At 43.0% G+C, this 230,686-nt stretch carries 202 protein-coding genes, 1 tRNA gene and 1 other RNA gene (2 of these 204 running past the window's edge); 109 read left to right on the top strand and 95 right to left on the bottom strand.

Annotated elements, in window-relative coordinates; all coding sequences use genetic code 11:
- A protein-coding gene (locus ACFSJY_RS02590; RefSeq protein ID WP_386030796.1) for a winged helix-turn-helix domain-containing protein crosses the window boundary here: on the top strand, positions 1 to 1,323 show its 3' portion. The gene continues 651 nt to the left of window position 1, outside the view; the window shows 1,323 of its 1,974 coding nt (coding positions 652-1,974); its start codon lies off the left edge, out of view; its stop codon occupies positions 1,321 to 1,323.
- On the opposite strand, the gene ACFSJY_RS02585 is transcribed toward ACFSJY_RS02590, so the two are convergent.
- From ACFSJY_RS02585 to mutS, 3 genes are all read right to left on the bottom strand, one after another.
- Positions 1,320 to 2,141: a tetratricopeptide repeat protein gene (locus ACFSJY_RS02585; RefSeq protein WP_386030794.1), complete on the bottom strand. Its 822-nt coding sequence runs from the start codon at positions 2,139 to 2,141 to the stop codon at positions 1,320 to 1,322. The two genes, ACFSJY_RS02590 and ACFSJY_RS02585, sit on opposite strands and share 4 nt — an antisense overlap.
- A 58-nt stretch (positions 2,142 to 2,199) precedes the next feature.
- Entirely contained in the window at positions 2,200 to 2,997 is a 798-nt protein-coding gene (locus ACFSJY_RS02580) for a tetratricopeptide repeat protein (RefSeq protein ID WP_386030792.1), read from the bottom strand.
- A 158-nt stretch (positions 2,998 to 3,155) separates the two neighbouring features.
- A complete protein-coding gene (gene mutS / locus ACFSJY_RS02575; RefSeq protein WP_386030790.1) occupies positions 3,156 to 5,720 on the bottom strand; it encodes a DNA mismatch repair protein MutS in 2,565 nt (854 codons plus the stop codon).
- A gap of 305 nt (positions 5,721 to 6,025) precedes the next feature.
- On the opposite strand from mutS, the gene recA reads away from it, so the two are divergent.
- Together recA and ACFSJY_RS02565 are read left to right on the top strand one after the other, a co-directional pair.
- Positions 6,026 to 7,057, top strand: a complete 1,032-nt coding sequence (gene recA / locus ACFSJY_RS02570; protein ID WP_386030787.1) for a recombinase RecA — start codon at positions 6,026 to 6,028, stop codon at positions 7,055 to 7,057.
- 262 nt (positions 7,058 to 7,319) lie between these two features.
- Positions 7,320 to 8,399: a hypothetical protein gene (locus ACFSJY_RS02565; RefSeq protein WP_386030785.1), complete on the top strand. Its 1,080-nt coding sequence runs from the start codon at positions 7,320 to 7,322 to the stop codon at positions 8,397 to 8,399.
- Between the two features lie 97 nt (positions 8,400 to 8,496).
- Here ACFSJY_RS02565 and ACFSJY_RS02560 read toward each other — a convergent pair whose 3' ends face one another.
- From ACFSJY_RS02560 to ACFSJY_RS02535, 6 genes are all read right to left on the bottom strand, one after another.
- A complete protein-coding gene (locus ACFSJY_RS02560; protein ID WP_386030783.1) occupies positions 8,497 to 8,880 on the bottom strand; it encodes a hypothetical protein in 384 nt (127 codons plus the stop codon).
- 102 nt (positions 8,881 to 8,982) lie between these two features.
- Positions 8,983 to 10,860, bottom strand: a complete 1,878-nt coding sequence (locus ACFSJY_RS02555; protein WP_386030781.1) for an Ig-like domain-containing protein — start codon at positions 10,858 to 10,860, stop codon at positions 8,983 to 8,985.
- 334 nt (positions 10,861 to 11,194) lie between these two features.
- Positions 11,195 to 11,764, bottom strand: coding sequence for a division/outer membrane stress-associated lipid-binding lipoprotein (gene dolP / locus ACFSJY_RS02550; protein ID WP_386030779.1), 570 nt, complete (start codon positions 11,762 to 11,764; stop codon positions 11,195 to 11,197).
- A 2-nt stretch (positions 11,765 to 11,766) separates the two neighbouring features.
- Complete coding sequence (locus tag ACFSJY_RS02545; protein ID WP_386030777.1) at positions 11,767 to 12,357, bottom strand: phosphoheptose isomerase; 591 nt, start codon at positions 12,355 to 12,357, stop codon at positions 11,767 to 11,769.
- A gap of 15 nt (positions 12,358 to 12,372) precedes the next feature.
- Positions 12,373 to 12,750, bottom strand: coding sequence for a YraN family protein (locus ACFSJY_RS02540; RefSeq protein WP_386030775.1), 378 nt, complete (start codon positions 12,748 to 12,750; stop codon positions 12,373 to 12,375).
- Entirely contained in the window at positions 12,737 to 14,596 is a 1,860-nt protein-coding gene (locus ACFSJY_RS02535) for a penicillin-binding protein activator (protein ID WP_386030773.1), read from the bottom strand. The genes ACFSJY_RS02540 and ACFSJY_RS02535 overlap by 14 nt, the downstream gene beginning before the upstream one ends.
- 49 nt (positions 14,597 to 14,645) lie before the next feature.
- Between ACFSJY_RS02535 and rsmI the strand changes: the two genes are divergently transcribed.
- Entirely contained in the window at positions 14,646 to 15,500 is an 855-nt protein-coding gene (rsmI, locus tag ACFSJY_RS02530) for a 16S rRNA (cytidine(1402)-2'-O)-methyltransferase (protein ID WP_386030771.1), read from the top strand.
- 19 nt (positions 15,501 to 15,519) lie between these two features.
- On the opposite strand, the gene ACFSJY_RS02525 is transcribed toward rsmI, so the two are convergent.
- The 5 genes from ACFSJY_RS02525 to ACFSJY_RS02505 all read right to left on the bottom strand — a co-directional run bounded on the left by ACFSJY_RS02525 (position 15,520) and on the right by ACFSJY_RS02505 (position 19,119).
- Entirely contained in the window at positions 15,520 to 16,122 is a 603-nt protein-coding gene (locus ACFSJY_RS02525) for a response regulator transcription factor (RefSeq protein ID WP_386030769.1), read from the bottom strand.
- Positions 16,119 to 17,213, bottom strand: coding sequence for a histidine kinase (locus ACFSJY_RS02520; protein WP_386030767.1), 1,095 nt, complete (start codon positions 17,211 to 17,213; stop codon positions 16,119 to 16,121). Before ACFSJY_RS02520 ends, ACFSJY_RS02525 begins: the two co-directional genes overlap by 4 nt.
- A gap of 23 nt (positions 17,214 to 17,236) precedes the next feature.
- The gene (locus ACFSJY_RS02515; protein WP_386030765.1) at positions 17,237 to 17,824 is read right to left on the bottom strand and encodes a DUF7010 family protein; all 588 of its coding nucleotides are present in this window, start codon (positions 17,822 to 17,824) and stop codon (positions 17,237 to 17,239) included.
- A gap of 86 nt (positions 17,825 to 17,910) precedes the next feature.
- Positions 17,911 to 18,591, bottom strand: coding sequence for a hypothetical protein (locus tag ACFSJY_RS02510; protein WP_386030763.1), 681 nt, complete (start codon positions 18,589 to 18,591; stop codon positions 17,911 to 17,913).
- 198 nt (positions 18,592 to 18,789) lie between these two features.
- Positions 18,790 to 19,119: a DMT family transporter gene (locus ACFSJY_RS02505; protein WP_386030761.1), complete on the bottom strand. Its 330-nt coding sequence runs from the start codon at positions 19,117 to 19,119 to the stop codon at positions 18,790 to 18,792.
- 194 nt (positions 19,120 to 19,313) lie between these two features.
- Between ACFSJY_RS02505 and ACFSJY_RS02500 the strand changes: the two genes are divergently transcribed.
- The 3 genes from ACFSJY_RS02500 (at position 19,314) to ACFSJY_RS02490 (ending at position 21,137) form a co-directional block, all read left to right on the top strand.
- Positions 19,314 to 19,694 (top strand): hypothetical protein, encoded by a 381-nt coding sequence (locus tag ACFSJY_RS02500; RefSeq protein ID WP_386030759.1) that lies wholly within the window; start codon positions 19,314 to 19,316, stop codon positions 19,692 to 19,694.
- Positions 19,695 to 19,733: 39 nt separating this feature from the next.
- Positions 19,734 to 20,116, top strand: an RNA gene (gene rnpB / locus ACFSJY_RS02495) — RNase P RNA component class A.
- A 343-nt stretch (positions 20,117 to 20,459) separates the two neighbouring features.
- The gene (locus ACFSJY_RS02490) at positions 20,460 to 21,137 is read left to right on the top strand and encodes a hypothetical protein (protein WP_386030757.1); all 678 of its coding nucleotides are present in this window, start codon (positions 20,460 to 20,462) and stop codon (positions 21,135 to 21,137) included.
- A gap of 307 nt (positions 21,138 to 21,444) precedes the next feature.
- Here the strand turns inward: ACFSJY_RS02490 and folM are convergent, their stop codons facing one another.
- The 4 genes from folM to folK form a co-directional block, all read right to left on the bottom strand.
- Positions 21,445 to 22,188: a dihydromonapterin reductase gene (folM, locus tag ACFSJY_RS02485; protein WP_386030755.1), complete on the bottom strand. Its 744-nt coding sequence runs from the start codon at positions 22,186 to 22,188 to the stop codon at positions 21,445 to 21,447.
- Complete coding sequence (gene folE / locus ACFSJY_RS02480; RefSeq protein WP_386030753.1) at positions 22,185 to 22,823, bottom strand: GTP cyclohydrolase I FolE; 639 nt, start codon at positions 22,821 to 22,823, stop codon at positions 22,185 to 22,187. Before folE ends, folM begins: the two co-directional genes overlap by 4 nt.
- A complete protein-coding gene (gene folX / locus ACFSJY_RS02475) occupies positions 22,820 to 23,197 on the bottom strand; it encodes a dihydroneopterin triphosphate 2'-epimerase (protein WP_386030751.1) in 378 nt (125 codons plus the stop codon). The genes folE and folX overlap by 4 nt, the downstream gene beginning before the upstream one ends.
- Positions 23,198 to 23,342: 145 nt before the next feature.
- On the bottom strand, positions 23,343 to 23,834 hold the full coding sequence (gene folK, locus ACFSJY_RS02470) for a 2-amino-4-hydroxy-6-hydroxymethyldihydropteridine diphosphokinase (protein ID WP_386030749.1): 492 nt from the start codon (positions 23,832 to 23,834) through the stop codon (positions 23,343 to 23,345).
- Between the two features lie 285 nt (positions 23,835 to 24,119).
- Here folK and ACFSJY_RS02465 point away from each other — a divergent pair, with 285 nt between their 5' ends.
- Positions 24,120 to 25,976, top strand: a complete 1,857-nt coding sequence (locus tag ACFSJY_RS02465; protein WP_386030747.1) for a S9 family peptidase — start codon at positions 24,120 to 24,122, stop codon at positions 25,974 to 25,976.
- A gap of 84 nt (positions 25,977 to 26,060) precedes the next feature.
- Here ACFSJY_RS02465 and ACFSJY_RS02460 read toward each other — a convergent pair whose 3' ends face one another.
- The gene (locus tag ACFSJY_RS02460) at positions 26,061 to 27,038 is read right to left on the bottom strand and encodes a methylenetetrahydrofolate reductase (RefSeq protein WP_386030745.1); all 978 of its coding nucleotides are present in this window, start codon (positions 27,036 to 27,038) and stop codon (positions 26,061 to 26,063) included.
- Positions 27,039 to 27,283: 245 nt separating this feature from the next.
- On the bottom strand, positions 27,284 to 27,907 hold the full coding sequence (locus ACFSJY_RS02455; protein ID WP_386030743.1) for a hypothetical protein: 624 nt from the start codon (positions 27,905 to 27,907) through the stop codon (positions 27,284 to 27,286).
- A 494-nt stretch (positions 27,908 to 28,401) separates the two neighbouring features.
- Here ACFSJY_RS02455 and ACFSJY_RS02450 point away from each other — a divergent pair, with 494 nt between their 5' ends.
- Positions 28,402 to 30,552, top strand: coding sequence for a tetratricopeptide repeat protein (locus ACFSJY_RS02450; protein WP_386030741.1), 2,151 nt, complete (start codon positions 28,402 to 28,404; stop codon positions 30,550 to 30,552).
- Positions 30,553 to 30,643: 91 nt separating this feature from the next.
- Here the strand turns inward: ACFSJY_RS02450 and ACFSJY_RS02445 are convergent, their stop codons facing one another.
- On the bottom strand, positions 30,644 to 31,711 hold the full coding sequence (locus ACFSJY_RS02445; protein ID WP_386030739.1) for a Kelch repeat-containing protein: 1,068 nt from the start codon (positions 31,709 to 31,711) through the stop codon (positions 30,644 to 30,646).
- Positions 31,712 to 31,951: 240 nt separating this feature from the next.
- On the opposite strand from ACFSJY_RS02445, the gene ACFSJY_RS02440 reads away from it, so the two are divergent.
- A complete protein-coding gene (locus ACFSJY_RS02440) occupies positions 31,952 to 32,386 on the top strand; it encodes a hypothetical protein (protein ID WP_386030737.1) in 435 nt (144 codons plus the stop codon).
- Between the two features lie 98 nt (positions 32,387 to 32,484).
- Here ACFSJY_RS02440 and ACFSJY_RS02435 read toward each other — a convergent pair whose 3' ends face one another.
- Positions 32,485 to 34,485, bottom strand: a complete 2,001-nt coding sequence (locus ACFSJY_RS02435) for a urocanate hydratase (RefSeq protein ID WP_386030735.1) — start codon at positions 34,483 to 34,485, stop codon at positions 32,485 to 32,487.
- A 12-nt stretch (positions 34,486 to 34,497) separates the two neighbouring features.
- On the bottom strand, positions 34,498 to 35,997 hold the full coding sequence (gene hutH, locus ACFSJY_RS02430; protein ID WP_386030733.1) for a histidine ammonia-lyase: 1,500 nt from the start codon (positions 35,995 to 35,997) through the stop codon (positions 34,498 to 34,500).
- 202 nt (positions 35,998 to 36,199) lie between these two features.
- Here hutH and ACFSJY_RS02425 point away from each other — a divergent pair, with 202 nt between their 5' ends.
- On the top strand, positions 36,200 to 37,093 hold the full coding sequence (locus ACFSJY_RS02425) for a LysR family transcriptional regulator (protein WP_386030731.1): 894 nt from the start codon (positions 36,200 to 36,202) through the stop codon (positions 37,091 to 37,093).
- A 70-nt stretch (positions 37,094 to 37,163) separates the two neighbouring features.
- Here ACFSJY_RS02425 and ACFSJY_RS02420 read toward each other — a convergent pair whose 3' ends face one another.
- The gene (locus ACFSJY_RS02420; RefSeq protein WP_386030729.1) at positions 37,164 to 38,051 is read right to left on the bottom strand and encodes an aspartoacylase; all 888 of its coding nucleotides are present in this window, start codon (positions 38,049 to 38,051) and stop codon (positions 37,164 to 37,166) included.
- 294 nt (positions 38,052 to 38,345) lie between these two features.
- On the opposite strand from ACFSJY_RS02420, the gene ACFSJY_RS02415 reads away from it, so the two are divergent.
- A complete protein-coding gene (locus ACFSJY_RS02415; protein ID WP_386030727.1) occupies positions 38,346 to 38,813 on the top strand; it encodes a hypothetical protein in 468 nt (155 codons plus the stop codon).
- Between the two features lie 107 nt (positions 38,814 to 38,920).
- Here ACFSJY_RS02415 and ACFSJY_RS02410 read toward each other — a convergent pair whose 3' ends face one another.
- From ACFSJY_RS02410 to ACFSJY_RS02395, 4 genes are all read right to left on the bottom strand, one after another.
- A complete protein-coding gene (locus ACFSJY_RS02410; protein WP_386030725.1) occupies positions 38,921 to 42,193 on the bottom strand; it encodes a WD40/YVTN/BNR-like repeat-containing protein in 3,273 nt (1,090 codons plus the stop codon).
- A gap of 451 nt (positions 42,194 to 42,644) precedes the next feature.
- A complete protein-coding gene (locus ACFSJY_RS02405) occupies positions 42,645 to 43,376 on the bottom strand; it encodes a hypothetical protein (protein WP_386030723.1) in 732 nt (243 codons plus the stop codon).
- A gap of 2 nt (positions 43,377 to 43,378) precedes the next feature.
- Entirely contained in the window at positions 43,379 to 45,127 is a 1,749-nt protein-coding gene (locus tag ACFSJY_RS02400) for a hypothetical protein (RefSeq protein WP_386030721.1), read from the bottom strand.
- A 79-nt stretch (positions 45,128 to 45,206) separates the two neighbouring features.
- Entirely contained in the window at positions 45,207 to 47,138 is a 1,932-nt protein-coding gene (locus ACFSJY_RS02395) for an alkaline phosphatase PhoX (RefSeq protein WP_386030718.1), read from the bottom strand.
- A 305-nt stretch (positions 47,139 to 47,443) separates the two neighbouring features.
- On the opposite strand from ACFSJY_RS02395, the gene ACFSJY_RS02390 reads away from it, so the two are divergent.
- The 4 genes from ACFSJY_RS02390 (at position 47,444) to ACFSJY_RS02375 (ending at position 50,719) form a co-directional block, all read left to right on the top strand.
- On the top strand, positions 47,444 to 48,034 hold the full coding sequence (locus ACFSJY_RS02390; RefSeq protein WP_386030716.1) for a hypothetical protein: 591 nt from the start codon (positions 47,444 to 47,446) through the stop codon (positions 48,032 to 48,034).
- A gap of 21 nt (positions 48,035 to 48,055) precedes the next feature.
- Positions 48,056 to 48,883: a hypothetical protein gene (locus ACFSJY_RS02385; protein ID WP_386030714.1), complete on the top strand. Its 828-nt coding sequence runs from the start codon at positions 48,056 to 48,058 to the stop codon at positions 48,881 to 48,883.
- Positions 48,880 to 49,263, top strand: coding sequence for a hypothetical protein (locus ACFSJY_RS02380; protein ID WP_386030712.1), 384 nt, complete (start codon positions 48,880 to 48,882; stop codon positions 49,261 to 49,263). Before ACFSJY_RS02385 ends, ACFSJY_RS02380 begins: the two co-directional genes overlap by 4 nt.
- A 103-nt stretch (positions 49,264 to 49,366) precedes the next feature.
- Positions 49,367 to 50,719 (top strand): GGDEF domain-containing protein, encoded by a 1,353-nt coding sequence (locus tag ACFSJY_RS02375; protein WP_386030710.1) that lies wholly within the window; start codon positions 49,367 to 49,369, stop codon positions 50,717 to 50,719.
- A gap of 35 nt (positions 50,720 to 50,754) precedes the next feature.
- Here the strand turns inward: ACFSJY_RS02375 and ACFSJY_RS02370 are convergent, their stop codons facing one another.
- From ACFSJY_RS02370 to ACFSJY_RS02355, 4 genes are all read right to left on the bottom strand, one after another.
- Positions 50,755 to 52,374, bottom strand: coding sequence for a diacylglycerol kinase family protein (locus tag ACFSJY_RS02370; RefSeq protein ID WP_386030708.1), 1,620 nt, complete (start codon positions 52,372 to 52,374; stop codon positions 50,755 to 50,757).
- Between the two features lie 34 nt (positions 52,375 to 52,408).
- Positions 52,409 to 52,840 carry a hemerythrin domain-containing protein gene (locus tag ACFSJY_RS02365; protein ID WP_386030706.1) on the bottom strand — a complete coding sequence of 144 codons (432 nt, stop codon included), beginning with the start codon at positions 52,838 to 52,840 and terminating at the stop codon, positions 52,409 to 52,411.
- 266 nt (positions 52,841 to 53,106) lie between these two features.
- Positions 53,107 to 53,652 carry a BON domain-containing protein gene (locus ACFSJY_RS02360; RefSeq protein ID WP_386032205.1) on the bottom strand — a complete coding sequence of 182 codons (546 nt, stop codon included), beginning with the start codon at positions 53,650 to 53,652 and terminating at the stop codon, positions 53,107 to 53,109.
- A gap of 211 nt (positions 53,653 to 53,863) precedes the next feature.
- Positions 53,864 to 55,180, bottom strand: a complete 1,317-nt coding sequence (locus tag ACFSJY_RS02355; protein ID WP_386030704.1) for a sigma-54 interaction domain-containing protein — start codon at positions 55,178 to 55,180, stop codon at positions 53,864 to 53,866.
- A gap of 169 nt (positions 55,181 to 55,349) precedes the next feature.
- On the opposite strand from ACFSJY_RS02355, the gene ACFSJY_RS02350 reads away from it, so the two are divergent.
- From ACFSJY_RS02350 to ACFSJY_RS02330, 5 genes are all read left to right on the top strand, one after another.
- Positions 55,350 to 55,814, top strand: coding sequence for a hypothetical protein (locus tag ACFSJY_RS02350; protein WP_386030702.1), 465 nt, complete (start codon positions 55,350 to 55,352; stop codon positions 55,812 to 55,814).
- Positions 55,811 to 57,118: an NADP-specific glutamate dehydrogenase gene (gdhA, locus tag ACFSJY_RS02345; protein ID WP_386030700.1), complete on the top strand. Its 1,308-nt coding sequence runs from the start codon at positions 55,811 to 55,813 to the stop codon at positions 57,116 to 57,118. Before ACFSJY_RS02350 ends, gdhA begins: the two co-directional genes overlap by 4 nt.
- Positions 57,119 to 57,191: 73 nt before the next feature.
- Entirely contained in the window at positions 57,192 to 57,662 is a 471-nt protein-coding gene (locus ACFSJY_RS02340) for an FKBP-type peptidyl-prolyl cis-trans isomerase (protein ID WP_386030698.1), read from the top strand.
- Between the two features lie 18 nt (positions 57,663 to 57,680).
- Positions 57,681 to 58,298, top strand: a complete 618-nt coding sequence (locus ACFSJY_RS02335) for a 3'-5' exonuclease (protein WP_386030696.1) — start codon at positions 57,681 to 57,683, stop codon at positions 58,296 to 58,298.
- Between the two features lie 30 nt (positions 58,299 to 58,328).
- Positions 58,329 to 59,048 carry a 16S rRNA pseudouridine(516) synthase gene (locus ACFSJY_RS02330; RefSeq protein ID WP_386030694.1) on the top strand — a complete coding sequence of 240 codons (720 nt, stop codon included), beginning with the start codon at positions 58,329 to 58,331 and terminating at the stop codon, positions 59,046 to 59,048.
- Between the two features lie 87 nt (positions 59,049 to 59,135).
- On the opposite strand, the gene ACFSJY_RS02325 is transcribed toward ACFSJY_RS02330, so the two are convergent.
- Both ACFSJY_RS02325 and ACFSJY_RS02320 read right to left on the bottom strand, forming a co-directional pair.
- Positions 59,136 to 59,645, bottom strand: coding sequence for a DUF6702 family protein (locus ACFSJY_RS02325; protein WP_386030692.1), 510 nt, complete (start codon positions 59,643 to 59,645; stop codon positions 59,136 to 59,138).
- Entirely contained in the window at positions 59,645 to 62,095 is a 2,451-nt protein-coding gene (locus ACFSJY_RS02320; protein ID WP_386030690.1) for a M1 family metallopeptidase, read from the bottom strand. The genes ACFSJY_RS02325 and ACFSJY_RS02320 overlap by 1 nt, the downstream gene beginning before the upstream one ends.
- 256 nt (positions 62,096 to 62,351) lie before the next feature.
- On the opposite strand from ACFSJY_RS02320, the gene ACFSJY_RS02315 reads away from it, so the two are divergent.
- On the top strand, positions 62,352 to 63,746 hold the full coding sequence (locus ACFSJY_RS02315) for a DEAD/DEAH box helicase (RefSeq protein WP_386030688.1): 1,395 nt from the start codon (positions 62,352 to 62,354) through the stop codon (positions 63,744 to 63,746).
- Between the two features lie 50 nt (positions 63,747 to 63,796).
- On the opposite strand, the gene ACFSJY_RS02310 is transcribed toward ACFSJY_RS02315, so the two are convergent.
- The 7 genes from ACFSJY_RS02310 to ACFSJY_RS02280 all read right to left on the bottom strand — a co-directional run bounded on the left by ACFSJY_RS02310 (position 63,797) and on the right by ACFSJY_RS02280 (position 71,051).
- Complete coding sequence (locus ACFSJY_RS02310) at positions 63,797 to 64,240, bottom strand: hypothetical protein (RefSeq protein WP_386030686.1); 444 nt, start codon at positions 64,238 to 64,240, stop codon at positions 63,797 to 63,799.
- Positions 64,204 to 64,959, bottom strand: coding sequence for a hypothetical protein (locus ACFSJY_RS02305; RefSeq protein WP_386030685.1), 756 nt, complete (start codon positions 64,957 to 64,959; stop codon positions 64,204 to 64,206). Before ACFSJY_RS02305 ends, ACFSJY_RS02310 begins: the two co-directional genes overlap by 37 nt.
- 396 nt (positions 64,960 to 65,355) lie before the next feature.
- The gene (locus ACFSJY_RS02300) at positions 65,356 to 66,468 is read right to left on the bottom strand and encodes a serine hydrolase domain-containing protein (protein WP_386030684.1); all 1,113 of its coding nucleotides are present in this window, start codon (positions 66,466 to 66,468) and stop codon (positions 65,356 to 65,358) included.
- 239 nt (positions 66,469 to 66,707) lie between these two features.
- Entirely contained in the window at positions 66,708 to 67,310 is a 603-nt protein-coding gene (locus ACFSJY_RS02295) for a hypothetical protein (RefSeq protein ID WP_386030681.1), read from the bottom strand.
- 114 nt (positions 67,311 to 67,424) lie between these two features.
- Entirely contained in the window at positions 67,425 to 68,792 is a 1,368-nt protein-coding gene (locus tag ACFSJY_RS02290; RefSeq protein ID WP_386030679.1) for a metal-dependent hydrolase family protein, read from the bottom strand.
- Positions 68,793 to 68,916: 124 nt separating this feature from the next.
- Positions 68,917 to 70,152 carry an MFS transporter gene (locus ACFSJY_RS02285; protein ID WP_386030677.1) on the bottom strand — a complete coding sequence of 412 codons (1,236 nt, stop codon included), beginning with the start codon at positions 70,150 to 70,152 and terminating at the stop codon, positions 68,917 to 68,919.
- A gap of 5 nt (positions 70,153 to 70,157) precedes the next feature.
- Positions 70,158 to 71,051: a dihydrodipicolinate synthase family protein gene (locus ACFSJY_RS02280; protein WP_386030675.1), complete on the bottom strand. Its 894-nt coding sequence runs from the start codon at positions 71,049 to 71,051 to the stop codon at positions 70,158 to 70,160.
- A gap of 107 nt (positions 71,052 to 71,158) precedes the next feature.
- Between ACFSJY_RS02280 and ACFSJY_RS02275 the strand changes: the two genes are divergently transcribed.
- Positions 71,159 to 72,457, top strand: a complete 1,299-nt coding sequence (locus ACFSJY_RS02275) for an aminotransferase class I/II-fold pyridoxal phosphate-dependent enzyme (RefSeq protein ID WP_386030673.1) — start codon at positions 71,159 to 71,161, stop codon at positions 72,455 to 72,457.
- Between the two features lie 19 nt (positions 72,458 to 72,476).
- On the opposite strand, the gene ACFSJY_RS02270 is transcribed toward ACFSJY_RS02275, so the two are convergent.
- From ACFSJY_RS02270 to ACFSJY_RS02240, 7 genes are all read right to left on the bottom strand, one after another.
- Positions 72,477 to 73,943, bottom strand: a complete 1,467-nt coding sequence (locus ACFSJY_RS02270; RefSeq protein WP_386030671.1) for an FAD-binding domain-containing protein — start codon at positions 73,941 to 73,943, stop codon at positions 72,477 to 72,479.
- 190 nt (positions 73,944 to 74,133) lie between these two features.
- Positions 74,134 to 74,790 (bottom strand): DUF3313 domain-containing protein, encoded by a 657-nt coding sequence (locus ACFSJY_RS02265; RefSeq protein ID WP_386030669.1) that lies wholly within the window; start codon positions 74,788 to 74,790, stop codon positions 74,134 to 74,136.
- Positions 74,791 to 75,102: 312 nt separating this feature from the next.
- Positions 75,103 to 75,936 carry a MipA/OmpV family protein gene (locus ACFSJY_RS02260; RefSeq protein ID WP_386030667.1) on the bottom strand — a complete coding sequence of 278 codons (834 nt, stop codon included), beginning with the start codon at positions 75,934 to 75,936 and terminating at the stop codon, positions 75,103 to 75,105.
- A 278-nt stretch (positions 75,937 to 76,214) separates the two neighbouring features.
- Positions 76,215 to 78,335, bottom strand: coding sequence for a putative bifunctional diguanylate cyclase/phosphodiesterase (locus ACFSJY_RS02255; protein ID WP_386030665.1), 2,121 nt, complete (start codon positions 78,333 to 78,335; stop codon positions 76,215 to 76,217).
- Between the two features lies 1 nt (position 78,336).
- Complete coding sequence (locus tag ACFSJY_RS02250; RefSeq protein WP_386030663.1) at positions 78,337 to 78,834, bottom strand: Rab family GTPase; 498 nt, start codon at positions 78,832 to 78,834, stop codon at positions 78,337 to 78,339.
- Positions 78,831 to 80,549 (bottom strand): OmpA family protein, encoded by a 1,719-nt coding sequence (locus tag ACFSJY_RS02245; RefSeq protein ID WP_386030661.1) that lies wholly within the window; start codon positions 80,547 to 80,549, stop codon positions 78,831 to 78,833. Before ACFSJY_RS02245 ends, ACFSJY_RS02250 begins: the two co-directional genes overlap by 4 nt.
- A gap of 5 nt (positions 80,550 to 80,554) precedes the next feature.
- Positions 80,555 to 81,103 carry a hypothetical protein gene (locus tag ACFSJY_RS02240; RefSeq protein WP_386030659.1) on the bottom strand — a complete coding sequence of 183 codons (549 nt, stop codon included), beginning with the start codon at positions 81,101 to 81,103 and terminating at the stop codon, positions 80,555 to 80,557.
- A gap of 261 nt (positions 81,104 to 81,364) precedes the next feature.
- Here ACFSJY_RS02240 and ACFSJY_RS02235 point away from each other — a divergent pair, with 261 nt between their 5' ends.
- Positions 81,365 to 81,832 (top strand): TlpA family protein disulfide reductase, encoded by a 468-nt coding sequence (locus ACFSJY_RS02235; RefSeq protein ID WP_386030657.1) that lies wholly within the window; start codon positions 81,365 to 81,367, stop codon positions 81,830 to 81,832.
- A gap of 118 nt (positions 81,833 to 81,950) precedes the next feature.
- Positions 81,951 to 85,853 (top strand): response regulator, encoded by a 3,903-nt coding sequence (locus ACFSJY_RS02230; protein WP_386030655.1) that lies wholly within the window; start codon positions 81,951 to 81,953, stop codon positions 85,851 to 85,853.
- A 79-nt stretch (positions 85,854 to 85,932) separates the two neighbouring features.
- On the opposite strand, the gene ACFSJY_RS02225 is transcribed toward ACFSJY_RS02230, so the two are convergent.
- The 3 genes from ACFSJY_RS02225 to ACFSJY_RS02215 form a co-directional block, all read right to left on the bottom strand.
- The gene (locus tag ACFSJY_RS02225) at positions 85,933 to 87,303 is read right to left on the bottom strand and encodes a sigma 54-interacting transcriptional regulator (protein WP_386030653.1); all 1,371 of its coding nucleotides are present in this window, start codon (positions 87,301 to 87,303) and stop codon (positions 85,933 to 85,935) included.
- An 11-nt stretch (positions 87,304 to 87,314) separates the two neighbouring features.
- Positions 87,315 to 87,785 carry a hypothetical protein gene (locus tag ACFSJY_RS02220; protein ID WP_386030651.1) on the bottom strand — a complete coding sequence of 157 codons (471 nt, stop codon included), beginning with the start codon at positions 87,783 to 87,785 and terminating at the stop codon, positions 87,315 to 87,317.
- 65 nt (positions 87,786 to 87,850) lie between these two features.
- Entirely contained in the window at positions 87,851 to 89,353 is a 1,503-nt protein-coding gene (locus ACFSJY_RS02215; protein WP_386030649.1) for a sensor histidine kinase, read from the bottom strand.
- Positions 89,354 to 89,599: 246 nt separating this feature from the next.
- On the opposite strand from ACFSJY_RS02215, the gene ACFSJY_RS02210 reads away from it, so the two are divergent.
- The 7 genes from ACFSJY_RS02210 (at position 89,600) to ACFSJY_RS02180 (ending at position 100,533) form a co-directional block, all read left to right on the top strand.
- Positions 89,600 to 89,977 carry a hypothetical protein gene (locus ACFSJY_RS02210; protein ID WP_386030647.1) on the top strand — a complete coding sequence of 126 codons (378 nt, stop codon included), beginning with the start codon at positions 89,600 to 89,602 and terminating at the stop codon, positions 89,975 to 89,977.
- A 72-nt stretch (positions 89,978 to 90,049) separates the two neighbouring features.
- Positions 90,050 to 90,373 (top strand): hypothetical protein, encoded by a 324-nt coding sequence (locus ACFSJY_RS02205; protein WP_386030645.1) that lies wholly within the window; start codon positions 90,050 to 90,052, stop codon positions 90,371 to 90,373.
- 339 nt (positions 90,374 to 90,712) lie between these two features.
- Positions 90,713 to 95,407, top strand: a complete 4,695-nt coding sequence (locus tag ACFSJY_RS02200; protein ID WP_386030643.1) for a response regulator — start codon at positions 90,713 to 90,715, stop codon at positions 95,405 to 95,407.
- 40 nt (positions 95,408 to 95,447) lie between these two features.
- On the top strand, positions 95,448 to 96,344 hold the full coding sequence (locus tag ACFSJY_RS02195; RefSeq protein WP_386030641.1) for a substrate-binding periplasmic protein: 897 nt from the start codon (positions 95,448 to 95,450) through the stop codon (positions 96,342 to 96,344).
- 3 nt (positions 96,345 to 96,347) lie between these two features.
- Positions 96,348 to 97,760, top strand: a complete 1,413-nt coding sequence (locus ACFSJY_RS02190) for an OprD family outer membrane porin (RefSeq protein ID WP_386030639.1) — start codon at positions 96,348 to 96,350, stop codon at positions 97,758 to 97,760.
- A gap of 126 nt (positions 97,761 to 97,886) precedes the next feature.
- A complete protein-coding gene (locus ACFSJY_RS02185; RefSeq protein WP_386030637.1) occupies positions 97,887 to 99,422 on the top strand; it encodes a methyl-accepting chemotaxis protein in 1,536 nt (511 codons plus the stop codon).
- A gap of 190 nt (positions 99,423 to 99,612) precedes the next feature.
- Positions 99,613 to 100,533: a bifunctional helix-turn-helix transcriptional regulator/GNAT family N-acetyltransferase gene (locus ACFSJY_RS02180; RefSeq protein ID WP_386030635.1), complete on the top strand. Its 921-nt coding sequence runs from the start codon at positions 99,613 to 99,615 to the stop codon at positions 100,531 to 100,533.
- Between the two features lie 72 nt (positions 100,534 to 100,605).
- On the opposite strand, the gene ACFSJY_RS02175 is transcribed toward ACFSJY_RS02180, so the two are convergent.
- The 4 genes from ACFSJY_RS02175 to ACFSJY_RS02160 are packed head-to-tail and all read right to left on the bottom strand — an operon-like array spanning position 100,606 to position 104,281.
- The gene (locus ACFSJY_RS02175; RefSeq protein ID WP_386030633.1) at positions 100,606 to 102,081 is read right to left on the bottom strand and encodes a sensor histidine kinase; all 1,476 of its coding nucleotides are present in this window, start codon (positions 102,079 to 102,081) and stop codon (positions 100,606 to 100,608) included.
- Positions 102,081 to 102,794 (bottom strand): winged helix-turn-helix domain-containing protein, encoded by a 714-nt coding sequence (locus ACFSJY_RS02170; RefSeq protein WP_386030631.1) that lies wholly within the window; start codon positions 102,792 to 102,794, stop codon positions 102,081 to 102,083. Before ACFSJY_RS02170 ends, ACFSJY_RS02175 begins: the two co-directional genes overlap by 1 nt.
- A gap of 34 nt (positions 102,795 to 102,828) precedes the next feature.
- Positions 102,829 to 103,566 carry a spondin domain-containing protein gene (locus ACFSJY_RS02165; protein ID WP_386030629.1) on the bottom strand — a complete coding sequence of 246 codons (738 nt, stop codon included), beginning with the start codon at positions 103,564 to 103,566 and terminating at the stop codon, positions 102,829 to 102,831.
- A 10-nt stretch (positions 103,567 to 103,576) separates the two neighbouring features.
- Complete coding sequence (locus ACFSJY_RS02160) at positions 103,577 to 104,281, bottom strand: spondin domain-containing protein (protein WP_386030627.1); 705 nt, start codon at positions 104,279 to 104,281, stop codon at positions 103,577 to 103,579.
- A 187-nt stretch (positions 104,282 to 104,468) separates the two neighbouring features.
- Here ACFSJY_RS02160 and ACFSJY_RS02155 point away from each other — a divergent pair, with 187 nt between their 5' ends.
- Positions 104,469 to 107,390, top strand: a complete 2,922-nt coding sequence (locus ACFSJY_RS02155) for an Ig-like domain-containing protein (RefSeq protein ID WP_386030625.1) — start codon at positions 104,469 to 104,471, stop codon at positions 107,388 to 107,390.
- On the opposite strand, the gene ACFSJY_RS02150 is transcribed toward ACFSJY_RS02155, so the two are convergent.
- Complete coding sequence (locus ACFSJY_RS02150) at positions 107,380 to 108,222, bottom strand: LysR family transcriptional regulator (RefSeq protein ID WP_386030623.1); 843 nt, start codon at positions 108,220 to 108,222, stop codon at positions 107,380 to 107,382. The genes ACFSJY_RS02155 and ACFSJY_RS02150 overlap by 11 nt on opposite strands.
- 101 nt (positions 108,223 to 108,323) lie before the next feature.
- Here ACFSJY_RS02150 and ACFSJY_RS02145 point away from each other — a divergent pair, with 101 nt between their 5' ends.
- Genes ACFSJY_RS02145 through ACFSJY_RS02135 form a run of 3 tightly spaced genes read left to right on the top strand, consistent with a single transcriptional unit; the run spans position 108,324 to position 112,852 of the window.
- Complete coding sequence (locus tag ACFSJY_RS02145; protein WP_386030621.1) at positions 108,324 to 109,511, top strand: acyl-CoA dehydrogenase; 1,188 nt, start codon at positions 108,324 to 108,326, stop codon at positions 109,509 to 109,511.
- 36 nt (positions 109,512 to 109,547) lie between these two features.
- Positions 109,548 to 111,779 (top strand): dehydrogenase E1 component subunit alpha/beta, encoded by a 2,232-nt coding sequence (locus ACFSJY_RS02140; protein WP_386030619.1) that lies wholly within the window; start codon positions 109,548 to 109,550, stop codon positions 111,777 to 111,779.
- Between the two features lie 14 nt (positions 111,780 to 111,793).
- Positions 111,794 to 112,852, top strand: coding sequence for an ACP S-malonyltransferase (locus ACFSJY_RS02135; RefSeq protein ID WP_386030617.1), 1,059 nt, complete (start codon positions 111,794 to 111,796; stop codon positions 112,850 to 112,852).
- A gap of 312 nt (positions 112,853 to 113,164) precedes the next feature.
- Here ACFSJY_RS02135 and galK read toward each other — a convergent pair whose 3' ends face one another.
- The 3 genes from galK to glpK all read right to left on the bottom strand — a co-directional run bounded on the left by galK (position 113,165) and on the right by glpK (position 117,205).
- A complete protein-coding gene (gene galK, locus ACFSJY_RS02130; RefSeq protein ID WP_386030615.1) occupies positions 113,165 to 114,316 on the bottom strand; it encodes a galactokinase in 1,152 nt (383 codons plus the stop codon).
- Positions 114,316 to 115,350 carry a UDP-glucose--hexose-1-phosphate uridylyltransferase gene (locus ACFSJY_RS02125; RefSeq protein WP_386030613.1) on the bottom strand — a complete coding sequence of 345 codons (1,035 nt, stop codon included), beginning with the start codon at positions 115,348 to 115,350 and terminating at the stop codon, positions 114,316 to 114,318. The genes galK and ACFSJY_RS02125 overlap by 1 nt, the downstream gene beginning before the upstream one ends.
- A 379-nt stretch (positions 115,351 to 115,729) precedes the next feature.
- Positions 115,730 to 117,205: a glycerol kinase GlpK gene (glpK, locus tag ACFSJY_RS02120; protein WP_386030611.1), complete on the bottom strand. Its 1,476-nt coding sequence runs from the start codon at positions 117,203 to 117,205 to the stop codon at positions 115,730 to 115,732.
- 202 nt (positions 117,206 to 117,407) lie between these two features.
- Here glpK and ACFSJY_RS02115 point away from each other — a divergent pair, with 202 nt between their 5' ends.
- The 5 genes from ACFSJY_RS02115 to ACFSJY_RS02095 all read left to right on the top strand — a co-directional run bounded on the left by ACFSJY_RS02115 (position 117,408) and on the right by ACFSJY_RS02095 (position 125,607).
- The gene (locus ACFSJY_RS02115) at positions 117,408 to 118,673 is read left to right on the top strand and encodes an ABC transporter substrate-binding protein (protein ID WP_386030609.1); all 1,266 of its coding nucleotides are present in this window, start codon (positions 117,408 to 117,410) and stop codon (positions 118,671 to 118,673) included.
- Between the two features lie 172 nt (positions 118,674 to 118,845).
- Entirely contained in the window at positions 118,846 to 120,366 is a 1,521-nt protein-coding gene (gene glpD, locus ACFSJY_RS02110) for a glycerol-3-phosphate dehydrogenase (RefSeq protein WP_386030607.1), read from the top strand.
- A 54-nt stretch (positions 120,367 to 120,420) separates the two neighbouring features.
- Entirely contained in the window at positions 120,421 to 123,141 is a 2,721-nt protein-coding gene (locus ACFSJY_RS02105; protein ID WP_386030605.1) for a TonB-dependent receptor, read from the top strand.
- Positions 123,142 to 123,309: 168 nt separating this feature from the next.
- Positions 123,310 to 124,827, top strand: coding sequence for a tryptophan halogenase family protein (locus ACFSJY_RS02100; RefSeq protein WP_386032203.1), 1,518 nt, complete (start codon positions 123,310 to 123,312; stop codon positions 124,825 to 124,827).
- A 24-nt stretch (positions 124,828 to 124,851) separates the two neighbouring features.
- A complete protein-coding gene (locus ACFSJY_RS02095; RefSeq protein WP_386030603.1) occupies positions 124,852 to 125,607 on the top strand; it encodes a SapC family protein in 756 nt (251 codons plus the stop codon).
- A 92-nt stretch (positions 125,608 to 125,699) separates the two neighbouring features.
- On the opposite strand, the gene ACFSJY_RS02090 is transcribed toward ACFSJY_RS02095, so the two are convergent.
- Complete coding sequence (locus ACFSJY_RS02090) at positions 125,700 to 126,089, bottom strand: VOC family protein (RefSeq protein ID WP_386030601.1); 390 nt, start codon at positions 126,087 to 126,089, stop codon at positions 125,700 to 125,702.
- 155 nt (positions 126,090 to 126,244) lie between these two features.
- Here ACFSJY_RS02090 and ACFSJY_RS02085 point away from each other — a divergent pair, with 155 nt between their 5' ends.
- Both ACFSJY_RS02085 and ACFSJY_RS02080 read left to right on the top strand, forming a co-directional pair.
- Complete coding sequence (locus tag ACFSJY_RS02085; protein WP_386030599.1) at positions 126,245 to 126,922, top strand: lysoplasmalogenase; 678 nt, start codon at positions 126,245 to 126,247, stop codon at positions 126,920 to 126,922.
- Between the two features lie 4 nt (positions 126,923 to 126,926).
- Positions 126,927 to 127,931, top strand: a complete 1,005-nt coding sequence (locus ACFSJY_RS02080) for an AraC family transcriptional regulator (RefSeq protein ID WP_386030597.1) — start codon at positions 126,927 to 126,929, stop codon at positions 127,929 to 127,931.
- A gap of 51 nt (positions 127,932 to 127,982) precedes the next feature.
- Here the strand turns inward: ACFSJY_RS02080 and ACFSJY_RS02075 are convergent, their stop codons facing one another.
- Positions 127,983 to 129,248, bottom strand: coding sequence for a sterol desaturase family protein (locus ACFSJY_RS02075; protein WP_386030594.1), 1,266 nt, complete (start codon positions 129,246 to 129,248; stop codon positions 127,983 to 127,985).
- A 237-nt stretch (positions 129,249 to 129,485) separates the two neighbouring features.
- Positions 129,486 to 130,910: an SLC5 family protein gene (locus tag ACFSJY_RS02070; protein WP_386030592.1), complete on the bottom strand. Its 1,425-nt coding sequence runs from the start codon at positions 130,908 to 130,910 to the stop codon at positions 129,486 to 129,488.
- A 335-nt stretch (positions 130,911 to 131,245) separates the two neighbouring features.
- On the opposite strand from ACFSJY_RS02070, the gene ACFSJY_RS02065 reads away from it, so the two are divergent.
- A complete protein-coding gene (locus ACFSJY_RS02065) occupies positions 131,246 to 133,381 on the top strand; it encodes an alpha-galactosidase (protein WP_386030590.1) in 2,136 nt (711 codons plus the stop codon).
- A 35-nt stretch (positions 133,382 to 133,416) separates the two neighbouring features.
- On the opposite strand, the gene ACFSJY_RS02060 is transcribed toward ACFSJY_RS02065, so the two are convergent.
- From ACFSJY_RS02060 to ACFSJY_RS02050, 3 genes are read right to left on the bottom strand one after another with little or no spacing between them, the layout of a single operon-like run.
- The gene (locus ACFSJY_RS02060; protein ID WP_386030588.1) at positions 133,417 to 134,304 is read right to left on the bottom strand and encodes an SMP-30/gluconolactonase/LRE family protein; all 888 of its coding nucleotides are present in this window, start codon (positions 134,302 to 134,304) and stop codon (positions 133,417 to 133,419) included.
- A 12-nt stretch (positions 134,305 to 134,316) separates the two neighbouring features.
- Positions 134,317 to 135,273: a 2-dehydro-3-deoxygalactonokinase gene (locus ACFSJY_RS02055; RefSeq protein ID WP_386030586.1), complete on the bottom strand. Its 957-nt coding sequence runs from the start codon at positions 135,271 to 135,273 to the stop codon at positions 134,317 to 134,319.
- Between the two features lies 1 nt (position 135,274).
- On the bottom strand, positions 135,275 to 136,039 hold the full coding sequence (locus ACFSJY_RS02050; RefSeq protein WP_386030584.1) for an SDR family NAD(P)-dependent oxidoreductase: 765 nt from the start codon (positions 136,037 to 136,039) through the stop codon (positions 135,275 to 135,277).
- Positions 136,040 to 136,318: 279 nt separating this feature from the next.
- Between ACFSJY_RS02050 and ACFSJY_RS02045 the strand changes: the two genes are divergently transcribed.
- Positions 136,319 to 137,023: a FadR/GntR family transcriptional regulator gene (locus tag ACFSJY_RS02045; protein ID WP_386030582.1), complete on the top strand. Its 705-nt coding sequence runs from the start codon at positions 136,319 to 136,321 to the stop codon at positions 137,021 to 137,023.
- Between the two features lie 145 nt (positions 137,024 to 137,168).
- Positions 137,169 to 137,726: an NAD/FAD-utilizing enzyme gene (locus tag ACFSJY_RS02040; RefSeq protein ID WP_386030580.1), complete on the top strand. Its 558-nt coding sequence runs from the start codon at positions 137,169 to 137,171 to the stop codon at positions 137,724 to 137,726.
- A gap of 69 nt (positions 137,727 to 137,795) precedes the next feature.
- On the opposite strand, the gene murA is transcribed toward ACFSJY_RS02040, so the two are convergent.
- Genes murA through mlaF form a run of 7 tightly spaced genes read right to left on the bottom strand, consistent with a single transcriptional unit; the run spans position 137,796 to position 142,390 of the window.
- Positions 137,796 to 139,058 (bottom strand): UDP-N-acetylglucosamine 1-carboxyvinyltransferase, encoded by a 1,263-nt coding sequence (gene murA / locus ACFSJY_RS02035; RefSeq protein ID WP_386030577.1) that lies wholly within the window; start codon positions 139,056 to 139,058, stop codon positions 137,796 to 137,798.
- Between the two features lie 19 nt (positions 139,059 to 139,077).
- Positions 139,078 to 139,335 carry a BolA family protein gene (locus ACFSJY_RS02030; RefSeq protein ID WP_386030575.1) on the bottom strand — a complete coding sequence of 86 codons (258 nt, stop codon included), beginning with the start codon at positions 139,333 to 139,335 and terminating at the stop codon, positions 139,078 to 139,080.
- A 22-nt stretch (positions 139,336 to 139,357) separates the two neighbouring features.
- Positions 139,358 to 139,654, bottom strand: coding sequence for an STAS domain-containing protein (locus ACFSJY_RS02025; protein ID WP_386030573.1), 297 nt, complete (start codon positions 139,652 to 139,654; stop codon positions 139,358 to 139,360).
- Between the two features lies 1 nt (position 139,655).
- Entirely contained in the window at positions 139,656 to 140,291 is a 636-nt protein-coding gene (locus tag ACFSJY_RS02020; protein ID WP_386030571.1) for an MlaC/ttg2D family ABC transporter substrate-binding protein, read from the bottom strand.
- Between the two features lie 9 nt (positions 140,292 to 140,300).
- Positions 140,301 to 140,771, bottom strand: coding sequence for an outer membrane lipid asymmetry maintenance protein MlaD (mlaD, locus tag ACFSJY_RS02015; RefSeq protein ID WP_386030569.1), 471 nt, complete (start codon positions 140,769 to 140,771; stop codon positions 140,301 to 140,303).
- Positions 140,772 to 140,808: 37 nt separating this feature from the next.
- Positions 140,809 to 141,588 carry a lipid asymmetry maintenance ABC transporter permease subunit MlaE gene (gene mlaE / locus ACFSJY_RS02010; RefSeq protein ID WP_386030566.1) on the bottom strand — a complete coding sequence of 260 codons (780 nt, stop codon included), beginning with the start codon at positions 141,586 to 141,588 and terminating at the stop codon, positions 140,809 to 140,811.
- A gap of 4 nt (positions 141,589 to 141,592) precedes the next feature.
- A complete protein-coding gene (gene mlaF, locus ACFSJY_RS02005) occupies positions 141,593 to 142,390 on the bottom strand; it encodes a phospholipid ABC transporter ATP-binding protein MlaF (protein ID WP_386030564.1) in 798 nt (265 codons plus the stop codon).
- Between the two features lie 308 nt (positions 142,391 to 142,698).
- Between mlaF and ACFSJY_RS02000 the strand changes: the two genes are divergently transcribed.
- The 12 genes from ACFSJY_RS02000 (at position 142,699) to mgtE (ending at position 152,024) form a co-directional block, all read left to right on the top strand.
- Positions 142,699 to 143,679: a calcium/sodium antiporter gene (locus ACFSJY_RS02000; protein ID WP_386030562.1), complete on the top strand. Its 981-nt coding sequence runs from the start codon at positions 142,699 to 142,701 to the stop codon at positions 143,677 to 143,679.
- 13 nt (positions 143,680 to 143,692) lie between these two features.
- Positions 143,693 to 144,664: a KpsF/GutQ family sugar-phosphate isomerase gene (locus tag ACFSJY_RS01995; RefSeq protein ID WP_386030560.1), complete on the top strand. Its 972-nt coding sequence runs from the start codon at positions 143,693 to 143,695 to the stop codon at positions 144,662 to 144,664.
- Positions 144,664 to 145,209, top strand: a complete 546-nt coding sequence (gene kdsC / locus ACFSJY_RS01990; RefSeq protein WP_386030558.1) for a 3-deoxy-manno-octulosonate-8-phosphatase KdsC — start codon at positions 144,664 to 144,666, stop codon at positions 145,207 to 145,209. The genes ACFSJY_RS01995 and kdsC overlap by 1 nt, the downstream gene beginning before the upstream one ends.
- Positions 145,206 to 145,772 carry an LPS export ABC transporter periplasmic protein LptC gene (gene lptC, locus ACFSJY_RS01985; protein WP_386030556.1) on the top strand — a complete coding sequence of 189 codons (567 nt, stop codon included), beginning with the start codon at positions 145,206 to 145,208 and terminating at the stop codon, positions 145,770 to 145,772. The genes kdsC and lptC overlap by 4 nt, the downstream gene beginning before the upstream one ends.
- Complete coding sequence (gene lptA / locus ACFSJY_RS01980; RefSeq protein ID WP_386030554.1) at positions 145,738 to 146,265, top strand: lipopolysaccharide transport periplasmic protein LptA; 528 nt, start codon at positions 145,738 to 145,740, stop codon at positions 146,263 to 146,265. Before lptC ends, lptA begins: the two co-directional genes overlap by 35 nt.
- Positions 146,266 to 146,268: 3 nt before the next feature.
- A complete protein-coding gene (gene lptB, locus ACFSJY_RS01975; protein WP_386030552.1) occupies positions 146,269 to 147,000 on the top strand; it encodes an LPS export ABC transporter ATP-binding protein in 732 nt (243 codons plus the stop codon).
- Between the two features lie 66 nt (positions 147,001 to 147,066).
- Positions 147,067 to 148,572 carry an RNA polymerase factor sigma-54 gene (locus ACFSJY_RS01970; RefSeq protein WP_386030550.1) on the top strand — a complete coding sequence of 502 codons (1,506 nt, stop codon included), beginning with the start codon at positions 147,067 to 147,069 and terminating at the stop codon, positions 148,570 to 148,572.
- 30 nt (positions 148,573 to 148,602) lie between these two features.
- On the top strand, positions 148,603 to 148,890 hold the full coding sequence (hpf, locus tag ACFSJY_RS01965) for a ribosome hibernation promoting factor (protein WP_386030548.1): 288 nt from the start codon (positions 148,603 to 148,605) through the stop codon (positions 148,888 to 148,890).
- Positions 148,891 to 148,893: 3 nt separating this feature from the next.
- Positions 148,894 to 149,346, top strand: a complete 453-nt coding sequence (locus ACFSJY_RS01960; RefSeq protein WP_386030546.1) for a PTS sugar transporter subunit IIA — start codon at positions 148,894 to 148,896, stop codon at positions 149,344 to 149,346.
- Between the two features lie 3 nt (positions 149,347 to 149,349).
- Positions 149,350 to 150,204 carry an RNase adapter RapZ gene (gene rapZ, locus ACFSJY_RS01955; RefSeq protein WP_386030544.1) on the top strand — a complete coding sequence of 285 codons (855 nt, stop codon included), beginning with the start codon at positions 149,350 to 149,352 and terminating at the stop codon, positions 150,202 to 150,204.
- The gene (locus ACFSJY_RS01950; RefSeq protein ID WP_386030542.1) at positions 150,204 to 150,479 is read left to right on the top strand and encodes an HPr family phosphocarrier protein; all 276 of its coding nucleotides are present in this window, start codon (positions 150,204 to 150,206) and stop codon (positions 150,477 to 150,479) included. The genes rapZ and ACFSJY_RS01950 overlap by 1 nt, the downstream gene beginning before the upstream one ends.
- A 186-nt stretch (positions 150,480 to 150,665) precedes the next feature.
- Positions 150,666 to 152,024 (top strand): magnesium transporter, encoded by a 1,359-nt coding sequence (gene mgtE, locus ACFSJY_RS01945; RefSeq protein WP_386030540.1) that lies wholly within the window; start codon positions 150,666 to 150,668, stop codon positions 152,022 to 152,024.
- Between the two features lie 30 nt (positions 152,025 to 152,054).
- Here the strand turns inward: mgtE and pmbA are convergent, their stop codons facing one another.
- Positions 152,055 to 153,398 carry a metalloprotease PmbA gene (gene pmbA, locus ACFSJY_RS01940; protein ID WP_386030538.1) on the bottom strand — a complete coding sequence of 448 codons (1,344 nt, stop codon included), beginning with the start codon at positions 153,396 to 153,398 and terminating at the stop codon, positions 152,055 to 152,057.
- Between the two features lie 105 nt (positions 153,399 to 153,503).
- Between pmbA and yjgA the strand changes: the two genes are divergently transcribed.
- Positions 153,504 to 154,019 (top strand): ribosome biogenesis factor YjgA, encoded by a 516-nt coding sequence (gene yjgA, locus ACFSJY_RS01935; RefSeq protein WP_386030536.1) that lies wholly within the window; start codon positions 153,504 to 153,506, stop codon positions 154,017 to 154,019.
- 138 nt (positions 154,020 to 154,157) lie between these two features.
- Here the strand turns inward: yjgA and ACFSJY_RS01930 are convergent, their stop codons facing one another.
- Positions 154,158 to 155,510, bottom strand: a complete 1,353-nt coding sequence (locus tag ACFSJY_RS01930) for a Do family serine endopeptidase (protein WP_386030533.1) — start codon at positions 155,508 to 155,510, stop codon at positions 154,158 to 154,160.
- An 81-nt stretch (positions 155,511 to 155,591) separates the two neighbouring features.
- Positions 155,592 to 156,044, bottom strand: a complete 453-nt coding sequence (locus ACFSJY_RS01925; protein ID WP_386030531.1) for a Z-ring associated ZapG family protein — start codon at positions 156,042 to 156,044, stop codon at positions 155,592 to 155,594.
- Between the two features lie 152 nt (positions 156,045 to 156,196).
- Here ACFSJY_RS01925 and zapE point away from each other — a divergent pair, with 152 nt between their 5' ends.
- The 14 genes from zapE to ACFSJY_RS01855 all read left to right on the top strand — a co-directional run bounded on the left by zapE (position 156,197) and on the right by ACFSJY_RS01855 (position 171,215).
- A complete protein-coding gene (gene zapE, locus ACFSJY_RS01920; protein WP_386030529.1) occupies positions 156,197 to 157,312 on the top strand; it encodes a cell division protein ZapE in 1,116 nt (371 codons plus the stop codon).
- 133 nt (positions 157,313 to 157,445) lie between these two features.
- Complete coding sequence (gene imuA / locus ACFSJY_RS01915) at positions 157,446 to 158,138, top strand: translesion DNA synthesis-associated protein ImuA (RefSeq protein ID WP_386030527.1); 693 nt, start codon at positions 157,446 to 157,448, stop codon at positions 158,136 to 158,138.
- On the top strand, positions 158,138 to 159,613 hold the full coding sequence (locus tag ACFSJY_RS01910; protein WP_386030524.1) for a Y-family DNA polymerase: 1,476 nt from the start codon (positions 158,138 to 158,140) through the stop codon (positions 159,611 to 159,613). Before imuA ends, ACFSJY_RS01910 begins: the two co-directional genes overlap by 1 nt.
- A gap of 6 nt (positions 159,614 to 159,619) precedes the next feature.
- Entirely contained in the window at positions 159,620 to 162,790 is a 3,171-nt protein-coding gene (locus ACFSJY_RS01905) for an error-prone DNA polymerase (RefSeq protein WP_386030522.1), read from the top strand.
- Positions 162,791 to 162,817: 27 nt separating this feature from the next.
- Entirely contained in the window at positions 162,818 to 163,213 is a 396-nt protein-coding gene (locus tag ACFSJY_RS01900; RefSeq protein WP_386030521.1) for a hypothetical protein, read from the top strand.
- A 238-nt stretch (positions 163,214 to 163,451) separates the two neighbouring features.
- Positions 163,452 to 163,880, top strand: coding sequence for a 50S ribosomal protein L13 (rplM, locus tag ACFSJY_RS01895; RefSeq protein WP_211185211.1), 429 nt, complete (start codon positions 163,452 to 163,454; stop codon positions 163,878 to 163,880).
- Between the two features lie 3 nt (positions 163,881 to 163,883).
- The gene (gene rpsI, locus ACFSJY_RS01890; RefSeq protein WP_386030518.1) at positions 163,884 to 164,276 is read left to right on the top strand and encodes a 30S ribosomal protein S9; all 393 of its coding nucleotides are present in this window, start codon (positions 163,884 to 163,886) and stop codon (positions 164,274 to 164,276) included.
- A 290-nt stretch (positions 164,277 to 164,566) separates the two neighbouring features.
- Positions 164,567 to 165,157 (top strand): ubiquinol-cytochrome c reductase iron-sulfur subunit, encoded by a 591-nt coding sequence (gene petA, locus ACFSJY_RS01885; RefSeq protein WP_386030516.1) that lies wholly within the window; start codon positions 164,567 to 164,569, stop codon positions 165,155 to 165,157.
- Entirely contained in the window at positions 165,157 to 166,419 is a 1,263-nt protein-coding gene (locus ACFSJY_RS01880; protein ID WP_386030514.1) for a cytochrome b, read from the top strand. The genes petA and ACFSJY_RS01880 overlap by 1 nt, the downstream gene beginning before the upstream one ends.
- Positions 166,416 to 167,117, top strand: a complete 702-nt coding sequence (locus tag ACFSJY_RS01875; RefSeq protein WP_386032201.1) for a cytochrome c1 — start codon at positions 166,416 to 166,418, stop codon at positions 167,115 to 167,117. Before ACFSJY_RS01880 ends, ACFSJY_RS01875 begins: the two co-directional genes overlap by 4 nt.
- Positions 167,118 to 167,277: 160 nt before the next feature.
- Positions 167,278 to 167,919 carry a stringent starvation protein SspA gene (gene sspA / locus ACFSJY_RS01870; RefSeq protein WP_386030512.1) on the top strand — a complete coding sequence of 214 codons (642 nt, stop codon included), beginning with the start codon at positions 167,278 to 167,280 and terminating at the stop codon, positions 167,917 to 167,919.
- A gap of 19 nt (positions 167,920 to 167,938) precedes the next feature.
- Positions 167,939 to 168,400, top strand: coding sequence for a ClpXP protease specificity-enhancing factor (locus ACFSJY_RS01865; protein ID WP_386030510.1), 462 nt, complete (start codon positions 167,939 to 167,941; stop codon positions 168,398 to 168,400).
- A gap of 96 nt (positions 168,401 to 168,496) precedes the next feature.
- Complete coding sequence (locus ACFSJY_RS01860; protein ID WP_386030508.1) at positions 168,497 to 170,020, top strand: substrate-binding periplasmic protein; 1,524 nt, start codon at positions 168,497 to 168,499, stop codon at positions 170,018 to 170,020.
- Positions 170,010 to 171,215, top strand: a complete 1,206-nt coding sequence (locus ACFSJY_RS01855) for a CaiB/BaiF CoA transferase family protein (RefSeq protein ID WP_386030506.1) — start codon at positions 170,010 to 170,012, stop codon at positions 171,213 to 171,215. The genes ACFSJY_RS01860 and ACFSJY_RS01855 overlap by 11 nt, the downstream gene beginning before the upstream one ends.
- Before the next feature lie 16 nt (positions 171,216 to 171,231).
- On the opposite strand, the gene ACFSJY_RS01850 is transcribed toward ACFSJY_RS01855, so the two are convergent.
- Entirely contained in the window at positions 171,232 to 171,843 is a 612-nt protein-coding gene (locus ACFSJY_RS01850; protein WP_386030505.1) for a hypothetical protein, read from the bottom strand.
- A gap of 118 nt (positions 171,844 to 171,961) precedes the next feature.
- Between ACFSJY_RS01850 and ACFSJY_RS01845 the strand changes: the two genes are divergently transcribed.
- Complete coding sequence (locus tag ACFSJY_RS01845) at positions 171,962 to 172,372, top strand: hypothetical protein (protein WP_386030503.1); 411 nt, start codon at positions 171,962 to 171,964, stop codon at positions 172,370 to 172,372.
- 131 nt (positions 172,373 to 172,503) lie between these two features.
- Here the strand turns inward: ACFSJY_RS01845 and ACFSJY_RS01840 are convergent, their stop codons facing one another.
- Entirely contained in the window at positions 172,504 to 173,301 is a 798-nt protein-coding gene (locus ACFSJY_RS01840; protein WP_386032199.1) for a PhzF family phenazine biosynthesis protein, read from the bottom strand.
- Between the two features lie 78 nt (positions 173,302 to 173,379).
- Between ACFSJY_RS01840 and ACFSJY_RS01835 the strand changes: the two genes are divergently transcribed.
- From ACFSJY_RS01835 to lpxC, 21 genes are all read left to right on the top strand, one after another.
- Positions 173,380 to 173,865, top strand: coding sequence for a YcxB family protein (locus ACFSJY_RS01835; RefSeq protein ID WP_386030501.1), 486 nt, complete (start codon positions 173,380 to 173,382; stop codon positions 173,863 to 173,865).
- Positions 173,866 to 173,886: 21 nt separating this feature from the next.
- Positions 173,887 to 174,756: a sulfite exporter TauE/SafE family protein gene (locus ACFSJY_RS01830; protein ID WP_386030499.1), complete on the top strand. Its 870-nt coding sequence runs from the start codon at positions 173,887 to 173,889 to the stop codon at positions 174,754 to 174,756.
- 117 nt (positions 174,757 to 174,873) lie between these two features.
- Positions 174,874 to 175,872 carry a Fe(3+) ABC transporter substrate-binding protein gene (locus ACFSJY_RS01825; protein WP_386030497.1) on the top strand — a complete coding sequence of 333 codons (999 nt, stop codon included), beginning with the start codon at positions 174,874 to 174,876 and terminating at the stop codon, positions 175,870 to 175,872.
- Positions 175,873 to 175,949: 77 nt separating this feature from the next.
- Positions 175,950 to 177,491 carry an ABC transporter permease gene (locus tag ACFSJY_RS01820; RefSeq protein ID WP_386030495.1) on the top strand — a complete coding sequence of 514 codons (1,542 nt, stop codon included), beginning with the start codon at positions 175,950 to 175,952 and terminating at the stop codon, positions 177,489 to 177,491.
- Between the two features lie 69 nt (positions 177,492 to 177,560).
- On the top strand, positions 177,561 to 178,631 hold the full coding sequence (locus ACFSJY_RS01815) for an ABC transporter ATP-binding protein (RefSeq protein ID WP_386030493.1): 1,071 nt from the start codon (positions 177,561 to 177,563) through the stop codon (positions 178,629 to 178,631).
- A 316-nt stretch (positions 178,632 to 178,947) separates the two neighbouring features.
- On the top strand, positions 178,948 to 179,406 hold the full coding sequence (gene mraZ, locus ACFSJY_RS01810; protein ID WP_386030491.1) for a division/cell wall cluster transcriptional repressor MraZ: 459 nt from the start codon (positions 178,948 to 178,950) through the stop codon (positions 179,404 to 179,406).
- Positions 179,407 to 179,412: 6 nt separating this feature from the next.
- Positions 179,413 to 180,357 (top strand): 16S rRNA (cytosine(1402)-N(4))-methyltransferase RsmH, encoded by a 945-nt coding sequence (rsmH, locus tag ACFSJY_RS01805; RefSeq protein ID WP_386030489.1) that lies wholly within the window; start codon positions 179,413 to 179,415, stop codon positions 180,355 to 180,357.
- Positions 180,357 to 180,668 (top strand): cell division protein FtsL, encoded by a 312-nt coding sequence (ftsL, locus tag ACFSJY_RS01800; protein WP_386030487.1) that lies wholly within the window; start codon positions 180,357 to 180,359, stop codon positions 180,666 to 180,668. Before rsmH ends, ftsL begins: the two co-directional genes overlap by 1 nt.
- Positions 180,665 to 182,401: a peptidoglycan D,D-transpeptidase FtsI family protein gene (locus ACFSJY_RS01795; RefSeq protein ID WP_386030485.1), complete on the top strand. Its 1,737-nt coding sequence runs from the start codon at positions 180,665 to 180,667 to the stop codon at positions 182,399 to 182,401. Before ftsL ends, ACFSJY_RS01795 begins: the two co-directional genes overlap by 4 nt.
- Positions 182,394 to 183,920 (top strand): UDP-N-acetylmuramoyl-L-alanyl-D-glutamate--2,6-diaminopimelate ligase, encoded by a 1,527-nt coding sequence (locus tag ACFSJY_RS01790; protein WP_386030483.1) that lies wholly within the window; start codon positions 182,394 to 182,396, stop codon positions 183,918 to 183,920. Before ACFSJY_RS01795 ends, ACFSJY_RS01790 begins: the two co-directional genes overlap by 8 nt.
- Positions 183,917 to 185,302: a UDP-N-acetylmuramoyl-tripeptide--D-alanyl-D-alanine ligase gene (murF, locus tag ACFSJY_RS01785; RefSeq protein ID WP_386030481.1), complete on the top strand. Its 1,386-nt coding sequence runs from the start codon at positions 183,917 to 183,919 to the stop codon at positions 185,300 to 185,302. Before ACFSJY_RS01790 ends, murF begins: the two co-directional genes overlap by 4 nt.
- Complete coding sequence (mraY, locus tag ACFSJY_RS01780; RefSeq protein ID WP_386030479.1) at positions 185,302 to 186,384, top strand: phospho-N-acetylmuramoyl-pentapeptide-transferase; 1,083 nt, start codon at positions 185,302 to 185,304, stop codon at positions 186,382 to 186,384. The genes murF and mraY overlap by 1 nt, the downstream gene beginning before the upstream one ends.
- 22 nt (positions 186,385 to 186,406) lie before the next feature.
- The gene (gene murD, locus ACFSJY_RS01775) at positions 186,407 to 187,765 is read left to right on the top strand and encodes a UDP-N-acetylmuramoyl-L-alanine--D-glutamate ligase (protein ID WP_386030477.1); all 1,359 of its coding nucleotides are present in this window, start codon (positions 186,407 to 186,409) and stop codon (positions 187,763 to 187,765) included.
- A 32-nt stretch (positions 187,766 to 187,797) separates the two neighbouring features.
- The gene (ftsW, locus tag ACFSJY_RS01770) at positions 187,798 to 188,994 is read left to right on the top strand and encodes a cell division protein FtsW (RefSeq protein ID WP_386032197.1); all 1,197 of its coding nucleotides are present in this window, start codon (positions 187,798 to 187,800) and stop codon (positions 188,992 to 188,994) included.
- Positions 188,984 to 190,075, top strand: a complete 1,092-nt coding sequence (gene murG / locus ACFSJY_RS01765; protein WP_386030475.1) for an undecaprenyldiphospho-muramoylpentapeptide beta-N-acetylglucosaminyltransferase — start codon at positions 188,984 to 188,986, stop codon at positions 190,073 to 190,075. The genes ftsW and murG overlap by 11 nt, the downstream gene beginning before the upstream one ends.
- Positions 190,068 to 191,516, top strand: coding sequence for a UDP-N-acetylmuramate--L-alanine ligase (gene murC, locus ACFSJY_RS01760; protein ID WP_386030473.1), 1,449 nt, complete (start codon positions 190,068 to 190,070; stop codon positions 191,514 to 191,516). Before murG ends, murC begins: the two co-directional genes overlap by 8 nt.
- A complete protein-coding gene (locus ACFSJY_RS01755; RefSeq protein ID WP_386030471.1) occupies positions 191,509 to 192,426 on the top strand; it encodes a D-alanine--D-alanine ligase in 918 nt (305 codons plus the stop codon). The genes murC and ACFSJY_RS01755 overlap by 8 nt, the downstream gene beginning before the upstream one ends.
- Positions 192,426 to 193,184 carry a cell division protein FtsQ/DivIB gene (locus ACFSJY_RS01750; protein ID WP_386030469.1) on the top strand — a complete coding sequence of 253 codons (759 nt, stop codon included), beginning with the start codon at positions 192,426 to 192,428 and terminating at the stop codon, positions 193,182 to 193,184. The genes ACFSJY_RS01755 and ACFSJY_RS01750 overlap by 1 nt, the downstream gene beginning before the upstream one ends.
- A 4-nt stretch (positions 193,185 to 193,188) precedes the next feature.
- Entirely contained in the window at positions 193,189 to 194,424 is a 1,236-nt protein-coding gene (ftsA, locus tag ACFSJY_RS01745) for a cell division protein FtsA (protein ID WP_386032195.1), read from the top strand.
- A 94-nt stretch (positions 194,425 to 194,518) separates the two neighbouring features.
- On the top strand, positions 194,519 to 195,682 hold the full coding sequence (gene ftsZ, locus ACFSJY_RS01740) for a cell division protein FtsZ (RefSeq protein WP_386030467.1): 1,164 nt from the start codon (positions 194,519 to 194,521) through the stop codon (positions 195,680 to 195,682).
- A 133-nt stretch (positions 195,683 to 195,815) separates the two neighbouring features.
- Entirely contained in the window at positions 195,816 to 196,730 is a 915-nt protein-coding gene (gene lpxC / locus ACFSJY_RS01735) for a UDP-3-O-acyl-N-acetylglucosamine deacetylase (protein WP_386030465.1), read from the top strand.
- Positions 196,731 to 196,783: 53 nt separating this feature from the next.
- Here lpxC and ACFSJY_RS01730 read toward each other — a convergent pair whose 3' ends face one another.
- A complete protein-coding gene (locus ACFSJY_RS01730) occupies positions 196,784 to 197,245 on the bottom strand; it encodes a DUF721 domain-containing protein (RefSeq protein ID WP_386030463.1) in 462 nt (153 codons plus the stop codon).
- A gap of 72 nt (positions 197,246 to 197,317) precedes the next feature.
- Here ACFSJY_RS01730 and ACFSJY_RS01725 point away from each other — a divergent pair, with 72 nt between their 5' ends.
- The 3 genes from ACFSJY_RS01725 to mutT all read left to right on the top strand — a co-directional run bounded on the left by ACFSJY_RS01725 (position 197,318) and on the right by mutT (position 201,426).
- Positions 197,318 to 198,172 (top strand): M23 family metallopeptidase, encoded by an 855-nt coding sequence (locus ACFSJY_RS01725; RefSeq protein ID WP_386030461.1) that lies wholly within the window; start codon positions 197,318 to 197,320, stop codon positions 198,170 to 198,172.
- A gap of 87 nt (positions 198,173 to 198,259) precedes the next feature.
- Complete coding sequence (secA, locus tag ACFSJY_RS01720) at positions 198,260 to 200,962, top strand: preprotein translocase subunit SecA (RefSeq protein ID WP_386030459.1); 2,703 nt, start codon at positions 198,260 to 198,262, stop codon at positions 200,960 to 200,962.
- A 71-nt stretch (positions 200,963 to 201,033) separates the two neighbouring features.
- A complete protein-coding gene (mutT, locus tag ACFSJY_RS01715) occupies positions 201,034 to 201,426 on the top strand; it encodes an 8-oxo-dGTP diphosphatase MutT (protein WP_386030457.1) in 393 nt (130 codons plus the stop codon).
- 14 nt (positions 201,427 to 201,440) lie between these two features.
- Here the strand turns inward: mutT and yacG are convergent, their stop codons facing one another.
- The 9 genes from yacG to ACFSJY_RS01670 form a co-directional block, all read right to left on the bottom strand.
- Positions 201,441 to 201,677, bottom strand: coding sequence for a DNA gyrase inhibitor YacG (gene yacG, locus ACFSJY_RS01710; RefSeq protein WP_386030455.1), 237 nt, complete (start codon positions 201,675 to 201,677; stop codon positions 201,441 to 201,443).
- Positions 201,678 to 201,714: 37 nt separating this feature from the next.
- Entirely contained in the window at positions 201,715 to 202,461 is a 747-nt protein-coding gene (gene zapD / locus ACFSJY_RS01705; protein ID WP_386030453.1) for a cell division protein ZapD, read from the bottom strand.
- A gap of 107 nt (positions 202,462 to 202,568) precedes the next feature.
- Positions 202,569 to 203,174 (bottom strand): dephospho-CoA kinase, encoded by a 606-nt coding sequence (gene coaE / locus ACFSJY_RS01700; RefSeq protein ID WP_386030451.1) that lies wholly within the window; start codon positions 203,172 to 203,174, stop codon positions 202,569 to 202,571.
- A 24-nt stretch (positions 203,175 to 203,198) separates the two neighbouring features.
- On the bottom strand, positions 203,199 to 204,083 hold the full coding sequence (locus tag ACFSJY_RS01695) for a prepilin peptidase (RefSeq protein WP_386030449.1): 885 nt from the start codon (positions 204,081 to 204,083) through the stop codon (positions 203,199 to 203,201).
- Positions 204,084 to 204,157: 74 nt separating this feature from the next.
- Positions 204,158 to 205,420 (bottom strand): type II secretion system F family protein, encoded by a 1,263-nt coding sequence (locus ACFSJY_RS01690; RefSeq protein WP_386030447.1) that lies wholly within the window; start codon positions 205,418 to 205,420, stop codon positions 204,158 to 204,160.
- A 21-nt stretch (positions 205,421 to 205,441) separates the two neighbouring features.
- Positions 205,442 to 207,148, bottom strand: a complete 1,707-nt coding sequence (pilB, locus tag ACFSJY_RS01685; RefSeq protein ID WP_386030445.1) for a type IV-A pilus assembly ATPase PilB — start codon at positions 207,146 to 207,148, stop codon at positions 205,442 to 205,444.
- Between the two features lie 117 nt (positions 207,149 to 207,265).
- Positions 207,266 to 207,712: a pilin gene (locus tag ACFSJY_RS01680; RefSeq protein ID WP_386030443.1), complete on the bottom strand. Its 447-nt coding sequence runs from the start codon at positions 207,710 to 207,712 to the stop codon at positions 207,266 to 207,268.
- 222 nt (positions 207,713 to 207,934) lie between these two features.
- A complete protein-coding gene (gene nadC, locus ACFSJY_RS01675) occupies positions 207,935 to 208,831 on the bottom strand; it encodes a carboxylating nicotinate-nucleotide diphosphorylase (RefSeq protein ID WP_386030441.1) in 897 nt (298 codons plus the stop codon).
- A gap of 20 nt (positions 208,832 to 208,851) precedes the next feature.
- Positions 208,852 to 209,373 (bottom strand): retropepsin-like aspartic protease family protein, encoded by a 522-nt coding sequence (locus tag ACFSJY_RS01670; RefSeq protein ID WP_386030439.1) that lies wholly within the window; start codon positions 209,371 to 209,373, stop codon positions 208,852 to 208,854.
- Between the two features lie 88 nt (positions 209,374 to 209,461).
- Here ACFSJY_RS01670 and ampD point away from each other — a divergent pair, with 88 nt between their 5' ends.
- From ampD to ACFSJY_RS01635, 7 genes are all read left to right on the top strand, one after another.
- A complete protein-coding gene (gene ampD, locus ACFSJY_RS01665) occupies positions 209,462 to 210,019 on the top strand; it encodes a 1,6-anhydro-N-acetylmuramyl-L-alanine amidase AmpD (RefSeq protein WP_386030437.1) in 558 nt (185 codons plus the stop codon).
- Positions 210,020 to 210,023: 4 nt separating this feature from the next.
- Positions 210,024 to 210,866, top strand: coding sequence for a beta-lactamase regulator AmpE (ampE, locus tag ACFSJY_RS01660; protein ID WP_386030435.1), 843 nt, complete (start codon positions 210,024 to 210,026; stop codon positions 210,864 to 210,866).
- Positions 210,867 to 211,047: 181 nt separating this feature from the next.
- Entirely contained in the window at positions 211,048 to 211,815 is a 768-nt protein-coding gene (gene pdhR, locus ACFSJY_RS01655) for a pyruvate dehydrogenase complex transcriptional repressor PdhR (protein ID WP_386030433.1), read from the top strand.
- An 82-nt stretch (positions 211,816 to 211,897) separates the two neighbouring features.
- A complete protein-coding gene (gene aceE / locus ACFSJY_RS01650; protein WP_386030432.1) occupies positions 211,898 to 214,576 on the top strand; it encodes a pyruvate dehydrogenase (acetyl-transferring), homodimeric type in 2,679 nt (892 codons plus the stop codon).
- 21 nt (positions 214,577 to 214,597) lie between these two features.
- Entirely contained in the window at positions 214,598 to 216,220 is a 1,623-nt protein-coding gene (gene aceF / locus ACFSJY_RS01645) for a dihydrolipoyllysine-residue acetyltransferase (protein WP_386030430.1), read from the top strand.
- A 226-nt stretch (positions 216,221 to 216,446) separates the two neighbouring features.
- Entirely contained in the window at positions 216,447 to 217,880 is a 1,434-nt protein-coding gene (lpdA, locus tag ACFSJY_RS01640; protein ID WP_386030428.1) for a dihydrolipoyl dehydrogenase, read from the top strand.
- Between the two features lie 94 nt (positions 217,881 to 217,974).
- A complete protein-coding gene (locus ACFSJY_RS01635; RefSeq protein WP_386030426.1) occupies positions 217,975 to 218,316 on the top strand; it encodes a hypothetical protein in 342 nt (113 codons plus the stop codon).
- 108 nt (positions 218,317 to 218,424) lie between these two features.
- On the opposite strand, the gene ACFSJY_RS01630 is transcribed toward ACFSJY_RS01635, so the two are convergent.
- Entirely contained in the window at positions 218,425 to 221,238 is a 2,814-nt protein-coding gene (locus ACFSJY_RS01630; RefSeq protein ID WP_386030424.1) for a bifunctional aconitate hydratase 2/2-methylisocitrate dehydratase, read from the bottom strand.
- Positions 221,239 to 221,727: 489 nt separating this feature from the next.
- Between ACFSJY_RS01630 and ACFSJY_RS01625 the strand changes: the two genes are divergently transcribed.
- Positions 221,728 to 221,967, top strand: a complete 240-nt coding sequence (locus tag ACFSJY_RS01625; RefSeq protein ID WP_386030422.1) for a VF530 family protein — start codon at positions 221,728 to 221,730, stop codon at positions 221,965 to 221,967.
- 1 nt (position 221,968) lies between these two features.
- Here ACFSJY_RS01625 and ACFSJY_RS01620 read toward each other — a convergent pair whose 3' ends face one another.
- The 4 genes from ACFSJY_RS01620 to ACFSJY_RS01605 form a co-directional block, all read right to left on the bottom strand.
- Positions 221,969 to 222,730, bottom strand: a complete 762-nt coding sequence (locus ACFSJY_RS01620) for a hypothetical protein (protein ID WP_386030420.1) — start codon at positions 222,728 to 222,730, stop codon at positions 221,969 to 221,971.
- Positions 222,731 to 222,971: 241 nt separating this feature from the next.
- Positions 222,972 to 223,048, bottom strand: a tRNA-Ile gene (locus tag ACFSJY_RS01615).
- A gap of 164 nt (positions 223,049 to 223,212) precedes the next feature.
- Entirely contained in the window at positions 223,213 to 223,650 is a 438-nt protein-coding gene (locus tag ACFSJY_RS01610; protein ID WP_386030418.1) for a hypothetical protein, read from the bottom strand.
- On the bottom strand, positions 223,637 to 224,422 hold the full coding sequence (locus tag ACFSJY_RS01605; RefSeq protein ID WP_386030416.1) for a DUF1194 domain-containing protein: 786 nt from the start codon (positions 224,420 to 224,422) through the stop codon (positions 223,637 to 223,639). Before ACFSJY_RS01605 ends, ACFSJY_RS01610 begins: the two co-directional genes overlap by 14 nt.
- Before the next feature lie 267 nt (positions 224,423 to 224,689).
- Between ACFSJY_RS01605 and ACFSJY_RS01600 the strand changes: the two genes are divergently transcribed.
- Entirely contained in the window at positions 224,690 to 225,523 is an 834-nt protein-coding gene (locus tag ACFSJY_RS01600) for a hypothetical protein (RefSeq protein ID WP_386030414.1), read from the top strand.
- Here ACFSJY_RS01600 and ACFSJY_RS01595 read toward each other — a convergent pair.
- Together ACFSJY_RS01595 and ACFSJY_RS01590 are read right to left on the bottom strand one after the other, a co-directional pair.
- Complete coding sequence (locus ACFSJY_RS01595; RefSeq protein ID WP_386030412.1) at positions 225,520 to 226,995, bottom strand: sensor histidine kinase; 1,476 nt, start codon at positions 226,993 to 226,995, stop codon at positions 225,520 to 225,522. The two genes, ACFSJY_RS01600 and ACFSJY_RS01595, sit on opposite strands and share 4 nt — an antisense overlap.
- Positions 226,962 to 227,510, bottom strand: a complete 549-nt coding sequence (locus tag ACFSJY_RS01590) for a heme NO-binding domain-containing protein (RefSeq protein ID WP_386030410.1) — start codon at positions 227,508 to 227,510, stop codon at positions 226,962 to 226,964. Before ACFSJY_RS01590 ends, ACFSJY_RS01595 begins: the two co-directional genes overlap by 34 nt.
- Before the next feature lie 100 nt (positions 227,511 to 227,610).
- Here ACFSJY_RS01590 and ACFSJY_RS01585 point away from each other — a divergent pair, with 100 nt between their 5' ends.
- Together ACFSJY_RS01585 and ACFSJY_RS01580 are read left to right on the top strand one after the other, a co-directional pair.
- Positions 227,611 to 228,921 carry an HD domain-containing phosphohydrolase gene (locus ACFSJY_RS01585; RefSeq protein WP_386030408.1) on the top strand — a complete coding sequence of 437 codons (1,311 nt, stop codon included), beginning with the start codon at positions 227,611 to 227,613 and terminating at the stop codon, positions 228,919 to 228,921.
- A 1-nt stretch (position 228,922) separates the two neighbouring features.
- Positions 228,923 to 230,323 carry a sigma-54-dependent transcriptional regulator gene (locus ACFSJY_RS01580; RefSeq protein WP_386030406.1) on the top strand — a complete coding sequence of 467 codons (1,401 nt, stop codon included), beginning with the start codon at positions 228,923 to 228,925 and terminating at the stop codon, positions 230,321 to 230,323.
- Positions 230,324 to 230,343: 20 nt separating this feature from the next.
- Here the strand turns inward: ACFSJY_RS01580 and ACFSJY_RS01575 are convergent, their stop codons facing one another.
- Positions 230,344 to 230,686, bottom strand: the 3' portion of a protein-coding gene (locus ACFSJY_RS01575; protein ID WP_386030404.1) for a hypothetical protein. Its footprint extends 272 nt past the window's final position; only the last 343 of its 615 coding nucleotides appear in the window; the start codon falls outside the window, past its right edge — the gene reads right to left on this strand; the stop codon is at positions 230,344 to 230,346.

Genomic DNA, 230,686 nt, shown 5'->3' with positions numbered 1-230,686 from the left:
CAAGTCGTTGTTATCCAAGAAAGTACGAATACAGAAAAATGCGAACTTTCTATCGTGTCGTTAGGTGCTAAGTTGCAAGCGAATACCCTGAGAGAATGTCAGCAAGGAAAACGTATTCTAGATGTCGCCCTGTCAAGGGGACAACAATTGGTTGCCTTGGTTAGTGATGTCACCACTGGTGAACAATTTATTGAATTTATAGATATCTCCTCCGGTGAACGCAGTGATGTTTTGGCTCAATCGAGCTTGTCAGCTGCTTATCAACTCGCTTCGTCACCAAACGGCGCGCTCATTGCTGTTTTGTCCACAGAAGGGTGGAGTGGAACCAAAATCGAAATCTATGAAACCGATAACTTTACCCAGCCAGTTTGGCTAGGCTCACTGCCGCATTCTATTTATCAACTGACACTATCAGATAGCGAAATAAGTTACTTCAATGAGTTTGGTAACCTTGTATCAGTCTCTTTGCAAAGTGACCAAACCCTACCCATTAATGTCGCATTTACATCCGCAGTCTATCAACCTGTGATATTCGAGAATGGTTACTTCGTGTTAGAGGGGCAGTATGGTGCCTCAACGTTATATAGCCACAGTGAATCAGCGACCGTGCCTATATTGACCATCCAAGACGGTAATGCGGAGCTTATGAAGTCATTCGGTGATAAGAGCTGGCTCTATGTGTCGGCCGAGTCGGGCTTGTCTCAATTATGGTTATTTGATGGAAACACGCATCGGCAACTGACTTATTTTAGCGACAACCTTTCTATTAGTGATTTTTCTGTTTCTACATCAATGCAGTCAATAGCGTTAACCATATCAGGCGATGTGAGCGTGTTTTCTTTGAATGAATCTGGCCAATACATCAAACATCACGTAATTAAGAATGCTGAATCCCCCGTATTCTTTGGCGAGCAGTTGTGGCTGCTGGTATACGAGGACGGGCAGCCGCTATATCAGGTGGCAGATATTGGCAAACAGGCTTCCAGCAAAAGGGTTATCGGTGTAAATAGCATGCAGGTATCCAATGGCGAACTTTATTTTACTTATGAGAAAGAAAATGGTCTTTGGCGAATGTCTAAAAGTGGTGAACCTGAGCTCGTGACTGATATCGATTTGTTCAATATGCAGTGGCAAGTTGTTAGTGACAAATTACTCACTCTAGACTTGGGTTTGCTGAGTCGCTATGACCTGACCACGCGTCAGTTGATAACTGAGGAACAAACACCATGTGTTTACCTCGTCAACGCTCCTCAGGTAGATTGTGTCTATCTTGAAAGGCAAGCTGTTGCCAACCGTATCATTCGCTTAACAAAACTCGATTAGTTGATTGTTAAGAAAGGGAAGTCGTTTAGACCATCTATTCCCCAAGTGACATAACAACCCATGCTGTCCTGACATGACTTTGTTGGTAATCGTGAGCCTAATGATTTTGCGGGTTTTCTAAACGATATAATCTGCTGATCTAAAGCAGCCTTTAAAGGCATTGAAGTCACGGTAATTACTTCAACTTCGTCGCTAGGCCATTCGCTAATATTATTTTGTTTTGCTAATGGGGTCTTAGTTAACGCTTTATGCAATAGTGGAAACTTATCTGGCGTAATCTCTTCTCGCTCTTGAATATAGTCGATAACTGTAGGCATATCGTGATGACGTTGCTCGTAAGCTTTCGCTAGATATATGTCGGCTTTTTCCTGATTAAATGCACCAAAGTCTTTGTTGTAGTAGGTAATACCGAGTAAAAAGGTCGCACTGCGATAATGTCGAAACGCTGACTTTTCTAAGTAGCGAAGTCCTTTGTTTAAGTCTTGATGCTCCTTATCGCTGAGATAGAAAAGCCCCAATTTATAGAGTGCGGCTAAATTACCTAAACGGGCAGAGCGTTTAAGGTAATAGAAGGCTTTCTCTATATCTGGCTCAGTTCCGTAACCAAAATAGTAAAACTGACCTAGCGTAGCCATTGCATCAGCACTGCCGCGGTTCGCACCCGTTTTAAACTTTTTAAAATAGGTGACGCACTCTTCTGTGTCGCATGGTTCAATTTTTGCCGCAAACGCCGCGCTGCTTGCCGATATCGCGGCGGCTATTAATACTAAGCGACACAAAAGCTTCATGATGATGTCCTTCATCCAATATACGAGCATACTTACCTATCCTCGTATATTTGATCATCAATGTCAGTTAATAAATCTTAATATTAGTTTATTTGCTGGCAAAATTAACCATATCTTCAATATCTTGGAGGTTATCTGCGCTCTGACAGTTGGGGAGCAATCGACAAGGAAGCGAAGGTAATCTGCTCCCTGTTGTTTTTGCAGGTCGACGAAATGCTAGTGCTTGATCATCCAGTATTTCAGTGAGCGGTGGCGAAACAACGGTTATCACTTCGATATCGTCATGTGCCCATTTGCTCTTGTTGTTATCGGTTTTGACTAAAGGATAGTAATCCATAGAGTTGTATAGTCTTGGGTAGTTAGACGTTGAAATCTTTTCTTTTGCAGCGATCATATCAACAACTGCTGGTATTTTTTGATGCCTATTTTGGTAAGCTTTCGAGAGATACTTATCGGCTTTTTCTTTATCTGTTGCGCCAAATTCATCACTAAGATAAGCGATAGCCAATAAAAATGTAGATTCTTCATGGCCATGGAAAGAGGCTTTTTCTAAATGCTTCAGTCCACGTGGTAAGTCTTTATCTGGATTATCGCCAAGATAGTACAAGCCTAGTCGGTACATTGCGGCAACATTGCCGAGGCGTGCAGCTTTCTTGAAGAGTCCTACTGCTTTTTCATGGTCAACATTTGTGCCATAGCCAAAGTAATAAAATTGCCCCAACGTCGCCATCGCTTGTGCGTTTCCGCGCTTAGCACCGACAACAAACTTGTCGAAATAGGCGACACAGCTTTCAGTATCGCAACGGGTTAGTTGTCCTGATGTTGCACTAAAAGACAAAGTACTTAGCAATGCTATAACAGCAACTGATATTATTCGTAAGGCCATTCGCTTCCCCTTGATTACGTAAACGCTATGTAGTTAACAATAGTGTATGGATGCTTAGAGCACCTCAATGAGTTACGTAACCAAGTGTGTAATGGACTCGCTACATTGTCAGTTAATAAAACTTAATATATGAAAAGCGCTGATAAATATGGCCTCTGCTACACTGTGCCTTTTAACTGATACAACAAATCTAACGCCATTTTTGGTGTTAAGTTGTCGACATCTATCGTTTTCAATTCAGCCACAGCTGGATGTTCAGTGTCCATAAGTGCTAGTTGCTCAAATGCTTGTGGCTTAGTTGCAACCGTTGGTGCTTGCTGAGTCTCTAGCTCGCTTAATCTTTGCTTTGCACGATTAATCACATGCTTAGGAATACCTGCTAATTGCGCGACTTGTAAGCCGAAAGACTTGCTCGCCGCACCTTCTTGGACAGCATGCATGAAGATAATGTTGTCGTCATGTTCAACGGCATCTAAATGCACATTCGCCAGTGTACTAATTTGCTCAGCAAGTAGTGTTAATTCAAAGTAATGGCTGGCAAATAAGGTAAAGGCTTTAGTTTTAAGGGCAAGCATTTCAGCTACCGCCCAAGCCAATGACAGGCCATCGTATGTACTTGTGCCACGACCAATCTCATCAAGCAGCACTAAACTTCGGTCAGTGGCATTATGGAGAATATTAGCGGTCTCAGTCATTTCAACCATAAAGGTAGAACGCCCGCTGGCTAAGTCATCAGAAGCGCCAATTCGGGTGAAAATTCTATCTACTAAACCAATGTCTGCTTGTGTTGCAGGCACAAAACAGCCTACGTGCGCCAATAGCACAATAAGTGCGGTTTGACGCATGTAAGTCGACTTACCACCCATATTAGGGCCTGTGATGATAAGCATTTCGCGACTGCTATCTAGCACGACAGGGTTAGCAATAAACGCATCGGTTGTCATTTGTTCGACCACAGGGTGACGTCCTTGCTCGATACTAATACCTTTGTCTTGAAGCAGGTTAGGTTTAACGTAATTCAATGCTTCTGCACGCTCGGCAAAGGTGTTGAGTACATCAAGCTGTGCAATAGCATCAGCCATGGTTTGCAGCTCAGGCAAGTGAGGCATTACCAAATCAAACAGTTCATCGTAAAGGCGTTTTTCTAGTGCTAAAAAGCGGCTTTGGGCGGTAAGAACTGTTTCTTCATGCGCCTTTAACTCTTCGGTAATGTAGCGCTCATTATTTTTCAGGGTTTGTCTGCGGATATACTCATCAGGTACTTGAGAAGACGATGCTTTACTGACTTCAATAAAGAAACCGTGCACTTTGTTATATCCCACTTTCAGTGTTTGAATACCTGTGCGCTCTTTTTCACGTTCTTCTATTTCGTTTAAGAAGTTTGTTGCTCCTTGGCTAAGGTCGCGCAGTGTATCTAGTTCACTGTGGTAACCTGGCGCAATGACACCACCATCGCGAATCAATGCAGGAGGGTTGTCGATAATGGCGCGTGACAACAAGTCCGCCATATCAGGCATCGGTTTGGCTTCGCTCGCAAGTTGGTTTAGCGCATCAGAATTGCCTGATTGCAAAATGTCTTGTAGCTCTGGTAATTGATGTAACGCATTGCGTAAACGAGCAAAGTCACGGGGTCTAGCCGAACGCAACGCGATTCGAGCCACAATACGTTCAATATCGCCAATCAACTTTAATGTATCTTTTAATTCACCATAAAGTTCCTGATCGAGAATACTACTAATGGCATTTTGGCGATAATTAAGTACGCTTAAATCGCGTAACGGGAAATGTAACCAGCGCTTTAATAGGCGAGACCCCATTGCTGTTGCTGATTTATCAAGTACTGACGCTAAGGTGTTTTCTGCGCCGCCTTGAAGGTTTTGCGTTAACTCTAAATTACGACGCGTTGCCGCATCAAGCACAACACCCGTTTGTGCAGACTCTGCGACAATTGAACGGATATGCGGCAATGCCGTGCGCTGACTGTCATGCACATAACTGAGCAAACATCCTGCTGCCGTTAGTCCTTTGGTGTATTCGTCAACACCAAAACCTGTTAATTCTTTTGTTCTAAACTGCTTATTAAGTATCGATTTAGCGGTTTCTAAATCGTATTCCCACTCAGGGCGGCGACGCAAGCCTTTGTAGTTATCCAACATATCAGGCTTGCAAAAGTGCTCTGGGTATAACAGTTCTGCTGGTGACAATCGTTGCAATTCAGCTTGTAGTTGCTCTTCTGTGCGCGGCTCGGTTAATACAAAACGACCACTTGTCATATCCAAGTATGCTAAACCAAAACCTGCACTCGATTCAGACACTGCGACAATAAGGTTGTCTTGACGTTCTGTTAGCAACGCCTCATCACTTACCGTACCAGGCGTGACAATTTTTACCACTTTGCGTTCTACGGGGCCTTTGCTGGTAGCAGGGTCACCCACCTGTTCACAAATAGCGACTGATTCCCCAAGTTGTACAAGTTTCGCTAAGTATGTTTCAACAGCATGATAGGGGACACCGGCCATGGGTATAGCGTTGCCGCCTGACTTTCCGCGTGCAGTCAGTGATATATCTAATAAATCTGCCGCACGTTTGGCGTCATCATAAAACAACTCATAAAAATCACCCATGCGATAGAACAATAGGATATGTGGAAATTCCGCTTTAATGGTGAGGTATTGACGCATCATTGGCGTGTGAGACGCATGATCGGGACTGGCTGGTGTCATAGCTGGAAATTATTATTGTTGAAACAAAAATCAATGCGGCATTATGTCAAAAATCGCCATTGAAAGCTGTAAAAAATTTACTGTAAAAGTACTGAGTAAATTACTGGATAAATGCTGTTTTTTGCCCTCGAAAAGAAAATAGTTAAAAATACATTTGGTAAAAATGCATATCAAAAACAAAAGGTTAAAGGTTAAAAAAGATTTTAATAAGTAATAATTGAAAAAAATACTTGATACTGTATGAATGGACAGTATACTTGTTTCCAACTTAACAAGATTAGTCAAACAGTTTCTCGGAGCGATAAATGGACCAGAATAAAGAAAAAGCACTCTCTGCTGCATTAAGCCAAATTGAACGTCAGTTCGGTAAAGGCTCAATCATGAAGTTAGGTGAAAACCGCAGCATGGACGTTGAAACTATTTCAACAGGCTCTTTGGGCTTAGATATCGCACTAGGTGCGGGCGGCTTACCAATGGGTCGTGTGGTTGAAATCTACGGTCCTGAATCAAGTGGTAAAACAACGTTAACATTAGAAGTTATTGCTGAAGCACAGCGTAACGGTAAGGTATGTGCGTTCGTTGATGCTGAACACGCGCTTGACCCAATTTACGCAGAAAAGCTAGGTGTAAATATTAATGAGTTACTTGTATCTCAACCAGATACAGGTGAACAAGCACTAGAAATCTGTGACATGCTAACGCGCTCTGGTGCGGTTGACGTTATCGTAGTTGACTCGGTAGCTGCATTAACGCCGAAAGCGGAAATTGAAGGTGACATGGGTGATTCACACATGGGTCTTCAAGCACGTATGCTTTCACAAGCAATGCGTAAGCTTACGGCTAACTTGAAGCAATCAAATACTATGATGATCTTCATTAACCAAATCCGTATGAAAATTGGTGTTATGTTTGGTAACCCTGAAACCACAACAGGTGGTAACGCACTTAAATTCTACGCGTCAGTACGTTTAGACATCCGCCGTATCGGTGCTGTTAAAAACGGTGATGAAATTGTCGGTAACGAAACACGCGTTAAAGTGGTTAAAAACAAAATCGCACCACCGTTTAAGCAAGTGGAATTCCAAATCCTTTACGGTGAAGGTATTAACAACTACGGTGAGCTTATTGACCTTGGTGTTCAAAACAAAATGGTTGAAAAAGCAGGTGCATGGTACAGCTACAACGGCGACCGTATTGGTCAAGGTAAGGCAAATGCTACCAAGTACATGAAAGAGCACCCAGAAGTGGCTAAAGAAATTGAAGGTCGCATCCGTGAAATTTACTTGTCTGCACCAGTCGCTGCATCTGAAGAAGAAGCTGAGCCGGTAGCTGAATAAGCCACGTTTTTAGAAGAGTCCCGCTTTATGCGGGATTTTTTTGTCTTTCATTCGGTAAATGTTTATAAATTGAAACAAATTATTGCTAAAACAACTAAACATTTAGACTAATATTCTTTATTATTCGGCGACTTTATCTAACCGCACAAACAAAAAATATAAAGGTTGGACCGCAGAAAGTTACAATTATGTTTATGATAGGCGCTTTACGATTATTCGATGCAAAGACGTGTCGAACAATTGCTGAATTCCAAAGGAACGCATGAAAAAATTACTTGCAATAGCATTAAGTGTAGTGATGCTCACAGGATGTGACTCGTTAATGCTCTCAATGAAAGAAGATAGCTATAAAAAGGCGGTAGAAGCTGGTCAGTTATCTGAACAAATTCAATTGGTTGATGAACTTTATCAGTACTCTCCTGAGAAATACGCATCAGCACTCGATGAAAAAGAATACTTACTTCCTACGTTACAGCGTTTGATGGCCGACCCACGAGATCTGTCGGGCATTGCTGATGATACGTTGCAACGCGCTATTGCTTTTGCACCTAACTACGAACCATTGTCATATGCAAAACGCTACTTGGCAGATCGTCAAAAAGTAAAAGCGACGATTGAAGAGAGTGAGAAGGCCGCAAAAGCTGTTAAAGCTAGCCTTGACCAAAAGCTAGCAACCATGCCAAAGCACATAGAAACGTATCAAACGACGTTATCGTTCAAAGGTATTGAGCCTTACTTTTTAACCTCTAATTATGCACGTCAACTGGTGGCTAAAAACTCTCGCACAGCGTTTAGTGGTTATCATTTAGAGTCGATTGTACGTGAGCTGACTGATCTGTTTATCGCGAATCAAGCTAAATATGATGCAATGGCTCAACTCGACAGAAAACAGCTATCTACATTATCGGATACAGAGCGCCAGTTTATTAAAGAGAACGGCGATATTCAGCGTATGTTGCTATGGCTATATAAAAAGCAGTTAACCCATAGTTACTTTAGTGCAACTGAGTCAAATGATTACTTGCAGTCACTATTGAACAGCAAATATGGTCGTGAGCGTTTGGATGACGTATGGATTCGCTTAGTTGAACCAGCAGCAAAGAAAGCGGTGATGCAAGCGAAGAAAAGCTACTTACTTTCTCTAGACCTTATTGCCGCGAAAATTGACAAAACGGCAGGAGACAAACCTCGCCTAAAGAAAATTTACAGCGAGACCCTAGCGCTAGATAAAACACTTCTGTCGCTAATGTGGCCACCAAACGGTTTAGATAACTTTAAAGCGACGTCAAAAGAAGCGCGTATCGAGCTTCAGCAGCAAATAAAGCGCATTCAGCAGCTTTAAAAATTACTTACCTTTCTAAATACAAAACAGCCAAGCTTCGAGAGAGCTTGGCTTTTTTTATGCCAGTAGACGACCTATTGTCGTCCATAGTCTCTTGTTAGGTTTTGACTGCCCTAAACCATTCATTTGCAGTGCTGGTGTATAACAAAACTACCACTAAAATGCTGGCAGAGTTATTAATCAGTAAAATTAGCTGACTAATTTCAATTGATAGCGATGGAGATGGACCAAAAAACAGCACAGTTGCTAGTGACAGAAGAGTAACAACAGCATTCGTGTGCCTAGCCCAATTTTTACCAATTTTAATAGCGTATCCCAAACCAACAAGCAGACCATAAATTGCTAGCCAATTTAGGATAACGCTTAAAAAAGGTGGCCTAGGATCAGCGGCAAGATAATTTGGAATGGCTCCCAAAAGGCTTATAGCGACAGCAATGAAATAAATATATATGGCAAATTTTATTGATTTGGGTTGTTCCATGTTTTAAAACCTAACGCTTTGCTAAGCGGCAATAAAATAGCTGGCTAAAATTAACGAGGAACGAGCAAAAGCCAGCTATTTATTGTCCGTTTAAGCAACTTGTTAGGACATCATTCGAATCGCCTTTATCCGAAAACTCAAAGAGACAAATATAAGTAGAATTAGCCAGAAATTCATAGCTCCTCCGCCTGAAGATTGTTTTACTTCTGGCTCTGGTAAAATGATTTGCTCTTTGATTTGTATTTTTATCGTAGCTTCATTTGAAGTAGCACCGTCATTGTCTTTCACTGTATACGTAATCGTATCTTCGGCAGCTGAACTTCCTGTATGTGAATATTCAATAACTCCTTGAGAATTAATAGTAAAAGTACCATGTGTAGGTTCTTGAATTACTGCTATAGAATCAACTATTATTTGGCCGTCGCTATCTTCATCATTATTTAGTGGTGTTAATTGCACAACCCCACCAATCAACACTTCAAAATTATCATCGGTGATTACAGGTGAGCTATTGTTAGCCAATACTCTCACATTTACACTATCAATGGCTTTGTACCCTTCATCATCTGTCACCAATAGCGACACTTGTACTTCGTTACTTTCAGCTTTATCTGGTAATGATGGTGCGATGAAATTAGCGCGTGATTCATCAGAGTTATTTATAGTCACTGTTTCATCTGCTGTAGTCCAATTATAAATGACTATACTACCTAAAGGATCGAAAGAATCAGATCCATTGAGGTTAACGATTTCGTGTTCATATACTTCGATATCAACACCTGCATTTGCATCAGGAACACTTTCATGTACCGCATTTACGGCAACTTCACCAGACAACATAGGCGCTGACAATCCTTCACAGTGCTGCTCAAAGCTTGCTTTGAACTCTTTAGGCTGATCGTTTTCCCAAACTAATTTGGTGACATTAAAGCGGCCGTAGTTTCTATTACACCCTCTACCGTTACCTGAGATAGTTAAACCTGCGGTACCTGCGTCTTGAAAGGGAAACCTTTCTGCGTAGTCATACTCTCCAACTTGCAATTGTACTTCGTCAGGAGCAGCAAAATCAGCTGACCAATTTGCACTGCCAGATATTCTAACGGAGACACCGTTATCATAATTTTTCGACATTGTAATTGAGCTTGTTGAAAGGTCATAAAACCAATCTTGACCAGCGCCAATATAGTCTCCAGCTTCGCTATCCATAGTAAAATATGTGCGAGGATCACTTTTACTATTAACATTAATGGAATGTTCAATAGATTCAGATTGACCCAACTCATCATTTACTGTTAGCTTTAAAACAATATCTTCTCCGCCAAGCTCAACGCCATTTAACACCTCTACCTCGGTACTTTCGTTAACAGCGTTAGCTATGTTGATTTCTGGACCACTTATCTGCTCCCAAAAGTAACTTTCAATTTCGCTTACTTTAGATAAGGATTTTGTGCCTGTTACTACAAAGCTATTTCCTTCGATTACTGTAAATGAATTACTTGAGATAATAGGAAATGGGAGTGGGTATGGTGTTTGAACATCAGAATTTATGCGTATACTACCCGAAAGCTTTGCTGAATTAGAGTCGCAATATTGAATAAAGTCCATTGCTAAAATTTGAGTTTCACCGCTGTAATCTAATTCATAAATATAAAACTCACCTGAAATTCTATTACAACCTCTACCTGAAGACCCTACTGCCATCCCAGGGTTTAAAGGCCCTCTAAAAGGTGCTCTTTCAGCCGATAAATAAGCACCTCGTTCTAATTCTCGGTCATTAGGAGGGACAAATAAAAAGCTAAACCCACTTGAATGGTTTATTGATATCTGACTTTTTCCAACGGATATACTAAAATCACCAGTTAATTCATGTTCTTGCCCATACCCTATCCAATCTCCTTGATCACTTTGTAAAGAAATATATGAGTCTGCGTGAGCAAAACCTACAGCGAACATGAACATGAGTGTTAATAACTTTTTCAAAAATAACTCCTTTGTATAATTTTGTTGTCCTAACATGTTTATAGCTAGCAAATCGCGCGTTTTTCTACCGTGCTGTCGCTCACTTTTCTGAATGATATATTTTTAACAAACCCGTTAACCTATTGCCAGTGTTATTAAAAATTGTAATCGCTAGCTTTTATCTAAGAATAAAAACGCGCGATTGGGTCGTTTTCTTGACTATAGGTGCAATTCATTTCAACTGAACATAAAATCAGCATGAGATAAAGATTATTAAATGTACGTTTGTCTATTCAAACGGACATAAAAAACGCCGCAATTAGCGACGTTTTTCGAGTAAACAACTCAGGGTAGATTACAGGTATTCGAATGCTTTAATCACACGGTTAACACCGCCAACGTTACGTGCAATATCTACCGCTTCTTGTGCTTCGTCACGGGTGACAAGTCCCATCAAAAATACCTCGCCGTTTTCAGTAACGACTTTGATATTGGTGGCGTCTAAGTTGTCGCTGCCAAACAGGGCAGTTTTTACTTTTGACGTAAGCCATACATCGTTGCTTTTCGTGCCAATAGACACTGAGTTACCTAAGCGAATTTGGTTATGAATTTGCTCAACACCCGGTACCGCTTTCACGATTTTCATTGCTTCATCGCGTAGGTAGCTGTTCGGCGCTTGGCCTACAATCAGCACAGAACCATTCATTGCGGTAATTTGTAGATTAGTGTTGTCAGAAATGCCTTCGTGCTCAGCAAGTTTTGCATAAGCATCGAGTTCAATTTTTTGATCGTCGATTTGTGCACCTACGGTGCGTTTGTCTGACGCTACGCTGGCGCCACCAACAACACCAACTACTGCAGCAGCAACACAGCCTTGTAATACCGTTACTGTTGCTGCAATGGCAGCAAGCTTAACTAACTTCACGCTTATTCCTCCGATTGTGGGAATAATGTGGTGTCTATAATTTCACACAAGCAGTGAATCACTAATAAATGCACTTCTTGAATGCGCGCTGTACGCGGTGATGGAACACGAATTTCAACGTCGTTCTCACCAAGTAGACCTGCAATGTCACCACCATCACGACCTGTTAAGGCAATAATTGGCATATCGCGCGCTACAGCAGCCTCAATGGCTTTAATCACGTTTGCTGAGTTACCACTGGTTGAAATAGCCAAGAGTACGTCGCCTTCATTGCCTAGTGCGCGAACTTGCTTCGAGAACACTTCATCGTAGTGGTAGTCGTTAGCAATAGACGTTAGTGTTGAGCTGTCAGTGGTTAATGCGATTGCTGGTAGGCTAGGGCGCTCTGTTTCGTAACGGTTTAATAACTCTGAAGAGAAGTGTTGTGCATCACCTGCTGAACCACCGTTACCACAACTTAGGATTTTTTTACCGTTAAGAAGTGCTTGTACCATCACCATGCCCGCTTGTTCAATTGGGCCAGCTAACGCTTCACTTGCTGCGATTTTGGTTTGAATACTTTCGGTAAAATTACTTTTAATCCGCTCTAACATAAGAGAAAAAACTCCTTAAAAGGCATTTTTCAGCCAGGTTATTTGTGGTTGTGCAAGATCGCCTTCTAAAGCAACCACGTCAAATCTACACGGGGTATTATATTCGTTTAATCCCAATTGTTGGAGATAAAGCGATGCACTGTTCTTAACTTTTTGTTGTTTACTAGCCGACACCGCCGTTGCCGCGCCGCCATATTGATTTGATTTCCGATATTTTACTTCGACAAATACGTAACAGTCGCCGTCTTTACATACTAAATCGAGCTCTCCACATTTAAAGTGTTTGTTTTGCTCGATAAGCTTTAGACCAGAACTTTGCAGGTGTGTTAGTGCTAATTGTTCAGTCGTTTGGCCTTTTTCGCGTGTACTTAGCAGCGACTTAATCCATGGCAATTTCAGTCACCTTATCCTTGTCGTACCTTCCCCACAACAAGCTTCTTGTAAGAATTTGATTGTTATTTAACGTCAATGTTCCCGTTTGACCAAAATGTTTCACGAAAGGCCTGTTTTGCATAGCATTGAGCTTGTTGACTAAATTCAATGCGTCAAAGCCCATTGCAAAAATGCGCTGTAAGCTGTCACTGCGTTGCGGAAACAGGGCTTTTGATTGCTCAGCAAGGCCCTTGTTTTGCTGCTTGCTGTCTAATAACCAAGGCATTTCAGTGAAGCTAAGACCTGCTAAATCACGTGTGTCACTCCCGTCATGTCTTGCGCTATGGCTTCGGGAGCTTGCGTACATCGGAATAGCATCAGCAAAAGGGCTAATGTTTACGTCAATATACGGTTTTAACAGTCGTGTTTGGGTTGGCGAACCAACGATATAAATCATATCGATATCACGACGGTTTCGTGGGTCAGCTTTCAGGTTGAACTTGATACGGCGGTCAATCTCTTTAATGCGACTTTGGCTTTGGTGAACGCCTAGTGCTGACTTAAGTGTTGTTTGCAGTGTTTTACCGCGTTCAAAAGGCAAGTTCGTTGGACTGTAGCCGGTTGCACGATGCCACTCTGATGTGAATGCCTTGGCGATGCGCTGGCTCACCGAATCATTGTGAACCAGTACGATTGGCATCTTGTAGTCTTTTTTCGCGAGCGATGCCGCAGCTTGAATAGCCTCATCTTCAGGGCGCATAGAAATCGCATACTGATACGGGGCTAGTTCATTAGGCTGAGGTAAGTTCAACAACAGCGTCGGCATTTCCGTGGTGACGTTAGCCAGGTATTGCTCTACGTTTGCACGAAGCAAAGGGCCAATGACAAAGTCTGTTTCGTCTTGTTCAAACTGTAGGTCAAGAGCTTGCCAATCAAGCGTTGTAGAGTCATGAAATTTTATCACCGCAGAGGCATTGTTTGCGTATGCCGCCAAAATGCCTTGCTGTGCAGCCATGCCTGCCGCTTGCTGTTTACCACTTAACGGCAAAATAACGGCTATTTTGTCGTAATTTATTGGCGCTTCAATCAGCTCTTGCTGGAGTGGTAAAATGACTGCGTTTGCTGGGTGCGTTGGGTACTGGCGTTGCCATTGAGATAAGTAGCGATTGAACTGCTCTTGCTCCGCACCAAATTGATTAGCGTAGCGTGTTAACTGCACCCAACCTTTTACGTAAGGCAACGACTGCTTTGAAATATCACTTAATTGCCAGCTATTCAGCTGTTTAAATTGTTGCCAAATCCCGTCAATATCTAATTCATTGGCACTTGGGTTAAGCGGAAATGCCTGCAAACTGGCGGCTAATACTTCTAAGTCGAAACCACGCGCTTGTTGCACTTGCGCCATGGTTGCATAGTAATTGAAGTGATGCGTTACCCCTAATTCATCTGCGTGCTCTAGTTGCTCAAGCGCCAACGAAATTTCATCAAGTGCCAGCAGAGCTTGTGCTTTAACCAGCTTAGCGCGGTATTTGTCTTGTGAGTTTGTAAGCAGTGCGTCAACTTGATTGGCCAACCATAACGCTTTTTCAGCATCCTGTTCGCTAAGTAGCAGCTCACTTGCTGTCAGCAGCGATAGTGTGGCTTGTTCAGCGGGTTGGTTTTTAGTGTCTTCGATATAGCTTTGCGCATCCTTACCTGTTTCAACAATAGGCTCTGGTTCGACAATAGTTGGCTGTTGCTCAACGGTTTTTTGCGGCGTAGCACAACCAAATAAGATAAAGGTTGAACAAGCAAGACAAGCGCTAATACGCTTCATGCGATGTAAGCTTTGAGGTATCACTAAAGAGAAATCCGTGCGTTCGGGCATGGGTTTATAATAAACTTCATCACATTCAGTCTCAACCGTTGCTATTTAAATGTCTGACTTTCAAATAAATGCTGGCACTTTTTATGTCGTTTCTACCCCTATTGGTAATTTAGGCGACATTACCGAGCGAGCTATTGCGGTGCTTTCGCAAGTAGATATTGTTGCTTGTGAAGATACTCGGCACACACAGAAGCTGCTGTCAGCTTTTAGTATTAAGACAAAAACGTTATCGCTACATGACCACAATGAAAGACAACGTCAGGAACAAGTTGCTGATTTGTTGTCGCAAGGTAAAAGCATCGCGCTAGTGTCTGACGCAGGCACGCCGCTAATTAGTGATCCTGGTTTTCATGTGGTTCGCTATTTGCGCGAGAAAGACTTTCCTGTAGTGCCGGTGCCTGGTGCTTGTGCAGCAATTACTGCGCTTTCTGTATCTGGTTTACCGACTGACCGCTTCACCTTTGAAGGCTTTTTGCCACCAAAATCGGGCCAACGCCAATCAGTACTTTCGCAAGTCAAAGCGGAAACACGTACTTTGGTTTATTACGACGCACCGAGACGAGCAATTGATACGGTAAAAGACATTGTTGAGGTATTGGGCGGTGAGCGCCAAGTGGTAATGGCGCGTGAGCTAACAAAAACGTTCGAGACGGTTCACTCTGATACGGCAGAAAACCTGCTTAATTGGCTGAGCGATGACCCAAATCAGCTTAAAGGTGAAATGGTGCTGATGATTGAGGGCGCTAAATTGGTGGAAAATAGCATTTCACCAGAAGCGGAGAAAACATTAAAGCTACTGCTTGATGAATTACCGCCGAAAAAAGCCTGTGCTATTGCTGCTGAAATTCATGGGTTAAAGAAGAAAGCACTTTATGATTTAGCGCTTTCAATGAAGGACAGCTAACTTTATTGTCGCAAACCTTTTACAACCAACCTTTTTGCTGAGCAATACGCGCTGCATCGATACGATTTGCTGCGTTGAGCTTGGCAATAGCCTCTGATAAGTAATTTCGAACAGTGCCTTCCGACAAAAATAGTTTGGCAGCAATATCACTTGTTTTTAGCCCGTCTCCTGCTAGCCTCAGTGCTTTGCGTTCTTTGTCTGTCAGCGGGTCGTTATCGTCTAAAGCACTAATGGCTAATTCTGGGTCGATGACTTTTTTACCTTGCTGAATCGACTTCAACGCCTGCAGTAAATAATCAGAGGGGGCCTCTTTTAAAATAAACCCTTTTACACCTGCGTTAATGGCCCGTTTAATATAGCCAGCGCGGGAAAATGTGGTCATGATCACCGATTGAATGTTGGGGTGATGCTCGGCCATATGTTCAACCACTTCAATGCCCGTCATTTCTGGCATTTCAATGTCAGTGAGTACCATATCTGGTTGGTGTTCATTGATAAGCGCAATAGCTTGTTTACCATTTTCAGCTTCTGCGACTACATCGACTTCGCCACTGAGTGACAATAATGCGCTTATCGCGCCTCGCACCAATGCTTGGTCTTCTGCAATAAGTATTCGGATCATACTGTTCTCGTTGGAATATTGATGGCAAGGCCAAAGCCATTGTCGTGGTGTATTTCACACAGCCCACCTAGTTGTTCACAGCGTTCTGATATGCCCTGTAAACCATTGCCCATTGTGGGCGCTTCACTCTCGCCGTTATCGTTAATTGTTATTGTTAAGCGGTCTGGAGACTGACTTAATGAAATAGAGACTTCATTACCTTTGCTGTGTCGCAAAATATTGGTGCAGGCCTCGGTAAGCATTAGCACAACGTTAGTTTCGACATTGGCATCTAATTGCTTGGTGTTATTTGATACATGAACCGAAAAACCATGTGACTTTAGTTGGTTCGCTAGGTTAGATAACTTCTCTGAAAGCTGTTGTTGTTTTAAATTTGATACCGCGGTGCGCACTTCAGACAATACTTCTCTACTCAAGGAAGCGACAGCAGCTACCTCTTGTTGCGCTTTGTCTTGTTGACCTGCAAGCATAAGTTTTTCTGCAAGCTCTGCTTTAAGGGCAATTGAAGACAAGGAGTGACCCACCAAATCGTGCAAATCTCTCGCAATTCGCTCGCGTTCAGCAATGGTTGCCAGTTGCTCTATGGTGTCTTGGCTTTTTTTATGGGTTTGTTCGTGCAGGCGTTCTTTACGCTCGGCATGGCCAAACGAGAATAAGCCAATAGAAACAACAATGGCTGGCGCTAGGAAAAAGGCATCGACAAAGTTAAACGTAAAGGCAGAAAATACAATAGCGAGCAATATGCCGATAAGGCCTTGGATACCTTTGTTGAAGGCGAAATTGAACCCGCAAAAATACGCCGCAAAACCAAATAATGACTGTGTGCCTGGCGTAATGTAGGTGCCACCAATAGACAACAGAATCATGGCTAACACTGGCATAAACGCTTTTTCACCAATGCTATTTACTGCTTTGTAATATAGAAATACAAAGCATGCATAAATAAGGAAAACAGCAATAAGCTTTAGACCAGCAAACGCGCTGAAGTTAAACAATAAAGGTAAGAAGTAAAAGCTGGAAAATGCCAGCGGCCCCCATATCCAATAAGGTCTATCGCTTTGCGCTAGGGCTTCGTTTAATTGAGTAGACATAACCGCTCCTTGTTAGGTTTACGTTAACGAATTTCAGCAGGCTTGCCAACAAGCGTAGAGTTTTCTTTTTGCCAGCGTTTATAAAGGCTTACTAAAGAGAAAGCATAAATGATGACGATGGCAAAAGGGACCAAGGTAAACGAATGTTCAGGCGCAACATACCAAATAACGACTAAGGTTAATGTGCGACTGACGGCGTGATAAATGCCAACAGGGTGTTGAATAATCCAAGAGAGCGGGAACCACATTAGGCCAGACAAAATACCTAACGCCATTGGCTGTGCAAGGAAGTTTTCTTGCATAAATGGAATGGCGATAGCAAAAACCAGTAATGACATGATCATCGTTGACAGGAACAAGGTATCGAACGGATTGCGCTTTTCTTTTGGTAGCAGTAAATCTTCGCCTGTGAGCTTGCCGATACCAATGGCAATGTAATAAATACTGCCTAAGCCAATATAAAAAGGGATGATCATCTGCTCTGGTGGAAAAAATAATGCAGCGATTCCCAGCACCAACCATACAAGCGTGCCAGCAAGTGGTGTTGCCATGAGTTTTTTCTGCTTAAATTCGTCTCGATAGTGGTCAAGTGTCTTGTTGTGCGTTGTCATTGTTTTGTCCTTGTCAGTTGCCTAGCCAAGCTAGACAACTGTTTATTTGCTTATTCTTTATGTGGTGTTTTTATTTATAGGGCTAATTATTGGTGCGACTTCATTAACTGCTGTGGCCATAAATAATCTGGCGCGATATCTGTCGCTTTAGCAAAGTCGACAAGTGCTTGTTCTTTGTTGTCTAGCTCAAGGTTTGCGAGCCCTCGCCACACATATGCCTCAGCCTCACCCCAGCTATAGTCATTAACCGCTTGTGACTGGTATAGCGAAATAGCTTGGCTTAGCGCCTCAACTGAGCGCTCTTTGCTGCCGCCAAACATGGCAGGTGTGTGGTAGTCACTGATACCTTCAACAAGAAAAATACGTGGGTTTTGGTTATTCAAAGATTTTGCTTTGGCTAACGCTTTACCTGACTTGGGACCATAAAAAACCGCTTTCATTGGTTGGTAGGCAATCATTAGCCCGTAGCTTTGTGATAGTAATGCCCAGGCTTCATCATCATTTTCATTTTGCTGTGTTAGCGCCTCTAACGTGTTGATAGCCACTTTTAGCGCTTCATTTGCCTTATCTTGCTCTGCTTGCAGGTTGTAGTTGATTGCTAAACGATATTGTGAAAACGCTTGGTCGTAACCTTCTGTTGTTTGGCTCAGTTCTACAAGCGCTGGCGTGTTCAGTTGCATAGCCGCATCTTCAATGGCTTGAGTGTGCTGTGGTGCAGCAAATACTTGGCTAGAAACGAATGTTGCAATAAGTAGTAATTTTTTCATGATGTTCTCCAATTCCTTGTGTCGTTAGTTCAAGGTTATTGTCATGAAAACGCGTGTTAGTTGTTATAGACACTTGTCACCAATTCAACATGACAAATGTCATAACGTTGATTCAGAAAAAATTTATCAGCACAAAAAAGCCGGAGGGCTGCAATAGCGCTCCGGCTTAGGTAACCAAGTGAGTATATTGGGCGGTGTTTACTGCATGACTACGCCTGATTTGGCGGTAATAAGTAAGGTGCCTACAAATATAAGCGCGATACCCGATAAAGCATATGCATCAAACTTCTGTTGCCAAATAAGCACTGAGGCAATGCACACCAGTGCGATGCCAACACCAGACCAAATGGTATAAGTTAGGCCAACACTCATTTCTTTGAGCACAACGCCGAGGAAAAGTCCGGCTAGTGAATACAAGCCGATAGATGCCATACCAAACCACCATTTCTCCCAGCCGTCAGATGCTTTTAGTAATAATGTGGCTGAAACTTCACTAAAAATTGCTAAGGCTAAAAATAAATAACTCATGTGCTTTCCTTGTGTCAAAACGTGTTTACTTTATTTATGCACAGCATACTTAATAGGTTATGGCTCGGTTAATAGACACTTGTCAGCAATTACAGGTGACAAATGTCATTGGTGAATGATCTACATCAAAGATGAAAAGTGTTAATTTATTGTAAATATGCAATAGTGTGACAAAGTTGTATTGAGATAACCTGATGGACGAACACGGCGAATACCAAGTTGAGTTAATTGGTCGCATTATCTCCTGTGTGCTGAAGGGCAGTTTTAATAAAGACGGGTGTAAAAGCTACACAGAGGCAGTGCGCGAAAAAGTGTCGCAATTAAGAGGCGAACCTTTTGCTATGCTTGTCGATGATTTGGAGCTTGAAGGAGGGACACCAGAAGCTTACCAAGAACTTGATGCATACAACCGCTGGCTGTCAACGCAACCTATTAAAGCTAAAGCGCTTGTTATTAATTCACCGATGCAAAAAGATATTATGCTCAAACGAGCACCTGCCCTAAAAACGCAAAATATTGAATTTTTCACCGATAAATCTCTTGCTATGGCGTGGTTGACGCAGCAATTGAATTAAACGCTTGGGGTGGCCCTCTATTTACGCTAAAATGCGCGCCGAGTTAGCTAGACAATCGCTGCTTTATCGTTGTATCAACCGTTTCGGCGGATGATAGACAGATAAAGGGGAGGAAAGTCCGGGCTCCAAAGAGCAGAGTGCCAGATAACGTCTGGGCGGCGAAAGCCGACGACAAGTGCAGCAGAGAGAAGACCGCCTAAGTGCTTTTAGCACCGGTAAGGGTGAAAGGGTGCGGTAAGAGCGCACCGGGCCGCTGGTAACAGTTGGCAGCAGGGTAAACTCCACTCGGAGCAAGACCAAATAGGGTTTCGAATGGCGTGGCTCGCGTTGAAACCGGGTAGGTTGCTTGAGCCTTAGAGCGATTTAAGGCCTAGACGAATGATTGTCCCCGACAGAACCCGGCTTATCGGCTAACTCACTTATTATAAGGGAACCCAGCTTCGGCTGGGTTTTTCTTTTTTTGAGACTTAATTGTCCACGAAGCTATGCCTAAAGAGTAATCGCCTTATCGGCTAATTCAATGAAAATTCACTCATTTCTCTTATCTCCATTATTTTTACACATTTTTATGCGATAAAGCGTTCCTGCAGAGCTGACTAACAGACGCTAAAGCGTGTGAACCGAACATGCTGTCATCAAAATGTATGCTGCGCTGATCGTGTTTAGTCAAACTCAATCAAAGAGTGATTATTTGTCAGTAGCTGTAATAGCACCCAAAAGTGAAAGCTTATTTAAATAAACATATAGAAAAAGAGGTTTTAATACATGCGTACATTAACACTTTTGTTTTTAGTACTTTGCGCATTCAATGTACATTCAGCGATCATCAATTATGACGATATTATTGACAATAGCTTTTATGACACAGACACCGAGCTTGTTTGGATTGACTTTGGTGTTACCAACAGCCGTCAGTATGTAAAAACCGTCCAGCAACTAGAAACGGGTGGCATTTATGAAGGGTGGCGTTTACCAACGCTTGAAGAAGTTATGACAATGGTTGGTCATATTGCCTATGCTGGCGGACAAAAAGCAGACGTTGAATTCGCTGAAACAGACAGGTCAGGAATCTATGAAGCACAAGACGGAAATTCATTAGGTGAAGATGATTCGGTTTGGGACAGTATCTTTGATGTTATCGGGTATAACGACACTTATGCTGGTGGACTAGCCACTTCTTCTGAGGCGCTTTTTCAGGGAACAGATGGCCTGTCCACTCTGATTATTTCTGATTGGGGGGCAACAGATTTTTCTGTAAATGATTACATTACTCTATGGGATCACCGCAATTTTGACTCTTCAGCAACCAGCTCATATAAGGGGCTATCAACGTTACTAGTTAGGGAAGCGAGAGTGTCGGTGTCAGAGCCTAGTGGCTTTGCATTGTTTTTAGGCGCGTTGTTATTTGTTATTGCTAGAAAAGTGAGAGTAAGCGGCTCATAGTACTATGAGGCTGCGACGACATGGATTTATAGTGAACTGCGCTGTTAATAGCGTGTAGGAAGTAACACCTAACTGGATAGGTCAATTACTGCTTTTTACACAAGCGCTATATACTGCACATGTTCCTAACGTCTTTTTGTTTAAGGGTGTGTTTTTATAAAGACAGTATGTTGTTTTGATTAGTAAGTTTACTTATCGGCTAACTCATCAATTCTTACAAACCCTGGCTTCGGCCAGGGTTTTGTTTTTTTGGGTAATGAATTGTGACGGCGCTTGAGATATTAAGACTGTCGATATAGCAGCTGTATTACTTCAAGTGTCTACCGCCATCAAGCTGCACATTTCGTCCTGTCATGTACTTACTCGCTAAGATGAAAAAGACGGCGTCAATGACTTCATTAAACCCTGCTTCACGCGGTATGAGCGCTTTTCGCAGTGCTTTGTCTTTATATTCGTCATCGTCATGTTCGTTAAATTTAAGCAAGGCTGGCGATATGGTGTTTACTTTTACCTTGGGCGCCAGTAATGCTGCAAACGACAGCGTGAGGTTGTTTAGTGCCGCTTTGCTTGCTGAATAGGCAATGTGCTTTTTGCTTCCTTTCTCAACCACGTAGTCGCTGATATGGATAACGTCGCTAGATTCTTCATTTGCGGATAGTAACTCTTGCAGTGCCATATTCATTTGATAAGGCACAGAGACGTGAATAGCCATCATCTTCTGCAAAATACTGGTATAGCCCATTAAGCTCTCTTCCGTTGAATGCCATTGCTTTCCTGCTTCTGGCTTGTCTGGACTCCAGTCTGATGCATTGTGCACAATAGCCCGTAAACTGGTGTACTGCTTATACAAATAGCTAATAAACTGAGTGAGCTGTTGGGGTTGATAAAAATCGATTTGATGCAAGTTCGCGCCCAATTCACGCAAGTTTTCCAGCTCGGGGTATTCGGTTCTGTAAGTGCCTTCAACGAGGTATCCCTGCTCGAGTAGTTTGATGGCTAATTCATAACCCAAGCGCTTACCTACACCTGTTATAACAATAACGTCTTTCACCCTAAAAACTCCGCTCTGGTTTGTGGGTTAGTTTTAAAACTTCCGCCCAGTGCAGTGGTTGATGTTGCAGAATTAACGTCAATGACACCTCTTGATTTTACGCAGTAATGCGTTGCTTTGATGGACACAGCTACATTGTCAGTCTCGGTTAGTGCTTGAATGGCATGAAGGATTTGTTGTGTGAGACGTTCTTGCACTTGAGGCCTCTGCGCAAAAAATCGCACGATTCGGTTTATTTTAGATAAACCAATGATTTTCTTGTCCGGTATATACGCAACCTGCGCGAGACCATCGATAGTCACAAAGTGATGTTCGCATGTTGAGGTTAAGCTAATGTCAGACACTTTGACCATTTCATCCACAGACATTTTATTGTCAATGACACTTATCTTGGGAAAGTTTTGATAATCCAGCCCTGAAAATATTTCATTCACATACATCTTCGCAATGCGATGAGGTGTCTCTGCCAAACTGTCATCATTAAGGTCTAACCCTAACGTACTGACGACCTCTGTCATCAAACCTCTGATCCTTTCATACTTTTCATCAGCGGTCATGTTAATGGGCATAAGAGGCGTTTCGAGCCCTTTATCAATCAATACTTGCTGCACTTTTTGTGCTTCGAGCGAAATCATGCCTGCTCCTCCGGCGACGCTTTGTAACTCAAGGTTAGCGACACTGAGTCAGCAAATCTTAAAGCATGCGGCTTATCTATTTTTACTTGTGCATACGTTACCCAGGGGTGGTCGATGCAAATACCGAGTACATCGCTGGTCAGTTTCTCTAAAAGCAGGAAACGCCCGTTTTCAACATGGCTGATAACGTTTTTACATATCGTTTTGTAATTGAGTGCACTGTCGACATTGTCTTCTAAACAAAGGTTGTTGGCTGGATAATGAATTTCTGCGTTTATAACGATATCTTGTTGTTTGCTTTTTTCTTCTTCATTAAAGCCAATATAGGTACGAAGCCTGAGGTTGGTAATGGTGATGATGGCATTATGATTCATAGTGCACCTCGTTAATTTAATCTTGATGTAACAATACGGCGCAACAGTTTGCTTAGATTAGTTTTGTGGATTTTAGCCGCTGTAAGTATTCACTTACTTAGCTGGACCTATCAATCTGTACCGCTGATATAGACAAATGAAAGTGTTAGGGCCACTTGTATTTGGAATAAGTCACCTTTTGGCATGATTGGTCAAAATCATTCCACATTTGTGAGTAAGTTAGCTGTGTAACAGGGTGGATAGCGTCAGGCAGGACATCCGCTAGAGGGCAAAGTACAAAGGCATATTCAGTAATTTCGCCTCTTGGCAGTTCAACACCGTCAATCACACCTACCAGATCATCAAACGTCAAGATATCCAGGTCGAGTGTGCGATCGCCATACTTTTCTCCGCCACGAATACGCCCATTATCATGCTCAATACTTCGAAGGAGAGCAGCTAATTCACCAACGCTTAAATCACAATCAAAAGTGACTACTAAGTTTAGAAAGTTGTTTCCGGTAAATCCGACGGGTTCACAATCATAAAAATGTGATACATGCAGTGGCACAAAATGTTTGTTGAGTGCGTTAAGCGCATTGCCTACGTGATGTTCCCGTTCAACATTACTGCCGATGCTCACTGCTACTTTGTGCATGTATGTGTTTTCTCTTTATTTGAGGTGGCTTTATGTGGTTCGCGTTTTATAACCATAGGCTACAAAATTAAGCGGTGCGGTAATACTTACGTATTCGTTAAGTCGTTAGACCTATTCATACTCGTTGTATTTTAACGGTTACAGATTCATAAGATATCTTCAAATACTTGAGTGCAGGCTATTCCTTTTATGTTTGTTTGTAATTCGTTAGGCTATTTGTGCTTAAACTTACGGAGATATTTTGCAATGTTGCGAGTTCTAGTAACCGCTAGCTTAGGGTTAGCAATGAGTATAGGAGCATTAGCTGATGTGATGACTCCTGAAAAACTTTGGCAAGTAAAACGTGTCAGCCCAATGGGATTAAATAAAGAGAAAACACACGTTATTTACCGAGTCACGACACCGAGTGTTGAAAACAATGACTTCAGCAGCAAGGTATATCAGGTTCCCGTCAAGGGCGGCGCTGCCACTTTACTTGATGGCTATCAGGGTGTGTTAATCAATAGCAAAATTTCACCTGACGGCAATAAAAAATTATTCCATGAGTCAGTCCAAGTTGAATCAATTCTGGCGTCTGATAAACATGAAGATATGGCGCAAGCGAATGCTTACGTCTTTGATGATTTAAATTATCGCCACTGGGATACATGGCAAGACGGTAGCTTTAACCATGTGTTCTATCAAGATTTAACGTCAGAAGAAAAAGTCGACATTATGGAAGGTAAGGCCTTCGATACGCCTACTTCTCCTTTTGGTGGTGCCGCAGATTATATTTGGGGCCCGAAGGGCGAAAACATTTATTACGTCAGTAAAAAATTGATGGGCACAGAGTATGTCACAAGTACCAACACAGATATCTATCGTTATAACCTCGCCAGTAAAAAGACAACAAACATTACTGATGACAACGAAGGTTATGACAAGTACCCTGCGTTCTCGCCAAAAGGCAGCCTTGCTTGGCTACAAATGAAAACGCCAGGCTATGAGTCTGACAAGAATGACATTATCGTTAAACTTAACGGAAAAAACGTTAACCTAACCGCACATTGGGACGGCACGGTAAACAGCTTTAAGTGGAGCCATGATGGCAAGCACATCTACTTTGTAGCGCCGACAGATGGCACGGTTCAAGTGTTTAAAGTGGCCGTGACATCAAAGTCAAACCCAAAGATTACCCAGCTTACAATAGGTCAATTCGACGTAAATGGTATTGTCGCCGCGTTGAAAGATCAGTTGGTGGTGACGCGTAATGACATGAATACGGCGAGAGAAATCTTCCGTTTAGATCTAAAAAGCAAAAAGCTAGTTGCACTGACACAAGTAAATAAAGACTTATATGCAGGTCTTGATTTACCCACAGTGAAAAAGCGTATGGTCACGACAAAAGACGGCAAAGAAATGCTGAATTGGGTTATCTATCCACCTAACTTCGATGAAAGTAAAAAGTACCCTACGTTGCTTTATCTTCAAGGTGGTCCACAAGGGGCACTATCGCAGTTCTACTCTTTCCGTTGGAATTTCCAAGTGATGGCATCACAGGGGTATATCGTTGTTGCGCCAAACCGTCGCGGTATGCCGGGTCATGGTGTTGAATGGAATGAAGTCATCAGCAAAGACTGGGGTGGCAAAGCTATGCAAGATTATCTTGATGCCATCGACGATGTGTCGAAAGAGTCCTATGTTGATAAGAAGCGTATTGGCGCAGTAGGCGCAAGTTTTGGTGGCTACTCAGCGTTTTATTTAGCGGGTAATCACGAAGGGCGTTTCAGTTCATTCATTTCTCACTGTGGTGTTTTTGATATGCGCAGTATGTATGGCACAACTGAAGAGTTATTCTTTGTAAATCATGATTTTGGCGGTGCATACTGGGACAACGATAACGAAGCAGCAAGCAAGGCATACGGTCAATTTAACCCAATCAATTATGTTGATAAATGGGATGCACCTATGTTTGTAATTCATGGCGGCAAAGACTATCGCGTGCCGTTAGGACAAGGTATTCAAGCGTTTCAAGCTGCGAAGCTGCGTGGCCTAAAGAGTCGTTTCTTATACTTCCCTGAAGAGAATCACTGGATACTTACACCGCAAAACGGTATTGTGTGGCAGCGCGAATTCTTCCAATGGCTGCAAGATACGCTGTAATAACAATAGTTATTTGTTAAATACCTGAACTGAAAATGCCAGCACGTTAAGTACATTAGCTGGCATTTTTATTTCGGATAATGGCTAGCTGCGTCCTAGTACTTTTAGCTCATTCTTAACGAGATAATAGTCCATCATTGAACGCAGCAATTTATAGAGAAGAATTGAGCCGTCAATTTCTTCTTTGCGGTTGGTTAAGCTCTCAATGTTTAAGCCAAGCGGCAGGTTGTAGGGGATAACCGCATCTAAAATTTGCTGCAAGCTATTGCTACAAATTCGGATTGATTCATACAGTGGGTTTTCAGCATTTAAGATTCGTAAACTGGTGGCCTCTGGCACACTCACACCCAACCATTCGATAAACTCTAAGGTTTTTTCGCTACCACAAGGGGAAAACGTCAGAATAATTCGCTGCGGTTTTAAACCTGACTTCTTACATTCAATTGCGTAGCGAGTCAGCTTATCAATCGTCGCTTGTGGGTTGTAGATAGCTTGAGAAATGAAAAAGTTACAGCCTTGCTCGTTTTTCTCAATCAAGCGTTGATGTTCGTTGCCTTTGCTGGCGTGGCGTTCAGCAATGGTAATACCGCCGGTAAAAAAGTTATGTTCATTTTCTTTTAATGCCTGGTAGGCATCATTTAGCGACAGAGAAACTTCGTGGTCGCGCGACGGGCTGCCCACTAACACGAGGTCTCTAATGTTGTAATCTTTATATGCTTCATCAGCCCATCTATGAAAATCCTCAACGCTTGATTGGCCAACACTTTTATAGGCTATCACCGGTCGCGTAGACTTTTTGTTGAGTATGTATGAATACAAGCGAGGATCTTGTGTGCTTTTGAACGGGAAAGGTCGTGGTGTATTTGTTCTAGATGCTTCATCTTGAATGTCATAAACGATAAAGCCGTCAACATCGATATCACTGACTCGCTCAAGGAGCTTTTCAGCGATCTCATCCACCTGTTCAATAGGGGTGTCATCTTTAGGCGGCGTAGTACCAATGAAATATACACCTCGGTTGTAGTCGTTATATCGAGCTTTTAACTCTGAGCCATTATTCAATGTATTGCCTTAATCTAATTTATTACACCTTTGATTTGGGAGTATAGATGTTTAGCCGTCTAAAATAAAGTGGTTAATTTATACCTTTTAGAATGAATGAGAAAAATGAGCTCTGTGAGAGTGATATTTCTTATGGTGTATTAGTTATTTGGCGGACTTAAAGGTTTGGTAGAAGTGGTGCAAAAAAAGCCGCCAGCACAGTAATGTGCTGACGGCTTTTAAGTTCGTTTATTACTGGTAGTGTTTTACTTTGTCATCGCTTTTCGTTTCGCGTTAAAGCCTGCAAATCCCAATACGCTTAGCGCGAATAACGCCAGTGTGCCTGGCTCTTCGACGTCGACAGTTTGATTGTTCACGTAAGGTACACTGAAGTTACTGACACCGAATGTATCCCAGATTGACCATACATTGCTTGATGTTGTGATGAAATCTGAGGCTGCAGTAGAGCTGAAAAATGTGTATTCAATTTTAAACATATCGACAAAATCAACAGGTATTACATTCGTCGAATATGGGCCGCCTCTGAAGCCATCATCCCACACATAATAGTAGCTTGATCTAACTAAAGCATCATCGTAGTAATAGTAAAAATGGCCATCAATTTGGCGATTAGCGTATTCATCAAAAACAAGATCAAAACCTTCATAGCTACGATCGTTAATACCGCTAAAGTCCCAATATGAGCCTTCGTGACCAGCTGAAAACGAGAGTGTTAGTGTGTCACCAACATTGAAATTGGTATTACGAATATCTTCACCACTTTCCAGTGTCAGGTTCGTACCATCAAACGAGTAATTTGCTTCAATAAGGCCTGCATGAGCATTATTTATGGCAAGGCTCAATATAAAAAGTTGAATTAGCGTTTTCATTTCACATCCATTAGTTGATTGCGCTATCAAGACCATAGTGTCTCGAATATTGGTATTTATGGTGGAAGCATATCAACACAATGTGCAAAGAATATGGATTGCTTCTTGGTGATAACAAATTTTTCTTTTGGTTAAGTACGTAAATGCTGGAAGCCGCACCGTAAATTAAGGGCTGTGTGGCGAACTAGTAAGGGAAAGGTTTAGAGAAATTACCTTAGTTTTCAAAGCGCTCCATAATTGGTTCACAATCCTGTGGCATAAATGAAGTTTAAAGCTTTATTTGTGCCTTGAAACCTATTAATGACAGGGACTAGAGCCATACTTAAAAAGAAACGTTTTAGGCTGCCTTTTGGACAAAAACTGCGATATTGCTGAGGCTTGTCAATTAACTGTTGTAGTTTCAATATTTTGGCAAACATGATCACCGACATGTAAACTGACAACATAATTATTGTTTATAGTCGCCTGAAAGCGTGTGTTGAAAAAGAGTCTATATGTACAAAAAATTAATATTCATTACATTGGTCGTTTTACTGCTTCCTCCACTCTCCTTCGCATCAGATGACGATGTTAAAGCGCTACTCGCAAAAATAGTCGGCACACATGCAGCAACGCCAGAAAATGAAGCGTGGCTAACAACCTTATTTGACCATGCTGATCAAGGTGTAAGAAATAGCGCTAAACAGCGTGTTGCTGCGCTGTATTGGAAAACAGGGCGTTATGAAAAAGCAGAAGAAATATTGAATGAGTTATCAGCATCCTATGACGAATACAGCCCTCAATATAAAGTAGAAAGTTTACTGACGTGGTCAACCTTGGAATTTCGACGTAACAATTACATTGCGTCAGAAGAGTATGCGCGCAAGGCATCAGATGTTGCTCGCTTGTCTTATCCTGACTTACTTGGTAATACCTATTACTTACTTGGTAATGCATTGCAGTACCAAAAAAAGTTTGTCATAGCGAAACAAGTGTATGAGCAAGCACTTGATGTATACGAAGAGCAGGGCAATGGCAAAGGTACGTTACTTGTTTTAAATAGCCTTGGTTTGATGTTTAAAAACAATGGTGATTTAGTACTGGGCACTCAATATTTGTTGCAAGCGAGGGAGGCTGTCGAAGCTCATGGCAGCAAAAGTTATCGAGCGTCGGTGTATTACAATTTAGGGGACATATTTTTACAGTCGCAAGAACCTGAAAAAGCAATTGAGTACTTTGCAAAGGCGCAACAATTAGATGAGGAGCTTGGTGATATCGGCAGTGTAGCTGTTGATATGAAGGGGATAGCAGCTGGCTACCTGAAAATGGAAGAATACCTCAAAGCGTTATCAATTAACCAACAAGCAATTCAACAATTACTAAAAATAACGACTCCAAAAGAGCTTTCACAAACTTACCTTCAACAATCTAGAATCTACGATAAATTGGCAGACGAGCAAGGCCGGGCAAAGAGTTTGCAATTGGCTCGTCAAAGCGCTGAACAGTCAGACTCGCCCTACCAAATAATGTCTGTACGAGTGGAACAAGCGAGATACAGCCTAGACCAAGAAAACTATCAGGCAGCACTAGATGAGTTAATACCCGCACTAAAAGTGGCAACAGAGCTCTCGCTTGAACAAAATTTAATGGAGATAACTAAACTCCTTGCGGGAGCTTACACAGGCGTCAAAGATTATGAAAAAGCCCACTTTCATTTGAATGAAAGTGTCGAATTAACTGAAAAACTGAATACAGAAGATCAACGTGAAAAGTTAGAACGCTACAAGCGTGACGTTAACTTGCTTGAAGAAAAGCTAAAAGTGACTGAACTTGAAAAAAGTGAGGCTGAGCAAGCTAAGGTGTTGGAAACGCAAGCGGCAGAAAAACAGGTGTTAATGATTGTGTTGGTTGCTGTGGCTATTGTGTTTGTCGCATTAACATTTTTGCTTGTTCAACGACGCAAATTGGCAAGCATAAGGGCTGATTTATTTGAAAAAGCACTGCAACAGAAACAAGAGCTATTCGCGGATGTATCGCATGAACTTCGCACACCACTGTCAGCACTTAAACTGCAAATTCAAGCTTTGCAATACGACATCGTCAGTGATGTGGAAGACAGTTATGACAAACTAGACCGCAAAGTTAACGAAATCAATAATTTGATTTCAGATATCTATCAGCTTGCGCAAGCAGACACACATGCACTAGAGCTAAACTTGGAAGAAGAAGCGCTACATCCATTATTTGAAACGTGGCAGGGCGACTGGCAAGGTTTGGTTGAGGGAAGTGGCTATAGCTGGCAATGTCAGTTAGCACTCGCAGATGTCAAAAAGTCTTTGGATGCTGAGCGTATCAAGCAAGTGATTGATAATTTGTTATCAAATGCTATTTCCTATACCGACCAGCCAGGCACGATTTCCTTGAGCGCTGGCATGAAAGACAGCCAGTTAGAGGTGAGTATTGAAGATACAGCGCCGACGGTTAGCAAAGACAAGTTGACGATGATTTTCACACGCCTTTATCGTGTTGAATCATCACGCAGCAGACAAACGGGCGGCTCTGGACTAGGGCTGGCAATTTGCGAAAGTTTAATAAAAGCGCATGGTGGCTCAATTAAAGCAGAGCAAAGCTCTCTAGGCGGTTTAAAAGTGACGTTCACCATCTAGTGTTGCCTGTCGACTAGTTTTAGCGCCCCAAAGCTGCAGTCACACTGTACAAAGGCGCGTTTTGAACAAATTTTTGAACGGTCTTTACACGCTATTCAAGCGAAAAAGTTGTCATCAAGCTGCTGGTATCTACTCCTCCTGCTTGCAGCGCACCACCAATGACATAAATTGAACCGTTTATGGTTAGTGCCCCCAAACCATGACGTGGGCTTGGCATTTCGCTAACGGCCTGCCATGTGTCTTTGGAAATACTGTATTGCCAAACCTCTGAATAAACGCCGCCACCATTATTGAAAAACTCACCACCAAATACGTAAATATGTTTACCATCGGTAGCACAAGCTAAACCGCCTTGTGCCGCAGGCAGTGGCGCTAATGTTTGCCATGTGTCGGTTTTAAAATCATACGCTTCATGAGAGGCCAAATTACCACCAGAAACGGTTCGCCCGCCAATGGTATAAAGCTTATCTGTGGTGACGCTACAGGCACTGTTTCGGGCAGTCGGCGCGGGAGCTGCATTGGCCCAAGTTAGCGTGTTTAAATCAAAGGTGTAGTGAGTGCTGACATCCGCTTGTTCTATCCACTGGCTGTTTTTGCTCTGAGTTTTAGGTGTGCGGCCAGTAACTAAGTGCACTTTTCCATTATGTACAGCGCCAAGCGTCTCTGCCAAAGGCGCGGGCATTTGCGCGATGTTTTGCCATTGGCCTGTGGTCAATATATCTCCATTACTACCAGCTTTTTTGGGCGTGAGTTCAAGCACATCAGTGCTGTTATGCCAGATGCCTTGCGCGTCAACGGTAAAACCACCGAAAGACAATAATCTGTTATTGACGACAACGAGCATTGGGTGATGTCTGGGTTCTGGCAAGCTAGGGCCTTCTTTCCACACTTTTTTTTCTAGATCATAAACAACAACACGGTCTGAAACGCCAATGCCTTTCGCGCCAACATCAGGTGATAAACCGCCTGCGACGATAATGTGGTTGTTAAATACCGTTGGGTAAATTTCTTGCACCTTATACGGAAGGTTTGGAGCATTTTTCCAATGGCTTTGGTTAGCTTCCTCAGCACTATTGGCTAGCTGCGGTGTTATCAACAAAGAAGAGAATATGAGTGGGTAAAGAATGTTTTTAACACTGATATGAAGGCGATTAGTCATACTAGGTCTCTTGTTTTTTAATAGAGTACGGAGTTTTAGGATAAGTATGTATTGATACAAGACATTATTTAGCTAGATCAGTTCCCTAGATAGTATATGCAGATTATGTTGTTTTCAGCATGCGGTATTTGTTAGCGACTATGTAATCTTCGCAAAAAATCCCGACTTTTCAATTGCTAAAACACTAACGCAATCTAGTCTTTAATGTAGAGTATTTTGTAAGTTGAGTAGAGCAGCTTTATGCATATCCATGGTCGTTGGGCGTTTAAAATAGATAAGAACAATATTTTGCTTGTTAAGGTGATGGACGCTTGGAATGTAGAAGCCGCAGTGGCGTTTTCTGAAGAGTTCAAGCGGGTGTCTATGGCGTTGGTTGAACAACCGTGGGCTATTCTCATTTCTACGCAGCACGGTGAATTAATGGTGCAGGAAGCGCTACCAGTATTACAGGACTTAAATAAATGGACGGTAGAGAACAATTGCCGATGTGAAGCGAGTATTGTGAAATACCAGATTCAAAAAGAAGTATTCGACAGAACAAGAGCATGCGGAGAATACGAATACATCCAACGGGCATTTTTTGACTTTTCGTCAGCTACCCAATTTTTAGCCGATAGAGGTTTTACACCCCAATCAAATGAGCAAGATATAGCAGACTGGTTTGCGGTGAAATAAAAAAGCCCTGCAACAGCAGGGCTTTGATGATTCATTGAATGATAATTTTAGAAATTCAATCTAGAGACTTTTCTAGAAATTGAATCTAAAAACTTTAGCTAGAAACTTAGGTTATCTAAAATATCGTCTTCAACTAAGTTTGCTAGCGTTACTTTAAGCTTAGGTGTACGTGCCATTTCGCGTTTAATCGCAAAGTTAGCTTCTTCGTTACGTGCCCAGCTACGACGAGCAATACCGTTGTTTACATCAAACAGTAACATTGATTTTAAACGACGCTCTGACGCTTCGCTGCCGTCAAGTAACATGCCGAAACCACCGTTCATTACTTCACCCCAGCCAACGCCGCCACCGTTATGGATAGATACCCAAGTTGCGCCGCGGAAGCTGTCACCAATCACATTGTGAATCGCCATATCAGCAGTAAAGCGGCTACCGTCGTATATGTTAGAAGTTTCACGGAATGGTGAGTCAGTACCCGATACGTCGTGGTGATCACGGCCAAGTACTACTGGACCAATTTCACCTGCGTTGATGGCATCGTTAAATGCTTTAGCAATTTCTGCACGGCCTTGCGCATCAGCGTATAAGATACGAGCTTGAGAGCCGACGACTAGCTTGTTCTGCTTAGCATCGTTAATCCAAGTGATGTTATCTTGCATCTGCTGCTGAATTTCTTCTGGTGATTCTTCCATGATTCGGTTCAGCACTTTGGCAGCAATTGCGTCAGTTTTATCTAAATCGTCTGGGTTACCTGAAGTACATACCCAGCGGAATGGACCAAAACCGTAGTCGAAACACATTGGGCCTAAGATATCTTGCACGTATGACGGGTATTTAAAATCAATGCCGTTTTCAGCCATAACATTGCCACCTGCACGTGACGCTTCCAGTAAGAAGGCATTGCCGTAGTCGAAGAAGTAGGTGCCGCGCGCTGTGTGCTTGTTCACTGCATCAGCATGACGCTTCAAAGTCGCTTGTACTTTTTCTTTGAATACTTCTGGTTCTTCACGAATTAAACGGTTCGACTCTTCGTAAGAAATTTCAACTGGGTAGTAACCGCCTGACCATGGGTTGTGCAGTGATGTTTGGTCTGAACCTAAGTGAACGAAGATTTCTTCTTCATAGAAAGTTTCCCAAACATCAACCACGTTACCAATAAAGGCAATTGAAACCACTTCTTCATTGGCCTGTGCTGTGCGAACACGTGAAACTAAGTCGTCCATGTTATCGATAAGTTCATCAACCCAACCTTGTTGGTGACGTTTAGTTGCTGCGTGGGCGTTTACTTCTGCACAAACAGTAATACAGTTGGCAATGTTACCTGCTTTAGGTTGTGCGCCACTCATGCCGCCAAGACCGGCAGTAAGGAAAATTTTACCTTTTGGTGACTCGCCCTTTTCAAGCACTTTACGGAATGCATTCATTACCGTAATGGTTGTGCCATGAACAATACCTTGTGGGCCAATGTACATGAATGAACCCGCGGTCATTTGACCGTATTGGGTTACGCCTAGCGCATTGAACTTTTCCCAATCATCTGGCTTCGAATAGTTCGGGATCATCATACCGTTGGTAACAACAACACGCGGCGCATCTTCTGAAGACGGGAATAAGCCCATTGGGTGACCTGAGTAGATATGAAGCGTTTGATCACTTTCCATCTCACTTAGGTATTTCATTGCTAATAAGTACTGCGCCCAGTTTTGGAAAACCGCACCGTTACCACCGTAGGTAATTAGCTCTTGTGGATGCTGTGCAACCGCAGGATCTAAGTTGTTGTCGACCATTAACATAATGGCAGCTGCTTGCTGACATTTTGCTGGGTAGTCTGAAATTGAGCGGGCTTTCATTTCATAATTTGGCTTAAAGCGGTACATGTAAATACGGCCAAAATCTTTAAGCTCTTGGGCAAACTCTTCCGCTAATTCAGCATGCCATTCAACAGGGAAGTAACGTAGAGCATTACGCACCGCTAATTGCTTTTCTTCTACCGATAAAATGTCTTTACGCTTTGGCGCACGGCTGATACCTGCTGGGTATGGTTGAGGTGCTGGTAATTCACTTGGAATACCCTGAGTGATGATTTCTTGAAAAGTCATTACTAATTTCTCCTAGTGAACGTTTACGTTAAAGGCTTGAGACTTAACCATAGCGATAATGGCATCAATATCAGGCTTTAATAATCTGTCTTCTTCTAACTTCGCTACTTTTTCACGAATGATCACGAAGTTTTCTTCGATGATGTCTGAACACTTGTTAGGACGTCTAAAGTCGATAGCTTGAGCGGCGTACATTAATTCAATCGCAAAAATTTTCTCAACGTTGCCTAAGATTTGATTCAACTTGCGGCTTGAGATACTACCCATTGAAACGTGATCTTCTTGACCCATCGATGTTGGAACACTGTCAGCAGATGGTGGGAAACAAAGTGATTTGTTTTCTGTTACAAGTGCTGCTGTTGCATATTGTGGGATCATCATGCCTGAATTTAAGCCACCCGCTACAGTTAGTAGGCGCGGTAAGCCGTGTAAACCTTCAAGTAATAAGTAACAGCGACGGTCAGAAATATTACCTAACTCTGCTGCTGCAATTGAGGCGTAATCTAATACCATTGCTAGTGGTTGGCCGTGGAAGCTACCACCTGAAATGGCTTCTTCTGAGCTGATAACAATCGGGTTGTCAGTAACAGAGTTCATTTCAAGTTCTGTCATTTCTAATAAATGGTTGTATGCGTTACGTGATGCGCCATGTACCTGCGGAATACAACGAAGCGAGTAAGGATCTTGTACACGATCACAGTCTTCATGTGATGCCATGTTTTCTGAATCTTTAAAGAAGAAACGCATACGTTTAGCAACTTCAATATTTCCAGGGAAAGGACGCGTTGCGTGTAGTTCTTCTCTAAACGGAGATTCACTACCTTGCATGCCTTCAATACTCATTGCACCAGTTAAATCGGCTAAATCAAGCAAGTAACGCATTTTAGTTAAGCCAGTAATGGCGTGCGACAGAATGAACTGGGTACCGTTGATCAGTGCTAAACCTTCTTTGGCTAATAATTCCATTGGCTCAAGGTTATGTGCTTTTAGCACTTCAGCAGCTGGTTTAATATCGTCGCCTACCCAAAATTCACCTTCACCAAGTAATGGTAAGAAAAGGTGTGAAAGCGGTGCTAAATCGCCTGAAGCGCCGACTGAACCTTGCTCTGGTACCACAGGGATAATATCGAGCTCAATAAACTTAAGCATTCTTTCAACCGTCTCAAGACGAATACCTGAGAAGCCTTGGCTTAATGCGTGAACTTTGGTGATCAGCATTAATTTAGAATTGTGTTTAGCAATTGGCTCACCAACGCCAACCGCGTGGGTGATTAATAAATTCTTTTGTAATAGAGCCGTTTCTTCTGGTGTGATTTGGGTATCACATAATGGGCCAAAACCTGTGTTAATACCGTAAACGGCTTCATCTGAGGCTGCCATTTTCTCAACACGTTGGCGGCTTGTATTAATTTTTTCGATTGCCTCAGCGCTTAGTTCAGTTGCAATACTGCCATCGGCAATACCGTTAACCGTGTCTAGGTTTAGACGATCAATACCGTACTTAAATGTCATCTTAATGCTCCTAGTTATCTGTTGTTTAATTTGTGGTTTGTATACTTGGTTGTATATACAAGTTATGTCGCGATTTTACCTTGCTGATAAAGTTTTATAGATAGATAATGTTCGTAATTCATTCCGGTTTTATCGAACTAATGGCCGAACTAAGAATCGAGCTAAGTTCCGGTAAAAATTCATCACTTTAAGGTTTTGGGAAATGCAAGTTCATGACGTTGATTTAAAACTGCTCAGAATATTTGTCGCAATCGTTGAGTGCGGCGGTTTATCAGCGGCTGAATCCCGTTTAAATATAGGACGTTCTACCATAAGTGCCCACTTATCTGATCTTGAAGTTCGGTTGGGTATAACGCTTTGCAAAAGGGGACGTAGCGGCTTTGAATTGACAGAACCTGGCCGCGTTACCTATCAAGCATCGCTTGAGCTGCTTCAACAATGCGAGGCTTTTGCATCCACAGTTGCCAGCTCTAAAAACGAGCTCTCTGGGCGGCTGACCATTGCAACCATAGATACGTTAGTGAGTGACCCAAGGTGTGGCGTAGCGAGGGCTATCTCTGCGCTTAAATCTAAAAGTCAAAATATTCAATTTGATATGAATGTTTGTGAAGCACGAGAGGTAGAGACATCGGTTATCAATGGTCGTTCTCAAGTCGGTTTAGGTGTCAGTCGCCACCAGATTCGCGGTCTAGATTACTATCCGCTACACAACGAAATTAACTATTTGTATTGCGGTGTAGGACATTCGCTTTTTGATTGTAAGCAGACAGAACAAACCAAACTGCTCAAGCAAGCTGAGGTTATTACCAGCAACTACATGCGAGATAAAGAAGTGCGTAATGACGGACTTAATTACACCAATAGTGCAACCGCCTATCATGATGAAGGGATTGCCCAATTGATCCTATCAGGTGAATTTATCGGTTATTTACCTGAACATTACGCCAGTTATTGGGTAGACAAGGGGCAGTTTAAAGTGATTCGCCCTGAAAAGTATTCGTACCAAATTCCGTTGATGTTGATCACGTCAAAAGCAAACAGCGCGTCGCCATTAGCTGATGCGTTTGTTGAAGAAATAAAGCGTTGCCATCAATAGCGTTATGACGTAAGAGCTTAGTTAGACTAAGCTCTTACAAATAGAAAGTTCTGCTAGTAAATGACAAAGGTTAGTCTAGCGATACGGTAATTTTCTTGCCTAATGACATAGCAAGGTTATTGTCGTAATAAGCCGCTTCGTTAATGAAATGAGGGTAGGCTTCATAATCACCTTGATACGTAATTTCGCCACCGTCGAATAAGGTGAATATTGGGTCGCCTTTAGTCAATGGTTTAAAATCATTGTCTTGCACATTTTTATGCACCATACCAATACGCTCACCGTTTTCATCCATCGGTAGCTTGATACTTTCAACGTAACTATAGGCGTCATAGCTTGAAGGTAGTTCAGGTAAGTTGTCACTGTTGTAAAGTTCAACGAAATCAAGGATCGCCTGTGTCATATTTTCCATCCAATCAAGCACATCTTGGCGAATAACAGATTGTGATTGAGGACCAATTTCTACAATGACACCTTGGTCAGCTATCGACGCTAAAAAGTAGTGTTCTTCCATTGATACTTGATCTTCAAAAACGACAACTGCTTCTGGCATTTTCGCGAGAACATAAGCGCCCATCTTTTTATTAAAATCATCTGACTTTAATAAAATAAGGGTTGGACCCATGTTGCTCGTGGTGTTGTGTAAATCAATGATGAAGTCAGATTTTGCGTTGCCTTTTGGGCCCAGTTGCGCATTAATCACTTTTGCGCGACTTTGCTCATAATTAGTGAGTTCGTTATTGGCTAAGTCTGCCAAGGTAAACTGACGGTTTAAATCGCAGTCAAGGTAACGTTTGTTTTCTTCAAACCCTTTAGGGTTGGCGAATACAGTGTCGATGCTTAATCCGGGTCTATGCAGCAATTCAGGTTTTCTTTGCCACTTCTTTAACAAATAAATACCACTGAACTCATTTCCGTGAGTTCCGCCGACAACGGCAACTTGTTTAATCTTACCCATGAATACGCCCGTACGTTCAAATAACACAAAGCCAACATCTTACTGAACTGCCATAAAAATAACATGCTTGATTCGGTAATTTTTTATAACTATTTATAGGGTGTTATGAGTTCTCAATAGGTGTTGTCGACGAGCGGTAGAATAATTGAGCCGATTCAAATGCTGAATGATATTTCGACGATTGAAGTTATGTTACTATGCCGTTGTTGATAGCGTTGCTTGTTGGCAACATATCACGTGGACAACCACCGATTGGAGCTAAATCCTGCTGTTCTAGCTCTTAAAGGAAAAGAGATGAAAACACATATTAAAAACCTACTGTTTATTTCTGCTTTAATGCCCATTGGTGCAGCTAATGCACTTTGTGATTTGCATGGTGGTTTTGGCGGTTTTGGTATGCATGGCGGGTATCGTGGCTTTGATGCCATGAGTGGTCATCGCAAAGCGTCAGGTTCTGTCTCTGCGCCTCGAATCATGGTAGAACGAAATCAAGTTACGTCAGCGAATGAATCCGGCAAAGTCAAAGTTGGCTACTTAATTGCTGCCGCATACAAAAATGTTGAACTCAAGTTTTCTGCAAGCCCTGGGGTTACAATCGAAAGCAAAGAAGTGGTGACTATTGATGGCTTAAGAGGCCAGCATCTACTTGTATACCGTGTAGAAAAGCCTGGTAATTACAGTATTGATATCGAAACTAGTGCGGTGACAACCCAAGATTCAGTTTATTCGGACAAGCAGAAGATAAATATTACCGCATTGTAGACCTATAGCGTTCTCACTAACTTGTGAAACAAAGTCAGCAAACATAGCGTTTACCCACACACAAAAAAGGCACCTTTCGGTGCCTTTTTTACGTTTATGCTAACGTATTATTGAACAGTCAGTGGTGTACCTACTGTCCAAGGACTACCAGCTTGACTCATGGCTTTTTGAAGCGCTGGAATTGTTGCTTCTTCAAGTGTGTCAATGCGCTTAATCACTGCATCAAGGCCTTCTAATGCGTACCCGAATTGTTCGTGGTGTTGCTTAGTTGGGCCGTAAGATGAGCGCACGCCAGACATTGCATAGCCTAAACGACTTGAAATGTTCGCTGGTTTTGTACCCATGCGGTCGCGTGATTTCAAACCGTACAGTTCAAAGTTAATGGCATTAATTTCCGCTTGGATATCGGCATATTGCTTCTCAAGTGCTGGCACATTGTTCGGTGTGCGATCAAGCGCTGTACGAAGTGCTTCCATCTTCTTGTTAATACCTTTCAGTACTGCGCCTGCTGCTGAAGAGCGACGCTCGGCAGCCACAACCTCTTGACCAAACTTAAGGACATCATCCGGAGAAGCTGGCGTTAGCGCATTTTCAAAAATGGCTTTCAGCTCAAATTCAACTGGCGTAGCTAGCTGGCTAACTTCACTGCCTTCGCGTTTGTATAGTGTTGCGGTGTATTTGCCCGGCGCTGCCATTAGGCCTTTACCCAGAGGGTGCCATGGTGATGGTTTTTCACCTGTGATTGCACTTTCTTTCGCGTAAGTCATGCCCCATGTAATACGGTGTAAGCCTTTCGTGGTTTTACCTGCTACGCGGTTAACAAAGTTACCTTTTGCGTCTCTGATTTCAACGTAAACAGCAGGCTTCGCTTCTTGGTTTTCTTTTTCAATTGATTCCCAAGAAGGGTATTTAGGATATTTCTTATCCTTCACCATTTTCTTTTCTGCAGCTTGACGTTTTTCTTTCGCTGTTAATAAGCTGTCTTTTAAGAAATAGGTCAGTGTTGCACCATGTGCAGGGTTTTTCGCTGCATAGCGATCATCACCGTCTGTGCGCGCGTGGTTGCTGTCGAGCGTGAACCATTTTACTGGGCGGCTTGGTGCGAATAAAAGTGCCTCTTGCTCCATTGATTTCGCGGTTAAGTTACGCAGTGGCGCGTAGTCATCAAGAATGTAGATACCACGACCAAAAGTACCTGCCACTAAATCATTCTCACGACGTTGAATTTTCACGTCACGAGTAGAGATAGTTGGTATACCACCATCAAGTTCTAGCCATTTTTTACCACCGTCAACGGTGAAGAAAATACCAAACTCAGTACCGATGAACATAAGGTCTTTGTTCACGTGGTCTTGTACGATACGCCATACCAGGTGCTTTTCTGGCAAGTCTTTCGCTAGTGACGTCCACTTTTTACCAAGGTTTGTTGACTTGATTAAGTAAGGTTTGAAATCACCGTATTTGTGGTTATCTAACGCCACATAAACCGTGTTTTTATCGAATAAATCAGCGCGGATATCGTTAACATAAGCTGTTGCAGGTACACCTTTAACTTTGCCTAGGTCAATTTTCTTCCACGTTTTACCGCCATCCGTAGTGACTTGAATTAAGCCGTCGTCAGTACCTACCCAAAGAACGTTTTCATCAACAGGGCTTTCTGAGAAGTTGGCAATGGTGTGGAATTCTGACATCGCGTAGATATCCCAACCTGCTTCAACAGACCATGTACGGCCCATCATCTCAGAATGCATACGGTTACCGTTCTTGGTTAAGTCCCCTGAGATTGGTGTCCAGCTATTACCGCGGTCATCCGATCGCCACACGCGTTGTGACGCATGGTAAATACGCTTAGGATCATGTGTTGATACATTGATTGGCGCATCCCAGTTGTAACGCTCAGCCGGCTCGCCTGGACGAGGTTGCGGCTTAATGTAGACATTTTCACGGGTTTTTAAATCGTGACGCATCAAGTTACCTTGCTGCCATTGTGAATACATAATGTCTGGGTTGCCTGGCTCTACCGCTGGTTGGTGACCGTCACCGCCTAGTGTTAAGAACCAATCTTTGTTTTTGATACCTTCTGCACGTTTGGTGCGCGACGGGCCACCTTGTGTAGAGTTATCTTGAGCACCTGCATAAACCGTGTAAAAAGGTTCTGCATCATCTGGCGCTACTTTGTAGAACTGTGTTAATGGCAAGTTAGCAATGTAGCGGAAGTTTTCCATGCGGTCATGCGACATGTAAATACCGCCATCAGAACCGATTAATACAAAGTCAGGATCGGTCGGGTGGAAAGCAAATGCATGGTCATCTACATGCTTACGCTTGGTGCTGATAGGTGTCCATGTTTTACCACCGTCGTCCGACACTTTACTGTAGTTGCTGGCAATGTAAACACGGTCCATTTGATGTTGGTCGGCAAAGATTTCTTGGTAGTAGTGAGGGCCTGTACCACCGCCGACTTCGTCAGACATTTTTGTCCAACTTGCACCGCGATTTTCTGAGCGGTAGAAGCCACCTTTACGATTGTCTATTTCAATGGTGGCGTAAACGACATCTGGGTTGATAGGCGAAATCGCCATACCAATCTTACCCATGTTGCCTTTAGGTAGTCCGGTTTTTAACTCGGTCCACGTTTCACCGCCATCATCTGATGTGTGAATACCAGCACCAGGGCCCGTACCTACGTAAGACTCAATTTTACGCTGGCGAGACCATGTTGCAGCATAAAGCTTGTCTGGGTTACGCGGGTCAATTAGGAGCGAAGTGACACCTGTCCACTCATCTTCAGGTGTTAATACTTGTTTCCACGTTTCACCACCATCAGTGGTTTTGTATAGACCGCGTTCACCGCCGCCAGTCCATAATGGACCTTGTACTGCCGCCCAAACAATATCTGAATTGGTAGGGTGAATAATAATATCTGAAATACGCTCAGACTTTTTCAAGCCCATGTTTTTCCAAGTTTTACCACCGTCAAGTGATTTGTAGATACCGTCACCAAAACTAATGTGGCGACCACCATTATTTTCACCAGTACCTACCCAAATGATATTTGAGTTACTTGGGTCAATGGTGACATCACCTGTTGAGTAAACCGCTTGCTTATCGAAAATAGGCGTCCACGTATTACCGGCATTTACGGTTTTCCAAACACCACCAGAACCAACAGCTGTGTACCATGTTGATGGATTGTTCTGATCAACCGCGATATCTGCGATTCGACCTGACATGTAAGCAGGACCAATGTTGCGAAGTTCCATCGCATTAAAGGTTTTGCTCGTAAACAATGATTTGTCATCTGCGTCAGACTTTGCAAAAGCACCTGTTGCAGAAACCATTAAAGATGCAGCAATAGCTGCTTTTAAAAGGTTTTTCATGTTTCACCGAATGTGTAGTTGTTATTTTGTTACACATCTACACTAGATTGAAACAATCATGTGTTCAAGACGATAAGCGACCAATAGTAAGAAATCAGCGTTGAGTGTTGTCGAGTAAACCGAGTAGTAGCAAGTAACTTATGTTTGCGGTGTTATATTGTAACAATAAATTTAATTTGCAAATACTCTGCATTTTTCAACGCTTTTATTAGATTTGGCTTTTAAAAGTAAGAGCGTTTATGGGGTGTGAACGTTTTGTTGAAACCTGAATTAGTTTCATGTTTTGTTGTAATGTAACGATTTTGATTGCTTTGCAACTGGTTACATTTTATTTTAGGTAAACTAATTAGTGTTGTTTGGTGCCCAAGAAATTACAAAAAGAAATGTGTAACGGCACTCAAAAAAAGCCCTCAATGGAGGGCTTTTTTGTATAGCTAACTTAGTTTAGTAGTTAATGGTCGAGTAATGATACTTGTTTAACATTTTTCAATCTCAAACAAAGCAACATAGCAGTACCTATTAACACCGAGGACAACATTAATATTTGCCACCAATACATGTTTATATCAAATGTGTATCTTATTAATGCCAACAAGCCAAAATAGCCAATAACCGCGTATTGAATCCAGCTACCAAGCAAACCTAAGTAAGGCTTCTTTTCACCGATACGACTGAAAATATGTGACAAGCGAAGGCTCGTTAACGCCAACACCGATACCATCACGCCAACAAGAATGAAAGAGATCCAAACCATCAGTTCTGGCCACCCGATGACTTGTGCCGATTTTGCAGGACCTGACCAAAGTGCATCCCAACTCACTGCGAGAATTAGGCCCAAGGTGATCAGTATTTGCGAACTTGTGTTTTCTTGTTCAGGGTTTGCAAGCTCAGTCAACTCACCTTTCAAGAACAAGAAGATGCAAACAAACGCTAAAATACCAATCAATGGCGTAATTTCAGGCGTAATTTGCACACTAAAGTAAGCCAGTAAGTAGCCGAACATGGGAAACAGGGTATGGGTTAGAGATACACCAATAACCCAAAGTGCTGCTGTTCTTAAGGTATTGAGCTGATTTGACCTTGCTACCGTCGCAATAGCGACATCTAGCCCAATACCTAATCCCATTAAAATACTGGCGACGGTGAAATCGAATAACGGAAAGTCAAACATAAGCCCGCTCATGATTATTTCTCCGCTTGCGCAACCGATACGTTTTCGCCTTTACTCCAATCAAGGCGAATATCCCACTGGTGAATATGCTCGGGTTTCAGCGGTGCTTGTTCTTCGTTGACTTCAACTAGCACATTTTTCGCTTTCCCTAATGTTGCTTCGCGGCCATAGATAAAGCTCTGTTCTTCAACAATGGTTTTGTAAGCCTTGTTCAGGTCTAGTGCGCGACGGCGTGATGGTGTAATTAGCTCATAGATACTTTGCTGTGCGAGTACCTTTTGCGTGTTTACAGAACCATCGGCGTTGAACCAGCGATCAATCATTTCTTGGTTTTGGCGGAATTCATCACCACCACCAGCACGCTCTAAATAAGTAAGTATTTCGCCTTTTTCTTCACCAATGTTTGGCACATCGCTGATTGACTTCAGATTGATGTAACCCCAACCATTCACCCCGGCCACCTTGCGTGGGAAGCTAAAGGTTTCATCAATAATAGAACCCACACTTTTATGACAACCTGTACAGAAGAATTGTTCTTCATTATTTTGCTGGCGCAGTTCACCGTGTTCATTTTCTATAAAGCCAAGAAGTGTCCAACCGTGCTTGTTACTGACGCCATCATCGCCAAATTCGTTGTAGTAAGGTAGATTTTCAAAATGCTTTTCTTTACGTTCAAGGTAGTATCGGCCCTTGAGCTCGCCTAATGAGAGGAACTTTTTCTTGACCATGTAACGTACTTCTTTCATACGTGGTGAGACGCTTATCTCTCCCTCGTCATCTACATTGACGTAACGTACTGTATGTAAGAAGGCTGTCCCTTCTGGGTAAAGCATCTTCGCTAGCTCAACATGTGATGCATCTGCAACATAATGCGTGCCGCGTTTAATGGTGCGTACTTGTTCTTGTAATTGTCCATTGCCGTCTAAATCAACGCCAATGCGTTTTTCATTTAAAGGAATAGACGTCGTGCTTTGTGTATCGGCAATGGCCATTTCAACTAGCGCAAGGTTTGCGTAGTAGGCATCACGCGAATATTCGCCGTTTATTTGCATAAAAGGCTCGGGTAAGCGAATCATCACATCATCGGTTGAGCCGTTGGTTGGCCAGAACGTGCTTGGCATTGGTTTATAATTGAATGCTACCCATCCCGAGCCGTCTTTGGCTAGACCGTGCTCGTCAAACGCTTCAGCACCTAAATGTAGATTTTTGACTTCTGGGATAACGCCTTTCCAGTCGGAATTTTTTAGTTTTTCGATAAATGGAGAATAGTTATCTTGGTTAATGTAGTTAAGGATTTGACGATCCGTAATGTTGGCAATCTCGCGTGTTCTGTCTTTGAACAAATTTCGCCAGCTGTTGCTTACACCAATATCAGAGAAAGCATAGCTACCTTGTTGGAAGCCATCGTTCAGTTTGTTCGGGCGTAAGTGTTGGTCGTGATAACTTTGGTGACATACATAGCAAGGGTTATTTACTTGATCGGTTTTTGTATAACACTGTGCTGGAATCGGTGCCTCTTTGTTGTATACCTGACCCGCTTCAAGCCACTTTTTGGCCGGTGCGTAAGACTCGACTTGATGATATGTTTCTGCAAGAGAGTGCGCAGTATCTTCGTCATTGTTTTGAGCCGCGGTAAGAGCAACAGACGAGTTGATTTGTTCGGCCTCGTCAGTTGGCGAGCTGGCAGATTGCTCATTGTTACAACCGCTCAAAAACAGACTAGTTGAAGCTAAAAGTAGAGTTAAAGTAATGTGTAAACGCATGTTGGTATTCTCTTTCCTAAAATAAACGAAAAGGGTGATCAGGCTTGACCTGATCACCCAGCCAGTCAAAGACTGCTTATTAGTCGTTTACTGAAGGGTCGTACATCCAAAGCGTGTTGTTTGCTTGACCACCGTCTTCACCGATAAGGATTCGGCCATCTTCCATAACAACCACGTTATCAGGCTGTGAAAGACCATTCGCGTCACATTCTTCGATACCTTCAACGTTGCGCTCTGCAGCGCCCATCAATACAGGTTCGATGCGGCTTACATCGTAGTCGTCAGCAAGTGCCATACGGTAAACACCACCACAGTCTTTAACGCGTGCACTTAGGCGAATGTCACCTTCACCATCAATCATGCCGCGATCGATATCAGCGATAGCAAAATAAACGTATGCAGTTGTTGCAGGGTCGCCATCTTCAACAAGCTGTTGTGCACGCGTAGTGTTGATGTTGATACCTTCAAACTTGCGCCATTCAGCCGTTGCACCTTTAGCGCGAGCTGCTTTGCGAGACTCAAGGAATGCTACACGGTCATCCATTGCTTGACCTGCTGAAACCGTACCTGGGTATGTTTCTGCACCTTCGTAACCGTCGGTTACAGCTTGTGCTGATTGAGCGTCAGCTGCACCGAATGTCGCTGCACCTGCTGCCCATGCAATAGCATCTGCGTCAGTTAGGTAGTTACTGCGGCCATCAACATAGCTATCTGTATCAATAGCGTCGTATTCAGCAATCCAGCTTTCGATCGTTGCTTCGTCGCCGCTTGCTAACTCTATCCAAGTGATGTCAAAACCTGTCACCGCTGGTTCTGTGCTACCTGCATCTTGTGTTAACTTCGCTGCATACAAAGTACCTGCACTTAAGTCACCGGCAGTATCTGCCACGAATTTGTAGAACACACCGTTGGTGCTGTCTTGTGATAAGTAAACGGTTTTTTGGTCAGGCATTACAACCGCATTTTCATGCTCAAAGCGACCTAACGCATAACGTTTAACTGGCGTAGCAGCACCTGCTGGATCCGTTACTTCAACAATGTAGTGGTAACGGTACGTGTTAGGGAATAAAGTTGCTTCAGTTGCATTAGTAATACCTGCATTGATGAATTTCGCTAACTCATCACGTGAAGCATTGTCTGTATCAGCAGGGTCGTTCCAAGACCAAGTTGCATCACCATTGTTACCCCATTCTTCTGACGTTAACGGCGTGTTCCAAGGCGTTACTGAACCGAAACAGTTTGCCACTGTGCCGTAAGTACCAAAATCAAGCATAGTGACGTCTGTATTATCAACAGACCACTCGCCTGAGCTAGCGTCTTTAGAGATTTTCATACGGCTCATGCCACCAGGGAAGTATTCCCAGTTGGTAAATAAGTAGCCTTCGTTTGTACCTGTTGAGATATAGCCGTTGAAGTCAGGCCAGCCTTCTGCCACAGAACCAGGCTCTTGCTTACCACTTGCACCCATAATGGCACCTAGACCGTTGACCAAGTTACCCTCAAACGTATCACCGTATTGACCAAGTAATTTGTATTCACCGTACGCCACTTGTACGGTTTCTTTTTCTTCATCAGACACAGGGATAGGTGTAGAAATCGCATTTTTAGGGATTTTGTTGATGTTTACACCTTGTACAACACCAACGCCGCCGCGGTTGTGTGCTTTTCCTTCCGCATCCACCTCGTCGTTTACATCATCAGGGTGTTGGAAGTTGAAGAATAGATCACCGTCAGCATTGACAAAAATACCTGTTACTTCAGCACCTGTAGGCACGGTAGCTAAACGTGTTAGTCCCGCTGGTTGCATGATACCGCGATCACCAGGAGAGCCGTCTTGACCGTCAGCACCGTCAGCACCATCGGCACCGTTTTGACCATCTACACCAGCCACACCTTGTGCACCAGTAGCGCCTGCTGCGCCATCGTCACCATCATCACATGCTGTAAGGGCAAGTAACATAGATAAAGTAATCGCCGACAATTTAAAGCGGCTTGATAATATATTAGACATTTTATTTTCCGTTTTTATTGGTTTTCCAAGCGTAATGTTTCGCCCTACAGCTGGTTAATTCGCGATAAGTAACCACAGGGGATTGCTAGTTTGTGGAGAAGTGGTGACAGTTTGGTGACTGGAAAATGAACATCCGTTTACAGATATTTAACAAAAAAGTGGCAGAATTAAGACAAACTCGTTAACCACAACGTCGAGATATTAGCAGAGGTCTAATGACTCCTTAGTTCTCCATATTTGCTCCATATTGTTTGCAAAGTCATTAGTTATAGTACGCCCATACTATTGTTTTATAGGGTGACGTGATGACTTTACTGCTGACAAACTGTCTTATTGCTTTACTTTTAATGTTGCTGATCAAAAGAATCTATTTTGCAGATGTGACGCATTTCTATAAGCAATACAAAGCGAAAACGAAACGACGTGCAATGCGTGATCGTGTCGAAGTAGAACAATTACGTCGTCAGCGTCTACAAAGTTATATCCACGACAAAGTGATTAGTGGCCAAGTGAATAGTGTTGCAGCGTTAACACCAGAGCTAGAACTGTGCAGCAAACTTGAAAACGAGAATGTGTCAGAATTATTTATCGATCGTGTCGTCGAAATCATCACTTCTGATCATGCAACCAACAGTTTTGATGTGCTAGCAACGCTAGAGTACTTGAAAGGCAAAGTAAGAAAGCAGCACTTAAAGCCATTAAAACAATTATTTATCCGTTTTGGCGCAACGAACAATTTATTTGATATTGAACTGTGCAAAGTGGTTGGTAGCTGTGCAGAAAGCAAAGAAAAGAGTGATTTGATCGCGTTTATCAATCAACGCACACCTATGTCACCGGCGCTTGTGCTTGCGAATAAGCATGAGCAATTGGCCATGCCAACCTTGCAATCATAATTGGCTCAACAGGAAACAACTATGATTCGCAGCACCCATGTTGATTATATTCTGTCGGTTTGGTTGATTCAAACTGTCTATAAATTATTCCCACAGTATGCTTACAAGTTGCTAAAAAGAAAATTGCTAACACCTAACTCGCGCGCAGCAACGTGGGGGAAGAGCGTTAAGCAAACAACCTACAAAACAAAATATGGCAAAGTGCGTACATATTCTGTCGGTGAAGGAAAGGTTATCTGGCTTGTCCATGGATGGACTCATGCTATTCAATTTACGCCGTTAATGAAAAAGCTCGTGAAGCAGGGATACTGCTGTGTGGCTATCGAATTCTTACCAAATAGTGTGGGTGATAAAGTTTTGTCGGCACAACAATGGAGCAATACATTCGACGTTGTATCACGACGATTGCCTCGCCCTTATCACGTTGTAGCCCATGGCTTAAGCGCCTCAGTCGTCGGCAATAGTAAGTGGCTTAAAAACAGCCCTACCGATTTAACCTTGATCTCCCCTGTACTTGATTGGTACCAGTCTTTGGCAAGGGTTGTAAGCGAGAACAAGTTGCCTAAAGCACTATTTAACGAACTTGAACGTGAAATTCATTTTGTCGATAAGGTCCGTTTAAGTGAACAAAACGCGACTCAACATATTAACGCTATAACAACTCGACTTTCCGTGTTTTATAGCAAAAAAGACGGTACTTCTACGGTGGGAGCCGTTGAGAATTTAACAGAAAAATCTCAACGTAAATTTGCCGAATTTAAAGGCGCGAGTACCGATAGAATGATCAATAGCCGCTCTTTGTTAGCAACTATTTCGCAGTCACCCAAAAAATTAGATATCGCCGTATGAAACCACATGGAAGTTGGTACATTGCGTGGCAAGACGACTTGATGACAATAGACCTTGAAGGCAGTTTCAATAAGGAAGGTGTGCTTCAACTGCAACATGATATTCGGTCAGAGGTGTTGCGAAAAAAGATGACCGAGTGGGCGAGATTAGAAATTTTCCATGTAGATACTCTGGCTACGCCCGATGCTGTTCATGCTGTTGAACAATTTTCACCTTGGTATGCGCTTAATGGTTGTGTTGCGTTCGGCGCTGTATGCAATGACTCCGTGCAAAAAACGCTATTAAAAAAGGTCTATCGTGATGGCGTATATATATACAATGACACGAATGTAGCGGTGCAAAGTCTTCAGGGTATTCGCCATCCACGTAGATACGGTTGACGCTCAATCATATCGCCAGACCAGTCTTTTGGGCTGAGTACATATCAACTAGCACTAATTTAGTGTACCTTTTATGACGCAGTATCGTCGTTTAGGAGCCTTGATGAAATCACTGTTTCGTTGGACCATCTCAAAAAAGGTGGGTGCCATTGTTTTTGTTATGCTGGCGTTTATTCTGGCCTTGCTGGTGCACTCAGTAGCGGCGCTTGGTGAGATTGGCATTGAATTAAAAGAGATAGCGGTAGTTGATGTACCGCTAACTGAGCATGCTAATGCAATTGAAATAGCGCAACTGGAACAGCGGATCTTAATGGACGAGTTTATCCGTAAGCAGTTGGTTGAAAATACCGATACTACATCAGAGCAAGAGAATATTGTTCGTTGGAACAACAACATTCAACAAGAATTCACACAGGCACTTAACGTCGCTGAGATTGGTCTAAAGAGCAATACGTCAGATAAATTTAAACAAATACATTCACAACTGTTGCTGCTTCAGTCATCGCATAGCGATATAGAGGCAATGTTGAAAACGTTAATGGAGCAGGGCTATAGCAAGCAAGTATTGGCTGACATTCTCAAATTTGATGAAGCGTTTGACCGTAATGCAATTTCGCTTATTCATTCAATTGAGTCTATCACCCAGCGAAAAGCACTATTGGCATTAAAACATGAGCAACAGTTTGAAATTGTTAATTATTCATTAAGTGTTATAGCGTTGTTTATCGGGATTGTAATGGCCACCATTATTGTGCTGAGTATTAAAGCCAATATTCGTTTAATGTCGCGAAACATTGAACGAGTAAAAACCGCGTTGAAATCGAATGAGCACATTCCTGTCAGTGAAGTTGAGCAAGTCAGATCGAATGATGAGTTAAGTGATTTATCGGTCGATTTACAAGATATGATTGAGCATGTGTCGACTAATATAGAAAAACGAGAAAAAGACTCACAGCGCTTGTCTGAACGTGTCATACGAGATCACCTCACGGGCTGTTTCAACCGTTATAAATGGGATCAAGACAGAGCGTCTGCTATTCGTCATTCGTTGGCAGAAAACCAACCCTTAGCGACTATTTTCTTCGACATTGATCACTTCAAGAAAATCAATGATACCTATGGCCACGATGTTGGAGATATAACCTTAAAAGACGTGGTTAAAGTCTGCTTTGAACGACTGCGAAAACATGATTCATTGTATCGAACTGGTGGTGAAGAGTTTGCTATCCTGCTGCCTGACACTGATTTAGCCGATGCAGAACAGCTCGCCGAACGGTTGCGTGTTGCCATAGAAGACCAACCTTTTTGTCAGGTTAAAACCGTGACTATTAGTGCAGGCGTTACCCATTTCTTGCGCGGCCAAGATAACGGCGAGTCTTTTATAAAACGTGCAGATCTTGCTTTATACCAATCTAAACAGGCAGGGCGGAATTGCATCACGATCATGCAAGAGTAAGATGTTCGACCCATTGAGTAAACGCTCCTGATGAGTTACTCAGGCACTAGGATATTGAGCGATTTTGGCTGCATCGATACAAGGATGTTGTCGTCATGGTAAACCTCGCCATCAATCACATATTTTATTGGTGATTGACTCGTGATCAATACCTTTTGAGCAGATGCATACCTAAATGTTGAGGCGCGTTCCTTCAGACCAACACTGGACAGCGTAATATCTGACAACGCCAACATTCTATTCGCTGTTGAGGCTGGTCCAGGTAAATAGGAAACGTGTAGCTTTCCATCGTCTTTCAACGGCACCTCACCACCATGTGCTAATACCGTGCTAAACGGTGCGATGTTGGCAGCAACTAGGCTGTGAACCTCTAGTGTTTGGTTGTCTTCGTCACCCAGTTGCAAGGTGATTTCTTGCGTATCACTAGACACGAAAGCGTTGAAAAAACCTGATAAGTAGGCGAACTGACCTTTTGCATTTTTTTGCTGCCTGTGTGCGAATTCAATCATTTGTTGTTCAAATCCTATACCCATGATCAGTAGTACCAGATGATCGTTGCACATCGCCGTGTCTATTTTTTGTGTATTGTCGGCCAAAAGGGTTTGGCATGCCGTTTCTATAGGCATAACTTTACTGGTCACGCCATACAGAACGTGACAAAGCGCATTTGCAGTACCACAAGGAATAATGCCCAAGGTTAAATTAGTATTTACTATTTCACTGGCAACCTCAGTGACAGTGCCGTCGCCACCGCAAGCAAAAATACGTGAAGCGCCCTGCGAAATAACTTCTTGGGTTAATTTGGTAGCACTGCAATCTTTCTTGGTTTCTTTGATGCGTAAACGAAATTTGGTGGATAGTTCCCTAATGATTTGCGCTTTATTTTGGCGCCACTTGCCGCCCCCAGAAACTGGGTTGGCAATAATGAAGGTAGGTGGCTCAAGGGTAAGCTCCTGGTTTGTATGAATTGTTTCTAATACGCGCAGTTGGTTTTTGTTCAGTCGTGCAGTTGAACGTAGCTTATTAATACTCAATAAGGCGTCTTTCACACTTAACGCGCTGTCAGATAACAACAAATAAGCCGCTACAACAAATACAGAACGTCCTCGGCCAAGTGCGCAGTGCACAACAACAGGCTCGCCATCGCTTAATTGACAATCAATCCAGCGCAGAGCATGCATTAGCTGGGTAAGTGAAGGGGACGTGTGGTCTAGTGTAGGAATCGTTAGGTAATCAAACTCTTCGCCAGCCATATCAGCATCTAGACCAACAAACTCTGCGGTTACATCACAAATCCGTGTGATACCTTTTTCCTTAAGTTCAGCGAGGTCTGAAAAGAATAGACGTCTCGACACAAAGAGGTTGGGATATACTTCCTGCATTGAGGCTACGCTATCATGGCGTCGAGCCCAGGCGTTGTAACTGCGAGCGCTGATAAAAAAAGGAATGAATAACCAACGAGCCCAGAGGCTTATTTTGCCGTTGGTCCGTTTTCGAAAGACATTAGGTTTGTTTAAACAGTACGCGAGACTGACTAACCCAAACGAAAGTGCTATCCAGCTAAGTAATAGCGAGATAACAATGTAAGGGCTAGCAAACGCCAGTACCAGCGCAATTGTCGCGACCAGCACATATCCTTTTAAAATTAGCATCATTTGTGCATCGATTGGTTAGTGAAAGGTGGCAAGCTTAGCTTGCCATTTCTTTTTCATATTCATTAGCCAGCGCTGTTTTCTCTTTATCACTGAAAACTTTACCTGCTTGCTGGAAAAAGCGTTGCTCTTCCTCTTCTAAATGGTGAGTCACAGCATGTTGAAGCTTTTTCAACAGCGGCATCCATTGAGGCGATGCAAAGTCAGTTTCGTCAAGTTGTGCAATTAACTTATCAAGAGCATGGTGCTCTGCTATGCCATGTCGTGACATATCGATTGTTCTGTCACTCTCTATCAACGGTGCATAAAAACAACGTTCTTCAGCGGCAGCATGTTGCTCTAACTCTTCTTTGAGCATGGTATAAAATAGCTCACGCGTCGAGTAGCCTGCGGTGGTTTCTGTTAATGCGTTAAGTAGTAATTTCTGTTTCTCATGACTTTCTCGTAATGCATCAAAAATCGTGTTCATTATATTTCCTTTGTTTATACGGTGTATGTGAAAACGGCGGGTGGTGTCACCCTGTTTAATAAATACTGTCGTCTTAGCCATCTTTTGTGCATCATCGATAGCACAGCTGCATCCAAGTTGACGCTTTACGGTGCAGCTGCGCTAACGATTTTGCAAAAATGAGGTTAGTCCGACACTAACGCTATCCATCAAAGTTCGGTAATCTAGCCCTTGATTGGACACCTTCTTCTTGCTGCGTTTTGGCCAATATTGGAGGACGTGCATACCTACTTAGCCACGTCTAACCTGTCGACTACTCGAGCTACGTCGGATGTATTCTCTGCAATACTGATTGCGAGGTCTTCTTCGGCGCTAGACTCAACAACCCCTGATAGAATGACAACGCCTTCTTGTGCCGCCACATCAATGGCCGTGCCGTTCACATCGCTGTCGAGTAGTAGACGAGTTTTAACGACTGTGGTGATTTTCGTGTCTGTTAGCGCTTGCATGGTGTCACCACTGCGATCTTTTACTGTGAGTTGGTTATCAACGCTGTTTACGCCATCTAGACCAGCGATTAGCTCTTCAGCCAATGACTTTTCAACATTGGTATCAACCATACCTGTCAGTGTGACGTGTTGACTTTCAACATCAGTGTTGATGTCAAACGAATTCAAATTTGTGTTCAGTAGTAGCGTTGTTTCTGCTTTACCATCAATCCATGCATCTAGTGCATTGTCTTTCCATTTTTGCTCGGTATTGTCTGCTAGTACTGACATCGATGCGCCTGTTAATACGGCTGCGAACACTAACGTCGGTGTGATACGTTTCATCATATTCTCCTTTGCTGAGGGTTCACTGTAGAGATAGCAAAGACTAAGCCGGGTTTGCTAAGTGATTGAAAAATATATTTATAGTGGGTTTTTGGATTGTATTTATAGAAGAGGAGGGTTGGGAAGCATGAAATTTTTACAGAGCGGTATGTAAAAAATGTGTGCATGTAGCTGCTGTGCAGTTAATTACTCACCAGCAGCTAATTTTTTGCTAATCGTTGTATTTTTCTAGTTTGTTATAGAGTGTTTTCACACTAATATCGAGTGCCTTGGCCGTATCTGTTTTGTTGCCTTGCTGTTCATCAAGTGTATTTAGAATGGCTTGTTTTTCGATTTCAGCTAAAGGAACACCGGCTGGTACTGCTGAGGTATGTAGTGGTTTTTCATTGTCCAAGATGATGTGTTCGGCATCTATGATATCGCTCGCAACGATAAAGGCTCTGTCGACAACATTTTTCAGTTCTCTTACATTGCCGGGCCAGTGATGCGTAGTCAATTTGTCCAACGCTGCATCGGTAATTTGTTTGCCGTGATTTAGCTCAGTATTTTTGTATGCTAAAAAATGTTTAGCAAGTTCTGTGATGTCTCCACCTCTGCTTCTCAGTGGCGGGACATGAATGAGAAATTGTGCCAGCCTAAAGTATAGGTCTTCACGGAAAACACCCTCAGCCACTGCTTCAGACAATTCCCTATTGGTTGCCGCAATAATTCGTGCTCGCGAGTGAAGCACCTGATTACTGCCAACAGGTGAAAAATCGCCGGTTTCCAAAACTCTCAACAGCTGCACTTGAAGCTCTTCTGGCATTTCGGTGACTTCATCTAAGAACAAGGTACCTGCCCCAGCTTGCTTAAAAAAGCCATCACGATTTTGGTGAGCGCCCGTAAATGCGCCCTTGATATGACCAAATAAATCGCTCGCTGCTAATTCTTTTGTCATCGCGCCGCAGTTGACCGCAATAAACGGGTGCTCAGAACGATCGCTGGCGTTATGGAGCGTATGAGCAACCAGCTCTTTACCCACGCCACTCTCACCAACAATGAGTATGCTGGTATCAAACGACGCGACTTTTCGCATACTCCTATAGAGTTTTTTCATGATACGTGCAGATCCGTAAAGCAAGCCGAATTGATCGAGTTGGCTTGTCGCAACGGTACGCGCATTGCTCACTGATTCGTTCAGTTCTTGATTCAGCTCGTTGATTAACTCTTGAACGCTCTCCATACAAAATGGAGTACGGTAGTGGTGTGCGGCACATTTTAATACAACTTTATCTAATATTGGGTTGGGCACACCGTCGCTGAGAAAAATTATTTCTGTATCTGGACAAAACTGAAGTGCTTCGATGCGTTCGTAGTCGAGCGAGCTGAAGTTATTACCCTCGATGATTGCGATAGCGGGTTGCTCGGTAAGGTAGTCATGCCATGTATCCTTATTGGCATAAGTTACGCTAAAAACATCAGTAAGTGCTGTTGAGTCGATGAACTGCTGGTATCCAGGGGTGTCCAGCTTTACTAAAACGGTTGCCATTTCGGGCTCCTTGAAATGTTGTCAAATTTACACAGTGCTTTTGTAAAAAATGCCCGAGTCGCATCTATTAAGAAACGCACTTAGCGACTTTTCAAGTACTTAGCATAACGCCAAGCTTGGCACATTTATTGGAAGATGTCAGTAATACGAAGCAGCAAGGAGAAAAGTTGTGGACCCTTTCACATCAACCAACAAACATGGTGATTTGTCGCTTTTTCATGACGTCATGCAGGTGTGTATTGAAGAAGTTGAACAGTTACTTGCATTGCAGCAACAGTCAAACAGAAACAGTGTTGTTTTTGATTTTAGTGAAGCGATTGATGTCAGGTTGGGGGTGATTTCCTCCCTTAACAAAATGGCAATTGATTGCGCCGCGAATATTTTGCCTAAATTTACCTATCATCATCCCGTTGCCAAGCCCCAAGGCAGGCGAGCGCAACTGTCTATGCTTCAGCGTTTAGTGTCGGATACGTCACAGAATATTGAGCTTATATCCACTATTCAACGCTTCATTCAAGACAAAGTGGCAAAAAAAGAGTTCGAGAACGTCATACGCTCCTTAAAACATAGCCAGGAGCAACTCAGTGGTAAGGCGCACTGGCTTGAACGTCAAGCAAATAAGGAGGACGTATGAAACATGCTTATCTTGAAAAAGTAATAGAGAAACTGACAGCTCAATTCGATGGTCAATCGGAGTATATACAGGCCATCGAAGAGCTCACAACCTATATGAAACTGTCTGACGCGCAGTGGGAGTTAGTGACGCAGGACAACATATTGGAACGGTTGATGTTACCCGATCGCATTATTCAGTTTAATGTGGCATGGGTTGATGACAGCGACCAAGTGCATGTCAATCAAGGGTGGCGAGTGCAACATGCAAACTTGATTGGCCCTTACAAAGGTGGATTACGTTTTCACCCCAACGTATCCGAATCAACGTTTAAGTTTCTAGCACTGGAACAAACATTTAAAAATGCAATAACGGGGTTGCCCATAGGTGGTGCCAAGGGCGGCGCTAATTTTGATCCCAAAGGAAAATCGGATCGAGAGGTAATGCGTTTTTGCCATGCTTTTATGGATGAGCTACATCGCCATATTGGCGCCACAACCGATATTCCTGCCGGTGATATCAATGTTGGGCAACGAGAAATTGGATACCTGTTTGGCCGACACCGCAGATTGCAGAATCAGTTCACAGGGGCGTTAACGGGGAAAAATGTGGAATTTGGTGGTAGCCAAGTAAGAACAGAGTCAACAGGATATGGCGCTATCTTTTTTGTGCAACGGGCGCTGGAAAAGCATGATAAGTCGCTTGAAGGGCAAGATATTTGTATTTCAGGTGCTGGCAATGTTGCACTTCACGCTGCTAAAAAAGCTATTGAATGCGGTGCCAATGTACTGACATTATCGAACAGTAAAGGAAGTTTATATCGCGAGAGCGGTATATCCCTTGATACCGTGAACGGTTTATTAGAGCGTGGCCGAAATGCAAAACTTGATGAGCAAGAGGGGGAGTGGCTAGATTCACAAAAGCCTTGGGGTATTCCCTGTAAAATAGCCATCCCTTGTGCCACACAAAACGAAGTCGATAGCCAAGATGCTAGCTCACTTATTGAAAACAAAGTCGAATGGCTATTTGAAGGGGCAAACATGCCGTGTACAGCAAGTGCAATAACGACGCTACGGGAAGCGAATGTCAATTTTGCTCCCGCTAAAGCGGTTAATTCGGGCGGTGTTGCAGTGTCTTTGTTTGAAATGGAGCAGAATGCTGCATTTTCGCCTCAATCGTTTGATGAGTTGGAAAAGCGATTAACAAAGACGATGAGAGATATTCATGACAATTGTTGGCATGCGGGTGATGGAGATTACCTTGTCGGCGCGAATAATTTTGCATTCCAACGGTTAATACACGCGATGAGTGCGCAAGGCATTTAATACTTTTTACAAGTAATTAGGCACTATTTGGCGTAAACTGCTCCGCAAATAGTGTCTGATTAAGGTATTTGCTGTGAAATTTATTGTTCTTATCGTCGTGATAGCGCTTGCTGTGTTGTGGTTTCAACGTAATGCTAATAACAAAGCGCTCGCGCTCGATAACAAACGCATTGGCGAAACTTTCTTGATAGAGAATAAACAAGTCGAAGGTGTAATCGAAACAGAATCAGGCTTGCAATACCAGGTGCTTGAAAAAGGCGAGGGTACCGAGCATCCAACAGCAACCTCTAAAGTGAAAGTGCATTACCACGGTACCTTACTTGATGGCACTGTATTTGACAGCTCTGTTGAGCGTGGCACGCCTATTTCGTTTGGTTTAAATCAAGTGATTTCAGGATGGACAGAAGGTGTGCAATTAATGGTGGTGGGCGATAAAACACGTTTCTTTATTCCTGCACATTTAGCTTATGGCAATACGTCTGCGGGCAAAATTGCACCGGGTTCGACCCTTATTTTTGATGTTGAACTTCTAGAAATTCAATAACGGCGTCCAGTCATTATTATGATCAATCCGAATGCTAACTCGCTTGTGGTACTCGATTTCGAAACCACGGGACTCTCACCAGAGCAAGGTGACAGAGCAATAGAAATAGGTGCAGTTAAACTTCAAGACGGCGTTATTGTTGATAGGTTTCAAGCATTAATGAATCCTGGTAGGCGCGTCAGCCCATTTATTGAAGATTACACGGGCATCACCAATCAAATGCTACTTGATGCCGCACCCAACCATGAGGTGATGGCGGCGTTTGCAGACTTTATACAAGGTCAGCATCTTGTGGCGCACAATGCATCATTTGATCGCAAGTTTCTCGATTCCGAGCTACAAGCCATTTCAGCTGGCTATAGCGGAGAGTTCGCTTGTTCATTGCTGCTTTCAAGACGAATATATCAAGATGCGCCTAACCATAAATTGGGTACGTTAACGCGTTACAAAGGCATATCGGCTGAAGGCAGCTTTCACCGCGCGTTATTTGATGCGGAAATGACAGCTAAGTTGTGGCTGGTCATGCTTGAAGATATCGCGGAGCAAACCGGTGATACGCACGTCCCGTTTTCACTCATCACCAAAATATCTAAAATATCGAAAGCTAAAGTATCGCAGTTGCTTGCCAATGCGTAACCACACCTATCTGAAGCATACTTAATCACTATGTCGATTAGTCACCAACGTATTGACAAATTTATTGCTGAACATTGTGGAGTCAGTAAAAAAGCGGTGCGCTTGATGGTGGCGCAGAAGCGCATTGTGGTTGATGGCGAAGCGGTGATAAGTGTCGACCAAATCGTTAATCGCTTTTCCCAAATTGCGCTCGATGGTGAGGTTATTCAAAATAACCAACCCGTCTATATCATGTTACATAAACCAGTCGGTGTTGTTAGCGCGACAATCGACGAAAAGCATAAAACGGTTATCGATATACTCGCATCAAGTTTTGATAAATCGATATGCGAAGAGCTTCATATTGTTGGTCGGTTAGACCTAAACACGTCAGGGCTTGTGCTGTTAACAAACGACAGTCGCTGGTCAAGTGCCCTGACCTTGCCTGACAGTAAAGTTGAAAAGAAGTATCGAGTTACGTTAAAAAACAAAGTCACGGAAGAGTATGTCGATGCGTTTACTGCTGGTATGTATTTTGGCTATGAAGATATCACGACACGTCCTGCAACGTTGGAAATTATCGACGAATATACAACGCTGGTGACACTAACCGAAGGGCGTTATCACCAAATTAAGCGCATGTTTGGTCGATTTCGAAACCCTGTAGTCGGTTTACATCGCTTTGCCATTGGTAACATTGTTTTGGATGACAAGTTACAGCCTGGTGATAGTCGACCGTTGTCTCCTGAAGAAGTGAATTGGGTGATATAAACGTCATAGCAACACCATAAAGTTACACAACCGCAAACAAAAAAGCCGAAGCAAATGCTTCGGCTTTTTAAATGCTACAGGCGTGTTTTAGAACGTAGCAACTAACCAGTCTTCACTGTCTTGGAAGTAAAGCGTGCGCACGTCACCCTTACCTTCAATATTGACCATGTTAATTTGCATTGGCCATAAGTCTCTTAGGGCACCGTTGTACAACTTAATACCTTTTAGGTTTTTAGGTGGCACAGTATCTTGGTAAACCCAAAAGAATTTGCCTTCTACTTCAAATCCTACACTGTTTAATGGCAAGTCTTTGTCATCTAACGTGCGCGCTAAAAACTGTTTAGCAACATAGTCAGCAAACTGCTGCTGTGTTTCTTTTGAATCAAGAATATCTGCATTTTTGTCAAACAGGGCTTGCACGGCGTGCTCAGTATCATGCAAATAAAAGCGATGCATAATCTCAAGCTGGCCAGAGTTTTTATTAAACAGTACGGTGGTTTCTGCCGCTTTTTGCTGGTGTGCAAGTACTGTGCTTGAAAACACAGTACTTACTAACAGGCTAATGGCGGCGAGGAACGTTAATAACCGGTTGGTCATTAGTTATCCTTTTTCTCTTCTTTCTTGTCTTCTTCGTCAGTTTTCAGCTCAGTTTTGATATCTTGCATGATATCGCGGTAAACCTTACCTGCACGCTTCTTACGCTTGTATGCCTCTACACGTGAAGGAATGATTTCACGTGGGTAGTGGTTGTTTTCAACGTCAACGTCAGCTGTTTCCCAACCTGGATCAACAACAACACTTACAAGCTCTTTCTCTTTATCCGTGACGATAAGCTTGCGAACGTTCTTCGCGTTACGACGCCAGATTTCAGCGGGAATGTACTGGTCTTCAACGGTGCCGTCTTTGTACGTTAACTGAAGAAGGATAGGCATAACCAAACCACCAACATTAGAGAATTCTAATACGTAGTAGTTTTTGTCTTCTTTAACCGCACGCTCAAATACTTCACGTTCCCAAGGCTTTAAGTCTTTTAGGAATTTGTTGTAGGCGTTGCGCTCTTTGTTCGTCACTGTGAAGCGATCGTTTTCATCGTAGAAGTCTGTTACGTCTTTGTTGCGGTCAATCCACAATGTTTTGCCTTCTGCTTTGTTACGTTCAACATGCAGAGATGAAGGCTTGTCGTTTTCAATATCACGTAAACGCGCGAAATCGATGTCAGGGTTTTTCGTGTCTAAACGCAGTTTGTAAACTTTGTCGATTGAGATATCAACGTGGTCTGTAGAGTAGAACCAACCACGCCAGAACCAGTCTAGGTCAACACCTGATGCTTCTTCCATCGTGCGGAAAAAATCTGATGGCGTAGGGCGTTTGAACATCCAACGCTCAGAGAACTCTTTAAAGGCGAAGTCGAACAACTCACGACCTAAAATCACTTCGCGAAGAATGTTAAGTGCTGCCGCAGGCTTAGTGTAAGCGTTAGGGCCAAGGCGTAATACGCTGTCCGACTGCGTCATAATTGGCACTTGTGTTTGCGACTTCATATAGCCAGTAATGTCACGCGGCTCAACACCCCAAGGAATGTTTGGATCCCATTCGCGACCTGCAACACCGTCTAAGAAGCTGTTAAGGCCTTCGTCCATCCAAGTCCATTGACGCTCGTCTGAGTTAACAATCATTGGGAAGTAGATGTGACCAATTTCGTGAATAACTACACCAATAAGGAAACGCTTTTCCGCTTGTGAGTAGGTACGATCGCCATCATCACGTAATTCAGTGCGAGGACCATTGAACGTGATCATTGGATATTCCATACCGCCTACTGGGCCGTTAACTGACTGTGCAGTTGGGTATGGGTAATCAAATGAGAAACGTGAGTACACTTCCATGGTGTGGATAACTGATTCAGTTGAGTACTTCTTCCACAGGTCACCGCCTTCTACAGGGTAGAAAGACATCGCCATTACGTGGTCTTGAACGTCACCACCTTGCTGGTAGCCTTTTGCATCCCACATGAAAGTACGCGATGAAGCCCATGCAAAATCACGTACGTTTTCAGCTTTGAACTTCCACGTTTTTGTTTTGCTAGTGCCTTCTTTTTCGTTCTCTAATGCTTCTTCTTCGGTCACAATAAACACTGGGCGCTTAGCGGTTTTCGCCTCTTCTAAACGCTTACGTTGTGTTTTTGTTAGCACGTCTTTCGGGTTAGCTAAAACACCTGTTGAAGAAACAATGTGATCTGCAGGAACGGTAATTTCTACTTCGTAGTCACCGAATTCTAGAGTGAACTCACCACGACCTAAAAATTCTTTGTTGTTCCAGCCTTCGTAGTCAGTGTAAGCGTGTAAACGCGGGAACCACTGTGCTAGAAGGAAAATGTCATTACCGTCTTCAAATTTCTCATAACCTGCGCGCGCAGATACGGCGTCTTCTTCAACAATATTGAATGCGAAATCAATAGTGAACTCTACTTCACCGCCTGATTTTAGTGGTTTTGGTAAATCAACACGCAGTTGAGTACCAACTATGACGAAGTCTAATGCGTTACCACGGCTGTCTTTAATCGCACTGATTTCATAGCCCACTTCGTTGTCGGCTAAGAACTGTTGACGACGCAATGTGCCAAGGCTTAATTGTGCTGGCTTGTCACTACTACCTGCAGATGCGCTAGGACCACGGTTACCAATGCCACCGAAGTCGTTTGACATGTTAGCAATCGAATCTTCTTTGAAGATATTTTGGTCTAACTGTACCCAAAGGTACTTTAGGCGGTACGGTGAGTTATTTTTGTAGGTAATGTCTTCTGTAGCAGTAATGCGACGCTTTTCTTCGTCAAGTGACACTTTGATTTTGTAGTCAACTTTTTGCTGCCAGTAGTTTTCACCTGGTTCACCTGCTGCATTGCGGTAAACATTTGGCGTAGGTAGTACTTCGTCTAGTTGACGGAACTTGTCTTCAAAATCGCCTTTAGTTTGCTTGATAGCAGACGCGTGCGCAGTTGAAGCTAAAGTTACCGACAATAGAAGAGCTGAAATCAAGGAATTTTTCATATCTTTAACGCTATCTATTGAGTTTTAATTGTTATGTTAGTCATTTGGATGAGCAAAACTTTGCCATTCTATCGGTTTACGTACCAACTTTCGATAAAGTCTCGTTGAACCAACAAAGTTTAGCGACAGATGTAACTGTTACAATATAACAAAGGGTGAAATGTTTCGAAATAGCGTGAAACAGGTAATAACATTGCTTATCGACTAACCTTAACGTATCCTTGCCGCCTTTTTATTATCCGCACCCAGAGTCACCATGAGCCTTTCACACCTCGACCTATGTCCAGAAATTGTTTCCGCCCTTGAAGAAAAAGGCTATAGCGAACTTACGCCAATTCAAGAAAAGGCAATTCCTGCAGTGCTTTCGGGGCGCGATGTGATGGCGGCTGCACAAACAGGTACAGGTAAAACGGCAAGTTTTGTATTACCCACGTTGCAACAGCTTCAAGCCAGTAAAAAGAAGGTAGGGGCAAACCAGTGTTTTGTACTTATCTTAACGCCAACGCGAGAACTTGCTGCGCAAATTGAAGCGAACATCGAAGCGTACAGTAAAAACCTATCGACAAAACATACGGTGGTATTTGGTGGCGTTAAAATTAATCCACAGATGATGCGCTTGCGTGGTGGTGTCGATATTCTAGTGGCAACACCGGGGCGTTTACTCGACTTACATCAGCAAAATGCCGTTAAGTTCGATGCTGTTGACACTTTAGTGCTTGATGAAGCTGATCGCATGTTAGACATGGGCTTTATCCGCGACATCAATAAAATTTTGGCACTGTTGCCGAAAAAGCGTCAGAACTTATTGTTTTCAGCAACCTTCTCTCCAGATATTCGTGAGCTTGCAAAAGAACTGACCCACAAGCCCGTAGAAATTTCGGTAACGCCAGAAAACTCAACCGCGGCAACTATCGAGCACTGGTTGGTTGCAACCGATAAAAAGAAAAAAGCGCCGCTACTAAACCACCTCATCAAAACCGAAAATTGGCAGCAAGTGCTCGTGTTTTGTCGTACAAAGCACGGGGCAAACCGCTTAACTCGCTATTTAGAGGCAGAAGGACATAAAGCCGCGGCCATTCACGGTAACAAAAGCCAAGGAGCGCGCACGAAAGCGCTCGCGCAGTTTAAAGATAAAACCATTCAAGTATTGGTAGCGACTGACATTGCGGCTCGCGGTATCGACATAAGCCAGTTGCCACAAGTAGTGAACTTTGACTTGCCGAACGTACAAGAAGACTATGTACATCGTATTGGCCGAACAGGCCGTGCAGGTGTTGATGGCCAAGCTATTTCATTAGTAACCGCTGACGAACACAAGCAGCTGGAAGATATTGAGTATGTTATTCAAAAACATATTCCTCGCCGCGAAGTGGAAGGCTTTAAAGCGAATAACCCGCTACCAGAATCGCGCCCAATTAAGCCGCTGAAAGCGAAAAAACCTAAGAAACCGAAGAAGCCTAAAAAGCTCGACTTAAATGCTAACCCAAAACGCGCAGAGCACCAAGAAGGACAGCGTTCAGGTCAGAAAAAACATGCGGTGAATAAAGGCCAACAAAAGCGTCGCCCACAGGGGAATAAGCCTAAAGCGGCGAATGGCAATGCGCCAGCTAAACCAAGTAGACGACGCTCTAAGCCAAAGACGAGTAGTTAACGCCTAAACTAGGTGCGCCGCAGGATTCACCTGTATTTACTTATTAGGCTTTATCGGAGTGGAACACTATCTACTCCCATAAACGCCCATATCTTCCATTCTGTTCCATCTTTTTTAAAAAAATAGAAAGTAGTTGATTGATTATCTATAAATGGTGCGCCAGACTTTCTAACGGCCTGTGAGGTAACTTTCGCTACAACGTACTCTCCACTCCTACCAACGTAGTCAATTTCTTTCATCTCTATTGATATATCATACTGCTGGAAACTTTGTTGCATCATTTGTGTGAATGGGGCGTATTGGGGTGACTGTGAATGAAAGCTTGATGTTGTTTTAGGCAGACTTTCTTGGTTCAAACCATCGACATGCTTTTGAAGCTCTTTTCGTATATCTGCTTCATTTGCTTGCGCATTAAGTGCGAGTATCGAAGTGAGTATCAGCAAAATTTTTTTCATATCTATTCCTTTATTTTTATCGAATTGTTTTTTAGCCATGTCATCTTAATATTCTGTGCCGGGCCGTAGATTCCCATGCCGTACTTGTAATCATTTTTCTGTGACTGGTTTGCCTGAATCTGAAAGTCATGAACTTCAAATTGGAATGAATTAGCTCTAAGAATTTCTTTCTCTGAATAAGCAATCAACTTCACGGAATACTTTCCTTTTTTTAAGTCAAAATTCTGATCAAAGAGATCTTTCGCTTCTTTGACTAGATGCCTCGGAGCCCGAATCAATCTCTGACCTCCAATCACCGCCTGCTGATCACCTAAATCTTCGACTATCTTGAATCGGACTTGATTAATTTTGTACTCCATCTCAGGGTCATGCTTCGGGTAAAAGTAAACCAGATTGCTCCATTGTTCGTCTGGTTTAATAACGATCCTTGTTATTGGTGTCACAATAGCATTCGGCCCACCACTAAATTGTGTAATTGTTTCTGCTATTAGAGAACTTTTTGTCGAGTCTGGGTCTGTTAATTCAAGAACTAATTTTGTTATAGATAAAGGTTTATTGCCTTCGTTCTTTAGATCAATTTGTAAGCCGTAAGAGACGATACCAAAATAATTTCCAATTGCTGTTCTATTCGAATGTAGCATCGACAAATCTTTGTCTGGAATCCATTCAGACAATGGGGGGGTCAATGAAAATAGTAATGCTAAAGCAGCAATAGAAACGCTCCAAAAATTACTGCTCTTCAAAAAACCTAGTTTCATAATAATTCCATCTAAAGCCTAGCACACCAACAAAATGAAACCCGAGTGTTGGGCATCTAGCCAGCGTATATTTCCTGGCGATTTTTAATGGGCTTGTTACGTGTTGAGCTCAACATGCAACCCATCATTTAAATCTAACTCAAGCACCTGTGGGAAGTTAATTAGCCCTTTGGATAAGTTAATTCTTAGTGCGGTGCCACAACTAAATAATAGTTGCAAATAACCAAATTGCTTATAGTTTACAAGTGAAATTGTAGAATCAATAACGACTCATTTGCGCTGTAAAGCTCAAAAGACATTTATACTTATATACAGTGTCTGATATGGCTATGCCTGCAACACTATTTTTGTTAAGTAAACAAGGATGAATAGTGCAGCGGTGAAAGGTGTTAAATACTACTCAAATGTCGACCTATCTCGTTTTAATCCATCAGTACCAAGTGCAATTTCTTTTAATTCAAACGTTAAATTGCGAATAGGAAAGCGGCGAATATTAGCCAAAATAATCACGGTTAATTGGTCGTCAGTATAGCGGTGTAGATTTGATAAAAAACCGTCCATAGAGCCACCGTGGCGAGCTAGCTTGCCTAGCTTTTCTTGCCCAGCACCTCGTTGGTATTCTCTGATGCGAAAACCGTAGCCGTAATAGCCAAACGCTTGGTTCTCGCCTTTAAACAGTAAGTCGATGCTTTGCTGTGATAGAAAGTCCGGCTTGTATAGCGCTTGTTCCCATATCAGCAAATCGTTAACGGTTGAGTAGATATCACCTGAACCTATCGCGTAAGAAACAATGTTTTCGTCTCGGTCGATGCCAAACATGCTTTTCCGATAACCGTTTGCGCGGTTTGATGGTGGCAAGCTAATACGTTCAACCCCTGTATTTTTCATCCCTAATGGCGTAAAAACTAACGCCTGCATGGCTTGCGCGTAAGATTGCTTAGTGACGTTTTCAACGGCGAGTGCTGCTAAGTGATAATTGAGGTTGCCATATTCGTAATCCGAACCGGGCGCAAAGGACTGCTCCGCGGTGTTAATAATACTGAGAATCTCAGCTGAGCTAACGTCTTTTTCTTCGAAGTGTGTCAGCTGTTCTAGATGACGGTTCAGCCCTGATTGATGTTTGAGTAAACGGTGTAACGTCAGCCCATCGGCTAGCTCGCTATTTAGGTTGGGAATATAGGTTGAGATAGGCGCATGCAAGTCGAGTTTTCCTTGCTCAACCAAGCGCATTACCGCAACAGCCGTAAATGATTTTGTCATTGAGCCAATAAGAAATTGATGATCCAGTGTGTTGGGTGTTTTACTCGCTCTGTCGGCATAACCATAGGCTTTTTGAAATATCGGCTTACCGTACTGTGCAACTAACACTGCACCTTGGAAATCTTCTTGTTCGACATACTGCTCAATATGTTGGTTAAGCTTTTCACCTATAGATTCAGAAGAGACAGCGTTGGCAGTAGACAGAAATGAAGAAATAAATGCCACACCCAAAAGTAAGTTTCTTATCATGCTGTTTGCGCTCCCTAGATATTGCAACTACTGCGCTGCACAGCTGCAGTTAATTATATGACGCGCAATTACTGCTCTGGTGGACTTAGCGTTTAAACAGGCGTCGACGTAAAACGTATTTCACCTTATCCGGCCTGTTTTTTTAACCTCAAAATTGTTGCAGTAAGTGTCAGTCACTACTATTCGGGCAATACTCCGCTTTGTTACCCCATTTAGGTAAGCGACGTGACACAGCTGGGTTATTTAACTGTGCTTACAGCGCTTTGAGTGAAGTCATTTAGGGTATCTAGTTGCGCTTCTAACTGATTGTGACTGATGTTTCCTTGCTGAAATGACACTTCTACTTGAAGCAAATCTTGTGTTCGCTTCAATAATTCAAGGTAAAGCGGAGCGTTCGACGTACGACTGCGTTTTAGATTAATGAGAAGCTCATTCAAATCGCTAAGAGAAGCACCAGATAAGTTTTTGCTGACAATATTTTGCGTTAAGAAAATGTCTAGGTAATCCGGATACGGAGGTGGATTGTTGACATAAAAGTCTGCCTTCGAACCGTCTTTCGCAGGTAATGAATTATGATACTCAACCAGCACACGTGTATATTCGTGGCAGGTTTCAACCGATGAGATTGAAGACAGCAAGAGCTTGATGACATCTTGTTTTTCTTGTTTTACGGTTTCGTAATTGGTAATTGAAATGGCGAGAAAAACGCCCACCAGCGTGGCAACAAGTGTCAGGAAAAAGTTAATCCCTAAATTGTACCTCTGGGTAAATTGACTGAATCGTGGTAAGAAAACGAACACGCTTAATAAGATAAGTGCGCAGGTAATAATAAAATAGAGCATTGGCTTCCTTTCAACAAATTATAGCTAGCGCATTAAAGCATTTTGGCTATATTTCGCAAGTAGTTACGCGTGAAAACTACCGTCAATTAGTATTGTATTCAAAGGGTTGCCTGTTTACTGTGTTGTCAACTTTAGGGCGTTCTTATAAACCTTGCCGTCTTTCATAATGACCAATAAGGACTCATAAGGGGTAGCCAATAGTTCGATATTTTCCAGTGGATTCCCATCTACCAAAATCACATCGGCGTATGCCCCTTCGGCAATGATGCCAAGCTCGCCTTCTAGGTATGGATTACGGGAGCCAGTTTCTTCTTTTAACATGCGTGCATTGTTGTAGGTCGCTTGTTTTAGCACTTCAACGGGAGGCCAGTACTTAGCTCGTACGACAAATTCATTGTTGGCATTACGTTGGGCTGATAAAGGTCCTACTACGTCAGCACCAAAAGCGATTTTGTCATAGCCAGATGCTTTTAAAATGCTTATTTGTTTTTTGGCGCCATCGTATATGGCTCTCGCTTTATGAGCATTTTGTGGTCCGACATAAGCCTCGATTGTTTCCCATGGTAATGACAGCATGGTGAAATAAGGAGAGATCCATGCTCCCTTCTCCATTATTTTCTTCATGCCTTTTTCCGTCATTAATGTGCCGTGTTCTATTGACCTAACTCCAGCATCGATTGAACGAATTATTGATTCATCATGATAAGCATGGACCATTACATAGGTACCATAATCTCTCGCGGCTCTTACGGCAGCTTCTATTTCTTCAGGTAAATATTGGGTTGTATAGAGTGGACCAAAACTTGAAGAAGCACCGCCTCCTGCCATTAATTTCAATTGTGTTGCACCAGAACGAAGTACCTCCCTAGTGCATCGTAAAACCTCTGGAATACCATCACAAAGCAACTCGAACCCTTGTGGTGTTTGCATTGCATGGGGTTTGTTGCCTGGCATATTGGGGTGGGGCGTAGTGTAAGCTCGATGATCGCCATGCCCCGATGTTTGTGAAATTACGGGCCCAGAAGGATAGATACGGGGGCCAGCTACTTTACCGTCTTCTACCGCTCTTTTTATACCTACTGCAGGGCCACCAGCATCACGCACTGTGGTGTAGCCACGCATCAACCAATCTTCAGTAACCTGAGCAGCCGAAATTCCCCAGTACATAAAGTCGACGTCGTTCGTTAATGTTCCTAACTGCTCTGGAACTGCAATGTGAGTATGAGTGTCAATCAGTCCAGGCATTAGCACCTTTCCTTGACCGTCAATAATATTGGCTTTCGCGTTTATGTCGCTTTTATTGGCCCTTAGTTTTTTAATAAGATTGTTTTCAATAAGAACATTGATAGGCTTGGTAATACCGTTACTTTTCCCATCCCACACATGGACGTTAGTGAAGAGTGTTTGGGAGGGCGTGGGTGGCTCTTCAGCAAAGCTCGTAAAAGGGATGCAAAGTAACGCAGCTTTCAATATATTTTTCATGAAAATCGTTCTCTTATCGGCAACCAGCCTCACTATACTATGCAGTGGTTACTTATTGCTCAAGGGAATTTTAAGCTCTTATTTACCTAACGCTCCATGCAAATGACAGAGTTTACTATTTTCGCTAACGAGAATTTTCTTTGTCCAAGGTAGAACTCGGCAAATGTTGCCATTGCCAAAAGCAGAGCGTGATGGCGATACCTAGCACTAAAGAAGAGATCACTAACGGTAAGGTAGTTGCGCTATCTACTAAGTAGCCCGCGCAAAAAGCGCCAATTGATGTGGCCGTAATTTTGGCTGCAGCAACCCACATATATACTTGCCCAGCGCAATGCGTTGGTGCGTATTCTGTTCTTGCCGCAAGTGATGAAGCAAAAAAGAACGCGTTCACAATGCCGCATAAACAATACGCTACTAGCCCTGTGGAAAAGGAATAGCTGAAGTAAATAATCACTAAGCTAACGGCTAGGGCAATACTGGTCATTCTTAGTAAACGTAGCGCTTCTTTTTTTAGTGGTTTTGCAATCAAAATCAATGAGCCGATTAGGTAACCAATGCCGTAGCTGGTAACAAGGTATGCTCCTTTTTCTTGATTTTGCTGCCAGCCATCCACCAGATAGATTGCTATAACGGGCAATGCTGCGACAGCAAATGCAGCGCTCGATGTCATTGCAATGGTGCGCTTGAGGGCAGGGGAGCTGTATATGATATTAATGACCTGTCTAAAGCCCGCAATATCATTCGCTTTTGCTCTACTGATATGGGGTGTTGGCATATGCCAAATAATGAACCCAGCAAGCAGTGGCACAAACATAACGATGCCAACCGATAAAGGCACTGAATACGCACTACTTATGGTAGCGATAAGCAAAGGCCCTAGCGTAAGTCCCGAACTGTAGGTAATGATGTCCCAGCTTTGAGAGCGGCGCCGAATACTCAAATCTTGACTGACAAGGTGACGTAATTGTGAACTTAAGCCGCCCATCATCAGTGATGTGCATACGCCACAGATCAATAAGCTCGCAATCGTTATTGATACCAGTTGCCAATGAAAGCTTTGTATGACTAGTTGAAAACTCACCACAAAAACGACGCATGCGGCGGCAATTAACGAAAATGGATTTTTCGCTTTGTCTAACCACTTCCCGTAAATAGGTCCCAATACGTGCGGTACTGTTAAACAAGCCGAGTAAACACCGATAAGTTTGCCACTTGCGCCGAAGCTGTGGGCAAGTAATACGATAGCCACCGCTGCACCACCAGTGGCAACCCTTGCAAGCGTGGCTGCCCATAGGTAATGAATAAAGCCGCTATGTGGCAAGTCAGGCTTGCTTGTGTTGACGGTGACTTTTGTGTGCATTTGCGTTATTTCAAATCCAGCTGTGTTATTAACGTGGCTAAGATGTCACGATCTTCTTTGTTCATTGGTTTAAGCGGTGCAGGTAAACCGTTCCCTTCAACAAAGCCTAGTATGTTTGCAGCTGTTGCCATAACGCGCAGACCGCCTTTGTACTTCACAAATAAACCCCAGAGCGTCTCATATTGATTTTGAGCTTGCTCTGGCAAGCATTGCTGTAATGTTGCGGCCTTCTCGATAAAGGCTTTTACGGTGTGCGGAAATAAGCCACCTAGGACTGATAGCCACAAATCACAACCCGCAGCCATACCTTTGGCACCAAACTTGTCACCACTCACGCCAATCGCTACATGTTCTGGCACTATCTTTCTTAGTTCAGTAAGACGCTGATGTCCTTGCTCGGTGGCAAAGGGCATACCGGGAATTTTTATGGCTGCCACATGAGGTAAACGTGTTACGTCACGATAAAGCTCATCACTGAAAGTGAAATTAGTCGTGCCCGGGTTTTCATAAACACACAAAGGCACAGAAAGGTTAGCTGTCACTTGCTGATAAAGTTCAAACACTTCATCTTCTTGCATGCGGTGATATGACATTGGCGCAAGTAATACGGCGTTAACACCCGCTTCTTGTACTGCTTGCGCATTCTTCAATACGTCAATGGTTCTTAGCGCGCCAATACCGGCCATGACAGGTGTGCCAGCCGCAAACTCTACTGTTTTTTGTGCGACAGATTTTATCTCTTCTGTTTTCAAATATGGGTATAACCCTGTTGAACCCAGTGCCCCGATAGAATCGACTTTAGCGTCCACTAAGTTACTGATAAGTTTTTCAAACGCAGTGAAATCAATGTGTTCATCCTTAAACGGCGTCAATGGAAAAGCTGATAAACCTGTAAACATTGGCACTCCTATGTGTTTATAATTTGCGAAGAAAGAATAATAAGCATGAGATAACGAGCAATTCGCTTATTGGCTCATGACAAAAAATATATTGTCATAGGACAAAAATGAAAGTCAATATTTTAGGGCAATCTGCACATGAAATTTTTGAGTCAGTGCGAGAACTTGTTAGCACTGGTCAACTAAAACCTGGTGATGTATTGCCACCTGTGCGCCAATTAGCAGAAGACCTGGGTGTTAACCGCAACACGGTTTCTTCTGCTTACCAACGCTTGACTAAAGCGGGTATTGCGTTAACGCAAGGTCGTTTAGGTACACGTATTTGCCAAGAGAGTGATGCAGGCGAGCAAGAAGGCGTTACTGACACCGCGCTGTTTGATTTGGCTGATGGCAGTCCGCGTCGTGAATGGTTGCCCGATTTAAACAAAGTGGTTAGCCAAGCATCACTCAAACAATATGTTTACGGTGAAGCAACCTTGCTAGAAGACGTGCATGACTTTGGCATGACATGGTTCGCAGATGTTTGTGCACAAGACTTTGATATCACCTTGTGCAGCGGTGCCATTGACAGTTTGGAGCGGTTATTGGCAGCACACCTTGTACCCGGTGATACCGTTGTGGTGGAAGATCCTTGTTACATAAGTTCGGCCAATGCAATTCGACTTGCTGGGCTGCAAGTTATTGGTGTGCCCGTTGATGAAAACGGTATGCAAGCTAAGCCACTCAAAGCGGCTTTGGACAAAGGTGCTAAAGCGGTCTTGGTTACACCACGTGCACATAATCCTACCGGCGCAAATATTTCACAAGAAAGGGCGGTAGAGCTACGCCACGTGTTGTCTGATTACCCTAACGTTTTGGTGATGGAAGACGATCATTTCTCATTGCTCGCAAACACAAAGCATCACTCTATTATTCCAGACACTACCGTTCATTGGTCGATATTTCGCAGCGTCTCAAAAGGGTTAGGGCCCGATTTACGAATGGCATTTGTAGCGGCCGATAAAGAGTCCATTAGGCGTATTAATACCAGGCTAGCACCTGGTATGTCTTGGGTCAGTAGGGTGCTTCAATCATTAGTGATTACCTGCTTGACGGATGAGGCATTTCAACGTTCGCTCGCAAAGGCAAAAACAGATTGTATTGAAAGAAGGGACACGCTTGTCCAAGCCCTAATGAGCGCTGGTATTAATATAAACGCTTCTATTGATGGCCTAAATGTTTGGGTTCCGGTTGGCGGAGATTGCAAGGCGGCTGCATACGAGTTGTCACGCAAAGGTTGGCTTGTCAGGCCAGGTTCTTCATTCGATATTGGGAATGAATCGCAAGCGATACGCGTCAGTATCCAGAAAATTGATACTGATATTGCTCAGAAGTTTGCACAAGATTTGGCGAGTATTGCTGGGTAATAATAGATAAGGGAACAATCTATTGTGCGACATGCCTTAGCAATATCCGCTCTTTCTCAATTCGCACTTCTGGGCGCTTTCGATAAGACCAAAGTAGGTCCCTCGCCATCTTTCCTGTTTCGACAATATCGACAATCGGCTGCGGGTAGTCTTCGTCCAATTGCACTTGATACATGGCTTGTTCCATTGGAGAAAGCAACCAAGGTTGATGTATTTGCTCGGCAGGTACTTGCGCTAGTTCGGGCAACCATTTCTTTATGAACGTACCATCAGGGTCATGCTCTTCCGATTGTTTAACAGGATTATATATCCTGATGGTATTTATGCCTGTCACACCTGCCTGCATTTGAAATTGTGGGTAATGAATACCTGGTTCAAAATCAAGAAATAGACGTGCTAAATGTTTAACGCCCATGCGCCAATCTATCAACAAATGATGACATAAAAAACTCACCAACATAGCGCGCATTCTGAAGTTAATGTAACCGGTTTCGATGAGGCAACGCATACAGGCATCTATCATTGGATAGCCTGTTTTTCCTGTCTGCCATGCTAATAAGTGCTCACACTCTTCTTGATCCTTTTGATAGGGAAAGTGGTCGTAACCCGCGTTTACCGGTTTAAACTCCATGCTAGATTCACTCTCAAATTTTTGCATGAAGTGACAATGCCAATGCAGTCGCGAGGATAACGCGGCAAGAGCCCGACGCCAGCCCTTTCGTTGCCAGTGGCTGAGTAGTTCTTGATAGAGCTCTCGTAAGCTAATATTTCCCCAAGCCAAATAGGGCGACATGCGTGAACACGCTTTACGGCTGAGCTCTGGCTTAGAAATAAAGCGATGGTAGTTTTGTCCGCGCTCTGCAAAAAATGACGCCATTGTGCGGTACGCCCACGTAACACCCCCTTGTTGAAAGTTAGGGGCTTCTGTTTGCCATTCCTCACAAATTGATTTTTCTAAGTGTTTCAATGGGGCTAAGTGCTTTTCATCAAGCCATTGAGTATTTTCTAGATCTGCTAATAGAACAGGGGCACGCATGACATTATGCCAGTATTTATCCCAGCCTATTCGATTGCGCTTACCTCTAATAACGGCCGCATATGGGTGTTCATGCCATGTTACAGAATGTTGAGTGCACCATTTGGAAACCGCTTTGTCTCTTGAAAAGGTATGGTCTAATCCAACCTCTTGATAACTAAAAAGCTGATTGATGGGCATGCATTGATGGATATCGTTTAATACGGTAACAGCATCACCGTGCGCAATGACTATGCGTGTGTTGTATTGTTCGAGTTGGTGATTTAAATCTTTTAACGATTGAAAGATAAAGCGCCAGTGGCGAATGTCCATATGCTCATCTGCTTCGAGTATCGGCTCGACAATATAAAGCAACAGCAAGGGAGTCTCTTGCTGACAGGCCTGATAGAGCGGAGCATGGTCTCGAAGTCTAAGATCACGCTTGAACCAGACTAGGTTAATTTCAGTCACGTGTGTGTTAATTGATGTATTTGTCTAGATTTACGGACGAACAACGCGGGTAGATCGATATAAATAGGGGCGAATAGCAATAAGTCTCAGGATAGTGTGAGCGTCGCTTTAGCTCTAAAAGTAGGTGCAAAAACAAATACAAAAAAGGCGGTAATAAACCGCCTTTGAACGTTAGTCAGTGGTATAAGAGTTACTGATTAACACGTGTGTCTAATGCTTTAAACCATTTTGTTAATAGCGGCTCAACATGCTTAAACTCTAGTTGAGTATCTTCGCCAGCTAAGGTTTCACCTGCATCAAGCTTGGTAAACGAGGTAATGACCTTGCCTGATTCAGAGTCTAATGCTTCTGCTTCTATTTTAATTTTGACACTCATATCGCTAAGGCCACCAGAGGCTGCCGTAACTAGGAAGGCGATAGGAATATATTGGTATGCAGATAGTTCTTTGTCATCGATAGTTAAGCCAGTAATCGCTGAGCGAAGTACAAAAGTATCAGGACCTTTTTGGTCCGTTATTTCGTATTTTTTACCCACGATTGTTGTCATGTTTTTTTCAACAAATTGCTCTATTTCTTTTTTTACCTTATCTGACATTTGTTTGCTGGTAGGAGCTTTGGGATAGTAATCAATACTCTCTATGATGACTTTTTTGTATTTAGAGCGGTCGATGGTTGAGTCATAAACATAGTTGATGGAGTCATCATCTTTATCGACTACCTTCATTTGAGAGTAATCGCTGAGGAAACCAGAATGTTTAACTTCTTTCTCTTCCGGTTGAGTTGAACCACAAGCGCTAAGAAGCGCAACTAAGCTTATTGATGCAAGCGCAGTTTTTACAAACTTCATATGAATACCTATGCCTATTTTTGTTGTTGTCTTATCTAAATCTAGGCACGATTGCTTATTTTGTAAACAAATATAATGACTTACTAATAGCTTTTCGTTATTTGGCTAGCCAGGTTTACGCTTCAAAGCTTTATAGTTTAAGGTGTATATGGACGCTTGTTGTTTTTAAAAAAGCTAATTGAATAGGTGACCGTGTTGTAAGCCGCCTATTTGTATGTCGCTAAGCCTAATTAGCTGACAGCGCATAACCAAAAGTGTTTCAGGCACAAAAAAAGCACAACATGTGTTGTGCTTTTTACATATTCCTATTTGTTAAAAGGTGTAAGCTACACCAACTAACGCTGCTGTTTGGCTATCATCGGCAACAATAGGGCTATCTTTTATTTCATCGCCTAGCGATGTGAAATTTGCCCCTGCTAGTGCCAGCCACTGTTTGCTAAAGCGATATGTGGCTAAAGCGCCTACACTAAAGTTGGTGGTAGAGTCACCTTCGTATCCGTTAATACCATAGAAGTAGTTGACCGTGTCTTCACTTAGGGCTTCCACTTTGGCTGAGGCTGTCAAAGAAAACTGCTTGGTTGCAATAAAGGTATATGACGTGCGTAGAACAATTTCAGTACCAGGTTCTTCATCATAAAAGTTCTCATCTGCTGATGAACCCAATAAAGAAAGCTCTGCTGTAAAACGACCACTGTGATAAGCCACATTAACACCAGCGAGGATAGCGTTCTCAACTTCTTTGTACTGAGGCCCTGAAATGTCAAAATTGAGGCTAGATTTTAAGTCGTCACGCTCCCAGCCTTGGCGCATACCAACCTCAAGACCTACGCGAATATCACCTTTGCCTGGCTTCCAGAACCACCAGCCGCCGCGGTTAAACTTCCAATATAGTGTGTCATTGTAGTCTACATTAATCAGCGGAACTGCTTCAGTCTCTGCGTCGTCACCACCCACGTATTCAGGCACATTAAGTGCACCAGCACCAATCATACCGTGGAACCCTTTACCTGATTTTACTGAGGTGTCGGGAATATCATCTAAATTTGCCATTGCTGAAAAGCTTGATGCGCAAAGTATCGAGGCTAGTGTTGTGCTTAATAGTGTTTTCTTGTGCATAGCTGCATCCTTCTTATGACTACGTTTCATGACGTAAATGCCTCCCTAATACTTCCGCAGAGGCTTAACTAAGTGGCTCTTTAACATGCACGCCACTTAGGTATTTTTATTTGTACATTCACTGATAGACAGGTGTCGTCTCAACCATATGAACGGAGAACAAGAAAAATTAGTTCAGTAGACACCAGATTATTTTTAGATATTTTTTAACCGCATTAATAGAGTTATAGATGACTTTTATAAAAAAGGTAAATTTCTTAATAAATTTAATGTTATCAATGCCTAAATCACATTAAGTTGCTAGTAGATTATTGGTTCTGTGTCAGCACGCTACATAATTTTTCAAAGGGTAGCGGCTTACATAATAAAAACCCTTGAATAAAGTCACACTGATTGTCAGCGAGAAATTCTAACTGGGTATTTTGCTCCACGCCTTCGGCAACCACAGCTAAATTTAACTTGTGCGCCATCGCTATAACAGCTGAGACAATCGCCATATCATTACTGTCGTTTGCTAAATCCATAACGAACGAACGATCAATCTTTAACGCGTCAATGGGGAGGCGCTTTAAATACGAGAGTGAGCTATAGCCAGTACCAAAATCATCTACTGATAAGCCGATACCTACTTTACGTAGTGCTTTGAGTTGTGCAAGCACAGAATCGAAGTTGTAAATGAGTAGTCCTTCAGTTACCTCTAACTCAAGCTTTTCTGCGCTGACATTGAATGATTCAATCGTGTCTTCAATAAACGGTGCGAGTGAGTGGTCGCTGAATTGTTTTGGTGACAGGTTAATAGCCATGCCAATGTCGTAGCCTCTGTAATTGAGTTCGCCAAGTGCTTGGCAGGCTTGCTCAAAAATCCATTTACCTAGCGGTATGATCAGGCCAGTTTCTTCTGCGATGGGAATAAAGTGACCTGGCATTACAAGGCCAAGTTCGGGGTGGTTCCAACGTACTAGTACTTCAACTTTGGCAATACGCTTGTCAGGTGTAAAGTAGATAGGCTGGAAGAAAAGTTCGAATTGGTGTTGTTCTAACGCTTGTTCTAGCTCTTTTTTTAATTTGATTTTACGTTTGGACTCATTCTCCATTTCTTGGCTGTAAAACGCATACGCTAGGCCCTTCGTATCTTTCGCGTGACTTGCCGCTATATCAGTACATCGTATTAAACGCTCTACGCTGTTTCCGTGTGCTGGGAAGCCAGCGGCACCAATTTTTAACGAAACATTCAGGGTGTTAATTTTATTCTTGAGAAAATGCGACAAATTAAGTGAAACCAGACGGTCCAATACTTTTTTACAGCGATTTTCATCGTTAACGCCTTGTAAAATAATCCCGAATTCATCGCCTCCTATGCGCGCTACCACATCATCCTTTTTGGTGGTTTTACGCAATTGCTCGGAAATCAAGAACAAGACTTCATCGCCAACACTATGTCCAAAATCATCGTTAACGATTTTGAAGTTTTCTACATCAATATAGAGCACGTAAAAAGGAATACGTCGTGCAATAAAACTCTCTAGTGCATTCCAAAAGTACTGCCTATTTGGCAGTTCGGTGAGATTGTCGACCAAGGTGAGCTTTTCATTTTGCTGCTGTAAATGTTTAACACGAGATATATCCGTGGCAATAAAAATCCACTGAATGACTTTACCTGAATCGTCTTTGACGGGAATAACGGATAGCATCAACCACTTCATATTAAATGGGGGTTGCATCCAACACAGTTCACCTTGCCATGGTTGGTCAGAACATAAAATGCGATTGAATTCCGGGTATTGCTTTTCTAACAGCTGCAATAAGATACCAAGCCCTTTGTGTGTGTCTTGTTCTGGCGTTAAGTTGAACAAATGAAACACAGCGGGGTTCTCAAGCTGACAGTTGAGCCCGCTGTCGGCAATGATAATGCCGGTATTGATGGCGTCTACCGCTTGACTGACTGATTCGAGAATAACCTTTAGATTGTCAGACTCGGATACCAAACTTGCGACTCTTTCTTGCGCATAATGGTGTCGCGACAGCACATTTTCGTTGGCGAGTATCATTTCACGTGCTGACTGCAAGGTTTTTTGCTTCGCCTGAAACTGGTGAGCTAAGTTTTTGATCAGCAGGAGTTGCAGGTTGTCATTATTGAGCGCTTGCGCTTCGAAGTGGAGTTCGGTGCCATTAGGTTGTTGTTCAGCCCAGATACCCGAATCGTAAGGTTCCTTATCATTACTTTCCCAGTATGTTTCTGCATCTCGAATAAAGTCATCCAGAAATAGCGAATGACCAAATAAACTGATGGGATTTCCTTGTTGAATACTTGGCACTAGATTTTTTGCCCACAATGTTTCTCCAAATATCGTATCGAACTGCCCGTGTCCTTGGTATTTGAACGCTATGCAGTCGAGTGATTTCAACACCTCGACTAAGTCATGCTCCATGTTAACTGCGCTCCTTCAACAGATTGCGGGTTATGCTTTCAAACAGTTGCTCGACGTTTTGTCCATCTTTAGCACTTGTGCGCACCACTTCACTGAAGCCTAGCGATGTTGTTTGTGCGAGTTGTTCATCCGTTAGTTGATTCGGTAAGTCTTGTTTGTTGATGACGAGATAAGACTGTGCGTTTGATGATTGGCGTGCTTTTGCGTAAACATCTAGGGCATCTTCAAAACTGCTTACTCGGCTTTGATCTATCACGACGACATAGGCTGCTGCGCCATTTAAAAAGCGCGGTGTAAAACCTGAAAACTGATCAGTCCCCTCAATATCCCACACCATTAACTGTGCTTCACCTTCCTCTATTGCGACGACTTTTTTATCAATTTTGACACCGATAGTGGTTAGGTATTTCTCAGAAAAAATACCATCAACAAAGCGGCGCACGAGACTGGTTTTGCCGACTGCCGATGCGCCAATTAAACAGACTTTGAAATGCATCATGGAGCGTTACCTGAAATCAAACTAATAACCACTGAGCGTGCAGCATCTGCAAGCGCGTCAATGGGAAGTTCGCCGTGGCCAACAGCGTAAATAATCTCGTTTGGCACCCCGCCTAATACTAACTGGGCTTTGACAGCATCCGCTCGTTGTTGGCTGAGTGTCAAATTAGTCATGGGGTTACCCGTTTTATCACTGTATCCAGAAACAATAACGCCGAGTTTTATACTGCCTTGTTGGCTTAGCTCATTAAGTTGCGTCAATTGTTGTGCAACCACATTGAGCGCATCGGCGGCGTTTGCATTTAACTGTGCACTTTTGACATCAAACAATACCGTTGTATTGCCAATGTGTTTGCTAAGTAAGGCAACTTGCTGTGCAACGGAATTGTATTGGTTTGTGGGTATTACGTTGATAGCTGCACGTTTCACAGGAAGTACCGAGGAAATTCCCGGGGTAGCAAGTAGCCTTGTTCGCAGTTCATCAGATATCACATGGTCGTTTGCGATTAATGTGATGGTTTCATCTTTTAGTGAATAGTTTATGTCGGCGTTACTCTCTTTTATGTGGTATTGCACCTTCTTCTCAACAATTTTTGGTGACAAAGAAACAAAGGGGGTTTCGTGAATCTTGATAGACTGGTCTGCGAGATTAAGCTCGTTTAACCAGCCTTCAATGGATTGTGCAGCGGGATCTCGCATGACAGATAATTGGATATTGTCACCCACATTTTTGACCGATTGAACATGCCAGCCTGCGGGAGGAGCTGTGTTTTTTAGCGTATCGATGACATGTTGGTTTTGCCACCATCGGAAACTGACAACACTTACAAAACAAAAAAGTAACGCTACCGCAAATAATGCTTTAGTTGGTTTCTTCTTGTTTACATTGGGATTTATTTCGGACAATAAGCAACTTTTTAGCAGGGGCTCAACTTGGATAAACGGCTCGCAGTCGCCAGAGAAGTCAGCAAGTTGCTCCCCCATTTCCTGCTGGATGCTTTCATTCGCTTCTTGTAATTGTGACTGTAGCTTAGCAGGTGGTAAACCAGACACCGCAGCCACCAGCAAGGCTTGAGGGGCTCTACTAATCACCAGCGTGAAATTATGCGTTTTTATACTGTCTATGCCACCGGTGTCTGTTTGTTTGAACGAGTCAGCAACAAAATCGTTAATAGCCGTTAGCATGGCAGAGGTCAGTGCAGGGTCATTACAAGCACTGTGTTCAGAGGTAACGTCAAGTAAAAGTGTGCCAGATTCACGATGAATCAGCAGTACATCTTCAACCTGATAGACAAAGGTTTTCTTGAGAATATATTGAACGAAAGGGATACCTTGTCGCCAAGCTTCAAATCGCCATTTTAGTCCTTTAATCGTTAAGCTGTATTCGATGAGATAATTGAGCTTCTCGAGAAAGTTGGCAAAGAAAACTGCGACAGATTTTCTCACTAAGCTACCAACTAGTGGATACATAGCATTAACAAAGGTTGATTTGTTTTTCTCAATACCATGCGATATCGCACTGTCTAACATAGGCGCTAAAACACGTGAGACGCTGCCATCTTTTTCCTGGCGAACTTGCGCAGCTTCAGAAATAACGTTTGTGACGATATCGTGCGCATCCTCACGCACCGCCTTTTTGATGTGTTCATTATCAGCACCCAAAATGAGTGACTGAACACTGGTAATATCAGCTTCTGACACCGACTTTCTGTCCATAATGGCTATTGTTCAGCGTTGTCAGACTCAGGTTGTAGACGCACTCGCTCTGCTGCTTGCGTTAATATGTCAGCCAACAAGTTCCGATCAGCTTTATTATCGTCCAGTGAGGCGCCCAATGTATCAATCTTCTCATTGAGCGTTGTAAATTGCTCTTCAAGTTGCCTTGCCAATTGCTGCTTATCGTCCGACAACTGCTTTTGCAAATTATTGCTTGCTTGCTCGGTCTTTTTTTCAAAGTTGGCTAATTGATTTGCTGTTGACTCTGCAAAGCTTTGCAGTTGGTCTTCTCGCTCACTATGAAGGTGGTCGTTATCGCTAATTTGGTTAGCCATAGCCGCGAATTGCTTTTCTATATCATCGCGCAAGGCATTCAGCTCTTGGTTGATGTAATTTGTTAACTGGTCTAGTTGAGATGTGGTCGTTTTTTCGATGCTTTGAAAATGTGCTTCGAATTCTCTTTTGTCCTCACCAAATAATATATCTCTCAACTGTCCAAGTTGGTTAGATAGTTCAGGTGAGTCAGTGTGACCATTAGCTGCCTGTTTTGCCACGAGAACCTCCCTTATGCTCGTACTTTCCTACGTTGACAATGTTGTAAGTTTACACCCGCATAAATAAGTGTAGACGCTACTGGTCAAATATCTGATTTTTTTATGCTTTATTTTTAAATATTTTCTAGATGTCTTGTTTGTAGCCAGTTCTTGGTGTTTTTTCGTATTAAAGAATGTAAATGCTTGAAATTGAGAGGGTATTGGTTTTATCCGTTATTATTTATCGTTACTATGTAGTGGTTATGAATGGGAAAACTGTCTATGCGTGTCGTAATAATAATTTTTTGTGTCGTTTTAATGTCATTGTCGAGCGTAGCTTATGGTCAAAGCAAAGACGCATTGTTGAGCCAATTTGACGAGATCATCGCCCAACATAAAGGTAAAATTATTTATGTCGACTTTTGGGCAAGTTGGTGTGTGCCTTGTCGACAAGCATTTCCTTGGATGGATACGCTTGAAGCAAAGTATTCGCCAGAAAAATTCAAAGTGTTGGCTGTCAATTTAGACGCGGACCGCTCGTATGCTGATACTTTCCTAAGCGAAGTGCCGGTTGGCTTTGAAATTTTCTACGATGCAAAAGGCTATACCGCCCGTAGCTACAAGATACAAGGCATGCCCAGTAGCTTTATTCTTGATCAACAGGGTGCAGTTGTTGCCACACATGTTGGGTTTAATGACGAAAAGCGCCAGCAATATGAACAATTGTTCGAAAAATTATTGTCTCAATAAACGTATTAGATACGTAACAAAATCAAAAGCTTTGGTTTGCACTTTATGGTTTAGCTGCAATAGTTAGATGATAAAGGTCAAACCATCACAAGAATAAGTTAATCATTTAGGCGCGCAGATGTTTAATACCCAGTCACTGATAACCCAATTCAGCAAGCGCTACCGTTTTGCTCTAGTGCTTGTGGCACTTGTCGTGACCGCTTCTTTTTTCACCTTGGATTTGCAATATCGTCATCAACGCGATGACGCTGAAATTATTAACACGGCAGGGCAGCAACGCATGCTGTCTCAAAAAATTGCGCTCATGTCTTGGCAATACATCAACCCAGTCACAGATCCGACACAACGCAGCTATATATCGAGCGAAATTATCAATGCAGCGGAAAAAATGCGAGATAACCAATACCGTTTGTCGACACTATTAAACGATCCGCTACCTGATAACGTTGACAATTTGTATTTTGGTGATGTGAATTTGAACGAGCGCGTAGCGACTTTTGTTGACCATGCCAAAAGCTTAACCAAACAGGCTGACGTGTACAGCATAGAACAAAGTGACTTCATGATGTTTGACCGCCTCAATGTAGAAGCACTTTTGGTTGACTTGGACAACGCGGTAAAGGCATTTCAACAAAATACTGAAGATCGCCTATCGTTTATCGAAACCGTTGGCATGGTCATTTGGGTAATGTCGTTGTTGGCACTGATTTTAGTGGGAAGATATATTTTTAAGCCATTAAAACAGGTGCTAAAGGACACTTATGACGCGTTACTTCGCGAAAAAAATAAGGTGTCGGAATTTCAAACTGCAATCAATAAGCACTCTGTGGTTGTACAGCTTGATAAAGACGGCAACATTAAATTTTATAATCGTAAGTTCTGCCAGCAGTTTGGTTACACAAGTGAAGAGTTGGTGGGGCAAAGTTATCAAGTTCTTCAGAGTCAGGTACAAGCAGATACTTTTCTAGACAACATGTTGGAAGAGTTAAAAGCTGGCCACGTTTGGCGTGGTGAAACCTGTAACCTATCCAAAAACCATCGAAGATATTGGTTCAGTACCACTGCTGTTCCTATGTCGAGTAATGGTTTTGATATTGATAATTTTATCCTTATTCAAAATGATGTCACTGAGCAAAAGCGTACAGAAATTGCCTTAAAGCGATTACATGATATTAGCGCCGATCCCAAACACGGTCTGGATGTAAAAATAAACGCGATTTTAGGACTAGGCAAAGAGTTATTCCAGCTGCCTTTCGGTATTGTCAGTGAAATTCATGATGATGAGTATAAAGTGCTGTACGTAGATACCCCTGAGGGGGAAATTGAAGTAGGCGCGACATTCAGTTTTGAGGGTACGTATTGTTTCCATACCTTTAATGCCAATGGACCATTGAGCTTTCATCATGCCGGACAAAGTGAAATATCTGGCCACCCTTGTTATACCGACTTTGGGCTTGAAACCTACATTGGCACGCCAATTATGGTAAACGGCGAAAAGTTCGGTACGCTGAACTTCTCTAGTCCAGACGTCTATCCACATCCGTTTACTGACGCAGATCTTGAGCTGATTCAACTATTTGGCCAATGGATTGGCTTTGAATTAATGCGAAAAGCACAGCGACAAGAGTTGGAAAGTCACCAACAGTTAATGTCGCAAATGAGCCTGTTAGCGCGCATAGGGGCATGGGAAGTTGACTTGGTTACGAACACTATTTACTGGTCAGATATGACCAAGTTAATTCATGAAGTGCCACTTAATTACGAACCTGATCTAGAAACCGCAATCAACTTTTACAAAGAAGGGTACAGCAGGGATCTTATTAACACATTGGTACAAGAGAGTATCGAGAGCGGAAAGTCTTATCATGTCGAGTTGCAGCTTGTCACTGCCAAAGGTAACGATATTTGGGTAGCCGCAAAAGGAGAGTCTGAGTTCGTTGACGGTAAATGTGTGCGCCTGTTTGGCTCATTCCAAGACATCAATGAACGCAAGCTGACAGAATCTGCATTACAAGATAAAAATGAACGTATGGAGTTAGCCGCCGACTCTGCAGGTTTTGGCGTGTGGGACTACAACATTCTTACCGAGGAGATGGAATGGGACGATTGGATGTACCGACTCTTCGGTGTGTCTGAACTTTCTGAACGCAGTGCCGCGGAGGTGTGGGATAACGGGCTGCACCCTGAAGACAAACAAGTGTCGGAAGATCATCTCAGTCGTGCTTTAGGTGGAGATGAAAAGTTCACCAATCAATTTCGGATTGTTTGGCCAAATGGTGAAGTTAGGCACCTAAAAGCCTCTGCAATCACTAAGAAAAACGAACACGGTGAAGTGACGAACATGGTTGGTGTGAACTATGACGTTACAGAACAAGTGCATAATGAACTTGCTTTAACAAAAGCAAAGGTAGAGGCGGAAGCGGCTGCAAAGGCTAAAAGTGAATTTTTGGCGAGTATGAGCCACGAAATACGTACGCCAATGAATGGTGTACTCGGTATGCTTGAACTGCTTAAAGATGAAGAACTTTCACCTGATCAAAGCCATAAAGTGAAAATTGCGACTAGCAGTGCGAATTCATTGCTGTCTTTAATCAATGATATTCTTGATTTTTCAAAAATAGATGCAGACAAATTAGACATAGAGTCAATACCATTCGATCTTAATCAAATGCTTTCAGAGCTTGTTGAAGCACTGGCAACGCAAGCTGAGTCTAAGCAGTTGGAACTCATTCTGGATACCGTGTCTATTGCTGAATCACACGTTATTGGTGACCCAAGCCGTATTCGTCAAATACTGACAAACCTAATAAGCAATGCCATCAAGTTTACACATGAAGGAGAAGTGGTAGTCAGCGCCAGTATGGCAGAAGATGGCGTCGACAATTGGCGCCTGATTTTGAGTGTTAAAGATACTGGAATTGGCATTAGTGATGACAAAAAGCATCTACTGTTTGAGAGCTTCCGTCAGTTAGATGCCTCGACAACACGAAACTACGGTGGAACAGGTCTGGGCTTGGCAATCGTGAAAAAACTTTGCTTGTTGATGGATGGCGATATACGCGTTGATAGCAATAACACAGGTAGCGAATTTATCTGTGATATCAGGGTAGGCAAAAGTGAGCAAGTCACCACTGAAATGCCTTCTGTTGATATGTCAGCTCTGCACATCTTAGTCGTCGATGACAATACGACGAATCGGGAGGTTATCGCTAAACAGTTGATGAAGTGGGGCATAAAGGTAACGCTTGCTGAGAGTGCTCAGCAGGCCATCGAGCAGTGCCACTATCAACTTGCGCAAAACAATCCAATGTTCGATATCGCTATTTTAGATATGCAGATGCCGAATATGGATGGGGAAGCACTCGCTGTTGGGCTGAAAGCAAACCCTGAATTTAGCGGTATGAAGTTGGTCATGATGACCTCAATGCAGTCTAGAGGCGATGGTAAGCATTTCGCTAATTTGGGCTTTAGTGGCTATTTTCCTAAGCCTGTCGTTCGTGCAGATTTGTTTGCCGCATTGCATATCATAGCGGATGGTGGCAGCGCACTAGAGCGCGCTAAACCCTTAGTCACACAGCATTACATTAAAGAAATTCATGACCCGAACGCGCTGCAAACAGACAGTGCTGACACGTCGATTGCATTAGACGCACTAAACATTTTGCTGGTTGAAGATAACCGCGTGAATCAAATGGTGGCAAAAGGTGTATTAAATAAGATGGGCCTAGATTGCGATATTGCTATTAATGGTGTTGACGCACTCAACAAGATGCGTGAAAAACACTATCAACTGGCGTTAATGGATATTCAAATGCCTGAAATGGATGGCTACGAGGCAACACAACGTATCCGACAGGGCGAGGCTGGTGATAATCATCGAGACATAAAAATTATTGCGATGACGGCAAATGCAATGTCGGGTGATAGAGAAAAGTGCATCGCTGCCGGTATGGACGAATATTTAGCGAAACCAATTAATAAAGAAGCGCTACATGACCGCCTAGCGATGTTTTTCATGTAGCTTGTTACCTAGTTTTTTACATCGTTTTTTGGATAGCAGTTGTTTTGTTGTGCTTCTTTACCCCAATGTCTATGACTGCTTATCGGGCTTCTCTGAATGCTTCAGCCGTTAGATGATGTTTCCCCAAAAGTTTATAAAACTCTGTACGATTACGTTGTGCAATGCGCGCAGCTTTGGTGACATTGCCATTGGTTAGTTTGAGTAGCTTTGCTAAGTAATCGCGTTCAAATTGGTCTCGGGCTTCTTGAAACGACGGTAATTCACTGGGTTTATTTCTTAATGCGTTATTGACCAACATAGCGCTAATTAGCGGCTCTGTTGATAGCGCGATACTCTGTTCAACTACGTTTTCTAGTTGTCTTATATTACCAGGCCATGGTGCAGTGATTAGCACATCCATCGCTTCTTGCGTAAACCCTTTGATATGGGCATTACCCGCTTGATGCTTACCTTGATTGAGAAAGTGCATGGCTAGCAAGGGGATATCTTCTCGGCGCTCGGAAAGTGGCGGTAGTTCAAGCTCGACAACATTAAGGCGATAGTAAAGATCCTCTCTAAAACGGCCTTCTAAAATTGCTTTACGTAAGTTTTTGTGTGTTGCAGAAATTACCCTGACATCAACTTTCACAGATGTCGTACTGCCTACCGGCCTTACTTCTTTTTCTTGAAGCGCTCTCAACAATTTGACCTGGAAAGCGAGAGGCATATCACCTACTTCGTCGAGAAATAGCGTACCGCCATCGGTTGCTTCAAATAGGCCAATATGCCTTTTTTCTGCACCCGTAAAGGCACCTTTCACATGGCCGAATAGCTCAGACTCGAGCAAGGCTTCTGGAATAGCTGCACAGTTGATGGCGGTAAATGTATGTCCTGCACGTTTACTTGCTTGGTGAATAGCTTTCGCTAAGAGTTCTTTACCAGTGCCGCTTTGACTCATGATCATCAAACTAAAATCACTTTGTGACACCTGTTTTGTTTGTTGTAAGAGTGCTTCCATTTTCGAGCTACGGCTGATGATGTCTTTACGCCAACTTTCCTCACTAGGCGTTTCGAAATCAATGGGTTGTAATCGCAGTGCTTGCTCAACAGTATCGAGTAATTGTTGCGATTCAAACGGCTTAGTTAAAAAGCTGAATACGCCTCGTTTAGTGGCGCTAATGGCATCAGGAATAGTGCCGTGGGCTGTCATTATTACCACCGGCATGTTTGGAAATTGTTTTCGAATTTGCTCAAACAGTGCAAAGCCATCCATACCTTCCATTTTTAAGTCGCTGATCACCATATCTGGAGAAAAACTGGCAATAATACCAAGCGCTACTTTTGCATTTTCGGCGGATTCTACGTGATAGTCTGCGGCACTCAATCGGATGGAAAGTAACCTCAACAGGCTTGGATCATCATCGACTATTAGAATGCGTTTGCGTGGCATAAGTTGTGTCTCATTTTTCATCGCTACTCACCCTATTTTGATAGCTGTTGTTCGATTGATTTGAGCTGGTTTAGCTTTTTCTCTAGTGCAGCTGACGCTTGCTGTGCCATGGTCAACTGAAGCGTTAGTTGGGCATTTGTTTGCTTGGCCTTTTTATTGAGGTTATCAGCACGTTGCATCAGCAATAGTTGTTGGTTCAATTGATCGCGAAGAATACTCACAAACGCTCTGTTTTCTGGGGTTTGTGTTGACTCAATGTAGGCATTGAATGGTTGATTGTTGAGCATAGACTTTGCACGATAGGGGCTAAAGACATGGCTTGAAGGAAGACTATAAATTGCCAATAAATGTAATTGCTCTTCGCTGAGTGGCTCGGTTGCTTGTTTTAACTTATCTTGGTATTCCGTTTTAAGCTCTTCTTTTGTTAAAGACTTTAACCAAAGATAATATAAGCTCAATTGCGTGTTTTCTGTTTGATTAGGTTGGGTTTCGAACGTACTCATACAGCCACTTAGACCCAAGAGTATAAAGCAGAGTAAGACGTGTGATACTAATTTGAACATTGGTGTTATTCTCCTGCGTATGCTCGGGGAAGCGTGACGGTAAACGTGGTACCTGTCTGTTCTTCAGGTATTGAGCTGACTGATATTTGGCCGTTCAAACGCATCACTAGCTCTTTTACAATAGTTAGGCCTAACCCACTGCTTTTAACTGCGCTGTCACCTTGTGTTTTACCTTGATAAAACGCATCAAAAATGTGTGCTTGCTCTGATAGTGCAATACCAACCCCTTGATCTGACACGGATAGTGTTAACTCGCTATTTTCTAATTCACCTTTTATCACTAGCTCACTTTTATCTGGGGCAAACTTGATAGCGTTAGAAAGTAAGTTTTCTAAGATCACCGCGAGGTGTTTGGTGTTGCCATGCACTTGGATGGGATCAATATGAGAAGATACAGTAAGCGACTTTCGTTGTAGGTTTAATTGATGGTCATCAATGACTTGGTGAACTAGCTTCTTAACATCTATCACTTGGTTGTCTTGCAGACTGGTTGAGTCCAGCACGATATTGAAATCAAGTAAGTCCTCGATAAGTTGCTGCAAACGAAAAACATTTTCCTGAATAATATGGCTGATCTCTTGTTGGCCATCATTGAGTGGGCCCACGCTATTGTCTTCTAACAAAGAAGTGCCTTCACGAATTGCTGCTAATGGTGTTTTCACTTCGTGTGAAATATGACGAATAAAACTAGATTTTTGCAGCTCTAGTGCTTGTAGCCGAGTACGCATTGTTTCTAGCGCATTTGCTATATCGATAATCTCTACCGAGCCATTGCTAGTGATGGGCTTGTCGAAACTGCCACGCTCCAGCATCTTAATATCGTTTGTGAGTTTTTTCAGCGGGCGGGTTATCAAGACGACGAAGATACCCGCAATAGCTAAGGATACAGGCACAATAAGTAAACTCTTTAGCACAAGGCTGTCTGCCTGCTCGGACTGGTTTTTAATGTCTGCAGCGCTAATAGCGATAAGTTGCTCACTTCTGTTTTTAATGTCGCTTCGCGCTTCTGTGACTTTACTAAACCAGAGTTGCGCGTCATCTAAATCGTTTAAGTCTTCTGGCAAAGTAGGAAGTTGTGTGGCAATCCCTGATAAATGCTGCTCAAGCTGGCTTAGTGAGCTGTTGAGTTCTTGGTCAGCAATGGTTTTCAACTGTTTATCAATAATGGTCACAATGTTGAAGTGCTCGACGGTAAACCTGTCTAAAAGTTCACTGTCCTTCAATACAATATATTGGCTAGCATGTCGCTGTGCTCTCGTGATTGACTGGTCTAGTTCTCGATTTGCAGACACCAAGGCAGAAACTTCATATATTGCTTCAGCGCCATCAGACGCTAAAACCTTTGTTTTTTCTGCCAAATAAAAAAGACCAACGAACATCAACAAAAAAACCAGCGCGAAGCCAGTAATGGTGAGTTGTTTTACAGATAAGCGGTGAATGGGGCTAAGCGGCATATTTAGGTGTTTTTCTCTAAGCGACGAAGTACGTTTTACGGTATTTATTATCACAGCTCAACGGTGTCTCTTACAGGAGACAGTGCCTTTGTTTGTGTTTTGTTTGTCTAAGTATATGAAAAATAAAGTTATAAATATTTTTCGGTACTTTTTATGAAGAATAATGATTTTACATTTCGTAAAGCTGTCTCAATTAAGAGACGGTTCAAGCCCGGTGATTACGTGATGTTTAATGAAAAACTCTTTTATAACAACGGTTTGAGTAAGTTGGTATGTTGCCTGCAATGCATAGAATAAGTCATGTCAGAGTTACTTATGCGAGAAGCAAGACATGATCTGTATAACGACATAAAGAGTAAACAAGGAATCATCATGAAAAAAGTAAGCTTATTAAACGTATCACTGTTTGTAGTAACAGCTGCCGTAGCATCATCAGTTAATGCGGGTGACAAAGTTAAAGTAGAGAAAAAAGCAGATACTGTTATTGCCGCTAACGAGTTATTTGAGCCATTGGATACAGATAAGAATGGCGTTATTAGCGAGAAAGAGTTAGGCGATAATCAAAATGCGCTACTAAAGAAAGAGTTCAAAAAAATAGACGCAAATGCCGATAAAGGTATTAGCGAAGAGGAGTTAAAGCAGTACCTCGCTAAGGTGGATGTAAAAATAGACATCTAAACTGGGTAGTGTATTCCCACTTAGCCGACTGTTGACCCAACCGGCAGTCGGCCTTTTTACTAAGGCTATAGTATGACACAGGCTATTACACGCTATATGCGCATGGACGGCTGGATATTTGAAGTTAAATCAGTTCGCGCATTGAAAGTAGATAGCTATGGACAGCCCTATGAAGCAATTGCTCACCTCAACATCAACGGCGATTTCGCCTTTCTCGATGGCACCATGCATGCGCATGACGCCCAATTCACCGAACAAGACTTAGCGACATTTCAGTCGGTTTGCCAAGCATTAGGGGTGACGTCATTAAAATATGACCGGCGGCATCACCTAGCAGGCGCTGATGAATGTAGTAGTGATACACACGGTAATGACACTATCCGCAAGATTGCATAGCAACTAATTAGGTAGCTATAACAGGCACAGGGTGCGCTCTTGTGCCTCGTGAAAGCGTGAAAAGTGCGTAGTATGTGTAGCGTGGTCCTATCAAATCACGCGCTTTTGGCTTTTGTCTATCTGAGTACTTTTCAGAGCAGTTTTACTGCGTCATGTTTTTACATTCATTATCCATTTTTCGCTTGTGATAACGCGCTATTCACCACTCACAAAATGAGGGTTAGTTACTAATTTTACGAATAAAAATAATGTGATAACTAGAGATTGGTTGTTTATTGAACTAGGCTAAAGATTACCCGATACCGTATAAATTTCGCTTTAGCTTGGAATAATAAAAATATGAACTGGCGATTCTGGCTACTATTTATCCTAGGTACATCACTTTTTAGTGTTAAAGCGCAGCAAGCAGACCCACGACTCGTCGAATGGGCGCAACAACATCCAACCGTCACGATAGGTGCCGACGAACAGTTGGCTCCTTATGAGTTTATCAATGACAGTGGTGAATTCGTTGGCTTTGGTAGAGATGTTGTTGATGAACTCAACGCGGCGATCCCGTTTACTATTGAATACGGCAGTGCAGGTTTATTTTCTGAGCAAGCCAGAAAAGTCTCTATGGGTGAGTATTACGCCCTATCTTTATGTGCGCCATCCACTGCAAAGCGTTTTGATTTGCTGATCTCTAACCCCATCATCAGCAAAGTGTCCTACCTTGTTACCCACAAAAGTAACGCGATAAAGCAAGCTAATGACTTACGTCCCAAACATAGGATTGGTTACGGAAAAGGCTATGCAACAGTAGCAGATGCAAAGTCGTTATCTGGCGGCGCGGAAATTGTCGCGATATCGAGTGTTGAGGAGGGGATTGCACAAATTGCAAACCGTCAACTTGATGGCTTTGTTACCGATGCTGGCCAAGCACACTATTGGACTGAGCGGAATCGATACACAGGTATTCAGTTGCTGTCTATTCCCCGTGTGAAGAGTATGACACTCCATATTTGTGTCAATAAAAAGCACCCTGAATTGGTTGAATGGGTCAACTATGGATTGAATAAAATAGGTGCGACGCGACTGTCTACATTAAAAACCAAGTGGATGGGCATTGATACCGACAAAGTGTTTGCAGAACAACAGCAAGCACATGATACAACCTTTCAAGTCACGGCATTAGGAGTTGCTGTCGTCTCTAGCTTTCTAATTCTATACATTTTTTTTAATTATCGACGACGTGCGGACTCCATTGCGGAACGCTTTGGTTCAGACAAATTTCGCAATGGTTATATTGTTGGTGTCGCTTTCATCATTGCGCTCATCATCGGGTTGAATTATTTCATTCTACAAAATAATCGAATTAGCGCGACTCAAGGTTTTGCTGAAACCTTAGATGTCAGTTTAACTACCACGGATAGGCGTCTTATTGACTGGTATGAAGAGCGAGTCTTATTAATATCAGAAGTCGCCAAATCAGTTGATGTGCAGGAACTTTCTTGGGTATTGAATGAGCTAAAAAAGGCTAACTACGACACGATCGGTTCGCAAGAATTGCGTGCCTTCAGAGACACAATTAACAGCCAAGCTGTCATTAACACTATAGCCGTAGGTTATTATCTATTGGATATGGAAGGCCATACTATTGCCGCCAAATATAACCAACCCATTGGTAGTGAAAGCTTAATTCAGCAACAAGCCAGCAAACTACTAGACAATATTAAACAAGGTAAAAACGTATTTATTTCGCCAGTGCTCTCTGATGTCGATCTCGATGGCAATGTTAGTAAGGATGATAAAGATCCCGTAATGATTATCGGCACGCCGGTGAAATATGAAGGAGAAATTATTGCGGCAATGCTGTTCGCTTTCGACCCTAATGGCGAATTCTCTCGCATCTTTTTGAACGCGCGTACAGGCAAAACTGGTGAAACTTATGCTGTTAATAGCGACGGCATGATGATTTCGCGCAGTAGAATGAGCCAAACCTTTATCGACAAAAACATTATTCCTGTCGGCGAAAGCTCCATTCTGAACGTCGACATTCCCGATCGCGGTGAATTTAGTATTTTGGAAAGCGTGCGCGTTAACAACAGCGGTGAGAACTTATTAGGCTACCTTAACTACAATGATCGCCTGGTGATCGGTAAGTGGTACTGGCACCCATTACTCGACATTATGTTGGTGTCGGAAATTGAAGTCGCTGAGGTGAATTCGGGTTATAACCGCACTCGCAATAATCTGTGGCTGATCACCATTATTGCTGCCATGACAATCACCTTGCTTTCTATCTTTATGTTTATGATTGGGCGACGGGCGCACATGCTGCAAATTGATTCAAACAAGCGCCTTGAGAAACTTGTTGAAGAGCGCACTCAAGAACTCGTGAAGTCCGAACAAGACAATCGCTTGATTCTAGGTTCAGTGACTGACGCTATTATTGGTGTCAACACATCGTTGTCTTGCATATATACCAATAAAGCGTTCAGTAAGATGTTTCAACGTGATGCGGACAGTGCTGTGGGGCTACCCGTCGATAAAATTATTCGCGTATGTGACGACAATGAACAAGATATCCTTAAAGAGCAATTGTCACAGAGCTTGCGAGACGGTCAGGCAACAGGCTTCAGCTCTCATCATGTTAAAAGCCTTGAACTATTAAATCTTTCCGTTGAAGTGGGTATTAATCCGCTCATTGTTGATGGCAACATCGTTGGCGCTGTAATTGTTTTTCGCGATATCACCAAAGAGGCAGAAGTAAAACAGGCCTTGGTGGAAGCGAAAAAAATGGCTGATGAAGCCAGCGCATCTAAATCGAACTTTTTGGCGAATATGAGTCATGAAATTCGCACCCCCATGAATGCGATTATTGGTATGTCCTATTTAGCGCTGCAGGGTGATTTGGACAGTAAAACGCAAAACTACATCAGTAAAGTCAATCGCTCAGCGACAAACTTATTGGGCATCATCAACGATATTTTAGATTTTTCGAAGATTGAAGCAGGCAAAATTGAGTTAGAGCTTATACCGTTTAACTTAGACGAAGTATTAGAAGACTTAAGCACTGTAGTGTCTGTTAAAACAGAAGAGAAGAACTTAGAACTGCTGTTTAATATTGACCCCAATATTCCGATTGAGCTAATTGGTGACCCGCTGCGCATCAATCAAGTACTGACCAACCTTACTGCTAACTCGGTGAAGTTTACCGAACAAGGCGAAGTGACCATTTCCGCGTTGCTTCAAGAAAACAGAACGTCTGAAGTAGTCGTGCAGTTTTCAGTGAAAGACACTGGCATTGGCATGAGTCCAGAACAACAAAACAAGCTGTTTAAGTCGTTCTCTCAGGCTGATGCTTCTACGACGCGAAAATATGGTGGTACAGGTCTTGGCCTGTCTATTTCAAAAAGCTTGGTTGAACAAATGGGAGGCCGAATTTGGGCTGAGAGCCAATTAGGTGTAGGGAGCGAATTTATTTTTACCATCGTGCTGCAGAAAAGCGCTGATGGCGATACGTTTGCTACGCAAACCGCGAAAACTATTCTTGATGATAAGAAAGTGTTGATCGTTGACGATAATCCGTCGAGCATTGAAGTGCACAAGGAAATCATGGAAAGCTTTGGTTGTCAGGTCTACAGTGCTTTATCAGGTCAACAAGCGGTGGAGTTAGCGTCTAAGGTTGATTTTAGTTTTGATTTAGCATTAATCGACTGGAAAATGCCAGACATGGATGGTCTAGAAACCTATGAACGTTTGAAAATGTTGCAAGGTGAGCACGTCAAACATGCGGTCATGGTATCTGGTCATACGCGAGATACCATAGGTGATAGCGCTATTAGCGAAAACTTTGATGCGCTGATTCCAAAGCCCGTTACCCCATCCTCTCTCTTTAATGGGCTACGAAAGTTAGTAGCAAGCGAAGCGTCTGACTTTATCAAGCAAAAACAAGCGGCACGGACTCAAGCTGATATTAGGCGCTTGGCTGGCTATCGAGTGCTATTAGTTGAGGATAATGATCTTAACCAAGAGCTTGCCGTTGAATTACTTAAGCAGGCTAGCTTGGATGTCACTGTTGCAAATCACGGTAAAGAAGCGGTGGAAAAAGTACGGGATGGTCAGTTTGATATCGTGTTGATGGACATTCAAATGCCAATTATGGACGGTTATGAAGCAACACGTATTATTCGAGAAACACATAAGTCCCTGCCTATCATTGCGATGACAGCAAATGCGATGAAGAGCGACAAGGAACGGGTGGTGAAAGAGGGGATGAACGCCCACATCAGTAAGCCTATCGATGTGAAACAAATGTACGGCACTATGGCACAGTGGCTCGCACCCAAAACAGATGATGAATTATCCCAAGTCATCAACAAACCTCAAGAGGCTGTGAGCGCAAACCCTGTTGCACAACCGCTCAAGTTAACGGTTGTTGATATGGCTAAAGGGTTAGAGGTGTGTAACGGCAATGAGTCATTGTATCGTCGCTTATTAAGCCGTTTTGTTGAAGGCCAGCGAAGCTTTAGTGACGAGTACAATGCCTATTTCGAGCAGCGAGATTGGAAAGGCGCGACAAGAGTCGCTCACACGTTAAAAGGCTCTGCGGGTAACTTAGGTGCTACTACTTTATTTAAATCGGCAGCAGAGCTTGAGCACATGACCACGCCAAATGATGTCGAAAAGCTTGCCGAGCATCAGCAGCAAATTCGCGGAAAGCTGTCGCAAGTTAATGCTGACCTTGCAGATGTTATCGAAGATATCGAAAGCAATGACCTAATAGTGCTTCGCGACACGCCTTCACAAGTGAATGTTGATAATTTGTATTCAAAAGAAGAAATCGCAGAGCGACTTGATGAACTTGGTGAGTTGATCGAAGAATTTGACGCTACAGCGCAAGATATTGCAGCGGAGCTAGAAAATCACTTTGTTGACCCTAGTACCAAACACATGTGTTCTCAGTTAGTGAAAGCCTTGGTCGACTATGACTTCGAAACGGCAGAAGAGAAGTTACAACAGCTGAAGGAGAAGCATCATGAGGCTCATTAGTACGATATGCGTGTGCTTCAATATCTTGGTGTTATCGAGTGTGTCAACGACATTATATGCATTTGAAAGCGCTGCCAGTGACAACAAACAAAGCGAGTCAGCAACACTGACAACAGACAACGTCATTCGCATGATCCCACCTCAGTCTGATGCCGACGCCTCACACAGTTATTTGCTCGATTTATTAACCCTGGCTTTGTCGGCTACAGAACAAGAGTATGGAAAAACACGGATTGAGTTACTGCCGACAAGTTATAATCAGCGCATTATTTTAAGTTTGTTAAATCACAACGGTATTTTGGATGTGGTGACTTCAGCGCCCACGACCGAACGAGAAGAAAAGTTTCGTTCAGCACGTGTGCCGCTAATGCGGGGCTTACTTGGCTATCGCATGATGCTGATAAAGCCCGAAGATGAAGAAAAATTCAGAAATATTAAATCTGAGGAAGAGCTTAAAAAATTACGCTCTTGTCAGGCAAGCCACTGGCCAGATGCTGATATTATGGAACAAGCTGGTTATGGTGTTGTACGAAATCCAGATTACTCTCAATTGTTTTTTATGCTGCTGGACGGTGACTGTGACTATTTCCCGCGTGGTGTTGCAGAAGGTTATGCTGAGGCGGTAAATCATAACAAAACCTATCCAGAACAGCCTTTATTGGCGTTTGACGATATTCTTGTGCACTATCCGTTGCCACTTTACTTTTATACAAGCCATAAAAATTTTGAATTAGCGGCACGTCTAGAGCGAGGCCTAGAAAAATCAATTGCTGATGGCAGTTTTGATGCTTTGCTGGCGCGAAGTGAAGTTACCAAGGTGCTGTTTCCGTTAAGTAAATGGCGCAATAAAACAATTTATCGCTTACCAAACCCATTGCTCCCTAAATCTGTGCCATTAGAAAAGAAACATCTATGGATTGATTTAGCGAATCAGTAAGTGATGCGTAATTTCTTTTTTATCTTTTTCTGTCTATTGCCAAATGTGAGTGCAGCACAAACGTCAAATACGTTTTGGCAAGCGCTATATGAAGAGGCAGACCTCACCAATTCGCTGTTCTTTTTCACGCGTAACCGTGATCGATATGAAGGCGGCAGTGAAACCTTTGTTAGTGTGCGTGATAACTTCGACGATGATGTTATCGAGTCAGGTTACAAAAGTGATTTAGACCACACCACAGTGCAGTTTGGCTTAGACTATCAAAGTGGCCGCTGGCTTAATTACATCAGTTATCGTCTGGCAGGTTATGGGGCTAGTGATATTGAATATGATAACGACGCAACCCGTAACATAGAGCATGAGTTTTCTTTTGCGGGAGATCGTTGGGGAGAGGAAAATAAGGATAAGGCAGACTCCGACTGGGCAGTAACCGTTAACGCTGTTTCCCTGCACCTCATAAATGACAAGCTTACTGCTACTATAGGATATAGCGCACTGCATGTCCCAGGCATTATTGGTGTTAACTGGTCAAATCACCCTGGCACCTACCAAGGTGTTCAACTCAAATATGAAACAGACAACGTGACTTACTATGGTGCTTGGGCAGATGAGTATAAAGCACCGTGGTATCGCTATACTCAAAAGTTTTACAAAGTGAACTCATGGGAACCTTTGAATAGTGAAACTGAAATTGACTACATTTGGGGCCTAGGGGCTAGTTATCAGAGAAAGCCGTTTACGGTTGAAGCGGGTTATGGCGAATCGCAGGATTACCTAAAAAGCTATTACCTAAAGTTTGAGAAAACACTCAATATTGGTGACAGCGCTAGCGTGAGTTATTCGTTTTATGGCTCTGAGTCGTTAGGTGATGATGAGTTTGAGCTTTATCAAAGTCTTGCTTGGCAGCAAGGCGTTCGTTATCAAGCAACGCATGACACCATTGACTGGCGGGCCGAAGCTATTTACACCCGAGCACAAGGGTTCGGTAACTACATACCGCGTTTAACCCGCGGTTATGCGAACTCTCAAGGCGCATCTGAATTTTGGTGGGATGCACGTTCTGATTGGAACCACGACGGAGAGAAAGCCGTATTTACAGGTGTTTGGTTAAACCCGGTGAATATCATTGGTCAACAGGGCTGGCGAATTGGCGCCTCGTTGGTTTATGGCTGGGGTGCTATTCGTTGGCTAAATGGGGAAGAAGATAAGCGTGCGCCGCGCGGTGAAGAGTGGGCCTATAACATTGATATTGGCTTCACTTTTCAAGAGGGTTACTTTAAAGGGGCAAGTATCAACTTACATTACACCGACTATAATAATCGACAGGACGAACTAGGTAGTTGGTATTATCCCAATATGTTTACCTCAGAACGAGATGTTAAATTATTGATAAATATTCCATGGCAGCTGTTTTGAAAAACTTGATCTAGATCAATAAGTTGGCGACCGAGCAGTTCAGCCATTGACGATTTTATAGGTTTGGTATCAAATGCCGCCATTAAAAAAGTTGTAACAAAGAAGCGATAAAGAGACGTAACGAGTATGGCAAATTCCGGAAAAGAAAGGTTGTTCTCTGAAGATCAACAACTTGTCTCAACCACTGACACCCGAGGTGTTATTACCTACGCAAATGACGCATTTTGTGACATTGCTGGATACACTCAAGAAGAGTTGGTGGGACAACCTCATAATTTAATTCGACATGCTGACATGCCAAAAGCAGCGTTTGCCGACTTATGGGACAAGCTTCAGCGAGGTGACTCATGGCGCGGTATTGTCAAAAATCGTTGTAAAAATGGTGATTACTACTGGGTCGACGCGTTTGTTACACCGCTATACGAAAATGGCGTAGTGACTGGTTATCAGTCTGTTCGCCACAAGCCGACAAAAGAGGCCAAAGATAACGCACAAGCATTATATGATGCGATTAATCAAGGCGGCAGCGTAAACGAATTTGGCTTAAATTATGCGTTGAAAATGGCATTGGCCGCCATAGTGACATTACTATCAATGGGCGTTGTCGCTTGGTTGTCTGGCAGTCTGGTAGCGTCGCTAGTTCCACTCTTGATGGTGGCGCTTATAGTGCTTATCTACAATGAAGAATTTATTCAATTGCCGAAACATATCAAAGAGCTGCAAGCGCAATATGACAGTCCGACGAGATGGGTTATTAACGGGACAGGACTGGTATCATTATTAACCTATCCCCAACGCTTACTTAACGCAAAAGTTGTTACCATTTTAGGGCGCGGCAACGACTCCGGCCGTAACTTGAAAAAAGTTGCTGAAGACTTGCAGGCCAGTTCTGCTAAATCATTTGCAGGCATTATGGAAGAGAGCTCTCATCTTGACCAATTGGCTACAGCAATTACAGAAATGAGCACCACCATCGATGAAGTTAGCCGCAATACTACCGGCGCTTATGACAAAGTGAAGGAAGTGCAAGACACTGCCGATAGTGCCATTAATGTCGTTAATTCCAGCCAAGAAAAAATTAGTGTACTTGCCTCAGATGTAGAAAATGCTGCCAATACCGCGACAGAACTTGTATCAGAGGCGGATGAAATTGCTAATATCATGGCAGAAATTGAAGGTATTGCTGACCAAACCAACCTACTAGCACTTAATGCAGCAATTGAGGCGGCACGCGCGGGTGAGCAGGGTAGAGGCTTCGCGGTAGTAGCAGATGAAGTGCGTACACTTGCAGGCCGCACGCAAATGGCAACGGAGCAAATACGAGGCTCGGTTCGTGGCTTACAATCTACGCTTGAGTCATGGAGTACATTAATGTTGACCAGTCGCGAAAATGCTGAGCAATGTAATACAGAATCAGTAGAAGCTAAAAATGCCATGGATAGCGTGATTGAAATGATGCATGAACTTGGCGATGTCACCTCGCAAATATCCACCGCCGCAGAAGAGCAAAGCGTAGTGGCCAATCAAATCACGCAAAGTGTTCATACCATTAGTGGGATATCACATGAAAACACGGAAATAGCGCGTGAAGTAGAGCGTAATAGTGAGCATGTCTTCGAAAATGTAGAGAGTATTGAGGGCCTAAGTACTACATTCAAATAACGACACATACTGGGAAGAAAAGGCGTATCGGTCTCAACCTGTACGCCTTTTTTGTTGCTGCTTTCTGGCATGAGCAAGCCACTAAACTACATGTTTTATCACTAATTTCGTTTTAAAACCCACATGTTGCTTTAGTCAACACGTGGTGATATGTTGACTAAAGCAACATGTGGATTCAAAGGAAATTGGTATGACAACCATTGATAGTTGTATAGATAAAGTACGCAGTTTTAATAGATTTCATACCTCTCTGGTTGGGGCATTGGATGAGGGGCTTTTAGATTCTGATTTTCCACTAGTGCAGGTACGGTTGATGTTTGAGCTTGCCAATTCAGTCAATATTGCTGCGGCTGACATAGTTGAAACGCTATCAGTAGACAGAGGCTATTTAAGCCGAATGATAGCGGACCTGTTCAAGAAAGGTTTAATTGACAAAACACCTGACCCTAAAAATAACAAACGCATCATTCTCACATTATCGGCTAAAGGGAGAAAAACGTTTTCTGTGTTAAACGACGCCTCCTCTAGTGAGGTACGAGAACTCTTGTCACCTTTGTCTGATTTGGAAAAAGATGAGCTGATTGCGGCAATGGATAAAATCCGTTCTCTTCTCGGCGGGAAACAAACAGAACGAACATATGTCTTGAGAGACCCAGTTCCAGGAGATATGGGGTGGATAGCGCATCGAAATGGAAAATTGTATTGGGATGAGTACCAATGGGATTGGAGATTTGAGGGGCTTGTGTCAAAAATAGTAGGAGAGTTTGCCGAAAACTACGATCCAAACTACGAAAAATGTTGGGTTGCAGAAATGGATGACAAAATTGTGGGGTCGGTATTTCTGGTTCGTCATAACGAAACAACAGCAAAATTACGATTACTCTATGTTGAGGCTCATGCACGAGGTATTGGATTGGGAAGAAAACTTGTACAAGAATGTATCAGTAATGCAAAAGAAAAGGGATATAAACGAATGATACTATGGACAAACTCTGTGCTTACGTCAGCCCGAAAAATTTATCAGGCTGAAGGATTTAAGCTTATTGAAGAAGAGCAACACCATAGTTATGGGCAAGACCTTGTAGGGCAAACCTGGGCTCTAGATTTATAAAGCCGCGGGCATGTCCACTCTATAGTCAAGTGCAGTAACTTAGCTAGCTGCCTGTTATTGGCGCAAATACATCTACCTTGCTTGCGCTAATAACAAGGTAAATTCACTTCCGTGTCCTAATTCGCTTTTGACTGATAAATCACTGTTTAGCAGCTGGCTTAAACGTTTACTGATCGCAAGCCCTAAACCCGCATGTTGGTTTTTCTCACCTTTAGCGTTGCTGGCACGGTAGCGGGCATCAAAGATGTAGGCTAAATCTTTCTGGTGGATACCTGTACCAGTGTCTACCACACTCACTTTCAGTTTGTCGTCCAGCGGCTCTACCAATATTGTGATTTTGCCATTTTCAGGCGTGTGACGTAGGGCGTTTTCAATCAGGTTAGTTAAAATGCGCTCTAGCTTGGCAATATCAGTAAAAACTGCTTGTTGGCAGAATTCAGGCTGTACGTTCAGGGTAATACTTTTGCTTTGTGCTTTTAACGCAAATTTAGCCAAAATATCATGCAGCAGTTCACCTATCGGGAATGCTTCGTTGTTTACCGACACTTGACCGTCTTCCAAGTGTGCGAGTTCAAATATTTGGTCAATCAGCAGTTTTAATTGCTCAACATTTCGCATGACCGTGCTGATATATTGCTGTCGTTCTTCCACTGATAACTTTTCGTTTTTCAGCGATAGAATTTCAACATAGCCTTTCATGGCGGCAAGAGGTGTGCGCAGGTCGTGTGAGAGGTGTGCTAACAGTTCACGTCTTATTTTGTCATTACGCTTTAACTGCCCAATTTGCTGATTAATTTGTTCTGCCATGGCAACAAAATGGCGACCGAGTTGGTGGACCTCGTTGTGACCACTGGCTTGCCATTGGTTTAGTTGTACTTTTTCTGTATCAAAATTGGCATTCCGTACCGCATTGATGTCTCGTTCTAGGCGACGAATGGGTGAGGTAAACCCTCTAAATAATGCCAATAACAGAAGCAGTAATAATACGAAACTTCCACCAATCCAGGCGATATGCCCCATCAGACGTTGGTCTTGCTTGGCGGTGGCATAAATAGAGTCATAAATTTCGCCACCAATAATGACGTATAGGTAGCCTTGCAGGTTTTCACCTTTGTAGATGGGGCTTGCCGAGAATATCTTCTTGCGATCAAAGTTTCTCGGATCATCCCCAAAAATCGGAATGCTTTCTGGCTGAGCAATCAGGCGGTTAATAGGTGCCAGATCAACAGATTGTCGTTTGATTTTGTCAGGTTTAGCAGAATAGGTCAGAATTTTTCCCGATGGATCAAGAAAGTAAAATTCAAACGCTGGACCCAGTACCATTAGGGTATGGAACAGGTTTTTTAATGCGGGTTTGTCATATACACCGTCTTGCAAAAGAGGGCTGTCTTGTGCCAAATGCTCTGCAAGATTGAGATGCAGCTTTTGCTCTGCTTGAAACTGCGAATGCTGTGCCAGTGAGCCACTCCACCAATAAAATAAATAGGCGAGAATTGCGAACGAAAAGGTGACCGATATGGCTAGACGCTGATAAAGCGAATTCATCATTAATGGACTCCTGCGGAGTTGAGTTTATAGCCTACACCCCAAACGGTTTGGATAATTTGTGGGGTAGAAACGTCTTTTTCTAACTTGTTTCGCAATCGATTAATATGAGAGTTAACTGTGTGTTCGTAACCACTGTGATGATAGCCCCAAACCGAATCAAGCAACTGGCTGCGCGAAAATACTTGGTCTGGGTGCCGACCCAAAAAGCTCAGTAATTCAAACTCTGTTGAGGTCAACTCTATCGCGGTATCACGATAGGTCACTTTGTGACATTGATGATCAACCATCAGCTCACCAATACAGGTCACGGCATCTTGGCTTGGCGTGGGATTAATGGCCAACGTGCAATGTACTCGCCTTAACTGTGCCCGCACTCTTGCTTGCAGCTCTCTAACGCTAAAGGGTTTAGAGAGATAGTCATCCGCACCAAGTTCTAAGCCTAACACTCGGTCAGTTTCTGAACTGCGTGCGGTAAGCATGACGATAGATTGTAATGGTTTAGCATCACGAAGCTGCCTACAAATATCTAATCCACTTACTTGCGGTAGCATCACATCCAATAAAATCAGCTGAAAATCTTGGTTTAAGGCTTGTTCTAAACCTTTTTTGCCACAGCAACAGGTGGTTGCATCGAGCCCAAGTTCATCCATATGCACTTTGATCAAATTGGCGATGTCTTGATCGTCTTCAATGATTAAAATTTTGTCAGTCATAATCCCTGGCCGGCAACCGGCCAGGGCCGATTGCTTACTTAGTTCGTGTTATGGTTACGCGAATCGTCGGATTATCAAAGCGATGTGCTTGAGTAAGTACCGACGTTGTTAAGCCATCATCCATAGACACCACACCAGGATGCATCGCAACAAAATCAACATCGTCACGCTCTGCAATATATCCTGTACCACCATCTGCAGGACCTGGAATTGTACCCGCTGCTTCGGTATTACCTTCAGTACCAGCATCGTAGCTGCCTAAAGTGTATGAACGCGAGCTGTCTACTTCTAATGATGACAAGTCCAATCCAGTGAGACCGGAGAAAGCGTCATTTGTATTCACTAACATGGTGGCAATTGATACAAATGTTGCTGTTTCATCCGTTGTGGTAACCGAAACACTGCCGCTCATGCCAGGCATAACAACGCCTTCACCACTGCCAGAGGCTAGAATGCCTTCTTGTGCCAAAAACATAGTGTTGTCGCCACCTTCGGCAAGAATTTCTAGTGCTTCTGTTGCTGGCGAGCCCACAGTCCATAACTGATTTTCAGCATGGAGTGCTACTGCTATTGGTGATAGAGGTTGCGCATTGGTAAGGTTGATAACGCTTACTTCGTAGCTGTATTCCGTTGGCGTAGGTGCCGGTGCTGGGTCTGGCATTGCTACTGGTGTTGGTGAATCGTCATCATCATCGTCAAATGGACAACCTGTTAATGCCAGTAATGTTACTGAGGCAACTAATGATTTATAAAAGGTTTGCTTGGTAAACATAGCGACCCCCTTACTTCACAACGATTGTGATTTTCGCGACTGGGTTTAACCAACGGTGTACGGTGTTATTTATGTCGCTTTTGCCGCCTGTTAAATCGTCATCACCCAGATTGCCGCGGTGAATGTGAACAGTCATGTTTGCTTCTTCAGTGGTTACGCCAGTGCCGCCAGTGCCAGCCATGCCACCTGGCGCCGCTGGAATACCTAACACACCTGACGCGCCGCTGCCTTCAACAACTAACTCGTTGTTTGCTTCTGTACCCGCGTCATACGCATTAAGGTAAGCAGTGTACGTGCCTGCTTCTTCTGGAATCATCCAGCTGTTTAAGCCAACAAAACCGTCGTTAGTTGGTAGAATCATGGCACTTAATGATAAATAGTCGTTACCGTCGCTGTTCATCATTTCAAACGTTGTTGACATTGCAGGGGCAAGTAGACCCGATGCTGGGTTTTCAACAACATCTGCGTCTGCACCCGAGAGTACTGACACTAAACCAGAGATGTCACCACCTTCTGCCATTGCTTGAAGTTCTGGGCTTGCTGCTTCACCAACATTGAATAACGCCAATTCACCCGTATGTGCTGTTGCTACGATAGGGGTGAAATAGGTGCCTTGTGTCAAGTTTGTGATCGTAATTTCTAAGTCTTGTGCCATTGCTGGCGCTGCTGCCGCTGATAGGAGCGTTGCAGTTGCGATTGATTTTACTAACTTCATTACTCTTCCCTCTGGGTTACCTGTAGTTTTAATTCAGGAACAAGTATCGAGTTCAGTTATCGCAGGGCACTCACGAATTTATAACAAATTTATAACAAATGTGTCCCAATACATTGTATAACCGTATATTAAGGGGTAGTCTACTGCTCAAAAAATAATAGATATAACGCTTGATTAGGGACAATTGATGACTAACTCTTCTTTGCGCCAACTTTTCCTTGTTTCCACAATATTCTCTTTAGCCGCATGCGGTGGTGGTGGGGGAGGAGGCTCTAGCAGCTCTTCTTCAACGGCAGCGAATGTTGCACCTGTTGCCGCTGACGACAGTGTGCAAGGTTTCGTTAATAGTGACGTTGTGATTAGCGTGCTGGCCAACGACCGTGACCAAAACAATGACACATTATCAATTTCATCGGTTTCATCACCAGGCTCTGGCCAAGCGACTATCTCTGGCAACGATATTGTTTATCGCGCCAACGAAGGTTTTATAGGCAGTGATACGTTCAGCTATACAGTAAGCGATGGTAAAGGTGGTAGCGATACCGCGACAGTATCAGTATCTATTGAAAATAAGCCTCCAACGGCAGTCAATGACACAGTGTCAACTACGCAAAGTCAAAGCGCAGAGTTAGATATTTTAGAAAATGACAGTTCGCTAGCAGGTCATGATTTAACGATTGTAAGTGTCACTGCACCAAGTAACGGTCAAGTCAGCTTGTCTGGCAATGTTGCGACGTATGTGCCGAATAATGGTTTTGTTGGTCAGGACTCGTTCGGTTATGTAGTAAGAGACACGTTAGGTGATGAATCGACTGCAACGGTGACCGTCTCTGTAGACAACCAATTACCTGTAGGCGAGGCTGATTCAGTCGCTACTGAGCAAAATGTTGCAGTAGTTATCACACCTCTGGATAACGATTTAGATGCGGTTGGCGATACGCTATCTGTTGCAGGTACGACATTAGCGAGCCATGGGCAAATTGAGTTATCAGGCAATGAAATTACCTACACACCCGACGACGGTTATGTCGGCGTAGACGAGTTCAGTTACACACTTGTCGACAATTATGGTGCGAGCAGCGAGGCAACAGTCTCTATTGATGTCTCTAATGCGTTACCTGTGGTGGAAGACGACACCGCTATCGCACTGACCAATCGTTCAGAAACGATTGATGTATTGGCAAATGATTCTGATGTTGTCGGTGATGCTATTAGTATCGAGTCTGTCAGCCAGCCGTCGAACGGCACAGTAACCATTGAAGACAATAAGCTAGTTTATCAATCAAACCCTGCCTTTGAGGGAACTGACTTGTTTGGCTATACCGTTGTTGACTCATATGGTGCCTCTGCTTCTGGCTTCGTAAATGTTGAAGTCAATAATGGCATTATGCTTACCGGTATCATCGAAGACGTTCAACAAAGTGGTGTTGATGTGTTGGTTACCGCTGGTAGCTACAATATTACCGTGCAAACAGATAGCGACGGAAAGTATGAAGCGCAAATCAGCATTGAGGAGCCTAATGCAATTGTGACGGCTGCTGCTGATCACCCAACGGCAAGTTATACTATCAACGCTTACTTTGGGGATGTTAGCACGTTAGATTCATTGGCGAATGAAGCACTTGTCGTGGAGAACCAAGATATTACCTATCTAACCAATGCAGAGTTTGCGCTTGTTAACTTTTTAGCGGGTGGTGCCGTTACCAATGCCGCCACGTTGCTTGAACATCAACTCCATATTGATAGTGTTTATTTGTTTGACTTTGCGCTCGCCGCTCGCATGCTCGTTGAGTCATCAGACGTAAGTCTTCCATCAGGCTTTAGCTCAATAAATGCGTTAATGGCTTCTCCTTTTGTGTTGAGAGAAAATTTATCTCAATGGCGAGCAGATTATCCTAATGCCTACTATCAACAGGCAGATGCGTTATTTAACAATACATACTCTTCATCAACTGTTGATTTTGATGCTGGCGATACTGTTCAGTTTCAAAACTACGCTGTCGCATCATCAATGTACACTGTTGAATCTATGGTGCTTGAGTCAAATGGTAGTGGTTATCTAGTGAAAACGAGAGAGCAACTTCCAATGACGTGGGTCAAGAATGATACGTCTTTCACTTTGAGTTTTTCTGAGGGTACCTATATTCGTCCAGCTACAGGTTACTACTGTGCAGATGGAAGCAGCTCAACAAGCCGCCAAAACTTTAATACCGATGAACTCGAATACCGTTTTATGTATCGCCTTGGTACAAAAGACGTCTATGTTCGAAAGGGAACGGGAAGTTATGAAGACAGCAATTGCTTCGATAACACTGTCCATTTTAACACCTTTGATGCTGTCGATGTAATGACAACAGACACTATTACGCTGACAGATGGCAGCTATTATCTAGCCACCATCAAGGAGTATAGTCAAACAGATATCGATAACGGTGCTGACCAATACTACACGGCATCTGGGTTAGTTGAATTCTCGGCAAATGGCACGTTTACGGAACAAGTCTCTGAAATTTACGCGCAAGAATCAGGGAATTGGGTCAATTCAGATGGCAACCTCGTGCTTAGCTATGCATCGGGATTAGAGGTGACATATCGCCAAATTGACCAAATAGGCGAGTCTCCAATTTGGACAATGAGCGTTGAAGATACCAATACTGGCGAATTAATTGGCGACGGTTCAACCTTCGCAGTGCTTCAAGACACACCCGTCTTTGCACAAAGAGAAGGGCTTTTTGCATTCTTTGATCAACCTTTGATCGATAACCGCATAGATCCGAAGTTTGCAATCGACTTCCAGTCGGGCACTACAGGTGTGCAAACCTCGTTTGACGGCGATACATGGAATGACTCCATTAGTGGTGTATTTAGTTGGTCTTTCAGCGATAACCAGTATGACTTGCAGTATTATCGCAACCCAAATACAGGCGAGTACCTGCAGTTCTGTGATGTCAGTGATGCTGACTGTGAACAATGGCGATTTCGAGAGTTCGAATTGATCGGCATGATTGATGGTTATTTCTTGGTAAGAGTGTATCAAGAATGGAATCTGCCAGGTCAGCCAATTAAGGCTGGATATGTTGGTTTATTTGAATACTTACCTACTCGATAAGTGCTAATCCTCTCTTAGTCACCAGCGTTTTTAAAACGCTGGTGATTTCTGATTCAACATTGTACGCAAGTACAACACGTCTAAATAACTGAAGCTCATCTATTGGTCTAAATACAATATCGGAGTGCACTAACACCTCTTCATAAGCGGGTAGTATTGCACACCCTAAGTCTGCACTTACTAACCCTAGGGCATAATCAATTGTTTGGATTTGTGCCCTTATATCTAAAGATATTCCGCTGAGTGCCAGCACTTCCTCTAGTTGTTGCCATGCTTGGCAAGGGAACCTTTTTATCATCGCGAGGCCTTTAAAGTCAGACAATGAAATACTGCTTTTAAGCGACAACGGATGATTATAAGGAATGGCTAGTAGATAGTTTTCTTGCCAAAGCGGTGTGGATTGCTCACCAATATTTAATTCTTCATTAATGATGATGCGTGCATCACATGCCTCTGAGGGAGGTACAAGGGTAAGAGCCATATCAGATACTGAGCTGGTGAATTCTTTTAGCAAAGAACTCATTCTTTCTACCCCTAAACCTTTGGTCACGCCAAGTTTATACTCAGGCTTGATAGTTTGTTCTTGAAAGCTTGCTTTTACCGCGTTGGCTTGCCCAAGAAGTCTTTTGGCCAGAGGGTAAAGCTTCTCTCCGTCTGCGGTTGGGTGAACACCTCTGGCGTGACGCTGGAATAATTGCGCCGCAAGTTCAGACTCCAGTTGTGCAACCGCTGCAGAAATTGACGGTTGGGCAACAAAACAAACACGAGCAGCGCCACTAAAACTTTGCTGTTCATATACCGCCATAAAATATTTTAACGCGCGTAAATCCATACCTATAAATAAAAACTATAGCTAATCAAGTAAATCTATATTTCAACTTTAGTTTAAGCCCGTTTAGCATGATTTTTAAACACTTTTTGTGAGTAATTAACATGACAACTGCAAACACTCGGCCTGTTTTTGATTGGCAAGACCCTTTATTACTAGATTCGCTGTTAACGGGAGAGGAGCGACTTATTCGTGATAGCGCCCATAGTTACTGCCAAGAACAGCTAATGCCACGCGTTCTTGAGGCGAATCGACATGAGACATTTGACCCGTCCATTATGCGAGAGTTGGGTGAGTTAGGTTTGCTGGGTTGTACCTTGCCCGAAAAGTATGGCTGCGCCAACGTTAACCATGTGGCCTACGGTTTGATTGCGCGCGAGGTTGAGCGTGTCGACAGCGGTTATCGCAGTGCAATGAGTGTGCAATCATCTTTAGTGATGCACCCTATTCATGCGTACGGCAGTGAAGAGCAAAAGTCGTATTACTTACCTAAGCTTGCAACGGGTGAGTTGATTGGCTGTTTTGGCTTAACTGAACCAGATTCAGGCTCTGATCCGGCGAGCCTTTCAACCCGCGCTGAAAAAGTTGAGGGTGGCTATGTGCTGACGGGCAATAAAATGTGGATTACCAACTCGCCTATCGCTGACGTTTTTGTTGTGTGGGCAAAGTTAGACGGCGACATTTGCGGCTTCATTTTGGAAAAAGGGGTAGAAGGGTTGTCAGCACCGAAAATAGAGGGGAAGTTTTCGCTTCGTGCGTCAATTACTGGTGAGATTGTCATGGACAATGTATTCGTACCCGAAGCGAATAAACTGCCCAATGCGAAAGGCCTATCTGGCCCTTTTGGGTGTCTTAACAAAGCGCGATATGGCATCGCTTGGGGCGCATTAGGTGCGGCAGAGTTTTGTTGGCATGGCGCGCGTCAATACACCTTGGATAGAAAACAGTTTGGACGCCCATTAGCTGCTACTCAGCTTATTCAGAAAAAGCTCGCAGATATGCAAACGGAGATTACAACGGGGCTGCTGGCTTGCTTGCAAGCAGGTCGTCTTATGGATGAAGGAAAACTGCCAACGGAATCAATTTCACTGATCAAGCGCAATTCCTGCGGCAAAGCGCTTGAGATAGCCCGTACCTCTCGTGATATGCACGGTGGCAATGGTATTGCCGATGAATTTCATGTTATTCGCCATGTCATGAACCTTGAAGCGGTTAATACCTATGAAGGGACGCATGACGTGCATGCCCTTATTCTTGGTCGAGCTCAAACTGGCATTCAGGCATTTTTCTAATCGTCAATAACGCTGGTTTTAGGGAGAGGTATAGGTATGGCTGATCGTAATCAATTGGTAAAAGAGAACTTTGTTCGCTTCGTCAAAAGTGGTGACTTACCAACATTAAGCACAGATAAACGGCCCGAGGAAGTTGGCTTATCAGATGTGGACTTAATTGACTTGTTTGAAACGCAAGTGATGAGTCGGCATTTGGATTTACAGTCACGTATTATGCAAAAACAAGGGCAAAGCTTTTACACGATTGGCAGCGCAGGCCATGAGGGGAATGCGGCCTATGCTAAAGCGTTTAGACCTACTGATATGGCATTTTTGCACTACCGAAGTGGTGCTTTCTGCGTGCAGCGCAGCAAAGAAGTCGATGGACAAACCCCGTTGTACGATATGTTGCTTTCGTTTGCAGCCTCGAAAGAAGATCCTATCTCTGGCGGTCGACATAAAGTGCTTGGCTCAAAAGCACTGAATATACCTCCCCAAACGAGCACCATTGCTTCGCATTTACCCAAAGCTATGGGTGCGGCATTTAGTATCGGACTAGCAGCAAGGCTAGGCCATCAAGGTGTAATGGCGCATGACGGCGTTATTATTTGCAATTTTGGCGATGCGTCTGCAAACCACTCTACGGCACAAGGTGCGATAAATGCCGCCGGTTGGACGGCTTACCAGTCTATTCCTATGCCAATAGTGTTTATTTGTGAAGACAATGGTATCGGTATTTCTACCTCGACCCCTGAAGGCTGGATAGCGGCTAACTTTCAGCATAGGGCGGGTATTCAGTATCTTTTCTGTGATGGATTGAATGTGCTGGATGTTTATGAAAAGTCAGTGCTTGCTGCAAAAATTGCCAGAGAGCAACACGGTCCTGTATTTCTGCATGTCAAAATGGTGCGATTACTAGGGCACGCTGGCTCAGATGCAGAGTTTGTTTATAGAGACGAAGCCAAAATTGCCGAAACTGAACGACAAGATCCGTTGCTCCATACTGCCCAAATTTTACTCTCCAATGACATCATGTCGGCAGATGACATTATTGCGCTCTACCAGTCTGTTGAAACAAGAATCGCGCATGTTGCTGAGCAAGCGGCAAGTCGCCCGAGGTTAGAGACTGCAGAGGAGGTGATGGAGAGCCTAGTACCGGATGCACTATCTGATGATCTAGCAACATCGAACTACCGTCATATCAGTGAAAAAGAGCGGGCGGCCTTGTTTGCTCATGATAAGCATAATTTAGCGAAGCCTCAGCATTTGGCCAAATTGATTAATTGGACCTTGTTGGATGCGCTTGCTGAGCAAGACAATATCGTCATGTTAGGTGAAGATATTGCGCGCAAAGGTGGCGTATACAATGTCACAACAAAACTCAGCGAGCGTTTCGGTAAGAACCGCGTTATGAATACGCTGTTGGATGAGCAATCCATTTTAGGCGGCGCAATAGGTTTGGCCCATAATGGATTTTTACCTATCCCTGAAATTCAATTCTTGGCGTATGTGCATAACGCTGAAGATCAAATTCGTGGTGAAGCAGCAACACTGTCCTTTTTTTCCAATAAACAGTACACCAACCCAATGGTTATTCGCATTGCTGGGCTTGCCTATCAAAAGGGCTTTGGTGGTCACTTTCACAATGATAACTCTTTTGCTGTATTTCGAGATATCCCGGGCGTTGTTATGGCGTGCCCATCTCACGGTCAAGATGCCGTAGAGATGCTACGTTCATCGATAAAACTTGCCCAAGAGCAGCAAAGAGTCGTGGTGTTTTTAGAGCCTATAGCCTTATATATGACCAAGGATTTATTGGAAGAAGGTGACGGTCTTTGGACTGCGCCTTATCAGTATCAATCACTCGCTGAGCATAAAATTGATACCGGTGTTAAAAGCTACGGTGATGGTAAAGATGTTTGCATTGTAACCTATGGCAATGGCTTTTATTTATCGCGCCAAGCTCAACAGGCACTAGCAGGTGAAGGGGTTCATGCAAAAGTTGTGGATTTACGTTTTCTAGCACCGTTAGATGAAGAAGGAATTATCAGAGAAGTGAGTGGCTATAACCGAATACTCATTGTTGATGAATGTCGAATTACTGGTTCTATCAGCGAAGCGTTGACGACCTTGTTATACGAGAGTCAGCCGTCGCAAGATATGAAGGTTGCCCGTATCGCGGCTGAAGACAGTTTTATTCCGCTTGGCAGCGCTGCCTATCATGTATTGCCTTCAAAACAGCAAATTGTTGATAAAGCAAAAGCCATGATGGCTGATAGCAATAGCTAACTGAGGAAGAGCGAATGAGCACAACGAAAGCTAGTCAAAGCAAACAACGCGTCGTTGTTATATGTCCTGGGCGAGGCACCTACAATAAGGAAGAGCTTGGCTATTTAAATCGTCATCATGCAGACAAAGTGGAGCTTGTCGAAGGGATAGATAATTACCGGAGCGCATTGGATCAGATATCAATAGCTGAGCTTGATAGTATGGCTAATTACTCTTTGAAACAGCATACGGCTGGTGAGAATGCTTCGGCATTGATTTATGCATGCGCTATGGCTGATTTTATGTCGATAAATCGTGATGCGTATGACATTGTTGGTGTCACAGGCAACTCAATGGGGTGGTACATTGCATTAGCGGCAGCGGGGGCACTTTCGCCTGAAAATGCCATTCACTTGATAAACACCATGGGGTCAATGATGACTGATGGTGTGATTGGTGGGCAGGTGATTTACCCTGTGGTGGATGATAATTGGCATATTTGTGAAAAACGCATTGCAGATATCGAAAACTCGCTGGCTACGGTGCAACAAATTGAAGGTGCTGAGGTGTATCCCTCAATCGAACTAGGTGGCTATCGTGTTTTTGGTGGTAATGCCAAGGGGCTGGCAACGTTTATGGAAGCATTGCCTGAAATAGATAGCCGCTACCCGATGAACTTGTTTAATCATGCCGCCTTCCATACCCCGCTATTACAAAACGTTGCTGATAAAGCTCAACATACGATAGAAAAAGATATGTTTAGCCCGCCATCGATACCACTTATTGATGGTATTGGTAATGTTTGGCAACCACATAGTAGCTCTGTGGAGCTGTTGTACCATTACACATTACAAACGCAAGTTGTCGATACTTATCAGTTCAGTAAAGCTATAGAAGTCGCAATCAAAGAGTTTGCGCCAGATAAGCTTATTATTTTAGGTCCAGGAGCCACATTGGGAGGAGCCGTTGCACAGTGTTTAATTGCACATCAATGGCGAGGCATCAGTGATAAATCCCGTTTTATTGACCAACAAAAAGCAGATCCTTTTGTATTGGCGATGGGGTTAGAAGAGCAGAGGAAATTAGTGGTTTAAAGTCGCCTGACATCATATTCGCGCGTGTTTAGCTCGTAGTTACCCGTTGCAGTAAGTTGATGTATTCCTAAAAAGCGTTTATTGAGTGAAACAGGATGTTGAGCGCTGATGCCTGCACATGGAAGTGCCGTCATCAGGGACAATAAGAAAGCGATAGGAATATATTAACGCTATAGCTGCGTCGGGCGTTGAGGGAGACGAAAGAGGGAAACAAACGTTTTTTCCCTCTTTCGTGCTGTCGGCACCCCGACAATAGAATTCGGCGAGATAGCTAGATCTGAAAGTATTTATCTACGAAATTATTCTGGTTGTTTAAGTTAATGTTTGTACTGACAACCCTGTCCCTGCTTGGCAAACAAAGATATCTGCTTTAAGGCCAAACTTAGCTTCGTATTGCGCATCAACGGCAGCTTTAACGTCAGCAATATCTTGCTCTCTACACAAGCAAATAACGGCGCCACCGAAACCGCCACCAGTCATTCTAACAGCGCCACGTTCACCCAATGCACCACCAATGATTTCAACTAAGCCATCAGTTGCTGGTACAGTTACTTCAAAATTGTCGCGAAGTGATACATGCGATGCAGTTAATAGCTTACGAAGCGCTGACATATCATTATCACGCAGTGCCTGCATGGTATTAACAACACGTTCATTCTCAGTGATAACATGATGAGCTCGTTTGTACTCATTGTCAGTTAATGCTGCTTTAACTGCGTTCAATCGCTCAAGTGTGGCATCTCGTAGTGTTTCAACTCCCAGTTTGTCTGCAGCATTTTCACAATCGAGTCGGCGCTGATTGTATTCGCTTTCAACAAGTTTTCGCGGGTAGTTCGAGTTGACGATAACAAGCGATAAATCGTCAGGAATAGCAACAGACTCAGTGCTTAGATCACGGCAGTCAATTTTAAGTGCACTACCGGGTTCACCTTTGGCCGAAATAAGCTGGTCCATAATGCCACACTGGCAATGCATAAATTCGTTTTCTGCTTGCTGGCCAATGAGTGCTATATCTTGTGCACTGATACCCAAATTAAAAGCATGATTAAACGCGCCGGCAATCGACACTTCTAATGCTGCCGATGATGACAATCCCGCCCCTTGAGGCACATCACTGGTGATAAGCAATTCAACACCAGCTAACTCATAGCCCCGCCTTCTCAGCACATAGGCTACTGCTCGTACGTAGTTGCCCCATTGTGAAGGACCCTCAACAATGTCGTCTTTCGCTGCAAATCTATCGTGTTCACCGGGGTAGTTAAGTGAGTAAACCGTAATAGTGTTGTCGCTGGTAGGTTTGAACATCACTTGCGTGGTGAAATTGAGCGCGCAAGGCAGTACATAACCTAAGTTATAATCAGTAAATTCACCAATCAAATTCACTCGCCCTGGTGCCGTGGAAAGGGCACTAGGCTGATGACCGTAAATATCAGTGAATTTACTTGCGAGTAACGAAGCTTCCATTAGTTGCCTCCCTGCTTGTAATGGCGAGTACTAACTTTCTTCAATATATCTGCTGCCGTTTCAGCGGTTAAATCACGTTGGCTTTCACCTAACATTTCGTAACCTACCATGTGTTTCTTTACTGTTGCCGAGCGCAATAGTGGTGGATAAAAGTGTGCGTGTAAGCGCCAATGGCTATTGTCAGCATTGTCTCCAGGTGCGCTGTGCCAACCCATTGAATAAGGAAAGCTGCAATTAAAGACGTTGTCATAACGCGTTGTCAGTTCTTTAAGCAGCGCTGCCAAGGTTTGACTTTGCTCATCTGTCACTTGTCCAAAGGTTTGAACGTTATCTTTAGCGATAACCAATGTCTCAAATGGCCATGCGGCCCAGAATGGTACAACGGCAATCCAGTGTTCGTTGTCGACAATAACGCGTTGATCTTGCTTAAGCTCACGCTCGATGTAATCAGCAAGAAGTGGGCTACCGTGTTTATCTAAATACTTTCTTTGTTGATCATCCGTTTTAGCAACTTCTGACGACATATGGTTGTGTGCCCAAATTTGGCCGTGCGGATGTGGTTGTGAACACCCCATAATCTCGCCTTTGTTCTCAAAAATATGAATGTTTGAGAAACGCTCGCTGAGTTCATTGAAGTTATCCCGCCATGTTTCAATAACACGGACAATTTCAGCTTCCGTAAGCTCTGGCATCGTTTTACTGTGATCAGGCGAAAAGCACACAACGCGACATTCACCGTCTGCGACTTCAACATTAAACAACTCGTCAGATTCTGGTGCGGCATCAGCGGCTTCAGTTAACGCGCCAAAGTCATTCACAAAAACAAAGGTGTCTTGATAATCTGGGTTGGTCGTGTCGTTTGCTCGGCTGTTGCCGGGACAAAGAGGACAGGTTTCATCATAAGTGGGCAGCTGAACTCGACTTTCTGATTCGGTCGCACCTAACCATGGGCGGTTATTTCGATGCGGCGATACTAATACCCAATCCCCGGTAAGCGGGTTCTTGCGGCGATGCGTATATTCAAACTGACTCATAATGAATTCCAATAACAAGCACATGCTGTATTGCTAATTGGTGTGGCAATACTAGCAACCATATAAGTTTGTTTTATCAATTAATCATTGCAGAAGCGCGACAGAGCAACATTATTACTGCCATCATTCGCTATTTTTCGCAATTTGACTATCGACTTTTTAACCTAAAACTTATTTATAGTATAAATACTACTATTTTAGTTTGTTTACCTGCAAGATTTTTTTGCTCGAATGCATTAGCTATCGAGTATGAAAAACAAGTGAACAGACAAGGAGTCAGGAAGTTAAGGGGATGAGCCGCGAGACAAACCGGAGTTTGCCACGCGACTACGAGGGACTTTTTATTAGGCGTTATTTTTCGCTTTTATTTTTATCTTTATCATTGCGTTAATGTTCTGGAAATGGCGTCCTTCCAGCCAGACAACAATTTGCTGCGCAAAGCGTCATCCATTTCCGGCTGATACGCGTTGTCGGTTTGCCACTGTGATTGAATGTGTTCGAGTGACTCATAAAGACCAGCCTTCAAACCTGCTAAATAGGCTGCGCCTAGTGCCGAGGTTTCAATGGTTTTGGGCTTATCGATTTCAATACTTAATACATCTGATAAGAATTGCACGAACCACTCATTTGCTGCCATACCGCCGTCAACTCTCATGGTTTCAATGTTGATACCGTCTTTTGTGATTGCACTGGTAAGGTCAAACGTTTGGTATGCCACTGACTGAAGGCCAGCAGAGATAAATTCTTTAATACCCGAACCGCGTGTTAAGCCAAACACTGCACCGCGCGCGTCCGCATCCCAATACGGAGCGCCTAAGCCTGTAAAAGCTGGTACAAAATAAACGCCGTGATCTAGCGGTGTTGTATTAGCAATACTTTCAGAATCTTTGGCCGAACCAATAAGTTTTACTTCATCACGAAGCCATTGCACAACAGCTCCAGCAATAAAGATTGAGCCTTCAAGTGCATAGCTTACTTTGCCATCAACCTGATAGCCGATTGTAGTGAGTAGCCTATTCGCTGAATGCAAGGCTTGATCACCTGTGTTAACCATCAGGAAGCAACCTGTACCGTAAGTACTTTTTGCCATACCTGGGCTGAAACATGTTTGGCCAATAAGGGCTGCTTGCTGATCTCCGGCAATACCCTGAATCGCGATTTCACCACCAAGCTTAGTGGTTACACCAAAATCAAATGCAGAGTCACACACTTCAGGTAAGATTGAAGGTGGGATGTTTAAGAGTTCTAAAAGCTCTTTGTCCCAGCACCCTTGATGTATGTTATATATCATCGTGCGTGATGCGTTGGTCGCATCGGTTAAGTGCGCTTTACCATCAGTAAGTTGCCACAGTAAATACGTATCCACGGTGCCAAATGCCAGTAAACCTTGCTCCGCTAGTTCACGAGCACCCTCTACATTGTCTAAAACCCATTTGATTTTAGTGGCAGAAAAGTACGGATCGATAAGTAAGCCCGTTTTTTCTGTGATCATTCGACCATGGTTCTGTTTACGCAACTCTGCACAGTACTCACTTGTGCGTCTGTCTTGCCAAACAATCGCGTTATAAATCGGTTCGCCAGTTTCTCTATGCCACACGAGTGTGGTTTCGCGCTGGTTACAAATACCGATAGATGCTATTTTCTCCGGAGATAGCTTTGCATTGCTTATCGCTTGTTTTGCTGTTTCCAGAACCGTATTCCAGATGTCTTCAGGGCGGTGCTCTACCCACGCATTTTGTGGATAAAGTTGCTCAAACTCTTGTTGAGCACTGGCGACAATATCGCCTGATGTATTGAAAATAATCGCGCGAGAGCTTGTTGTGCCCTGATCAATCGAAAGCAGGTACTGGTCCATTGGTCATCTCAGTGTTATATAAAACATTATTAATATGATAAATTAAAGCGTAGGGTTAATATGTCAAGTGAAAACACGCCCAACACTTTGCCATTTATATTTTAAGTTCTGATTTCAAACAACTAATTTGGCGAGATTTTTGACTGCTAGAATTGCTGTGCAATACTCAATATTAGAGAGATTTTTGCGCAGGGGAGTGCAGATGAAAACGATAGCAATGGTCGCTTTCTTCATTTTGGTGTATTTCTTGTCTCCACCTTACGCACTATCATCTGCACCTAATGTCACCTCTCCTTCATCTGTTGAGCTTAACGTCGCTGTGCTTTTCAGCACAAAGGGGCATCGTGGTCTGTTCAAGCAAGTTAAGCAAAAATTTGAGAGCTCAAATCCCAATATCAAAGTAAATTTCCACGGTTTGTTAGATGCTGAATATAAACAAGCCGTCTCCGGTTGGCTTGAATCAGGAGAGATGGATGTTCTCTACTGGCAAGCGGGCAACCGTTTAACGTTTTTAGCTAAAAATAATCTTATTGCGCCGCTTAACGATATGTGGCGCGACAATCAATGGGCGAATTTATTTCCAGCGCAAGTCCAGGATGCTGTGCGATACGATGGTAATTTGTATGGCTTACCTTTCGCATTTTATGCTTGGGGCATGGTTTATAACCACACGCTGCTAAATGAACTGGAAGTGATTCGACCAAAGAATTGGCCTGAGTTAGTCGATTACTGCAGGGAATTAACGTCAAAGAGTATTACCCCTATCATGATAGGTAGCGATGACCCGTGGGTACCTGCTGCATGGTTTGATTATATTGATTTGCGTTTAAACGGGTTGATCTTCCATCAACAATTGTTGCGCGGCGAAATAGCGTACACAGATCAACGCGTGGTAGAAGTATTTGAGTACTGGAAGCAATTAATTGATGCCAATTGCTTTTACAAGGGGCATCAGCACATTGACTGGCGCAGTATTCTTCCACCGCTTTACCGTAAAGTAGCGGGTATGGCGCTATTGGCTAACTTTCTTGATAGTGATGTTCCTCAGCATTTTGTGAAAGATATTGGTTTTTATCCTTTTCCTGAAATAACGCCAGATCTACCTCGTTATGAAGACATTCCGCTAGATGTCTTCATTATTGCGAAAAAAACCAAGCACCCGAAACAAGCACGGGCGTTTCTGAACTTTCTTGCCCATCCCGACATGCAAGATCAGATAGCTAAAGTGCTTGGTCAGAGTGTTCCTAAAAAAAATCCAAATCAAGATACAGGGCATTTTGCGAAAAAGAATTACACGCTACTCAATGAATCAGCGGGATTTGCACAGTACTTTGACCGTGATGTTGAGCAATCAATGGTCAGCGGAAGCTTGCGTGTTTTTAGAAATTTCCTATCGAATCCTGATATTGAACGCGCGACTCGAGACCTCGAGTTTTTGCGCCAGCAAGCCCTGTTTAATAGTGATTAATTTATTGTTTTATAAGTACAAATAATCGAAAAGACGGGTGTCTGTACAATAATTGTTACTAAAATTTTACTTGAATTGCTCGTTTAATAAGCTACTATGCTTATCATATTGACCATATTTATCATATAAATTATATTTTGATCGTTCTCTCGTTAGGAAAAAGATAAAAAGCATGGGAAATTTGAGCACAGTGTATGACGTTTTCGTAGTTGGCGGTGGCATCAATGGCGCCGGCATTGCTAATGATGCGGCAGGCAGGGGCCTGAACGTTATGCTGTGTGAGATGAATGATCTTGCGTCAGCAACATCGTCTAACAGCAGTAAGTTGATTCATGGTGGCCTTCGCTATCTCGAATACTATGAGTTCAGTTTGGTCAAAAAAGCACTGGCAGAACGTGAGGTGCTGCTCAAAAACGCTCCGCATATTATTTCTCCTCTAGTGTTTCGGTTGCCGCACCAACCCCATTTACGTCCTGCTTGGATGATTCGAGCAGGCTTGTTTCTTTATGACAACCTCAGCAAACGTATCAGCTTGCCTAAGTCTCGCTCGGTTAAGTTTGACAACAATGCTCCGCTAAAAAGCCATGTAGTCAAAGGATTTGAATACGCGGATGCATGGGTTGATGATGCGCGCCTAACGGTTTTGAATGCGGTCTCAGCGCAAGAGCATGGGGCGACAGTGTTAACGCGCACTAAATTGGTTGCCGCGGAATCTATCGATGATATTTGGCATTTGACCCTTGAAAATACTGATACAGGTGAAACAACGCTCGTAAAAAGTAAAACCTTGATGAATGCCGCAGGACCTTGGGTAGAGTCAATTACAGGCTTATCCAAGAAAATTACGCCCAGTCAGCATGTAAGGTTAGTCAAAGGTAGTCATTTTGTGGTTCCTAAAATCCATAATGATGATCATGCCTACATTCTGCAAAACGAAGATAACCGTATCGTTTTCGTATTGCCCTTTGAACAAGACTTTTCACTAGTGGGCACAACAGATGTCGATTTTTCAGGCGATCCAAGTGATGCAGAAATCTCACATGAAGAAATTGATTACTTGATTGAGATAAGCAATAGCTATTTCAAAACACAAATATCACGTGACGATATCGTCCACACTTATGCCGGTATTAGGCCGCTTCTGCAGGATGAAGCAGAAGACGCAAAAGCAGTGACACGTGATTACACTATTGAGCTTGTTACTAAAAAACACGCACCGCTGGTCAATATTTATGGCGGCAAAATTACGACATACCGAACGTTAGCTGAAGCCGCTGTTGATAAGCTCACTGCTCTATTCCCGAATATGAAACCTGCTTGGACTAAGGCCGCGGCCCTACCAGGTGGTAACTTTCACTCCCGTGATGCGTTGTCTGCAAAGTTAGCGGAAGAGTTTCCTTGGCTACCGCATGCTTTGCGACAACGCTTTGTTCGCAGTTACGGCACTTACACCAGTAAGATTTTAGAAAATTGCAATTGTCTAGAAGACTTAGGCAAAGATTTTGGTGCTGGTTTGTACCAAAAAGAACTGTGCTACTTGATGAATCACGAGTGGGCGAAAGGCGTAGACGACATAATTTGGCGCAGAACAAAGCTCGGTTTGCGTTTAACAGAACAACAAAAAAACGAATTAACAAAGTATCTAGCCGAAAAATGTGTGACGGCCGATTACGAAACAGCATGCTGTGCGTAGGCGGTACATTTTGGCAAACATAAAACAACAAGTAAGTAAAAAAGGGGAGATAAAATGTTCACACTTGGAAAGCGTACAGCTCTTGCTGTAGCTATCGCCAGTGCAGTAGGTGGCTACTCACAGGCGGTTCAAGCACAAGATAACAATGCGGAAAGTGATGTAGAAGTCATTACCGTCACGGGTATGTTAAGCAGCTTGAAGTCATCAATGTTAGACAAGAAAGAGTCTAACGTTGTTTCAGACGGCATTGCTGCTGAAGATTTGGGTAAGTTCCCAGACTTAAACGTAGCCGAGTCTTTACAACGTATCACCGGTGTGTCGATTGACCGCAGTGGTGGTGAAGGCCAACAAGTGACTGTGCGTGGTTTTGGTCCACAATTCAACACGGTACTTGTTAACGGTCGTCAAATTGCGAACGACAGCGCAGGCCGTGAATTTAACTTTGACGTTATTGCTGCAGACCAAATTACTGGTGCAGAAATTTACAAAACATCAACGTCAAACCTTCAAGAAGGTGGTATTGGTGGTACGATCAACGTATCAACAGCTAAGCCTTTCGACTATGAAGGCCTTCAACTTGTTGGCTCTGTAAAAGGTGTATATGAAAGCCTTTCAGAAGAAACATCGCCAGCGGCTTCTTTCTTAGTCAGTAACACGTTTGCGGATGACCGATTCGGTGCACTATTAGCCGTAAGCTATTCTGAGCGTGACGTTCAAATTAACCGTATTGAAACCGCGGGTTGGCGTGGTGGTCAAACAATTTCAAACAGTCGTGACGGTGTGCTTTACACAAATGCATACATTCCGCGTAACTGGGACCAAATTGTTGACGAGCAAGAGCGTACAAGAACAAATGCAAGTGTAGTATTCCAATACGCGCCAACAGATGAAGTCACTATTACGGTTGACGGTTTCGTGTCTAAATTCGAAGTGGAATCACAAGTTACTGATTTAGCTTCTTGGTTCGAACCTGATCGCGTAGGTTCTGCAACAATCGATCCTGCAACAGGCACACTGACATCGTTTACTCAGGATGTGGGTTTATCAGTGAGCAGTGGTGATCCTGCAACTGACTTTGTATCACACACTCGTAACTCTCGTGACGTTACCAATGACGGTTTTGGCTTGAACGTGGAATGGGATATTAACGAAGCATTTGATGCTACGTTTGATATTTCACATTCAACTGCTGAAAATGATCGTGCAGGTCGTGACCGTTTCAACGTTGTTGGTATTATCAATAGCTATGCGTTTGATGGTACAGGTGGTACTCCAACGGTTACTCATGACGGATTTGGTGGTGACACGTTGCCTGATCCTAGCCTCGCTCGTTTACATTACAACGAGAAAGGAAATCAATTCAGTGATGAAGATGAAATCACTGAATTTAAAGCAGATTTTGAATACACGCCAGATAGTGACGTGTTTGAATCTGCGCGATTCGGTATTTATCATCAAGAACGTGAGAAGAAGAGTTTCCAAATTTTTGGTAACCAATGTCAGTTCTGTGGCTATGGCACAGCGGCACCGCTTGATGTTATTGACTTCCGTCCATTCCAAGCAGAGAACTATTTCTCTGGCCTAATCGATACATTCTACACCTATGACGGTGATGCTTACGTAGATTACTTGGCAGATCAAGGCTTCCCAATTGAGCCTACGCTTCAAAACAACCGCTACACGGTAGAAGAAGAGATTACGGCTATTTATGCTGATTTCACGTTCGGTTTTGAGCTAGAAGATATGCCAGTAACGGTTAATCTTGGTGCTCGCTACTCAGAAACTGATGTAGATGCTGACGCGGTGCAAAGTGACATTATTAATGTTGTACCGACGACTGACCAAACATTATTTGCTAACGTATTTGGTCCTGCGCAAGACATCACAGAAAGTGGCTCATATTCAAACCTTCTTCCTAGCTTAAATGTTAAGTTAGAGCTTCAAGATGACATGGTTTTACGCTTTGCTGCATATGAGTCTTTGACACGTCCTACGCTGTCACAATTATCTCCAGCAACAACGTTCAACGAGCCGCGTCGCCAAAACTTAACCGCACAAGGTGGTAACCCAGGTCTTAAGCCTTTCACATCTGAAAACTGGGATATTTCATACGAGTGGTACTACGGCGATGCTAGCTTATTTAGCTTTGCATTCTTCCACAAAGAAGTAGACGACTTCATTATCACAAGAACGGGTGAAGAGACGTACACTATGACAGACCGTACGCCGCCAGATTTCGCTTGTGAAGGCGAAAACTGTACGGATGCGGATGAGCTAAGCGGTTCACAAGAAGTGTATACGGTAACACGTCCACAAAACGCAGAAGAGATTACCGTAACAGGTTTCGAAATTGCGTTAACGCACATCTTCGAAAACGGCTTCGGTTTCACTGCTAACGCTACGGTTGTTGATAGCGATCAGGAACTAGGTGATGACCAGTCTCAAGCCTTTGCACTTGAAGGTTTAGGTGATTCTCAAAACTTAATTGGTTTCTATGAAGCTGATAACTGGCAAGCACGTATTGCGTTCAATAATCGTGAAGGCTTCTTACGTGTCGTGGACAATGGCTTCAACGGTGAGCCAGTGAACACGAAGACATTTGGTCAGTGGGACGTTAGCGCGAGCTACGATATCAACGAAAACATCTCTGTATTCTTTGAAGGTATTAACATTACTGAAGAAGAGCTAGAGCAATACGGTCGTTTCGCGAATCAAGTCTACAACATTGAAGACAATGGTTCTCGCTACGCGATTGGTGTTCGTGGCAAGTTCTAAGCCTATATCAAGGTTTAGTTAACTCAATTAACATGGCCTGTATTGGTAACAAGCAGGCCATTTTTTTTAGCGAAATAAAGCGCTACTATTTATTTCATTAAAAAAAGTGCGACATGTTATTTTCACACGTAAGCAAATCTATGTTTTGGTTGTGAAACTAGGGGAAGTATTTTGAACGCAGTAAAACAAATCGTCATTGTTGGTGGCGGAACCGCAGGTTGGCTCTCCGCAGCCGTTATCGCTGCTCATCATAAAAATGCCAACGATACACAGCTTCAAGTCACGTTAGTCGAATCGTCTGATATTCCTACGGTTGGTGTTGGTGAGGGTACTTGGCCAACAATGAAAAATACCTTACGTCAGATTGGCCTCAGTGAGGCAGAAGTCTTTAGTAAATGCCATGCCACATTCAAACAAGGTGGTAAATTTGTGAACTGGGTACATGGCAATGGCGACTTTTATTACCATCCATTTACTGTTCCTTTGGGTTACGGCAAGCTTGATCTTGCTCCCTATGTTGACGACATCGAAAACTTTGCAGTAGAGGCCAATTTCCAACATCATATTTGTGAAGCAGGGTTAGCACCTCGCACACTTTCAGAGCTTGAATATCAAGGCCCTTGCAACTATGCCTACCATGTTGATGCTGGTGAGTTAGCTGACTTATTAAAGCACCATTGTCGCGATAATCTAGGTGTTAAACATGTTGTGGACACCATGGTTGAACCTGTTCTCGCTGCAGATGGCAGTATTGAAGCCATTTCGCTGGAGAAAGCAGGCAAGCTAACGGCAGATTTATTTGTAGATTGTACTGGTGCTGCTTCACTATTGCTTGGTAAAGCGATGGGCGTTGGCTTTATTGGCAAAGAAGATATTTTATTCAATGACAGCGCTCTGGCTATTCAAGTGCCCTATGAATCAGAGGACACGCCAATTGCTAGTCATACCATTGCAACTGGACAAGACGCTGGATGGATTTGGGATATTGGACTAACACACCGAAGAGGGGTTGGTCATGTCTATTCAAGTCGTTTTACCAGTGACGATGAAGCCGAAGCGAACCTGCGTCGTTACTTAGGTGATGTGGCTAACGGTATCGACAGTCGTAAGCTGTCGTTTTCGCCAGGACACAGAGAAAAGTTTTGGCACAAGAACTGTGTTGCGGTAGGCATGAGTGCAGGCTTTGTTGAGCCACTGGAGGCAACGGCCATCATGTTGATTGAGCTATCTTCACGTTATATTGCTGAAAAGCTACCAGCAGATATGTCGTTAATGTCAGTTGTTGCAAAACGTTTTAATGAACAAATGGACTACCGTTGGCAGCGTATTATCGATTTTTTGAAGCTGCATTATATGCTCACTAAACGACCTGAACCATACTGGCAAGCACATTGTGATGAAACGCATTTTCCAGAATCACTTAAGGAAGATCTAGCGCTTTGGCAATATCGCGGACCAACAAGTGGTGACTTTGACAGCGCAATAGAACTCTTTCCTGCGGCGAGTTATCAATATGTACTATATGGCATGGGTTTTAAGCCTGATTTTGGCCGCCAAAGCTATTTATACAACGAAAATCAGCAAGCAAAGCAGTATTTAGCGCGTAATCAACAGCTTACTCAGCAAATGCTACAAGCACTGCCTTCGCATCGCGCATACATTAACAAATGGCTGATGACAGCATAAATAAGTATAAGAACAAGGATTAATATGCCTCAATTACATGCATTAAATAGTAAAGCACATGGTGCTTTGAAGGTTGTAGACAATGCTGATTTGCTGTTTGCCAAATCGAATCATATTTTGCCGTTAAGGGTTAGTGAAGTAGGACAAGCGAGTACTAGCTTCCCTGTTTTTCTCATGAAAGATGGTAATAGCGGGTTGTGGCGCTTAACGGTTGTTACTAGCTTTGAACGAGGTTCAAACTTATTCGTCGCAGATAACCAATGGCACGCAAACTATAAGCCGACGGCGATGCAGGCATTTCCCTTTTTCCTGATGAATGCCGAAGGTGAACAACAAGGTTACACCGTGGGTATCGATCCAGAAAGTCCAGCGTTTTCATCAACTTCAGGCGATACCATTTTTGATAGCAAAGGCAATGCAAATGAAGCACTGCAACGAGCAACATCTCTACTACAAGCAGATATTCAAAACGATATACAAACGTATCAGTTTGGAAAAGCAATGGCTGAATTGGACTTGTGTCGTTCAATAGATATTGTGCTTCAAAAACAAGATGGCAGTACCGAAACCATTCAAGGTTTATGCACCATAGACCAAGATAAATTTAATACTCTGTCTATCGAACAGTTGGCAGAATTACGTGAAAAGGGCTATTTGATGCCAATTCACGCAATGCTTATGTCTGTATTTCAATTGAACGCGTTGGTACGTTTATCTTCAACAAGGGATGATGTGGCGACGATTGCACAAGTGAAGTTGTCTGCGACTAAGGCGTTATAGCACCAATAGTATCGGTGATTTGCACATATGACTAAAACAGGGGCATCATGCCCCTGTTTTGATATTGACCACCTGACCTTATTTTTTTGACATTAATTAAGTTCAATTAAGTCCCATTTGTTGCCAACAATGTCCTCAAAAATGACGACTTTGCCATAAGGTTCTTCTCTTGGTGCTTCACAGAATCGAACGCCTTGTTTGGCGAGTTTAGCGTAACTTGCGTCAAAGTCATCCACTTGCAATATAGCAAATACGCCGTCACCGGCCTGTTTGCCTACTATTGCTTTCTGCTGCTCAGTTGCTGCATGTGCAATAATCACTTTTAATGCGTGTTCTGAGTTGGTTGAAACGGTTAACCAGCGATGACCATCTGGCGCAGTTTCATCATCGGTAACAACAAACGAAAGCACCTGCGAGAAAAAATCCAGTGCTTGTTGCTGGTTATGGACATATAGGTTTATAGCGGCAATGTGTTGTGTCATTGACATCTCTGACTCTTTGATTTTTAACTATTTTAGCGTAATCAATGACATTCGGTTAGGGCTAATGCTATAAACGTATCAAGAGCAAAGGTCTGATCAGTTGATGACGTAACAATCTGATACGGATGATTAACGGGTTTAGGAATAACACGCGAATGAATAAAAATTATCCAACTATGTTTGTTGTAACAGCGCTGTTTTATCTTGCCATACTTGGCTTTGCGCCATTTATGGGGCAGTTTCTTCCCAAAACGTTACCCATCGCGCTACTCTTTCTTTGGGCTTTTAACGCGCTTGAAGGCAAAGTCAGGTCCCTAATGTTAGCTGCGATAGGTTTTTCTGCCATTGGGGATATCAGTTTAACCTTTGCCGGAGATACAGCTTTTGTCATCGGTCTTTCAGCATTTTTACTTGCTCATGTTTTTTATACTGTATTGTACAGCGGCTATCGGAGCAAAAAACTGAATCCGCTTGCGGGTGGGGCAGCTATTGTACTTATTGGTTATGCTGGGTTAATGGCTAACTTTTTACTTCCACATACCGACAATCTCGCGCTACCTGTTGCCTTGTATTTATCTGTTATCACTTTAATGGGGATTTTTGTGCTGATTAGCCGTCTGCCTACATGGGTTGTGTTCGGTGCGCTAAGTTTTGTGTTGTCTGACTCACTGTTGGCTTACAGCTTATTTGTTAGTCGATTCTCCTTAGATGGGCATGCTGTTATGGTGACTTACTATATTGCTCAATTTGCGATGTTAAAAGGAATGATTGAGCATCAATTAAATGAGCCGCTATCTGAAGAAACCGCTATAAATAGCCATAGTAAAAGTTAACCCTATGCAAACACGCTTACCTCATTTCACGGTGCGAGCCTTAATTAATTTTCTTGTTCGCCAAGGGCTAGATAGACAGCAATTGCTATTGCTGGTCAATACGTCGTTAGAAGAGTTAAATGATCAAGGAACATCATACGCGAGTGCTGCTTATGAACGACTGCTGCAATTTGGTGAGCAACAGCTTGGTATGTGTAATGTTGGCTTTTTACATGGTAAAGCGTTTGAATTGAGCTTTTGGGGGATATTGGGTCATATCGTCGCCGCATCCCCAACCATTGCAGATGCACTATATTATCAAAAGCGCTATCAATGTTTACTTGGCACAAATGGCACTGCGTATCATGAATTAGAAGGTGATGTGGCAACAATTCGTTGGTTATCTGGACCGGACGCTAGTGCAAATAGCATTGAGCAGGTAATTACCGCATGGATCGCATTTGCTTTTATCTTTACGCAAAGTGAAGACCAACCATTGAGTGTTCACTTCACACACGCACCGTTGGCAGATAAGGCAGACTATGAGACTTTTTTTCGTTGCCCTGTATTTTTTCATGCTGAGTTTAATGGGGTGCGATTGAAAACTCGGCTTTTACAATTGCCGCTTAATGCTTATAACCAAGAAGTGCTGGATGTACTTTGTCATCATGCAGAGCAGAAATTGACAGCGTTGAAGACATCGGGGTCAATAGACATTATTCAGCAGTTTATTACCGAAAGTCTCCCCACAAGAGTACCTGAACTCAATGACGTTGCCTCATTTTTAGGCATTAGTTCGAGGCAATTACAACGTAACTTCCAAAAGCAAAGCACTAGTTTAACAGAAGTGCTAGATACGGTGCGCAAACGTTTGGCTGCGGCGTATTTAACACAAACTGATCATAAGCTTGTCGATATTGCGACTATATTAGGGTATTCAGAACAAAGTGCCTTTCAGCGTGCATTCAAACGTTGGTTTGATACCACACCACAGGACTTCCGGTTGCACCCAAGACCCATTAATACATAGTCTTGTTTATCAACGCTAACCACCAAAGTTAGCTGTATTTCTGTCACTAGGTTAATTAGAGCCTATCGATTCAATTGGAGCTGCTTCTTTATTTGGAGCGTCTGTTTCAGTTTGGTAGATACGTATAAAGCTCAGCGCGGAGAACAGTGTGAAACTCGCTACGATCCCCAAAGCCATTGATAACATAGCTGCAGGTATGAGATAGATAACCGCCATAGCATTGATTAACAACCTAGCTAGTTCGGAAAATTTCACCCATCCCGTGTTTGATTGCATAGCACTGATGACCCACAGATTGAATGTCGCAATGATGCAAAGTAATAAGTTGGTGTTGAGATCCCAGTGCTGACTTTGTAATAGAAGTACAAAGACTAATCCGACAAAAACAATAAACTGTGCAGCTAAATAAATCGTGGTGTATCGGCTTGTATGCGTTTCATATTTCACCATGGTTTTTGTGGTTGCATATTTGCGAGGATGCGTTTTGTTGACATCAGAAGGACGCCAACCTGGCGGCATAAAAAAGACTTTTACTTTATCTCTCCAGCTACCTGTTCGCCATGCATCTTGCATGAGGTTGAAATAAACCTGGCAATTGGCCCAGATAGGATTCCAACTATTAAGTTGACCGCTTACCCCATAAACAATATCAATGTCATCTGACTCAGCTTTGAAGCTGCCAAATAGTTTGTCCCATAGGATGAAAACACCAGCATAGTTCTTGTCGATGTAATCGCGATTCAGCGCGTGATGAACACGGTGATGACTAGGGGTAACAAAAATTGCTTCATACCAATTGGGCATCTTATCAACATGGCGAGTGTGTACCCAGAATTGATAAATGAGGTTGAGTGAACCGCAAGCAATAGCCATTTCAGGACTTACGCCAATAAAGGCGAGAGGTAAATATATCAACCACCCGAATATGCTCGGTGTACTAGTTTGGCGAAGCGCAGTGGTCAGGTTGTATTCCTCACTTGAATGGTGAACCACATGAGAGCCCCACATAATAGCAATACGATGATTGAGTCGGTGTTCCCAGTAGTATGCTAGGTCATAGGCAATAAATGCGAATGCCCATACGAGATAACTATCCATGGGCAAGTTGAAAAGGGCGACATTGTGATATAGCCAGTAGTAAACCGAGATTCCTATCGCTGCTTTAGCTATGCCTGTAATACGACTAAAAATTCCTAGGTTGAGTGACCCTATTGCATCGTTAAAGCGATAGTAACCGGTACCTCGCTTTCTATCTAAAAAAATTTCAATTGCAATAAGTAATAAAAAAAACGGAATAGCAGCCAAAATTAAATGCATAGTGTTCTCTTATTGGATTGAGTATCGCCAACGTTCACCCATCTATGAATAATGTATTCATAGAAAACGGCGGTCACCTTGCAATGTAATCCATACCACAGAGGAAATATTGACAGGAAACGCCAAATATTGACTTTATGTACCAAGAAAACAGATTAATATGGGCAGAGGTTTGGTGTGATAAGGGCGGTGACTAGCACACGCCCTTACCCCGGGGGACAGGTTTTGGTTGTTCGGTTAGGCTGTACGAGCTACTAACGCAATTGGTTTTTTGAACACCAGCCGATTGATAAGCAGTGCCATACCAATACAGCTAAATAAGGTAATACACATCATGTGAATGTAGTGGAACGGTGCCCAAACAAACACAAAGAATGCATAAAGCAAGGTACCAAAGATAACCGCTGTAATCGCTGCTTTGGCATGCACATCTTTGAACAGAAGGCCGACGATAAATGTCGACAGTATTGGCATGCTAAGTAAACCAAACAATTCTTGTACTAAGTTAATAATACTGTCTGCCGTTGCGTAAACAGGAACAAGCGCCAATGCAATCGTCACAAATACCACTGTGATAATCGCGTTAAGTTTTCCTACGTTAGCATCTTTGTTGATGTATTTTTCATGAATATCACAACAATAAAGTGCGGCAGAAGAGTTAAGTATGCTGTTAAAGGTGGTCAGTACGGCAGCAGCGATAGCAGCTGCAAATGCACCTGATAACCATACTGGTAAAATGTCTCCAGCCAATGTGCCGTATGCTGCGTCACCAATGTCACCATACAACTTATAAGATACGATGCCAGGGATCACTATCATAGGTGGTACAATTAAGAAGCGAATAGCCGCAGCCGCGAAGACACCCTTTTGCGCTTCTTCAAGTGTTGGCGCAGCCATCGCACGTTGTGTAATGGTTTGATTTGTTCCCCAATAAAACATTTGGATAAAAATCATACCTGTGAGCAATATATGCCAAGGTAGCGGAGAGTCGTCATCACCAATCATGGTCAGTCGTTCCGCAGGAATCCCTGAAAAATCAAAGTTAATAGCAGCGACCGCTAGGTATACAATGAGAATACCCATCCCTATGAGTAGTACGCCGCTGTACGTATCTGATACTGCAACAGCTCTCAAACCACCAAATACAGCATAACAGGCACCAATAACGCCAAACGATAAGGCGATAATAATCAGAGGGATATCTGTATTAAATAATGACTTCATAAACAGCGAACCACTGTAAAGTACGCTGGGAAGGAAAATAAATATATTGCCGAACAAGAAGAGGGCGGCAATTACCGCACGAATATGCTTGTCACCGTAGCGCTTCTCTAACAGTTCAGTTGTTGTTGTACAGTTGTTTTTGTAATACACCGGCAGGAAAACTTTGGCTAAAATGAACAAGCCAATTACAGCAGCAAACTCCCACCATGCAAGCAACGCCATTTGGTTGCCATTCATGCCGATAAGTTGGTCGGTACTGAGGTTAGTTAAGGTAATTGAGCCAGCGACAAATACCCATGACAGTCCACCGCTCGCTAAGAAATATTCTTTGTTTGAATCCGTTGCCCGGCTATGACCGCGACATTTTAAGTAGGTCATAAAGGCTATCAATGCCGTGATGCCAAAAAAGACCAAAAGTTGAATGGTTTGCGATGCCACGAAATTCTCCCCAACGGCTAGGTTATTTTTTATTATTGTTATGATGGATGAAGTTGAACAGATTCAATTGTTTAGTTACCACGAGTTGAATACTCGTATCAGTAATCTGGTCAACCACGTTTCAATAAATCATTCATGCTGTTCTACATCATACCTAATTTACAGCATAAATATCTTTATTACTTATTTATAATATATATACTATCTTTATTTCGTTGGCTTTAAAATACTCAATATTGATTTTCTTAGCAAACGCAAAGTGAGCTATTTTAAGTTTATTCATACACATCATTTGCAACGAATTGTGGCAATAGCAAAAAGAACACGAGGGCACAATGGGCGACTTTCCTGATTTTATTCACTTACGCGGCAAGCGCAGTAGCTTTGTTTTAGATATGCGTAACCGCTTACCGGTAGCACTTTATTGGGGAAAATTACTTAGCCAGCAGAATTCGTCTGCAATGTTGGCAATGTTAGCGACTAAACAAGAAGCCAAATGTGCGGCAGTTGTAGAGCCGCCCCTCTCGTTAACGCCTGTGTTGGGTCAGGGCTTTACTGGCTCTCCTGGCCTTGAAATTATGGATGAAGGCCAAGCATGGTCTACTTGCGGTGATATTGTTCATGTCGAACAAGAAAACCAACATTCAGTGTTGATCAAAAGTTTCGATAATATTCGCAAGATTAGCTTGATACATACGCTAAGTTTGGACCCTGATACCGATATACTTCAAGCGAGTACGCAACTTATCAACCGTGGTGATAAACCTGTTCATGTCTTATCCTGTGCGGCGCCTACACTACCTGTACCCGCCGAAATGACAGAGCTTACTGGCTTTCAAGGCCGCTGGGCACAGGAGTTTCACACGCAGAGCTTATCGCGTTTTCTTGGCAGCTACGTCAAAGAAAATCGTAAAGGTAAAACCTCTCATGACAGTTTCCCTGGCTTACTAGTACACAGTAAATTTGCGGGTGAACAACAAGGCGAATGCTTTGGTTTTCACCTGGGGTGGAGTGGAAACCACAAAGTATTATGTGAGCAATTATCTGACGGTCGTGCATATGTTCAAATGTCTGAGTTATTGCTGCCTGGAGAGCTTACGCTTGAAAAAGACGAGAGCTATCAGTCGCCCACTCTTTATGCTACTTATGCTGAGCAAGGTTTTAACCAGCTCTCAAATAGTTTCCATGGTTTTGTGCGCAATAATATTCTGCGTAAGCATATTGTCGACTCGCCACGCCCAGTGCATTACAACACATGGGAAGCCATTTACTTTGACCATGATACTGAAACGTTAGCAGAACTTGCCAAGCAAGCTGCAGATGTTGGTGCTGAACGTTTTGTACTTGATGACGGTTGGTTCAAAGGGCGTCGTGGAGATAATGCTGGCCTAGGTGACTGGGTTGTTGATAAAGAAATCTATCCGCAAGGCTTGCAGCCACTAATAGATGCAGTACTTGCAACGGGTATGGAGTTTGGTATTTGGTTTGAGCCTGAAATGATCAATCCGGACAGTGACTTGTATCGAGCACACCCTGATTGGGTGTTGGGTTCGGCGGGCAATGAGCAAATTAAATTCCGTAATCAACTTGTTTTGGATTTAACGAATCGTGACGTTACCGAATACTTGTATCAGTCAATCGATGCAATCTTGTCTGAATACACCGACATTAGTTACATCAAATGGGATATTAATCGTGATTTAAATCACGCAGGGAATATCCTAGGACAGCCTGCCGTGCATAAACAAACATTGGCACTGTACCAATTAATCGATCGACTAAAGCAAGCCCATCCTGAGGTCGATATTGAAAGTTGTTCGTCGGGTGGTGCACGCGTTGATTATGGTATTTTACAGCACACCGATCGCGTATGGACGTCAGACTCCAACGACGCACTCGATAGGTTGCTGATTCAACGTGGTTGCTCGATTTTCTTCCCATCTAATGTCATGGGCGCGCATGTAGGGCCGAGAGACTGTCACATTACTGGCCGTCGAGTGTCTATTGAAATGCGTGCTGCAGTGGCGTTTTTTGGTCATATGGGGATCGAAATGGACCCACGAGAGCTAACAGATCATGAGCGTATTGAACTGAAAAAAGCGATAAGTCTACACAAACAAAATCGACACATTATCCATGGTGGAGAATTGGTAAGGCTTGATAGTCCCAGCAATGAAGTAAGATTTGGCCTTGTGGATAAGGACAAACAAGAAGCATTATTTAGCTACAATCTTCTTTCTGAAACCTTGCGCTATGCCCCTGACAGATTTGTTTTCGCGGGCTTAATTCCTGAACAAAAATATAAATTACGTTTGTTGTGGCCGTCGAACGTGAAGGAGTACTCAACGTCGGTACTTTCCACTGCGATTGATCAAGTTTACACAGGGGAAGTTTTGATGGCGTTTGGTATGCAGTTACCTATCCTTGACCCTCAAAGCTCGCTTATCTTTAAAGTAGAAGCGGTTAAATAAGATTACTCCCGGCACGATATCAATTAGCGTAATAGCTATAAGAGCGTCGTGCAGAGTGATTCTTCAAGTCCTATTGGCGCAGGTAATTGGTAAATAAAAACGTCACCTGCGCTTTTTTGTTGTTCGAGCGTATTCTGTGACAATCCTTCTCTTGCCGACGTCACACATAACCAATCCATATTAGGGCCACCAATCGCCACACAAGATGGTTGTGCTACAGGTATGTCTACTTGACTCAGTATTTCACCGGTTGAAGAATATTGCACCACTCGGCCACCGCCCCATTGGGCAGACCAAAGATTACCGTTAACATCTATACAAGCGCCGTCTGGATAAACTCCCTCTGGCGTTATTGCTAGTCGTGTTTTAGCTGTTAAGTCACCTGAAGCTGTTATTTCATAGCGATATATTGAGCGGGTAGGTGAATCGGCATGATAGACAAGTTCACCGTTAGGGCTAAAGCATAGTCCATTAGATATTTGAATGTTGGTAAGCCTAGGAGAGTACGTCAGGTCTTGGTTGAGTTGGTAAAGCTTGGCGTTTTCTATAGATTGCTTCGCGTCTTCGACTAGTGTGCCAGCCCAGAAACTCCCGTTTCTGTCGACACGTCCATCGTTGAAACGATTACCGGGATTGTGTTGTTCTGGCTTAGATAGCCAGGTAATTTCTTTCGTTTCAAGGTGATATCGCGCGATGCCCTTGGCAAAAGCGACAATCAGCACGCTTTTTGTTGGTGTGAATGCAAAGCAACCGACACGATCAGGCATGTGAAATACACTGATTTGGTCAGCACTGGGCGAATAGCTGTATAGCTTACTATTATGGATGTCAGTCCACCATAGGCTTTGACTTAAAGCATGCCATTGAATGCCTTCACCTAGCTCGTTTTGGACAGATAACTGTTTGATTAGCGGTAACGGCATTTATCTGAAAAACTATGCTTTATAGACGTCATGTAACGCGAGATTTTGGAAAAGTGATGAAAAACCACTGAGCGTGATCTCTTCCACGTTGTATTGAACGCTTTTTATATCTCTCAATGAAAGTGTTTTGGCAAACAAATCAGCGAGCGTTGGATTACCAATAATATGAACTAGGGTGTTCTTATTAAGTTGCCACTCAGTTGCATTCAAAGCGGCACGCACATCAGTACCGAGCAACAGTCCTGACAAATAGGCCTTTGCATGCTTCTGCTCTAACTCATTAAAAAGCTGTTTACTGCGCACGCTAAATAGGCCATGACTAAAGCTACCAAATTCGCTTCCTAGCGTGTATTGAGCACCATCGATAAAGGCAGCTTCGTTAAAGTGTTGTGCTGACTGTTGAATCAGTACACTGCCGTTACTCAGTAAGTCGTATAGTTCACCTGTCATTGCGGTTTTAAACAACGTCACTTTTCCGTTCTTGACCAACACCCATTTCGTATGCGTCCCAGGTAGGCAGACTAAATGATCGCCTTCCATATGCTCAGGCTTTTGTGCAAGCCATCCTAATACTTGTAACTCTTCGCCACGCATGACATCGCGGTACTGGTTGTCATGACTGCAGTGCAGTCCTGGAACGATAGCAATTTGTTGCTCTCGACATATAAAGGTATGACAGGCAGAGGCAACCGCTGACGGTGAGATTGGGCAGCCTAGGTACTTGGTTTCTTTCCAGCCGATGCTTGAGCCAATTTGACCCGCCATTAAGATAGGTAGGTTACCGTATGCGTTTAACCAAGGAGCGATATTATCGAATAACTCTTTCTCAAACGCGCCATTTAACTTGGCAACGCCTTTACCGTGAGCGCAAGCATGAAGCTCAAGTGTTTCACAGTCATTGACCCTGCACAAATAAGCTCTTAACAAGCTGGTTCCCCAATCAACCGCGATAATAAATTGCTGGTTCATGTTAGGTTTTCCCACCGTCTATCGTCACACATTGACCTGTGATCATTGCACTGTCATCTGATGACAAAAATAAGGCTAACTTGGCAACATCCGCAGGCTCAATTCGCTGCTTCAATGCCATGGTAGACATCCAGCGTTTCTCTTCATTTTCACTCAAGTAAGAGGCTAATTGTTTTTCGGTAGCGACCCAGCCTGGCAGAATTGCATTGACGCGAATATTATAACGACCGTAGTCTTTAGCGAGTGATTTTGTCATACCAATCAGGCCAGCCTTCGCTGTCGTGTAGCCAACCATATTCTTTGGGCCAAGTAAGGCGTTGATAGAACTGAAGTTGATAATGACACCGCCTTTTTGCTTTTTCATCGGCGCGAATACGGCTTGTGCGGCAAAAAATGCAGCGTCTAAATTAACTTGCATGCAATATTGCCAGTCACTTGGTGAAATATCTTGTGGTCGGTGACGCATATCGTTGGCGACGTTATTTATTAAGATGTCTATGCCACCTAACGACTCTGAGGCATCCACAATACTTGCTTGTAGTGCTTGATTGTCAGTGACATCAACGGTTTGATGCCAAATTGGTATACCTTGCTGCTCTAGATCTTTTTCCAAGCGTGACGACGCGTTCGCATCGATATCGACAAAAGCAACTTGTGCTTTTTGTTCAACAAACGCTTTGACAATGGCTGCACCAATGCCAGTTGCACCACCTGTGATAAAGACACGTTTACCTGCGAGATTGTGATATTGAGTAAGAGATGTCACCAATAAGTCCTGCGCAATATTTTTAATCGCACTTTCACACGATTCTTCATTTTATACAATGTCTTCGAAAAACATTGTTTGCTGTTCAAAAGTCGATAAGCATAATCATAATAATATGTTATATATTATTTAATTGCGTAATCAAGACAATCCCTTGTTTCTTTTTGATAATGTTAAAGATTTGTTAACAAAACAGCTATCGCAGAGATGGTAAAACTTGTAGTATAGTTTGTCCAAGACGGCACACAATATACAAAATTTTAGGTAAAGAGCTGAAAAATGAGAAGTAATCCTAAACATAACTTAACCCACCAATTGACACATGATCTTGGCATGGCCATTGTGAAAGGTGACTATCCTGTAGGTTCAGGATTACCGTCAGAAGCAGATTTGTGTGTTGAATTTGACGTAAGCCGAAGTGCTACGCGCGAAGCCGTTAAAATGCTCTCTGCAAAGGGGTTAATTTCTTCCCGTCCGAAGCAAGGTATTCAGGTACTGCCAGAAAGTAACTGGAATATGTTCGATACTGATGTACTTGGCTGGATTTTGAACTCTAAACCGTCATTAGCCTTGTTGAAAGAATTTACACAAGTACGTGTAGCTATAGAGCCTCAGGCTGCAGCTTTGGCCGCGGTAAATGGCACAGAAGAAGATTTTGCCAACATTGAAAAAGCGTTATCAAGAATGGCTGATGCCGATAAAGGGTTAGATGATCCACTTGATGCTGACATTGCTTTTCATACCGCTATTTTGATGGCTAGTGGTAACCGCTTCATTGCACAGTTAAATGATTTTATCAGCACCGCGCTTAGGGTGAGTATTCGTTACACTAACCGCATCAAAGGTGTGCCAGGTGCTGATGTCCAAAAACATGCTGATATTTTTAATACCATTAAATCGAGAAAACCAGAGCAAGCGTCTGCTTCAGTAAAAACCATTCTTGACGAAGCCCTAGAGCTTATTCAATCTCAGTTGGATGCGTAGCAGCTTAGTCGAGCTATCTCCAATTCCTTTCTGTTATAATTGATCTTGCTTTGTAGGTAAGTGCGTACTTGCCTACAATGCTACTTACGATGTGTGTTGTGTAAGAGCTTTGCGAAACAGGATAATTTAACCTGAGGAGCATTATATGCTTAGACATTACTTTATCAGTGAGGATTTAGCTGATCTAAAAGACGTTGAGCAGGAACTCACCGCACAAGGCATCACCGAGCCACAAATCCATGTGTTGAGCGAAGACGATAGTGCTGTAGATCAACATGACTTACCCGAAGTAGAATCGGTTCTCAAGAAAGATGTCGTTCATTCCACAGAAGTTGGTGCGATCGTTGGTGTTATCGCCTCATCTGCAACACTACTAGCAGCCTACATGCTGGGGTGGACAGAGTCACCAGCGGGTTGGCTACCCATAGTGTTTCTAGCCATTATTATATTAGGCTTTTGCACATGGGAAGGTGGCTTCATTGGCATTCAGCGCGTTAATGTGCACTTTAAGCGCTTCCAAGAGGTGCTCCGAAAGGGTAAACACGTGCTGTTTGTGGATATTGAACCTAGCCAAGAACCTATATTAGCGAAAGTTGTGATAGGGCATCCTCGCCTTCAGCAAGCGGGTACTGGAGAAGCGGCTCCAGGTTGGGTGGTAAAAGGTCGCAATGCCTATTCAAGCTTCATGAAGACGATGCCGTAAAATAAAGGCTGTAGACAAAAAATAAAAAGGCCAGCATTTGCTGGCCTTTTTACGTTAGTGTTTTCAAGCTTATGAGGTTTTTACGCGAACGATATCTGCGCCAAGCCCTTGCAGTTTACCTTCAATATTTTGGTAACCACGGTCAATATGGTAAATCCTGTCTACCTGGGTTTCTGTAGTGGCGACAAGGCCTGCAATAACAAGACTTGCAGATGCACGTAAATCTGTTGCCATCACCTGAGCACCGGTAAGTTGCTCTACACCAGTCGTTATTGCCGTGTTGCCTTCTAACGCGATATCAGCGCCCATGCGCTGTAATTCAGGTACGTGCATAAAGCGGTTCTCAAAAATGGTTTCCGTAACGCGTGCAGAACCTTGCGCTAATACATTTAACGTTACAAACTGTGCCTGCATATCGGTAGGGAATGCTGGGTGAGGTGCGGTTTTAATGTTGACGGCTTTAGGGCGGCTATTCATTGAAAGCTCAATCCAATCTTCACCAGTCTCAATATCAGCGCCAGCTTCTTGAAGCTTCACAAGCACCGCATCAAGCGATTTAGGGTCAGCGTTAACACAGCGTACTTTACCTCGAGTTACTGCTGCTGCGACCAAGAATGTACCGGTTTCGATGCGGTCTGCCATCACGCTGTATTCACCACCATGAAGCTTTTCAACACCTTCAATAGTTAACATATCGGTACCAGCACCAGACACTTTCGCCCCTAAAGCGTTAAGACAGTTAGCTAGGTCGACAATTTCAGGCTCACGCGCAGCGTTTTCGATAATTGTTGTACCCTCTGCAAGAGCAGCAGCCATCATCAAATTTTCAGTGCCAGTAACGCTAACTGTGTCCATGAAGATAGTTGCGCCATTTAGGCGGCCTGCTTTTTTCGCTTTGATGTAACCTTGCTCTACATCGATATCAGCGCCCATTTGCTTGAGGCCTTGGATGTGAAGATCAACAGGGCGTGCACCAATCGCACAGCCGCCTGGTAGAGATACTTCTGCATGACCATACTTCGCAACTAGCGGACCTAGCACAAGAATGGAAGCACGCATCGTTTTAACCAGTTCGTAAGAAGCAACATGCTGGTTAATTGTGCTTGCATTAATCTTTAGTGTGTCTTCGTTTAACCACTCAGCCTCAGCACCTAATTGGTGAAGAAGCTTTATCGTCGTGTTGATATCATTGAGGCGTGGCACATTACTGATAATCACGTCTTCATTAGATAAAATCGCAGACATCAATATAGGAAGTGCGGCATTTTTGGCGCCTGAGATTTTCACGGCGCCATGAAGTGGTTTACCACCATTTATTTTGAATGAGTCCAAGGTAGCAGTCTATTTCTGGTTATAGTGGTAAGTTAAACATTTTGTCACGTTGCCATTGATCTGGCGTAAACGTCTTAATTGTGACGGCATGAATACGACCGTCACTGATTGCCGGTGAAAGAGGGCCATAAATAGCTTGTTGTCTTTTCACGCGGCTAAGTTCGCCAAACATGTCTGCTACGGCAATCACTTTGCATTGAGAACCATCGAATGCAACATGAAGTTCATCTAATTCGATAGCGTCTTTGATCATTTGTTCTATATCTGAAACTTCCAATGAAGGCTCCTGAGGGATGTAATTAGGCGGTCATTAAGAAGTCATCTACCGCACTGAGTTGCGCCAATTTTAATAAATCATCGGGCAAATGTGCAAACGTCAACTGACATTTAGTGTTAAGTGCTTGTTCCACCAAGTAAAGAAGCCATGCTAAACCTGCAGTATCGACGTCTTTGACGTCACTTAGGTCAAGTGTCATCTGTTTGCTATTCACAATTTTTGCTTGGTGTTTGCTACTAATCGTTGCAACAGTGGCGCTGTTAAGGTCGCCACTGAGCACTGTCGTTTTATCACTAATATTTAAGGTTAATGGCGTCATATTAAGACCGCTCTTCTCCCTTAAAGACAACATCCCTGCTGGCTTTTTCTTTAAGCATGTCTGTAACGTGTTGCAAACCTTTCTGACGAATAATGCTGCTTAGTTCAGCTTGTTTACTGTCAAGTAAACTAACTCCTTCAGCTATCATATCGAATGCCTTCCATTCATTCGTTTTTCGGTTATGACGCACTTTAAATGAAATATCGATAGGTGGGCGACCTGATTCCAAAACTTGGGTGTCCACTACAACAATTCGTTCATTGTCTATATTTTTAGCTGGTGCAAACTCAACTTTTTGATTGTCATATAGGGTAAACACCTGCGCATAGGAAGTAATTAGATAGTCTCTAAATACTGGTACAAAAGCCTTACGCTCATCTTCTGTTGTTCGCTTCAGGTTAACGCCAACCACTTTAAATGCAGCATAGCGATAATCGATATAAGGCATGAGTTCTTCACGGACGATATCTTTGAGCAAGTTGGGGTTGCTGCGAATACTTTGTTGTTCGTTAGCAAAGCGCTTAAATGTGATATCCGCGACTTCCTGGATCATGTCGTACGGGTTTGTTTTGTCTACCTCAGCAAATGCCGAAAACGACAGTGCGAAAGCAAATACGCCAGCGATTAATTTTTTCATAATGATTTCCTAGTCACCACTTCCTTGGCTAAATAAAAATTGTCCAATTAACTCTTCTAGTACTAATGCAGGCTTAGTATCTTCAATAAAATCACCTGGTTTTAACGTCTCCAGTGAATCATCCATAAAACCTGGCTCTAAGCCTAAATATTGCTCACCTAGCAAGCCAGCCGTTAAGATTGATACTGATGTTGCTTCTGAAAAGTCTTTATACTCTGCGAAAATTTCTAAGGTAACAATGGGTGTAAAGTCATCATTGTCTAATGAAATTTTGCTCACACGGCCTACTACAACACCACCAATTTTTATTGGTGAGCGCACCTTTAGGCCACCTATATTGTCAAATTTAGCATGTAATTCGTAAGTTTCACCGTTACCTGAAATACCTGAATCTGCTACTTTCAATGCGAGTGCTAATAATGCCGCTATCCCTAGGGCAACAAAAAATCCAACGGTTAATTCTAATTTTCTAGACGTCATGTCTTCACCTAATTTACACAAAAACTTGCTAATAACATTAACGGGCAAACATTAATGCTGTTAATACGAAATCTAAACCTAGTACCAGTAACGATGACTGAACTACGGTAGCTGTAGTTGCTCGGCTAATCCCTTCCGAAGTAGGCTCACAAGCGTAGCCTTTGTATACCGCAATCCAGGTCACAACAAAGGCAAATACAAGGCTCTTAATTATGCCATTGAGCACATCCTTTTCAAAATCTACCTGTGCTTGCATTACTGACCAAAAGGTACCGCTGTCAACGCCTAACCAGTCAACACCAACTAAGTGTGCACCTAGAATGCCAACCATTGAAAAAATCGCAGCGAGCAACGGTAAGCTGATAAATCCAGCCCAAAAACGAGGCGCAATAACACGGCGTAAAGGGTCTACCGCCATCATTTCCATACTCGATAGCTGCTCAGTCGCTTTCATCAAACCGATTTCAGCCGTTAATGCGGAGCCTGCTCGACCCGCAAAAAGTAGCGCTGCAACAACGGGGCCTAGCTCTCTGAGTAGTGACAAGGCTACCATTGGCCCTAGGCTGGCTTCGGCACCATATCCGACTAAAATGGTATAGCCTTGAAGCGCCAGTACCATGCCGATGAAGGTACCAGATACCACGATAATAATAAGAGACAGTACGCCGACCGCATAAAGCTGGTTTACAAGTAGCGGAAAGCCTTTGCGTGGGTTGGGTACTTGTACTATCGCAGCAGTAAGCATCAAAATCGCTTTTCCTAAGCCAGCGATAATATCCATGGTTGTTCGGCCAAGGTTGGCAATAGCATTTAACATTACCTTAGCCTCCAATTAGTTCTTGTTTGTACGAAGGTGCCTTGAAATGAAACGGCACGGGCCCATCCGCTTCACCTTTTACGAATTGCTGCACTAATGGTGATGTTTGCTGATGAATTTGCTCTGGCGTGCCATGACCAATAATCTTTTGCTCGGCGATTATATAAATGTAGTCGGCAATACTCATTACTTCTGGAACATCGTGTGATACCACTACCGAAGTTAGGCCAAGAGCATCGTTTAGTGACTTAATCAGTCGGACAATTACGCCCATTGAAATAGGGTCTTGGCCCGCGAAAGGCTCGTCATACATTATCAGTTCTGGATCAAGAGCAATCGCACGTGCTAGTGCTGCGCGACGGGCCATACCGCCTGATAGTTCACTAGGTTTTAAATGGCGAGCGCCTCGAAGACCTACAGCTTCGAGTTTCATTAGCACCATTTTTTCAATAATATGCTCTGGCAAGCGAGTATGTTCTCTGATCGGGAAGGCGATATTGTCATAGACCGTCATTTCGCTAAAAAGTGCTCCGCTTTGGAACAACATACTCATACGAGTGCGAACATCATACAGTGCGTTGCGGCTCAACGCTGGAATATTATGGCCGTCAAACAGAATTTGACCGCTTTCAGGTTTTAATTGCCCACCCATAAGACGTAGCAGTGTTGTTTTACCAATACCACTGGGGCCCATGATCGCCGTTACTTTTCCTTTCGGGATAGACAAACTAATGTTGTCATAAATTACCCGTTCGTCACGTTTAAACGTAACGTCCTTAATTTCAACCAATGTTTGAGACATTCGAGACGGTTTTTACATCAATTTAACAAGTTAGCGTAGTGGCGAATATTACCCTAGGCGCTAAGATTGTTCACCAGTCTTTGACAATTTTTTACATGTTAATTGTTTAAAAGTGTGACGTTTGAACCCATCACTATAACAAGTATTTCAATGCATCGGCCTGATACTGGTGAAAAGTAATGAAAGAAGCACGTAAAACTTTGATTGTTAATTGAACAATTACAGCTGTTTTTGTTCAGAAACTAAAATTGTCCTTTTTTTTTATTCGGTTAACAGCGACAATTTACAGTGTTGATCGGGAGTACTAGATGTTATTGCAAGTTTTAATTTTGATTGTGTCATTGGCTGCATTGGTTTGGAGCGCAGATAAATTTGTGTTTGGCGCATCATCTGTGGCACGAAACTTTGGTGTCTCGCCAATGATTATCGGTTTAACCATTGTTGCTATGGGCTCGTCCGCTCCTGAAATGATGGTTGCAGCTACAGCATCGTTAAATGGTAATCCCGATACTGCTGTCGGTAATGCTATTGGCTCGAATATTACCAATATAGCGTTAGTGCTCGGCCTAACGGCGCTGCTTAAACCGTTGCAGGTGTCTTCATCATCAATTAAGCGCGAATTACCCTTAGTGCTTATTGTATCGTTAATCGCTTACTTTATGCTTTTTAACAGCCACTTTAGCTTCCTTGAAGGGGCTATTTTAATGGTTGGCTTTTTCACCTATATCGCCACTTTGTTGGTGGTGACATTACGACGAGCAAAAACGGCACCAGTTGACGACCCAATGATTCTCGAAGCTGAGCAAGAAGTGCCAGAAGCAACGACCACAGGCATGGCTGTTTTTTGGTTAACGGTAGGTTTAATTGTTTTGCCATTGAGTGCCAGTTACTTAGTGGACTCTGCTGTGTTTATCGCTAAAGCATTCGGCGTGAGTGATTTAGTGATTGGGTTAACGGTTATTGCTATTGGTACCAGCTTGCCCGAACTTGCGGCCAGTGTGATGAGTATCATCAAAAAAGAAGACGATTTGGCACTAGGTAATATTATCGGCTCAAATATATTCAATATTTTGGCCGTGTTGTCATTGGCTGGTTTAATTGCGCCAGGTGAAATTGATGGTGCAGCAGTATCTCGTGATGCGCCATACATGGTCGGTATAACGGTCTTTTTACTTGTTTTATGTTTTAGCCGAAAAAAAGGGGCTTTTCGTATCACCCGATTAAAAGGTGCGGCATTGCTGATAGCATTCATTGCTTATCAGTTCTTACTCTTTGGTCAAGCCAGCTAAAGGAGCGCGATAAATGAGCACAAAATCGTTTACTGTGTTAGCTGAGCAAGTTATTGATGTCGAGCTTGATGCTGTAGAAGGACTGAAAAGGTTCATCGATAATGGCTTTAACGATGCTTGCCAAACGCTGTTTGACTGTCAGGGCAAAGTAGTTGTGGTAGGTATGGGCAAATCAGGGCATATTGGCGGTAAAATTGCTGCGACATTAGCTAGCACAGGGACACCTGCGTTTTTCGTTCACCCTGGCGAGGCTAGCCATGGCGATCTTGGCATGATCACTAAAGATGATGTCGTCCTTGCCATTTCAAACTCTGGTGAAACAGGAGAAGTCCTAGCAATTATTCCCGTGATTAAGCGAATAGGCGCGCCATTGCTGGCTATGACGGGGAATCCAAACTCGACGTTAGCGAAGTTATCAGAGCACCATATTTGTGTAGCTGTAGAGCAGGAAGCTTGTCCGCTTGGCTTGGCGCCAACATCAAGCACCACAGCAACGCTTGTGATGGGGGATGCCATAGCGGTCGCGTTATTAAATAAACGTGGTTTTACTGCAGATGACTTTGCCCTTTCTCATCCAGGAGGAAGTTTAGGAAAACGATTGCTTTTACGTTTGGATGACATTATGCATACAGGGGCGTTACTGCCGGTTGTGTCTCATTCAGCATTGATTAAGGATGCTTTAGTTGAAATGACACAGAAGGGACTTGGCATGACAGCTGTAGTAGATGAAAGCGGTCAGCTAGCCGGTATATTCACGGATGGTGATTTACGCCGTATTTTGGATAGTCAAATTAATATTCACCAAGATGGTATAGCATCGGTTATGACTAAGTCGCCAACGACCGCTCATGCAAACCTATTGGCTGCTGAAGCTTTGAATATTATGGAAGAAAAGAAAATAAATGGTTTAATCATTGTTGATGAATCACAAAAACCAATAGGTGCTATGAATTTGCAAGATTTGCTCAAGTCCGGAGTACTGTAATGAATACTTTGTATGGTGATGTATCAAACGCGATTATAGACAAGGCGTCACAGATCAAGTTGTTGGTTTGTGATGTCGATGGTGTATTCTCTGACGGCCGCATCTATCTTGGCAATGATGGCGAAGAGTTGAAAGCTTTTCATACAAAAGATGGTTTTGGTATTAAGGCGTTGATTAAATCGGGCGTCGAAGTCGCTATTATTACAGGTAGAAACTCTACTATTGTCGAAAATAGAATGAAATCACTGACTGTGCAACATATCGTTCAAGGACAAGAGGACAAGCTACCAGCCATGGAGAATATCATGGCTGAACTAGGCTTAGTTGCAGAGCAAGTAGCATTTATTGGTGATGATATGCCTGATTTCCCGTGTATAAACAAAGCGGGTCTTGGCGTAGCTGTGAGTGATGCGCATCCAGCCGTCAAAAACGGCGCAGATTACGTTACCTTCACACCAGGTGGGTTTGGTGCTGTGAGAGAGCTTTGCGACTTGATTATGCAAAGTCAAAATACACTTGCTCAGGCAAAAGGTGCTAGTGTATGAGTCGATTGTACGTCCTAGCCATCACTATTTTAGCGCTAAGCTTTATGGCTTATGGCGTAGTGCAGTGGCAGGCGTCACAAGAAGAATCGCAAGAATCTTTTGAAGTATCGTTAACCCCTGACTTCATAGCAGAAGCATTGAAAAGCGATATTTACTCTGAATCGGGTAAACTGTCTCACAAAATAGATGCGCAAAGAATGGAGCATTATGCTGGGCTGTCTTTTACCCATTTTGAATTCCCGCAGTATACCTTATATCCAAATGATGATTCACCGCCTTGGCAATTAGCGGCGTCTGAAGGTACGCTGTATAACAATAATCGAGTGGTATTAAAAAACCGAGTCATATTGGAGGCAACAGAGCCAAACAGCTTGATTCAGGAAATACACTGTAAATATTTAGAACTAGATTTGAATACCAACATAATTAGCTCTGATCAAACAATTTTGATCCAAGGGAAAGATTTTACCATGTACGGTTCTGGGCTAATTATTGACTTAAATACGAAACAAATGACGTTAACCGAACATGTACAAACTATTTATAAAAAAACTACTAGCTAGTGTATTCACCATCGCTTGCATTTTGCCAACGGCAAATGCCGCGAAAATAGACTTAGAGCAAGAGATTGTTATTAAGTCTAAGCGTCAAGCTGGTGATTTAAAAAATAAAATTGCGAGTTATTTAGACGATGTGCAAATAACGCAAGGCACATTGACGATCCAAGCAGATTTAGTGCAAGTATACAGCCAGGAAGACCATGAAACGGAAACCTATGTAGCTAAAGGAAAGCCTGCTGTATTTGAGCAGCAGCTAGAAGATGGCAGTAAAATTCGTTTAGAAGCTAACGAAATTAAATACGAGCCACTGGCATATACCATTACTATTTCGGGCAATGCATTATTGCGTCAAGCTGGTAGCGAAGTTACGGGCGATAGAATTATCTATAACACGCTTACCGAACAGCTTGAAGCTGAAGGTTCGGAAGAGCAGGTAGTGACGACTATACTCAAACCTAAAGCGAAAGCTGATAAAGAGAAAAAGGACAATAAGTAACAGATGTCTTCAGTGTCGTTAACTGCGCAAGGCTTAGCAAAAGCCTACAAAGGTCGTCAGGTTGTCAAAAATGTTAGCCTTAATGTGAATAAGGGGCAGATCGTTGGTTTATTAGGTCCAAACGGTGCAGGTAAAACAACCTCGTTTTATATGATTGTTGGTTTAGTGCCCAATGACAGCGGTCAAATAACACTAAATAACGAAGATTTAACGTTTTTACCTATGCACGAGCGTGCTCGTCGTGGTATAGGTTACTTACCGCAGGAAGCGTCGATATTCCGTAAGCTCACTGTCTACGAAAATATTATGGCTATCTTGCAAACGCGCAAAGAGCTTAGCGATGTTGAACGTGAAGAAAAGCTCGAAATGCTCATCGAAGAATTCAACATAGGCCATATTCGTGATAACACAGGTATGAGTCTCTCAGGTGGCGAACGCCGCCGAGTAGAAATCGCTAGAGCTTTAGCCGCTGATCCGCAGTTTATTCTGCTTGATGAGCCTTTCGCTGGTGTTGACCCTATATCGGTAGGTGATATTAAGAAAATAATTATTCACCTAAAAAATCGTGGTATTGGTGTTTTGATAACGGACCACAATGTGCGTGAAACACTTGATGTGTGTGAGCATGCATACATTGTGAGCCACGGTGAATTGATTGCAGAAGGTGACGCGGATCAAATTCTTGCGAATCAGCAGGTAAGGGATGTATACCTTGGGGAACAATTCACGCTATAGTTATCATAAAGAGCGGAAATACATCGACATTAATTGATTAGAACAATAGGAAAGAATTAAACGTAGATGCGCCCATCACTTCAACTAAAAATCGGTCAACAGCTAACCATGACGCCGCAATTGCAGCAGGCGATCAAGCTGTTGCAGTTATCGACTTTAGACTTACAACAAGAAATTCAAGAAGCGTTGGAGAGCAATCCGCTTTTGGAAGTTGATGAATCCGCTAGCAATGCCAGTGAAGAAAGCCAAACCAGTATCGAAGAAGCGTACTCGGCAAGTGCAGCAGAAACCCCTCAATTAGATGGCAGTGAGGATGCAACGCCAACCATTGATGAAGTCAGCACGACAGAAGCAATGGAAAAAACGGATATTCCAGAAGAACTGAGTGTTGATACCACCTGGGACGAATCTTTTAGTGCGGGTGTTTCTAGCTCAGGAATTGGTACTTCAGGTGCTAGTGAAGACTACACTTACCAAGGTGAAACCACCGACTCTATTCAAGATCATTTGCGCTGGCAAATGGAATTAACGCCTTTCACTGAAACCGACGAAGCGATAGCGATGGCTATTATCGATGCGGTTGATGATGCTGGGTATCTTACAGTGTCTGCTGAAGATATTTTAGAAAGCTTAGGCCTAGAAGATGTAGAGTTAGATGAAATTGAAGCAGTGCTCAAACGCATCAATATGTTTGATCCTATCGGGGTTGCAGCACGCTCTATTCCAGAATGTTTGCTGATTCAATTAAATCAATTCGAAAAAGATACGCCGTACCTTACAGAGGCAAAAATGGTCATTACTGACTATATTGATTTGTTGGGGAACCGCGATTACCGTCAAATTATGCGAAAAACGCGCCTGAAAGAAGATCAGCTGCGTGAAGTGATTCGATTGATTCAGTCATTAAACCCTCGTCCAGGTGATGCAGTAATTGCAGGTGATGACCAGTATGTTATCCCTGATGTCTCTGTAGAAAAGAAAAATGGACGTTGGGTGGTGGAGCTGAATCCAAATACTGCGCCAAGATTATCAATAAATCAGCAGTATGCGGCGATGTCTAAAAGCATGAAGTCGTCTGATGATAATCAATTTATTCGCTCTAACCTACAAGAAGCGAAGTGGTTTATAAAAAGTTTAGAAAGTCGAAACGAAACACTACTTAAAGTGTCTAATTGTATCGTTCAGCGCCAACAAGGTTTTTTCGAGTATGGCCCAGAAGCTATGCGCCCAATGGTACTGAACGACATTGCGGAAGCGGTTGATATGCATGAATCAACCATATCGCGTGTAACCACGCAAAAATACATGCACACGCCGAGAGGAATATTTGAGCTGAAATATTTCTTCTCAAGTCACGTCAGCACAGAAAATGGAGGGGAATGTTCATCTACAGCTATTAGAGCATTAATTAAAAAGCTTGTTTCTGCTGAAAACCCCGCAAAGCCATTAAGTGATAGCAAAATGGCCGAGCTACTGGCGGAGCAAGGAATTAATGTGGCGAGACGGACAATAGCTAAATACCGTGAGTCTTTATCTATACCACCGTCGAATCAAAGAAAAAGTTTACTATAAAGTAAAAAATAGCAATGAGGATAAAAGCTTATGCAAATTAATTTATCAGGCCACCATGTTGAAGTAACTGACTCTTTACGCGATTTCGTTAATACCAAGTTTGCAAAGCTGGAGCGACATTTTGACCACATCAATAATGTATACGTCGTTCTTACCGTAGAAAAATTAGATCAAAAAGCAGAAGCGACAGTGCACTTAAATGGCACTGAAGTTCATGCCTCTGCCGTTAAACCTGACATGTATGCATCAATTGACGCGTTAATTGACAAGCTAGATCGTCAAATTCTTAAATACAAAGGGAAAATCACACAGCATTAACTCATGAAGCTGCAAGATATACTCACCGAGGACTGCACATCCTGTGCAGTCCCGCTTTCAAGCAAAAAGAAAATACTTGAACATATTTGTGAAATAGCAACTAACCGAATTCCTGAGCACTCCACGTTTGAACTGTTAGAGAGTTTGATGGTGCGTGAAAAAATGGGCAGTACAGGCATAGGAAATGGTATTGCTATACCTCACGGAAGGTTAAATGGCACTAACCATGTTGTCGCCGTATTACTGACGACAGAGCAAGCTGTTCCATTTGATGCTATTGATAATCGTGCTGTAGATATTTTCGTGGCCTTATTTGTGCCAGAAGATTGTTGTAAAGAGCACTTATCGACCCTACAAAGCATTGCTAAGCTGTTAAGTGACAAACAGATGAGTAAGAAAATTCGTAAATGTACGAATAACCAAGAGCTGTTTCAGCTCGTTAATCAAACAGGCTAATAGATGAAGCTAATCATAGTCAGTGGACGTTCGGGATCAGGTAAGTCTGTCGCTCTAAGGGTGCTTGAAGATCTCGGGTATTATTGTGTTGACAATATTCCGGTAAATTTGCTGCCTGCTCTCACGCATACAGTGATTAATGACTATGAAACAGTAGCGGTTAGCCTTGATGTCCGAAACTTGCCTGCTGAGCCCGGTGATATCACGGAAATCATTGACTATTTGCCAGCTGCTGTAGAGCTGACAATTCTCTATCTTGATGCTAATGATACTGATTTGACACGTCGATTCAGCGAAACAAGGCGCCTTCACCCCTTGATTCGACAAAATATGGCGTTAGACCAAGCACTCTCTTTAGAGAAAAAGTTGCTAGAGCCTGTCTCTACACGTGCTGATTTATATATTAATACGAGCCAGTTATCACCGCATCAACTCGCAGACTTAGTGCGTGAGAGAATACTTGGCAAAAAGACCGGTTCAATGGTTTTGGTGTTTGAGTCTTTCGGTTTTAAGCACGGTATTCCAGCAGACGCTGACTATGTATTTGATGCTCGATTCCTACCCAACCCTTTTTGGGATAAAGAATTGAAAGCTCAGTCAGGCCTTGACCAACCGGTACGTGATTTCCTGGCCAGCCAACCTATAGTCACTAAATTTGTTTGGCAAATTAATAGTTTTTTAATGACATGGTTACCGCATTTAGAACGCAATAATCGTAGTTATGTCACTATCGCGATTGGCTGTACAGGCGGTAGGCACCGTTCTGTTTATATTGCAGAATTACTCGCAGGTAATTTTAGAAAAGAACGCAAAGACGTGCAGTCACGTCACCGAGACATCGACATAAAGAGTAGTTAATGGCTATTGTTTCTAAAGAAGTTACGATTATCAATAAGCTGGGTTTACATGCTCGTGCAGCAACAAAACTAGCTCAGCTTAGCCAGCAATTTTCAGCAACCGTGACGGTTGAGTTAGGCGGTAACTCTGCTGATGCCAATAGCATTATGGCATTGATGCTGTTAGCCGGCGGCCAAGGAAAAACGGTCAAGGTGGTTGCTGACGGCGATGACGCTGCTGAAGCCCTAGAAAGTATTTGCCAACTGATCAACCAGCGCTTCGATGAAGCTGAATAAAACCCTGATTTTTCCTAAACAGCCCAAATTAACAGCTGAAAATAATCGTTAGATAATATACACTTGCCTATTAACTGCTGACGCATTTTCTTCATAATTTGTAATTACACTGACGTCAGTATGCTTTTCCATTTATTTCGAATACCGTCAATATTGGCAGTAGTTTGTTACGGCGCAGGGTGATTTATGCCGGAAATAACAGAACAAGAATTTAATCAACAACGTCTGCAAGAGGTTAATGAAGCTCTTGATAGCGGCATGTTTGTTTATGTTCGTAAACTACTGCAAAGCCTTCCTGCTTATGACATCGCACTAATTTTAGAGTCGTCTACACCCAAAAGTCGCCCTGTTGTTTGGAAACTGATTGATCCTGATCATCAAGGTGAAGTACTTGAAGAACTCAATGAAGAAGTACGTAAGGGCATCCTGAAAAGTATGCGACCTGAAAAGGTTGCAGAAGTGGCAGAAGGAATGGATGTCGACGATGTTGCTGAGGTTCTTCGTACGTTGCCTGATAGCGTGTATCAGGAAGTTGTTAACAGCATGGACTCCCAAGACCGTGCACGCGTAGAGAAAGCGCTTTCGTTCGAAGAAGACACGGCAGGTGGTATCATGAACATCGATACCATTACTATCCGCCCAGATGTTACGGTTGATGTCGTGCTGCGTTATTTGCGCTTAAAGGGTGAACTACCTGTAGCAACCGACAGCTTTTATGTTGTTGATAGAGATGATCGCTTTATTGGCGCTATTTCACTGGCATCAATTGTGACGGCTCAAGCTGAAACCATTATCTCCACGCTTATTGATGCTGATATTGAGGCTGTACCACCTGAAATGCCAGAAACGGATGTAGCGGCATTGTTTGAGCGTTATGATTGGATTTCAGCCCCTGTTGTTGATGAAGACGGCCGACTGCTTGGGCGTATTACTATTGATGATGTCATTGATATTATTCGTGAAGATGCTGAACACTCGATGATGAGTATGGCGGGTCTTGACGACGAAGCCGACACGTTTGCTCCCGTTCTTAAAAGTACTCAGCAGCGTTCTGTTTGGCTGGGTGTTAACCTTGTAACTGCATTACTTGCTGTAGCTGTTACTAGTATGTTTGAAGATCTATTTAGCCAGTTAGCTATTCTCGCTGTGCTAAACACGCTAGTACCGAGTATGGGTGGGGTAGCAGGTAACCAAACGCTAACACTTGTTATTCGTGGTATCGCGCTAGGCCATGTCGGTGACAGTAATGCGCGATCACTGCTCTACAAAGAACTCGCAGTTGGATTCTTAAACGGCATTATTTGGGCTGTATTAATCGCCACGGTTGTTGCCGTTTGGAAGCAAGATATTATGCTTGGCGGGGTAATAGCCTTTGCTATGCTAATGAACTTAACAGCTGCAGGTGTGGCAGGCGTTACCATACCGCTTGTACTGAAACGTATGAATATAGATCCTGCGCTTGCAGGGAGTGTGATTTTAACGACGATCACTGACGTTGTGGGTATCTTTGCATTCTTAGGTACAGCAATGTTATTGCTGACCTAAGAATTCAAGAACTTTATGAATAATAGCAGGCTAATTACCTGCTATTTGCATCTCTTCAATGAGTAGCGAGCCTGTACGGATACTTCCTCGCATATCAGTATCATTGCCAATTGAAACAATGTTTTTAAACATGTCTTGTAGTTTACCTGCAATGGTAATTTCAGAAACAGGGAAGGCAATTTGGCCATTCTCAACCCAAAAGCCAGCTGCACCACGGGAATAATCGCCGGTAACTACATTAACACCTTGCCCCATAAGCTCAGTCACTAATAAGCCAGTACCAAGCTGCTTAAGCATAGCGTCAAAGTCGCCTCCATTGGCAGTGACTTGCCAGTTATGAATGCCACCTGCATGTCCCGTTGTTTGAAGGCCAAGCTTGCGTGCTGAGTAGCTTGTTAATAGGTAAGTCTCAAGTTGACCCTGCTTGATAATTTCGCGATCAACGGTCTCTACCCCTTCGCTATCAAATGCACTACTAGCGAGTGCCTTCTTAAGGTGAGGACGCTCACTAATTGTTATATGTTCAGGGAATACTGGCTGCCCTAGTGCATCTAACAAAAATGATGATTTTCGGTATAAGTTTCCACCACTGATGGCAGCAATGAAATGCCCAAAGATGGTGTTTGCAATATCTGCTCGAAACATCACTGGTACTTTTTGCGTTGAAAGCTTTTGAGCATGTAAGCGAGAGATAACCTCTTTCGCTGCATTTTTGCCGATCTCTACAGGTGCATCCAGCAAGTTAAAGTCGCGATTTACCGAATAAGCGTAGTCACGTTGCATATCATCGCCATCGCTAGCAATAGAAACACAGCTAAGGCTATGGCGAGTACTCGGATAACCGACAAGTTGCCCGTGACTATTTCCGTAGACTTTAAAACCTTCGAAACAAGCCAGTGTTGCGCCATCTGAGTTGGTGATACGAGGATCTGCATCGAGCGCTGCCATTTCACACTGTTTGGCGATATCGATAGCTTCATCAGTAGATAAGACTTTTGGATGGTATAAGTCTAAGTCTTCAGGTGTCATGGCCAATCGATCTTTGTCTGCTAGACCTGAACACTCATCGACTGACGTATAACGAGCGATATCTACCGCGGCTTTAACGGCATTGTTTAGTGCATCTTCTGATAAATCGGCTGTAGAAGCACTGCCTTTGCGGCCTTCTTTGTACACTGTGATGCCAAGCGCACCATCATTAGTGAACTCAACATTTTCAACATCGCCCATGCGGGTATTGACGCTTAAGCCTTGTTGACGACTCATGGCGACTTCTGCGCCATCAGCACCCAGTTGTTTCGCTAGAGACAATGCGTTTTCTACGCGATTTTTAACGTGTGCAATTTGGCTTTCAATGCTATCGACTTCTTTCATGAGTAAATCCGTATGGGCGCCTTTGCATTGGCGCTAGGGTTGTGTGTTGCCCGAGTTGCGTTTGTAGTATAATGGCGGGTAACTCTATTCTGACTTACGAATATTATGCACCACTTAGACCACGATATCGATGAATTCGATGAAGATTATAAAAGTAAAACTGATGTTAAGCGTGAAATGCATGAGCTTCAGGAGTTTGCTTTAAATATGATACGTTTACCTAAAGTGAAACGGAAAAAGTTACCGCTCAACGAAGAACTGCAAGATGCGATGGTATTAGCTGATAAAATCATCAATAAACCAGAACCTTTAAGACGTCACTGTCGGTTTATCGCTAAAATTTTATTAGAAACGGGTACTGAAGAGATTCAAAAGTCGCTTGATGCAATGGCGAATAAACATCAACAGCAAACTATGCAGCAAGAGAAGTTTGAACTTTTGCGTGAAAAGCTTATCGATGAAGGCGCTGACGCTATTGAAGCCTTACTTGCAGAATGTGACAGTATGGAACGCCAAAAGTTACGACAATTAGTACGTCAAGCAGCCAAAGAAAAGAAAAGTGAAAAACCAGCGAAAGGTTATCGTGATTTATTAGCTTACATTAAAGAGCACAATAGTTAAGTAAGCACAATAAAAGGTAGCCACACTTAAACGTTCGAGGTAGCAAGTGTGAGCTCTGGAATGTATTGTTGTGGCTAAACCATAAAAAAAGCTCGATGTTGATCGAGCTTTTTTATTTGAATGGTTATTGTTGAAAAATTAACGAATCATCAAGTACATCGTACGGTTACCACGAAGTACATTAAGTGCTAATACACCTTTGTGGTCCTTCAAGTAGCTACGTAATTCGCCAATGGTATTGATGCGTGTGCGGTTTACCCCCGTCACAATGTCACCAGCTTTTAAGCCTACGGCTTCTGCAGCACTACCACGTTCAACATCCGTGATATTAATACCTTTGCCGTCAGTACTGTTATCAAGTTCGGCGCCATCTAGCATTGGATGCAAACTTGCTGCTTCAACATTTGTTGCTTCAGCCTGCTTTAACTTAACCGTGAATTTCTTTTCCTTGCCATCACGTACAACCGTTAGTTTCACTTTCTTACCAGCACCAATTGAGCCAATCTTACCGCGTAACTCACTAAATGTGCGTACGGTTTTACCATTAACCTTGGTAATCACATCACCGGCTTTCAAGCCGGCTTCAGCAGCTGCTGAATCTGGCGTTACTTGCTCGATAAAGCCACCTTGTGTGGTTTCTAACTCCATGGCTTTTGCAATTTCGCCGTTAACACTTCGACCTGCAACACCCAACACGCCGCGACGCACTTCACCAAACTCAATAATTTGGCTTACCAAGTTTTTCATCATGTTGCTTGGGATAGCAAAGCCGATACCTACGTTACCACCGTTAGGCCCGATAATCGCGGTATTGATGCCGATTAATTCGCCACGTAAATTAACAAGTGCACCACCTGAGTTACCACTGTTGATGGCTGCATCGGTCTGAATGAAATCTTCAAAGCTTTCAACATTTAAGCCACTGCGACCAAGCGCGCTCACAATACCTGATGTGACGGTTTGACCTAAGCCAAATGGGCTGCCAATAGCAACGGTAAAGTCACCAACACGCAGTACATCTGAATCGGCTACTTTAATTTCAGTGAGATTGTCTTCATCAATTTGAAGCAGCGCTATATCACTACCTGGGTCGGCGCCAATTTTCTTAGCTTCTACTTGGCGACCATCTTTCAAGGTCACCATAATTTCGTCAGCCTCTTCAACCACATGGTTATTGGTGACGATGTAGCCTTCATCAGCGTCGATAATGACACCAGAGCCTAATCCTTGAAATGGACGTTCTTGTGGTTGACCATTTCTTGGGTTACCGAAGAAGAATCTAAAAGCATCAGGGACACGTTGTTGAATTTCATGTGTACCTTTTACGGAAATACTCACTACTGCTGGAGTTGTGCGTTCTAGCATTGGTGCTAGGCTCGGTAAAGTTTGGCCTTCAACTGCCATTGGTAAATTCGCATGTGCTGGCGCAGTGGTTAATGCGATTGAACCCGAAATAAGTGCAGCACTAATAGCTAAAGATAATTTCTTCATACTTAAAATTACTCCTGAAACGAATTAAGTATTTGTCACTCAATAAGAGACTAGGTAGATAATTAATAGTTCACTTTTGGCCTATTCGGCATTTGTAACACTTTGTTTCTTATCATCAAATAAGCCGCTAGGGTTACCTGAATAGTCCAAAGGTGCCTCGGTAACAGACTCTTCAATCACTTTCTTTTTCTCATGACGAAGATTAACTGTTTGCGCAAGTTGTTCTTGCGTTTCTTGTGAGAAGAAAGGCATAACATCACCTTCTTTCGGTGTGGCGCTTTGTAGTAGCTTGGTGCTTTCTTCCATTTGTTTCATCGCTGTTTGGCAAGTGCTGTTCATTTGCTCAAGCAGTGTTGCTGAGGACTCTAAATGCTCAGCAACATCTTTCTTATACTGTTCAAGTGCACTTTCAGTTTGATTAACTTGTTCGCTTAGTTCTTTATTTTCTTTGGCTGATGCAGAGAAGAATCGGCCAGCGACAAAGCCAATAGCGCCGCCAACTAAAAGTAGAATAATGCTCATTACTGCCGTCATATCCAAGGTTCCTCGTTGTATTCGATGCAAAAAATTGTGAGAATATTGCGTTATAAATATAAGCTAACTATAGCGCTTCTTACTTTTCTTATATAGCGAATATGTTTGCGATTTTGTTATTTTCAAGCGCAAGCAGCGGATAGATACCTCAAATGATTAAACTTTCACCACTTGAGAAATACCAGCAAGACCTAACGCGTGATGATTTCCAATATGATGCAGCGCAAGAAAACGCTGTGAAGCATTTACAGCGTTTGTATGACGACTTACAGGCTAAGCCGTTGCCGGTCACAGGCTTTAAGAAAGTACTTAATCGTTGGAAGCGTGTTGTTGCCAAACAAGAGCCTAAGCTAGTAAGGGGCTTGTATTTTTGGGGCGGTGTTGGTCGAGGTAAAACATACTTGGTTGATACCTTTTACGATTGCTTGCCTTTTAAAAATAAAATGCGCGTCCACTTTCACCGTTTTATGCATCGCGTACATGAAGAAATGAAAACGCTAGCGGGGCAGTCTGATCCGCTAAAAATTATTGCTAAGCGGTTTGCTGATGAAACCTGCATTATTTGCTTCGATGAGTTCTTCGTTTCAGACATTACTGATGCCATGATTTTAGGTACGCTATTTGAAGAACTGTTCTCACATAACGTCACTTTAGTGGCGACATCTAATATTATTCCAGATGATCTTTATCGCAACGGCTTGCAACGTGCTCGTTTTTTGCCTGCTATTAAGTTGATTAACGAAAACTGTGAAGTCGTGAATGTTGATAGCGGTGTTGATTATCGTTTGCGAACGCTTGAGCAAGCAGAAATATTCCATCACCCCCTTGATCAGCAAGCGACTGAAAACTTAAACCGTTACTTTGGTCAGCTAGCTGTAGAATCAGGCACTTCAGCAAAAGTTATCGAAATTAACCATCGTCCATTGACCACCATTCAAGAAGCTGATGGCGTCGTTCATTTTGAATACAGTGAACTTTGTGAAAGTGCGCGTAGCCAGGGCGATTACATGGAGTTAAGCCGGGTGTATCACACGGTGTTATTGGCGAATGTGAAACAAATGAGTCTTGATTGTGATGACGCTGCGCGCCGCTTTATTGCACTGGTTGATGAATTCTATGAACGCAAAGTTAAACTGATTATTTCAGCAGAAGTTGCTATGGAAAGCTTATATAGCCATGGTGGTTTAGAGTTTGAATTTAAACGCTGCTTAAGCCGTTTGCAGGAAATGCAATCACGTGACTATTTAGCAAGTGAGCACCTGCCTTAAAAACTTTTAGTTACTGATCAAACACTTCAAAAAGCTCTACCTTGGTAGGGCTTTTTTGTATTTGAATAATCTATTTTGTCAAATTATACTGTAAATATGTACAGTATTTCATGTGGTATAAATAGGTGTTGCTATGCAGTCATTACTTGATACCTTGCACAATCGCCAGTGGTTGTGGCAAGGCGCAATACAGCAGCAAAAACAGCATGTTTGTCGTTCAGGTTACCAAGAACTTGATGACAAAATTATTGGTGGGCTTCCTGAAACTGGCGTGATTGAGATTCGCACCGCAAACGGCATTGGCGAGCTGCGTGCGATCTTACCCTATCTACAACAAAGACAAGATAAGGGGGTTATTGTCTTCATTGCGCCACCCGCCATGATCGGTAGTGAATTTCTTCATCATCACCAGATTGATACCGATAATATTTTGCTGCTTACACCAACACCTAATGATGCGCTTTGGTGTGCTGAGCAGTGTTTGAAAAGCGGTAGCTGTGCAAGTGTGATGCTATGGCACCAAGAGTTTGAAGTGTTCCAAGTTAGGCGTTTAAACTTAGCAGCAGAGCAAGGGCAAGCAAGTTTATTTATTTATCGACAGAGCCGAGCAAGCTATAACTTACCTGTTTCCCTTAGCTTAAGCTTTGAAGCCGATAAAGCAGGTTTGAACGTTACCGTTAATCGCTGTAAAGCAGGAAAGCCTAGTCAACCGTTTAGCGTCAATATGGCGAGATTATGGCCTGATTTTGTTTGTTTACCTACCGCTAATAATGTTGTGTCACTTTCAGGTTATCAACGTGCTAACGCCAACCAAAGAGTTAGCTAATGTTGTGGCTATACCTATACTTCCCTCAACTTCAACTGGATAACCTGTTTGTCAGCACTGACCTAAGCGGTGAGATAAATGGTGAGTTAAGTAATAAGTTAAGTAGTGAGCCTATAACTGGGGGCAGGGAAAAGGCAATTATTGTTGTCGATGCGAAACACAACAAGGTTGTCCAGTTAAATCAACAAGCCAAGCAGCAGGGTATTGAAGCAGGTATGGGGCTGGCAACCGCCTGTGCTATGTGCCATGACCTACAAGTGCTTCCCTATGATCGAAACATTGAGCGTAAGCAGCTTACATCAATAGGACATAACCTCTATCAATGGGTTTCTGATATTGCCTTTGATGAGCCAGACGGCATATATATTCGCATAGGGAATATGCTGTCACTGTATAAAAGTTTGCCAGAATGTTGGCAAAAACTTGAGCAAAGCCTAACGACAACGCAAGTGAATTACTTTTATGCAACAGCAGAAACGCCGCAAGCAGCCAAAGCAATAGCACGTTATCGCGTTAGCTTACTCTCAGAGAGTGCGCATGCCATAACACAGGTTTTATACCAGTTACCGGTGACAGAAGTTTTTCAGCAAGCGAAGTATCAATCGGCCTTACAACGTCTAGGTATTAAAACTATTGAGCAACTCATCACTATTGATACAGGAGAGCTGTCAAAGCGCTTTGATAGTGATTTTCTACTGCAGCTTGGGCAGCTAACAGGTCGATATACGCTACCACTGCACTTTTACGAACCGAGTCCAGATTTTAATGATTCACTAGAATTGTTATATGAAATTAGCCAAGTTGCCGTGTTGAGCCACCCACTCAAACGCATGTTAAATAAGCTTGAATGTTTTTTGCGGCAACGAAATTTAGCTTGCCAGCAATTATTTCTGTGTTTTCCTTATCGCGAGCATGAAGGAATTCGTTTGGTCGTACACAGTGCAGAACCTTGTGATAGTGCTCAACAGTGGCTGCAGCTTATTGAACTTAAGCTAGAAAATATTCAGCTCAAACAGCCTGTGGTCCGCATCACTCTGTCATGTTCAGCGCCTGTTGATAAGCATCAAGCTACCCAAGATCTGTTTGAGCAAGGTCAAAACGGTATTGGACAAGCAGCATTAGTCAGCCTTTTACAAGCTAAAGTTGGAGAGCAAAATGTGTGGCAATTACGCTGTAGAGATAGCCATATACCTGAACAAGCGCAATGTATAGAAGCAGCCAATGATGAGAAGCTTGGTAAAAGTACTGATGTTGTAGCGAGTACCCCGTTAATCCGTCCAAGTTACTTATTGTCACAACCGTTAAAAGTGAATCAACCCATAGATGTTGTATATGGGCCTGAACGTATAGAAACAAACTGGTGGCAACGCAGTGTGGTACGAGACTATTTTGTTGGACGTACCGAAGACGGCCGCTGGTGCTGGCTTTATCGACAACCTGATGATAGTTGGTTTATCCAAGGTTATTTTGGTTAGTTAACCATGGCTTATGCTGAGCTCATTTGTCAGAGCAACTTCTCGTTTCTTACTGGCGCTTCGCACCCTGAAGAGCTGGTGCAAACAGCTGCAGAATTAGGCTATCGCGCTATCGCTATTACCGATGAATGCTCGGTTGCAGGCGTTGTTCGTGCCTATCAGCACATTAAAGAAAACCGACTACCGACAAAGTTAATTATTGGTTCGCTTTTTCATGTTGAGCTATCGGCTGGCTATAAAGCTGAGCTGACATTGTTGGCGCCACACCGAAAAGCGTATGCGGAGTTGTGCCGTATTATTACTAACAGCAGACGCCGTACAGAGAAGGGGAGCTATCGTATTGAGGAATGGGATCTGAAGTCAGTACGCCATTGCCTCGTTTTATGGCGACCTAGTATGCATGAAGCGGCAGATCAGTGGTGGGCGAATTGGCTTGCAAAACACTACACTGGTCGCATATGGCTAGCACAATCACGAATGCTTACTAGTGGTGAACACCATTATCAGCACTATTGTACTCAGTTAAATGAAGCCTATCACTTTCCTTTGGTGGCTGTGGGGTGTGTACTCATTCACAAACGTAAACGACTGCCACTGCAACATACTTTGACTGCTATTCAGCAAGGAACAACGGTTAACCAGTTAGGAAGAGCGGCATTGAGTAATGGCGAACGTTGCTTAAGGCCTCTTTCTAAGTTAGCTAAATTATTTGATGTTGAGGCGCTAGCAGAAAGTTTAGTGATTGCGAGTCGATGCCACTTTTGTTTGTCTGAGCTGAAGTACGAATATCCGGCAGAGCTTATTCCTGCTGATAAAACTCCTAGCCAGTATTTGAAAGAACTTGTTGAGCAAGGTAAGCAGCTTCGCTTTCCTGACGGGGTGCCAGATGACATAGCCGAGACGATTGATAAAGAGCTGCACTTGATTGAAAAGCTAGGTTATGAGCACTTTTTTATCACCATTTACGATATCGTACAGTTTGCTAAGCGTGAGCATATTCTCTATCAAGGCAGAGGATCTGCTGCAAACTCGGTGGTGTGTTATTGCTTAGAAATTACGTCGGTAGATCCTAGGCAAATATCTGTCCTGTTTGAGCGTTTTATTTCGCAAGAGCGTAAAGAACCACCTGATATCGATGTCGATTTTGAGCATCAGCGCCGTGAAGAGGTTTTCCAATATATTTATCAGAAATATGGCCGTAAGCGCACCGCTATAACGGCAACGGTGATCACATATCGCTTAAAAAGTGCCATTCGGGAGGTCGGCAAAGCGCTAGGTATTAATGAAACCCAACTCGCTTTCTTTATTAAAAACATTAACCGCCGCGACAATAAGCAGCCTTGGTATAGTCAAATCAGTGAGCTGGGATTGGATATTCATGCGCGCCAAGGCCAGTTATTTATTCAATTAGTAAATGAAATAAAAGGCTTCCCGCGCCATTTGTCACAACATGTTGGCGGGTTTGTTATTTCGAAAGGCTCGCTTCATGAGTTGGTGCCTGTTGAAAATGCCGCCATGGAAGAGCGTACTGTTATTCAGTGGGATAAAGATGATCTGGATAGTTTGGCATTATTGAAAGTCGATATTCTTTCATTGGGCATGTTAAGCGCTATTCGACGTTGCTTTGATTTGATTAAGCTCCATTATCAACAAGAGCTCTCAATAGCAGATATTACACGTATGTCAGATGACCCTCAGGTGTATCGAATGCTACAACAAGCCGACACGGTTGGCATATTCCAGATAGAATCGCGCGCGCAAATGAGTATGTTACCAAGGCTCAAGCCAGAGAAGTATTATGACCTTGTTGTGCAGATTGCCATTGTGCGGCCCGGCCCCATTCAAGGGGGAATGGTGCATCCGTTTCTTAAAAGGCGAAGTGGTGAGGAAGCAGTTACTTACCCGTCTGAACAGGTAAAGTCTGTGCTTGAACGTACTTTAGGTGTCCCTATTTTCCAAGAGCAGGTGATTAAGCTTGCTATGGTTGCTGCTGGTTTTACGGGGGGAGAGGCAGACCAACTACGGCGAGCGATGGGCAAGTGGAAGAAAACCGGTGAACTGAATAAGTTTAAACATAAGCTGATTCATGGCATGACTGAGCGAGGTTATAGTCTTGGGTATGCTGAACGTATTTTTGAGCAAATTTGTGGTTTTGGTGAATATGGTTTTCCGGAGTCTCACTCGGCAAGCTTTGCGGTGCTGGCTTATGTGTCAGCTTGGTTGAAATATTACTACCCGCAAGCATTTTACTGTGCACTATTGAACAGCTTACCTATGGGTTTTTACTCGGCGTCACAACTTATCCAGGACGCGCAAAGGCACCAAGTAAAAGTATTACCGGTCTGTGTTAATCAATCTTATTGGCAGCATCACTTAACCCTTGATGAACATGCGCTACAACTTGGTTTCCGACTTGTTAAAGGTGCAAGGCAAGCTGCTCTTGAACAGTTAATTGCAAAACGACCAGCGCAAGGATTCAGCGATTTCAGTGAGCTTCAGCAATTATCACTCAGGCAAGAACAACTCGATGCACTAGCCAGTGCCAATTGCTTCAAAGTGCTTGGCGGGAACAGATATGCTGCCCGGTGGCAATTAATGAATCAAGTACATCAGCTTCCCTTGTTTGGCCAAACATCAGAGCCTCCCGATGCCTTTAGCATGCTAAACACGAACATTGATCAAACATCACTATCAGCTAACATCGAAAGAGAAAAGCATGTAGTGCTCGAGCCTAAGTCGACTTACCGCATTACTCCAACCGATTTCGATAATCTTATCGAAGATTACCAATCAACAGGATTGAGCTTAGACTTACATCCAATAAGTTTATTAAGAGCGGCTGATAAATTGGGACACTACACACCCGCCAATGAGCTTATTGGTGTTCGTCATAAATCCATTGTGACGGTGGTGGGCGTAGTAACAGGTAGGCAAAGCCCTGGAACTGCATCAGGCGTCACTTTTGTCACATTAGAAGATGACACGGGAAATACGAATGTCGTGGTGTGGCTTGCAACGGCGAGAGCGCAAAAGCAGACTTTTCTGTCAGCGAAAGTATTAAAAGTCGTTGGTATGATTGAGAAAGAGCAAAATGTTATTCATGTGATAGCGGGTCGGTTAACCGATTTAACTCCGTTGTTAGATGACTTTGATTGTCAGTCTAGAGACTTTCATTAGCCAGAGAAAAAGAGCAGTAGGTAACTCATGCGAAATCAGCAAAATAAGCGTAATCGCAACTATCAAGTGAAAAAGCGTGGCATCAAAGATGATTACATCGATAAGCAAGTATGGGTCATTCATCAAGCAATGGCGCTTAAACTACTAAAACACCCAGAGTTGCTACCACAAATAGAAGCAACGCTTGATGCACGGAAAAAAGCAGGAAGGCTTTCTTACAGCGCATACATCACATGGCTATCCATTATTGAAATGTACGACGACAAAGAAGCATTTTTGCAAGGTATTTTGGAGGACAGCCCAAGAATGAAACGCTTTCGCAGAGAAACGCCGCTTGTGGGGATTCTCACTGAAGACGAGCGTCAGGCAGCGCTTGAACAAGACGCCATAGGTGTTATTCCTAACATTAATGTGCTTTTCTGAATATGCTTCGAATAACGACGATAAAATATAAGCGATAACGTTATCAAAAGATTAAAATTTATACGTGATCTTTGAAATGAACTTCTGTATAATCCTGCGCTCCCTACGTTACAAAGCTTATTTCTTTCCCGGAATTAAGCGACAGGCTCGATACTCGAAGGGGTAGCGGCGTAGCCTTTTGAACCGATAACGCTAGGGCGTTATCAAGTTTAGTAACATTATTTATTGGGTTTTTTAAATGAAAACTTTTGTAGCAAAAGCTGAAAGCGTAGAACGCGATTGGTTTCTAGTGGACGCTGAGAACAAAACTCTTGGTCGTATCGCTACTGAGATTGCTAGCCGTTTACGTGGTAAGCATAAGCCAGAATACACTCCTCACTGTGACACAGGCGATTACATCGTTGTTGTTAACGCTGAGAAAGTAAAAGTAACAGGTAACAAAGCGAAAGGTAAAATCTACTACTCGCACACTGAGTTCCCTGGTGGTTTGAAGCAAATTAGCTTCGAAAAGCTTATCGACAAAGCGCCTGAGCGTGCAATCGAATTCGCTGTTAAAGGTATGCTTCCTAAAGGTCCTTTAGGTCGTCAAATGTACCGCAAGTTAAAAGTGTATGCTGGTCCTGAGCACAAGCATGCTGCACAACAACCACAACTTTTGGAGCTGTAAGCAATGGCTGATAATCAATATTACGGTACTGGTCGTCGCAAGAGCTCAACTGCTCGTGTGTTCATGAAAGCTGGTAACGGTACAATCACAATTAACAAGCGTGACATTTCTGAATTTTTCGCACGTGAAACAGCTCGTATGGTTGTTCGTCAACCACTTGAGTTAGTTGAAATGTTAGAGAAGTTCGACTTAAACATCACTGTTACTGGTGGTGGTAGCACAGGCCAAGCTGGTGCTATCCGTCACGGTATCACTCGTGCTCTTATGCAGTACGACGAAGCACTACGTGGTGATCTACGTAAAGCTGGCTTCGTTACACGTGATGCTCGTAAGGTTGAACGTAAGAAGGTTGGTTTACACAAAGCACGTAAGCGTCCTCAATTCTCAAAACGTTAATATTTACGTTTTCGAATGCAAAAACCGGCTATTTGGCCGGTTTTTTTATACCCAAATTCCAGAGTGCTCACGTAGTAAACACTTGCTTCTTTTGCAGTGAAACATTTTGCTACTATTTTGCACAAACTGTTGCAAACCCTACTGAATTACCTTGTAAAAAAAAGGGGTTTTCATTATGATCAGAAAAATTTTTTTGTCGCTAGTTTGCTCAAACACAACACGTACTGCTTCTTAATAAGAATCAATAACATTACGTACAGTTTGAGTGTAAAAATATTTGGAGAAATTGAATGAGCAATGCGCCCGTGGATAACGGCCGTCGACGCTTTTTAACTGCTGCTACTTCGGTAGTTGGTGGTGTAGGTGTTGTCGGTGTGGCTGTGCCTTTCATTGGTTCTTGGAACCCGAGTGCTCGTGCGAAAGCAGCAGGTGCTCCGGTTGAAGTCAATGTTGGGAAAATAGAGCCAGGTCAACTAGTTCGTGCTGAATGGCGTGGTAAACCTGTTTATGTTGTACGCCGTACTGAAGAAACAGTTGCCGCCTTACCTAAGCATGATGATCAACTGCGTGACCCGAATTCAGAAGAACCTCAACAACCAGAGTACGCGAAGAACGAATACCGTTCTGTGAAGCCGGAAATTATGGTTGCATTGGGTGTTTGTACTCACCTAGGTTGTGCTCCTACTCATCACAAAGGCGATTTCGAACAACACGTGGCAGGTGTTAAAGACGGTTTCTTCTGTCCATGTCACGGTTCTAAGTTTGATATGGCTGGCCGTGTTTTTGCGGGTGTTCCAGCACCTCTAAACTTGGCAGTTCCAGAGCATTCTTTCCCTAAAGAAAACACCTTATTAATTGGTGTTGCACCAGGAGATGCATAATGAATAACTTTTTGGCTTGGATAGAACAACGTCTTCCAGTAATGGAAGCGATGAACAAGCACGTACTTCAGTACCCTGCGCCGAAAAACTTCAACTTTTGGTATTTCTTTGGCTCACTAGCCATGCTTGTTCTTGTTAACCAAATCGTCACAGGTATCTGGTTAACGATGAACTATGAACCGTCAGGTGATGGCGCGTTCGCTTCAATTGAATACATCATGCGTGACGTAGATTACGGTTGGTTGCTACGTTATATGCATTCAACAGGTGCATCAGCATTCTTCGTTGTTGTTTACTTGCACATGTTCCGCGGCCTTATGTACGGTTCTTACCAGAAACCACGTGAATTACTGTGGATTTTTGGTATGTTAATCTTCTTAGTGCTAATGGCTGAAGCGTTCATGGGTTACTTGTTGCCATGGGGTAACATGAGTTACTGGGGTGCGCAGGTAATTATCTCGCTCTTTGGTGCAATTCCTGTAGTAGGTGAAGATTTAGCGACGTGGATTAAGGGTGACTATGTAATCTCTGGCGCTACCTTAAACCGTTTCTTCGCATTACATGTTATTGCTTTACCACTTGTGCTAGTGATTCTTGTGTTCTTACATATTCTTGCGTTGCATGAAGTTGGTTCGAACAACCCACAAGGCGTTAACATTAAGAAGCCTAAGGGCAGTGTTAAGCCTGAAGAATTATCTAAGTTCAAGTTCCATAAACAATACTCGGACAAGTACGACATTGTTGATGCGATACCGTTCCATCCGTATTACACCGTAAAAGATATTATGGGTGTGGCTGGTTTCTTAATTCTTTTCTGTTGGGTGATGTTCTTCTACCCTGAAGGTGGTGGTTACTTTATTGAAGCGCCAAACTTCACACCAGCTAATGGTCTTAAAACACCTGAGCATATTGCCCCAGTATGGTACTTTGGTCCGTTCTACACTATTTTACGTGTTGTTCCTGATAAGTTGTTAGGTACTATCGCGATGTTTGCGGCAATCGGTGTACTATTCGCACTGCCATGGGTTGATCGTGGTACGGTTAAATCAATTCGCTACCGCAGTAAGTGGCACTTATTAAACTTAACGCAGTTCGCAATTTGTTTCATCGTGTTAGGTGTTCTAGGTACTATGCCAGCTTCAGACACGGCTAACCTAATTGGTGTTGTTGCTAGTTTTGGTTACTTTGGCTTCTTCGTAGCTATTTGGTTCTACTCTAAGAATGAAAACACTAAACCAGTACCAGAAAGGGTGACTAAATAATGAAAAAGCTTTTAATCACTTTATTAGCCATGGTGCCTGTTTTAGCTTTCGCAGCAGGTCCTAGCATTCCATTGGATTCAGCGAACAATGATCTTTCTGATAAAGAATCATTAAAGCGAGGATTCAAAGCCTACATTAATTACTGTCTTGGTTGTCACCAACTTCAGTACCAACGTTACAACCGTACGTTTGCTGATTTAGGTATTAGTGACGAAGAAGGTAAAGCAGAGTGGATGTTCACTGGCGAGAAAGTCGGCGATCACATTACGAACACAATGCCTGCTAAAGAAGCGGCAAAATGGTTTGGTGCTGCTCCTCCTGATTTAACGCTTGAAGCTCGTTTCCGCAGCCCTGACTGGATCTACACTTACTTGAACTCGTTTTATGTTGATGAAGCGCGTCCTTTCGGCGTGAATAACAAGGTGTTTAAAGACGTAGGTATGCCTCACGTTTTACAGAACCTTCAAGGTATTCGCACAATGGACGAAAATGGTGTGTTATCACCAGCCGTCGGCGGTACGATGACAGAGCAAGAGTATGACCAGTTTGTTCGTGACCTTACTAACTTCTTAGAGTACGTTGGCGAACCAAACAAATTAGAGCGTAAAGAATTGGGTAAGTGGGTCATTGGCTTCCTATTCATTTTGTTCATTCTTTCTTACTTCTTGAAGAAAGAGTACTGGCGTGATGTTCACTAGTTAGTGAATAAACTCCAAAAGAAAAAGGCAACGTAAGGTTGCCTTTTTTATAATAAAATCCTGCTGGTCTGACCTGTTTTTAAAATAGTCAGAAATCCGCTATCATATGCGCACTTGTCAGCCTAGTGCTGACTTCTTTTTTCCCTTATTTGGAGGCACTATGGCCGTAGCTGCAAACAAGCGCTCAGTAATGACGTTGTACTCTCATGCCGATGATATGTACAGTCATCAAACACGTATCGTATTAGCAGAAAAAGGTGTTGGCGTTGATATTCACTTAGTTGACCTAGCAAACCTTCCTGAAGACTTAATCGATTTAAACCCTTACGGTACTGTGCCTACACTTGTAGATCGCGAATTAGCGCTTTATGAAGCAAGCATTATTATCGAGTATTTAGACGAGCGTTTCCCTCATCCACCGCTTATGCCGGTATACCCTGTTTCGCGTGGCCGTAGTCGTCTTATGATGCACCGCATTGAGCAAGACTGGTATTCTCTTGCTGAAACTATTATGAAAGGTGAAGCAGCAGAAGCTGAGAAAGCACGCCAAGAGCTTAAAGAAAGCTTGTTAAGCGTGGCGCCAATTCTTAATGAAGCGCCTTACTTCATGAGTGAAGAATTTAGCCTAGTAGATTGCTACTTAGCGCCATTGTTGTGGCGTTTACCAGTATTAGGCATTGAGCTGTCTGGTCAAGGTGCGAAAGAGTTAAAAACTTATATGCTTACCTTGTTTGAACGTGAATCTTTCCAAGCGTCATTAACAGAAGCTGAGCGCGAACTTCGTTTCGGCAATCCTGCATAATATGTCAAACGACATTAAAATGACCTCTAATAAGCCCTACATTGTTGGGGCTTTTTATGATTGGATTTCAGACAACGAACTTACGCCTTACATTGTTGTTGATGTAAACGTATACGGCGTCCAAGTGCCAATGGCGTTTGTACAAGACGGTCAGATTGTGCTTAACATCTCCTCGACGGCTGTTGGTAGCATTGTTATGGGTGAAACAGCAATTGAATTCTCTGCGCGTTTTGGCGGCAAGCTTGAACACCTAGTCGTGCCTTATGGTGCTATCGGCGCTATCTACGCGAAAGAAAATGGTGCAGGCACCTCATTGCCGATAGAACACCCTGAAGAATTGCCAGAAGAAGCTGAGTCAGTGCAAACTGCACCCAAGCCTAAATTGGCGGGTGTTGAATCTACCTCTGTGAGTAAAGAGAGCAGAGCGGATGATAAGACTGAAAAGCCTAAAGGCAAACCTAGTCTTAAAGTAATCAAATAAAAAGCAGCGCAAGCTGCTTTTTTTATGCGAGTTTCAAAAAGACAATTTATTGTTTACAGTTAATATCAGTCGGTTTTATTCCTGTTAAGAGTAGATTTGAAAGCAATCACTGAACCTATAAAGAAAGCGCTATATCTAAAGGCATTATGTTGCGTTTTGTTGATGTGTCTATTTTTTACTCATCAGGCTATTAGCCAAACGTTAAAAGTGGGGGTGACAGAATGGACAGGGTATACCAACACGGATGGCACTGGCGTTTATCTCTCTATGTTAAGGGATGCCTTCCCCGACTATGAATTAGAATTACAGTTCAATTCGTACACTCGAAATCTCCATCACTTTAACAGAGGTGATGTAGACATGGTTATTGGTGTTTTTAGAGAAGATGTTGAAAACGCGATGTTTCCAACGTGGTACCTTGACATCGAATACCCCGTTACCGTTTATTTTAAAAAAGCGTCTAGAAAAATTGAATCAACATCAGATTTAGAAGGGCTTGTCTTGGGGTGGTTACGTGGCTACGACTTTGATAGGTATATAGATGTTGCACACAAACCCTATTTGCTAAACTCAACACAAAGAGGGTTTAATCTAGCGTTAAAAGAACGCATTGATGCCTTCATTGACTACGAATACAACTTACCCCCTGCGATCGCTGATGAGCTTGATTCTTATGTGTTGTTGGCAAGTAGAAAAACCTATGTTGCTTTTAAAAACACACCGAGAAGTAAAAAGCTGATCAGAGCATATGATGCGCGAATGCAGGCATTGCGAAACAGTGGAAAAATAGAAGAATACTTTGGCGCTGAATACCCTCATACGCAATTTGCATATTTTAACCCCAGCAAACCACAAATCATCGTTAAGACACGTGATATAAATTTACTTAGAAAAAAGACGATAGATTCATCCGATTCTCTAGAGAGTACGGTTCTTAAAACAGTCTTGAGCCAGCTGCCTGACTTTGATGTTGAGGTAATAAAGTACGATACATTTGAGCAGGACAAAGCTGTTGCACAAGGGGAAGAGAATGTCTGCTTTGCTAACAAAGTAAAAACAGCAGAAAGGGTTCAACATTTTACTTTTAGTGAGCCGTTTACAATGTATCCAGGGCTGCGACTCTACCTAACAACTCCCTTAACGCTGGAGTCGTCTGAAAAATTGCATTTATTCGACTTTGTTGAACAGCAAAACGCTACGTTAGGGATAGTGCCAGGACAACATTATTCAGCAAGTCTTAATGACACGATAGCTAAACTGCCTAAAGCTGCTATCTATGAAACGACACCTGATGTTTTGACTCAGTTAGCGCAATTAAAAAAAGGGCTTTACGACGCTAAAATTGAGTACCCAGAAGTCATTGCTAAGCGTTGGCCCCTTATCTCAGACAAGCCTATTTTTAGCTATCCTTTGCAAGGCGCGTCAGCATTCACTTTAGGGCATCTAATGTGCACACCATCTGTATTAACGCAGAGCTTTATTGAGGCATTTAATCGACGTCTAGCATTGTTTAAAAATGCAAAAACGTTTAAGGCGATCCACAGGTTAGGTGCACAGGAGATAAGCGAAGACGAGTTTAATCATTTATTTAACAAAGCATACGGCATTGATGAAAACTGAACACAATAACAAAGGTCCTCTTTCAGGCATTAAAGTACTTGATTTAAGTCGCATATTAGCTGGGCCTTGGTCAACACAAGTTTTAGCTGATTACGGTGCGACGGTTTGGAAAATCGAACGACCAGAGCGAGGGGATGATACACGTCAGTGGGGGCCCCCATTTTTGAAAAATGCCGCAGGTGAAGATACTTCAGACTCAGCATATTACTTATCAGCCAATCGGGGTAAACAATCAATAACGGCTGATATAGCAAGCACTGAAGGACAAACGTTTATCAAAGCACTGGTGAAGGAAGCTGATATCGTTGTGGAGAACTTCAAAGTAGGTGGGCTAAAGCGATACGGCCTAGACTATGAATCGTTAAAAGCTGTTAATCCCAGCATTATTTATTGTTCAATTACAGGCTTCGGCCAAACAGGCCCATATGCTGAGCAAGCTGGCTATGATGCAATGATTCAAGCCATGGGGGGCTTGATGAGTATCACCGGTGAACAAGCCAATTTACCGGGGGGTGATCCACAACGTGTTGGTGTCGCAGTAGCAGATCTTATGACAGGCATGTATGCTGTTAGTGGTATTTTAGCTGCACTTCATCACCGAAATAATACGGGTGAAGGGCAACATATCGATATTGCATTACTCGATACTATGGTGGCATTTTTGGCGAATCAAGGTAGCAATTATTTGGTATCAGGTGAACCTCCTACTCGAATGGGAACCGCCCACCCCAATATTGTTCCTTATCAAGCATTCGCGGTTAAAGATGGGCATATTCTGCTCGCTGTTGGAAATGACAATCAATTTAAAAAATGTTGCGAAGTGATGGGGGTTGCAGAGCTAGCGGAAGATTCGTTATATGCAACCAATGCTAGTCGGGTTGAGCATCGTGAAAACTTAGTTTTGATTCTAAGTAATATTTTAAAGACAAAAGTGCTTGATGAATGGCTAACACTCTTTAATGACGCAAATGTACCTTGTGGCCCAATAAACACCCTAGACAGGGTGTTTGAAAATCCACAAGTGATACACAGAAACATGCAATTCTCGCTGTCACACCCCGAAGCAGGACAGGTTCCGTTAGTGGCAAATCCAGTAAACTTTTCTGTAACGAAAACAAAGTATCATCAGGCTCCTCCAACGTTAGGGCAGCATACGGAGGCGATAAAAACGTGGCTATCATCTAAAGATGAATAGTGCTTAATACCATTGTTTAATTTACTAATCCGTCTTTCTTCATTTGGCCAATAAAAGAGTCAATAAAAGGATCCATTAGGTTTCTAGGGTCACCAGCTTGCATCGCGCTAGACGCTGTGTTCCACAACAGCTCTTTCGTTTTTACTTCATAGATACTAGTGACTAAAAACAACTCTTTGTGTGAGGTAAAGTACGACGGCGTATGGCCAACTTCATGGAGTACACCATAGTAACGTCGGAATCCTCCATAGTAATCTTGGTACATTGGCTGAACACCATAGTAGGTGGTGCCTCGATGGAACATTTCAAAATCGTTCGAACCGACATAAACCGTCACAAGTACCGTATCCAAGTTATTTTCATTAGCAAATGCAATAACGTCTTCACTTTCGATTTTTTTCTTATCGATGAGATAGCTAGGCATAGCTCTGACACCTTGCGCTTTTAATTTTTCAACATAGCGATTTTCAAAGGTTTTTTGCCTGTCTTTGTTGTCAGATATTGCCACTACAAGTGTACCGCTAAGGTCTCGTTCTTTAATGTCAGGCGCTGCCCATGTTTGTTGAACTTCGGCGGTATTACTGCAAGCCGTGATAAAGAAAATGGCTACTAACGTGATAAATCTCATTTGTTAACTCTTTATTAGTGCGTGCATGTTCAATATAGCAGGTGGACTGAATCGGTGTTAAACACTCGATGAATTTGTTTCGTATACTAAAAGTGAAATGCACTGCAATGGGGTTTTTATGCCGAGCAGCGGACACGGTAAGTTTTCAATTTGGCTTAGTGATAATGTTATACACTCCTATGTGCGAGGTGAGTGGTCAGCAGATACTGCTAATAGGTATTCTGAAGCTATCCATGAAGCGGCCAGTAAATTGCCGAGAAAACATTGGGGACATATGGTGTACTTACAGCAATGGCGATTAGGTACCCCTGATATAGAACCTATCATCACTGAGCTGGTGACATGGTGTTTAGCGAATGGCCTAACCAAAGCAGCGCATGTATATCACCCTGATATGCTAAAAGACTATCAAATCAATAAGATGGTGATATCAAAGCAAGGGGAGTTCGAAAAACGAGAATTTGCCAAGGAAAGTGACGCAATAGCATGGCTATCGTCGTTTGCATTTAACGTTGAGCCAGCACACTAGCGCGCAGTGAACTTACAGCTTATGATGCGCTCTTTAAGGCTCAAACCATAGGCGTGTTCTGTCGTCACGTTTGATACACCTGTCACCGTTTTCCTATCAATACCTGAACTATGTAAAGGTCAAAACGTCAATCAGCCGATATCAATGGTAGCGGTCATAAATAGCACGGCATAACCACTGACGATAACGTTGTCGTTGTTGATTTCACAGTAAAGCGTGCCACCGCGTTTGGATGCTTGATAGGCGGTAAGCGATGTTTTATTCAATTGCGCTGCCCAATATGGCGCTAAGCCAGCATGGATAGAACCTGTCACTGGATCTTCATCGCCACCGTTAGCGGGCCAGAAGTAACGAGAGACAAAATCAACAGCGCTGCTTTTGGCAGCAGGGGCTGTAACAACGACATCTAGCGGAGCAAGCTGTGTTAAAGCCTGGGTGTCATAAGTTAGTCGCTTTACATCAGCTTCATCATCATAGATAGCAAAATATGCTTGCTCACTGCGTAGTACTTTACGCGGTGAAATTGATAAGCCGTCATACAAGGCCTTCGGAACTTCATTGACCGTTAGTGCCCTTCTTATTGGAAAGGTCATTGAGATTAACCCTGAAGGTTGTTGAATTACCGTCAGTTCTCCAACTTGTTGGGTGCTAAATTCAATTGTCGATAAATTAGGAGTAAGTGAATACAGCACTTTAGATGAGGCTAACGTGGCATGACCGCAGAAATCTATTTCTGCTAATGGAGAAAACCAGCGAATAGCAAATCGATTCTCACCTAATGGCTTTACATAGGCAGTTTCTGACAAGTTGTTTTCAGTAGCAATTGAGAGCATAAGTTGATCATCAAGCCATTCGTCTAACACAATAACAGCCGCAGGGTTGCCACTAAAAAGTTTATTGGTAAAGGCGTCAACCTGGTACATCGTCATTTGGGGCATATTGATCTCGTTAGTGCTTTTATAAAGGTTAAGGTAAACTTAGCAGCAAATTAGCTAGTTCAATCTTTTATGTCTGAGTCGTTCGAATATAACAACCAATATACCCTAGATAAAGCCTACTTAACTGAGTGTTTTGAAGCGTCTGTCAAGCCCTTACCAATGATGCAAGCGTATAAAAAAGCACTGTTTTTTGTCGTCATCGGCATGGCATTACTGATGTTTACGCAAGTTGATAAGTATCTTTCCAGCTTTATAGTGGTGTTAGGTGTTATTGAAGCGCTCAGTGTTAAGTATCAGCGAGCTTGGTGGGTCACGCGTCAGCTATGGGGAAAGAGCGGTAACAGCGATGTAGGATTGACGATGAACAGTGAAGGCATTGTTATCAAATCAACGTATGTTGAACAGCACTTTAAGTGGCCGAATATTAGCGATATTGAGGAAACGCAAACCGGATATTTGTTTATTGTCTTGAATCAAAAGCACTACCTGTCGAAAAGTGTATTGTCGAGCGAGGCAATTGACTATATGCTTAGCCAAATTCATGCAGACAAATAGCTTTTAGTTCAGGTTGTTGTTTTGTCTAAACCTAGTGTGCTACTCACGCCAAAATTTTTCCTTCCTTTCCTAATTGCTTGGAGTGTATTACTCGTTTTTTCGGGTATGCCCTTTGGTCAATATATGGACTATGGGCTGTTCAGTTTGCTCGGTGTACTTGGGGCAATATTTGCCAATTCAACGGGCGCCGGCGGCGGGGTAATTTTTATTCCAATGTTTAATCAACTAGCGTTTACTGAGGCACAAGCCATAGCGACAAGTTTCGGTATTCAGTGTTTTGGTATGACGGCTGGTGCCATCACCTGGTATCAACATTATCGGCAGGAAAAGCGAGATCTCACACTATGGCATGGCTTCAATCGAATAATCCTTGTCAGTACGCTTGCTTCGATTGCTGGTATTTGGGTGATTTATGGCTATGACGTCGCGTCTCCAGCGAGTTTACACCAGAGTTTTAGCTGGTTCTCTTTGCTACTGGGCGCATTTATTGTGTGTTCCGTCTATTTTATCAAACCGAAACGTGAATCAAGTAAGCTGGTGTGGTTTGATTATATTGCAATCGTGCTTATTTGTTTGGCTGGTGGAGCCATAACGGCATGGTTGTCAGTTGGTGTAGGCGAGTTACTTGCCATTTATCTGATTTTACGACGATTTGACGTCACGATGGCAGTAGCGGCAGCTGTTGTAGTATCAGCGCTAACGGTTTGGTCTGCTATTTGGCAACATACGCTTGTGGATTTTAATGTGTACTGGCAGGTTGTTGTGTTTGCGGGTCCAGGCGCGGTGCTTGGCGGTATTATCGCTAAGTCACTAGTAACGTATTTATCGGCACGGCGATTAAAGTTATTTTTCGCCTTTTGGTTGCTTGTGATAGGTACCGCAGGGATTTAATTCGTTACATATTTTAAATGAGAATTATTCTCAAAAACTTGACAGTGTAATGGATGTTATTTACTCTTTGCGCCATTGCCACCCTAGGTAAAAATAATAATTGAATAAAGGCTTGTCATGATTAAAAAATTAATAGGCTTATCAGCATTAATTGCGACTTCATTCACAGCTATTGCTGCTGAAGTTAATGTGTACTCTTACCGTCAGCCGTTTCTTGTTGAACCGCTTTTTAACGAATTTACTAAGGCTTCTGGCGTTAAGGTTAACGTTGTCTTTGCTAAAAAAGGTATGGCTGAACGTTTGCAACGTGAAGGTGAGTTAAGCCCTGCGGATGTATTGCTAACAACAGACATTAGTCGACTTATTGAATTACAAGAGAAAGGTTTATTACAGCCAATTTCTTCAAACACCCTAGAAGAGGCAATTCCTGCACAGTATCAAGCTGATGATAATACATGGTTTGGTTTAACCACTCGAGTTCGTAATGTATATACGGCAAAACGTTTGGGTGACGTTGCAATTAACTATGAAGACTTAGCAGACCCTAAATACAAAGGCAAAATCTGTACGCGTAGCGGTAAGCACCCTTACAATGTTGCGCTTGTCTCTTCAATGATTGCAGCGCATGGTGAAGCAGAAACGTTAAAGTGGCTAGAAGGTGTAAAAGCAAACCTTGCTCGTAAGCCTCAAGGAAATGACCGTGGTCAAGTACAAGCAATCCACCAAGGTCTGTGTGATGTGTCTTTAGGTAATAGCTACTACTTCGGAAAAATGATTAACGATGAGAAGCAAAAAGTCTGGGCTGACGCTGTTAACATTAATTTCCCTAATCAAGAAAACCGTGGTGCCCATGTCAATATCTCAGGCGTAGCCATGGCAAAACACGCACCGAATGCGGAATCAGCAAAAGCATTAATTGAATTCTTAGCCTCAGAGCAAGCACAGCAAATGTACGCTGAAACGAATATGGAATACCCTGTTCGAGAAGGTGTAAAGCGCTCTGAATTAGTCGCTTCTTGGGGGGATTTCAAGTCTGATAACTTACCATTAGAAACGATAGCTAAGCACCGTAAGGCGGCATTAAAACTGCTTGATCAAGCTAAATTTGACTTGTGATATTCGGCCAATCTAACAAAATTTGGCAATCCACTTCGTGGATAGTTGCACTGGCGCTTCTAGCGCCAGTGCTCGTTATGCTAGGTGCCAGCCTTGGCAGTTCTGGCGACTTATTTTCTCACCTTTGGCAAACCGTTTTACCTACCTATATTGCGAATACATTTTGGTTAAGTGTTTGGGTTGTATTGCTATCACTATGCTTTGGCGTACCAGCAGCACTGCTTGTTAGCCAGACCAATCTTTGGTCTCAAAAAGTACTTCGCTGGGCATTGCTTTTACCATTAGCAATGCCGGCGTATTTAGTCGCTTATCTCTACACTGACTTATTTGATTACGCAGGGCCCGTGCAACGCACATTACGTGCATGGTTTGGCTGGGAAAGTGCTCGTGACTATTGGTTTTTTGATCTTCGCACACTTGGTGGTGCAGCTTTTGTGCTTGCGTTGGTACTTTTTCCCTATGTCTATATGCTCACTCGAACTGCACTAGAACAGCAAGACAAACATTTGCTTCGGGCAGGTCGCTCGCTCGGGCTGAGCGTTAAACAAACATTGTGGAAAATCGCCTTACCTCTTGCTCGCCCAGCCATTATGGTTGCGGCCAGTTTAGTGATGATGGAAACGATAGCGGACTTTGCTACCGTTCAATATTTTGCGGTTAATACATTAACTACTGCAATATATGATACTTGGCTTGGTTATGGCGATATGGCAGCTGCAAATGCACTAGCGAGCGTTTTATTGTTGTTTGTCTTGTTCGCCGTTGTGGCTGAGCAAAGAAGCCGTGCAGGCCAAAGGCATCAATCAGGCAGACCTAACACGTCCCCAGACGTCTATGCGCTCTCAGTATCACAGCAAGTCGTGGCCAATTTATTTTGCTGGACATTGGTGTTATTAGGGTTTGGCCTACCATTTTTCCTGCTTATACAAATGGCTGTCGACTATGCTGACCTCAGCCAGCTAGGTGCCCTTGCGGAGATTGGTTTACTGACACTTGAAGTGTCGGCGATTGCTGCGACAGTTGCGGTGCTCGTATCGTTAACTCTAGCATTATTTCAGCGTTTTTATCCTCGAAAGACAAACAACTTGCCAGTTCAGATTTCTGGTTTCGGATATGCCGTGCCCGGTACCGTACTTGCCATGGCGTTAATGGCTACGTTCGGGCCTCTAGATCATTGGATTAATGATGCCGCGGTAGCATTTGAGCTGTCAAAGCCAGGATTAGTGCTATCCGGTACGTCTTTTGCCATCATTTTCGCGTTTGTGGTGAGATTTGCTGCTATTTCAAACGGCACTGTCACTGCTGGAATAGCTAAAATCCCACATTCTGTTGATAAGGCACCGGCAAGTCTAGGTGCAGGGCTGTTACACACATTACGTCGGGTGCATATTCCATTACTCAAAAACTCAATCATAGTTGCCTGGTTACTCGTGTTTGTAGAGGCGATGAAAGAGTTACCGGCGGTATTATTATTACGCCCGTTTAATTTTGAAACATTGAGTACATTTATTTATCAGTTGATCTCCGATGAACAACTAGAGCAAGGTGCCATTGGTGCAATTTTTATTGTGTTATTTGGCTTGATTCCCATTATTTGGTTAAACAAAGATAAACAGTAACGTAGCTCCATAGCCAACGGTATGGCGCTAAGGTAAACTTCAGCTGTTTTTATTAAGAAGAGAAAGTGTGTGACGCAAGTATTATCGGTTAAGCAAGTTAACGTGGTTTTAGACAAGCAAGCCATTTTGCAAGACATTACGTTCTCTCTCAATAAAGGTGAAATTCTTGGCTTAGTTGGCCCTAGTGGGTGTGGTAAAACAACCTTACTTAATACGCTTGCGGGCTTTATCTATCAGCAGGCAGGGAGTATTACGTTAGCAGGTATGCCCGCTATTGATAATGAGAATACACTAGCACCAGAAAAGCGTCAGATCGGTATGATCTTTCAGGACTATGCATTATTCCCTCATCTTACGGTGCAACAAAATATTGCGTTTGGCATTACCCAAATGCCTAAAGATCAACAACAGTCTCGGGTAAAGCAACTCATTGAATTACTGAAGCTTGAAGGCTTGGCAGATCGCTTCCCACATCAATTATCTGGTGGACAACAGCAACGTGTTGCTATAGCACGAGCCATGGCGCCTCAGCCTAAATTACTTCTGCTTGATGAACCTTTTTCAAATATTGATGCGCGATTGCGTCAAGAATTGATGTTGGAATTACGCCAATTGCTTAAGTCATTAAATATGACTGCAATTTTTGTGACGCATAACAAAGACGAAGTGTTTACTTTTGCCGACAAAATGGCGGTCATGGGGGAAAGAAGAATTCAGCAGTTTGGTGCGCCTGGTGAAATATGCCAACATCCTAATAGCTTTTTGGTGGCTGATTTTCTGCAACTGGGAAGCTGGTTACCTTGCACGATAGAAAATGATATTTTAGCAACTGGCTTAGGTTGTTTCCCATTCCCACAAGCACGTTGTGTTAATGCGGACATAAAGGGGAAAGGGCAAACATTGACGATGTTAGTCAAACCACAATTCTTATCGTTGGAAGTCGTTGATAAGGGAAACATGCAAGTGGTCAATAGCAGTGTGACTGAGCAAGGTTTTCATTATTTTTTAAGAAGTGTGAATGAAACTGACGAACTGTCTATTCATCAACTAAGCGTGTATAGCGATCAAATCATGAACTTAGGGCAACATGTAAACGTTTATGTTTCGCCACATGAGTTTGTCATTTTTCCAACCCAGTAGATGATGAACCTGCCTAAGATGACACTTTTCTCTTGAAGAGAGTGCTGTTTATATCCCCAGTAGTTCAAAAAACACCAAAAATCCCCACAAAAAGTTTATTTTATGGGACAGCGATCCACAAAACCCCACAGAATCATCAACTTCGCTCGATCGCCTAATTTTTCTGGTCTCTAGCCAGATCAAATTCGATAAACTTTCCTTGACATCGCTTTACTTAACTCTCTAAACTGTACAAATGTGGGAAAAAGTGGGAAATAGTGGATCTTGATGGAAATTCCATCACTAAATGAGATCACTAAACATAAAAAGCAAGGTCATGTTTAGAGGCACCAGCGCAATTACGCTAGACAGCAAGAATCGAATCACGATACCAACAAGGTATCGCGAGGAGCTTATTGCCGATTGTCAGGGCAAAATGGTGTGTACTGTCGACATTCAACATCCTTGTTTACTCCTTTATCCGCTTCCTGAATGGGAAGAAATCGAATTAAAACTGTGTGGGTTATCTTCAATGAATCCACAAGAGCGTCTGCTACAACAAGTACTTCTTGGCAATGCCTCCGATTGTGAGATGGACAAAGCTGGGCGCTTATTAATCAATGGCCCTTTATGCCAGCATGCATCGCTTGAAAAGAGCGTCATGTTGGTCGGCCAGCTAAAGAAATTTGAAATTTGGAGTGAATCGGCTTGGCAAGCACAAATGCAACAAGGCATTAGCAAGATCCAAGCAGGCGAAATCGAATTAACTGACCGATTACTTGATTTATCACTATAACAACAAATGCCAAAACAAAGTTCACACATTTCTGTATTGCTTGACGAGGCAATACAAGCACTAGCCATAGATCCAAGTGGCTGTTATATCGACTGTACCTTCGGTCGAGGTGGCCATTCGGGTCAAATTCTCTCTGCCCTTGCTGAAAACGGACAACTTGTTGCTATTGATCGTGATCCCACTGCGATTGAAGCGGCCAAAAAATTTGCCAATGACCCTCGTTTTTCTATTGAACACTTTGGCTTTGCTGAACTTGGCAATATTGCTGAGCGCCTTGAACTGATCGGCAAAGTTGATGGCATATTATTTGACCTTGGTGTGTCATCCCCACAACTTGATGAAGCTGAGCGTGGCTTTAGCTTTATGAATGATGGTCCACTAGATATGCGTATGGATACAACGCGCGGTGAGACTGCTGCGGAGTGGTTAGCGCGAGCCGATGTTGAAGATATTAGCTGGGTGTTAAAAACATTCGGTGAAGAAAAACACGCATGGCGAATAGCTAATGCGATTGTTGATACGCGTGAAGAAACGCCACTGACAAGAACCGGTCAGCTGGCTAAGTTAATTCAAACAACTGCGCCTCAGCGTGAAATCAAAAAACACCCAGCCACGCGCAGCTTCCAAGCGATTCGCATGTACATCAATTCTGAGTTAGATCAAATTGAAAAAGCATTAGCAGCGTCGCTCGAAGTTTTAAAACCTGGTGGGCGTTTAGTGGTGATCAGTTTCCATTCGTTGGAAGACAGGTTAGTGAAGCAGTTTATGCGTAAGCACTCTCAAGGTAAGCAAGTGCCAAGAGGCTTACCAGTAAGCGAAGCAGAATTACAAAAAGGAAAAAAACTGTCATTAGTTGGTCGTAAAACGAAACCAAGTAAAGACGAAATTGAACGTAACGTCCGCTCAAGAAGTTCGGTGTTACGTGTTGCGGAACGATTGGCTGACAGCTAATGGCAAAAAATGCCGCGCTAGTGGTGGATATATTCCACGATATTCAGCAGCACATTTTTACCTATGTGTTACTAGCAGCGGTGGTAGCGTCAGCATTTGCGGTGATTTATTTCACCCATGTAAATCGCCAAACAACGAGTGAGTTAGAAGTACTGCTTACTGAGCGAGACAAGCTCGATATTGAATGGCGAAATTTATTAATAGAACAAAACAGTTTGGCGGAGCACAGCTCAATTGAGCGAAGGGCAACACGGATGCTCGATATGAAACGCCCAGATGCGGAAACAGAAGTAGTAATCACATTACCATGACAAAAGCGGTGAAGAAACGACAAGGCAAGCAAAAGCCGACCACAGTTGCGTGGCGGTTTTATGTTGTGCTCGCTATCGTGCTGACCATCTATGGCAGCCTGATGGCTCGTGCCGCTTATATTCAAGTCATTGAACCTGACATGCTTAAAAAGCAGGGGGATATGCGCTCGCTTCGCACCGCTGCGAAAACAGTTCAGCGAGGCTCTATTCTCGATAGAAATGGTCGTGAATTGGCGGTAAGTGTACCAGTTGAAACTGTATGGGCTGACCCAAAAATCGTCATGGATAACAACGCGTTAGCGATGACGGAACATTGGCAAGCTTTAGCTGACGTGTTAGACCAAGACGTGAATAAGTTAACTGCACGCATTGTTCGTAATCCAAGTAAGCGTTTTGTTTACATAGAACGTCAAGTATCCCCCGTGATGGCTAACTACATTAAAGAGCTACGCATTCCTGGTGTGCACCTAAGAAAAGAGTCCAAACGTTTCTACCCATCTGGTGAAGTTAGTGCTCACTTAGTTGGTTTTACCAACGTTGACGATAAAGGTATTGAAGGAATTGAGCGTGTTTATGACAGCTTACTTACTGGTAAAGGTGGCCAGAAAAAGTTTCGTAAAGATGCTAAAGGTCGCAAAATTGAAATTCTATCTGTTGAAGAAGCAGAGCCGCCTAAAGACGTTCAGCTTAGCATTGATTCTCGCATCCAGACACTCGCCTATAAAGAACTAAAAGGGGCAGTTAAAGCATTCAAAGCAACCTCTGGCTCGGTCATCGTGGCGGACATTAAGACGGGTGAGATTTTGGCTATGGTAAATGCGCCGTCATTCAACCCAAATAACCGTAGTAATACCCCAGCAAATAAAATGCGTAACCGTGCAATTACGGACATGTTTGAGCCGGGTTCAACCATGAAACCATTGTCACTGTTAACTGCGATGGAGTTTGGTGTTGCCGATGCTGACACCATAGTCAATACCAACCCAGGCTGGATGCGATTGGGGGGCCGTCGAGTGAGTGACCCAATAAATCGCAAAGAATTGACGATGGAAGAAATCCTCATTCATTCATCGAATATGGGGACCGCGAAGTTAGTGCTGTCGATGCCTAAAGAATTCTTATTAGATAAGTTCTTTGAAGTAGGTTTTGGTGAAGAAACTGGCACAGGGCTAGTAGGTGAAACTAGCGGTATGATGCATGATCGCCAGCGTTGGTCGCAATTTGAATTAGCAACATTGTCTTTTGGTTATGCCTTAGCGATCAGTCCACTTCAATTAACACGTTTATATACCACTATTGCCAATGGCGGTACGAAAATTCCGTTAACGATTTTAAAAACAGAACAACGCCCCCAAGGCGAGCAAATTTTTTCAAGCAACATAACTGCTGATTTGCGTGACATGCTTGAAGGTGTTGTTGAAAAAGGTGCACCTAAAGCGAAAGTTGAAGGCTACCGCGTTGGCGGTAAAACGGGAACCAGCATTAAGGCAGTAGCAGGTGGCTATGGTAATGACTATGTCGGCTTGTTCGCTGGTATGGCGCCTATTGATGATCCTGAAGTCGTCGTTGTTGTCGTTATTAATGAGCCTGGTGGTGACTTATACCACGGTGGTGATGTCGCTGCGCCTGTATTTTCTCGTGTGATGAAAGGCACGATGCAAGTACTAAATGTAGCACCTAACAATGCACAAACCGTAAAAACAACACCTAAGCAAGGGGATGATAATGCCTAACCCTGCTTACAATATTAAAACAGCGCTTGATGCATTTGGAATCGAACTAGCGATTGACCTTCAAACAGGTCGATTAATTAATGATAGCCGCCAAGTTAGCACGGGCGATGTATTTTGCGCAGTTATTGGTTCGCAGGGCGATGGTCGTAAATTTATCGACCAGGCTATTTTATCGGGTGCTTCCCTAGTATTGGCGCAATGTCACCACAAGCAACAACATGGCAACACTATCACCCGAAAGTTAACGGATGATAGTGGTTGCGACATTGCCATTGAGATAGTCCAATTTTATCAACTTGATGAGTTGCTATTTGAATTTGCTTCTCAATATTACGCTGAGCCGCTTAGCCATTTGAAAGTTGTCGGTGTTACCGGGACTAACGGCAAAACCAGCACAACCCAATTTGTTGCGTCCATGCTAGAAACATTGGGTAGTAGTACCGCAGTTATTGGCACCACAGGTGCAGGCAAGATAAATAATCTAACACCGCTCAATAATACTACCCCTGGCGCGACTGAACTAAACCACCTATTAGCCGGTTTTGTTGAGCAGAATATTGAAAATGTCGCGATGGAAGTGTCTTCACACGCTTTGGAGCAAGGGCGTATTTCTGCCAAGCATATCGATGTGGCGGTGTTCACCAATCTTTCCCGTGATCATCTAGATTATCATCAAACCATGGAAGCATACGCTGAAGCCAAATTTGGTTTGTTTAGTCAGTGCGCTAATCAAGTCGCGGTCATCAATGGTGATGATGGTTATGGTCAACAATGGCTAGAAACGTTAACACAACCAACTATTGTCTTTGGAAAAACAGAAGTCGTTAAAGCTGCCAAACGTTTTGTATATGCAAGCAGTATCGCGCTAACCAATCAAGGTGTGAACTTTGATGTGGAGACAGAATCGGCTTCAGCGAGTGTTTCTTGTTCGCTTCTAGGCGAATTCAACGTAGATAACTTGCTGGCCGCGATAGGTGCATTATTAGCACTTGGCTACCCATTAGATGCCATTGTACCGACGGTGACAGATGTTTTACCTAGTATAGGCAGAATGGAGTCTTTCATAGCGAAAGGCAAAGCGCTAGCGGTTGTTGACTATGCGCACACACCTGATGCATTAGAAAATGCACTTAACTCATGCAGAAAACACTGCGAGGGCGAGCTTTGGGTGGTTTTTGGTTGCGGTGGCGACAGAGACAAAGGTAAACGTGCACAGATGGGCGAAGCTGCTGAGCGGTTTGCAGATCATGTTGTCATCACCAACGACAACCCTCGCTCAGAGGCACCTGAACTTATCGCTAATGATATTCTATCAGGTTGCGAGCACCCGGAACGTATTACTGTGATGCTTGATCGCAAGCAAGCAGTTGCCTCAACACTTGCTCATGCTAAGCCGAACGATATTGTCTTGCTAGCAGGTAAAGGGCACGAAAATACCATAACTATTGGCACTAACGTGATTGAATATTCAGAACGTGGCTTAGTGCAGTCAATCTATCAAACAGGAGAACGCGCGTGATTAGCTTAACTTTATCAGAGCTTGCCAACGCGGTTGCTGGCGAATTAATCGGTAAAGACCTAACCATTGATAGTTTGAGTACAGACAGTCGAACGTTAAAAGCAGGGGATGTATTCCTTGCGTTAAAAGGCCCTAATTTTGATGGCCATAAATTTATAGAACAAATCAAAGGGCAAGGCGCCGTAGCTGCGATTGTTGACCATAAAGTAGACAGTAACATTCCGCAGATTGTTGTTAAAGATACACGCTTAGCATTGGGGCAAGTTGGTGCTTTTGTTAAAGCACAGGTTGCGCCTAAAACGGTTGGCATTACAGGTAGCAGTGGTAAAACAACAGTGAAAGAAATGGTTGCCGCCATTCTCTCTCGGTTAGGAAATGTGCTGGCAACTGATGGTAACTTCAACAATGACATTGGTGTTCCGTTAACGCTCTTGAGGCTTAAGCCTGAACATGACTACGCTGTTATAGAAATGGGCGCCAATCACATTGGTGAAATTGCATATACCACTAATTTAGTTAAACCCGATGTAGCGATTATCAACAATATTGCTCCTGCTCACCTTGAAGGTTTTGGCGATTTAGCCGGCGTTGCTCGTGCAAAAGGTGAAATTTTCGAAGGTATCCCAGACGGCGGTACGGCGATTTATAACCAAGATACGCCATGGGCTCCAAAATGGCAGTGGCGTTTAACTGACAAGAAAGTACAAACCTTTTCTTGTACAAAAGAAGCTGATTGCTATAGCGAGGACGTGAATTTAGATGATAACGGCTGCGCTAACTTCCGCCTTAATACGCCTATAGGAAGTGCGTATATTCAGTTAACCGTGCCTGGTCGCCACAATGTTTGTAATGCCGTCGCCGCAGCCGCTATTGCGATTGAGTGTGGCGCTAGCCTAGATGATATAAAGCTTGGGCTTGTAGAGATGTCACCTGTTAAAGGTCGACTAAACCTCTATCAAATCGGCCAAGATTTTAAGCTGATTGACGATACTTACAATGCAAATGTTGAATCAATTAAAGCGGCAACAGAGCTATTAGCAGCTTACCCTGGTTATCGCGTTTTAGTCTTAGGCGATATGGCTGAGCTAGGCTCTGAAGCGCGCAGCTATCATCAAGAAGTCGGTGAGCATGCAAAAGCGCAAGGTGTAGATGCGTTATTTACTCTTGGTGTCCTGAGTCAAAGCACTGCAGATGCATTTGGTGAAATGGGTCAGCACTTTAGCTCTAAAGAGCAGTTACTGGCTTCATTATTTGAATCATTAACGGGTGAAGCAAGACAAATTTCAATTTTAGTAAAAGGCTCACGCAGTGCTCATATGGAGCATGTAGTGAGCGAAATTCGTGGTTGGCGACAGCGTCAACAGGATGAGGAGCACTCGTAATGTTGTATTGGTTAGGCGAGTACCTCACACAGTACTATTCAGGCTTTAACGTATTTTCGTACCTAACGTTTAGGGCGATTGTTAGTACTTTAACGGCGTTAATTGTGTCGTTGTATTTTGGGCCGAAGTTAATTCGTGCGCTACAACGTATGCAGATTGGTCAAACGGTGAGAGACGACGGCCCACAAAGCCATTTGTCTAAGTCAGGCACGCCTACCATGGGCGGTATTCTTATCTTAGGTGCGATTATATTTAGCGTACTGTTATGGGGCGATCTTACTAATGCCTACGTGTTAACTGTGCTTTTTGTTGTCGCAAGTTTTGGCATTATTGGATTTGTTGATGATTACCGTAAAGTTATCCGTAAAGACGCCAACGGGTTAATTGCTCGCTGGAAGTACTTTTGGCAGACCGTGATCGGTTTGAGTACGGCAATATTCTTGTACTGGTATGCACAAGATCCAGCAGAGACTGCATTGTTAATACCATTTTTAAAAAATGTGATGCCGCAGCTTGGGCTGCTTTATATTGCACTTGCTTACTTTGTCATTGTAGGTACGAGCAATGCAGTTAACTTAACCGATGGCTTAGATGGCCTAGCTATTGTGCCAACAATCATGGTGGCAGGCGCGTTTGCTGTATTTGCTTATGTGACCGGCAACGCAAACTTTTCTGAATACTTAAATATCCCTCATATTGCTATGACCAGTGAGCTTGTTGTGGTCTGTACCGCGATAATTGGTGCGGGTTTAGGTTTCTTGTGGTTCAACACATATCCGGCTCAAGTCTTCATGGGTGATGTTGGCTCACTCGCTTTAGGGGCTGCACTGGGAGTTATTGCGGTGCTTGTTCGTCAAGAACTCGTGCTGTTTATCATGGGCGGTGTGTTTGTAATGGAAACCTTATCAGTCATTCTCCAAGTAGGTTCTTACAAACTCCGTGGCGAACGTATATTTCGTATGGCGCCGATTCATCATCATTACGAATTAAAAGGCTGGCCTGAGCCACGTGTGATTGTCCGCTTTTGGATTATTTCATTGGTGTTGGTGTTGGTTGGTTTAGCAACGCTTAAGTTACGTTAATTAGGTATAAAAACGATTTACTATGTTTAATAGAGCGCATTTTGAAAATAAACGAATTCTGGTATTGGGCCTTGGCCTAACCGGCATGTCGTTTGTGCGTTTTCTAACGAAGCATAATTTACCGTTTAGTGTAAACGATAGCCGTACAGGGTTATCACAGTTCGACGATTTTTACAGCCAATACCCTCACATTGACCTTGTCACCGGTAGTTGGAGCAGTCGCTTAATTATTCAGGCTGATATTATATTTGTCAGTCCTGGCGTCGATACTACTGCCGCTGAGATTGCTAACTTTATTCAGCCTAGCTGCGATGTTCTTGGTGATATCGAACTTTATGCAAGAATTAGCGATGTGCCTTGTGTGGCTGTAACAGGATCGAATGGTAAGTCTACTGTAGTAAACCTAGTCCACCATATCGGACAGGAGCTGGGCGTAAAAACACAACTAGGTGGCAATGTAGGTGTTCCAGTATTAGATACCTTAGACGATGCACCTGAGCTTATGGTGATGGAGCTATCGAGTTTTCAGCTTGAAACTATTAGCAGTTTGAAACCCAAAGCAGCATGCGTATTGAACCTTAGTGATGATCACTTAGACCGTCACAAAACCATGCAAGTCTATGGTGAGTTAAAGCGTCGTATTTATAACAACGCGGATACGTTGGTGTTCAATGTCGATGATAAAGCGACTTATCCAGAGAGCATTCATGCTGAGAACGTCATTGGATTTACCCAAGCCGCGCCAAGCCAGCAACAGTATGGTATCAGCGATCTTGATGGTCAGTTAATGCTAACTTATGGTGAAACATCAGTTATACCTGTTGCTGAACTGCCTATTTCAGGCATCCATAATGCCACGAATATTATGGCAGCGCTTGCAATAGGCAAAGCTGTTGGCTGGGATATGCAAGCTATGGTTGCTGCATTACCTACTTTCAAAGGGTTGCCACATCGCTTTGAGCGTGTTGCTAGCAATGATGACTTATTTTGGATTAATGATTCTAAAGCGACAAATGTTGGCGCAACCATCGCCGCTATTGAAGGGCTAGCACCAACGCTAAGTGATTCACAGCAGCTTATTTTAATTGCTGGCGGTGAAGGAAAAGGGGCTGATTTTACACCACTTAAAACTCCTATCGCTCAGCATATTTCATGGTTAATCGCACTAGGTAAAGACAAATCAGCATTAACGCTGTTGACTGAAAACGCTAGTGAAGTGGATACCATGGATCAAGCAGTTGCACTGGCTCGTCAAAAATCGCAAAAAGGTGATGTGATTTTGTTGTCTCCAGCATGTGCAAGTATCGACATGTTCGCAAACTTTGTGGCGCGTGGTGAAGCATTTGTCTCCGCAATTGCTCAATCAAGGGAGGCAAGCTAATGGCAGCTAACTTCTCTTTAAGCGCAATTGCAATGCCTACACTACCAGATTGGATGAAGGTAGAAACTAACGCTAATGTGACGTTTGATCGCTCTTATATTGTGTTAATGGTGACCATGTATACCATTGGCCTTATTATGGCCGCTAGCTCTTCAATGCCCGTCGCTGAGCGTCTTTTTAGTGACCCATTCCATTTTGTTATTCGTCATAGCATCTACATTGGCCTAAGTGTCGTCATTGCGGCAGGCACTTTACAAATACCAATGAGTTGGTGGCATCAAAATAGCGGTAAATTATTGTTGTTAGCCGTTGCCTTGCTTATTGTTGTGTTAGCCATAGGTCGAACAGTAAATGGTTCTACTCGTTGGATAGTTGTTGGCCCTATTACCATTCAAGCGGCAGAGCCAGCGAAATTATTCTTCTTTTGTTATCTATCTGCTTATTTAGTGCGTCGCCGTGACGAAGTCATGGAGAACATCAAAGGCTTTGCAAAGCCGCTCGTTGTCTTTGGTGTGCTTGCCATGTTGCTATTGTTACAACCAGACCTTGGTACTGTGATTGTAATGTTTGTTACAACCTTTGGCTTATTATTCCTCGCCGGTGCGAAGTTGTGGCAGTTCATCGCTGTTGCCTTGGTTGGCTTGGGTGCGTTATCATCGCTCGCTTATTTTGAACCCTACCGGTGGCGCCGTGTCACCAGCTTCTTAGATCCATGGGCAGATCCTTTCGGCAGTGGCTACCAGTTAACGCAATCGTTGATGGCTTACGGTCGTGGCGAAATGTTCGGTCAAGGTCTTGGTAATAGTATTCAAAAGTTAGAATATCTTCCGGAAGCACACACCGACTTTGTTATGGCGGTGCTCGCGGAAGAGTTTGGTTTTATTGGCATCAGCGCCATTTTAGTTTTAAGTAGTATTTTAGTGATCAAAGCGTTATTGCTTGGCCGTCGCGCAATCAACAAAGAAAAGTATTTCGAAGGCTTTTTTGCTTACGGCATTGGTATTTGGTTCTGTTTCCAAGCCGCGGTAAATGTTGGTGCCAGCGCAGGTATTGTGCCGACCAAAGGACTAACGATGCCGCTCATTAGTTATGGCGGCAGCTCAACCATTATCATGACAATAGCCGTGGTTGTTCTTTTACGGATAGACCATGAGTTGCGTTTGCAAAGCCTGCAAGCGACCAAATCGACACGTAAGCCAGCTAAGCAGGAGGCGCAAGATGACGCATAGTTCTCCTAAATTGTTGGTCATGGCTGGTGGTACTGGGGGACATATTTTCCCTGGTATTGCTGTAGCGAAAGCGCTCGAATTGGAAGGTTGGGATATTCATTGGTTAGGCACTGCTAATCGTATGGAAGCCGATATTGTCCCTCAACAAGGCTACAAAATTTCTTTTATCAATATTGCGGGTATGCGTAATAAAGGCTGGAAGGAACTTATCAAAGTGCCTTTTAAGTTACTGCAGTCTGTTATGCAATCGGTAAAAGTGATTCGTGAAATTAACCCGGACGTCGTTTTAGGAATGGGTGGTTACGCCAGTGCGCCGGGTGGCGTTGCTGCATGGTTGTTACGTAAGCCTTTGGTATTACACGAGCAAAATGCCGTTGCAGGTATGAGCAATCGTTATTTGGCAAAAATAGCGAATACAGTGCTTTGTGCATTTCCTAATGCGTTTAAGCCAAATGTCCAGGCCAACGTTGTGGGTAATCCGCTTCGTAAAGAAATGATTGAACTTGAGCATGTTGTGCCTGAGCAAGCGTCTGAAACGAAGAAAGTGTTAGTTGTTGGCGGAAGTCTCGGTGCGAAAGTATTTAACGACACAGTACCTTCAGCCATCAAGCAAATACAGCAGCAGCAAATTAATGTTTGGCATCAAACTGGAAAAGGAAATGCTGAACAAGTAAATGCAAGCTACGAGCAACATGGCATTGCTAACGACCGTATCAAGGTTACAGAGTTTATTGAAGATATGGCGCAAGCGTATGAATGGGCCGATGTTGTTGTGTGCCGTGCCGGTGCTTTGACTGTATCGGAATTGGCGATGGCGGGTAAACCAGCAATATTTATCCCACTTCCTCATGCCGTGGATGATCATCAAACGAAAAATGCAAATTATCTTGTACAACGCGGTGCAGCAAAATTAATAGCGCAGCGCGACTTTAACGGTACTACGCTAGCACAAATGCTAAACAGTTTATTTGGTTCCGACATTGTCGTGAAGAACATGTCGAAGGCAGCATTAGATGCTGCTCATGCTGATGCCACAACGAAAGTAGCGAAAGCTTGTAAGGAGTTAGTGGCGAATGACTAGACAAGAGAAATTAAAAGCAATGCAGATCCCTGAAATGCGCCGAGTGAGTCAAATCCACTTTGTTGGAATTGGTGGTGCCGGTATGGGCGGTATTGCTGAAGTATTGTTAAACGAAGGTTACCAAATTTCAGGCTCTGATATTGCTGAGAATGCTGTGGTAAAACGCTTGGTATCACTTGGTGCGACTGTCAATATCGGCCATCAAGCAAGCAATATCGATGGTGCTAGTGTTATTGTGGTGTCTACCGCTATCGATAAAACAAACCCTGAAATTGTATCTGCGTTTGAACAACGCATTCCTGTGGTTCGTCGTGCAGAAATGCTAGCGGAGTTGATGCGCTTTAGACACGGTATCGCTATCGCTGGCACGCACGGTAAAACAACGACAACCAGTTTGATTGCGAGTATTTTTGCTGAGGCTGAACTTGACCCTACTTTTGTTATTGGAGGCCTTTTAAATAGTGCAGGTACCAATGCAAGATTGGGATCTAGCCGATACTTGGTTGCAGAAGCCGACGAGTCTGATGCGTCTTTCTTGCACTTGCAGCCAATGGTCTCTGTCGTCACCAATATTGACGAAGATCACATGGATACGTATGAAGGCGATTTCGAAAAACTTAAGGATACCTATGTCGAGTTTCTCCACAACCTACCTTTCTATGGTTTAGCCGTTGTATGTGTCGATAACCCTGTTGTACGAGAATTGTTGCCGCGTATTAGTCGTCAGTTTACTACGTATGGTTTTTCAGAAGATGCAGATGTTCGTGCGTTTAACTACACCCAAAGTGCTGGCGCAACCACATTTATGGTTGAGCTTGATGGTGAAGCGCCTTTTGAAGTGCAAGTTAATTTGCCTGGCGAGCACAACGCACTGAATGCTCTTGCTGCGATTGCCGTTGCAAAAGATGAAGGTATCGACAACGCTGCTATTCGTCGTGCGCTCGAGAAATTTGCGGGTATTGGTCGTCGTTTTGAACAGCTAGCCAATTTAAGTACTGGTGCAGGTGATATGGTGCTTGTTGACGATTATGGTCACCACCCTAAAGAAGTGGAAGCAACAATCAAAGCGATGCGTAAAGGTTGGCCTGAAAAACGTTTAATCATGGTGTTTCAGCCGCACCGTTACTCGCGAACTCGCGACCTGTTCGAAGATTTTGTCGAAGTACTGTCTGAAGTGGATGCCTTATTCTTACTTGACGTGTACGCGGCCGGCGAAACACCTGTTGCAACTGCGGACAGTAAATCACTTGCACGTGCTATTCGTCAGCGCGGTGTGATTGAGCCCGTCTATGTGAGTGATACAGATAAATTAGCAAGCTTATTGGCCAATCAGCTTGAATCAGGTGACATGATCATTACGCAAGGTGCTGGAAACATAGGTGCTATTGCTAAGAGTCTAGCTGTCCACCCTGCATTGAATGTGGAGGGGAGCAATGACTAAGTATCATTCTATTGCTGTCCTTTATGGCGGAACGTCGGCAGAAAGAGAGGTGTCCTTAGATTCAGGTAAAGCGATTGCAAAGGGGCTAGAGAATTCTGGCTTTAATGTGTCGCTGGTAGACACTAAATTTACCTCGCTTGCAGAGCTCAGCACGATGGATATCGATTGTGTGTTTATCGCATTGCACGGCCGAGGTGGCGAAGATGGTTGTTTGCAAGGTGCGCTTGAGTTCTTGGGGCTGCCATATACAGGCTCTGGTGTACTCGGTTCGGCACTTTGTATGGATAAAGTGCGTTCAAAGCAAATTTTTCAGTCGTCTGACTTACCAACTGCACCTTATCGGGTTGTGAAGCAATCACACTATAAAGTAGAAGATTGCCAAAAGATACTTTCAGCGCTTGGCGGTAAAGCTATGGTCAAGCCTGCAAACGAAGGTTCAAGTATTGGTATGGCGAAGGCTGAAAATGCAGAACAATTGGCTTCAGCACTGGAAGCTGCATTCGCATATGATAGCGAAGTGTTGATTGAGGCATGGATTAATGGCCCTGAATACACCGTCGCCATATTAGGCGATCAGGTTTTACCGCCTATCCACATGGAAACGCCTCGTGAGTTCTATGACTACAAAGCGAAGTATCAAAGTACAACAACCCAATATCACTGTCCTGCAGATTTATCGGCAGAAGATGAGACAGAATTGAAACGAATTGCGAAAGATGCATTTGATGCCGTGGGCGCTTGTGGTTGGGGGCGTGTTGATGTGATGCGCACCCATGAAGGCCAGTGGCAGTTATTGGAAGTGAATACCGTACCTGGGATGACAGAGACGTCATTAGTCCCTAAAGCAGCTAAAGCTATGAATATAGATTTTGCTAGTTTGGTGAAACGAATAGTGGAGCTTGTGAAGTAATGACGAAAGCTGCCACCCAATCATTAAAGCAAGTGCATTGGTCATTTTGGCTAGGTCTTACTTTTTTCTTTTTTGTTGTGGTTGGTTTGTTATCTGTCGTTTGGTTTGTTAGCAAGCGCGTTAGTGCGGAAGAAACTGCACCGGTAACGCAGGTGGTTATCAGCGGAGAAATGCCATACACCAAAGAGCAAGATATTTTGCTGGCGATTGAACCGCTAAATATAGGTAATTTTTTTAAGGTAGATGTTAATCAAGTGCAGGCGCGTGTTGACGACTTGCCTTGGGTGTACTCGGTAGCAGTGCGAAAGCATTGGCCAAATGAGTTAAAGATTTATGTGGTTGATCAGTCGCCGGTAGCTCGATGGAATGGTGACTTTTTTATTAATCAGCAAGGTGTAGCATTTCAAGCGAATGCAGAGCGAATGTTTCACCCTCTACCTCAATTTTTTGGTCCAGAAGGTAGTGAAGAGATCGCGCTAGAGAATTATCGCAACCTAAATAATTTGTTGTCATACAACAAGTTGTCTATTGCTGAATTGGTGCTAACAGAGCGTTTTTCATGGCAACTCACGTTAAGTGATGGCGTGCAGCTTAATCTAGGGCGTGAAGAACGCGTACAACGTGTGCAGAGGTTTATGGATATTTATCCACAGATCAAAGCGTACCGTGAAGATAAACAATTAATTGATTATATCGATTTACGATATGACACAGGTGTAGCCGTTGGCTGGAAACCAGCCTCGGAAGAAAGAGTATAACGAGATGGCAAAAGTGGCAGACAGAAAATTAGTCGTAGGTTTGGATATCGGTACTTCCAAGATATCTGTTGCCGTTGGCGAAATTACACCGGATAACACATTAAGCATCGTTGGAGTTGGTAATCAGCCTTCTCGTGGCATGGATAAAGGCGGTGTGAACGACTTGAATCTTGTGATTCAGTCAATTCAGCGTGCCATTAATGAAGCTGAATTGATGGCGGATTGTCGTATAACCTCAATTTATTTAGGCATTTCAGGCAAGCATATCAGTTGTCAAAATGAAAACGGTATGGTGCCGATTAGTGACAACGAAGTAGTGCAAGAAGACGTTGATAACGTTATTCATACGGCTCGTTCTGTGCCCCTATCTGCTGAACGCACCATTCTACATGTATTACCGCAAGAATTTAGTATCGACTGCCAAGACGGCATTAAGAGCCCTATTGGTATGTCAGGTGTTCGTATGGAAGCGAAAGTCCATATTGTTACGTGTGCTAATGATATGGCAAAGAACTTAGTCAAATGTGTTGAACGCTGTGAGCTTCAAGCCGACCAACTTATTTTCTCAGCATTGGCATCTAGTTACTCTGTCGTAACAGAAGATGAGAAAGAGTTAGGTATTTGTGTCGTGGATATGGGCGCAGGTACGATGGACATCGCTGTATTTACTGGCGGTGCTCTACGCCATACAGCGGTCATCCCTGTGGCGGGAAATCAGGTTACTAGTGATATTGCGAAGATTTTTCGCACACCACTGAGTCATGCCGAAGATATTAAAGTGCAATACGCCTGCGCGTTACGCCAAATGGTCAGCATGGAAGAAAGTATTGAAGTGCCTAGTGTTGGTGGGCGTCCAGCTCGCATTATGTCTCGACATACACTTTCAGAGGTAGTTGAGCCTCGTTATCACGAGCTATTCGAACTGATTCAAGAAGAGTTGCGTGAAGCAGGCCTAGCCGACCAAATTGCCGCTGGTTACGTGTTAACTGGTGGTACAGCGAAAATGGAAGGTGTTGTCGAGTTTGCTGAAGAAGTATTCCAAATGCCAGTGCGTATTGCCAAGCCTTTACCTGTTGAGGGCTTAAATGACTACGTAGACGACCCAACTTACGCAACGGTTGTCGGCTTATTGCATTACGGACTTCAAGAAAGTGGTAACGAAGAGACAACAAAGAAGAATGTAGAAGGGGTGACTGATTTATGGTCACGTCTGACTGCCTGGTTTAAAGGCGAATTTTAACGGTTGCACTTCTCATTGACCCTTATTCAGTGAGAAGCGCAACAAATTGTAATTTTTGGTGGAACAAAAAAGTAAACATACGGAGAGAGAAACTATGTTTGAATTGATGGAAGATCACAGCGAAGAAGCAGTAATTAAAGTCATCGGCGTTGGTGGTGGCGGCGGTAACGCCGTTGAGCACATGGTTAGCCAGACGATCGAAGGTGTAGAGTTTATTACGGCTAACACAGATTCGCAGGCGCTACGTAACTCATCAGCGAATGTAACGCTGCAGCTAGGTAGTGATGTTACGAAAGGGCTAGGTGCTGGTGCAAATCCAGAGATTGGCCGTCGTGCGGCAGAAGAAGATCGTGAAACGATCAAGCAAACGCTTGAAGGTGCTGACATGATTTTCATCGCAGCTGGTATGGGTGGTGGTACCGGTACTGGTGCTGCACCTGTCGTGGCAGAAGTAGCGAAAGAAATGGGAATATTGACAGTAGCTGTTGTAACAAAGCCTTTCCCGTTTGAAGGTAAAAAGCGTATGAACTACGCGGACCAAGGTATCGAATTTCTTGCAAATCACGTCGACTCGTTGATCACTATCCCTAACGAAAAATTATTAAAGGTACTGGGCCCTGGTACGTCTTTACTTGACGCATTCAAAGCGGCAAACAACGTATTACTTGGTGCTGTTCAAGGTATTGCTGAATTGATCACACGTCCAGGTCTAATCAATGTGGACTTTGCAGACGTTCGTACCGTAATGTCTGAAATGGGAACGGCAATGATGGGGTCTGGTATTGCATCAGGCGAAGATCGTGCTGAAGAAGCTGCTGAGGCTGCTATTTCTAGCCCGTTACTCGAAGACGTCGATTTAGCCGGTGCACGCGGTATTCTTGTTAACATTACTGCGGGTATGGATATCAGCATTGACGAATTTGAAACTGTAGGTAATGCGGTTAAAGCGTTTGCGTCTGAAAATGCAACAGTTGTAGTTGGTGCAGTAATCGACCCTGAAATGACAGATGAATTACGTGTAACGGTAGTTGCAACAGGTATTGGGGCTGAGCGCAAGCCAGATATTACATTAGTAAACCCTGCACCAGTCGTTGAACAGCAAGTTGTGGGTGGTGATTTCATTGCTCAACCGCAGGCTGAGCCAATGACAGCGACAATGCCAGAAGCAAATGCACAAGCGCAGCCGGTTAAGACATCGCAAGCGGAATTGGATAACTATTTAGATATCCCTGCGTTTTTGCGTAAACAAGCTGACTAATACATAATTGTTACAAATCGTACAGTTATCGCAGTTTTTTTGATTTTGTTGGTAAATTTTGCTACATTTCGCCACCGCTTATAAAGGTGGTCGGATGTTTTCCGAAATTTTTTAGCTAAGTAAAAGGCAATTTATGATCAAACAACGTACTTTAAAAGATAGCGTTTCAGCCGTCGGCGTTGGTTTACACAAAGGTGAAAAGGTAAAGGTCACTCTCCGTCCTGCACCTGCAAACACTGGTATTGTATTCCGTCGTGTTGACCTAGATCCTGTCGTCGATATTAAAGCGACGCCAGAAGCTGTTGGTGAAACCACTTTATGTACGTGTTTGGTGAACGAGACAGGTGTACAGATTTCCACCGTCGAGCACTTGTTGTCTGCTGTAGCGGGTCTAGGTATTGATAATCTTGTTATTGATGTTGACTCGCCTGAAATTCCAATTATGGATGGCAGCGCATTACCTTTTGTTTACTTGATTCAATCGGTTGGCATCGAAGAGCAAAGTGTAGCTAAACGATTCCTGCGTATTACCAAACCAATTCGTGTTGAAGAAGGTGATAAGTGGGCTGAACTTGTTCCTTATAATGGCTTTAAAGTGAACTTTGCCATTGAGTTTGAACACCCTGTTATCTCGAAAACAGGTCAGCAAATGACTATGGACTTAACGTCTTCGTCATTTATCAAAGAAATCAGCCGTGCACGTACCTTTGGCTTTATGAAAGATATCGAGTTTTTGCGCTCTCACAACCTAGCGTTAGGTGGCAGCTTAGAAAACGCGATTGTGCTTGATGAATATCGTATGCTTAACAAAGATGAGCTGCGTTATGATGATGAATTTGTGAAGCATAAAATCTTGGATGCTATCGGCGACCTATACATGGGTGGTGTAAGTATTCTTGGTGAACTTAAAGCATTCAAATCAGGGCACGCATTGAATAATATTTTACTTCGTGAAGTGTTCAAGCAAGCAGACGCTTGGGAATGGGTTACTTACGAAGATGAAAGTACAGCGCCAATTATGTTTCAAGAAGCGGGCGCTCTAAGCTAGTCAGTCTACAACGACAAATGAATTTCAAAAAAGGTCAGCAATTGCTGACCTTTTTATTTATTGGCGTGCTTCGCAAGTTTTCGTATTTTTTCTTGTAGCGACTTGGGCGCAGATGCTGCTACTTGCTCTAGTTGTTCGGCAGTGTGCCGAGACATATGTTTCTTGGGCTTATCTTCCTCCTTTATAGGCTGCCCATAGGCATGGCTAAAAGGAGATACCTTTAATTGTACTTGATTAATCGCACCTTCAGATGCGTAGGCTAATTGCAGTGCGATATTATTTTTCTCGAATTGCAGTCGTTGGCTCCACACTGCCGATCGGACTTCAATAACTACTGTTTCATTTTTAATATTTGCTATTTGCCAAGTATCTTCTGGCAGATCAGGGCAGGTTTGGCGTACAATTAAATCAATTTTTTTTAAAAAGTTGGTTTTTTGGTTAATTTGTGCCAAAGTGCCGCTCGACTTTGTTAAAAGCGACGCTAATTCAGACGGTTTTTTGTTGTTTCGAAACATACCCAAGCACAATTAATTTCTATCAATATGAGTTTAACACTACTATACCGCGGAAAAAATGTTAGATTCTCAATGAAGCTGACTAAGCTCCATTGGCTGTCTGCGCTTACCGTTTTTGCGTTAGTATCTGGTTTAGTTGTGCACCTGTTTATTTCTAGCAATACGGAGCCGTATCAATTGCAGTCAGGTATAGATCCTGAACAGGAAATTGGTTCGTTACCGACTTCTGACAAGCAGCAAGTGATTGCTTTAACGCTTAAACTTGCAGAGCTTCAGTCACAAGTGCTTCGTTTGAATGCCTTGGGTGATCGCCTAGCTACAGAAAATAATATCCCAGAAAAAGAATTTAATTTTGAAGAGCAACCACCTTCTGGCGGACCTGTACAGGCCATGGAATCGTTGCAAAGTAAAACACTGGCTGATTTGCTGCTAGAAATTGATTCTTTAACGGAAAGCGTTAACAAAGAAGAAAAACAATTAAAGATACTTGAATCCTTAACATTAGGTCACCATATCCAAAGCAATAGTTACTTATCTGGCCGCCCCATTAAAAAAGGGTGGTTGTCATCGTACTATGGTATTCGTAAGGACCCATTCAACGGGCGGCCGGCGATGCACAAAGGCGTAGACTTCGCAGGTAAAGAAGGTGCACCAGTTATAGCAACAGCTTCTGGCGTTGTTGTGTGGTCTGGTGAACGCTATGGATATGGCAACTTAATTGAAATTGACCACGGTGATGGCTACAAAACACGTTATGGCCATAATAAAACACTTGAAGTCGAGTTGGGTGACGTCGTTGAAAAAGGGCAAGTCATTGCCAAGATGGGGAGTACAGGTCGCTCGACAGGGCCACATGTGCACTATGAAATCTTGAGAAACAATGCACAGATTAACCCAATCAAATACGTATACCGCAAAGCCAAGTAATCCGATTGTAAGATAAGTATTGTTGTGAAGGTCTTAACCTTCACTAGCAATTTAGTTATTTATTGCCTTGTAAAATGGTTTAACAAGATGTTCGTAAAATTAATGACCAAACTTTTTGGTAGTCGTAATGACCGACTACTAAAAAAAATGCGTAAAGAAGTTGATAAAATTAACGCGTTAGAGCAAACCTTTGAAGCTCTTTCGGATGAAGAGTTAAAAGGTAAAACGGCAGAGTTTAAAGAACGTCTTGAAAAGGGTGAAACCCTTGATGATATCTTAGTAGAAGCATTCGCTGTTGTTCGTGAAGCCAGTAAGCGTGTATTTGGTATGCGCCACTTCGACGTACAAATGATCGGTGGTATGGTGCTAAACGATGGCAAAATATCTGAGATGCGTACGGGTGAAGGTAAAACGCTAACGGGTACATTACCATCATACCTAAACGGTTTATCTGGCAAAGGGGTGCATGTTGTAACGGTCAATGACTACCTTGCCAAGCGTGATGCTGATTGGTCACGTCCATTATTTGAATTCCTGGGCCTAACAGTAGGTTGTAACATTCCAGGAATGTCGCCAATGGACAAGAAAGCTGCTTATGCATGCGATATTACCTACGGCACAAACAATGAATTCGGATTCGATTACTTACGCGACAATATGGCATTTACGCCAGATGATCGTGTGCAGCGTCCGCTTAACTTTGCCGTAGTGGATGAAGTTGACTCCATTCTTATTGATGAGGCTCGTACGCCGCTTATCATCTCTGGCCAAGCTGAAGATAGCTCTCAGCTTTACATGGCTATTAACTCAATAGTGCCAAGCCTTGAGCGCCAAAGTGAAGAAGACAAAGATGAAGAAACAGGTCAATCTGAAGACTTTGTCGCTGGTGACTTCACTGTTGATGAAAAATCGAAGCAGGTTTACTTAACAGAACGCGGCCAAGTGCGCATTGAAGAAATTCTTCAAGAAAAAGGCTTAATCAAGGAAGGTGAATCTCTATTCGCTGCGGCTAATATCTCATTACTTCATCATGTGATGGCGGCGCTTCGCGCCCATAACTTGTTCCAAAAAGATGTTGACTACATTGTAAAAGAAGATGAAATCGTCATTGTAGATGAGCACACTGGCCGTACGATGGAAGGTCGTCGTTGGTCTGAAGGTCTACACCAAGCAGTAGAAGCTAAAGAAGGTGTAAAAATTCAGAATGAAAACCAAACTCTGGCGTCAATTACATTCCAAAACTATTTCCGTCTATACAATAAATTGGCGGGTATGACAGGTACTGCGGATACGGAAGCATTTGAATTTAACCATATCTATGGTTTAGAAACGGTGATTATTCCGACGAACCGTCCAATGATTCGTAAGGATATGCCGGACCTTATCTATCTGACCGCGGAAGAAAAGTTCGAAGCTATTCTAGAAGATATAAAAGATTGTGTAGAACGCGGTCAGCCGGTCCTTGTTGGTACAATCAGTATTGAAACATCGGAATTCTTATCGTCTTACCTGAAAAAAGCGAAAGTTAAGCACAAAGTACTAAACGCTAAATTCCATGCGCAAGAAGCAGAGATAGTGGCTGAAGCAGGTAAGATTGGTGCGGTTACCATTGCGACTAATATGGCCGGCCGTGGCACAGATATCGTGCTTGGCGGTAACTTAGACGCTGCTATTGCTAAGCTGAATAACCCAACAGAAGAGCAAATTGCCAAAGTTAAAGAGGCATGGCAAGAAGAGCATGACAAAGTATTAGAGCTTGGCGGTCTTCATATTGTTGCGACAGAGCGTCACGAGTCTCGCCGTATCGATAACCAGTTACGTGGTCGTTCAGGTCGTCAAGGTGATGCGGGTTCAACTCGTTTCTATTTGTCTATGGAAGATGGCTTGATGCGTATCTTCGCGTCAGAGCGTATCGCTAATATGATGCGTAAATTAGGGATGGAACGCGGCGAAGCTATTGAGCACCCATGGGTCACCAAGAGCATCGAGAACGCACAACGTAAAGTTGAAGGGCGTAACTTTGATGTGCGTAAGCAATTGTTAGAGTTTGATGATGTTGCGAATGACCAGCGTAAAGTTATTTACGAACAACGTAATGAATTGCTTGATGAAAGCGATATTGGTGAAGTTGTAGGTGTTATTCGTAATGACGTGCTTAACGGTGTCATTGATCAACATATACCACCACAGTCGTTAGAAGAAATGTGGGATGTGTCTGGCTTAGAAGATCGCCTGAAAGGTGAGTTTAATGCTGAGTTGCCAGTTGCGAAATGGCTAGATGAAGACAAAAGCCTTCACGAAGAGACATTACGTGAAAAGATTGTTGAAGAGTTTGAGTCGTCATATAAATCAAAAGAAGAAATGGTGGGGCCAGAAGTACTTCGCCAGTTTGAAAAAGCTGTTATGCTTCAAAGCTTGGACTCTCACTGGAAAGAACATCTAGCGGCGATGGACCATTTGCGTCAAGGTATTCACTTACGTGGTTATGCGCAGAAAAATCCAAAACAAGAATACAAACGCGAGTCGTTTGAACTGTTCTCTGAGATGCTGGATAACTTGAAATATGACGTTGTGGGTATTTTGAGTAAGGTACAAATTCAAGCTGAATCTGATGTAGAAGCTGTAGAAGAACAGCACCGTAAATCAGAAGAGGTACCAAAGAACTTCCAACATCAAGAAGCGAACAACGAAGTTGCGCCTCAGCAACGTCAGCCTAGAGTGGGAAGAAATGATCCTTGTCCCTGTGGCTCGGGTAAAAAATATAAACAGTGTTGCGGTAAATTATCGTAGCCTAGTTAAGGTTTATAAATGCCAGTCAGAGACTGGCATTTTTTTTGGTAATCATTCGGGCAAGTAAATTTATGAAAGTAGTACATGTGGCTGTTGGTGTAATCCTTCGTGATAAGCAAGTCTTTCTTACAAGGAGGCATGAAAATACGCATCAGGGAGGGAAGTGGGAGTTTCCTGGGGGAAAGGTTGAATTGGGAGAAACTGTTGCTCAGGCGCTTGCTAGAGAGCTCAAAGAAGAGGTGGCAATAGATGTACTAGCATGCCAGCCGTTAATGTTGATTGAGCATGATTATGGTGATAAGCAGGTTAAATTAGAAATTTTCGTTGTTGACCAGTTTTCGGGTGAACCCAACTCTTGTGAAGGAAACGAGCAACAGTGGTACTCAATAGGTGAGTTATCTGATATCGATTTTCCTGAAGCAAACTTGGCTATTGTGAATGAACTGAAGTCTGCTTACCGTTAAATCAAGATTTGGCTTTACTCTGGCTCTACAAAAAATTTGTTGTGCTGAACAAACTGCTCTTCTAGCGCGTCTAACATTTCTTCAGACATTGGTTCAGCACTCTGCAGAGGTTGTGATATTTTATGATTTTCTTCGGCCCAGTCACCTAAATCAATCAATTTACAACGTTCAGAGCAAAACGGACGGTATTCGTTTTCAGACTGCCAGACAACTGTTTTTTCACAGGTAGGGCAGTTTACTTTTAAAGACATAGTGGTATTCAGTCAGTGATTTGGGGCGAGTATAGCGCTAGCATTTTGCTAGTTCAAATTTCATGGCTTCATTCGCGTATTTTCTACCGTCTTTGTCACAAGGTCTCATAAAGCGGATCGAATATCGGAAGCGATTGCCACTGACAGTGGGGTAATATTCACTTTGGCTATTTATCTTTATTCTCAATAGTAAAAGCCCTTCACCGTTGTCTTGGTAAAAGCCACTGTCGGTATCGATTTGTTCAAATTCACTCTTCTGGCGCAAAAATTTCATGACCAAGGATATCGATTGTTCCAACTCTTCCAATTGTTTAAACCATTGTGCAGTATCATTACCGACTTTTTCTGGGGATTGGTGCAGCCAGTAATGTAGTTGTGGCAAGTCAAACGTTGAGGTGCCGCCTTGAATTGCAAACCGCTGTTTAACCGTTGCTAGGAATTTATCGTGGCGCAAAGAAGCCCATGGGGGCTGGTTTCCTCTTAATTGACAAACGAGAGAGACAACCTGCTTCAAGTTTTCATCCAATGCAGAGCTATTAATTTCCGGCGACTTCGACCAAACAACCAAATGTTGCTCTAATTTTTCAAGGTCTTTTATGAGTTCGCCGCGGATATCATTACGCTCTAAGGTATCGAATATTGCGAATAATGCGTGAAAAAAAACGAAGTGATTTGTGGTTATGTTTTCGGGAGCACATTGCTTGGCTTGAGCAAACAATTGTTCAAGTTTTAGATAATTCCTGATCCGCTCATTAAGCGGGTGCTCATATAATACTGACGACATAGAACCAACGATGAAGTACAACCTTGTATAGTTAGCTGACGCTATAGTAACCAGAGAATGATAAAATGGCGAATTATTTTAACAGAACTGTCATGTTGCTATCACCACTAATTTTTAAGGCTGCTAGTTAGCATTAAATACTGTTGGTGCAATTCTTCGATGCGGTGATTAAGCTTTTCAAGGTCATTATCGCTGTTGTCGATAACATCATCTGCTTTGCTCAGACGTGTCTGCCGTTCAATTTGAGCCTCTATTATATTTTTAACAAGCTCTGGGGGATTGTTGTCTCTTGCCACGGTTCTTGCTATTTGAAGCTCTTCAGGTATGTCCACAACCAAAGTGCGGTTGGTGAACTGTTCCAGCTTATTTTCAAAGAGAAGTGGTGCTACTAATAGCGTATAAGGAGACTCACTGTTACGTAGTTGAGTGAGCATTTCTTCTCTAATAAGAGGGTGTAACAGTGCATTAAGCCATAATTTATCTTCTTCGTTATTGAAGATGAGTTCCCTTAATTTTGCTCGGTTTAACTCGTTATTCTTATCAAGTATGTCAATGCCAAACCTTTCAATTATGGCCTTTAGCCCAGCTGTTCCAGGTTTCACTACCTGCCTAGCGACAATGTCGGCATCAACTATGATAATGCCTAGCGCATGAAAGAGATTAGCAACGGTGGTTTTCCCGCTGCCAATTCCGCCTGTAAGTCCGACTATCACTTTATACTAGTCCTAGTATTTACTTTAGCCCAGCAAGCCTAAATACCATTGCCAAATGCCGTTACCCCATAGCAAACAAATCCAACCTGCCACTGCAAGGTATGGGCCGAATGGTATAGCTTGGTCTCTCTGATGATTTTTAAATAGCATTAAAGACACACCAACAATTGCACCGACAAAAGATGCCATTAATATCAAAAGAGGCAGTAACTCCCAGCCCATCCAGGCGCCAAACAAAGCGACAAGTTTAAAGTCGCCGTGACCCATTCCTTCTTTACCTGTAAGTATTTTAAAAAGCCAAAATACTGAAAATAAACTCATGTAACCGGCTACAGCACCTATAACAGCTTGCTCCAGAGGAACGATTAAACCGTTTATATTAAGTAACAAACCCAACCATAAAAAAGGGAGCGTTATTTGGTCTGGCAATAGCATGTGGTCTAAGTCAATGACTGTGAGCGCGATTAGTGCAAAGGTAAGCAATAACACGAAAAGTGCCTGCCACGTAACGCCGTAGTGAGATGCAACAACAACACCTAGGCAGGCAGTAATAAACTCAATCACAGGGTATCGAGCTGAAATTTTAGTGCCACAACTGGAACATTTGCCCTTCAAAAATAGCCAGCTGATAACGGGGATGTTTTCATAAAACTTTATTGCGTGGCCGCACTTAGGGCATGTTGAGTTTGGCTTGGAAAGTGTTATTCTCTCGAGCTTTCTTGTAGGCTTTTTCGGCACTTCATCCGCTAGAAATTCACGACATTCGTGATACCAGCTGTACTCCATCATCTTTGGCAGCCTTAGAATCACAACATTCAAAAAACTGCCAACCATTAATGAAAAAATAAATATGGTTGCAAAGTATAGTACGGGGGTTTGTTCAAAATTTAAAATGATGCTGTCTAGCATAAAAATCTCTTTTAAAGAAAAAGCCATTACCCTATCAAGCAAGTAGGATAATGGCTTTAAAAACTTATCTGAACTTAAACGACTTTACCAATTTGGAATATTGGTAGGTACATCGCGATAATAAGTCCGCCAATTACTACACCCAAAAATGACATGATCATTGGTTCTATTAAAGCTGTTAAGTTGTCAACGGCGTTATCGACCTCAGCTTCATACACATTTGCCACTTTGGCGAGCATATCGTCTACGGCACCTGATTCCTCGCCAATAGCTACCATTTGAATGACCATGTCAGGAAAAATCTGAGAGTTACGCATGGCTAGATTCATCTGCATCCCTGAAGAAACTTCCGATCTAATTTCCATAATGGCATCGCGGTAAACAGCATTGCCTGAAGCGCCAGCCGCTGATTCTAATGCATCTATTAGTGGTACACCAGCCGCAAATGTTGTTGATAAGGTTCTCGCATAACGCGCAACTACTGCTTTATCGAGTATTTCACCGACAACCGGCAACTTTAAAATAGCTCTATCGACAGAGTCGCGAAATTTTTGGCTATTCCTATGTGTTCTTTTGAATAAAAAACCAGCACCAAACAAGGCCGCAAGTCCTATATACCAATAGGCTTGCATGAATTCTGATATACTTATTACAAATTGAGTAAATGCTGGTAATTCAGCGCCAAAGCCATTGAATATTTCTTGAAAGACTGGAACTACGTATATTAAAAGTATTGCCGTTACTATGAATGCAATGACTAGTACAGAAATAGGATAGGTCATTGCTTTCTTGATTTTTGCTTTTAATGCTTCAGATTTTTCTTTGTAAGTAGCAATGCGGTCAAATATTGTTTCCAAGGCGCCTGATTGTTCACCGGATGCTACTAAATCACAATAAAGATCATCGAAGTATTTTGGGTGCTCCCTTAAACAATCTGATAGAGGGATACCAGAGCTTAACTTTAAATTTATATCACCAAGTAATTTTTGCATATTGGCGTTATCATGACCTTTGCCAATCATCTCAATACTTTGAACTAGTGGGACTCCAGCAGTAAGCATTGTCGCTAGTTGTCGCGTCACTTGCGCAATATCTGCTGGCCCTAATGCTTTTGCGCCACCCCCTAAACCAAAAAGAGGTTTGGGTTTTTTCTTGATTCTACCGGGTGTTACCCCTTGCTTTCTTAACTGTGTTTTTAGCTCTAGAACACTTGCAGCTGAAAGTTCACCAGAAACTTTTTTACCTTTTCGGTTTACACCCTGCCAGATGAACACATCATTCGGCTTTGTTGTATTTTTTTTAGAAGCTTTTGAGGATGTCGCTGAAGATACTGCCATGTCTACTTCCTGTTTATTATTCTAATTCGCGGTAACGCGATTCATTTCTTCAATGCTGGTCACGCCAGATATGACTTTAACTATGCCAGATTGGCGCAGATTGTTGTAGCCTTCTTTTTGAAACTGTTTAGCTATATCCAAACTGTTACCTCCTTCCATAATAATGGAAGAAACTTCAGAGGTTATTTTTACTACCTCATAGATCCCCACACGCCCTTTGTAGCCTCCTGTACACTCATCACAGCCTACGGGCTTAAAGGCCTTAAATGTACCTATCTTTTCTTCGGGAAATCCTAATTGAGAAAGATGTTCATGTGGTACATCATCCTCTGCTTTACAAAGCCCGCATAAACGTCTAGCGAGACGTTGTGCAATAATAATACTTACTGAACTTGCTACATTAAATGCAGGAACGCCCATGTTTAATAAACGAGTTAAGGTTTCCGCAGCCGAATTTGTATGGAGCGTAGATAATACTAAGTGACCGGTTTGCGCCGCCTTAATAGCTATTTCAGCAGTCTCTAGGTCTCGAATCTCACCAACCATGACAATATCCGGATCTTGACGTAGGAAGGAGCGAAGTGCTCCAGGGAAAGTTAAACCAGCTTTGGTATTAATTTGAACCTGATTAATTCCTTCTAAGTTTATTTCTACAGGGTCTTCTGCTGTAGATATATTGCGCTCTGGTGTGTTTAATATATTGAGGCCAGTATATAAAGAAACAGTCTTACCCGAGCCTGTCGGTCCCGTCACCAATATCATTCCCTGAGGCTGCTCTAATGCTTCTAGGTAAATTGCCTTTTGTTCGGCTTCGTAACCTAACATGTCAATACCCAGCATGGCACTTGAGGAGTCAAGAATACGCATTACTATTTTCTCGCCCCACATAGTGGGTAGGGTAGAAACACGGAAATCTATCGATTTTTTCTTGGAAAGAGCCAGCTTTATACGACCATCTTGTGGTACTCGACGCTCAGCAATATCAAGTTTTGACATAACTTTTAAACGAGCGGCCATTCGTGAGGCCAATGCTACTGGGGGCGATGCTATTTCGTTTAATATTCCATCTATACGAAAACGAATTCTGTATGAGTGCTCATATGGTTCAAAATGTAAATCAGACGCCCCTTTTTTGATTGCGTCTAACAAAATTTTGTTGATATAGACGACAATAGGCGCGTCGTCTTGCTGATCACTATAGCTTTCTTCCTTTTGTTCTGTGTCTTCCTCAATATCAATACCTGCTAACTCGTCTGCATCTGATTCACTTAACTCTAATGAATCAACGTCGGATTCCAATAGCTCAGATATGGTTTTATCAAGGGTCTCTTGATTTGCAAGAACTAACTCGGTAGTGAAGCCGGTGTTAAATTGAATATCCTCTAGAGCGTCAATATCATTGGGGGTTGACATTGCAACAAAAAGAACCTTTCCTCGAAGAAATAAAGGAAGTGCATTATGTTTTTTTATTAATTTTTCATTCTTTACGCTATCTGGCAATGTATCTAGATCAATCTGAGATACGTCAAATAGGGGAAAGCCAAAGCTCTTTGACAAAACTGCAGCGATAGAACCTGCGCTTAAATGCTTATCACTTATCAGGAATGAAATAAAAGATTTATCTTGTTTTGAAAATTCTTCTGGGATACTGGCGATTACATCTTGTGATATAAGGCTGTTTTTCGCGAGTGCTGAAAGAATACTTGTTTGCTGGTGAATCCCTTTCATCAATTGACTCTTTGGTTACAAAAATTGTCAGGTTATATTTTTATAAGATAACAAGCTTGTTAAAAATTCGATATAAAAAAAGAGCCTCGAGGGCTCTTTTTTCTTCGAAATTCAAGTTTACGGTATTGTAGGTGCTGCAGTCTGATGAGTACAACCAGTCGGAGCTAGACTTGCGTCAGTGAACCCCCCAGCTGTGCATGACCATTCCCCTGCAGCAGTTCTTGCTAACAAGATTGCACCACTCCCAATTTGTGAAGGCGCGTTTGCCATTGTACACAGTAAACCGCCGACACCATCTGTACCCATCTCTGCAGTAATAGTACAGTTTTGAGTCGTTGCGTCTTTAATAGACGATAGAGCCGCTACGTTTGCAACTGCAGCGCCGCGGTTAGCAAACATTTCTACTTGTGTTTTTGCACCTGAAATTTCAGCTAGACCAGCAGATAGCTTTGAACTTGCTTGGTAGTCGCTGTACGCAGGCAAAGCTACTGCAGCAAGAATACCGATGATCGCAACAACGATCATTAGTTCGATTAATGTAAAACCTTTTTGAACGTTTTTCATAATAATAATTCCATATTTATTACGGGGGCTGACGCACATACTGCAATAAAAATTATAATATGTAAAATATTGTTATCGATTTTTTTTAGTTTTTTTGCAAATTAGCAGCAAATTGATGAATTTTAATGCTTTCTTAACATAACTTTTACATAGTTTTTGACCAAAACGTCAAAAAAACGTGTGTTTTGTAAAGTATTCTGACACTTCTACTTGGGTGTTTGATTAAGAAAACCGCATTGATAAATCAATAGCTCGTATATTTTTGGTTAAGGCGCCTGAAGATATAAAATCAACACCAGCAGCTGTGTATGCTTTCAATGTCTCGAGGGTCATGTTGCCCGAAACTTCTAATTTAGTCTGTTGGTTGTTTGTCGCATTATATGAATCAGTTAGCTTTACTGCTTCAGCTATCATCTCTGTTGTAAAATTATCGAGCATAATAATGTCGGCTCCAGCCTTTAGGCCTTGATTGAGCTCGTCCATGCTTTCTACTTCTACTTCAACTTTTATTTCTGGTTTGTTAGAACGTGCTGTTTTTATGGCTTCATCAATACCACCGCATGCAGCGATGTGGTTCTCTTTAATTAAATAAGCGTCGAAGAGGCCAACGCGGTGATTATTACCACCACCGCATGCGACAGCATACTTTTGGGCGCTTCTTAAACCCGGTAAGGTTTTACGCGTATCTAATAACTTGGTGCGCCTGCCTTCAAGTTCTTGCACATACGAAGCAGTTAGCGTCGCGGTACCAGAAAGTGACTGAAGAAAGTTTAGCGCGGTTCTTTCACCGGTGAGAATGAGTCTTGCATTACCTGATAGCTCGAACAGTACCGTATTTGCTTTTACCTTCTCACCGTCGTTCACAAACCATGTAATGTTGGTCTGTGTACCTGTAACTTCATCAAGTTGTTTGAACACTTCATTAACCCACGCTACGCCACATACGATACACTCTTCTCTGCAAATTACCGTAGCTACAGCCGTATTGTCCGAGGGAATAAGCATAGCGGTTACATCAAAAGATGCGTCTACTTGTTGATCAGAAGATAAACCAAGGTCTTCTTGAAGTGCCCAACGAACGGTATGTTGAATGTCAGATAATAATGCTTTGCTTAGCATAGGTGCATAGTCTCTTTTGGTTAGCGTTGTTGTAAAATTAACTGTTTGCCAGTTTGGCTGAATTCTACCTTTTTTAGTGCACTCATGCCTAACAGTATTTCATCACTTAGCATGCCAGGATTTATGTGTGCGGAGACATCTTGCAGAATAATATTACCAATCGTCAGGGTATCTATTTGGGTGCGATATACGATCACTGTGCCATTAGCGGTATTTACTGGATACTGACCTGATGTTTGCAAGTATAATCTGTCGGCTACTTGCGCAGGGATAGAAACTTGTGTTGCCCCCGTATCCAGTAAAAATACAACCGGTTCATTGTTTATGGTACCCGATGTAACGTAATGGCCCGCTCGATTTTGACGTAGTGTTACCTGTGCTCCGCCACTAGATAGTAACGCGCTGTCAGGTGAAGTATTGGGGTTCCACTGTTTATCGAGCACATCTTGAAAAATAATAACGAGTATTCCTAACCCCAAAACCCAGGCTATCCACAAAAAAGCTTTGCCCATTTGCGGCGTATCGTCATTGTTATCTCTCATATGAAATGCCTTGTGTAAAAAGTCGATGCTAACTTAAGTAACTGATTGTATTATTTGTCGAGTAAATAATTCAAAGTTTGTTGTAACAATGTATACGATAAAAAATGGTTGGTTGGTTGATGCCGAAATACATAAAAGTCCGCATTTTACCGAAAGAGATAAAGAGCATGATGTTAGCCTTTTAGTTGTTCACAATATCTCGCTTCCCCCAGGACAATTTGGTGGTCCATATATTACTGATCTATTTTTGGGGAATTTGGATAAAGCTGTCGATCCTTTCTTTGAGGAAATTTACCAATTGGAGGTGTCTGCTCACTGTCTAATTAGAAGGGATGGAAAGGTTATACAATATGTATCCTTTGACAATAAAGCGTGGCATGCAGGTGTATCAAACTTTAATGGCAGAGAACGTTGTAATGACTTTTCTATAGGTATTGAACTTGAGGGAACAGATACCACGCCATATACAGAAGAACAGTATAACTCACTGGTCTGCTTAGTAAAAAAACTACAAGAATCCTATCCGCTAATTACGCATAATACGATGGTAGGGCATTGTGATATAGCACCAGGGAGAAAAACAGACCCTGGTGAAGCATTTGACTGGCCCAAGTTTTACCACCTTTTAGCTAGTATTGACGAGTAATGATATGGGATTAATCAGTCTATTAATTTCGCTTGCCGCAGAACGGAAACTATCGGCATCGTTTTGGCACTTCAATTTCACTTTTTCGAAATATATGGCCTTCGCCAAATCGCAAAATCTGCAAAACGCCATTACGGGCCAACTATTCCCTTTGGCACTTTTAGTGGTTCCGCCGCTTATTACTTTCATTGTATTCAGCGCTATATCTGATACGTTAATTCATCTCGTTCTCTCAACTGTTGTGCTCATCGTTTGTTTTGGGTGTGTCAAAACAAGAGATACCTACAAGCAATATTTACGTGCTGCCTTTCGAGGAGATTTAACGACAAGCCAGCTCCACTACGAGCAACTGCTAAGTGATAAAAACCTAACTAACTATGGGTTTGGACAAACGTTAGTTTGGTTGAACTACCGCTACTACATAGCGGTAATGCTTTATTTTGTTGTCTTTGGCCCTGTCGGTGCGGTTTTTTATCGACTACTTTGTGCGCTAGAAGAGCAACAACAATCAATAGCGCTAGAGGACTCAGATAGCCCTGCATTAACTGGCATGTATCGAAAAGTGTTGTTTTGGGCTGATTGGTTACCTGTGCGCATTGCAACTTTTGGATTAATGATGGTGGGCCACTTTTCAAAAGGATTTCCGCATTGGGTGGAAAATCTATTCGACTTTTCCAAATCACCTCAATGCGTGCTGATTGATGTCGCTCAGCAGTCTGAAGACATTATGGTGGATAAAGATGATTGTACGGCAGAGCCTTGTTTGCTTGTTCGCCTTGCAAAGCGAAACGTCCTTCTCTTACTTGCCGTAGTCGCTGTTTTAATCTTGACAGGTATCATTTCTTAATCTGATCAGACCAGCCTGCTGTCCTAAAGCGCGCCTATGGTGCGCTTTTTTATTGCACTGGCAAAACCTGTAGCTTCAGCTAAATTCATTTACAGTTTGCCCAATATTTGCTAATTTATAAGGCTATAGTTAATGGTAAGACCAATTTACCAATTTTAGTTTTTTAGTTTCGAATTGACCTATGGTTGCAATAAAAAGCATCAAAGCAAAACAGCCTAAACTTTCTGATGTCATCTTGTCTCAGTTAGAGCAAATGATTGTCGAAGGCAGTTTGTTACCAGGTCAAAAACTATTACCTGAGCGTGAATTGGCGGCGCAGTTTGATGTTTCTCGTCCTTCGTTGAGAGAGGCAATTCAAAAACTTGAAGCGAAGGGACTTGTCACTCGTAAACAAGGTGGTGGCACATTTGTCACGAATACCTTGCATAGTGGTTTATCCGATCCTCTTTTCGACCTGATGTCAAAGAGCCATGAGTCTCAGTTTGACTTGCTAGAGTTTCGCTACGGTATTGAAGGCATGTCGGCTTATTACGCAGCAATGCGAGGAACAGAAACTGACTTTAAAGAGATTCAGCTAAAACACGACAATATCGGTACCGCACAAATTGAAAATGACTTCCGTGCTGAAGCAGAGGCGGTATTTGAGTTTTATTTAGCTATATGTGCGGCATCGCACAACGCAATTATGCTGCACCTCGCACGCAGCATGTCGAGCTTAATTATTGACAACATTGAACAGAATTTAACGGTACTTGCGCAGCGACCTGATACGTTTGGGAAGATATCGGAATACCGTAAACAGCTGATGGACGCAATATTAAGCGGTCAGCCACAAAAAGCCTGGGGGGCGAGCCATCGTCACCTTGCATTTATTGAAGAAGTATTGTTGAACCTGACGGATGAACGCAGCCGCATGGAACGTTCGATGCGTCGAATGCAGCGATATTAAAAAGAAATTCAAGCGGATAGTTAATTTTTAACTATCTTTAAAAAGATTAAATAAATAACAACACGGAGACTAAGTAAATATTATGTCTGAGCTCCCAAATAACGTGGATATTGATTCAGCAGAAACGCAAGAATGGCTAGAGTCGATGGAAGCTGTTCTGGAAAATGAAGGTCCAGAGCGTGCACACTTCTTAATGGAACAGTTAATTGATCGTGCGCGTCGTGGTGGTACACACCTACCATTCGATGCGACAACGGCTTACGTTAACACGATTCCTCCTGGGCAAGAGCCAAACATGCCTGCTGATCAAACCATCGAATCACGCATTCGTGCGGCTATCCGTTGGAATGCGATGGCACTAGTTCTTCGTGCATCGAAAAAAGATTTAGAACTTGGCGGTCATATCGGCTCATTCGCTTCATCAGCAATGCTTTACGATGTTGGTTTTAACCACTTCTTTAAGGCGGCTGGTCCAGAGAACGGCGGCGATTTCATTTTTGCACAAGGCCATATCTCTCCGGGTATTTATGGCCGAGCATTCCTAGAAGGTCGCTTAACTGAAGAGCAAATGGATAATTTCCGTCAAGAAGTAGATGGTAACGGTCTTTCTTCATACCCACACCCACACTTAATGCAAGATTTCTGGCAATTCCCAACGGTATCTATGGGTCTTGGTCCACTACAAGCAATTTATACAGCGCGCTTCCTGAAGTACTTAACTGATCGCGGTATCAAAGATTGCTCTGGTCAACGTGTTTACTGTTTCTTAGGTGACGGTGAGTGTGATGAGCCAGAATCATTAGGTGCTATTGGTCTTGCTGCGCGTGAAGGCTTAGATAACCTTTGCTTCATCATCAACTGTAACTTACAACGCTTAGATGGTCCGGTTCGTGGTAATGGTAAAATTATCCAAGAACTTGAAGGTACATTCCGTGGCGCAGGCTGGGAAGTATTGAAAGTTATTTGGGGTTCTTACTGGGATCCATTAATTGCTCGTGATACGTCAGGCAAACTATTGCAACTGATGAACGAAACCGTTGACGGTGAATACCAGAACTGTAAAGCAAAAGGCGGTAAGTACACTCGCGAGAACTGGTTCGGTAAGTACCCTGAAACAGCGGCGATGGTGGCAAATATGTCTGACGAAGACGTATGGCGCCTAAACCGCGGTGGTCATGATCCAGTTAAAGTGTATGCTGCATACGACCGTGCGATGAAAACTAAAGGTCGCCCAACGGTTATTTTAGCCAAAACAGTTAAAGGCTTTGGTCTTGGTGCTGCAGGTGAAGCTGCAAACGTAGCGCACAATGTTAAGAAGATGGATATTGATTCAATCAAACAATATCGTGATCGTTTTAACATGCCTATTTCTGACGATCAGTTAGAAGAGCTACCATTCTTCCGCTTCCCTGAAGATAGCGAAGAAATGAAGTACATGCGTGCGCGTCGTGAAGCCTTGGGTGGTTCGTTACCTGCACGTCGTAAGCAAGCTGAAGAAGAGTTAGAAATCCCTTCAATGAAGGCATTTGATGCTATTACCAAAGGTTCTGGTGAGCGTGAAGTTTCATCTACAATGACGTTTGTACGTGTATTAAATGCACTATTGAAAGACAAGAAAATTGGTAAACGAGTGGTACCAATTATTCCTGATGAAGCACGTACTTTCGGTATGGAAGGTTTGTTCCGTCAAGTTGGTATCTACGCGCATGAAGGCCAAAAATACACGCCGCAAGATGCTGACCAAGTCGCTTACTACCGTGAAGATAAAAAGGGTCAGGTTCTTCAAGAAGGTATTAACGAGTTAGGTGCAATGGCTTCTTGGGTTGCGTCTGGTACCTCTTACTCAACCTGTAATGCGACGACTATCCCATTCTACATTTATTATTCTATGTTTGGTTTCCAACGTGTTGGTGACCTAGCGTGGGCAGCAGGTGATAGCCAGGCTCGTGGTTTCTTATTAGGAGCAACAGCAGGCCGAACAACCCTTAATGGTGAAGGTCTACAACATCAGGATGGTCATTCTCATGTTCAAGCTGGGTTGATTCCAAACTGTGTAACGTATGACCCAACATACGGTTACGAAGTTGCTGTTATTGTTCGTGAAGGTTTACGTCGCATGTACGAAGAAAATGAAAACATTTTCTACTACTTAACGCTAATGAACGAAAACTATCAGCACCCGGCAATGCCTGAAGATAAAGATGTTGAAGAGCAAATTATCAAAGGTATCTACAAGCTTGACCGCGTTGAGTCAAAAGGTGCTAAAGCCAATGTTCAGTTAATGGGCTCAGGTACTATCCTTCTTCAAGTCCGCGAAGCAGCTAAGATTCTTGCCGAAGACTACGGTGTATCAAGTGATGTTTACTCGGTAACGTCGTTCAACGAGCTTGCTCGTGAAGGTCAAGAAGTTACGCGTCAAAACATGCTTAACCCAGAAGCCGACCCACAAGTGCCTTATATCGGTCAAGTGATCACTAAAGATGCGGGTCCTGCTATTGCCGCGACTGACTATGTAAAAGCATACTCAGATCAAGTTCGCGCATTTATTGATACAGACTACCGTTGTCTGGGCACAGATGGCTTTGGTCGTTCTGATAGCCGTGCGAATTTACGTCGTCACTTTGAAGTGAATGCTGCTTACATTGTTGTAGCGTCATTATACGAATTGGCGAACCGTGGTGAAGTTGATCGCAAAGTTGTTGCGGAAGCAATTAAACGTTTCGATATCGACACAAACAAAATTAACCCGCTATACGCGTAATTAGGAAAGAGGAGAACAACTATGTCTGACGTTCAAAAAATTCTCGTTCCTGATGTGGGCGGTGATGAAGTTGAAGTAATCGAGATTGGTTTTGCTATTGGCGACACGCTGGAAGCTGAAGATGGTATTGTTACTGTCGAAACAGACAAGGCGTCAATGGACATTCCTGCACCATTTGCTGGTGAACTTGTTGCCTTAACAGTGTCTGTTGGTGACAAGATCAAAGAAGGCGACGTGATTGGTGAAATTAAAGTGGCTGGTGCAGATGCGCCAGCTGCTGAGCCAGAGCCTGAAGCACCTGCTGCAGAAGCTGCCCCTGCGGCTACAGGTGGTAGCGAAGTGATTGACGTTGTCGTGCCAGATATTGGTGAAGACGGCGAAGTTGATGTTATTGAAGTACTTGTTTCTGTTGGTGATGAAGTCCAAGAAGAAGACGGTCTAATCACGCTAGAAACCGACAAAGCGACTATGGACGTACCTTCTTCACATGCGGGTATTATCAAAGAAGTACTGATTAATGTTGGTGACAAAATTGGTACGGGTGGCGTTGTTGTTAAGTTAGAAACAAACAGTGGTGCTCCTGCTGCAATTCAACAGCCAGCGGCCCCTGTAGCAGCTCCAGCGCCAGCGAAGGAAGAGCCAAAAGCTGCTCCAGCGGCAGCGAAAGCAGCGCCAGTTCCACATCACCCTCAAGCCGGTGATTTTAAAGCGACGGGTAAAGTTTACACATCGCCTTCTATTCGCCGTTTAGCACGTGAGTTTGGTGTCGACTTAACCCTTGTTAAAGGTACAGGCCGTAAAGGACGTATTCTTAAAGAAGACGTTCAATCCTATGTGAAATATGAGCTGTCTCGCCCTAAAGCCAATGCCGGTAGTTCAGTTGCATCAGGTGAAGGTGGCTTGCAAGTTATTGCTGGTAAGTCGATCGACTTCTCTAAGTTTGGTGAGATTGAAGTTAAAGAGCTTTCACGTATTCAAAAGATCTCTGGCCCATTCTTACATCGTTCATGGGTGACTATTCCTCATGTGACACAGTTTGATGAAGCTGACATCACTGAACTTGAGAAATTCCGTAAAGAGCAAAATGTTGTTGCTGACAAGCAGAAGCTAGGCTTTAAGATCACGCCACTTGTTTTCATCATGAAAGCGGTTGCTGATGCACTGAAAGCTTACCCAACGTTTAATGCGAGTTTGAGCGAAGATGGCGAAAGCCTAATTCTTAAAAAATACATCCATGTAGGTGTGGCGGTAGATACGCCTAATGGCTTAGTTGTACCTGTGGTACGAGATGTTGATAAGAAAGGTATTTACGAATTGTCCAAAGAGCTTTTAGACATTTCTATGAAAGCACGTGAAGGCAAGCTTAAAGCCCAAGACATGCAAGGTGGTTGTTTCACAATCTCTAGTTTAGGTGGTATCGGTGGTACAGCATTTACGCCAATCGTTAACTCACCAGAAGTAGGCATCTTAGGTGTGTCCAAATCTGAAATGAAGCCTAAGTGGAATGGTAGTGAATTTGAACCACGATTAATGTTGCCGTTGTCTATGTCATACGACCATCGTGTGATTGACGGTGCATTAGCGGCGCGCTTTACTGTGCATTTAGCGCAAGTATTATCAGATTTACGTAAGTTAATTCTATAGTACAAAAGCAGGAAACATTGGCGAGGTAAGAGCTTTCATATAAATCAAGCGTAAAAGCTAATTTGAAAGGTTTTACCTACGCTAACAATATCTTGGCGAAAATCGGTTGAAAAGATAGCGATTTGATTGAAGTTTCAGTAAACTTCGCGTCAGAAAAATGAGAATCAATTTTATCGGCAACACAAATGTAAATGCCGTTAAACAACACAAGTAATTTGAGGTTAGCATGAGCAACGAGATTAAAACTCAGGTCGTAGTTTTAGGTTCTGGCCCTGGCGGTTATTCTGCAGCATTCCGCGCAGCAGATTTAGGCTTAGACGTAGTATTAGTTGAAAAGTACAGCACGCTAGGTGGCGTTTGTCTAAACGTCGGTTGTATTCCATCTAAAGCGTTATTACACGTTGCAAAAGTGCTAGATGACGCGAAAGATATGGCATCTCACGGTGTTTCTTTCGGTCAACCTGAAATTGATTTAGACAAAATCCGTGCTTGGAAAGATAAAGACGTTGTTGGCAAACTTACGCAAGGTATCGCTGGTATGGCGAAAATGCGTAAAGTTAAAACTGTTGAGGGCTACGGTAAGTTCACGTCAGACAAAACGATTGAAGTTGAAGGTGCTGATGGCAACACAACTATCTCATTCGACAACGCGATTATTGCTTGTGGTTCTTCAGTGGTTAACTTGCCTTTCATTCCAGAAGATGACCGTATCATCGATTCAACGGGCGCACTTGAACTGAAAGACGTTCCAGGTGAAATGCTTGTACTTGGTGGTGGTATTATCGGCCTTGAAATGGGAACGGTATACAGCTCTCTTGGCGCGAAAGTGTCAGTTGTAGAATTTGCTGACCAGTTAGTACCTGCTGCAGACGCTGATGTTGTTAAGATTTACACGAAACACAACAAGCCACGTTTCGAGTCAATTATGCTTTCAACGAAGGTTGTAGCTGTTGATGCGAAAGATGACGGTTTATATGTAACGTTTGAAGGTAAGAACGCTCCAGAAGGTCAAGTACGCTACGACAAGATCTTAGTTGCTGTCGGCCGTAAGCCAAACGGCCACTTAATTGCTGCTGATAAAGCTGGCGTTAACGTTGACGAGCGTGGCTTTATTAACGTATCTAATGAGTTACGTACAAACGTTCCTCATATCTTTGCTATTGGCGATGTTGTTGGCCAACCAATGCTTGCACACAAAGCGGTTCACGAAGCGCACGTTGCAGCTGAAGTAATCGCTGGTAAGAAGCATGTATTTGAACCACGTGCAATTCCTTCAATTGCATACACAGACCCTGAAATTGCATGGGTTGGTGTGACTGAAAGCGAAGCAAAAGAGCAAGGCCTGAATATCGAAGTTGCTAACTTCCCATGGTCAGCATCTGGCCGTGCAATCGCATCAGCACGTACTGAAGGTAAAACGAAGTTAATCTTTGATAAAGATTCAGGCCGTGTATTAGGTGGTGCTATTGTAGGTATCAACGCTGGTGAAATGCTTGGTGAAATCGGCTTAGCCGTAGAAATGGGCGCAGATGCAGAAGATGTTGCATTGACTATTCACGCGCACCCAACGTTAAACGAGTCAATCGGCTTAGCGGCAGAAGTGTTTGAAGGTTCAATTACTGACCTTCCAAATGCAAAAGCGGTAAAAAAGAAAAAATAATCAACTACACTTAACAGTGTGTTGATGTTGAAAAGCTAGCGTATTCCGCTAGCTTTTTTTATGCTTGTTATATCGCAGGAAAATAAGGAAAGTTATGGTGTTAATGAAATATATTGCGACTATCTCTCTTTTGGTAATGAGCACAGCAGTGGTTGCTAAGGAAACGAAATACCAACGAGACTTTGATCATCAAGTGCAATTCGCTCAAGAAAAGACTGGAGAGGGCATTTGGCGATTGGAGGTATCGAGGCAAAATGACGCGAAGTTTGCCACTATGGTGACGTTTGCAGCACGTCAAGGCATGAAACTATGTCATCGCCATGGTTATGACATGAAATTTGTTTCAGGAGTTGAGGGATTTGATGATCGTCGTGGTATGCCAAACAAAATCTTTCCACCGCTCGTCGTGCAGATTACTTGTCCCAAAACGACTTGACGTTAAATACGCTAGTGTGAGTTCACATAAAGTAAAGCACCCAACAAAAAAAGGGCTACCTAACGGTAGCCCTTTTCGTTGTATCAATTAGCTGTTCTCTAGCTTGTGTTAGCTAGGATCTGCAATCTTAACTGCAACAGCGCCAGATGCTGGTACTGTCATCGCTTCCGTTGGTGGAGCGAAGCGTGTTAAGTCGATACCTTCAACAGCCGCTGTGTACTCATCCATAGTCGGGAAACGACCTAAGATAGTTGAAAGTACAACAAGTGGTGTTGAACCTAGTAAAGATTCACCTTTCTTCTCCGCGCTATCTGCTACAACACGACCTTGGAATAAACGTGTTGAAGTAGCGATTACTGTGTCACCTGGTTCAGCTTTTTCTTGGTTACCCATACATAAGTTACAGCCTGGGCGCTCAAGGTATAAGATGTTTTCGTACGTCTTACGTGCTTCACCCTTCGGGTTATCGTCATCAAACACGAAACCTGAGTACTTAGCTAAGATATCCCAGTCACCTTCCGCTTTTAACTCATCAACAATGTTGTATGTTGGTGGTGCAACAACTAATGGTGCTTTAAATTCAATACCACCGTTTTGCTTTTCTAAGTTGCGGAACATTTGCGCGATGATTTGCATATCACCCTTGTGAACCATACAAGAACCAACGAAACCTAAATCTACAGGCTTGCCGTCGTAGTATGAAACAGGGCGAATTACATCGTGCGTGTAACGCTTAGAAACGTCTTCATTGTTAACATCAGGGTCAGCAATCATTGGCTCAACGATTGTGTCTAAATCAACAACTACTTCTGCGTAGTACTTAGCGTTGTCATCTGGTGCTAATGCTGGCGTTTCACCAGACTTGATACCAGCGATACGCTCATCCGCTAACTTAATAAGGCCAGCTAATGTTTGTGCTTCGTTATCCATACCTTTGTCGATCATGATTTGGATACGAGATTTCGCAAGCTCGATAGACTCAATTAATGTTTCATCGTTTGAGATACAAACAGACGCTTTCGCTTTCATTTCAGCTGACCAGTCAGTGAATGTGAACGCTTGGTCTGCTAATAAAGTACCAATATGTACTTCGATTACGCGGCCTTGGAATACGTTTTCGCCTTCGAACTGCTTAAGCATTTGTGCTTGAGTCGCGTGAACGATATCACGGAAGTCCATGTGATCAGCCATTTTACCTTTGAAGGTAACTTTTACTGATTCTGGAATTGGCATTGCAGACTCACCCGTTGCAAGAGCGATTGCTACTGTACCTGAGTCAGCACCGAACGCTACACCTTTAGACATACGTGTATGTGAGTCACCACCAATGATAATTGCACGGTCATCAACAGTAATGTCGTTCAGAACCTTGTGAATTACGTCAGTCATTGAGTGATAAACGCCTTTCGGGTCACGTGCTGTGATTACACCGAATGCGTTCATGAATGCCATTAGCTTAGGCGTGTTAGCTTTAGCTTTGCTATCCCATACTGAAGCCGTATGACAACCTGATTGGAATGCACCGTCAACAAGTGGAGAAATCGTAGAAGCAGCCATCGCTTCTAATTCCTGACATGTCATAGGGCCTGTAGTATCTTGTGAACCTACGATGTTTACTTTAACACGTACGTTTGAACCCGCGTGTAATGGTGCGTCTGAAGATACGCCTACAGCGTTACGGTTGAAGATTTTCTCAACAGCCGTTAAACCTTGGCCTTCGTGTGAAATTTCTTTTGCAGCTGCATATACAACTGGCGCATCAACACCTAATGTTTCAGCAGCGAATGTTTGTAACTTCTTACCGAAAGTCACCGCGTAAGAACCACCAGCTTTCATAAATTCAAGCTTTTGCGGTGTGAATGCAGAAGCAACATCAGCAACTTCATCTGCGCCGTTGAATAACTTCTTCGCTTTGGTATCGATAGTTAAAACAGTACCTGTTGCAACAGAGTACGCTTCTTCTAATACTGGGTCGCCATTTGCGTCAGTAACTGTGTTACCGTCAGCGTCTACTTTCTTCACCCAGTTTTTAAGGTCAAGACCGATACCACCAGTTACGTCAACTGTTGTTAAGAAAATTGGTGCGATACCGTTAGTACCTGCAACAACTGGTGCGATGTTGATAAATGGTACGTAAGGAGACGCTTGTTCACCTGCCCAAAGTGCAACGTTGTTAACACCAGACATACGTGATGAACCAACACCCATAGTACCTTTTTCAGCAACTAGCATAACTTTTTTGCCAGGGTGCTGTGCTTGAAGCGCAACAATTTCTTTTTGTGCTTCTTCAGAGATCATGCACTTACCGTGTAATTCACGGTCAGCACGTGAGTGAGATTGGTGACCTGGAGATAATAAGTCAGTTGAGATATCACCGATACCAGCAACGTAAGTGACTACGTCAATTTTTTCTGACACGTCAGGAAGTTTTGTGAAGAACTCTGCGTTTGCATAGCTTTCTAAAATGTCTTTAGCAACCGCGTTGCCTGCTTTGTAAGCATCCGCCAAACGGCTAGTGTCAGCATCGTATAAGAATACTTGTGTTTTTAATACGTCAGCAGCTGGCGCAGAAACAGCTGCGTCGTCGCTTAATGCAAGGTCAAGAAGCACTTCAATTGAAGGACCACCTTTCATGTGAGAAAGCAATTCGAATGCAAACTCAACTGAGATTTCAGCAACGGTCGCTTGACCTAATATGATTTCTTTTAAGAATTTTGCTTTTACGCCAGCAGCACTTGTTGTACCTGGAAGCGTGTTGTAGATGAAGAACTTTAAAGAATCTTCACGGTGCTCATTCGCTTGATCTTTGATTTGTTCGATAATTTCCGCTAATAAATCAGCGCTATCAATTGGCTTTGGCGCAAGACCAAGCTCTTCTTTGCGGGTTTTAATTTCCGCTAAATATTCTGAATACAAGCTCATTTTTTTCTCACTTTGACTAATAAAATAGCTAATGGTTAACCAGTAGCATTATATTTTTGGCGCATATTTTACCTGATTTTTTGATGTCGAGTAATCATTAGATGAAATAAGCACTATTCACCTTGTTTATATATGGTAGAAATTTTGATTATAGTGGGTATAACAACTGGTTGATGAGGAGCTATTTACACCTGTACCAGCACGTCCCAAACTATATTGAGTATGGCTAATACTGCGTTATTTTCTAATTATTTGTCTCGTGAGCTATCCAAAAAAAATATCGAGCTTCCCATAATATGATTGGGGTGATACTCCGGTTAACCTATAATTAGGTTAATTCTTAAGGATCACCAGCCATTGGGCTTTATTGGCTGATGTGATGAGTGTCGTGATGTTAATTGTATGGTTACTAATGGTAAACTAGTATTTTCAGCCGGTTTATTATGCGTGGATAGTAAGCTGCTTTTTTAGAAATTTGATAGAACTCCTATGCAGAATCAACCCAACAACCCGCTACACGGCAAAACTTTAGAAAATATACTGACAGAACTTGTTGAAAAGATAGGTTGGGAGAGAATGGGCAGCACAGTCAATATTCGCTGCTTCAACAATGACCCTTCTATAAAGTCCAGTTTAAAGTTCTTACGCAGGACCCCTTGGGCGAGAACACAAGTAGAGGAAATGTATATAAACGTATTTCATGGCTTTCAATGGCCAGAAGAGTCATAGATTATTTTCCTATTTTTTTCCTTACTTTTTCCATATGTCGGCGAAAGCTAGCGTCGAATTTACTTTCTCCGCAGTTGAAGCTAGATACTGCTTTCACACCCTCTATGCCTACACTGGTAAGGTCTTCCTCCAATAAACAAGTTCCATCGTCGCCTTTTACTATGTTTTTTCCACCATACTGCGTGGTGTTTTTGGCTTTCTGTTGCTCTTGTGTCAATGGTACAACTGAGTGGGGCACAGCAGGCGGGTTAGGGTGCATTCCGGAAAGCGAGCGGTGTTGAGTAAATGACTCTGTTTCTGACTGAACGATTGAGCTGTTTATTTTGCTGCGAATGCTTTCTAGTTGCTGCAGCGGATTTATCACCTTTTGTTGATTGTTTTTATTTGTGAGTATCTGTTTAGCATCAGTCTGAATGTTAGACGGCAGATTATCGATTGACTCAGCTGGCTGCGCTTCTTTTGTTGCATATGAAAGGGAAGTGTCAGCAACATTATTTATTGCGGCTTTATCCTGTTCATGTTCGGTCTTTTCTAAATGTTCATTTTCAACTTCGTAGGGCAAAATGTCAGGTTCGACCTGATTAAGTTCATTTTCCAGCTTAGCGGCTTCAGTTGCCATCGGAGGGGAGTAAAGGTAGCTTTTGATTGAGGGAATATGTTCAACATGCGATGGAAGTTTTGGGGCATTAATAATCAGCCCAACTATTAATACGCCATGTATTAATACAGAGATAAAAACGTAATTAATACTTCCTTGTTTCACAACGACACTTCATTAACTTAAGTGAAGTTATGGACTGAATGTTTTTGTTTTGGTTCAACTTATTTTGTTTAGTAGCCTAGTTTTGGCTCCGTGGCTTTGTCTATATAAAGCACGTCAGCTTCATCTATAACTTTTCTTTCGAGTAAATTTGAAGGGAACAAACACATGCCATCGCACACAAATGCCTGAATAAAATATGCGAAAAATCAGCTTGTGATGGCGGTCAATATATAGAAGTGAATGGTGGCCCCTCCCAGACTTGAACTGGGGACCTACCGATTATGAGTCGGGTGCTCTAACCAACTGAGCTAAAGGGCCATTCAGAATTGCTTGGAATACGAAAAGGCTTTCGTTTAAGCGGGTGGCAGTATAAGCATTTTTTATTTTCTTGTCACCTTTGCAAGGACAAAAAATTACGTCTTTCAACTCAATAGCTTATTAATTAATCAGGTAGGAGTAGACATCCTTGTCTGGAGGAGAAATTACAGCTGGTTATTCGCCAGTTTTGTCGTGAGATGGTACTCGATGGTGTGATGCAGCTGGTTGTTTATATACACCTCCATCGCATAGGTTCCAGGTATGTCATGACTGTCTGTTCGCATGAAAATAGCGCCTCTTCCTGCTATCCTCATTGGCTTTCCCATCATTTTACGTGGCCTATCTTCGCCGTTGCTTGGCGGTAATACATGGACGGAGCTTAGTGTAAATTCGTCTGTTTCAGGGCTTGTTACGACAAGCCCAAAAAGTGATGATTCACCTTTATTGCTTATTAGAATATTCTTGGTTTTTTCGAAACCAACCGGTTCACCCATGTCATTGTGAATGATGACGCCAAAATCCATTTGATACTCAATCTCTGCAGCAAAAATTGGAAACTGCATCAATGACAAACTGATTGCGATAAATTCATGAAGCTTCATGGCTACCTCCAAATTGTTTTTTTAACCAAATAAGCAGTAGTGCCGCAGAAAATATATAACTAATGTTCGGTTCTGGTATTGGTACTGCGCCCTGTGGCGTTGTCCCCTGAATTTCTGCGACAATTTTGTTTTCTATGGCCCGCTGAAAGTCATTAAAAGTTGCAGGGGCCAACAAGAAAGGGGTATCTCCACCAACAACTTGCTCTGCGTACTGGTCAATGACGCTATCGTCCGTTGTAATAACGATTCCGTTGATGGTGTCCACGCCGTTTGCTAGTGCTGCAGCAGAGCCCGCAGCAGGTGATATACCAGAATTGTTTGTGCCGTCACCTGAGATATCGATAACGTTTTTCGTCCCAGCAAAGTCATTGTTAACAAACAAAGGGTAACCATATTCTATGGCTGAGCCTATAGCGGTCCAGCCTGAGAAAGGGCGAGCTATGTTTGCCATTACCGTGGACAAATCATGGGCAGCGTCAGCAGAGTCAACTAGTGTCCAGTCAATCATGACTTGTTGATTACCGCTGCCTGACCACATAATAAGTTGTACGGCTATACTGCCTTCAGTGCCATTGATGATAGCGTCTTGAACCCTTTCGCTAGCAAACGCATTGCTGTAACCCATCATTTGTAGGTCATACTCGGTACTGTTGACGCTACCTGATATGTCGACTAAAAGTTGTAGCTCTACATCGACAGGGGTAATTGCATAGCTGTGTGTAGTAGCAAGCATGGCCGCCAGAAAGCACAGCTTGTATCGCATTCTTTTCATAGCTACCTCCAAATCCTCGTTGTAACGCTAACGCTATTGCATAACGCCAGCCATATTTTTTCTCTAATGATTACATAGGGTTATGTTTTTGACAGAACCTCAGCGTTGCAATATGCAAAGATTTCCACGGTTTTACTTTGCACTTTGCAACGATATATCGAATGGATTTTGTTAAAGCATTGATAATTAATGGAAATATATTTGGTTTGTTGTTTGCACTATCAATATCGCGTGCTTCACAGCGCTGCTATAAAGAGGAGAACAGCCATGAGCCACAGATACAGAAGAGACAGATATTACCGGGGCAAAGCTTCACAGGTCGAGGCAACTATTCGACTAGTGATTATGGCCTTTATTATTGTCGGTGCCGTTGCATTTTCGTTCTTTCAATATCAAAAGGCAGACCAACTAAATGCGGTCATCTCTGGTAAAAATGAGCAAATTAAGCACTTTGAGAAGGAGCTTTCTATTTTACGTACTCTTAATCCGTATCATATCGACACTGATGAGATAGCGATTGAGGCGGCGCAAAACCGAGACTTATTTCCGGGTTGGGTGGCACGAGTTTACCCAGTGCCCGACAGTCATCGAAAGGCGCAAATGATGAACGATCTAGGATCGTTCATCATGAATGAAACGCGCTTTTCACTGTCCAGCCACACCCGTTACGGTATTACGCAGCCAACGAAGAGTATGTACAAGCTAAATGGCTTGTTTCCTAGTTATGTAGAGGGTCGGTTGCAAGTAGGCGTTGAGTTTTATCTAACTGGCAACTCACAAGCAGAAAGCAAAGATGCATTAAGCAAGTTGTGTTCTTGCTATGCACGTATTGATATCAATCAAAAGCGGGTGATAGACCAAAAACTTCATGTGGTAACCCGATATAACTATGAACAAGTGCTAACTGGGGAAGTTGAGTTGGGAAAAGGCTTGCTACCAATAAGCGCAACTTTTTACTGTGACAAAAAATCAGACTTTCAAGGCGATGAAGTTGAGGTGGCTATCTCATTTAGACAACCCGGCCAGTACAACCTGACGACCAAAAGAAACTCGGTATTTCATATTTACAAACCATCAGCGCAACGCTTTGCTCGACTTTAAGCGGGGTGAATTCGCAACCGGATGGTGAAAGTCGTACCTTCATCGAGCACTGTGTCAACGTCAACTTCTGCTGAATGTTTCTCGAGAATGGCATAAGACACTGACAAACCCAGACCTGTGCCACCAGAGTGGCTTTTGGTTGTAAAGAAAGGTTCAAATAGCTTTGCCTTTGTCTCTGCTGACATACCCTTGCCATTGTCTTTGATTTTGACCACAACATAATCGTCGTCTGTTTCCGATGTAATCGTTAACTTTCCGCCATCTGGCATAGCTTGCGCAGCATTGACCATAAGGTTAACGAACACTTGTTGTAGCTGACCGTCATTGCCGTGGATGAGAGGCAGATTTTTATCTAGTCTTTTATCGACGGTGTGCTGATACTTCAGTTGATTCCATACTATTTGCAAGCTGTCTTCCAGTACTTGGTTGACGTCGACATCACTCAAAGTATTGCTATCACTGCGACTAAAGTTTTTCAAACTTTGTACTATATCTGCAATACGCTTTAAGCCATTGGTGCAACTATCGATAAGTGGCGTGGTGTCCTCTTTGGCAAATTCTAGCTCATGTTGAATAGCCGGGTCGTCGACCTTTTCAGGTAAAGCACTTTCGAAGATTTTTACATACTCTTTTAAGGACTCTAAATTACTTGCAACATACCCCAGCGGGTTATTTATTTCGTGTGCGACTCCCGCTGCAAGTTGGCCAAGAGAAGCCATTTTTTCATTTTGTATAAGCTGTCTTTGGGTTAGTTTAAGTTCAGCAACGGTAGACGTTAATGAGTGGTAATTGTAAGCCAGTTCAATTTCGCCGTGACGCCTTTGTAAAGCGGTTTGAAATTGTTGACAAGACATATCCATGGTTTGTTGGAAATCTTCACTGTAGCAATAATGACTGGCGTCCAGCACAACGATAAGTTTGAAGTCTTCCGCTATTTCTAACAAGCAAGCAATGGGAGATAACTGTGTTTGCCAATCTAGTAGTGTACCCACTATCTGTGTGTGTTGCTCAGAAAGTCTCAACCAGCCTTGTGTGTGCGACAGTTCGCTAGCGAGATAGTTAAAAACACGCTCGGTATTTTGTACGTCGTCAATTTCTTTTAACTGCGCATTCTCAGAGGTAAACGTGCTGATACTGACATTACCCTCGAGGCTTTCGAAAACGAGGCTTTTTTTAATATCGACGAAGGTTGCAATATTGGACAGGTAAATGCTGGCCAAGGCGCGTAAATCATGTTCTTCATAGATGTTGGCGGTGAGAGTCGACAAAAACTGAAGTTGAATTTGCCTTAGACTCGCTTGCTCATAGGCTTCAACAAATTCCTTATTGTTGTCGTAGTTGATTTGCGCATTGTCTTCGAGCTTTTGTTGAAGCTTTTTGTTGACACTTCTTTCTCGTTTTAATGCGTTCGATAATAATTTTATCTCATCCTGCAACGCTACGATGCTTGCTTCGTTACCTTGATCAGGCAATGCTTTTCTCCTTCGTGCATACAAGCTATTTGTGATACGTCTACGGGCTGATCAAAGTGATCAGCAGCCCCTAATATAAGTCCTTCGGCAAAATGACACATTTTGCGCTTCGACATATAGCGCACGATTAATGTGTCATCACTTGGTTGATCATAAAGTAGCGTAGGAGTGTACGCTAATGGATCGGCTTTTTTGACTTCGATGTGAATAACATTGTCTACAGCTTCTAAAAACTCAAACAAATTTTCAATATCAGCTACGTGATGCTGTGTAATACTGTAAAGTGTCTTAAAAAAATAGCGACCAAATTGCCTCGACAGGTCTATTGCTGTTACAGAAGTGAGCTCATTAATCGCGCCTAACAGGGTAAAAAGCTCTTCATCTTCATAAATTTCAGTAGAGATGTATTCGCCGTTTGACGGTAACGACACACTGTCGAGAGCCTTAAGCCAAGTAGTTAAACCGTATGTTTGTTCAACAAAATCGGAGAAACCTACAAAAACCGCTCCTTTCATTGCACTAGCCTTTGAAAACGAAGTATTGTTATATATAACTATAATGCTCGTGTTTTTGATAGCAAGTTATTCATCTTTATAACTTTAGTAGGACTAAATTATGTTGCCGTCGGTGTTGTTATTGGATGACGAAGAAGAAGTGCTCAGTGCTTTAGTGCGTGTGCTGCGCAAGGATTACCGCATCTACAAGTTTACTGACCCTTTAAAAGCACTCGATTTTTACAAGCATACTCCCACGCATATTGTGATTTCCGATATGCGTATGCCCAAAATGGACGGGGGCACTTTCCTGTCTGAAATTGCAAAAAGCAATGACAAATCTAAACGTATTGCGTTAACTGGGCACGCCGATATTGATTTAGCACAGCAAGCGATCAATGAAGGGCATATTTCCTATTACCTGAATAAGCCATGGAACAACCAAGAGTTGCTCGACAAACTGGCGCTTTTGGTTGATGAACTGAAGAGAGAAAATCTGCAACGTAACAAATTGAAGTTGCTGTTGGCAGACAACAAAAAACTCTCTGAAAAAATACGCGCTGTTGATTTACTGCAATCCGTTTCCAGTGAGCAAACGGAAGATTTAAACCACAAGCTAACGCAATTAAAACAGATGAATGCCGACATGCTTCATCTCATGGCTAACCTTGTTGCACATGCATCAGGTGACACCTGGGGACATGGCCAGCGTATTGCGGCACAAGCCAAAGTGCTGATGCGTAGAATGCAAGCTGATGAGTCCGAAATAAGTGCCGCCTATGTGATTGGATTACTTCAGCGTATCGGCATACCTAGCCTACCTAATGAAATTAGTAATGCCCTTTGGTTCCATATGTCTGTTTATCAACGCCAGCAATATGATCATTATTTTCAAAATAGTCAGCAAATATTGTCGTCATCGCCATTTCTAAAGCCATTTGCCGACGTTGTGGGCAGCATTACCGAAAATGTTGATGGTAGTGGTACGCCCCGAAAAATATCAGGTAAACAGATCCCTATTGCTGCAAGAGTGTTACGTATTTTAATCGATTTTGATTTGTTAGTTAGTGGCAAAATTACGGGAAAGGTTGTACCGCCTAATGAAGCTATTTCATTGTTAAAAGAAGATATTGCTGAAAAGTATGATAGACATGTTTTTGAGCAATTTGTGTCAATGATGACATGCTTGAGCAGTGACGACGATTACCAAATTCCTAAATTAGTGTCAGCGTTAGAAAACGGTATGATAGTGGCGTCAGACATTATCGACCCACATCAGCATAAGCTGTTGTCAGAAAATACACTCATCAACGAGAGACACATCGACAAGCTTACTGAAATACAGGGAGGTATGAATGACATTTTATTGATTTACATTCATGCCAATTGGCCAACGCTAGGCAAATATAGTGAAAATGGCGGAGCAGAGTAATATGGAACTGCCTTTAGTTGTTTTAGTGGATGATGAACAAGGTATTGTAGACGCCATCAAGCGCTGCTTAATGCGCATTGATGCTAATATTGAGACCTTTACGAGTCCACGATTAGCACTTGAGTTTATTCAGGATAATCAACCAGCCTTAGTCATCAGTGATCAAATGATGCCTGACATTCAAGGTACTGACTTGCTTGCTAAAGTGAAAGGTTGGTGGCCGTCTACTCGTTGTGTTTTGTTGAGTGCATATCAAGAGTTTGATGCAGTGATGGATGGCTTTAACCAAGGGGTCATTGACCAGTTTATGTCAAAACCTTGGCAAAATGCAGAGCTTCAACTTGTTGTTAGCGAAGCTATTGGAAAAGGCCAACCAAAAAGTAACGTGTCGAGCCAGCATAGCATCATCGGCGAGCACGATAGTATGAAAAATTTGCTCGCTCGTATTGGTCAAGCAGCACTGGCCAATGTTCCCATTTTTATTCATGGTGAAACAGGTACAGGTAAAGAGCTTATCGCGAATGCTTGCCATCAACTTGGCTGTAAACAAGGTGGTCCATTTGTCGCAATAAACTGTGCAAATTTGTCAGATCAATTGATTGAATCACAGTTGTTTGGCCATAAAAAAGGTGCCTTTACAGGCGCCATCGCTGATCAGAAGGGATTATTTGCCTCAGGTGATGGTGGCACGATTTTTCTTGATGAAGTCACCACGTTACCCCTTCCGCTTCAAAGTAAATTACTGAGAGTATTGCAAGAGCGCTGCTATGCGCCGGTGGGCAGCCTAGACACGGTGCCTTTTGATGCGCAGATTGTAAGTGCATCTTCGATGTCGCTTGCTCATGCAGTGGCCAGTGGTGAGTTTCGGGAAGACTTATACTATCGATTGCATGTGGTGCCATTGACGTTGCCGCCGTTAAGAGAAAGAGGAGATGATGTTGTTTTACTTGCTGAGCACTTTTTAGCGAAATTCGGCGAAACCCTTGCTAAGTCCTTCTCTGGCTATTCTCCAGAAGCAATGCGATTGTTAAAGTCACATCAATGGCCAGGTAATGTGCGCCAACTAGAAAACACTATACATGCGCTGGCTGCGATAAATTTGGGAGGAGAAGTGTCTGCTGAAATGCTCTCTGAAGTTATCGTAGATGCGCCAACACCATCAACTTTTGTACCTTCACCTCAAGCTGCAGCGGTGAGCTTATCAACAGTTACGCCTGCAGCAGACGTTTATAATAATTCAGTCAGTTCGGAAGGTGGTGAAATACAAGCCTTAGATCAAATTGAAAGGCAAGCGATTGAAAAGGCGATTGCTGCTTGCAATGGTAATGTCACTCAAGCTGCTGCTATGTTGGAAGTTAATCCGTCCACGATATATCGTAAAATGAAGCAGTGGGAAGAGTAGGCGCTTCTGCGCCTATCACGTTAGAAAGCGATACTGATTCCTGCCATTACTTCAGTCTGTACCCAAATATCACTTTCTACAAAAATTCGACATTCATCGCTATCACAAAAAATTTCACTATCAGAATCTACAAAAGAACCGTATGCTCTGCCGCCTATGTAGAGTTTTGTTGTGTCAGTTAATGGTATTTTACTCGCAATACCTAAGCTCATCGAAAAGGCTGTTTCATCATCTAATTGGTCGCCATCTGGTGAAAAGTAGGAGATACCTAATCCGCCCGACAAATAAAATGGGACTAAGCCATCGCTCAACAAAATATTGCCACCCACATGCATATAACTAATGGATAGGTCTTCGTTATCA

Source organism: Thalassotalea euphylliae (assembly GCF_042682785.1).
GTDB lineage: Bacteria > Pseudomonadota > Gammaproteobacteria > Enterobacterales > Alteromonadaceae > Thalassotalea_F > Thalassotalea_F euphylliae.
This window is presented reverse-complemented; position numbering and strand designations above follow the sequence as displayed.

Excerpts from the sequence above, each read along its gene's own strand:
- ACFSJY_RS02300 (WP_386030684.1), bottom strand. The coding sequence starts at position 66,468 with ATGATAAGAAACTTACTTTTGGGTGTGGCATTTATTTCTTCATTTCTG.
- ACFSJY_RS02510 (WP_386030763.1), bottom strand. The coding sequence starts at position 18,591 with ATGAAAAAATTACTACTTATTGCAACATTCGTTTCTAGCCAAGTATTT.
- ACFSJY_RS02365 (WP_386030706.1), bottom strand. The coding sequence starts at position 52,840 with ATGAACACGATTTTTGATGCATTACGAGAAAGTCATGAGAAACAGAAA.
- ACFSJY_RS02225 (WP_386030653.1), bottom strand. The coding sequence starts at position 87,303 with ATGAAAAATGAGACACAACTTATGCCACGCAAACGCATTCTAATAGTC.
- ACFSJY_RS02535 (WP_386030773.1), bottom strand. The coding sequence starts at position 14,596 with ATGCCCGAACGCACGGATTTCTCTTTAGTGATACCTCAAAGCTTACAT.
- zapE (WP_386030529.1), top strand. The coding sequence starts at position 156,197 with ATGATTAAACTTTCACCACTTGAGAAATACCAGCAAGACCTAACGCGT.
- ACFSJY_RS01845 (WP_386030503.1), top strand. The coding sequence starts at position 171,962 with ATGCCGAGCAGCGGACACGGTAAGTTTTCAATTTGGCTTAGTGATAAT.
- ACFSJY_RS02320 (WP_386030690.1), bottom strand. The coding sequence starts at position 62,095 with ATGAAAAATTCCTTGATTTCAGCTCTTCTATTGTCGGTAACTTTAGCT.
- ACFSJY_RS01900 (WP_386030521.1), top strand. The coding sequence starts at position 162,818 with ATGCGAAATCAGCAAAATAAGCGTAATCGCAACTATCAAGTGAAAAAG.
- ACFSJY_RS02520 (WP_386030767.1), bottom strand. The coding sequence starts at position 17,213 with ATGTCTACTCAATTAAACGAAGCCCTAGCGCAAAGCGATAGACCTTAT.
- ACFSJY_RS02180 (WP_386030635.1), top strand. The coding sequence starts at position 99,613 with ATGACAACCATTGATAGTTGTATAGATAAAGTACGCAGTTTTAATAGA.
- secA (WP_386030459.1), top strand. The coding sequence starts at position 198,260 with ATGTTCGTAAAATTAATGACCAAACTTTTTGGTAGTCGTAATGACCGA.
- ACFSJY_RS02515 (WP_386030765.1), bottom strand. The coding sequence starts at position 17,824 with ATGACAACGCACAACAAGACACTTGACCACTATCGAGACGAATTTAAG.
- ACFSJY_RS02465 (WP_386030747.1), top strand. The coding sequence starts at position 24,120 with ATGAGTATAGGAGCATTAGCTGATGTGATGACTCCTGAAAAACTTTGG.
- ACFSJY_RS02150 (WP_386030623.1), bottom strand. The coding sequence starts at position 108,222 with ATGGATTTACGCGCGTTAAAATATTTTATGGCGGTATATGAACAGCAA.
- ACFSJY_RS01580 (WP_386030406.1), top strand. The coding sequence starts at position 228,923 with ATGGAACTGCCTTTAGTTGTTTTAGTGGATGATGAACAAGGTATTGTA.
- ACFSJY_RS01790 (WP_386030483.1), top strand. The coding sequence starts at position 182,394 with ATGCCTAACCCTGCTTACAATATTAAAACAGCGCTTGATGCATTTGGA.
- ftsA (WP_386032195.1), top strand. The coding sequence starts at position 193,189 with ATGGCAAAAGTGGCAGACAGAAAATTAGTCGTAGGTTTGGATATCGGT.
- ACFSJY_RS01855 (WP_386030506.1), top strand. The coding sequence starts at position 170,010 with ATGAAAACTGAACACAATAACAAAGGTCCTCTTTCAGGCATTAAAGTA.
- ACFSJY_RS02080 (WP_386030597.1), top strand. The coding sequence starts at position 126,927 with ATGCAAACACGCTTACCTCATTTCACGGTGCGAGCCTTAATTAATTTT.
- lptA (WP_386030554.1), top strand. The coding sequence starts at position 145,738 with ATGTACAAACTATTTATAAAAAAACTACTAGCTAGTGTATTCACCATC.
- pilB (WP_386030445.1), bottom strand. The coding sequence starts at position 207,148 with ATGAAAGGGATTCACCAGCAAACAAGTATTCTTTCAGCACTCGCGAAA.
- ACFSJY_RS02315 (WP_386030688.1), top strand. The coding sequence starts at position 62,352 with ATGAGCCTTTCACACCTCGACCTATGTCCAGAAATTGTTTCCGCCCTT.
- ACFSJY_RS01905 (WP_386030522.1), top strand. The coding sequence starts at position 159,620 with ATGGCTTATGCTGAGCTCATTTGTCAGAGCAACTTCTCGTTTCTTACT.
- ACFSJY_RS01635 (WP_386030426.1), top strand. The coding sequence starts at position 217,975 with ATGGTGTTAATGAAATATATTGCGACTATCTCTCTTTTGGTAATGAGC.
- ACFSJY_RS02425 (WP_386030731.1), top strand. The coding sequence starts at position 36,200 with ATGCAAGTTCATGACGTTGATTTAAAACTGCTCAGAATATTTGTCGCA.
- ACFSJY_RS02390 (WP_386030716.1), top strand. The coding sequence starts at position 47,444 with ATGACTTTACTGCTGACAAACTGTCTTATTGCTTTACTTTTAATGTTG.
- ftsW (WP_386032197.1), top strand. The coding sequence starts at position 187,798 with ATGCCTACACTACCAGATTGGATGAAGGTAGAAACTAACGCTAATGTG.
- folE (WP_386030753.1), bottom strand. The coding sequence starts at position 22,823 with ATGATTTCGCTCGAAGCACAAAAAGTGCAGCAAGTATTGATTGATAAA.
- ACFSJY_RS01690 (WP_386030447.1), bottom strand. The coding sequence starts at position 205,420 with ATGGCAGTATCTTCAGCGACATCCTCAAAAGCTTCTAAAAAAAATACA.
- murC (WP_386030473.1), top strand. The coding sequence starts at position 190,068 with ATGACTAGACAAGAGAAATTAAAAGCAATGCAGATCCCTGAAATGCGC.
- ACFSJY_RS02445 (WP_386030739.1), bottom strand. The coding sequence starts at position 31,711 with ATGACTAATCGCCTTCATATCAGTGTTAAAAACATTCTTTACCCACTC.
- ACFSJY_RS02505 (WP_386030761.1), bottom strand. The coding sequence starts at position 19,119 with ATGAGTTATTTATTTTTAGCCTTAGCAATTTTTAGTGAAGTTTCAGCC.
- ACFSJY_RS02170 (WP_386030631.1), bottom strand. The coding sequence starts at position 102,794 with ATGACTGACAAAATTTTAATCATTGAAGACGATCAAGACATCGCCAAT.
- ACFSJY_RS02355 (WP_386030704.1), bottom strand. The coding sequence starts at position 55,180 with ATGGCAACCGTTTTAGTAAAGCTGGACACCCCTGGATACCAGCAGTTC.
- ACFSJY_RS02095 (WP_386030603.1), top strand. The coding sequence starts at position 124,852 with ATGCCTCAATTACATGCATTAAATAGTAAAGCACATGGTGCTTTGAAG.
- ACFSJY_RS02275 (WP_386030673.1), top strand. The coding sequence starts at position 71,159 with ATGAAAGTCAATATTTTAGGGCAATCTGCACATGAAATTTTTGAGTCA.
- ACFSJY_RS02435 (WP_386030735.1), bottom strand. The coding sequence starts at position 34,485 with ATGACTTTTCAAGAAATCATCACTCAGGGTATTCCAAGTGAATTACCA.
- ACFSJY_RS02125 (WP_386030613.1), bottom strand. The coding sequence starts at position 115,350 with ATGAGTCAGTTTGAATATACGCATCGCCGCAAGAACCCGCTTACCGGG.
- ACFSJY_RS02415 (WP_386030727.1), top strand. The coding sequence starts at position 38,346 with ATGAAAACACATATTAAAAACCTACTGTTTATTTCTGCTTTAATGCCC.
- ACFSJY_RS01820 (WP_386030495.1), top strand. The coding sequence starts at position 175,950 with ATGCTAGGTGCCAGCCTTGGCAGTTCTGGCGACTTATTTTCTCACCTT.
- aceE (WP_386030432.1), top strand. The coding sequence starts at position 211,898 with ATGTCTGAGCTCCCAAATAACGTGGATATTGATTCAGCAGAAACGCAA.
- galK (WP_386030615.1), bottom strand. The coding sequence starts at position 114,316 with ATGGAAGCTTCGTTACTCGCAAGTAAATTCACTGATATTTACGGTCAT.
- ACFSJY_RS02205 (WP_386030645.1), top strand. The coding sequence starts at position 90,050 with ATGACACAGGCTATTACACGCTATATGCGCATGGACGGCTGGATATTT.
- ACFSJY_RS01795 (WP_386030485.1), top strand. The coding sequence starts at position 180,665 with ATGACAAAAGCGGTGAAGAAACGACAAGGCAAGCAAAAGCCGACCACA.
- ACFSJY_RS02525 (WP_386030769.1), bottom strand. The coding sequence starts at position 16,122 with ATGATCCGAATACTTATTGCAGAAGACCAAGCATTGGTGCGAGGCGCG.
- ACFSJY_RS02040 (WP_386030580.1), top strand. The coding sequence starts at position 137,169 with ATGCTTAGACATTACTTTATCAGTGAGGATTTAGCTGATCTAAAAGAC.
- ACFSJY_RS01755 (WP_386030471.1), top strand. The coding sequence starts at position 191,509 with ATGACTAAGTATCATTCTATTGCTGTCCTTTATGGCGGAACGTCGGCA.
- ACFSJY_RS02405 (WP_386030723.1), bottom strand. The coding sequence starts at position 43,376 with ATGAGCGGGCTTATGTTTGACTTTCCGTTATTCGATTTCACCGTCGCC.
- ACFSJY_RS02330 (WP_386030694.1), top strand. The coding sequence starts at position 58,329 with ATGTCGATTAGTCACCAACGTATTGACAAATTTATTGCTGAACATTGT.
- ACFSJY_RS01995 (WP_386030560.1), top strand. The coding sequence starts at position 143,693 with ATGAGCACAAAATCGTTTACTGTGTTAGCTGAGCAAGTTATTGATGTC.
- mutS (WP_386030790.1), bottom strand. The coding sequence starts at position 5,720 with ATGACACCAGCCAGTCCCGATCATGCGTCTCACACGCCAATGATGCGT.
- lpxC (WP_386030465.1), top strand. The coding sequence starts at position 195,816 with ATGATCAAACAACGTACTTTAAAAGATAGCGTTTCAGCCGTCGGCGTT.
- ACFSJY_RS01960 (WP_386030546.1), top strand. The coding sequence starts at position 148,894 with ATGAAGCTGCAAGATATACTCACCGAGGACTGCACATCCTGTGCAGTC.
- petA (WP_386030516.1), top strand. The coding sequence starts at position 164,567 with ATGAGCAATGCGCCCGTGGATAACGGCCGTCGACGCTTTTTAACTGCT.
- ACFSJY_RS01850 (WP_386030505.1), bottom strand. The coding sequence starts at position 171,843 with ATGAGATTTATCACGTTAGTAGCCATTTTCTTTATCACGGCTTGCAGT.
- ACFSJY_RS02420 (WP_386030729.1), bottom strand. The coding sequence starts at position 38,051 with ATGGGTAAGATTAAACAAGTTGCCGTTGTCGGCGGAACTCACGGAAAT.
- ACFSJY_RS02065 (WP_386030590.1), top strand. The coding sequence starts at position 131,246 with ATGGGCGACTTTCCTGATTTTATTCACTTACGCGGCAAGCGCAGTAGC.
- mgtE (WP_386030540.1), top strand. The coding sequence starts at position 150,666 with ATGCCGGAAATAACAGAACAAGAATTTAATCAACAACGTCTGCAAGAG.
- ACFSJY_RS02175 (WP_386030633.1), bottom strand. The coding sequence starts at position 102,081 with ATGATGAATTCGCTTTATCAGCGTCTAGCCATATCGGTCACCTTTTCG.
- ACFSJY_RS01695 (WP_386030449.1), bottom strand. The coding sequence starts at position 204,083 with ATGCTAGACAGCATCATTTTAAATTTTGAACAAACCCCCGTACTATAC.
- ACFSJY_RS02585 (WP_386030794.1), bottom strand. The coding sequence starts at position 2,141 with ATGCTCGTATATTGGATGAAGGACATCATCATGAAGCTTTTGTGTCGC.
- ACFSJY_RS01725 (WP_386030461.1), top strand. The coding sequence starts at position 197,318 with ATGAAGCTGACTAAGCTCCATTGGCTGTCTGCGCTTACCGTTTTTGCG.
- recA (WP_386030787.1), top strand. The coding sequence starts at position 6,026 with ATGGACCAGAATAAAGAAAAAGCACTCTCTGCTGCATTAAGCCAAATT.
- ACFSJY_RS01605 (WP_386030416.1), bottom strand. The coding sequence starts at position 224,422 with ATGAAAAGAATGCGATACAAGCTGTGCTTTCTGGCGGCCATGCTTGCT.
- ACFSJY_RS02545 (WP_386030777.1), bottom strand. The coding sequence starts at position 12,357 with ATGTTAGAGCGGATTAAAAGTAATTTTACCGAAAGTATTCAAACCAAA.
- ampD (WP_386030437.1), top strand. The coding sequence starts at position 209,462 with ATGTATACGATAAAAAATGGTTGGTTGGTTGATGCCGAAATACATAAA.
- ACFSJY_RS02440 (WP_386030737.1), top strand. The coding sequence starts at position 31,952 with ATGCATATCCATGGTCGTTGGGCGTTTAAAATAGATAAGAACAATATT.
- ACFSJY_RS02325 (WP_386030692.1), bottom strand. The coding sequence starts at position 59,645 with ATGACCAACCGGTTATTAACGTTCCTCGCCGCCATTAGCCTGTTAGTA.
- ACFSJY_RS02380 (WP_386030712.1), top strand. The coding sequence starts at position 48,880 with ATGAAACCACATGGAAGTTGGTACATTGCGTGGCAAGACGACTTGATG.
- imuA (WP_386030527.1), top strand. The coding sequence starts at position 157,446 with ATGCAGTCATTACTTGATACCTTGCACAATCGCCAGTGGTTGTGGCAA.
- ACFSJY_RS01590 (WP_386030410.1), bottom strand. The coding sequence starts at position 227,510 with ATGAAAGGAGCGGTTTTTGTAGGTTTCTCCGATTTTGTTGAACAAACA.
- ACFSJY_RS02305 (WP_386030685.1), bottom strand. The coding sequence starts at position 64,959 with ATGAAACTAGGTTTTTTGAAGAGCAGTAATTTTTGGAGCGTTTCTATT.
- ACFSJY_RS02580 (WP_386030792.1), bottom strand. The coding sequence starts at position 2,997 with ATGGCCTTACGAATAATATCAGTTGCTGTTATAGCATTGCTAAGTACT.
- ACFSJY_RS02490 (WP_386030757.1), top strand. The coding sequence starts at position 20,460 with ATGCGTACATTAACACTTTTGTTTTTAGTACTTTGCGCATTCAATGTA.
- lptB (WP_386030552.1), top strand. The coding sequence starts at position 146,269 with ATGTCTTCAGTGTCGTTAACTGCGCAAGGCTTAGCAAAAGCCTACAAA.
- aceF (WP_386030430.1), top strand. The coding sequence starts at position 214,598 with ATGTCTGACGTTCAAAAAATTCTCGTTCCTGATGTGGGCGGTGATGAA.
- ACFSJY_RS01600 (WP_386030414.1), top strand. The coding sequence starts at position 224,690 with ATGAGCCACAGATACAGAAGAGACAGATATTACCGGGGCAAAGCTTCA.
- ACFSJY_RS01670 (WP_386030439.1), bottom strand. The coding sequence starts at position 209,373 with ATGAGAGATAACAATGACGATACGCCGCAAATGGGCAAAGCTTTTTTG.
- pmbA (WP_386030538.1), bottom strand. The coding sequence starts at position 153,398 with ATGAAAGAAGTCGATAGCATTGAAAGCCAAATTGCACACGTTAAAAAT.
- ACFSJY_RS02400 (WP_386030721.1), bottom strand. The coding sequence starts at position 45,127 with ATGCGTTTACACATTACTTTAACTCTACTTTTAGCTTCAACTAGTCTG.
- ACFSJY_RS02155 (WP_386030625.1), top strand. The coding sequence starts at position 104,469 with ATGACTAACTCTTCTTTGCGCCAACTTTTCCTTGTTTCCACAATATTC.
- mlaF (WP_386030564.1), bottom strand. The coding sequence starts at position 142,390 with ATGTCTCAAACATTGGTTGAAATTAAGGACGTTACGTTTAAACGTGAC.
- ACFSJY_RS02115 (WP_386030609.1), top strand. The coding sequence starts at position 117,408 with ATGAAAACGATAGCAATGGTCGCTTTCTTCATTTTGGTGTATTTCTTG.
- mlaD (WP_386030569.1), bottom strand. The coding sequence starts at position 140,771 with ATGACGTCTAGAAAATTAGAATTAACCGTTGGATTTTTTGTTGCCCTA.
- ACFSJY_RS02360 (WP_386032205.1), bottom strand. The coding sequence starts at position 53,652 with ATGAAACGTATCACACCGACGTTAGTGTTCGCAGCCGTATTAACAGGC.
- ACFSJY_RS02190 (WP_386030639.1), top strand. The coding sequence starts at position 96,348 with ATGCGTAATTTCTTTTTTATCTTTTTCTGTCTATTGCCAAATGTGAGT.
- ACFSJY_RS02230 (WP_386030655.1), top strand. The coding sequence starts at position 81,951 with ATGTTTAATACCCAGTCACTGATAACCCAATTCAGCAAGCGCTACCGT.
- ACFSJY_RS02385 (WP_386030714.1), top strand. The coding sequence starts at position 48,056 with ATGATTCGCAGCACCCATGTTGATTATATTCTGTCGGTTTGGTTGATT.
- ACFSJY_RS01925 (WP_386030531.1), bottom strand. The coding sequence starts at position 156,044 with ATGACGGCAGTAATGAGCATTATTCTACTTTTAGTTGGCGGCGCTATT.
- ACFSJY_RS02135 (WP_386030617.1), top strand. The coding sequence starts at position 111,794 with ATGAGCACAACGAAAGCTAGTCAAAGCAAACAACGCGTCGTTGTTATA.
- ampE (WP_386030435.1), top strand. The coding sequence starts at position 210,024 with ATGGGATTAATCAGTCTATTAATTTCGCTTGCCGCAGAACGGAAACTA.
- murD (WP_386030477.1), top strand. The coding sequence starts at position 186,407 with ATGTTTAATAGAGCGCATTTTGAAAATAAACGAATTCTGGTATTGGGC.
- lpdA (WP_386030428.1), top strand. The coding sequence starts at position 216,447 with ATGAGCAACGAGATTAAAACTCAGGTCGTAGTTTTAGGTTCTGGCCCT.
- ACFSJY_RS01625 (WP_386030422.1), top strand. The coding sequence starts at position 221,728 with ATGCAGAATCAACCCAACAACCCGCTACACGGCAAAACTTTAGAAAAT.
- ACFSJY_RS02145 (WP_386030621.1), top strand. The coding sequence starts at position 108,324 with ATGACAACTGCAAACACTCGGCCTGTTTTTGATTGGCAAGACCCTTTA.
- ACFSJY_RS02280 (WP_386030675.1), bottom strand. The coding sequence starts at position 71,051 with ATGTTTACAGGTTTATCAGCTTTTCCATTGACGCCGTTTAAGGATGAA.
- ACFSJY_RS01865 (WP_386030510.1), top strand. The coding sequence starts at position 167,939 with ATGACCTCTAATAAGCCCTACATTGTTGGGGCTTTTTATGATTGGATT.
- rsmI (WP_386030771.1), top strand. The coding sequence starts at position 14,646 with ATGTCTGACTTTCAAATAAATGCTGGCACTTTTTATGTCGTTTCTACC.
- ACFSJY_RS01930 (WP_386030533.1), bottom strand. The coding sequence starts at position 155,510 with ATGAAGAAATTATCTTTAGCTATTAGTGCTGCACTTATTTCGGGTTCA.
- ACFSJY_RS02185 (WP_386030637.1), top strand. The coding sequence starts at position 97,887 with ATGGCAAATTCCGGAAAAGAAAGGTTGTTCTCTGAAGATCAACAACTT.
- ACFSJY_RS02160 (WP_386030627.1), bottom strand. The coding sequence starts at position 104,281 with ATGAAGTTAGTAAAATCAATCGCAACTGCAACGCTCCTATCAGCGGCA.
- ACFSJY_RS02140 (WP_386030619.1), top strand. The coding sequence starts at position 109,548 with ATGGCTGATCGTAATCAATTGGTAAAAGAGAACTTTGTTCGCTTCGTC.
- ACFSJY_RS02375 (WP_386030710.1), top strand. The coding sequence starts at position 49,367 with ATGAAATCACTGTTTCGTTGGACCATCTCAAAAAAGGTGGGTGCCATT.
- ACFSJY_RS02290 (WP_386030679.1), bottom strand. The coding sequence starts at position 68,792 with ATGAAAAATATATTGAAAGCTGCGTTACTTTGCATCCCTTTTACGAGC.
- ACFSJY_RS02075 (WP_386030594.1), bottom strand. The coding sequence starts at position 129,248 with ATGCATTTAATTTTGGCTGCTATTCCGTTTTTTTTATTACTTATTGCA.
- ACFSJY_RS02565 (WP_386030785.1), top strand. The coding sequence starts at position 7,320 with ATGAAAAAATTACTTGCAATAGCATTAAGTGTAGTGATGCTCACAGGA.
- ACFSJY_RS01880 (WP_386030514.1), top strand. The coding sequence starts at position 165,157 with ATGAATAACTTTTTGGCTTGGATAGAACAACGTCTTCCAGTAATGGAA.
- ACFSJY_RS02500 (WP_386030759.1), top strand. The coding sequence starts at position 19,314 with ATGGACGAACACGGCGAATACCAAGTTGAGTTAATTGGTCGCATTATC.
- ACFSJY_RS01950 (WP_386030542.1), top strand. The coding sequence starts at position 150,204 with ATGGCTATTGTTTCTAAAGAAGTTACGATTATCAATAAGCTGGGTTTA.
- ACFSJY_RS02200 (WP_386030643.1), top strand. The coding sequence starts at position 90,713 with ATGAACTGGCGATTCTGGCTACTATTTATCCTAGGTACATCACTTTTT.
- ACFSJY_RS02285 (WP_386030677.1), bottom strand. The coding sequence starts at position 70,152 with ATGCACACAAAAGTCACCGTCAACACAAGCAAGCCTGACTTGCCACAT.
- ACFSJY_RS01750 (WP_386030469.1), top strand. The coding sequence starts at position 192,426 with ATGACGAAAGCTGCCACCCAATCATTAAAGCAAGTGCATTGGTCATTT.
- ACFSJY_RS01840 (WP_386032199.1), bottom strand. The coding sequence starts at position 173,301 with ATGACGATGTACCAGGTTGACGCCTTTACCAATAAACTTTTTAGTGGC.
- ACFSJY_RS01610 (WP_386030418.1), bottom strand. The coding sequence starts at position 223,650 with ATGAAGCTTCATGAATTTATCGCAATCAGTTTGTCATTGATGCAGTTT.
- nadC (WP_386030441.1), bottom strand. The coding sequence starts at position 208,831 with ATGCTAAGCAAAGCATTATTATCTGACATTCAACATACCGTTCGTTGG.
- hutH (WP_386030733.1), bottom strand. The coding sequence starts at position 35,997 with ATGACATTTAAGTACGGTATTGATCGTCTAAACCTAGACACGGTTAAC.
- glpK (WP_386030611.1), bottom strand. The coding sequence starts at position 117,205 with ATGGACCAGTACCTGCTTTCGATTGATCAGGGCACAACAAGCTCTCGC.
- rsmH (WP_386030489.1), top strand. The coding sequence starts at position 179,413 with ATGCCAAAACAAAGTTCACACATTTCTGTATTGCTTGACGAGGCAATA.
- ACFSJY_RS02310 (WP_386030686.1), bottom strand. The coding sequence starts at position 64,240 with ATGGCTAAAAAACAATTCGATAAAAATAAAGGAATAGATATGAAAAAA.
- ACFSJY_RS01680 (WP_386030443.1), bottom strand. The coding sequence starts at position 207,712 with ATGAAAAACGTTCAAAAAGGTTTTACATTAATCGAACTAATGATCGTT.
- gdhA (WP_386030700.1), top strand. The coding sequence starts at position 55,811 with ATGAAACATGCTTATCTTGAAAAAGTAATAGAGAAACTGACAGCTCAA.
- hpf (WP_386030548.1), top strand. The coding sequence starts at position 148,603 with ATGCAAATTAATTTATCAGGCCACCATGTTGAAGTAACTGACTCTTTA.
- ACFSJY_RS01585 (WP_386030408.1), top strand. The coding sequence starts at position 227,611 with ATGTTGCCGTCGGTGTTGTTATTGGATGACGAAGAAGAAGTGCTCAGT.
- ACFSJY_RS01630 (WP_386030424.1), bottom strand. The coding sequence starts at position 221,238 with ATGAGCTTGTATTCAGAATATTTAGCGGAAATTAAAACCCGCAAAGAA.
- ACFSJY_RS02260 (WP_386030667.1), bottom strand. The coding sequence starts at position 75,936 with ATGAAACGTAGTCATAAGAAGGATGCAGCTATGCACAAGAAAACACTA.
- folX (WP_386030751.1), bottom strand. The coding sequence starts at position 23,197 with ATGAATCATAATGCCATCATCACCATTACCAACCTCAGGCTTCGTACC.
- ACFSJY_RS01825 (WP_386030497.1), top strand. The coding sequence starts at position 174,874 with ATGATTAAAAAATTAATAGGCTTATCAGCATTAATTGCGACTTCATTC.
- yacG (WP_386030455.1), bottom strand. The coding sequence starts at position 201,677 with ATGTCTTTAAAAGTAAACTGCCCTACCTGTGAAAAAACAGTTGTCTGG.
- ACFSJY_RS02255 (WP_386030665.1), bottom strand. The coding sequence starts at position 78,335 with ATGGAGCATGACTTAGTCGAGGTGTTGAAATCACTCGACTGCATAGCG.
- mutT (WP_386030457.1), top strand. The coding sequence starts at position 201,034 with ATGAAAGTAGTACATGTGGCTGTTGGTGTAATCCTTCGTGATAAGCAA.
- rapZ (WP_386030544.1), top strand. The coding sequence starts at position 149,350 with ATGAAGCTAATCATAGTCAGTGGACGTTCGGGATCAGGTAAGTCTGTC.
- ACFSJY_RS02560 (WP_386030783.1), bottom strand. The coding sequence starts at position 8,880 with ATGGAACAACCCAAATCAATAAAATTTGCCATATATATTTATTTCATT.
- ACFSJY_RS02020 (WP_386030571.1), bottom strand. The coding sequence starts at position 140,291 with ATGAAAAAATTAATCGCTGGCGTATTTGCTTTCGCACTGTCGTTTTCG.
- ACFSJY_RS02085 (WP_386030599.1), top strand. The coding sequence starts at position 126,245 with ATGAATAAAAATTATCCAACTATGTTTGTTGTAACAGCGCTGTTTTAT.
- ACFSJY_RS02210 (WP_386030647.1), top strand. The coding sequence starts at position 89,600 with ATGTCAGAGTTACTTATGCGAGAAGCAAGACATGATCTGTATAACGAC.
- ACFSJY_RS02220 (WP_386030651.1), bottom strand. The coding sequence starts at position 87,785 with ATGAGTACGTTCGAAACCCAACCTAATCAAACAGAAAACACGCAATTG.
- ACFSJY_RS01835 (WP_386030501.1), top strand. The coding sequence starts at position 173,380 with ATGTCTGAGTCGTTCGAATATAACAACCAATATACCCTAGATAAAGCC.
- lptC (WP_386030556.1), top strand. The coding sequence starts at position 145,206 with ATGAGTCGATTGTACGTCCTAGCCATCACTATTTTAGCGCTAAGCTTT.
- ACFSJY_RS02370 (WP_386030708.1), bottom strand. The coding sequence starts at position 52,374 with ATGATGCTAATTTTAAAAGGATATGTGCTGGTCGCGACAATTGCGCTG.
- ACFSJY_RS02250 (WP_386030663.1), bottom strand. The coding sequence starts at position 78,834 with ATGATGCATTTCAAAGTCTGTTTAATTGGCGCATCGGCAGTCGGCAAA.
- ACFSJY_RS01970 (WP_386030550.1), top strand. The coding sequence starts at position 147,067 with ATGCGCCCATCACTTCAACTAAAAATCGGTCAACAGCTAACCATGACG.
- pdhR (WP_386030433.1), top strand. The coding sequence starts at position 211,048 with ATGGTTGCAATAAAAAGCATCAAAGCAAAACAGCCTAAACTTTCTGAT.
- ACFSJY_RS02335 (WP_386030696.1), top strand. The coding sequence starts at position 57,681 with ATGATCAATCCGAATGCTAACTCGCTTGTGGTACTCGATTTCGAAACC.
- sspA (WP_386030512.1), top strand. The coding sequence starts at position 167,278 with ATGGCCGTAGCTGCAAACAAGCGCTCAGTAATGACGTTGTACTCTCAT.
- rpsI (WP_386030518.1), top strand. The coding sequence starts at position 163,884 with ATGGCTGATAATCAATATTACGGTACTGGTCGTCGCAAGAGCTCAACT.
- ACFSJY_RS02165 (WP_386030629.1), bottom strand. The coding sequence starts at position 103,566 with ATGTTTACCAAGCAAACCTTTTATAAATCATTAGTTGCCTCAGTAACA.
- mlaE (WP_386030566.1), bottom strand. The coding sequence starts at position 141,588 with ATGTTAAATGCTATTGCCAACCTTGGCCGAACAACCATGGATATTATC.
- murG (WP_386030475.1), top strand. The coding sequence starts at position 188,984 with ATGACGCATAGTTCTCCTAAATTGTTGGTCATGGCTGGTGGTACTGGG.
- ACFSJY_RS02265 (WP_386030669.1), bottom strand. The coding sequence starts at position 74,790 with ATGAAGTTTGTAAAAACTGCGCTTGCATCAATAAGCTTAGTTGCGCTT.
- ACFSJY_RS02060 (WP_386030588.1), bottom strand. The coding sequence starts at position 134,304 with ATGCCGTTACCGCTAATCAAACAGTTATCTGTCCAAAACGAGCTAGGT.
- glpD (WP_386030607.1), top strand. The coding sequence starts at position 118,846 with ATGGGAAATTTGAGCACAGTGTATGACGTTTTCGTAGTTGGCGGTGGC.
- mraY (WP_386030479.1), top strand. The coding sequence starts at position 185,302 with ATGTTGTATTGGTTAGGCGAGTACCTCACACAGTACTATTCAGGCTTT.
- ACFSJY_RS02455 (WP_386030743.1), bottom strand. The coding sequence starts at position 27,907 with ATGAAAACGCTAATTCAACTTTTTATATTGAGCCTTGCCATAAATAAT.
- kdsC (WP_386030558.1), top strand. The coding sequence starts at position 144,664 with ATGAATACTTTGTATGGTGATGTATCAAACGCGATTATAGACAAGGCG.
- ACFSJY_RS02245 (WP_386030661.1), bottom strand. The coding sequence starts at position 80,549 with ATGGACAGAAAGTCGGTGTCAGAAGCTGATATTACCAGTGTTCAGTCA.
- zapD (WP_386030453.1), bottom strand. The coding sequence starts at position 202,461 with ATGTCGTCAGTATTATATGAGCACCCGCTTAATGAGCGGATCAGGAAT.
- ACFSJY_RS02105 (WP_386030605.1), top strand. The coding sequence starts at position 120,421 with ATGTTCACACTTGGAAAGCGTACAGCTCTTGCTGTAGCTATCGCCAGT.
- yjgA (WP_386030536.1), top strand. The coding sequence starts at position 153,504 with ATGCACCACTTAGACCACGATATCGATGAATTCGATGAAGATTATAAA.
- ACFSJY_RS02055 (WP_386030586.1), bottom strand. The coding sequence starts at position 135,273 with ATGAACCAGCAATTTATTATCGCGGTTGATTGGGGAACCAGCTTGTTA.
- ACFSJY_RS02090 (WP_386030601.1), bottom strand. The coding sequence starts at position 126,089 with ATGACACAACACATTGCCGCTATAAACCTATATGTCCATAACCAGCAA.
- ftsZ (WP_386030467.1), top strand. The coding sequence starts at position 194,519 with ATGTTTGAATTGATGGAAGATCACAGCGAAGAAGCAGTAATTAAAGTC.
- ACFSJY_RS02410 (WP_386030725.1), bottom strand. The coding sequence starts at position 42,193 with ATGAAAAACCTTTTAAAAGCAGCTATTGCTGCATCTTTAATGGTTTCT.
- ACFSJY_RS01910 (WP_386030524.1), top strand. The coding sequence starts at position 158,138 with ATGTTGTGGCTATACCTATACTTCCCTCAACTTCAACTGGATAACCTG.
- ACFSJY_RS02000 (WP_386030562.1), top strand. The coding sequence starts at position 142,699 with ATGTTATTGCAAGTTTTAATTTTGATTGTGTCATTGGCTGCATTGGTT.
- rplM (WP_211185211.1), top strand. The coding sequence starts at position 163,452 with ATGAAAACTTTTGTAGCAAAAGCTGAAAGCGTAGAACGCGATTGGTTT.
- ftsL (WP_386030487.1), top strand. The coding sequence starts at position 180,357 with ATGGCAAAAAATGCCGCGCTAGTGGTGGATATATTCCACGATATTCAG.
- mraZ (WP_386030491.1), top strand. The coding sequence starts at position 178,948 with ATGTTTAGAGGCACCAGCGCAATTACGCTAGACAGCAAGAATCGAATC.
- ACFSJY_RS02450 (WP_386030741.1), top strand. The coding sequence starts at position 28,402 with ATGTACAAAAAATTAATATTCATTACATTGGTCGTTTTACTGCTTCCT.
- folK (WP_386030749.1), bottom strand. The coding sequence starts at position 23,834 with ATGCACAAAGTAGCAGTGAGCATCGGCAGTAATGTTGAACGGGAACAT.
- ACFSJY_RS02235 (WP_386030657.1), top strand. The coding sequence starts at position 81,365 with ATGCGTGTCGTAATAATAATTTTTTGTGTCGTTTTAATGTCATTGTCG.
- ACFSJY_RS01730 (WP_386030463.1), bottom strand. The coding sequence starts at position 197,245 with ATGTTTCGAAACAACAAAAAACCGTCTGAATTAGCGTCGCTTTTAACA.
- ACFSJY_RS02045 (WP_386030582.1), top strand. The coding sequence starts at position 136,319 with ATGAGAAGTAATCCTAAACATAACTTAACCCACCAATTGACACATGAT.
- ACFSJY_RS02395 (WP_386030718.1), bottom strand. The coding sequence starts at position 47,138 with ATGTCTAATATATTATCAAGCCGCTTTAAATTGTCGGCGATTACTTTA.
- ACFSJY_RS02295 (WP_386030681.1), bottom strand. The coding sequence starts at position 67,310 with ATGCTCTATTTTATTATTACCTGCGCACTTATCTTATTAAGCGTGTTC.
- ACFSJY_RS02025 (WP_386030573.1), bottom strand. The coding sequence starts at position 139,654 with ATGACGCCATTAACCTTAAATATTAGTGATAAAACGACAGTGCTCAGT.